At 71.1% G+C, this 230,686-nt stretch carries 181 protein-coding genes, 1 tRNA gene and 5 pseudogenes (1 of these 187 running past the window's edge); 115 read left to right on the top strand and 72 right to left on the bottom strand.

The window, feature by feature from the left end:
- Positions 1–683 carry the 3' portion of an HAD-IIA family hydrolase gene (locus tag O7546_RS09890; protein ID WP_194799845.1) on the top strand. It extends 385 nt beyond the left edge of the window, so only the last 683 of its 1,068 coding nucleotides appear in the window; the start codon falls outside the window, past its left edge; its stop codon occupies positions 681–683.
- A 13-nt stretch (positions 684–696) separates the two neighbouring features.
- On the opposite strand, the gene O7546_RS09895 is transcribed toward O7546_RS09890, so the two are convergent.
- Positions 697–1,032, bottom strand: a complete 336-nt coding sequence (locus O7546_RS09895; protein ID WP_194799846.1) for an SCP2 sterol-binding domain-containing protein — start codon at positions 1,030–1,032, stop codon at positions 697–699.
- A gap of 112 nt (positions 1,033–1,144) precedes the next feature.
- Between O7546_RS09895 and O7546_RS09900 the strand changes: the two genes are divergently transcribed.
- The 5 genes from O7546_RS09900 (at position 1,145) to O7546_RS09920 (ending at position 7,950) form a co-directional block, all read left to right on the top strand.
- A complete protein-coding gene (locus tag O7546_RS09900; protein WP_194799847.1) occupies positions 1,145–1,777 on the top strand; it encodes a hypothetical protein in 633 nt (210 codons plus the stop codon).
- Positions 1,774–2,001 (top strand): hypothetical protein, encoded by a 228-nt coding sequence (locus O7546_RS09905; RefSeq protein WP_194799848.1) that lies wholly within the window; start codon positions 1,774–1,776, stop codon positions 1,999–2,001. Before O7546_RS09900 ends, O7546_RS09905 begins: the two co-directional genes overlap by 4 nt.
- Before the next feature lie 21 nt (positions 2,002–2,022).
- Positions 2,023–2,871, top strand: coding sequence for a TlyA family RNA methyltransferase (locus tag O7546_RS09910; RefSeq protein WP_194799849.1), 849 nt, complete (start codon positions 2,023–2,025; stop codon positions 2,869–2,871).
- Positions 2,868–3,752 (top strand): NAD kinase, encoded by an 885-nt coding sequence (locus O7546_RS09915; RefSeq protein ID WP_013285580.1) that lies wholly within the window; start codon positions 2,868–2,870, stop codon positions 3,750–3,752. Before O7546_RS09910 ends, O7546_RS09915 begins: the two co-directional genes overlap by 4 nt.
- A 469-nt stretch (positions 3,753–4,221) precedes the next feature.
- Complete coding sequence (locus tag O7546_RS09920; protein WP_194799850.1) at positions 4,222–7,950, top strand: S8 family serine peptidase; 3,729 nt, start codon at positions 4,222–4,224, stop codon at positions 7,948–7,950.
- Positions 7,951–7,996: 46 nt separating this feature from the next.
- Here O7546_RS09920 and O7546_RS09925 read toward each other — a convergent pair whose 3' ends face one another.
- On the bottom strand, positions 7,997–8,971 hold the full coding sequence (locus O7546_RS09925; protein WP_194799851.1) for a helix-turn-helix domain-containing protein: 975 nt from the start codon (positions 8,969–8,971) through the stop codon (positions 7,997–7,999).
- Between the two features lie 79 nt (positions 8,972–9,050).
- On the opposite strand from O7546_RS09925, the gene recN reads away from it, so the two are divergent.
- From recN to O7546_RS09970, 9 genes are all read left to right on the top strand, one after another.
- Entirely contained in the window at positions 9,051–10,808 is a 1,758-nt protein-coding gene (gene recN, locus O7546_RS09930; RefSeq protein ID WP_194799852.1) for a DNA repair protein RecN, read from the top strand.
- A 118-nt stretch (positions 10,809–10,926) separates the two neighbouring features.
- A complete protein-coding gene (steA, locus tag O7546_RS09935; RefSeq protein WP_194799853.1) occupies positions 10,927–12,105 on the top strand; it encodes a putative cytokinetic ring protein SteA in 1,179 nt (392 codons plus the stop codon).
- Between the two features lie 27 nt (positions 12,106–12,132).
- Positions 12,133–13,074, top strand: coding sequence for a copper transporter (locus O7546_RS09940; RefSeq protein WP_194799854.1), 942 nt, complete (start codon positions 12,133–12,135; stop codon positions 13,072–13,074).
- A 60-nt stretch (positions 13,075–13,134) separates the two neighbouring features.
- Positions 13,135–13,998: a hypothetical protein gene (locus O7546_RS09945; RefSeq protein WP_194799855.1), complete on the top strand. Its 864-nt coding sequence runs from the start codon at positions 13,135–13,137 to the stop codon at positions 13,996–13,998.
- Position 13,999: 1 nt separating this feature from the next.
- On the top strand, positions 14,000–15,697 hold the full coding sequence (locus O7546_RS09950; protein ID WP_194799856.1) for a lipid II flippase MurJ: 1,698 nt from the start codon (positions 14,000–14,002) through the stop codon (positions 15,695–15,697).
- The gene (locus O7546_RS09955; RefSeq protein ID WP_194799857.1) at positions 15,694–16,827 is read left to right on the top strand and encodes a glycosyltransferase family 4 protein; all 1,134 of its coding nucleotides are present in this window, start codon (positions 15,694–15,696) and stop codon (positions 16,825–16,827) included. Before O7546_RS09950 ends, O7546_RS09955 begins: the two co-directional genes overlap by 4 nt.
- The gene (locus tag O7546_RS09960) at positions 16,827–19,235 is read left to right on the top strand and encodes a hypothetical protein (protein WP_194799858.1); all 2,409 of its coding nucleotides are present in this window, start codon (positions 16,827–16,829) and stop codon (positions 19,233–19,235) included. Before O7546_RS09955 ends, O7546_RS09960 begins: the two co-directional genes overlap by 1 nt.
- 264 nt (positions 19,236–19,499) lie before the next feature.
- The gene (locus O7546_RS09965) at positions 19,500–21,230 is read left to right on the top strand and encodes a CTP synthase (RefSeq protein WP_194799859.1); all 1,731 of its coding nucleotides are present in this window, start codon (positions 19,500–19,502) and stop codon (positions 21,228–21,230) included.
- Between the two features lie 13 nt (positions 21,231–21,243).
- On the top strand, positions 21,244–21,849 hold the full coding sequence (locus O7546_RS09970; RefSeq protein ID WP_281600758.1) for an NUDIX hydrolase: 606 nt from the start codon (positions 21,244–21,246) through the stop codon (positions 21,847–21,849).
- Between the two features lie 67 nt (positions 21,850–21,916).
- Here the strand turns inward: O7546_RS09970 and O7546_RS09975 are convergent, their stop codons facing one another.
- Entirely contained in the window at positions 21,917–22,231 is a 315-nt protein-coding gene (locus O7546_RS09975) for a TM2 domain-containing protein (protein ID WP_269698075.1), read from the bottom strand.
- A 225-nt stretch (positions 22,232–22,456) separates the two neighbouring features.
- On the opposite strand from O7546_RS09975, the gene ald reads away from it, so the two are divergent.
- The 9 genes from ald (at position 22,457) to O7546_RS10020 (ending at position 31,025) form a co-directional block, all read left to right on the top strand.
- Positions 22,457–23,572, top strand: a complete 1,116-nt coding sequence (gene ald, locus O7546_RS09980; RefSeq protein ID WP_194799862.1) for an alanine dehydrogenase — start codon at positions 22,457–22,459, stop codon at positions 23,570–23,572.
- Between the two features lie 11 nt (positions 23,573–23,583).
- Positions 23,584–24,555 carry a site-specific tyrosine recombinase XerD gene (locus O7546_RS09985; RefSeq protein ID WP_269696585.1) on the top strand — a complete coding sequence of 324 codons (972 nt, stop codon included), beginning with the start codon at positions 23,584–23,586 and terminating at the stop codon, positions 24,553–24,555.
- A gap of 204 nt (positions 24,556–24,759) precedes the next feature.
- On the top strand, positions 24,760–25,683 hold the full coding sequence (locus O7546_RS09990; RefSeq protein WP_013285595.1) for an AAA family ATPase: 924 nt from the start codon (positions 24,760–24,762) through the stop codon (positions 25,681–25,683).
- 41 nt (positions 25,684–25,724) lie between these two features.
- On the top strand, positions 25,725–26,831 hold the full coding sequence (locus tag O7546_RS09995; protein ID WP_281600759.1) for a ScpA family protein: 1,107 nt from the start codon (positions 25,725–25,727) through the stop codon (positions 26,829–26,831).
- Between the two features lie 4 nt (positions 26,832–26,835).
- Positions 26,836–27,789, top strand: coding sequence for an SMC-Scp complex subunit ScpB (scpB, locus tag O7546_RS10000; protein ID WP_281600760.1), 954 nt, complete (start codon positions 26,836–26,838; stop codon positions 27,787–27,789).
- Positions 27,776–28,546, top strand: a complete 771-nt coding sequence (locus O7546_RS10005; RefSeq protein WP_194799866.1) for a pseudouridine synthase — start codon at positions 27,776–27,778, stop codon at positions 28,544–28,546. The genes scpB and O7546_RS10005 overlap by 14 nt, the downstream gene beginning before the upstream one ends.
- Positions 28,547–28,719: 173 nt before the next feature.
- Positions 28,720–29,400: a (d)CMP kinase gene (gene cmk, locus O7546_RS10010; protein ID WP_194799867.1), complete on the top strand. Its 681-nt coding sequence runs from the start codon at positions 28,720–28,722 to the stop codon at positions 29,398–29,400.
- A 20-nt stretch (positions 29,401–29,420) separates the two neighbouring features.
- A complete protein-coding gene (der, locus tag O7546_RS10015) occupies positions 29,421–30,803 on the top strand; it encodes a ribosome biogenesis GTPase Der (RefSeq protein ID WP_194800118.1) in 1,383 nt (460 codons plus the stop codon).
- 148 nt (positions 30,804–30,951) lie between these two features.
- Positions 30,952–31,025, top strand: a tRNA-Pro gene (locus O7546_RS10020).
- A 114-nt stretch (positions 31,026–31,139) separates the two neighbouring features.
- On the opposite strand, the gene O7546_RS10025 is transcribed toward O7546_RS10020, so the two are convergent.
- Positions 31,140–32,321, bottom strand: a complete 1,182-nt coding sequence (locus O7546_RS10025) for a tyrosine-type recombinase/integrase (protein WP_281600761.1) — start codon at positions 32,319–32,321, stop codon at positions 31,140–31,142.
- A 445-nt stretch (positions 32,322–32,766) separates the two neighbouring features.
- Positions 32,767–33,018, bottom strand: coding sequence for a helix-turn-helix domain-containing protein (locus O7546_RS10030; protein WP_281600762.1), 252 nt, complete (start codon positions 33,016–33,018; stop codon positions 32,767–32,769).
- Positions 33,019–33,415: 397 nt separating this feature from the next.
- On the opposite strand from O7546_RS10030, the gene O7546_RS10035 reads away from it, so the two are divergent.
- Complete coding sequence (locus O7546_RS10035) at positions 33,416–34,357, top strand: hypothetical protein (RefSeq protein WP_281600763.1); 942 nt, start codon at positions 33,416–33,418, stop codon at positions 34,355–34,357.
- 145 nt (positions 34,358–34,502) lie between these two features.
- Here the strand turns inward: O7546_RS10035 and O7546_RS10040 are convergent, their stop codons facing one another.
- Positions 34,503–35,972: a sigma 54-interacting transcriptional regulator gene (locus O7546_RS10040; RefSeq protein ID WP_281600764.1), complete on the bottom strand. Its 1,470-nt coding sequence runs from the start codon at positions 35,970–35,972 to the stop codon at positions 34,503–34,505.
- Positions 35,973–36,061: 89 nt separating this feature from the next.
- Positions 36,062–39,337: a hypothetical protein gene (locus O7546_RS10045; RefSeq protein ID WP_281600765.1), complete on the bottom strand. Its 3,276-nt coding sequence runs from the start codon at positions 39,335–39,337 to the stop codon at positions 36,062–36,064.
- Between the two features lie 758 nt (positions 39,338–40,095).
- Here O7546_RS10045 and O7546_RS10050 point away from each other — a divergent pair.
- The 5 genes and pseudogenes from O7546_RS10050 to O7546_RS30740 form a co-directional block, all read left to right on the top strand.
- A complete protein-coding gene (locus O7546_RS10050; protein ID WP_281600766.1) occupies positions 40,096–40,512 on the top strand; it encodes a hypothetical protein in 417 nt (138 codons plus the stop codon).
- Between the two features lie 8 nt (positions 40,513–40,520).
- Positions 40,521–41,948 carry a relaxase gene (locus O7546_RS10055; RefSeq protein WP_281600767.1) on the top strand — a complete coding sequence of 476 codons (1,428 nt, stop codon included), beginning with the start codon at positions 40,521–40,523 and terminating at the stop codon, positions 41,946–41,948.
- A complete protein-coding gene (locus O7546_RS10060; protein ID WP_281600768.1) occupies positions 41,938–43,107 on the top strand; it encodes a hypothetical protein in 1,170 nt (389 codons plus the stop codon). Before O7546_RS10055 ends, O7546_RS10060 begins: the two co-directional genes overlap by 11 nt.
- Positions 43,104–43,613, top strand: coding sequence for a DUF4913 domain-containing protein (locus O7546_RS10065; protein ID WP_281600769.1), 510 nt, complete (start codon positions 43,104–43,106; stop codon positions 43,611–43,613). The genes O7546_RS10060 and O7546_RS10065 overlap by 4 nt, the downstream gene beginning before the upstream one ends.
- 83 nt (positions 43,614–43,696) lie before the next feature.
- Positions 43,697–43,951, top strand: a pseudogene (locus O7546_RS30740) (Tn3 family transposase); the annotation flags it as partial.
- Positions 43,952–44,157: 206 nt separating this feature from the next.
- Here the strand turns inward: O7546_RS30740 and O7546_RS10075 are convergent.
- Positions 44,158–45,426, bottom strand: coding sequence for a DNA sulfur modification protein DndB (locus O7546_RS10075; protein WP_281600770.1), 1,269 nt, complete (start codon positions 45,424–45,426; stop codon positions 44,158–44,160).
- A gap of 196 nt (positions 45,427–45,622) precedes the next feature.
- On the opposite strand from O7546_RS10075, the gene O7546_RS10080 reads away from it, so the two are divergent.
- Entirely contained in the window at positions 45,623–45,811 is a 189-nt protein-coding gene (locus tag O7546_RS10080) for a hypothetical protein (RefSeq protein WP_281600771.1), read from the top strand.
- On the opposite strand, the gene O7546_RS10085 is transcribed toward O7546_RS10080, so the two are convergent.
- From O7546_RS10085 to O7546_RS10115, 7 genes are read right to left on the bottom strand one after another with little or no spacing between them, the layout of a single operon-like run.
- Positions 45,808–46,911, bottom strand: a complete 1,104-nt coding sequence (locus tag O7546_RS10085) for a toprim domain-containing protein (RefSeq protein ID WP_281600772.1) — start codon at positions 46,909–46,911, stop codon at positions 45,808–45,810. The genes O7546_RS10080 and O7546_RS10085 overlap by 4 nt on opposite strands.
- A 27-nt stretch (positions 46,912–46,938) precedes the next feature.
- Positions 46,939–48,774 carry a type IV secretory system conjugative DNA transfer family protein gene (locus O7546_RS10090; RefSeq protein WP_281600773.1) on the bottom strand — a complete coding sequence of 612 codons (1,836 nt, stop codon included), beginning with the start codon at positions 48,772–48,774 and terminating at the stop codon, positions 46,939–46,941.
- A complete protein-coding gene (locus O7546_RS10095) occupies positions 48,771–50,198 on the bottom strand; it encodes a hypothetical protein (RefSeq protein ID WP_281600774.1) in 1,428 nt (475 codons plus the stop codon). The genes O7546_RS10090 and O7546_RS10095 overlap by 4 nt, the downstream gene beginning before the upstream one ends.
- Before the next feature lie 22 nt (positions 50,199–50,220).
- A complete protein-coding gene (locus O7546_RS10100; protein ID WP_281600775.1) occupies positions 50,221–51,711 on the bottom strand; it encodes an SCO6880 family protein in 1,491 nt (496 codons plus the stop codon).
- A complete protein-coding gene (locus O7546_RS10105; protein WP_281600776.1) occupies positions 51,708–53,129 on the bottom strand; it encodes a hypothetical protein in 1,422 nt (473 codons plus the stop codon). Before O7546_RS10105 ends, O7546_RS10100 begins: the two co-directional genes overlap by 4 nt.
- Before the next feature lie 4 nt (positions 53,130–53,133).
- Positions 53,134–53,880: a hypothetical protein gene (locus O7546_RS10110; protein WP_281600777.1), complete on the bottom strand. Its 747-nt coding sequence runs from the start codon at positions 53,878–53,880 to the stop codon at positions 53,134–53,136.
- A 3-nt stretch (positions 53,881–53,883) separates the two neighbouring features.
- Positions 53,884–54,180: a hypothetical protein gene (locus tag O7546_RS10115; RefSeq protein WP_281600778.1), complete on the bottom strand. Its 297-nt coding sequence runs from the start codon at positions 54,178–54,180 to the stop codon at positions 53,884–53,886.
- A gap of 162 nt (positions 54,181–54,342) precedes the next feature.
- Between O7546_RS10115 and O7546_RS10120 the strand changes: the two genes are divergently transcribed.
- Together O7546_RS10120 and O7546_RS10125 are read left to right on the top strand one after the other, a co-directional pair.
- Positions 54,343–54,927, top strand: coding sequence for a hypothetical protein (locus O7546_RS10120; RefSeq protein ID WP_281600779.1), 585 nt, complete (start codon positions 54,343–54,345; stop codon positions 54,925–54,927).
- Between the two features lie 53 nt (positions 54,928–54,980).
- Complete coding sequence (locus tag O7546_RS10125; RefSeq protein ID WP_281600780.1) at positions 54,981–55,982, top strand: C40 family peptidase; 1,002 nt, start codon at positions 54,981–54,983, stop codon at positions 55,980–55,982.
- Between the two features lie 152 nt (positions 55,983–56,134).
- Here O7546_RS10125 and O7546_RS10130 read toward each other — a convergent pair whose 3' ends face one another.
- The 5 genes from O7546_RS10130 to O7546_RS10150 form a co-directional block, all read right to left on the bottom strand.
- A complete protein-coding gene (locus O7546_RS10130) occupies positions 56,135–56,962 on the bottom strand; it encodes a hypothetical protein (RefSeq protein ID WP_281600781.1) in 828 nt (275 codons plus the stop codon).
- 219 nt (positions 56,963–57,181) lie between these two features.
- A complete protein-coding gene (locus tag O7546_RS10135) occupies positions 57,182–58,069 on the bottom strand; it encodes an oxygenase MpaB family protein (protein ID WP_281600782.1) in 888 nt (295 codons plus the stop codon).
- Entirely contained in the window at positions 58,066–59,304 is a 1,239-nt protein-coding gene (locus tag O7546_RS10140; RefSeq protein WP_281600783.1) for an MAB_1171c family putative transporter, read from the bottom strand. The genes O7546_RS10135 and O7546_RS10140 overlap by 4 nt, the downstream gene beginning before the upstream one ends.
- 5 nt (positions 59,305–59,309) lie before the next feature.
- Entirely contained in the window at positions 59,310–59,834 is a 525-nt protein-coding gene (locus O7546_RS10145) for an ImmA/IrrE family metallo-endopeptidase (RefSeq protein WP_036343520.1), read from the bottom strand.
- 50 nt (positions 59,835–59,884) lie between these two features.
- The gene (locus O7546_RS10150) at positions 59,885–60,406 is read right to left on the bottom strand and encodes a hypothetical protein (RefSeq protein ID WP_209961267.1); all 522 of its coding nucleotides are present in this window, start codon (positions 60,404–60,406) and stop codon (positions 59,885–59,887) included.
- A gap of 396 nt (positions 60,407–60,802) precedes the next feature.
- On the opposite strand from O7546_RS10150, the gene O7546_RS10155 reads away from it, so the two are divergent.
- The 22 genes from O7546_RS10155 to O7546_RS10260 all read left to right on the top strand — a co-directional run bounded on the left by O7546_RS10155 (position 60,803) and on the right by O7546_RS10260 (position 87,771).
- Positions 60,803–61,390, top strand: coding sequence for a hypothetical protein (locus O7546_RS10155; protein WP_281600784.1), 588 nt, complete (start codon positions 60,803–60,805; stop codon positions 61,388–61,390).
- Complete coding sequence (locus tag O7546_RS10160; RefSeq protein ID WP_281600785.1) at positions 61,384–62,259, top strand: hypothetical protein; 876 nt, start codon at positions 61,384–61,386, stop codon at positions 62,257–62,259. The genes O7546_RS10155 and O7546_RS10160 overlap by 7 nt, the downstream gene beginning before the upstream one ends.
- On the top strand, positions 62,256–62,936 hold the full coding sequence (locus tag O7546_RS10165) for an SAF domain-containing protein (RefSeq protein WP_281600786.1): 681 nt from the start codon (positions 62,256–62,258) through the stop codon (positions 62,934–62,936). Before O7546_RS10160 ends, O7546_RS10165 begins: the two co-directional genes overlap by 4 nt.
- A 1-nt stretch (position 62,937) precedes the next feature.
- Positions 62,938–63,744, top strand: a complete 807-nt coding sequence (locus tag O7546_RS10170; RefSeq protein ID WP_281600787.1) for a ParA family protein — start codon at positions 62,938–62,940, stop codon at positions 63,742–63,744.
- On the top strand, positions 63,737–65,245 hold the full coding sequence (locus O7546_RS10175) for an ATPase, T2SS/T4P/T4SS family (protein WP_281600788.1): 1,509 nt from the start codon (positions 63,737–63,739) through the stop codon (positions 65,243–65,245). The genes O7546_RS10170 and O7546_RS10175 overlap by 8 nt, the downstream gene beginning before the upstream one ends.
- Positions 65,242–66,147: a type II secretion system F family protein gene (locus tag O7546_RS10180; RefSeq protein WP_281600789.1), complete on the top strand. Its 906-nt coding sequence runs from the start codon at positions 65,242–65,244 to the stop codon at positions 66,145–66,147. Before O7546_RS10175 ends, O7546_RS10180 begins: the two co-directional genes overlap by 4 nt.
- Complete coding sequence (locus O7546_RS10185; RefSeq protein WP_281600790.1) at positions 66,144–67,001, top strand: type II secretion system F family protein; 858 nt, start codon at positions 66,144–66,146, stop codon at positions 66,999–67,001. The genes O7546_RS10180 and O7546_RS10185 overlap by 4 nt, the downstream gene beginning before the upstream one ends.
- A gap of 31 nt (positions 67,002–67,032) precedes the next feature.
- Positions 67,033–67,233: a hypothetical protein gene (locus tag O7546_RS10190; protein ID WP_281600791.1), complete on the top strand. Its 201-nt coding sequence runs from the start codon at positions 67,033–67,035 to the stop codon at positions 67,231–67,233.
- Between the two features lie 83 nt (positions 67,234–67,316).
- Positions 67,317–67,658 (top strand): TadE family protein, encoded by a 342-nt coding sequence (locus O7546_RS10195; RefSeq protein ID WP_281600792.1) that lies wholly within the window; start codon positions 67,317–67,319, stop codon positions 67,656–67,658.
- Positions 67,659–67,702: 44 nt separating this feature from the next.
- Positions 67,703–68,089 carry a TadE/TadG family type IV pilus assembly protein gene (locus O7546_RS10200; RefSeq protein WP_281600793.1) on the top strand — a complete coding sequence of 129 codons (387 nt, stop codon included), beginning with the start codon at positions 67,703–67,705 and terminating at the stop codon, positions 68,087–68,089.
- Entirely contained in the window at positions 68,086–68,508 is a 423-nt protein-coding gene (locus O7546_RS10205) for a TadE/TadG family type IV pilus assembly protein (RefSeq protein ID WP_281600794.1), read from the top strand. Before O7546_RS10200 ends, O7546_RS10205 begins: the two co-directional genes overlap by 4 nt.
- A gap of 257 nt (positions 68,509–68,765) precedes the next feature.
- On the top strand, positions 68,766–71,930 hold the full coding sequence (locus tag O7546_RS10210) for a LysM peptidoglycan-binding domain-containing protein (protein ID WP_281600795.1): 3,165 nt from the start codon (positions 68,766–68,768) through the stop codon (positions 71,928–71,930).
- Positions 71,931–72,008: 78 nt separating this feature from the next.
- A complete protein-coding gene (locus O7546_RS10215; protein WP_281600796.1) occupies positions 72,009–72,389 on the top strand; it encodes a hypothetical protein in 381 nt (126 codons plus the stop codon).
- Positions 72,386–73,750, top strand: a complete 1,365-nt coding sequence (locus tag O7546_RS10220) for a hypothetical protein (protein WP_281600797.1) — start codon at positions 72,386–72,388, stop codon at positions 73,748–73,750. The genes O7546_RS10215 and O7546_RS10220 overlap by 4 nt, the downstream gene beginning before the upstream one ends.
- A gap of 201 nt (positions 73,751–73,951) precedes the next feature.
- Positions 73,952–75,445: a hypothetical protein gene (locus O7546_RS10225; RefSeq protein WP_281600798.1), complete on the top strand. Its 1,494-nt coding sequence runs from the start codon at positions 73,952–73,954 to the stop codon at positions 75,443–75,445.
- 10 nt (positions 75,446–75,455) lie between these two features.
- Positions 75,456–76,697 carry a type VII secretion-associated serine protease mycosin gene (gene mycP / locus O7546_RS10230; RefSeq protein WP_281600799.1) on the top strand — a complete coding sequence of 414 codons (1,242 nt, stop codon included), beginning with the start codon at positions 75,456–75,458 and terminating at the stop codon, positions 76,695–76,697.
- Positions 76,698–76,921: 224 nt separating this feature from the next.
- Entirely contained in the window at positions 76,922–78,418 is a 1,497-nt protein-coding gene (locus O7546_RS10235) for a DUF2397 domain-containing protein (RefSeq protein ID WP_281600800.1), read from the top strand.
- A gap of 92 nt (positions 78,419–78,510) precedes the next feature.
- A complete protein-coding gene (locus tag O7546_RS10240) occupies positions 78,511–79,605 on the top strand; it encodes a TIGR02678 family protein (RefSeq protein WP_281600801.1) in 1,095 nt (364 codons plus the stop codon).
- Positions 79,605–83,924 (top strand): SbcC/MukB-like Walker B domain-containing protein, encoded by a 4,320-nt coding sequence (locus tag O7546_RS10245; RefSeq protein ID WP_281600802.1) that lies wholly within the window; start codon positions 79,605–79,607, stop codon positions 83,922–83,924. Before O7546_RS10240 ends, O7546_RS10245 begins: the two co-directional genes overlap by 1 nt.
- On the top strand, positions 83,921–85,069 hold the full coding sequence (locus tag O7546_RS10250; RefSeq protein WP_281600803.1) for a TIGR02679 domain-containing protein: 1,149 nt from the start codon (positions 83,921–83,923) through the stop codon (positions 85,067–85,069). Before O7546_RS10245 ends, O7546_RS10250 begins: the two co-directional genes overlap by 4 nt.
- A 527-nt stretch (positions 85,070–85,596) precedes the next feature.
- Positions 85,597–86,142, top strand: a complete 546-nt coding sequence (locus O7546_RS10255) for a hypothetical protein (RefSeq protein WP_281600804.1) — start codon at positions 85,597–85,599, stop codon at positions 86,140–86,142.
- A gap of 9 nt (positions 86,143–86,151) precedes the next feature.
- A complete protein-coding gene (locus O7546_RS10260) occupies positions 86,152–87,771 on the top strand; it encodes a hypothetical protein (protein WP_281600805.1) in 1,620 nt (539 codons plus the stop codon).
- An 825-nt stretch (positions 87,772–88,596) separates the two neighbouring features.
- On the opposite strand, the gene O7546_RS10265 is transcribed toward O7546_RS10260, so the two are convergent.
- The 8 genes from O7546_RS10265 to O7546_RS10300 form a co-directional block, all read right to left on the bottom strand.
- Positions 88,597–89,685, bottom strand: a complete 1,089-nt coding sequence (locus O7546_RS10265; RefSeq protein WP_281600806.1) for a hypothetical protein — start codon at positions 89,683–89,685, stop codon at positions 88,597–88,599.
- Complete coding sequence (fxlM, locus tag O7546_RS10270) at positions 89,682–91,748, bottom strand: methyltransferase, FxLD system (protein ID WP_281600807.1); 2,067 nt, start codon at positions 91,746–91,748, stop codon at positions 89,682–89,684. The genes O7546_RS10265 and fxlM overlap by 4 nt, the downstream gene beginning before the upstream one ends.
- 9 nt (positions 91,749–91,757) lie before the next feature.
- Positions 91,758–93,044: a lanthionine synthetase C family protein gene (locus tag O7546_RS10275; protein WP_281600808.1), complete on the bottom strand. Its 1,287-nt coding sequence runs from the start codon at positions 93,042–93,044 to the stop codon at positions 91,758–91,760.
- A complete protein-coding gene (locus tag O7546_RS10280; RefSeq protein WP_281600809.1) occupies positions 93,041–96,148 on the bottom strand; it encodes a lantibiotic dehydratase in 3,108 nt (1,035 codons plus the stop codon). Before O7546_RS10280 ends, O7546_RS10275 begins: the two co-directional genes overlap by 4 nt.
- A 98-nt stretch (positions 96,149–96,246) precedes the next feature.
- Positions 96,247–96,405, bottom strand: coding sequence for an FxLD family lanthipeptide (gene fxlA, locus O7546_RS10285; protein ID WP_210942429.1), 159 nt, complete (start codon positions 96,403–96,405; stop codon positions 96,247–96,249).
- 83 nt (positions 96,406–96,488) lie between these two features.
- Complete coding sequence (locus tag O7546_RS10290) at positions 96,489–97,187, bottom strand: GNAT family N-acetyltransferase (protein ID WP_281600810.1); 699 nt, start codon at positions 97,185–97,187, stop codon at positions 96,489–96,491.
- A 14-nt stretch (positions 97,188–97,201) separates the two neighbouring features.
- Entirely contained in the window at positions 97,202–98,695 is a 1,494-nt protein-coding gene (locus tag O7546_RS10295) for an APC family permease (protein ID WP_281600811.1), read from the bottom strand.
- 37 nt (positions 98,696–98,732) lie between these two features.
- Entirely contained in the window at positions 98,733–99,470 is a 738-nt protein-coding gene (locus O7546_RS10300; RefSeq protein ID WP_281600812.1) for a GPP34 family phosphoprotein, read from the bottom strand.
- Positions 99,471–99,547: 77 nt separating this feature from the next.
- Between O7546_RS10300 and O7546_RS10305 the strand changes: the two genes are divergently transcribed.
- Positions 99,548–99,844 (top strand): hypothetical protein, encoded by a 297-nt coding sequence (locus O7546_RS10305; protein ID WP_281600813.1) that lies wholly within the window; start codon positions 99,548–99,550, stop codon positions 99,842–99,844.
- A gap of 619 nt (positions 99,845–100,463) precedes the next feature.
- Positions 100,464–101,318 carry a helix-turn-helix transcriptional regulator gene (locus tag O7546_RS10310; RefSeq protein WP_281600814.1) on the top strand — a complete coding sequence of 285 codons (855 nt, stop codon included), beginning with the start codon at positions 100,464–100,466 and terminating at the stop codon, positions 101,316–101,318.
- Positions 101,319–101,372: 54 nt separating this feature from the next.
- Here O7546_RS10310 and istB read toward each other — a convergent pair whose 3' ends face one another.
- The gene (gene istB / locus O7546_RS10315; RefSeq protein ID WP_281600163.1) at positions 101,373–102,161 is read right to left on the bottom strand and encodes an IS21-like element helper ATPase IstB; all 789 of its coding nucleotides are present in this window, start codon (positions 102,159–102,161) and stop codon (positions 101,373–101,375) included.
- Positions 102,161–103,387: an IS21 family transposase gene (gene istA, locus O7546_RS10320; protein WP_281600164.1), complete on the bottom strand. Its 1,227-nt coding sequence runs from the start codon at positions 103,385–103,387 to the stop codon at positions 102,161–102,163. The genes istB and istA overlap by 1 nt, the downstream gene beginning before the upstream one ends.
- Here istA and O7546_RS10325 point away from each other — a divergent pair.
- Both O7546_RS10325 and O7546_RS10330 read left to right on the top strand, forming a co-directional pair.
- Complete coding sequence (locus tag O7546_RS10325; protein ID WP_281601197.1) at positions 103,287–103,859, top strand: hypothetical protein; 573 nt, start codon at positions 103,287–103,289, stop codon at positions 103,857–103,859. The two genes, istA and O7546_RS10325, sit on opposite strands and share 101 nt — an antisense overlap.
- Positions 103,856–104,560, top strand: a complete 705-nt coding sequence (locus tag O7546_RS10330; protein ID WP_281600815.1) for a creatininase family protein — start codon at positions 103,856–103,858, stop codon at positions 104,558–104,560. The genes O7546_RS10325 and O7546_RS10330 overlap by 4 nt, the downstream gene beginning before the upstream one ends.
- 2,107 nt (positions 104,561–106,667) lie before the next feature.
- Here O7546_RS10330 and cas6 read toward each other — a convergent pair.
- From cas6 to O7546_RS10370, 8 genes are all read right to left on the bottom strand, one after another.
- Positions 106,668–107,375, bottom strand: a complete 708-nt coding sequence (cas6, locus tag O7546_RS10335; protein WP_281600816.1) for a CRISPR-associated endoribonuclease Cas6 — start codon at positions 107,373–107,375, stop codon at positions 106,668–106,670.
- Positions 107,376–107,432: 57 nt separating this feature from the next.
- Positions 107,433–109,988 carry a TIGR03986 family CRISPR-associated RAMP protein gene (locus O7546_RS10340; protein WP_281600817.1) on the bottom strand — a complete coding sequence of 852 codons (2,556 nt, stop codon included), beginning with the start codon at positions 109,986–109,988 and terminating at the stop codon, positions 107,433–107,435.
- Positions 109,985–110,623 carry a CRISPR-associated protein Csx19 gene (gene csx19 / locus O7546_RS10345; RefSeq protein ID WP_281600818.1) on the bottom strand — a complete coding sequence of 213 codons (639 nt, stop codon included), beginning with the start codon at positions 110,621–110,623 and terminating at the stop codon, positions 109,985–109,987. The genes O7546_RS10340 and csx19 overlap by 4 nt, the downstream gene beginning before the upstream one ends.
- Positions 110,620–112,290 (bottom strand): RAMP superfamily CRISPR-associated protein, encoded by a 1,671-nt coding sequence (locus O7546_RS10350; RefSeq protein WP_281600819.1) that lies wholly within the window; start codon positions 112,288–112,290, stop codon positions 110,620–110,622. The genes csx19 and O7546_RS10350 overlap by 4 nt, the downstream gene beginning before the upstream one ends.
- Positions 112,290–114,716 (bottom strand): RAMP superfamily CRISPR-associated protein, encoded by a 2,427-nt coding sequence (locus tag O7546_RS10355; protein ID WP_281600820.1) that lies wholly within the window; start codon positions 114,714–114,716, stop codon positions 112,290–112,292. Before O7546_RS10355 ends, O7546_RS10350 begins: the two co-directional genes overlap by 1 nt.
- Positions 114,713–116,353, bottom strand: a complete 1,641-nt coding sequence (locus O7546_RS10360) for a hypothetical protein (RefSeq protein WP_281600821.1) — start codon at positions 116,351–116,353, stop codon at positions 114,713–114,715. Before O7546_RS10360 ends, O7546_RS10355 begins: the two co-directional genes overlap by 4 nt.
- Position 116,354: 1 nt before the next feature.
- Positions 116,355–118,523 carry a hypothetical protein gene (locus O7546_RS10365; RefSeq protein WP_281600822.1) on the bottom strand — a complete coding sequence of 723 codons (2,169 nt, stop codon included), beginning with the start codon at positions 118,521–118,523 and terminating at the stop codon, positions 116,355–116,357.
- A gap of 122 nt (positions 118,524–118,645) precedes the next feature.
- Positions 118,646–119,026: a hypothetical protein gene (locus O7546_RS10370; protein ID WP_281600823.1), complete on the bottom strand. Its 381-nt coding sequence runs from the start codon at positions 119,024–119,026 to the stop codon at positions 118,646–118,648.
- A 70-nt stretch (positions 119,027–119,096) separates the two neighbouring features.
- On the opposite strand from O7546_RS10370, the gene O7546_RS10375 reads away from it, so the two are divergent.
- The 7 genes from O7546_RS10375 to O7546_RS10405 all read left to right on the top strand — a co-directional run bounded on the left by O7546_RS10375 (position 119,097) and on the right by O7546_RS10405 (position 128,255).
- Complete coding sequence (locus O7546_RS10375) at positions 119,097–121,556, top strand: hypothetical protein (protein WP_281600824.1); 2,460 nt, start codon at positions 119,097–119,099, stop codon at positions 121,554–121,556.
- A 1,156-nt stretch (positions 121,557–122,712) separates the two neighbouring features.
- Positions 122,713–123,024, top strand: a complete 312-nt coding sequence (locus O7546_RS10380; RefSeq protein ID WP_281600825.1) for a hypothetical protein — start codon at positions 122,713–122,715, stop codon at positions 123,022–123,024.
- A 459-nt stretch (positions 123,025–123,483) separates the two neighbouring features.
- A complete protein-coding gene (locus O7546_RS10385) occupies positions 123,484–124,413 on the top strand; it encodes a hypothetical protein (RefSeq protein ID WP_281600826.1) in 930 nt (309 codons plus the stop codon).
- Positions 124,414–124,416: 3 nt separating this feature from the next.
- Positions 124,417–124,986 carry a hypothetical protein gene (locus O7546_RS10390; RefSeq protein WP_281600827.1) on the top strand — a complete coding sequence of 190 codons (570 nt, stop codon included), beginning with the start codon at positions 124,417–124,419 and terminating at the stop codon, positions 124,984–124,986.
- Positions 124,987–125,000: 14 nt separating this feature from the next.
- The gene (locus O7546_RS10395; protein ID WP_281600828.1) at positions 125,001–126,269 is read left to right on the top strand and encodes a ThiF family adenylyltransferase; all 1,269 of its coding nucleotides are present in this window, start codon (positions 125,001–125,003) and stop codon (positions 126,267–126,269) included.
- A gap of 169 nt (positions 126,270–126,438) precedes the next feature.
- The gene (locus O7546_RS10400) at positions 126,439–126,777 is read left to right on the top strand and encodes a Mov34/MPN/PAD-1 family protein (RefSeq protein WP_281600829.1); all 339 of its coding nucleotides are present in this window, start codon (positions 126,439–126,441) and stop codon (positions 126,775–126,777) included.
- Positions 126,774–128,255: an SAVED domain-containing protein gene (locus O7546_RS10405; protein ID WP_281600830.1), complete on the top strand. Its 1,482-nt coding sequence runs from the start codon at positions 126,774–126,776 to the stop codon at positions 128,253–128,255. The genes O7546_RS10400 and O7546_RS10405 overlap by 4 nt, the downstream gene beginning before the upstream one ends.
- Positions 128,256–128,299: 44 nt before the next feature.
- Here the strand turns inward: O7546_RS10405 and O7546_RS10410 are convergent, their stop codons facing one another.
- Positions 128,300–128,710, bottom strand: a complete 411-nt coding sequence (locus tag O7546_RS10410; RefSeq protein WP_281600831.1) for a hypothetical protein — start codon at positions 128,708–128,710, stop codon at positions 128,300–128,302.
- Between the two features lie 361 nt (positions 128,711–129,071).
- Here O7546_RS10410 and O7546_RS10415 point away from each other — a divergent pair, with 361 nt between their 5' ends.
- Together O7546_RS10415 and O7546_RS10420 are read left to right on the top strand one after the other, a co-directional pair.
- On the top strand, positions 129,072–131,876 hold the full coding sequence (locus O7546_RS10415; RefSeq protein ID WP_281600832.1) for an AAA family ATPase: 2,805 nt from the start codon (positions 129,072–129,074) through the stop codon (positions 131,874–131,876).
- 76 nt (positions 131,877–131,952) lie between these two features.
- Positions 131,953–133,068 carry a hypothetical protein gene (locus tag O7546_RS10420; RefSeq protein ID WP_281600833.1) on the top strand — a complete coding sequence of 372 codons (1,116 nt, stop codon included), beginning with the start codon at positions 131,953–131,955 and terminating at the stop codon, positions 133,066–133,068.
- Positions 133,069–134,145: 1,077 nt separating this feature from the next.
- On the opposite strand, the pseudogene O7546_RS10425 reads toward O7546_RS10420, so the two are convergent.
- The 3 genes and pseudogenes from O7546_RS10425 to O7546_RS10435 all read right to left on the bottom strand — a co-directional run bounded on the left by O7546_RS10425 (position 134,146) and on the right by O7546_RS10435 (position 138,040).
- Positions 134,146–134,922: pseudogene (locus O7546_RS10425) on the bottom strand (transposase family protein).
- 279 nt (positions 134,923–135,201) lie between these two features.
- Entirely contained in the window at positions 135,202–135,639 is a 438-nt protein-coding gene (locus O7546_RS10430) for a hypothetical protein (RefSeq protein WP_281600834.1), read from the bottom strand.
- 1 nt (position 135,640) lies between these two features.
- Positions 135,641–138,040 carry a hypothetical protein gene (locus tag O7546_RS10435; RefSeq protein WP_281600835.1) on the bottom strand — a complete coding sequence of 800 codons (2,400 nt, stop codon included), beginning with the start codon at positions 138,038–138,040 and terminating at the stop codon, positions 135,641–135,643.
- A gap of 1,258 nt (positions 138,041–139,298) precedes the next feature.
- Here O7546_RS10435 and O7546_RS10440 point away from each other — a divergent pair.
- Complete coding sequence (locus tag O7546_RS10440; protein ID WP_281600836.1) at positions 139,299–140,234, top strand: hypothetical protein; 936 nt, start codon at positions 139,299–139,301, stop codon at positions 140,232–140,234.
- A 443-nt stretch (positions 140,235–140,677) separates the two neighbouring features.
- Here the strand turns inward: O7546_RS10440 and O7546_RS10445 are convergent, their stop codons facing one another.
- The 3 genes and pseudogenes from O7546_RS10445 to O7546_RS10455 all read right to left on the bottom strand — a co-directional run bounded on the left by O7546_RS10445 (position 140,678) and on the right by O7546_RS10455 (position 141,949).
- Positions 140,678–141,031 (bottom strand): alcohol dehydrogenase catalytic domain-containing protein, encoded by a 354-nt coding sequence (locus O7546_RS10445; RefSeq protein ID WP_348651250.1) that lies wholly within the window; start codon positions 141,029–141,031, stop codon positions 140,678–140,680.
- A pseudogene (locus O7546_RS10450) lies at positions 141,028–141,261 on the bottom strand (aldehyde dehydrogenase family protein); the annotation flags it as partial. The gene O7546_RS10445 and the pseudogene O7546_RS10450, both read right to left, overlap by 4 nt.
- Before the next feature lie 22 nt (positions 141,262–141,283).
- Complete coding sequence (locus tag O7546_RS10455; protein ID WP_269696663.1) at positions 141,284–141,949, bottom strand: TetR/AcrR family transcriptional regulator; 666 nt, start codon at positions 141,947–141,949, stop codon at positions 141,284–141,286.
- 91 nt (positions 141,950–142,040) lie between these two features.
- Between O7546_RS10455 and O7546_RS10460 the strand changes: the two genes are divergently transcribed.
- From O7546_RS10460 to O7546_RS10485, 6 genes are all read left to right on the top strand, one after another.
- A complete protein-coding gene (locus O7546_RS10460) occupies positions 142,041–143,189 on the top strand; it encodes an acyl-CoA dehydrogenase family protein (protein WP_281600837.1) in 1,149 nt (382 codons plus the stop codon).
- A 14-nt stretch (positions 143,190–143,203) separates the two neighbouring features.
- On the top strand, positions 143,204–143,962 hold the full coding sequence (gene fabG, locus O7546_RS10465) for a 3-oxoacyl-ACP reductase FabG (protein ID WP_194799871.1): 759 nt from the start codon (positions 143,204–143,206) through the stop codon (positions 143,960–143,962).
- 32 nt (positions 143,963–143,994) lie between these two features.
- Positions 143,995–145,167: an acyl-CoA dehydrogenase family protein gene (locus O7546_RS10470; RefSeq protein WP_116507000.1), complete on the top strand. Its 1,173-nt coding sequence runs from the start codon at positions 143,995–143,997 to the stop codon at positions 145,165–145,167.
- The gene (locus O7546_RS10475; RefSeq protein ID WP_194799872.1) at positions 145,164–145,628 is read left to right on the top strand and encodes a MaoC family dehydratase; all 465 of its coding nucleotides are present in this window, start codon (positions 145,164–145,166) and stop codon (positions 145,626–145,628) included. Before O7546_RS10470 ends, O7546_RS10475 begins: the two co-directional genes overlap by 4 nt.
- The gene (locus tag O7546_RS10480; protein ID WP_194799873.1) at positions 145,625–147,169 is read left to right on the top strand and encodes a long-chain fatty acid--CoA ligase; all 1,545 of its coding nucleotides are present in this window, start codon (positions 145,625–145,627) and stop codon (positions 147,167–147,169) included. The genes O7546_RS10475 and O7546_RS10480 overlap by 4 nt, the downstream gene beginning before the upstream one ends.
- Before the next feature lie 252 nt (positions 147,170–147,421).
- Positions 147,422–147,556: a hypothetical protein gene (locus O7546_RS10485; RefSeq protein ID WP_255533003.1), complete on the top strand. Its 135-nt coding sequence runs from the start codon at positions 147,422–147,424 to the stop codon at positions 147,554–147,556.
- Between the two features lie 222 nt (positions 147,557–147,778).
- Here the strand turns inward: O7546_RS10485 and O7546_RS10490 are convergent, their stop codons facing one another.
- The 4 genes and pseudogenes from O7546_RS10490 to O7546_RS10505 all read right to left on the bottom strand — a co-directional run bounded on the left by O7546_RS10490 (position 147,779) and on the right by O7546_RS10505 (position 151,596).
- Complete coding sequence (locus O7546_RS10490; protein WP_281600838.1) at positions 147,779–148,561, bottom strand: hypothetical protein; 783 nt, start codon at positions 148,559–148,561, stop codon at positions 147,779–147,781.
- Positions 148,558–149,166, bottom strand: a complete 609-nt coding sequence (locus O7546_RS10495) for a sigma-70 family RNA polymerase sigma factor (RefSeq protein ID WP_194799875.1) — start codon at positions 149,164–149,166, stop codon at positions 148,558–148,560. The genes O7546_RS10490 and O7546_RS10495 overlap by 4 nt, the downstream gene beginning before the upstream one ends.
- Positions 149,163–150,278 (bottom strand): acyltransferase, encoded by a 1,116-nt coding sequence (locus O7546_RS10500; RefSeq protein WP_281600839.1) that lies wholly within the window; start codon positions 150,276–150,278, stop codon positions 149,163–149,165. The genes O7546_RS10495 and O7546_RS10500 overlap by 4 nt, the downstream gene beginning before the upstream one ends.
- A 338-nt stretch (positions 150,279–150,616) precedes the next feature.
- Positions 150,617–151,596 (bottom strand): annotated as a pseudogene (locus tag O7546_RS10505) (zinc-binding dehydrogenase).
- Between the two features lie 410 nt (positions 151,597–152,006).
- On the opposite strand from O7546_RS10505, the gene O7546_RS10510 reads away from it, so the two are divergent.
- The 6 genes and pseudogenes from O7546_RS10510 to O7546_RS10540 all read left to right on the top strand — a co-directional run bounded on the left by O7546_RS10510 (position 152,007) and on the right by O7546_RS10540 (position 159,681).
- Complete coding sequence (locus O7546_RS10510; RefSeq protein ID WP_228531751.1) at positions 152,007–152,312, top strand: hypothetical protein; 306 nt, start codon at positions 152,007–152,009, stop codon at positions 152,310–152,312.
- Between the two features lie 535 nt (positions 152,313–152,847).
- Positions 152,848–154,107, top strand: a complete 1,260-nt coding sequence (locus O7546_RS10515; RefSeq protein WP_228531752.1) for an ABC transporter substrate-binding protein — start codon at positions 152,848–152,850, stop codon at positions 154,105–154,107.
- 71 nt (positions 154,108–154,178) lie between these two features.
- Positions 154,179–155,132, top strand: a complete 954-nt coding sequence (locus tag O7546_RS10520; protein ID WP_194800120.1) for a sugar ABC transporter permease — start codon at positions 154,179–154,181, stop codon at positions 155,130–155,132.
- Complete coding sequence (locus O7546_RS10525) at positions 155,129–155,998, top strand: carbohydrate ABC transporter permease (protein WP_194799878.1); 870 nt, start codon at positions 155,129–155,131, stop codon at positions 155,996–155,998. Before O7546_RS10520 ends, O7546_RS10525 begins: the two co-directional genes overlap by 4 nt.
- A gap of 96 nt (positions 155,999–156,094) precedes the next feature.
- Positions 156,095–157,659 (top strand): annotated as a pseudogene (locus O7546_RS30745) (CocE/NonD family hydrolase).
- A gap of 57 nt (positions 157,660–157,716) precedes the next feature.
- A complete protein-coding gene (locus tag O7546_RS10540) occupies positions 157,717–159,681 on the top strand; it encodes a right-handed parallel beta-helix repeat-containing protein (protein ID WP_194799880.1) in 1,965 nt (654 codons plus the stop codon).
- 65 nt (positions 159,682–159,746) lie between these two features.
- Here the strand turns inward: O7546_RS10540 and O7546_RS10545 are convergent, their stop codons facing one another.
- From O7546_RS10545 to O7546_RS10570, 6 genes are all read right to left on the bottom strand, one after another.
- Positions 159,747–162,149, bottom strand: a complete 2,403-nt coding sequence (locus O7546_RS10545; RefSeq protein WP_194799881.1) for a phosphoketolase family protein — start codon at positions 162,147–162,149, stop codon at positions 159,747–159,749.
- A gap of 165 nt (positions 162,150–162,314) precedes the next feature.
- A complete protein-coding gene (adhE, locus tag O7546_RS10550; protein ID WP_281600840.1) occupies positions 162,315–164,879 on the bottom strand; it encodes a bifunctional acetaldehyde-CoA/alcohol dehydrogenase in 2,565 nt (854 codons plus the stop codon).
- A 57-nt stretch (positions 164,880–164,936) separates the two neighbouring features.
- The gene (locus O7546_RS10555) at positions 164,937–165,755 is read right to left on the bottom strand and encodes an ABC transporter ATP-binding protein (RefSeq protein ID WP_194799883.1); all 819 of its coding nucleotides are present in this window, start codon (positions 165,753–165,755) and stop codon (positions 164,937–164,939) included.
- Complete coding sequence (locus O7546_RS10560; protein ID WP_281600841.1) at positions 165,748–166,563, bottom strand: ABC transporter permease; 816 nt, start codon at positions 166,561–166,563, stop codon at positions 165,748–165,750. Before O7546_RS10560 ends, O7546_RS10555 begins: the two co-directional genes overlap by 8 nt.
- A complete protein-coding gene (locus O7546_RS10565; protein ID WP_281600842.1) occupies positions 166,560–167,330 on the bottom strand; it encodes an ABC transporter permease in 771 nt (256 codons plus the stop codon). Before O7546_RS10565 ends, O7546_RS10560 begins: the two co-directional genes overlap by 4 nt.
- 7 nt (positions 167,331–167,337) lie before the next feature.
- A complete protein-coding gene (locus tag O7546_RS10570) occupies positions 167,338–168,312 on the bottom strand; it encodes an ABC transporter substrate-binding protein (protein ID WP_194799885.1) in 975 nt (324 codons plus the stop codon).
- 250 nt (positions 168,313–168,562) lie between these two features.
- On the opposite strand from O7546_RS10570, the gene O7546_RS10575 reads away from it, so the two are divergent.
- The 7 genes from O7546_RS10575 (at position 168,563) to O7546_RS10605 (ending at position 173,398) form a co-directional block, all read left to right on the top strand.
- Positions 168,563–169,792, top strand: coding sequence for a flavin-dependent oxidoreductase (locus O7546_RS10575; protein ID WP_281601153.1), 1,230 nt, complete (start codon positions 168,563–168,565; stop codon positions 169,790–169,792).
- The gene (locus O7546_RS10580) at positions 169,789–170,256 is read left to right on the top strand and encodes a MarR family transcriptional regulator (RefSeq protein WP_194799887.1); all 468 of its coding nucleotides are present in this window, start codon (positions 169,789–169,791) and stop codon (positions 170,254–170,256) included. The genes O7546_RS10575 and O7546_RS10580 overlap by 4 nt, the downstream gene beginning before the upstream one ends.
- Positions 170,253–170,738: a DUF3237 domain-containing protein gene (locus tag O7546_RS10585; protein ID WP_281600843.1), complete on the top strand. Its 486-nt coding sequence runs from the start codon at positions 170,253–170,255 to the stop codon at positions 170,736–170,738. The genes O7546_RS10580 and O7546_RS10585 overlap by 4 nt, the downstream gene beginning before the upstream one ends.
- 140 nt (positions 170,739–170,878) lie before the next feature.
- Positions 170,879–171,292 (top strand): DUF6153 family protein, encoded by a 414-nt coding sequence (locus O7546_RS10590; RefSeq protein WP_194799889.1) that lies wholly within the window; start codon positions 170,879–170,881, stop codon positions 171,290–171,292.
- Between the two features lie 76 nt (positions 171,293–171,368).
- Positions 171,369–172,028: a DUF305 domain-containing protein gene (locus tag O7546_RS10595; protein WP_194799890.1), complete on the top strand. Its 660-nt coding sequence runs from the start codon at positions 171,369–171,371 to the stop codon at positions 172,026–172,028.
- 87 nt (positions 172,029–172,115) lie between these two features.
- Positions 172,116–172,478, top strand: a complete 363-nt coding sequence (locus O7546_RS10600; protein ID WP_194799891.1) for a BlaI/MecI/CopY family transcriptional regulator — start codon at positions 172,116–172,118, stop codon at positions 172,476–172,478.
- Entirely contained in the window at positions 172,475–173,398 is a 924-nt protein-coding gene (locus O7546_RS10605; RefSeq protein WP_269696670.1) for a M56 family metallopeptidase, read from the top strand. Before O7546_RS10600 ends, O7546_RS10605 begins: the two co-directional genes overlap by 4 nt.
- A gap of 34 nt (positions 173,399–173,432) precedes the next feature.
- Here the strand turns inward: O7546_RS10605 and O7546_RS10610 are convergent, their stop codons facing one another.
- From O7546_RS10610 to O7546_RS10625, 4 genes are all read right to left on the bottom strand, one after another.
- Positions 173,433–174,962: a CopD family protein gene (locus tag O7546_RS10610; protein ID WP_281600844.1), complete on the bottom strand. Its 1,530-nt coding sequence runs from the start codon at positions 174,960–174,962 to the stop codon at positions 173,433–173,435.
- A gap of 250 nt (positions 174,963–175,212) precedes the next feature.
- Complete coding sequence (locus O7546_RS10615) at positions 175,213–175,629, bottom strand: hypothetical protein (protein WP_194799893.1); 417 nt, start codon at positions 175,627–175,629, stop codon at positions 175,213–175,215.
- Positions 175,630–175,654: 25 nt separating this feature from the next.
- Positions 175,655–177,076 (bottom strand): fatty acid--CoA ligase family protein, encoded by a 1,422-nt coding sequence (locus O7546_RS10620; protein WP_194799894.1) that lies wholly within the window; start codon positions 177,074–177,076, stop codon positions 175,655–175,657.
- Positions 177,066–178,613, bottom strand: coding sequence for an NAD(P)-binding domain-containing protein (locus O7546_RS10625; RefSeq protein ID WP_281600845.1), 1,548 nt, complete (start codon positions 178,611–178,613; stop codon positions 177,066–177,068). Before O7546_RS10625 ends, O7546_RS10620 begins: the two co-directional genes overlap by 11 nt.
- A 63-nt stretch (positions 178,614–178,676) precedes the next feature.
- Here O7546_RS10625 and O7546_RS10630 point away from each other — a divergent pair, with 63 nt between their 5' ends.
- The 7 genes from O7546_RS10630 to O7546_RS10660 are packed head-to-tail and all read left to right on the top strand — an operon-like array spanning position 178,677 to position 187,417.
- Positions 178,677–180,164, top strand: a complete 1,488-nt coding sequence (locus tag O7546_RS10630) for an aromatic amino acid ammonia-lyase (protein WP_281600846.1) — start codon at positions 178,677–178,679, stop codon at positions 180,162–180,164.
- A 12-nt stretch (positions 180,165–180,176) separates the two neighbouring features.
- On the top strand, positions 180,177–181,742 hold the full coding sequence (locus tag O7546_RS10635) for an FAD-dependent oxidoreductase (RefSeq protein ID WP_194799897.1): 1,566 nt from the start codon (positions 180,177–180,179) through the stop codon (positions 181,740–181,742).
- Position 181,743: 1 nt separating this feature from the next.
- Positions 181,744–182,820: an alpha-hydroxy acid oxidase gene (locus tag O7546_RS10640; RefSeq protein WP_194799898.1), complete on the top strand. Its 1,077-nt coding sequence runs from the start codon at positions 181,744–181,746 to the stop codon at positions 182,818–182,820.
- Positions 182,817–184,148, top strand: coding sequence for a cytochrome P450 (locus O7546_RS10645; protein WP_194799899.1), 1,332 nt, complete (start codon positions 182,817–182,819; stop codon positions 184,146–184,148). Before O7546_RS10640 ends, O7546_RS10645 begins: the two co-directional genes overlap by 4 nt.
- The gene (locus O7546_RS10650) at positions 184,145–185,413 is read left to right on the top strand and encodes a cation:proton antiporter (RefSeq protein WP_194799900.1); all 1,269 of its coding nucleotides are present in this window, start codon (positions 184,145–184,147) and stop codon (positions 185,411–185,413) included. Before O7546_RS10645 ends, O7546_RS10650 begins: the two co-directional genes overlap by 4 nt.
- A 52-nt stretch (positions 185,414–185,465) precedes the next feature.
- Positions 185,466–186,137: a response regulator transcription factor gene (locus O7546_RS10655; protein WP_194799901.1), complete on the top strand. Its 672-nt coding sequence runs from the start codon at positions 185,466–185,468 to the stop codon at positions 186,135–186,137.
- On the top strand, positions 186,137–187,417 hold the full coding sequence (locus O7546_RS10660; protein ID WP_281600847.1) for a HAMP domain-containing sensor histidine kinase: 1,281 nt from the start codon (positions 186,137–186,139) through the stop codon (positions 187,415–187,417). Before O7546_RS10655 ends, O7546_RS10660 begins: the two co-directional genes overlap by 1 nt.
- Here O7546_RS10660 and O7546_RS10665 read toward each other — a convergent pair.
- Complete coding sequence (locus O7546_RS10665) at positions 187,377–188,486, bottom strand: carboxypeptidase-like regulatory domain-containing protein (RefSeq protein ID WP_194799903.1); 1,110 nt, start codon at positions 188,484–188,486, stop codon at positions 187,377–187,379. The genes O7546_RS10660 and O7546_RS10665 overlap by 41 nt on opposite strands.
- 212 nt (positions 188,487–188,698) lie before the next feature.
- On the opposite strand from O7546_RS10665, the gene O7546_RS10670 reads away from it, so the two are divergent.
- The 7 genes from O7546_RS10670 to O7546_RS10700 all read left to right on the top strand — a co-directional run bounded on the left by O7546_RS10670 (position 188,699) and on the right by O7546_RS10700 (position 197,836).
- Positions 188,699–189,496, top strand: coding sequence for a TIGR02452 family protein (locus O7546_RS10670; RefSeq protein ID WP_194799904.1), 798 nt, complete (start codon positions 188,699–188,701; stop codon positions 189,494–189,496).
- A 9-nt stretch (positions 189,497–189,505) separates the two neighbouring features.
- On the top strand, positions 189,506–189,961 hold the full coding sequence (locus tag O7546_RS10675; RefSeq protein ID WP_194799905.1) for an OsmC family protein: 456 nt from the start codon (positions 189,506–189,508) through the stop codon (positions 189,959–189,961).
- 165 nt (positions 189,962–190,126) lie between these two features.
- Entirely contained in the window at positions 190,127–191,590 is a 1,464-nt protein-coding gene (locus O7546_RS10680; RefSeq protein WP_194799906.1) for a family 43 glycosylhydrolase, read from the top strand.
- 54 nt (positions 191,591–191,644) lie between these two features.
- Positions 191,645–193,093 carry a family 43 glycosylhydrolase gene (locus tag O7546_RS10685; RefSeq protein WP_281600848.1) on the top strand — a complete coding sequence of 483 codons (1,449 nt, stop codon included), beginning with the start codon at positions 191,645–191,647 and terminating at the stop codon, positions 193,091–193,093.
- Positions 193,094–193,148: 55 nt separating this feature from the next.
- Positions 193,149–194,801: an RICIN domain-containing protein gene (locus O7546_RS10690; protein ID WP_194799908.1), complete on the top strand. Its 1,653-nt coding sequence runs from the start codon at positions 193,149–193,151 to the stop codon at positions 194,799–194,801.
- Positions 194,802–194,885: 84 nt separating this feature from the next.
- Positions 194,886–197,123, top strand: a complete 2,238-nt coding sequence (locus O7546_RS10695) for a hypothetical protein (protein WP_269696679.1) — start codon at positions 194,886–194,888, stop codon at positions 197,121–197,123.
- Between the two features lie 50 nt (positions 197,124–197,173).
- Positions 197,174–197,836, top strand: coding sequence for a DedA family protein (locus O7546_RS10700; protein WP_281600849.1), 663 nt, complete (start codon positions 197,174–197,176; stop codon positions 197,834–197,836).
- Between the two features lie 9 nt (positions 197,837–197,845).
- On the opposite strand, the gene O7546_RS10705 is transcribed toward O7546_RS10700, so the two are convergent.
- Positions 197,846–198,424 carry a TetR/AcrR family transcriptional regulator gene (locus O7546_RS10705; protein WP_194799910.1) on the bottom strand — a complete coding sequence of 193 codons (579 nt, stop codon included), beginning with the start codon at positions 198,422–198,424 and terminating at the stop codon, positions 197,846–197,848.
- A 51-nt stretch (positions 198,425–198,475) separates the two neighbouring features.
- Here O7546_RS10705 and O7546_RS10710 point away from each other — a divergent pair, with 51 nt between their 5' ends.
- The 3 genes from O7546_RS10710 (at position 198,476) to O7546_RS10720 (ending at position 202,513) form a co-directional block, all read left to right on the top strand.
- A complete protein-coding gene (locus tag O7546_RS10710; protein WP_281600850.1) occupies positions 198,476–199,531 on the top strand; it encodes a hypothetical protein in 1,056 nt (351 codons plus the stop codon).
- 107 nt (positions 199,532–199,638) lie between these two features.
- Complete coding sequence (locus O7546_RS10715) at positions 199,639–201,594, top strand: TetM/TetW/TetO/TetS family tetracycline resistance ribosomal protection protein (protein ID WP_281600851.1); 1,956 nt, start codon at positions 199,639–199,641, stop codon at positions 201,592–201,594.
- 115 nt (positions 201,595–201,709) lie between these two features.
- The gene (locus tag O7546_RS10720; RefSeq protein ID WP_194799912.1) at positions 201,710–202,513 is read left to right on the top strand and encodes an endonuclease/exonuclease/phosphatase family protein; all 804 of its coding nucleotides are present in this window, start codon (positions 201,710–201,712) and stop codon (positions 202,511–202,513) included.
- Here the strand turns inward: O7546_RS10720 and O7546_RS10725 are convergent, their stop codons facing one another.
- From O7546_RS10725 to O7546_RS10740, 4 genes are all read right to left on the bottom strand, one after another.
- Positions 202,514–205,267: a beta-L-arabinofuranosidase domain-containing protein gene (locus O7546_RS10725; protein WP_194799913.1), complete on the bottom strand. Its 2,754-nt coding sequence runs from the start codon at positions 205,265–205,267 to the stop codon at positions 202,514–202,516. It lies immediately after the preceding gene.
- A 55-nt stretch (positions 205,268–205,322) separates the two neighbouring features.
- Positions 205,323–206,705 (bottom strand): glycoside hydrolase family 43 protein, encoded by a 1,383-nt coding sequence (locus O7546_RS10730; protein ID WP_281600852.1) that lies wholly within the window; start codon positions 206,703–206,705, stop codon positions 205,323–205,325.
- Positions 206,706–206,814: 109 nt separating this feature from the next.
- On the bottom strand, positions 206,815–207,975 hold the full coding sequence (locus tag O7546_RS10735) for a low temperature requirement protein A (protein ID WP_194799915.1): 1,161 nt from the start codon (positions 207,973–207,975) through the stop codon (positions 206,815–206,817).
- 115 nt (positions 207,976–208,090) lie between these two features.
- The gene (locus O7546_RS10740; protein ID WP_194799916.1) at positions 208,091–208,303 is read right to left on the bottom strand and encodes a hypothetical protein; all 213 of its coding nucleotides are present in this window, start codon (positions 208,301–208,303) and stop codon (positions 208,091–208,093) included.
- 168 nt (positions 208,304–208,471) lie between these two features.
- Here O7546_RS10740 and O7546_RS10745 point away from each other — a divergent pair, with 168 nt between their 5' ends.
- Together O7546_RS10745 and O7546_RS10750 are read left to right on the top strand one after the other, a co-directional pair.
- On the top strand, positions 208,472–209,698 hold the full coding sequence (locus tag O7546_RS10745; RefSeq protein WP_269696681.1) for a sensor histidine kinase: 1,227 nt from the start codon (positions 208,472–208,474) through the stop codon (positions 209,696–209,698).
- Positions 209,686–210,339, top strand: coding sequence for a response regulator transcription factor (locus tag O7546_RS10750; protein ID WP_194799918.1), 654 nt, complete (start codon positions 209,686–209,688; stop codon positions 210,337–210,339). The genes O7546_RS10745 and O7546_RS10750 overlap by 13 nt, the downstream gene beginning before the upstream one ends.
- Positions 210,340–210,394: 55 nt before the next feature.
- Here the strand turns inward: O7546_RS10750 and O7546_RS10755 are convergent, their stop codons facing one another.
- On the bottom strand, positions 210,395–211,561 hold the full coding sequence (locus O7546_RS10755) for a serine hydrolase domain-containing protein (RefSeq protein ID WP_269696682.1): 1,167 nt from the start codon (positions 211,559–211,561) through the stop codon (positions 210,395–210,397).
- Positions 211,562–211,795: 234 nt separating this feature from the next.
- Between O7546_RS10755 and O7546_RS10760 the strand changes: the two genes are divergently transcribed.
- Complete coding sequence (locus O7546_RS10760; protein WP_194799920.1) at positions 211,796–212,266, top strand: hemerythrin domain-containing protein; 471 nt, start codon at positions 211,796–211,798, stop codon at positions 212,264–212,266.
- A gap of 51 nt (positions 212,267–212,317) precedes the next feature.
- Here the strand turns inward: O7546_RS10760 and O7546_RS10765 are convergent, their stop codons facing one another.
- Positions 212,318–213,175: a hypothetical protein gene (locus O7546_RS10765; RefSeq protein ID WP_194799921.1), complete on the bottom strand. Its 858-nt coding sequence runs from the start codon at positions 213,173–213,175 to the stop codon at positions 212,318–212,320.
- A gap of 342 nt (positions 213,176–213,517) precedes the next feature.
- On the opposite strand from O7546_RS10765, the gene O7546_RS10770 reads away from it, so the two are divergent.
- From O7546_RS10770 to O7546_RS10790, 5 genes are all read left to right on the top strand, one after another.
- Positions 213,518–215,119 (top strand): cellulose-binding domain-containing protein, encoded by a 1,602-nt coding sequence (locus tag O7546_RS10770; RefSeq protein ID WP_281600853.1) that lies wholly within the window; start codon positions 213,518–213,520, stop codon positions 215,117–215,119.
- A 204-nt stretch (positions 215,120–215,323) separates the two neighbouring features.
- A complete protein-coding gene (locus O7546_RS10775) occupies positions 215,324–216,133 on the top strand; it encodes an ABC transporter ATP-binding protein (protein ID WP_194800125.1) in 810 nt (269 codons plus the stop codon).
- Positions 216,134–216,162: 29 nt separating this feature from the next.
- The gene (locus O7546_RS10780; RefSeq protein ID WP_194799923.1) at positions 216,163–217,152 is read left to right on the top strand and encodes an iron-siderophore ABC transporter substrate-binding protein; all 990 of its coding nucleotides are present in this window, start codon (positions 216,163–216,165) and stop codon (positions 217,150–217,152) included.
- 5 nt (positions 217,153–217,157) lie between these two features.
- On the top strand, positions 217,158–219,260 hold the full coding sequence (locus tag O7546_RS10785) for an iron ABC transporter permease (protein WP_194800126.1): 2,103 nt from the start codon (positions 217,158–217,160) through the stop codon (positions 219,258–219,260).
- A 45-nt stretch (positions 219,261–219,305) separates the two neighbouring features.
- Positions 219,306–220,208 carry a siderophore-interacting protein gene (locus O7546_RS10790; RefSeq protein ID WP_281600854.1) on the top strand — a complete coding sequence of 301 codons (903 nt, stop codon included), beginning with the start codon at positions 219,306–219,308 and terminating at the stop codon, positions 220,206–220,208.
- Between the two features lie 54 nt (positions 220,209–220,262).
- On the opposite strand, the gene O7546_RS10795 is transcribed toward O7546_RS10790, so the two are convergent.
- The 4 genes from O7546_RS10795 to O7546_RS10810 are packed head-to-tail and all read right to left on the bottom strand — an operon-like array spanning position 220,263 to position 225,539.
- Positions 220,263–222,047, bottom strand: a complete 1,785-nt coding sequence (locus O7546_RS10795) for an IucA/IucC family siderophore biosynthesis protein (RefSeq protein ID WP_269696684.1) — start codon at positions 222,045–222,047, stop codon at positions 220,263–220,265.
- Positions 222,044–222,628 carry a GNAT family N-acetyltransferase gene (locus O7546_RS10800; protein ID WP_194800127.1) on the bottom strand — a complete coding sequence of 195 codons (585 nt, stop codon included), beginning with the start codon at positions 222,626–222,628 and terminating at the stop codon, positions 222,044–222,046. Before O7546_RS10800 ends, O7546_RS10795 begins: the two co-directional genes overlap by 4 nt.
- 53 nt (positions 222,629–222,681) lie before the next feature.
- Positions 222,682–223,956 carry a lysine N(6)-hydroxylase/L-ornithine N(5)-oxygenase family protein gene (locus O7546_RS10805; protein WP_194799926.1) on the bottom strand — a complete coding sequence of 425 codons (1,275 nt, stop codon included), beginning with the start codon at positions 223,954–223,956 and terminating at the stop codon, positions 222,682–222,684.
- A 26-nt stretch (positions 223,957–223,982) separates the two neighbouring features.
- Positions 223,983–225,539, bottom strand: coding sequence for an aspartate aminotransferase family protein (locus tag O7546_RS10810; protein WP_228531753.1), 1,557 nt, complete (start codon positions 225,537–225,539; stop codon positions 223,983–223,985).
- 226 nt (positions 225,540–225,765) lie between these two features.
- Here O7546_RS10810 and O7546_RS10815 point away from each other — a divergent pair, with 226 nt between their 5' ends.
- Together O7546_RS10815 and O7546_RS10820 are read left to right on the top strand one after the other, a co-directional pair.
- Positions 225,766–227,802 (top strand): penicillin acylase family protein, encoded by a 2,037-nt coding sequence (locus O7546_RS10815; protein ID WP_281600855.1) that lies wholly within the window; start codon positions 225,766–225,768, stop codon positions 227,800–227,802.
- Complete coding sequence (locus O7546_RS10820) at positions 227,799–228,356, top strand: GNAT family N-acetyltransferase (protein ID WP_194799928.1); 558 nt, start codon at positions 227,799–227,801, stop codon at positions 228,354–228,356. The genes O7546_RS10815 and O7546_RS10820 overlap by 4 nt, the downstream gene beginning before the upstream one ends.
- Before the next feature lie 13 nt (positions 228,357–228,369).
- Here the strand turns inward: O7546_RS10820 and O7546_RS10825 are convergent, their stop codons facing one another.
- Positions 228,370–230,595 carry a hypothetical protein gene (locus tag O7546_RS10825; protein WP_281600856.1) on the bottom strand — a complete coding sequence of 742 codons (2,226 nt, stop codon included), beginning with the start codon at positions 230,593–230,595 and terminating at the stop codon, positions 228,370–228,372.
- Between the last annotated feature and the right edge of the window lie 91 nt (positions 230,596–230,686).

A 230,686-nucleotide genomic window follows, 5' to 3' on the forward strand; every position in this document is an offset into this window, starting at 1 on the left:
CGGTGGGCCTGCGGCCGGTCGCCACCGCCGACGAGGAGCCCGCCGCGGTGGCGCAGGGCTACGGCCCGCAGGTCGGCTGGTCCGACCTGGCCGAGGCGTCCCTGGCGGTACGGGCGGGCGCGCCCTGGTACGCCACCAACACCGACCGCACGCTGCCCAGCCCGCGCGGCCCGCTGCCGGGTAACGGCTCGCTCGTCGCGGTGCTGCGGACCGCGCTCGGCCGTGACCCCGACGTGGTGGTGGGCAAGCCGGAGCCGGCGCTGTTCACCACCGCCGCGCGGCGGGCCGGAACCGGGCGCACGCTCGTCGTGGGCGACCGGCTGGACACCGACATCGAAGGCGCCCGCCGGGCCGGGCTGGACAGCCTGCTGGTGCTCACCGGGGTCAGCGACGCCGCCGAGCTGCTGGCCGCACCAGAGGAGCGCCGCCCCGCGTACGTCTCGTTCGACCTGGCGGGCCTGTTCGACCCGGCCGCCGTGGTGGCGGTGCCGGCCCGGGCCGCAGACGGCGGCTGGTCGGTGACGAAGGCCGGCGCGGACCTCCTGCTCGACGGCGCGGGACCGCCACTGGAGGCCCTCGCGGCGCTCTGCGCGGTGGCCTGGTCGACGGGGGCCGGGCCGCGCGTGCGGGCGCAGTCCCCGGCGGCGGAGGAGGCCCTCGCCGCGTTCGGTCTCGACGACTGAGGCGCCGGGCCGCTCAGAGCAGCTTGCGGAGCTTCATCAGGTCGAACGGGTTCGCCTTGATCGACACCCGGCGGGAGGCCACCGCTGCCATGACGTCGAGCCGGCCGTGCACCAGCGCGACGAGGTCGTCGCTGCCGGTGCTCAGCGCGATCTTCGCCTTCGGGTCGTCGCCGTCGGCCAGGTCGACCAGCCGGCCGCCCTCCAGCCGCCCGTGGAACGCGGTCCCGAGGTCGGTGATCCGGCAGGCCAGCGTGCGGTCGAGGTCGATGCGTCCCTGCGCCTCGGCGTTGCGGTCCAGCCGCGCGGCCAGGTCCTGCAACGCCTGCCGGCACTCGTCCACGCTGGCCACATCGTCTCCTCACCACGAACCACGCCGTTTCCCGGCACCGTACCGCAATGGGGCGTCCGGGGTGCCCGGTAGCGTGGCACCTGCACACCTCGCCCCGCGGAAGGACTCAGGCATGCAGGACGCGTGGCGCGCCTACCTCGAGCTGGCCATGGGCCTGACGGAGGCGCCCCGGAAGAAGGCACAGGACGCGGTCATGCGCGTCGTCGGCCAGGGCGGTGCGACCGCCGCCCAGATCCAGACGCTCGCCGAGGAACTGGTTGCCACCGGCCTGGCGAACCGGGAGTCGCTGACCAAGCTGGTCCGCTTCGAGGTGGACCGGGCACTGGGCGCGGTCGGCCTGGCCACCGCCGACGAGGTCGCCGAGCTGACCCGCCGGGTGCACGACCTGGAGCGGCAGCTGCGCGAGGCGCGCGGCCACCTCGGCCCGGCCGACACTCCGCCCGCCGCCGCACCGGCCGGGACAGCCGCCGCACCGCCCGGCGCGACCGCACCGAAGACCGAGCCGTCCGAGCCGGCGCCGTCCGGGGCCGGGCAGCCGAAGACCGCGTCGCCCGCCGCCGAGAGCCCGGCCAAGGCCCCGGCGACGACGCCCGCAAAGGCCCCCGCGACGACACCGACGAAGGCGGTGGCGAAGAAGACGGTGGCCAAGAAGGCGATCGCGAAGAAGCCGCCGGCCACGGTCTCCCGTACCCCGGAAGCCGCACCGGCGAAGAAGGCCACCGGGCGCCGGGCGGCCGGCTCGTGACCGCGCCCCGGCCCGGTCCGCCGCCGGGTCCGCGGCCCGGACCACCCCCGGGGGTACGCCCGGCGCCGGTCGAGGAGGTCGGCGAGGCGAGCCACCCGGCGGTCGACGCAGCGGTGCTCGGCATGGCCAACGCCGAGGCGCTCGCCCCGGCCGACCAGATCGCCCAGTACGAGGCGGCGTACGAGACGCTGCGCGAGACCCTCGCCACCATCGACCAGGCCTGAGCAGAGGCGGAGACACACCTGATGGCTCGTCGTACCCGGCTGGACGCCGAACTGGTCCGGCGCGGGCTGGCCCGCTCCCGGGAACAGGCCGCCGCGCTGGTGGAGGCCGGTCGCGTCCAGCTGCGCGGAGTGCGGGCGCGCAAGCCCGCGGCGATGGTCGACCCGGCCGATCCGCTGCTGGTCACCGGCGAGGATCCGGCCGACGAGTACGTCTCCCGGGGCGGCCACAAGCTGGCCGGCGCGCTCGCCGCGTTCGCCCCCGGCGGGCTGACCGTCACCGGCCGGCGCTGCCTGGACGCGGGCGCGTCGACTGGCGGTTTCACCGACGTGCTGCTGCGCGCCGGCGCCGCCGAGGTGGTCGCCGTGGACGTCGGCTACGGGCAGCTCGCCTGGTCGCTGCGTACCGACGAGCGGGTGCGGGTGTTCGAGCGCACCAACGTGCGTACCCTCACGCCGGAGGCGATCGGCGGCCCGGTCGACCTGACGGTGGCCGACCTGTCGTTCATCTCGCTGCGGCTGGTGCTGCCGGCGCTTGCGGCGTGCACCGGCCCCGGCGGTGACCTGGCGCTGATGGTCAAGCCGCAGTTCGAGGTCGGCAAGGAGCGCGTCGGCGCCGGCGGTGTGGTCCGCGATCCGGCGCTGCGCGCCGAGGCGGTGCTGGACGTGGCCGCGGCGGCCGCCGGGCTCGGCCTCGGCCTGGCCGACGTGGCGGCCAGCCCGCTGCCCGGGCCGAGCGGCAACGTCGAGTTCTTCGTATGGTTGCGCGGGGACGCGCCCGCCGCGGACCCGGAGCGGGTCCGCGCGGTGGTGGCCGCCGGTCCGCAGGGCGCCGCCGCGACGGCGGCCACGACCGAGGAGGTGTCCGGGTGAGCCGTACCGCGCTGCTGGTCACGCACACCGGCCGTCGACGCAGCACCGAGCACGCCCGGGCGGTGGCCGCCGACCTGATCGCCGCCGGGTTCGAGGTGCGGGTGGTGGCCGAGGAGGCCGACGACCTGGACCTGCCGGGTGTGGTGCCGGTGACCGGCCCGGAGGCCGCCGAGGGCGCCGAGATCGTGTTCGCGCTCGGCGGGGACGGCACGTTCCTGCGCGCCGCCGAGCTGGCCCGCCCGGCCAAGGTGCCGTTGCTCGGCATCAACCTGGGCAAGGTCGGCTTCCTCGCCGAGGCGGAGATCGACGACCTGGACACCGCCGTGCGGGACGTGGTCGACCGCAACTACACGGTGGACGAACGGCTCACCCTCGACGTCACCGCCGAGTTCGAGGGCGGCCCGACCATCGAGTCGTGGGCGCTCAACGAGATCAGCGTGGAGAAGGGCGAACGCGCCCAGATGCTGGAGCTGCTCGTCGACGTGGACGGCCGGCCGCTGTCCCGGTACGGCTGCGACGGCGTGATCTGCGCGACCCCGACCGGCTCGACGGCGTACGCGTTCTCCGGCGGCGGGCCGGTGGTCTGGCCCGAGGTGGAGGCGCTGCTGCTGGTGCCGATCAGCGCCCACGCGTTGTTCAGCCGCCCGCTGGTGACCGCGCCGACGTCGACGTTCGTCATCACCGTCGACCCGTTCACCACACTGGCCGTGCTGTGCTGCGACGGGCGGCGCGTCTACGACCTGCCGCCCGGTGCCCGGGTGACGGTGCGCCGGGGCACGCTGCCGGTGCGCATCGTGCGACTGCGGGCCCGACCGTTCACCGACCGGCTGGTGGCCAAGTTCGACCTTCCCGTCCAGGGCTGGCGGGGCAACCGTCGCTGACCAGCGGCTCAGCGGAAATCTCCGTTCGGCCCACCGGTCCCGGCCCCCGCGCGCGTTACGGTGGGCGTACGGGCCGCGAAGAGGTGAGTCCGGGCGCGGCGGTGAGGCCCGCCGCTTCCCGGATGCGGCCCGGCGTCGCGGGGCTCGGCCAGGGGGTGGTCGGGGCCGCGACGGTCGGGACGCCGGAGCGTCGTAGCCGGCCGCGGCGGGCGGACCGGCACGCCGTGTCCGGTCGGGTGTCGACCCCGGCCGGGCCGACAGGTCGCAGGGCCGCCGCCGGAGGAAGCGGCGGCACGCGAGCTGGGCGACGCGGTCTCCGGCGTCCCGGCCTCCACTCCGTCGTGCGCGTGTCCACCTGGCGACATGTCGCCGGTGTGGCGGCCCGTACCCGGTGACCCGGCGGCGGACGCCGTCGCAGACTCCGATCGCCGGGCCTCACGAGGTCGGCCTCGGAGTAGAGGAGCGTCACATGCACCGGTTCCCCCGCTGGCTCGCCGCCGGCGCGGCCGGGGCGTTGGTGGTCGGGCTCGCCGTACCGGCGTCCGCCGTACCGCCCGCCCGGCCCGCCGGCCCGCCCCCGGGCACATCCGCCCCGGGCGCGCCGCCCGCCCGCGTCACGCTGATCACCGGCGACCAGGTCGAGCTGGTCCAGGCCGCGCCGGGCCGGATCGCCGCCACCGTCCACCCCGGGCCGGGCCGCGACCGGATCGTCTTCCAGACCACGCAGGCCGACGGCGGGCTGCGGGTGCTCCCCGCCGACGTCGTGCCGTACGTGTCGGCGGGCGTGCTCGACCCGGACCTGTTCGACGTGCAGGAACTGGCCGAGCAGGGCTACGGCGACGCGGGCCGCACGGCGCTGCCGCTGATCGTGCGCTACCGGGAACCGGCCGCCGGGCGGGTGCGCCCCCTCGCCGTCGCCGCCGAGTCCCGTCCGCTGTCCAGCATCAACGGCGCCGCGCTGCGCGTCGACAAGGACGACCTGGGCGCGCTGTGGACGTCCCTGCGGGAGACGCCGCAGGCCCGCGCCACGGGCGCCGGACCGGTCCGGCTCGGCGCCGGCGTGGAACGCGTCTGGCTCGACGGGCGGGCCCGGGTGGCGCTGGAGCACAGCGTCCCGCAGATCGGCGCGCCCACCGCGTGGGCGGCCGGACGCGACGGCGCCGGGGTGCGGGTCGCGGTGCTCGACACCGGCGTCGACGCCGAGCATCCCGACCTGGCCGGCCGGATCGCCGAGGCGCGTGACTTCACCGGCGGCGGCAGCGCCCGGGACGGCCACGGCCACGGCACCCACGTGGCGGCCACCGTCGCCGGCAGCGGCGCGGGCTCCGCGGGGCTGCGCAAGGGCGTCGCGCCGGGCGCGCGGCTGCTGGTCGGCAAGGTGCTCGACGACTCCGGCTCCGGCTACGACTCCGGCATCATCGCCGGGATGGAGTGGGCCGCGCGCTCCGGCGCGAAGGTGGTCAGCATGAGCCTCGGCGGCGCGCCCACCGACGGCACCGACCCGATGAGCCAGGCCGTGAACGACCTGACCGCCGAAACCGGCGCGCTGTTCGTGATCGCCGCCGGCAACGACGGTGAGCCGCGCAGCGTCGGCTCGCCCGGCGCGGCCACCGCCGCGCTCACCGTCGGCGCGGTCGACCGCGACGACGTGCTCGCCGACTTCTCCAGCCGCGGCCCGCGCCTGGGCGACAACGGCCTGAAGCCGGAGATCACCGCGCCGGGCGTCGGCATCGTCGCGGCCCGCGCCGCCGGCACCTCGATGGGTACGCCTGTGGACGACGCCTACACCCGCGCCTCGGGCACCTCGATGGCCACGCCGCACGTCGCGGGCGCGGCGGCCGTCCTGGCGCAGGAGCATCCCGGATGGACCGCTGCGCAGCTCAAGGACGCGCTGGTCAGCACCACCCGGCCGAGCGCCGGCGCGACGGTGTTCGAGCAGGGCGCCGGGCGGGTCGACGTGGCCCGCGCGCTGCGCCAGCGGGTGTACGGCACTGCCACCGCCGACTTCGGCCGGCTGACCACGGGCGGGCCGGCCGCGACCCGGACGGTGCGCTACGTCAACGGCACCGCCGCCGCGCAGACGCTGCGGCTGGCGCTGGAGCTGCGCAACCTGGACAGCGGCGCGGCCGAGACCGACGGCCTGACGCTCGACGCCGCCACGGTGACCGTGCCGGCCGGCGGCGGCGTGGACGTGCCGCTGCGCGCCGACCCGGCCCGGCTGGACCGGGGTCCGCACGGCGGCTGGCTGGTGGCCACCGGCGCGGACGGTGTGACGGTGCGTACCGCGGTCGGGCTCACGCTCAGCGGCCCGCAGCACACCGTGACGCTGCGCGCGCTGGACCCGGCCGGGCGGCCCGGATCGTCGCCGGTGGTGACGCTGTTCGGTGAGCACCCGGAGTCGGACGCGATGGGCTGGCTCGGCGGCGGCGACGAGTGGCAGGTCCAGGTGGAGGAGGGCCCGTACCTGCTGCACGCGCTGATCGAGCACGGCGCGCCGCTGGACGAGCAGCTCACCCTGGTCACCGACCCGGAACTGACAGTGGACCGGGACCTCACTGTGGTGCTCGACCCGCGGCGCGGCACGCCGGTACGGATCGAGACGCCGAAACCGTCCGAGCAGCGGGCCGTGCTGAGCTTCTACCAGCACCGGGTATTCGGCAACGGCCGGCAGGTCGACCACGGCGTGATGACGTTCAGCACCGTGCAGCAGCTCAACGTCACCCCGACCCGGCAGGTACGCCACGGCGAGTTCGAGTTCTCCTCGCGCTGGCAGCTCGTCGCGCCGATGGTCGACATCGACGTCAGCGGCGTGTCCGGCGCGCCGGACGTCAACCTGATGGGCCAGTCGCCGGCCCCGGCCGGGCGGCAGCGGCTGCGTCTGGTCGCCTCCGGCACCGGCGCAGCAGGTGAGCTGGCCGGGGTGCGGGGTGCGGCGGCGCTGCTCACCGCGTCCGTCGACCGGTCCGAGGAGGAGCAGGTGGCCGCCGCGGCGGCGGCCGGTGCGAAGGCGGTGCTGATCGTGCGGCCGGCGGACCAGAGCGCGTGGACGGTGTGGCGCCCGACCGGGGAGCGGCTCCCGGCACCGGCGCTGGCGGTGGCGTACGACGACGGGCAGCGGCTGCTCGCGGCGGCGCGTACCGGCCGGGCCCGCATCGACCTGACGCTCACCGTGGACAGCCCTTACCTCTACGACGTGTTCCAGGTGTCGAAGGGCCGGGTGCCGGAGCGGATCCTCCACCGGGTCACCGCCGCCAACACGGCCGAGGTGACCGGGCGCTACGGCGACACCGGCGGCCTGGACTGGGCCACCGAGCAGCGGTTCGGGTGGCGGCCCTGGCAGGAGTTCTCCTGGAACGACGACCAGCGGATGGTGCGTACCGGGACGACCCGGCGGGAGTACGTCAGCTCCGGTGACTCGTGGTGGCAGCACCGGGTGCTGCACCGGCTGATGTTCTCCAGCATGGGGACGCTGACCGGCGGCCTGTCCGACCGGCCCCGGCGCTACGCGGCCACCGACCGGACCACCGAGTCGTGGCACGCGCCGCTGGTGCGCCCCGCCGTGCCGGCCGGTGCGGCCGCGCCGAGCCGGACCGCTGACACGCTCGACCTGCGAGTGGCCGAGTTCGTCGACGCCGACGGTCACGCCGGCGTGGACAACCGGTCGGAGGAGCAGGACACGGTGACCCGCCGGGTCAGCCGGGACGGCCGGCCGATCGCCGACCTGTCCGCCGGCTGGGCGCCGGTGCCGGCCACCGCCGGTCCGGCCCGCTACCGCCTCGACGTGACCACGGCGCGGTCGTCGGCGGAATGGCGGTGGGCGACCCGTACCGAGACGGCGTGGGAGTTCACCTCGGCCCGCCCGTCCGGTGACGCGGCCCGGCCGCTGCCGCTGCTCCAGGTCGACTACCGGGTGCCGGCCGACCTGCGCGGCGAGGTGCCCGGCAGGCGGAAGCACACGGTCGGGCTGACGCTGCGCCACCCGGCCGGGCTGCCCGCGCCGGCCGGCACGGCGGTACGCGCCGAGGTGTCGTTCGACGGCGGGCGCACCTGGCGCACGGCGCCGGTACGCGGCTCCGGCACCCGCTTCACCGCCGAGGTGCCGGCCGGGCGCGGCACGGTGTCGCTGCGCGTCTCGGCGCGGGACCGGTCCGGCAGCACCGTGACGCAGACCGTGATCGACGCGTACGGGCTGCGGTGAGACGCCGGGGCGGGGCGGTCCTGGGGCCGTCCCGCCCCGGCCCCGGTCAGATCCACCCGCGCCGTGCGGCCTGGAACGCCAGCCCGGGCCGGGTGTCCACACCGGCGGCGGCCATCAGGTCGGCCAGCCGCCGTTGCACGGTACGCCGGCTCACCCCGAGCTGTGACGCGATCGACTTGTCCGGCACCCCGGCGACGAACAGGGACAGCAGCCGCGCCTCGTCGCCGTCGGGCTGGTAGCCGGTGGCCGCCCGGTCGGCGGGCGTGCCGAGCGGCGTCGCCATCAGCCAGTGGCTCTCGAACAGCGCCAGCAGCGCGTCCAGCAGCTGGCTGCGGCCGATCACCGCGGCTGTCGGCTCCCCGCCGTCACGGTCGGGCACCAGCGGGCAGACCGCGGTACGACCGTCCACCACGGCCAGTCGCACCGGCAGCCGGTCCAGCACCCGGGCCTGCTCCCCGGCGTGTACGCCCCGCTCCACGTCGGCGAGCGCGCCCGGCTCCAGCAGCATCGCCCGTTCGTAGATGGCCCGGTACCGCACCCCACGGGCCAGCGCGTCGAACTCCTCGACGTTCTCCGGGCCGGGCATCGCCAGCGGGTTCGCCCGGCAGAACCAGAGCACCTCCTCGCGCGCGCCGTTCTGCAGCTCGCGCAGCCGTTCCCGTAGTGCCCGCGCGCCGGTGACCACCTCGACCAGGTGCGCGGCGTCGTGGCGGCGCATCCCGGCCCGGTAGTCCTCGGCGAGCCGGCTGACGGCGGCACGGGCCTCCTCCAGCGCCGACTGGCGGCGCAGCAGCGCCTCGCCGAGCGGCACGTCCGGCGCGAGCGGCCGCAGCGGCGCGTCCGGTTCCGGGCCGGTCGGCAGCACGAGACCCTTGTCCCGCAAGGCGTCCAGCCGGGCGACGACCTCCGCGCGGGGTCGTCCCAGCCGCTGCGCGAGCTCACCGGCCCGGGCCGTGTTCGCCCGTACCAGGCTGCGGTAGAGCTCCTCCTCGTCCGGGGTCAGGCCGATCTCCTCCAGCACGGGGCTGAACTGTACGGGTGCCCGCGGCCCGCCCTGCCGGCTGGTCAACTGTCACACGGCGGGGCTACTGTCGGGTGCTGTGCTGGAAGAGCTGCGCATCACCGGACTGGGCGTCATCGAGGACACCACGCTGCCGCTGGCCGCGGGGATGAACGTCATCACCGGCGAGACCGGCGCCGGCAAGACCATGGTGGTGACCGGCCTCGGCCTGCTCTTCGGCGGCCGTGCCGACGCCGGCCGGGTGCGCGCCCAGCCGGGCCGCGCGGCGGTGGAGGGCCGGCTTCGCCTGAGCGGACGGGTGGCCGAGGCGGTGCACGCCCGGATCCTCGACGCCGGCGGCGAGCCCGACGAGGACGGCTCGCTGCTGCTCAGCCGCACCGTGACCATCGAGGGCCGCTCCCGGGCCCACCTGGGCGGGCGCGCGATGCCGGTGTCCACGCTCGGCGAGGTCGGCGAGCAGGTGCTCGCAGTGCACGGCCAGTCCGACCAGCTGCGGCTGCTGCGCCCGGCCGAGCAGCGCGCCTCGCTCGACCGGTTCGCCGGGCCGGAGCACGAGAAGCTGCTCGACGCGCTGCGCGAGACGTACGCCCGGTGGCGCACCGTCGTCGACGACCTGGCCGACCGGCGGCGCAACGCCCGCGAGCGCAACCAGGAGGCCGACCTGCTGCGTCTGGGCCTGGACGAGATCACCCGGGTCGACCCGCAGCCGGGCGAGGACGACGAGCTGAAGGCCGAGGCGCAGCGGCTGGAGCACGCCGAGGGGTTGCGTACCGCCGCGCAGGTGGCGCAGCAGTGCGTGGCCGGCGGCGTCGAGGCGACCGACGAGACGCCGGACGCGACGGTGTTGCTCGGCACCGCGCGGCGCACGCTGGAGGCGCAGGCCGGCACCGACCCGGCGCTGGGTGAGCTGGCGGCCCGGCTGGAGGAGGCGGCCACGCTCGTCACCGACGTGGCCGCCGAGCTGTCGGCCTACCTGGCCGCGCTGGACGCCGACCCGGCCCGTCTGCAGACCGTGTACGAGCGGCGGGCCGCGCTGCGCGCGCTCACCCGCAAGTACGCCGACGACGTCGACGGGGTGGTGGCGTGGGCCGAGCGGGCCCGCACCCGGCTGTCCGATCTGGACACCTCCGACGAGCTGCTGGACGAGCTGGACCGCGAGGCGACCCGGCTCGCCGGTGAGGTGGCCGACCTGGCTGGCCGGGTGTCGGCGTCCCGGCGGGAGGCGGCGGTCCGCTTCGCCGAGGAGGTGACTGCCGAGCTGGCCGGGCTGGCGATGCCGCACGCCCGCATCGAGGTGGCGGTGCTGCCGCGCCCGGCGGGCCGGTCCGAGCCGAGCCTGCCGGTGAACGGCGTCGAGACCGGCGTCGGCGCGGACGGTGCCGACGAGGTGGAGTTGCGGCTGCTGGCGCACCCGGGCGCGCCGGCACTGCCGTTGCAGAAGGGCGCGTCCGGCGGTGAACTGTCCCGGGTGATGCTCGCCATCGAGGTGGTCTTCGCCGGTTCCGGCGGCCCGCCCACGCTGGTGTTCGACGAGGTCGACGCCGGTGTCGGCGGTCAGGCCGCGGTGGAGATCGGCCGCCGGCTGGCCCGGCTGGCCCGCAGTCACCAGGTGCTCGTGGTCACGCACCTGCCGCAGGTCGCCGCGTTCGCCGACCGGCACCTGGTGGTGGCCAAGGACACCGGGGGAGCGGTGACCACGAGCGGGGTTCGCGTGGTGGAGGACACCGAGCGCGCGCGGGAACTGGCCCGGATGCTCGCCGGTTTGCCGGACTCGGATCTGGGTATCGCCCATGCCGAGGAGCTCCTGGCCGTGGCGGCCAAGGAAAGGCGTCCGTGATACCCCGATTGTGAGCGCAAGCACACCGGCGCGGGTTCCGGTGTGCTTCCCTGGGTAGGCGGCCCTGCTCAGGCATGTCGCGACAGCAAAACCTGCCTCACATGCCAGGATGGTCACGATGCGTCTACCCACACTGCGCCGGAGCCGGAACCCGGAGCCGGGCTCCATCGTCGGCACCGCGCGCCTCGACCGGCGGACGAAACGGCTGGTCGGGCGGCTGCGACCCGGCGACATCGCGGTCATCGACCACGTCGACCTGGACCGGGTGGCGGCCGACTCGCTCGTCGCGGTGGGTGTGGCGGCGGTCCTGAACGCCAAGCCGTCGGTCTCCGGCCGCTATCCCAACCTCGGCCCGGAGGTGCTGATCTCGGCCGGCATCCCGCTGCTGGACGACCTCGGCGAGAGCGTCTTCGAGCAGGTCCGCGAGGGCGACCGGGTCCGCATCGAGGGCAACACCGTCTTCGTCGGCGACGAGCCGGTCGCGCACGGCTCGCTGCAGGACGCCGAAACGGTCGCCAAGGCGATGGCCGACGCCCGCGAGGGCCTGTCGGTGCAGTTGGAGGCGTTCGCCGCCAACACGATGGACTACCTGCGCCAGGAACGCGACCTGCTGCTCGACGGCGTCGGTGTACCGGAGATCCAGACCCGGATCCAGGGCCGGCACTGCCTGATCGTGGTCCGCGGCTACGACTACAAGGCCGACCTGGACGTGCTGCGCCCGTACATCCGGGAGTTCAAGCCGGTGCTGATCGGCGTGGACGGCGGCGCCGACGCGCTGGTCGAGGCCGGCTACACGCCGGACATGATCATCGGGGACATGGACTCGGTCACCGACGACGTGCTGCGCTGCGGCGCCGAGGTGATCGTGCACGCCTACCCGGACGGGCGCGCGCCGGGCCTGGCCCGGGTCAACGGGCTCGGCGTACCGGCGATCACCTTCCCGGCGGCGGCCACCAGCGAGGACCTGGCCATGCTGCTGGCCGACGAGAAGGGCGCCTCGCTGCTGGTGGCTGTCGGCACGCACGCCACCCTGGTGGAGTTCCTCGACAAGGGGCGCGGCGGCATGGCGTCGACGTTCCTGACCCGGCTGAAGGTCGGTGGCAAGCTGGTCGACGCCAAGGGCGTCAGCCGGCTCTACCGGCAGAGCATCTCCGGGTCGTCGCTGCTGCTGCTGGTCCTGTCGGCGGTGGCCGCGATGGCCTCCGCGGTGGCGGTCTCCACCGTCGGGAAGGCGTATCTGGGCGTGGTCTCCGAATGGTGGGACAATTTCGTGTTCCAGCTCGGCCAGCTCTTCTAGCTCCCCGACGATCAAGAGGCTGCAAGCGTGATCAACTTTCGCTACCACGTGGTGTCCCTGACCGCGGTGTTCCTGGCACTGGCGATCGGCCTGGTGGTCGGCACAGCCGCCCTCAACGGGCCGGTCGCCGACTCGCTCCGGGAGAACGTCAACGGCCTGCGCAAGGACAACTCGCTGATGCGCCAGTCGGTCAACAGCATGCAGAAGCAGCTGGAGACCGAGGAGGAATTCGCGGCCGAGATGGCCCAGCTCGTCCTGCCCGGCAAGCTGACCGGCCGCCGGGTGCTGGTGCTCACCCTGCCCAGCGGCCGCGACCAGGCCGAGGGCGTGGTGAAGATGCTCCAGACCGCCGGCGCCGACGTCACCGGCCGCATCGACGTGCAGGACAAGTTCGTCAACCCGGACAGCAACAACAACCTGCTGGAACTGGCGGTCACCGCGGCCCGGCCGAACAGCGCCCCCACCGGCAACCTGCCCGGCAACGGGCACGGCGTGGAGACCTCCAGCGCCCTGCTTGCAAACGTCCTGGTGGACCGCCCGGCGGGAAGCCCGGCGGTCAGCGAGGCCGACCGGCGTGCCGTGCTGGAGCAGTACGCCACCGCCGGCTACCTCACCCCGGCGGACAAGATCTCCGCCGCCGCCGAGGCGGTGGTGATGGTGACCGGCCAGCCGTACGTGGACAAGGACTCGGCGAAGAAGGACGAGTCGGTGGTGAAGATCGCCGAGCAGTTCGACCGGGCCGGCGCGCTCGTGGTCGCCGGCATGGGCTCCACCGGCGGCAACCTCGTCTCCGTCGTGCGCGGCGACCCGGTGCTGTCGCAGACCATCTCCACCGTCGACAACGCCAACACCGTGCAGGGCCAGCTTGGCACCAGCCTCGCCCTGGCGCAGCAGCTCACCGAGAAGAAGACCGGCCAGTACGGCGTGGGCGACAACGCCACCTCCCGGGTGCCTACACTGCCCCGGTGACCGCCGCGGGCCGCCCGGTCCGTGCCGCGTCGCGTTCGAAGTCCGGATCGAGGAGGTCCCGTGAGACTGGGTCGGCTGCTCGCCGTGGGCGCGGGCGCGCTGGCCGCCCGCTACGTGCTGCGCCAGACGCGCACGTCGCCCGGCGGGCCGGCGCTGGAGCGCACCAACTACCGGGGCCGCACCGTGACCCTGGCCGCCGGTCCGGCCCTGGCCGTCGGCGCGGCCACCGGGGCCGCGCTCGGCGCCGGTAGTGCCCCGGCCGGCGCCGCCGCACTCGTCGCCGGGCTCGGCGCGGGCGCTGTCGGCCTCTACGACGACGTGGTCGGCGCGCGCCCCGAACAGAAGGCCGCCAAGGGGTTCGCCGGGCATCTCGCCGCGCTGCGCGAGGGTCAGGTCACCGCCGGGATGGTCAAGGTCGCCGGGGTGGGCGTGGCCGGGCTGGGCGCCGCCGCGCTGCTCGCCGCCGACCGGCGGGTCGCCGCGCATCCGCGCCGCCGGCAGGCGGGGGCGTTCGGCCGGGGGCTCGACGTGCTGCTCGGCGCCGGCGTGGTGGCCGGCACCGCGAACCTGGTCAACCTGCTCGACCTGCGACCCGGCCGGGCGCTGAAGTCCGGCATGCTGCTCGGCGCGCCGCTGACCACCGGCCCGTACGGCGGCGTCGCGGCGGGCGCGATGGGAGCCTCGGCCGCGCTGGTCGGCGACGACCTCGGCGAGCGGGTGATGGTGGGCGACAGCGGCGCCAACGCGCTCGGCGCGCTGCTCGGCGTGAGCCTGGCCGCGCGTACCGGGCCGCTGGGCCGGGCCGGTGTGCTGGCCGTGCTCGCCGCGCTCACCGCCGCCAGCGAGAAGGTCAGCTTCACCCAGGTCATCGCGTCCACGCCGGGGCTGCGGCACCTCGACGAGCTGGGCCGGCTCCCGGACTGACGTGACGAAACCGGCTCCTCTCGCCGCCGCCGGCCGGGTCGCCGGGGCGGCGGCCCTCATCGCCGTCCTCACCGTCCTCAGCCGGCTCGCCGGCTTCGGCCGCACCGCCGTGTTCACCTGGATGCTGGGCCCCACCGACCTCGGCGGCGCCTATCTGGTGGCGAACTACGTCCCGAACTTCATCTTCGAGATCGTCGCCGGTGGGGCGCTCGCCAGCCTGGTCGTACCGCTGCTCGCAGGCGCCGTCGAGGCCGGTGACCGGCGCGCGGTGGCCGCTACGACCGGCGCGCTGCTGACCTGGACGCTGAGCCTGCTGGTGCCGCTGGCGGTGCTGCTGGCGGTGTTCGCCGACCCGCTGCCGGGGCTGATCGGAAACGGTCTCAGCGAGGCCCAGCAGGCGTCCGGCGCGCGGATGCTGCGGGTGTTCGCGCCGCAGTTGCCGCTGTACGGCGTGGGGATCGTGCTGACCGGTGTGCTCCAGGCGCACCGGCGCTTCGCCTGGCCGGTGATCGCGCCGCTGCTGTCCAGCGTCACGGTCATCGCCGTCTACCTGGGCTTCACCGTCGCCGAGGGGCGGCTGGCCACGATCGGTGAGGCCGGGCGCGGCGGTGAGCTGCTGCTGTCCGCCGGGACCACGCTCGGCGTGGTGGTGCTCTCGCTGTCGCTGCTGATCCCGGTGCGTCGCCTGCGGCTGCGGATCCGGCCGGGCTACCGCTTCCCGGCCGACGCCCGCGCCCGGGTCGGCGGTCTGGTGGTCGCCGGTGCGGTCACAGTTGCCGCCCAGCAGATCGCCCTGGTGGTCGCGCTCAACCAGGTCACCTACGGCCGCACCGCCGACGTCAGCGTCTACAACCTCGCCCAGACCGTCTACTTCCTGCCCTGGGCGGTGCTGGCGGTGCCGCTCGCGGTGGCCGCGTACCCGACGCTCGTCGCGGCCCGGGCCACCGGCGACGAGCGCGCCTACCGGGAGACGCTGGCCCCGGCGGCACGCGGCGTCGTGCTGCTCAGCCTGCTCGGCGCCGCCGCTCTCGTCGGCACCGCCGTCCCGGTCGGGCACTTCTTCTTCTCCGATCCCCTCGACGCGCGCACCGCGGCGGCCGGGATCGCCGGGTTCGCGCCCGGCCTGGTCGGCTACGGCCTGTTCGCGGTCCTCACCCGTGCGCTGTACGCCCGCGGCGAGACCCGCGCGGCCACCGTCGCCACCGCGCTCGGCTGGCTCAGCGTGCCCGCGCTCGCCGTGGTGTCCGCCCAGGTGGCGCCGCTGGCCGACCGGGTGCTCGCGGTGACGCTGGCGACGTCGGCCGGCATGCTGCTGCTCGGCGCGCTGCTGATCGCCGCGGTCCGGCGGGCGGCCGGCGGCGAGGCGCTCGCCGGGATCGGCCGGGCCGGCGCCGCCGGGCTGCTCGCCGCAGTGGTCGCCGGAGCGGGCGGGGCGGGCGTCGCGGCGGGACTCGCCGGGCTCGGTGACGGCACCCCGACGACACCGTGGGCCCTCGCGCAGGGCATGCTGTCCGGGGTCGTGGTCGGTGTCCTGTTCCTCGCCGTCGCCTGGCTGACCGACGCCCGCGACCTGCGGCCGCTGCTCGCGACCGTGACCCGTCGGCTGCGCCGGCGACCCCCGGCCGGCGGGGACGACGGCCCGCCGGCGCAGCAGCACCCCGGCGAGCGGGGTGACGGAAGGGAGACCGTTTCCTCATGACGGACGCCTCGCCGGCACCGCGCTGGCCCGGGTCGGTGGCCCTGGTGCTCGCCTCCAGCACCGGCGGGGTCGGGCAGCACGTGCGCTCGATCACCCGAGGGCTCACCGAGGCCGGCGCGTCCGTGCTGGTCTGCGGCCCGGCCGCCACCGAGGAACAGTTCGACTTCACCGGCGCCGGGGCCCGGTTCACGCCGGTGGAGATCCCGGCCAGCCCCACGCCGGGCGACGCGCGCGCGGTCACCGCGCTGCGCCGGGCGCTCGCTGACACACCTGTCGACGTGGTGCACGCGCACGGGCTGCGCGCCGGCCTGGTCGCCGCGCTCGCCCGTCCCGCCGCGCCGCTGGTGGTCACCTGGCACAACGCGGTCCTCGCCGGTGGCCTGCGCGGCGCGGTGTCCCGGCTGGTCGAGCGGGTCGTGGCCCGGTCCGTGCGGGTCGCCCTGGGCGCCTCCGCCGACCTGGTCGACCGTGCCGCCGCGCTCGGTGCCGCCGACGCTCGTCTCGCTCCGGTCGCCGCGCCGGCGCTGCCCGCGCCGCGCCGCCGCCGCACCGCGGTACGCGCCGAGTTCGGCGTCGCCGCCGACCGCCCGCTGATCCTGTCGGTGGGCCGGCTGCACCCGCAGAAGCGGTACGACGTGCTGATCGACGCCGCCGCCCGCTGGCGGACCCGTACCCCCGCACCGCTCGTGGTGATCGCCGGCAGCGGTCCGGCGTATCTGCCGCTGGCCGCCCGGATCTCGGCCGCCCGCGCGCCGGTGACGCTGCTCGGGCACCGTAACGACGTGGCGGACCTGCTGGGCGGCGCCGACCTGGCGGTGGTGACGAGCGACTGGGAGGCCCGCCAGTTGTTCGCGCAGGAGGCGCTGCGGGCCGGCGTACCGCTGGTCGCGACCGCCGTCGGCGGTCTGCCGGACCTGGTCGGCGACGCGGCCGTGCTGGTGCCGGCCGGCGACGTGGACGCCGTCGACGCGGCGGTGCGCGACCTGCTCGACGACCCGGCACGCCGGGCCGACCTGGGCCGGCGCGCCCTGGCCCGGGCGGCGACCTGGCCCACCGAGGCGGACACCGTGGCCGCGCTCGCCGGCCTCTACGCCGAGCTGACTCCGCAGCTGTCCACCGGGAACCGCTGATGCTGCGCAGACTGACCCCGGTGCTGCTGACCCTGGTCGTGGTGGTGCTTGGTATCACCGCGCTGTCCGCCCGCCCGGACGACGGCGCGACCCGGCCGAACGCCGACTACGTGGTGCTCGTCGGCGCGGCGGGCCTGCGGTGGGACGACGTCGACCCGGAGAACACGCCGACGCTGTGGCGGATGGCCGAGCAGGGTGCGATCGGATCGCTCTCGGTGCGCTCCGCGCACCGCCCCACCTGCCCGGTCGACGGCTGGCTCACGCTCGGCGCGGGGAACTTCGCCGCCTGGCCCGGCGCCCGCCCGAGCGGCGGCTGCCCGGCCACCGCCGTCACTGTCGAACGGCCCGACGGCATCGGCGCGAACCTGCCCGACCAGGCCAGCGCGGTCGTACACAACCAGGAGCAGCTCTCCTGGGGCGCCACACCCGGCGCGCTGGCCGAGTCGGTGCGCTGCTCGGTTGCGGTCGGGCCGGGCGCCGCGGTGGCCGCCGCCCGCCCGTTCGGCCGGGTCGACAGGTACGCGCCCACGCTCCCGGAGGACCCGGCGGAACTGCTCGGCTCCTGCGTGCTGAGCATCGTCGACGTCGGCACCGTCGACGACGACGACCCGGAGGTACGGGCCGCGCAGGCGCGGCAGGCCGACGCCCGGCTGGCCCGGGTGCTCGCCGCCCGGCCGCCGCGCTCGCTGGTGCTCGTCGCCGGCGTGTCCGACACCGACTCCCCGGCGCGGCTGCACGTCGCTGTCGCCGACGGCCCCGGCTGGGAGGGCGGCTGGCTGACCTCGCCCAGCACCGCCCGGTCCGGCTATCTGCAACTGATCGACCTGGCCCCGACCGTGCTCGCCGTGCTCGACAAGCCGATGCCGGAACGGGCGTTCCTCGGCCGGCCCGCGGTGACTGTCGACGACCGGCCGGACGACCTGCGGGCCGCGATCGAGGCGCCGGCCGACGCGGACCGGGAGGCCGCCGCCCAGCGCCGCGTCGCCGGCTGGTTCTTCACGCTGCTGGCCGCCGCGCAGCTCGCCCTCGCCGTGGCGGTGCTACCGGTGCTGCGCCGGGCCCGCCGGCTCGCCGGCCCGCACGGGCCGGAACCGGTGTCCCCGCGGATCGTCGCCGTGGTGGAACTGATGCTGATCGCCGCCGCGCTCGCCGTGCCCGCGGCGCTGCTCGCCGACGCCGTGCCCTGGTGGCGTGGCGACCACGCCGGCCTCTGGTACGCCTCGGTGACCGCGCTGCTCATCGTCGGCGGCACCGCGGCGGTCCGGTTCACTCCCGGGCACGAGCGCACTCTCGGCCCGCTCGGGGCGGTGGCCGGGCTGGCCACGCTCGTCGTCGGCGTGGACGTGCTCACCGGCTCCCGGTTGCAGCTCAACGGCGTGGTCGGCTACTCGGCGCTGGAGGGCGGCCGGTACGCCGGACTCGGCACCGTCGGGCTGGGCGTGTTCATCGCCGGGGCGCTGCTGTGCGGCGGCTGGCTCGCCCAGCGGTTCCGCAAGGGCTGGCGGCCGATCGTGATGGTGACTGTCGGCGGGCTCGCAGTGGTGATAGTGGGCAGCCCGTACCTGGGCGCCGACTCGATCGGCGCGATCGCGCTCACCGCCGGCGTCAGCGTCGCGGCCGCGATCTGCAGCGGCGGCTGGCTCACCGTGAGCCGGCTGGCCTGGGCCACCATGGCCGCGCTGGCGGTCACCGTCGGATTCGCCCTGGTCGACCTGGGCCGTCCGGCGGACGAGCGGGGCAGCCTGGGCCGGTTCCTGGCCGCTGTGGGCGACGGCACCGGCGGCCTCACCGTGCACCGGTCCAGCAGCTCCAACATCCAGACGCTGGTGAACAGCCCGCTCACCGTGCTGGCCCTGGCCGGGGCGGCGCTGGTCTGGCTCGCGCTGCTCCAGCCGTGGGGCGGGCTGATGCGGCTGTTCGGCATCTACCCGGCGATCCGGGCGGCGATGGCCGGTACCGGCGTGGCGGTCGGGCTGGGCGGACTCCTCGGCGGGTCGGCGCTGGACGTGGCCGGCGCGGCGGCGGCTCTCGTGGTGCCTATGGCGGCCCTGGCGGCGCTACGGGTGCTCGACCATTCCACCGACCGTACGGTGCCCGACAGCGGCCGTGGCGGCGGCGAGACGGGCGCGGTCCCACCGGGCGGCCCGGACAAGTCCTCCCGGGGCGGCGCCGCTGCCGACGGTCCGACGGACGGTGGTCCACCGGCCGGTGACGGTCCGGGTGGTGGCCGGTCGGCGGGTGACGGCCCAGTCGGTGACGGTGCGGGCGATCCGGGGGAGGCCGGGGAGCAGGCCGCACCGGGCCGGCAGGGCCCGGCCGACAGGGAAGCGCCGAACGGGCCGCCCACCGCCGGGGCGCGGGTCCCCGCCCAGCCGAACCCGGCGTCCGCGGAGATCCCCGCCGGCTGACCCGGCAGGTGCTCGCCCCGGCCTGCCCTCGCCAGGTCGGGGAGGTGGCGGGGTCGAGGCCCGGCGGAAGGCACCACACCGGCGAAGTGGTGTCGATCAAGGGCCCGGATCCGGGCCGGATCCGGCCTCACGTGCGCCGACAGCGGGTGCGACGCCGGCTCACGGTCCGGATGGTGTTACCGTGGAATCCCGTGGATCGCGTGATCACTCTGCTGATCGGCACGGCGGTTCGCACGACCGCTACGGACGACACGGGAGCAGGCCTTGGCCCCTACAGCACGGACGACCAGGCACATTTTCGTCACCGGGGGCGTCGCCTCCTCGCTGGGTAAGGGCCTCACCGCCTCCAGCCTCGGGAGTCTGCTGACCGCGCGCGGACTGCGCGTGGTGATGCAGAAGCTCGACCCGTACCTGAACGTCGACCCCGGGACGATGAACCCGTTCCAGCACGGCGAGGTCTTCGTCACCGAGGACGGTGCCGAGACCGACCTCGACGTCGGGCACTACGAGCGGTTCCTCGACCGGGACCTCTCCGGCAAGGCGAACGTCACCACCGGCCAGATCTACTCGGCGGTGATCGCCAAGGAGCGGCGGGGGGAATACCTCGGCGACACGGTGCAGGTCATCCCGCACATCACCAACGAGATCAAGGCCCGCATCCGCGGCATGGCCGACCCGGACGCCGACGGCCAGGTACCCGACGTGGTGATCACCGAGGTCGGCGGCACCGTCGGCGACATCGAGTCGCTGCCGTTCCTGGAGTCGATCCGGCAGATCCGCCACGACCTGGGCCGGGACAACTGCTTCTACCTGCACGTGTCGCTGGTGCCGTACCTGGCGCCGTCGGGCGAGCTGAAGACCAAGCCGACCCAGCACTCGGTGGCGCAGCTGCGCAGCATCGGCATCCAGCCCGACGCGCTGGTCCTGCGCTGCGACCGGGAGATCCCGGACAAGGTCAAGGAGAAGCTGTCGCTGTACTGCGACGTCGACCGGGAGGCGGTCACCGCCGCCCCGGACGCGCCGAGCATCTACGACATCCCGAAGGTGCTGCACCGGGAGGGCCTCGACGCCTACGTGGTGCGCCGGCTCGGCCTGTCGTTCCGCGACGTGGACTGGACCCGCTGGGACGACCTGCTGGAGCGGGTTCACCAGCCCCGGCACACGATCACCGTCGCGCTGGTCGGCAAGTACGTCGACCTGCCCGACGCGTACCTGTCGGTGAGCGAGGCGATCCGGGCGGCCGGGTTCGGCCACCGCGCCCGGGTGCAGCTCAAGTGGGTGCCCAGCGACGACTGCGTGACCCCGGCGGGCGCCGCCGCCGCGCTGTCCGGCGTCGACGGCATCGTGATCCCCGGCGGTTTCGGCGTCCGCGGCATCGAGGGCAAGGTCGGCACCGCCCGGTACGCGCGGGAGAACGGCATCCCGCTGCTGGGCCTCTGCCTCGGCCTGCAGTGCATGACCATCGAGGTGGCCCGCCACCTGGCCAACCTCGACGGGGCGAACTCGCTGGAGTTCGACGAGGAGGCCGTGCACCCGGTCATCGCCACCATGGCCGACCAGGAGGACATCGTCGCCGGGCGCGGCGACCTGGGCGGCACCATGCGGCTCGGGGCGTACCCGGCGAAGCTGGCGGAGGGCTCGATCGTCGCCGAGGCGTACGGCAGCACCGAGGTCAGCGAGCGGCACCGGCACCGGTACGAGGTGAACAACGCCTACCGGGACCAGCTCACCAAGGCCGGGCTGACCATCTCCGGCACCTCGCCGGACGGGCGGCTGGTCGAGTTCGTCGAGCTGGACCGCAACCTGCACCCGTTCTTCGTGGCCACCCAGGCGCACCCGGAGCTCAAGAGCCGTCCCACCCGGCCGCACCCGCTGTTCGCCGCGTTCGTCGGCGCCGCCGTGGCGTACTCGCAGGCCGACCAGCTGCCGGTGGACCTGGACGGCGCGGCGAAGAAGGCCGGCCGCGGCGGTGGCGCGAAGGCGTCCGCGAAGTGAGCGGGGCGGCGGCGTGAGCGGCGTCGAGCACCGGTACGAGGTGACCGGCCGCCGCCAGATCTGGTCCGGCCGGATCTTCTCGGTGGTCAGCGACGACGTCACCATGCCCGGCGGCGGCAGCGCGACCCGCGACTACGTGCGGCACGTCGGCGCGGTCGCCGTGGTGGCGCTCGACGACGCCGGTCAGGTGGTGCTGATCCGCCAGTACCGGCACCCGGTCGGCCGGCACCTGTGGGAGCTGCCCGCCGGGTTGATGGACGTCGGCGGCGAGGACCTGGCCGCCGCCGCGCTGCGGGAGCTGGCCGAGGAGGCGGACCTGACCGCGGGCCGCGTCGACGTGCTCGTCGACCTGCACAGCTCGCCCGGTTTCACCGACGAGGTGGTGCGGGTCTTCCTGGCCCGCGACCTGGCCGACGTGCCGGCCGACCAGCGGCACGACCGGCACGACGAGGAGGCCGACCTCCAGGTGGTCCGCGTGGACCTGGACGAGACGGTGCGGATGGTGCTGGCCGGCGAGATCACCAACGCGTCCTGCGTGGCCGGGCTGCTCGCCGCCGCCCGCGCCCGGGACACCGGCTTCAGCGAGCTGCGCCGCCCGGAGGCGCCGCTGCCGCGCTGATCCGGGACGGACGACGAAGGGGCCGCGCGGTGCGACGCACCGTGCGGCCCCTTCCGTGTGCCTGCGCTCAGTCGCGCAGCGGGCGGCCCTGTCCGTCGACGCCACCGTTGACCAGGATCAGGATGCCGTCGATGGTGCCCCAGAGCGCGCCGAAGCCACAGGTCACGACGCTCACCACGAGCTGGAGGACGCCGGTCTTGGTGTCGCCCATGTAGAACCGCCCGGCGCCGAAGAAGCCGAGCAGGATGCCGAGAATGCCCGCGACGACCTTGCTCTTGTCCGAGACGCCCTGCGGGTACTGCTGATAAGGAGTGGTCATGAGCGGACACAATAGTGATCGGTTCACATCCTGTCGGCCTCGCCACCCAGCCGGTGGGAAGATGTCATCGAACTTTGTCCTCTCGGCGGATGGCGTCTCCACCGGGCAGTCCGAGGCATGCCTGACACACCGTCAGGACCAGCGGGCACCGGATGTCACAGTGTCGCCGTCCGTGGGCTTCCCACGGGCCTAGACTGCCGCCGGCGGGACAGGAGGACCGCGCCGGCAACGGAGCCGGCGCGGCCGCGCAGTCGGGGGTGAGCCGCCCCGGAGGAAGGTGTCTGCATCGTGAAGGTCGGAATCCCCCGCGAGGTCAAGAACCACGAGTACCGGGTGGCGATCACGCCCGCCGGCGTCAACGAGTTCACCCGCCACGGCCACGAGGTCTTCGTGGAGGCAGGCGCCGGAGTCGGCTCCAGCATCACCGACGACGAGTTCGCCGCCGCCGGCGCGAAGATCCTGGCCACCGCCGACGAGGTGTGGGACACCGCCGATCTGGTGCTGAAGGTCAAGGAGCCGATCGCCGAGGAGTACCACCGGATGCGCGAGGGGCAGGTGCTGTTCACCTACCTGCACCTGGCCGCGTCCCGTGAGTGCACCGACGCGCTGGTCGACCGGAAGGTCACCGGCATCGCGTACGAGACGGTCGAGCTGCCCGACCGCTCGCTGCCGCTGCTGGCCCCGATGTCCGAGGTGGCCGGCCGCCTCGCCCCGCAGGTGGGCGCCTTCTACATGATGCGTACCGGCGGTGGGCGGGGCGTGCTGCCCGGCGGCGTCTCCGGCGTGTACGCCGCGAAGACCGTGGTCATCGGCGCGGGCGTGTCCGGCCTGAACGCCGCCGCCATCGCGCTCGGCCTGCAGTCCGAGGTGCTGCTGCTCGACAAGAACGTGGCCCGGCTGCGCTCCGCCGACGCCATCTACCGGGGCCACCTGCAGACCGTCGCCTCCAACGCGTACGAGATCGAGCGGGCCGTGCTCGACGCGGACCTGGTCATCGGCGCGGTGCTGGTGCCCGGCGCGAAGGCCCCGAAGCTCATCTCCAACGAGCTGGTCTCCCGGATGAAGCCGGGCAGCGTGCTCGTCGACATCGCCATCGACCAGGGCGGCTGCTTCGAGGACTCGCGCCCGACCACGCACGCCGACCCGACCTACAAGGTCCACGACTCGATCTTCTACTGCGTGGCGAACATGCCCGGCGCGGTGCCGAACACCAGTACCTACGCGCTGACGAACGTCACCCTGCCGTACGCCCTCGAACTGGCGAACCAGGGCTGGCAGCAGGCGCTGCGCAACGACCCGGCGCTGGCCCTGGGCCTGAACACCCACGCCGGCAGGGTCGTCTACGGCCCGGTCGCCGAGGCGCACGGCATGGACGTGCTGCCGCTGGACGAGGTGCTGAGCTGACCGACGCCGCCGTGCGCGCGGCCGGCGCGGAACCCGCGCCGGCCCTGCGCCGTGCGGTCCGGACCTATCTGGACCACCTCACCGTCGAACGCGGGCTGTCCGCGAACACGCTCGCCTCGTACCGCCGGGACCTGGACCGCTACCTCGCCACCCTGGCCGCCGCCGGGGTGGACGACCTGGCCGCCGCCGGACCCGCGCAGGTCGAGGCCCACCTGGCCCGGCTGCGTGCCGGCGACGACGACCACCCGCCGCTCGCCGTCTCCTCCGCCGCACGCGCGGCCAGCGCGGTACGCGGCCTGCACCGCTTCGCGCTGCGCGAGGGACTGGCCGGCGCCGACCCCAGCCGCGACGTCCGCCCGCCCGCGCCGCCGCGCCGGCTGCCCCGCGCGCTGCCCGTCGACGCGGTCCTGCGGCTGCTGGAGGCCGCCGACCTGCCCGGCGCCACCGGCGACGCCGCCGCCCGCGCGCTGCGCGACCGGGCGCTGCTGGAATTCCTGTACGGCACCGGCGCGCGCATCTCCGAGGCGGTCGGCGCGGCCGTCGACGACCTCGACCTGGACGCCGGCGCCGTGCTGCTGCGCGGCAAGGGCGGCCGGACCCGGCTGGTCCCGGTCGGCGGGTACGCGGCCGACGCGCTGCGCGCCTGGCTGGTCCGGGGCCGCCCGGCGCTGCTCGCCGCCGGGCGCGGCACCCACGCGGTGTTCGTCAACGCGCGTGGCGGCCCGCTCACCCGGCAGGGTGCCTGGGCGGTGCTGCGTACCGCCGCCGCCCGGGCCGGCCTGCCGGTCGACGGTCCCGACGCGGTCTCGCCGCACACGCTGCGCCACTCGTACGCCACCCACCTGCTCGACGGCGGCGCGGACGTACGCGTGGTGCAGGAACTCCTCGGTCACGCGTCGGTGACCACCACCCAGGTCTACACGCTGGTGACTGTGGAGCGGCTGCGCGAGGTGTACGCGACAGCGCATCCGCGCGCCCGCTGAGCGCAGCGGGCTCGCGCGAGCCGCGCCCGCTGCTGACGGGCGGCCGACACGCCGACCCGCTACCGAACGCGCTGCTGGCCGGTGGCGTACAGTCGGCATCGGCGCGGGCCTCCAGGTGCGACGGACCGGGGGTGCGCAGCGGCGCCGCGAGGGACGTCGGACGGCTCCGACGCCGGGTGGTCGTCGGGAGGGGGCAACGAGGACATGGCAGGAAACGGTGACCGTGCCGAGACCTGGACGTCGGAGCTCCGTGAGCAGCAGGCGACGCTCGGTGCCGATCTCGGCCCCGCCGACCCGGCCGCGTACACCATGCGCAAGCCGATCCCCGAACCCATGCCGACCGACCGGCACGGCCCGGCGCGGATCATCGCGATGGCCAACCAGAAGGGTGGCGTCGGCAAGACCACGACGACCATCAACCTGGGCGCGGCCCTGGCCGAGTACGGCCGCAAGGTGCTGCTCGTCGACTTCGACCCGCAGGGCGCCCTCTCCGTCGGGCTGGGCGTCAACCCGCACAACCTGGACCTGTCGGTCTACAACCTGCTGATGCAGGACGACGTCACCGCCGAGGACGTCCTCATCAAGACCGACGTGGCCGGCCTGCACCTGCTGCCCGCGAACATCGACCTCTCTGCCGCCGAGATCCAGCTCGTCAACGAGGTCGCCCGCGAGATGGCACTGGCGCGGGTGCTGCGGACCATCCGCAAGGAGTACGACTTCATCCTGATCGACTGCCAGCCCTCGCTGGGCCTGCTGGCGATCAACGCGCTCACCGTCGCGCACGGCGTGCTCATCCCGCTGGAGTGCGAGTTCTTCAGCCTGCGCGGTGTCGCGCTGCTGCTGGACACCATCGACAAGGTGCGCGAGCGGCTCAACTTCGACCTGGAACTCGAAGGCATCCTCGCCACCATGTACGACAGCCGCACCACCCACTGCCGCCAGGTGCTGCAGCGGGTGGTCGAGGCGTTCGGCGACAAGGTCTACCAGACCGTCATCACCAAGACGGTGAAGTTCCCCGAGTCCACGGTGGCCGGTGCCCCGATCACCACCCTCGACCCGGCCTCCTCCGGCGCGCGCAACTACCGGCAGCTCGCCCGGGAGGTCATCGCCGCCCAGGCGGACCGGTAGGGCGCACGCCGGCCGCCCGCCGCGTCGTCTACGGTTTCCCGGTGACCGCACCGCCCCTCGACCCGCCGCACGGCCCCGGCGACCCCGCCGTCGCCGCGGAGCTGGCCGCCGAGGTCGACGGTGTGGTGCCCGCCGACCCGGGCACCGGCGAACAGGCGAGTGGCTTCACCGTCCGGCTGGACAACTTCACCGGCCCGTTCGACCTGCTGCTCCAGCTGATCAGCAAGCACAAGCTGGACGTCACCGAGGTCGCGCTGCACAAGGTGACCGACGAGTTCATCGCGTACCTGCGCGCCCTGGGCGACCAGTGGGACCTGGACGAGACGAGCGAGTTCCTGCTCGTCGCCGCCACGCTGCTCGACCTGAAGGCGGCCCGGCTGCTGCCCTCGGCCGAGGTCGAGGACGAGGAGGACCTGGCGCTGCTGGAGGCGCGGGACCTGCTGTTCGCCCGGCTCCTGCAGTACAAGGCGTACAAGGAGGCCGCCGCGCACATCGCCGAGCTGGAGGCGGTCGGCGGCCGGCGCTACCCGCGGGCGGTCACCCTCGAACCGCGGTACGCCGAGGCGCTGCCCGACCTGGTGCTCGGCATCGGTCCGGAGCGGCTGCGTACGCTCGCGGTCAGGGCGATGAGCCCGAAGCCGGTGCCCGAGGTCTCGATCGCGCACGTGCACATGGTCCGGGTCAGCGTCCGGGAACACGCCGGCATCATCGCCGACCGGCTGCGCCGCGCCGGGGTCGCCACGTTCTCGCTGCTCTGCGCCGACTGCGAGATGACGCTCGAGGTGGTGGCCCGGTTCCTGGCGCTGCTGGAGCTGTACCGGCAGGGCCTCGTGGCGTTCGTGCAGGAGCAGGCGCTGGAGGAACTGACAGTCCGCTGGACCGGCCCGGCCGGCGGCGAGGCCGAGCTGACAGTCGACGAGTACGCCGGCAGCCCCGAACCCACGACTGCGTCCGTCCCCGCCGCGCCAGCCGACGCCGCTGCTCCGGCCGGCGACTCGGCCGCGGTGGCCGGCGACCCTGCCGCGGTGGCCGGCGATGCCGCCGAATCCGCCGGCGCCGCGGTGCCGAGCGGCGTCGCCGCAGATGCCGCATCCGACGCCGCCATGCCCGCCGAGGCGGCGGGCGAACCCGCACCGACGCAGGAGTGAACGGATGAGCGACGAGGAACGCCGCGACTCCCTGGCCGACCAGGCCGCCGCATGGGTGCCCCCGTGGGAGCGCCCCGCCCCGCCCAAGCCCGCCCCGGACGACTCCGACTCGCCCGCCGAGCACCCGGACCCCGACATCACGGACACCGCGTCGGAGTCCTCCGCAGATCTTGGAAGCGAAGGGCCCCCAGAGGGGCCATTTCCTTCCAAGATCGCCACGATCGGGACGGATCTTGGCACGGGGGCGCCCCTCGGAGGGCGGGACCGTACCAAGATCTCGGGGGAGAGCGGGGCCGGGGACGACGCCGCCATGACCGCGCGGGACGCGGGGCAGCAGGCGGGTGCTGACGGCGTACCCGCTAAGCGGGTACGCCGGCGAGCCGTGCCGGAACCGGTGCCCGCGCCGGTCCTGGACGACGCGGAGCTGCGCGGCGCCCTGGAGGCGATCCTGCTCGTGGTGGACCAGCCGGTCAGCGAGCTGGTGCTGGCCGAGGTCCTCGAACAGGCCCCCGAGCGGGTCGGCGCGATGCTCGACGAGATCGCTGCCGGGTACACCGCGGCCGAGCACGGGTTCGACCTGCGCCGGGCGGCGGGTGGCTGGCGTCTCTACACCCGGCCGGAATACGCGACGTACGTGGAGCGGTTCGTACTGGACGGGCAGTCCGTGCGGCTGACCCAGGCCGCGCTGGAGACCCTCGCCGTGGTCGCCTACCGGCAGCCGGTGACCCGTTCGCGCATCTCGGCCATCCGGGGTGTCAACTGCGACGGGGTGCTCCGTACCCTGGTGGGTCGCGGCCTGGTCGAGGAGTGCGGCACCGAAGCGGACAGCGGGGCCTACCTCTACCGGACCACCACCATGTTCCTGGAGAAGCTGGGGCTGAACTCGGTGGACGACCTGCCGCCGCTCGCCCCGTTCCTTCCCGACGACGTAGAAGAGCTTGCCGATGCGACGCGATGACCGTGCCCCGAAGCCCGACGCCCCCGTGTACGAGGGCGCCGAGCGCCTCCAGAAGGTGCTCGCCGCCGCGGGGGTGGGTTCCCGGCGCGCCTGCGAAGACCTGATCTTCCGGCGCCGGGTCACCGTGAACGGGCGGGTGGCGCAGCTCGGCGACAAGGCCGACCCGACCCGCGACGTGATCGTCGTCGACGGGGAGCGGCTCCAGGCCGACGTCCGCCTGGTCTACGTGGCGATGAACAAGCCGCGTGGAGTGGTCACCACGATGGCCGACGAGAAGGGCCGCACCGAGCTCGCCGACTTCATCGGCGCGCGACTGGAGCAGCGGGTCTACCACGTCGGGCGGCTGGACGCCGACAGCGAGGGCCTGCTCCTGCTCACAAACGACGGCACCCTGGCCCACAAGCTCATGCACCCGTCGTACGAGGTGCTCAAGACCTACCTCGCCGAGGTGGCCGGGCCGATCCCGCGCAACCTGGGCAAGCGGCTGACCGCCGGCATCGAGCTGGAGGACGGGCCGGTGAAGGTCGACGGGTTCAAGCTGGTCGACACGCTCGGTAAATCCGCCCAGGTGGAGCTGACCCTGCACGAGGGGCGCAAGCACATCGTCCGGCGCCTGATGGCCGAGGTGGGACACCCGGTGTCCCGTCTGATCCGTACCTCGATCGGGCCGATCAAGCTCGGCGACCTGCGCACCGGGCGGATGCGGCGGCTCACGAACGCGGAGGTCGCCGCCCTGTTCAAGGCGGTGGGTGACTGACCCGCCGATCCGGGTACCGCTCCCGGTAGGCTTCGACGCGGTCCGCGGCCCGGCACACATGCCGGCCCGGCGGGACGCCCGCGCGGCGCGGGCAGAATTGACGACAGAACCATCCGCTCAACGGCGCCGGACATATCGGGCGACCTGCGAGGTACGGGCTGAGGAGGACAACGGTGGAGGAAAACGTACCGGCCGGGCGATGCGTGGTCGCTGTGGACGGGCCGTCCGGTTCGGGGAAGTCCACCGTGTCGCGGCGACTGGCGACGGGCCTCGGCGCCCGCTACCTCGACACCGGCGCCATGTACCGGGCGCTGACCTGGGCGGTCCTGCGCTCCGGCGTGGAACTCACCGACGCCGAGTCGGTGGCCAAGGTCGCCGCTGAGGCCGACCTCCGCATCGGCACCGACCCCCAGGGGTACGCCGTGACAGTCGACGGCACCGACGTGTCCACCGCCATCCGCGGCGTCGAGGTGACCGGAGCCGTCTCCGCTGTGGCCGCCGTCGCCGCCGTACGCGAGCTGCTGGTGGACCGGCAGCGGCGGGTGATCGCCGACGCGGGCCGCATCGTTGTCGAAGGCCGGGACATCGGCTCGGTGGTCGCGCCGGACGCGGACCTGAAGGTGTACCTGACCGCCTCCGAGGCGGCGCGCGCGAAGCGGCGCAGCGCCGAGGACGCCGCCGACGTCGCAGCGACCGCCGCCGACCTGGCCCGCCGGGACCGGCTCGACTCGACCCGCAAGGTCAACCCGCTGCAGCAGGCCCCCGACGCGGTGGTGCTGGACACCACCGAGCTGGGCATCGACGAGGTCGTGGCCCGCTTGCGCGAGATGCTCACCGAGCGGGGTGTCGCGTGAGCGAGGATTTCGAAGGCTGGGTGGAGTTGCGCGAGCCGGAGGCCGACTCCGGTGAGCCGACCGGCCCGCAGCCCGTGGTGGCAGTGGTCGGCCGTCCCAACGTCGGCAAGTCCACGCTGGTGAACCGCATCATCGGCCGCCGGCAGGCGGTCGTGGAGGACATCCCCGGCGTGACCCGGGACCGGGTGCCCTACGACGCACAGTGGAACGGCCGGGCGTTCACGGTGGTGGACACCGGCGGCTGGGAACCCGACGCCAAGGACCGTGCCGCGGCCATCGCCGCCCAGGCCGAGATCGCGGTGGTCACCGCCGACGTGGTGCTGTTCGTGGTGGACGCCATGGTCGGCTCGACCGACGTGGACGAGGCCGCGGTGAAGATGCTGCGCCGCAGCGCGAAGCCGGTCATCCTGGTCGCGAACAAGGCCGACAACACCACCATCGAGATGGAGGCGACCGCGCTGTGGTCGCTCGGCCTCGGTGAGCCGTTCCCGGTCTCGGCGCTGCACGGTCGCGGCTCCGGCGACCTGCTCGACGCCATCCTGGACGCGCTGCCCGAGGCGCCGAAGATCGTGGAGAACCGGCCGCGCGGTCCGCGCCGGGTGGCACTGGTCGGCCGTCCCAACGTCGGCAAGTCCAGCCTGCTCAACCGCTTCTCCGGCGAGGAGCGGGCGGTGGTCGACTCGGTGGCCGGCACCACTGTCGATCCGGTCGACAGCCTGGTCGAGATCGGCGGCGAGACGTGGCAGCTGGTCGACACCGCCGGCCTGCGCAAACGGGTCGGCAAGGCCAGCGGCACCGAGTACTACGCCAGCCTGCGCACCGCCTCGGCGATCGAGGCGGCCGAGGTCGCCGTGGTGCTGATCGACTCCAGCGAGGTGATCAGCGAGCAGGACCAGCGGATCCTCACCATGGTCGTCGAGTCCGGCCGGGCGCTGGTAATCGCCTTCAACAAGTGGGACCTGGTCGACGGTGACCGCCGCTACTACCTGGACAAGGAGATCGACCGGGAGCTGCGGCGCATCCCCTGGGCGATCCGACTCAACCTGTCCGCGAAGACCGGCCGCGCGGTCGACAAGCTCGCGCCCGCGCTGCGGAAGGCACTGGCGAGCTGGGAGACGCGCATCCCCACCGCGCAGCTCAACCAGTGGCTCACCGCGCTGGTCCAGGCCACCCCGCACCCGGTACGCGGTGGACGCGCGCCACGCATCCTGTTCGCCACCCAGGCCGGGGCGGCGCCGCCGCGGTTCGTGCTGTTCACCACCGGCCCGCTCGACGCGGGGTATCAGCGCTTCGTCGAGCGCAAGCTCCGCGAGGAGTTCGGCTTCGAGGGCAGCCCGATCGAGATCTCGGTACGCCCGCGCAAGAAGCTCGGCCCGGGCGGCCGGGGCAAGGCCCACGGCTGAGGCCCTGCTTGCCGCGTTGTTGTCGCGCCCACCCTCCTAGGATGCTCTAGGGGGTGTGGCGCGCGGCGCGGGAGGGGCCTCTGCGCACGGTGCGAAGATCCTGCGCTAAGCTGTACCGGCCGCCGCGGGGGAGACCTGGCGGGGGCATCGGGACGTGGCGCAGCTTGGTAGCGCACTTGACTGGGGGTCAAGGGGTCGTCGGTTCGAATCCGGCCGTCCCGACAGTAAACAAGCAGGTCAGGGCCTTGATTCACTTCGGTGGGTCGAGGCCTTCTTGCTGTTCTGTCTCACAATTCATCACGTACGCGCGTACTGCTGAAATTCGTGTCACCGGAGTCAGCCGAACAGGCCTGATTCCAGGTGTTCAGCCGCGACCTTGAGGTGGCTGCTGTCCGGGTGGACGTAGACCCGCTTGGCCAGCGTGCCGCCGTCCGCGTGGCCGGCCCAGGCCGCCAGCACGACGTCGGGCACCCCGGCGCCGGCGAGGTAGGTCAGGCAGGCGTGACGGGCGTCGTAGGGCCGCACCTTCCGCACGCCGACCTTCTCCATCAGCTTGTAGACCCGGCGGCGCAGCCAGTCGGTGCGTTGCGGGCGGCCGAGCTCGTCGACCAGGACGTAGCCGCTGTCGACGTATGCCTCGCCCGCCTGCAGGCGTTCCTTCTTCTGCAGGGTCTGGAAGGCCTTCAGCGCCTTCGCGACCGTGGCGGGCATCGGTAGCCCGCGCTTGCCGGCCGCGGACTTGGCCTCCTTCTCTTCGACCTCGCCGTCGACGAGCGTCCGGGTGTTGTCGCCGGCGGCGATCGTGCCAGCCTCGAAGTCGACATCGGACCACCGCAACCCGCACACCTCAGCGGGCCGCAGACCCATGAGCGACAGCAGGCCGGGGGCATACAGGCGCTCGCCGGCGATGCCGGCCAGGAACGCCTTCACCTCGTCCTGGGTCCAGGGCTTGCGCTTCGCCTTTTCCTCGGCGGCGGCCTTCGCCGCTGCCCGGGGGATGGCCACGAACGCCGCCACGTTTCGCACCACCAGCTGACGGCGAACCGCGACGTTCAGCGCGGTCCGGAGCCGGCCGAGAGTCAGGCGGACCGACCGGACGCCCAACCCAGTTCCCGGCTTGCCGCCACGGCGCCGTCCCTCCGTGAGCATCCAGTCGATCAGCGCCTCGATGTCGGCCTCGGTGACGTCTTGGAGCGCCTTGGTGCCGAGGCGGGCGCGGACCGGCAGGAGCGCGTCGCGGTAATTCGCGGTGGTGGCCTTCTCGACATCGCGGGTGGCGGACATCAGCCACTCGTCGAGGAACTCGTCGACCGTGATCTTGCCGGGTTTGACGTACGTGCCACGGTCGGTCTCGTGCTTGATCCGGGCGTACTCCGCCCTGGCTTCCTTCCTGGTGTCGAACGTGTAAGTCCGTTGGTCACGACGTCCGTCGGGCTTACGCCCGACGTCGAGGACGAACCGGTAGCGGGTCTTGCCGTTGCGAAGGGTGACCTTCTTGATCGGGTCCGAGGCGCTCACGTGCGTCCTGTTCCTTCCATGAGGGATGGGCTGCCGCCCTGGTCTCGTGCGTGAAGCTACTGCGCACTTGACTCGATGGTACCGAAAAACGGTACCTATTCGCGGTCGCGATTTGTTCAGGAGTCGGTGGTTGGTGATAGGCGGTGTGGGATGTGGCAACCTCGACTCGTTGCCTAGCCGTTCCGACAGTCCGAGGAGTTGAGGCATGCCGCGACAGCGTCCTGTCGCCGAGAACCTGCCGCCGCTGCCGGCCCGTGAGAGACGGGATCAGCAGGTCAAGATCCGGCTCACACCTTCGGAGCTGGAGAGATTGACGGCGATGAGGCCTGACCTCACGCCGTCCGGGATCGTCGCGCTGCTCGTTGACGACGTGCTCGCCGGGCGGTACCGGCCGCCGTGGGTGGCCGCTGCGCCCGACGAGGCCGGCCGTCAGCGATAGACGTAGTCAGGTGTCCGTCCGGGCTGGAGGGTCCACGCGGCCAGGCTGCTGCCGTTCGATGCCTACGAGGCTAAGCAGGTCCGCCGTACGTACGCGGTAGGTGCTTCCGATCCGAAGCACCGGGCAAGGGAAGGCGCCGGTCTTCGCCAGTTCATAAGCCTTCGTGCGGCCAACGCCGAGAGCGCGAGCGGCGGTCGCGAGATCGACCATCGCGGGTAGCTGGAGTAGCTCGTCCCGGTTGAGAGTGCTGACGGTCATCACCCTGCTCCTTAGGTCGAGGGGGCGGACGCCAAGGCGTCCGGCTGGAGAGGCACGGTCTGACATGCCTCGACACGACCATCCGGTTCGAGCGTTGCTTGTGGCGTTGCCGTCTCCTGCAGCATGACCCGGAACGTTGGTAACGCCGCGGTTTTCGAAGCACCCGCCGCGGCATGCCGCCACCGAACGCCTTGATGGCACCGCAGCCGGCGGGGTCGACGACTGGTCACGCCGGTAGTTATTCCGTGGTCCGTGCGGCCCATCTAGCGGCAGAATCGCCGTGGGCGACGGAGCCTATCGGGGCGTGCCCGTGGCGGGGCGGACGAGGTTGTGGTCCATCCTGCTGAGGCGTGCGTCCTGGACGTCGGCAGGTCTGATACATGAGAGACAATGGCTCATGCCATCCCTCCTGCCGCCACAGGACCAAGACCTTCCGCTGTTTGTCTACGGCTCGCTGAAGCCCGGAGAGCTGGCCTTCGGTCTGATTAAGCCGTTTGTCGACTACGGCCGACTGGTTGAGGCTACCGCTGCCGGTGTGATCAGGCTGCGTGATGGACTGCCGTTGCTCGATTCCTTGGCTGCCGGACGCGTCCGAGGCTTTCTTCTCTTCTTCCGTGCGGGCAAGGCGGATGAGGCCTGGAGTCTAGTGACTGACTTTGAGCCAGGTACCCAGTACAGCTGGGAGACAACCGAGGCCGTGACTGACGACGGCCGTCGCGTCGCGGCCAACGTTCTCGCCGGCACGAAGCTGCAACGCGGAGTCTCCGGAGATCCTTTACTGGAATGGTCAGCCCGTCATGATCCAGTGCTTGGTGAGGGACTGGCCGAGGTTCGGCGGCTCGTGTGGGAGTCCGCGCCGAATGGCGTGCAGGCGCAACCGGACGGCCCTGACTTCTGGCGTCAGTTCTTCCGCCTTCAGGCATCCTACCTCTTACTGTGGAGCGTCGTGGAGCGATATACGGCGCTGCGCTACGGGCCAGCGCGAGATCCCTGGCCCCGGGTTTGCCTACTGGACGAGGACCTCGCGTTTCAAGCTGCGCTCGAGACCGTGACCGCCAAGCCCGATAGCGTCGTGGACAGCAGAAAACCCACCGAGAAGTTCGCGTTGAAGGCGGACTTCACTGGTGGTGCACGCTACTACTACCAAATCCGTTCGAACCTGTCTCATCGGGGGAAGAGTGCGTTTCGGGATGCACGCCTGGTGCTGAAGGCCGTTGTCGAACTGCATGACGCAATGCTGGTCTTGCTGGCCCAGCATGTTCTGACCCCCGCAAATTCTGATCTGGGTGAGGTTCGGTTGCGGCACCTGCTGCCTCCTGGCGTGACGGAGCGCCGGTGACCGGCAGGCCGCCGAGTGCCGCCAGCTCGGTTGCGCATAGGCGCGGTCAGCTACGATCAGAGGGCGGTCCGCCTGGCCCCTGACCTGAACGCGGGCGGCGCGCCCCCGGACCCGTCGTCCGTGATCGTCCGAGAGTGGCCCTGACTCAGCCGGCCGCAGGGAACAGGGGCTGCCACGAGTCGCTGGCATACCAGAGCAGCGGAAGGCTGTTGTTGGGCACGGTGTCGTGGAAGACAACCAGGGCGCCCAGGTTCCCATAGCCCAGGCGAAACCTTCTTCCGACTCGCAGCGGGCCGTCGCCCGCAGTGCAGAAGGCCGACAGCAGGTTTCGGTGATGCGGGTCGGTGATGATCTCACTTGTCTCGGTGAAGCAGCGGTCGCGGTCACCGAGCAGCTGGTACGCGCCAACCTCTACCCGGTCCCGGAACGCCGAAAGATCGGCGACGACATGCTGCAGCGCGGCCTCGAACGCCACAACGACGAGAATCCTCACCTTCGCATACGGGAACCGCCGGAGAAGCCGCTTTAGGGGTGCGTCGTCCCCTTTCGTGCAGGCGCGCAAGGATCTGCCTGAGCCGACGAAGTCATCGGTAACGACGAACCACTCCGGCGGGTTGCCATCGAAGTCCGGCCACTCATCTTCCGCATCTTGCAGATTGATCTCGGCGAGGCGGCGCCAGTTGCCCTGGTTCTTGAGGGCGTGCGCCATGCGCGGGCCGCTGGCACCAAGCTGCTGCCACCGGCAGAACGACACCCCACCGTAAGCGGGAATCCCGGAGGTGTCGATGAGGTGGCCAAGCGCTCGGTAAAACTGGTCGGTCCCGACGAAGTACCGTTTCGCGACCGACCGGAAGAGCCCCAGCGCGACGGGTCGGAGGACACCCGGGAACTGATCCAGCCAGAGTCGCAAATCCTCCTCGGAGAGCTCGCGTCCGCGGTAGAGCACGTTGGCCAGCAGCCACCGCGTCTCCTGCGGCAGCACCTCGAGGACCGCGGTCGTGCCAACCGGCCGCGTTACGTCGAACGCGCAGGCTGCCGCGAGCACGCGGCGCAGCAGATGCAGGTGGTCGCACGCGCCGGCCACCGAGCGCAGCACCGCGGGTAGATCGCTGTCGCCGGTGAGAGTGGATCGTCCCACCATTGACGCCAGCATGCTGGCCGCGATTGTTACGACGCAGGACGGCTCGGACGGAACCGGGACGTCAACGCGTCGCCCGAACGCCGTCCAGAGCCAGTGGTCCATCGGAATTGGGGAATCGGCGGCTATGCGCCGGGAACCGACGATGATGATGTCCTCCGCGACTCGCCAGCTAGTCCCGAGGGTGTCGGTGTACCGTCGTTCCGAAATGGCCGTCCGTAACCGCTGCGCGAAGTCAACCGGGAGATCCTGCAGGCCGGACAGAAACAGGACATGCGCCCTCTCCTGCCCGAGCAGCCCGGGCGCGGCGCCGTCGATGCTCGCCCGCCGTGCGTCGGCCAGTGTGCCGAAAAGCATCGAGGACAGGGAATCAACGGAATCGCCGGCCGGAACCTCCGTGAAGTCCACACCCATGCCGTCCGCGAGGCACCGGGCCAGGGTCCGTTTCCCCGACCCGGACGGTCCGGTGAGCAGCACGGCCGGGAACCGACTCGAAACAACTACTGCGTTCTGGAGCAGCTCCAGCAAGTCGCGTTGGGAGTCACTCAGGGTTTCCTGCCTCATCGCTACGGGGTCTTCGGCAACCGGCGGGCTGCCGTGGACGGTTCGACGAAGCGGGGCGGCACGGCGAGGGGTCCGTTCGACTCGAACCGGATGGCGCAGGTGACGATCTGACCCCGGTCCGGCGATGGCGAGAAATGGCGCGGCCGGAACGGCACGGTCTGGTGCAGGTCGAGCAGGTAGCCCTGCGCCCGCCACTCGGTGATCCGGTGGTCCACCCGCATCTGAGTCAGCCGGGGCTGTTCCGGGTCGGCCGATTCCCGCCAGATGTCGTACATGCGAATGGCGGGGACGTCCTCGCTGCGGAACCGCGCGCGGAGCTGCCGGAAACGCTCGGCCCCTTCTCGATAGTCGCCAGTCTGGTAGCAGAGCACTGCGTAGCGGAAGAGATCCAGCGGGCGGGCCGTATCAGAGAGCTCGGCGTCCAACCGCCGGTATAGCCCCTTCAGCAGGCCGAAGTTGCGGCGCTGAATCGGCTGGCGCTCGAGCAGGGAGATCCGCAATCTCACCGAGCGGGTTCCCAGCGCCACCCCGGCGCGCTCCGCCTCGTCGAGGATGGCGAGGGCGTCGTTGACACCCTTAGCTTCCTTGTTGCTCAGCAGGCAGAGCCTGGCCTTGCAGTAGTAACCGAGCTCGGGGTCGGCCGAGTTGATCAGCTTGCCAATATACGCCTCGCCGAGCTCTTCACTGAGCCGGGAGAGCGCCTCGGCACGGTACATCGCGACCTGCTGGACCCAGACTGGGTCGGGAGCCAAGTAGTTCTCGGCCACGTCATCGGCCTCGTCGAGCAGTTCTAGCGCCTGCGTCACGTCGGACGCCTTGACCATTTGCTCCTCGGCGCCGGCCGCCTTCGCATGGTCGAGCAGGCGGCGGCTGAAGGCGAGAAGCGCTTCCATGTTTACGCCCCCGGAGAGCTCGATCGCCCTCTGGAAGGCGGTGCAGGCGCTGGTCCAAGACTCCGCCCCGTCAGCCACGAGGTCCGCCTGCTGCAGAGCCAGGGAGTAGCGGTAGTACGCCGTGCCGAGGGTGGTGTAGAGGTGACTGGGGTGCTCGTCGCGCCCGGAGCGGCGCGGCAGGTCGGCGGCTCTTTCCAGCTTTTCCACGGCACTCGCAAAGCGCTTGAGCCGCTGGTCGATATCGAGGCGCGGCGTGCGTTGGTCGACCGACCGGTACAACGATCGCGCCCAGTGGTGCAGGATGGCCTTGCTCTGGTCGCGGACTGCGGGCGGAATAAGCTCGAAGGTCTGCAGCCGCCAGTTCCAGTCAGGGTCGCGCTCTTCGAACTTGGGCGCCAGCACGTCCTTCGCGAGCGACTCGGCAACCCAGATGTCCGCGCTGCTGCCGGGCGACAGCGCACTGAGGACGGGAACGAGCTGGTGCATCCGCGCGGCTGCCGAGCGCGCGTCGGCATGGTGCTCGAGATAGGCGTGTGCGAGCGCAGGATGGAGGAACCGGACGACGTCCTCGTCGAGGCCCTTGACCGGCCCACCCCAAGTCACGATGCCATCGAGCTGCCGGATGGCCGCGGAGAGATTCGATGGGTAGGTGCCGCCAACGGCGGGCCGAATGACGGTCCAGATCGGGCTCGGTAGGCGGAACGAGGACATCGCGGCCACGTAGGTCACGATGTCGTGCACCGAGGCGTCTTCGATCGCCTCGCTCCGCTGCGTGATCCATCGGCCCAAGAAGCTCTGCGCCTGCTCGGCCTCGGGCAGCGCCATGCCCTCGATAAGGAAGAACCGCAGCGCGACCCAGAATAGCGACGCCGTCCGGCCGCCGTCGCCCAGCCGCCATCGGGTCGCTTGGTCGTACCGCTGCCATTGGTACATGGACGGGACGGCGATCGGGAGCGCAAACCGCTCCACCATCTGTGAAAGGGTGAGGCGGCACCGCTCGACTTCCTCCGCGGCCAGCCCGGCGCTTAGCACCGGGAGCACAGCGGCCCGCCGCGTCCTGCGCTCGATGTCGGCCTCCGCCTCGGCGGCTACGGCGTGCAGCACGACGGCCGATCGGCCTTGTCGGGCGAGAGAGCCGGCGATGCCCCGCGCCGCTATGCCTCGCTGGTTATGCTCGACGTCGATGACGATGAGCAGCGGCGGAACCTGCTCGAGGCCGAGGGCGAGCGCCCTCTCCGAGAGAGTAGTGGCGAAGGCCGACAACTCCTCGTGGTCGATGGCGATCTGTTCGGGACGCAGGACGAGAGTGGGGAAGCCTTCCCGGGCCGCCGCGTACGCCGCAGCCCGCAGCAGCGTAGTCGCCCCGGCCCCGGGCTCGGCCGGAAGCCGCATGACGTACGTCGACGCAGGCCCCGGACTGGCCTGCACTTGCCGAAGTATCGCGAGGACGTCCTCCTCCAGCGGCTTGTCCTGTGTCCGGTAGTCGCGCTCGACCGGGAGGCCGACGCTATACGCCGACCAGTCCTCCAGGTTGCCGTTGAGGAAGGCGAGCAGGTTCTCCATCGTGAACGTCGTCGCCGGGGCGATGTGTTGCTCGGTGAGGAGCGAGAACCGGGCGAGGATCCGGTCGACCTCACGGATACTCAGGTTTACGGTGCGGTTTCCAGTGCGCACGGTGTGCCGCGGAACGTCGGAGGCGTGCGGGGCGCCGGCCTCGGCCATGGCCGCGAGGAGGTCGTTCTCCGTGCCGCGCCAAACGTGCACGATAATCGACGGATTCGCCGGCAGGCGGGGCTCCGGCGCCTCCGGTGGCCAGACGAGAAGAACTTCCAGGTCGATGATCGGGCAGTCCTCGAGGACTTCGGATAGCCGCTCTAGATCGTTGTCCTCCCGGCCTCCGAGGACGATTAGGATGCGTTCCCGGTACTGGCGCAGCCGCTCGGCGAGCGCCCACGCGGTCCGCTCCCGCGCACGCCCGCGTACGGCGCCGTAGCGGGAGGCGGCGGCCGCGTCCGGGTCGAGCACGCCGGGCAGGACGCAGACTGGCAGGAACTCGCGGGAGGATAGCTGCGCCGAGGCGTCTTCGTCGGCCGCGAGCAGAACGATCTGCCGGACGTCTCGTTCGGCCTTGTGCGCTGCGGCCTTGAGTGCCGGCAGAAGCGGGCTCGCGGCACCCTCTAGCCACACCGCCTCCCAGTAGTACGAGGCGGCGAGCAGATCGAGCGGTTCCGGCTGGAGGCGGTACCGCACGGCCGCCGTAGCCGAGGCGACGTCATAATCGTGCGGTTTCTCGCCCGGCCGGAGGTCGTGGGCCTGGCACGCCCACAGGAGAGCGCGCCGGTCGCGAACGCGCATCGCGACGGAGGTGGGCAGGGAGTCGGGCACTCTGCTCGTCACACGCCTTTGTCGGTCGGGCGGTCGATTAGAGGACACCCTAGCCCACTCGCCCGTCTGATTGGTGTGTCGCGAGATCGAGTTCCTGCACCTGGAACGCATCGCCGCTGGACGATCCCATACCGGCGCCCGATGGAGCGGCTCGCTGGTGCAGGTCGGCCAAGTCCTCCTTCCCGTCCCTCCTAACCGGGCTCGCCTGAGTATGCGTGCCATCGCGGCAATGAGATCGGAGAGCAAGATATGGCCATTGCTTATCGATCTGCGACCGGGCGCGGTCGCAGATCGGCAATGGAGGCGAGTCGCCGCCCGCGGTGCCGGCCCCATATGGGCGTTCGGGTTGAGTGCGGCCAGGTGGGTACGGACGAGCGGGAACAGTCTCAGGCCCACGCCCAGGCGTGGCGTGACGGACGGCGCTGGCAGCGCGGAGGCCGCAGGGTTATACCTGCTACCGCGCCGCTTCCGCTCCTCGCCGCTGCGCGGCTGCGGTGCGGGTCGGCTTGCTCTCGAATGACTAATGCAGCGCCCGCCGGGCGCCGCTACGACGCCAGCAGGTCGGGCAGGCACCCAACTTGGCCTTCCCAGACCTGGGTGGCAGACGGAGCCCGAGCTGGTCTCTACCGGAGGGTCATTGGTGGGTAGGCGGACGGACCACACTCAGGCATACGTGGCCGAGACCTCGTACGCCGACAAGGCGCTGGTAGCCGCGGACGCTCACTTGCCGGCAGCGCCGGGGGCACACAGTGGTTGCGATGGACAACGATCAGCCCGCCCCACCCCGGAAGGCCCGGCACCGTGCCCATCAGCGGCCGGGCCGGCCGCACGCGATGCTGCTCCGGCTGTCCGATGAGGAGAAGGCCGCGATCGACGCGGCGGCCGCAGCCGCGAGCCTGACCTCCACGGGATACGCGGCCAAGGCAGCCGTTGCCGCCGCGACCGCCAGCCAAGCTCCCAGCGACGCGAAGGGCGGGCTACGCGACCTGCAGCACGAGCTATTCGCCGCTCGTCGCGCCGTGGTGATGTTCGGCAACAACGTCAATCAGGCCGCTACGGCATTCAACGCCACCGGCCAGCTCCCGGACTGGACCATCGACGCCGTTCGACTCTGCGCCGCAGCGGTGGCTCGGCTTGACGAGGTGATCTCCTTGGTCCACCGGAGACTACGGTGATTACGCGTGTGCACCGACGCGGCTCGCGGGTCGGCGGACTGCTGCGCTACCTCTGGGGACCAGGCAAGGCGGAGGAGCACACCAACCCCCACTTGGTGGCCGCCTGGGACGGCGCAGGTCCGCTGACGGAACTGGAGCCGAACGTTACGGTCGGCGGCAGGCGTGACTTTCGGACGCTGACCGCGCTACTGGAGCAACCGGTCCGCGCGGGCTACCGGCCGCCGAACAAGTTCGTCTGGCACGCCAGCATGCGGCTGGCGCCCGAGGACCGGCGCCGGACTATCAGTGACTCGACGTGGGCGGGCATGGCGGTGCAGATGCTGACCGAGGTCGGGATCGCCACTACCGCGACTGATCCGGGCCTGCGGTGGATCGCTATGCGCCATGCCGATGACCACGTGCACATCGTCGCCACGCTGGTGCGTGAGGACGGGCGTACCAACTGGATGCGCAACGACTACCCGCGCTGCGTCGAGGCCACCTACAACGTCGCGCGTCGCTACAACCTGCACCGCCAGGTCCCGCCGGCGGACCGGACCGCCCACCGCCGTCCCCACCCGGTAGAGGTCAGCAAGGCCCGCCGCACCGGCCGCGCCCAGACGCCCCGCGACGAGCTGCGCCGGCGCGTACGCAGAGCCGTGGCCGCAGCCGGTTCGGAGGAGGAGTTCTTCACCCGGCTCCGGGACGCAGGGGTGCTGGTCCGACTGCGGCGTAGCAGCACCGACGCCCGGCAGATCACCGGGTACGCGGTGGCGCTACCCGGCGCCCGGACCGCGGGCGGACATCCGGTTTACTTCGGCGGAGGCCGGCTGGCGCCCGACATGACCCTGCCCAAGCTGCGGCTGCGCTGGGGCACCCCGACACCGCAGCAGACGGCACCAACGGTCGGCCGCAGCGAACGTGTCGAGGCGATGCGCCAGGCCGCGAAGGTGACCACCGCGGCCGCCGACGACATCCGCCGCGCTGCCCGTACCGAACCGGGCCGGGCGCAGGCCACCGCGGTCGCCGCGGCAGATGTGCTCACCAGCCTGGCGTACGCGATAGAGGGTGACCGGCGCGGGCCGCTGCACCGGGCCGCCGAGGTCTTCGACCGGGCGGCCCGGGACCTGTACGGGCGGGTCCGTCGGCCCACCGGCCGCGGCCAGGAGATGCGCGTTATGTCGCGGCTGGTAGCGCTGATGGGCCGCATCTCCGGCGACGACGACGCCGTGGCTGCGCTCGCGCTGGTGATGGACCTGGCCCGCCTCGCCGACACCCTCGAGCAGCTACGCAAGTCACAGCAGCGCCTACACCAGGCCGAGACCGCGCGAGCCGCAGCCGATGCGTTGCGGCTGGTAGCGGGTGGCCGGCAACTGGCGGTAGCGCTGCCGCACACTGCCACGCCCATTCCCGAACCGACAGTGGGAGGCGGCCGACGCGCTGGACGTGGCCGCTGAGCAGGCAAGGGAGGTGCACGTGCCGTACCCGCAGCAACACGAGGACCCGATGGCCGAGACCCGCCACCAGTTTCTGCAGGGGCTGGCCACGATGGCAACCGTCGGCGAGGCCGGCGCCCGCTGGGCCGCCGTCGGCATCCAGAACAAGGCCGCCGACCGCGAACGCCAAGCCCACCGCGACCAGGCCGCTGCGGCAGCCCGCCGCGAAGCCGACCGACTGGCCGCCAAGGTACGCGCGGACCGCGAACGAATGGCAGCATCACTCGACGGCGACTGGCTGCTCAACAAGGCCACCTTCGCCGAGGCCGCCGCGGTCTGGCGCACCGCGACCATTCACGCCGGCGCCGACCCGGTCGCCCGGCGGGCAGCAGACTTCGCCGAGCAACGACTACGCCAGTTCCGCCCGGACCTGATCGCCGCCTACGAACGACACCGGCACGCCGGCAGCGCAATCCCCGAGGCCATGCGCGCCGCCGCCCGGGAAGTGTGGGAGAACGACGCCCGCGCGGGCTACCGGCAGCACGGTGCTCGCGCCCACGGCGGGACGCCAGACCGGCAGGGGATCACCCCGGACGGGCCCGCCGCTCTGCCGCGGGGTGGCCGTGGGCAGGTCGACGACTTCGACGCCGCTGTCCGGCAAGAGGCAATGAAGCTGGCGGAACACGTACGGCCCGAAGCCCTCGACGAGCTACAGCGCCAGTGGCGTGCCAACGGCAAACTCCCCGCCGGCGAACCCGTGCAGCTCCTTCGTGACCTCACGGTAGAGATGCGTCGGGCCATCAGGACCGGCGACGCCGACGGACGGCCGGTCGAAGGCATCCGCCTCGCGCACAGTCACGTAGAGGAAGCTCTAGCCCGCGACCTGCATGGCAGAGCTGCCGCTGAGCAGGGTGAGGGAGTCCGAGACGGTGGGACGCTGGACGATCCCCGTACCTCGGTCGCCGAGCATGCGATCGGGCAGACGGCGGGCGTGGTGCACGACGAGAACGCTGACCACACCGCCGCCACCGCCTCAGTCCACAACGCTGACGTCCTCGCGACCCCCGCGTGGACGCTGGCCTTTCCCAAGCTTCGCGTTGCCCAAGTCGACGCGGCAGTCGCCGCCAAGCAGCCCGCGGCGGCGACCACCGCAGTCCAAATGCGCGGCAGAGCTCGATGACCGCCAGCTCGTCCCAGCAGACCCCCAACGAGGCGGCAACCCAACTCGATGAGCTTGCCGCTGAGGTGGCGAGGCTGACGAAGCAGGTTAACGACCTCCAGGAGGTCCAGACCGAACGCGTCCGAGCCGGTGATGGGGATGATCAGCCGCCGCTGTACTCGACGGTCGAGGAGTGGGTAACTATGTATCTGTTGCCGACCTTTCCCCGTCCGGTCGGTGAGGTCGGCATGGCCCGGTGGCATTGGTGCGAGCGATGGTGGCGCCACGACGAGGCGGTCACCCGGCTCACCGCCCTCTGGTATGGCTGGGAGCAGGCCCGGTTGCAGATGACCGGCATGCTGCCCTGGTTGAGAGAGCTCGACCACCAGCTGCCCATCCTGTGCGGCGACGACGGGCCGTTCCGCAACTGCGCTGCAAGCGACGACCTTGGGATAGCGCGACACCACCCATCGCCGGAGGTGCCGGCCGCGCCCGCACCCGAGAACTGGTGGAATTGGTGGGACTGACATCGCTTTGGTTGGCCAGACAGGAGCGGTGAACGGCGCAAGGCTTCGGCCCACTCATCTCTCGACGACCGCGAAGAATCCGGATCTATGCCACCCGGTACCTGGCCGACGAGACCGACCGGCGCCGGATCGTCCGGCAGCTGAACAAGGGCGAGAACCTGCACGCCCTGCGCCGCTCCCTCGCGTTCGCTGGCGAGGGCGCTCTTCCGCGCCGGCCCACGAGCAGCAGACTGAGTAGAAGTGGTGCCTGACCTTGGCCATTAACGCGATCGTCTGCTGGTCCACCGAGTACCACGGCCCTCGGCGTGGCAGTTCTGCGCCAGACCGGCCGCCAGGTCCTGGCGCACATCTGACCCACCATGAGAACGTCCACTTTTGCGGCACCCACTCCGTCGACAGCGACGGCGAACTCGCCCAGCTCGACACCGACGGCTACCGGCCACTGCGCGCTGGTCGACGGGGCCGCGGCAAGTCGCTGACCGCTCACAGCAGGACCGGTTGGGGCTCAGAGCAATGGTCTGAGCCCCGCCCCGTTGGACTAGGTCTACAGGAAGGCCGGGCGTTTCTTGTACCAGCCGGTGATCACGTTGACTAGGTGAACGATGTTCTGCTGGCGCATGATCGGGGCCATGGCCTTCAGCTCGAAGTCCTCCTTGGTCTCCGGGTTGGTGTACCAGAAGCTGTTCTCGGTGATCGGGGCAGCCATGTACGGGTCGAGCTGCTTGAAGAACGCGATGATGTCGCCGGCCTCGGCCGGGTTGTCGCCCTCACGCAGGTTGTGGAAAACGCCACCCAGGATCCGCAGCATCCCGGAGGAACCCAGCAGCGAGGATGCCCGCAGCTTCTGCGCCTCGGTCAGTTCGCCGGCCCGCAGCTCGATGTCGGGGTCTTCCTCCGTCACGGTAGCCAGGCCCGTGAACGCGGTGGAGATGACGTCGAGGAATTCCTTGACCTCTTCGATGACCTCCCCGTCGGAGATGGTCTTCTCGGCCTTGGCGCTGATCCGGCCGCCGGGCCCGGCGATGACGGCGCGGGTGAGGTCGGCGACATGCTTGGCACCCATGAGCTTGGGGTTCTTCGGGGTCATCCGGTCCTGCTCAGCGTCAACGCGCCCCTTGAGCATGGGGTGCTCGGCGATGTCGCCGAGTGTGCGGTTGGCGACCCGGTAATTGTCGAAGCGAGCGCGGACTGCGCTGCTGATGCCCTTGGCGTTGTCGGCGACGTCCACGAACATTTGCTGCGCCTTGATCGGGTCCGGCTCGACGTAGACGTCGAGGCCGACGTACTCGTCGGCGAGGCGCTGCAGCTGGGCGACCAGCTTCTCCCGCTCCGCCTGCAGCTTCGCACCGCGCTCGGAGCTCACCTTGCGCGCCATCGTGCGGTCGAGGTCGGCGATCGCCTCGGAGATGCGCTGCTTCTCGAGGTGAACGCCGAGGATGCGGTGCTGCCCGTCGATGGTGCGCATCGCCGAAATGCCGCCGATCGCCCAGGGAATGGTGAGGTAACCGACCTGCCCCGCCTCGTCGACGGGCTCGAAGCGGCAGCCGCCGCTGTCCCGGGCGAGCAGGGCGGGGGCAACCCAGTCCTGCTTCTCGTGTAGGTAGACCCCGAAGCGCTTGGCGTGCAGCGGGTCGACCTTGCGGTTGTCCTTGTCGACGTTCTCTGGATCTGGCAGCGGCAGGACCGTGGGTAGGTCCAGCAGCGGCACCCGGGTTGTGTAGACGGTGCGGCCGCCCTGGTTGGTTTTGATGGCCAGGTAGGTGCTCGAGTTGGTCGGCTTTGACAGGCGGAGGGGGTCGATCGAGATCGTCATGGGGGTAGCTCGCTGTCTGCATCGCGCTGAATCTTGTCATCAGCGGTAGGACGCTAAAGGTACAGACAAGATTTTCGATCTACAAGATAAGAACTTAATTTCTCGAACAGGATCTAGAGATCGAGCGGCACGCCATCACCGCGGCGGAGGCGACTCGGCCCTGCTCTGGGTCACGTTGTCAGAAGAGGTCGCCGAGGTGTCCGCGATCTCGCTGCCGACCGCCCGCCGCCCTGTGGCGCTCGTGGTTGCCGTCGACGTGTTCCTTGAACGGTCCCGCGACGACCCCGGCACCCGCGTCACCTACACCGAGACCCTGCGCCGGCTGCGCGAGGCCGTCGGCGACTGGCCGCCGGTCACGGCACTCACCTGGAGATCTACGAGTTAGGTGCGATTCAGAGCGCATACAAGGCGCGTGAGCGCGGCGATTGCGACGGTGTCGACCCCGACCGCGGTGAGCTCGACGATGCGTCGCCCAACGCGGACAGCCTCATCTGAGCTTGCCGCCTCATATAGCAGCGGCACTAGGGCGCGTACTGCGGCGCACCTACCGTCGATGTCCTCCAACAGGCGTGGATGCCGCTCGACTAGTCGGGCGAGACGGTGATCCACCACTACGTCGAGCATCGGCCTTGCCCGTCGCTGCAACGCGGCCCGCAACTGGGCCCTCCCGTTCGACCGTCGTAGCAGGTCGGCCGGGTCAGCATCGGCAGCGAACTCAGCCACCAGCAGCGGCCCAGGCGCCTGAGGCTCCCGCAGTAGCTGCCAGGCCCGGTCCACTGCAGCGCGGCCGGCCGAATCCGCATCGAACGCAGCCACGATGCCGTCTGCGGCGCCAGGCAGCTCACGCAACATCGCGGCTTGATGGCCTGTCAGCATCGTGCCGCACGGTGCGAGGGCCACTGCTCCCGGGCCGCGCGACCGCGAGTAGGACAGCCACACCGCGAGAACATCCGCTGGCCCTTCTACCAGGACCGGCGTCCATCGCGCATCAAGACGTTCCTGCTGCTCTGCCATCCCGAACAGCAGCCGCCCCTTGTCGTAGATTGCAGTCGTTGGACTGTTGATGTACTTCGGCACACCGTCACCGGTGCCAGGCCCCGCGCGTCCCAAGAACGCGACCGCGTGCCCAGCCGGATCGCGCACCGGAAACACGATCCGGTCACGGAACACGTCGATGAGCCGCCCCGCCCCCGTGCGGTTAGACAGACCCGCACCAACCAGTTCATCGTCACCAAATCCCAGCGCACGCAGGTGACGCGTCAGCGACCTCCAGCCAGGCGGGGCGTACCCGACCCGCCACGGCCACTCCCGCTCAACGAGAACACCGAGACCGCGACCGACGAGGTACGCGCGGGGACCGTCGGCGTGGGCGAGCTGGTCGCGGTAGTACGTGACCGCGGCTTCGACGGCCGTGACTAGCCGTCCGGCGTCGAGCCCGTCACCGCGTGTCGAGGAGGACGGGGGAGTGAGTCGAGGTGCGCCCATGGACTACCTCCGATGTCCAAGCTAGCTTCAGCGGTCCCAGCCCCGCCAGGAGCGTTGCGCCATCCGAACCCGACGAGCGGCATGCGTGCGCTCCGCATGCCGGGTCATCTCTGCTATGGAGGCGGCGACGGCGCTGGTCAGCCGCTCGGCGCTCGGCTCGTCGTACCAGGGCAGCAATTCGAGCATGGCCACCTTGACGCCGGTGGCGAACAGCAGCGCCGTGCCCTTCGGTAACGCCCGGATCTGCGCGGCGTCGAGGATCCGCTGCCGACGCACGGACGTCTGGTACGACGTGCGGCCTTGCCCGTCGCGGCTGCGGGAGGCGATGGTGACGTCGTGTTCGCCGATGAGCCGGGACAGGTCTTCGGCGAAGCGTGCGTCGTCGATGCCGGCGCCGACCAGCTTGACCGTGGCTGCGGACCAGAGGGCGTCCATGCCGTGATCGCCCCAGACGCGGGTGCCTTGGCGGTAGGACTGCAGGATGGTCAGCGGGATGATGCCGCGGCTGCCGAAGTGGCTGTACAGCTCCGGTAGATCTCTGATCTTGCAGATGTTCGCCGCTTCGTCGAGGCAGGCGACCAGCGGTGGGTCGAGCCGGCCTCCGTGAGCTTCGGCGACGGTAACCGCGGCGCGCAGCACCTGGTCGGTCAGGCCGGCGACGAGGGGTGCGGCGGCGCCAGCGCCGTCCTTGGACAGCAGGTACAGGGTGTCGGTGCTCTCGACGAGCGCCTCGACGTCCAGCGCCGGCAGTGGCCGGTCCGGTGGGGTGACCCAGGCCATGATGGTCGGGTTGGCCAGGCAGGCTGCGGCGGTGCGGGCCGTCTCGTAGAGCCCTTCGCGGGTCTCAGGAGCGCCCGCTTGACGGCCGGACATGGCTCGGGCGGAGGCGCCGAAGCCGTGGCTCTTGAGGATGGTGGCCGGCTCCCGGGAGGTGGAGTCCGACAACCACGCTTGCACCGAGGCCAGGGTGCGACCCTCGATCGCCGCAGCGAGGATCAGCGAGGTGAGCAGGTCCAGCGCACCCTGGACCCAGAAGTCGTCGCTGCCGTGGGAGTTGCGGACCTGCTGGACGAAGTGGTTAGCCAGCCGGTGAGCGTCCTCGACGTCCTCCACGGCGGCGAGGGGGTTCCACCACCAGCTCTGCGGCACGTGGGCGATGGACTGCGGATCGAACACCCACACCGTGCCGCGCTCGGCCCGGGCGGCCGCAGTAGTGGCCCACAGGTCGGGCTTGTTGCTGGTGGCGAGCGCCGCCCCGGGCGCGTTGAGGATCGACTGCACCGCCAGGGCAGTGGTCTTCCCGGCGCGGGGTGCCATCACCGCGAGGACGACATCTTCCCAGGAGCAGTAGAGCCGAGGGCCCGAGTCGCGCCGGCGCCGGTGCGCGCCGAGCACTACCCCGGCCGCCTCGGCCGAGATCTCCTTCACCGGCACATCAGTCAGGCCGGGTCGCAGGCGTCGGGCCTTGGCGGCAACCGCCGGCAACGTCATCGCCCGCACCTCGGGCGGCCCGGCCAGTGACGGCAGCGGATCCTCCGCGTGGGGCTTGCGCCCCTGCCACCACACCGCCGCGACGGTGATCACACTAACCAGCACCAGCAGCAGCACCGCGTAGACGGCACCGACCGCGGTGGGGGATACCCGGGGCCAGAGTGCGGTCCAGTCGGCATGCAGCAGGTGTTCCAGGTACGCGGACCCGAAGCCCGAACCATCAGCAGGCTGCCCGGTCACGGCGGCGGTGATCCGCCCCGCCAACCAGGACAGCCACATCAGCGCGATCACCGCCCACACCAGGCCGAGCAGCAGGAACGGAGTGAGCGGGCCGCCGGCGGTACCGCCCGGTTCGACCGGCCGGGTGCTCATGGCTGCATCTGCCGGATTGCCGCGTCGGTGTCGTAGAGCTCCCATTCCTCGCCGACGAGGGTCAGCGACACCGGCAGTCCGTTGCGCTCACCGGTCTTGATCAGGTACTTGCCCCGGCCTGGGTGCACGGAGCCGGCGAACCAGGCCTCCGGCGCGGCCCAGGACGCCACCAGCTCGCGTTCGGGGCCGGAGAGTTTGATGACGTCGTTGACGCGGTTCAGTTCGCGTGGCGGCAGTCCGGCGAGGATTTTGATGGCTGAGCGTTCGATGAAGCCCTGGGCCTTGGCGCGGTCTTCGGGTGTGGGGAGGGCGTCGAGGTCGGCGAGGGAGTGGGTGACCATCACGCTGGCCATGCCGCGCTGCCGGTTGAGTCGGGTGAGCGCGTCGGCGTGCTCGACCAGCCCGGATGCGCCGCGCAGCGCCCGCCACAGCTCGTCCATGACGCCGAGGTACTGCCGGCGCGGCGCCAGGCCCTGGTCGGCCAGCACGGACGCGGCGTCGACCATGCCGAAGCCGTACGCCCAGGTGCACAGCATCGCCGCGGCGACGAGTTGGTCGCCGGCGGCGGCGACCTGGGAGATGTCGACGCTGACGGCCGGAGCGTCCAGGTCCAGCGGCCTGGTGGTCGGGCCGTCGAAGACCCCGCGCAGGCTGCCCTCGCATAGCAGCGCCAAGGTGGGCACGAGCTGGTCGACGCGGCGGCGGTACTCGCCGTCGGTGCGTGCTCGGGCCGCGGCGTGCAGCTCGTCGGCGCCGGCTTCGACCAGGCTGAGCACGTCGGGCACTGTGGGGTCGCGGTCGAGACGCTCGGCGAGTACGTCGATCGCACGTCCGAGGATGATCTCTTCGGTGTTGTTGAGAGCCTGTCCGCGTACGAGGGCACACAGCGCCAGCAGCAGCGACATGCGCCGCCCGCGGATCTCCAGCCGCAGTTGGCGGGCGTCGGCGGTGCCCATGCGGGCGAGTGCGCTGCCCAGCGGGCCGGAGTCCAGCGGGTTGAGCCGGTCCAGGCCGCGCCCGACCCGGATGACCTGCCCGCCGAGGTGCTCGACGAGCCGGGTGTAGTCAGGCTTGGTGTCGCCGAGGATCAGCGCGCTGGTGCCGAACCCGGTCATGCCGGTGATGAGCCGTTTGACCACGGTGGACTTCCCGACGCCGGGCTGGCCGAGGACGAACACCCCCGGGTTGGTGATGAGGCCTTCGCGGAGCCATTCGAGGGGGTCGAGGCAGACGACCTCGCCCCACAACATGTGTCGTCCGATGGGCACGCCGATGGTGGGTGCTCCGGATCCGGCGACGAAGGGGAACAGGCCGCACAGCTGGACGGTGGTGCCCTGGTACTCCATGCCGGGAGCGATGTGGCTCGCCCGACCGGCGCCGGGCGCGCGTACACCCCAGGCAGGGGCGGTAACGGTGCTCGTCATCGAGTTTCTCCTGGTGGTGAGGTCAGTGGGGCCAGTGGCGGGCCAGCTGCGGTGGGCACACGCCGCAGGGCAGGGTGGTGGCGAAGCCGGCGGCCTGGCTGGCGCGCAGCCGCCGTAGCCGGATCTTGGCCACGTCGGCGCGGGACTCGACGTCGGCTACGGCCCGCCCCAGATCCTCGGCGGAGACCACGGTGGTGGTGACGAACAGCGACATCAGCCCCACCCCGGAGCCGGTCGCCTCCTCGCGTGCGGTCTGCAGGGCCCGTTCCCGGTCGGCGTGATCGCGGGCGGACTCGTCGCGCTTCTGCGCCCGGTGGTACGCCGCCCGGAACGCTGCGGCGTTGACCTCGCTTTCGACGATCCGCGCGGCCTCCCCGGCGGGGAAGGGCCGGTAGAGAAGCGACACCCGCTTCGGGTACGGGCCGGGGGCGAGTAGCCGGGCGAGGACGTCGGCGTGCACGTGCTGACGTGGTGCCTCGTGCCAGGCCCAGGACACGGACGTGCCGGAGTCGTGGACGTACCGGTCGAGGTGTTCATCGGCCATCACCGGTCCGGCGCTGTCCCAGCCCACCCACCGGCCCAGGTCGAGCCCGGGAGTCGCGGCAAGGCGCGCGACGTCGCCGCGGGCGGCCGGGTCGAACGCCGTACGCACGATGGCCGAGATGGTGTCGGCGCTGGCGCGGTCGAGCACGGTCAGACCGCAGCTGCCCAGGGAGTCCTGCAGACCCGGCAGGGTACGGCTGATCTCGTCCAGGGCCTCGTCGAGGTTCTTGGGCTTGCTGGGGGAGGCGCGGGGCTTGAACGTCAGCGACACCCGGGTCTCCACGTCGGCGGCGGCCGCCGGGGACACCTCCACCAGCCGTCGCAGCACCCGTCGGGCCGAGGCTGGCCCGTGCGGCACGATCCGACGGCTGACATGGTCAGCCAACCGGGAGCCCGGGTCCGGCGCGGTGTCCACCGTGACGGCGACATGGTCGACGATCGGCAGGTAGCCCAGGTTCGCCAGCCAACCGCCCCAGTTGGCCACCCACGCCACGCTGGCCTCCGGGTCGGCCAGCCAGGTGGAGGTGGCCGCGCAGCGCAGCGTGACCGTCATCGTGCCCAGCCGCCGGTTGTAGACCACCGCGTACCCGCCGCCGCTCTCGTCGGCCACGGTCAGCAGGCTGGTGGGCGCCAGCACGCCCGGCAGCTGCCAGGCGTGCTCGCCGGCCACCATCACCCCGGAGCGGTACGAGGTGTAGCCGCGGCTCGTACCGACCAGCCATCGCACGCGCTGGGCGATCCCGGCCGACAGCGGCACCCCGTCCCACCGCAGCACCAGCAGCGCTACCAGCAGCGCACACGGCCCGGCGGTAACGGCCACCGCCCGCAGCCCGAGCGAGCCAGAGACGATCAACGCGGTGATCGCCGCGAGGACCGTGAACGTCTGCATCGGCCCGAGGCCGAACAGACCCATGCCGCGAGCGCGCCGCCAGCCGCCGTACGTGCGTACCTGCGGTTGATCGCTGCTCACGACGGCGAGCTCCCGTCTCGCATCGCGGAGCCGGCGGTGTTCGCAACGCCCTTTGCCACCGCGGTCCCGGCCTGAGCGGCCAGCACGGCGCCGATGACCGCCGGCGCCGCCGGCCCGGTCGCCGCTCCCGCCGCACCGGCCCCGGCCATGCCTCCGGTAGCAGCGCTACCACCGGCGGACGCGGTAGCGCCGGCACCGGCCGATCCGGTCGCTGCGGGCGTTACCGGCCCGGTCGAGCCGCCGGCGACGGCGCCGTTCATGACCTTCGGCCCGCTACCGCTCGTACCGCCGGGCCCGCTCGTTGGTGCGGGCGCCGACGGGACCGTTGCCGCCCCGCTCGGGCCGCCGCCTCCGCCGCTACCAGGTCCCTGGGAGTCAAGGTAGCGGGCGTGATCGCCGGCGCTGTGGCCACCGACCGCCCCGCGCACCGACGACGCGGCGTGCAGGCCGGCCGCCGCGCCGGCGCCGGCCATGCCGAGGCCGCCGCCTGCGGAGGCGACGCCGCCGGTGAAGGTGGTGAAGAACTTCATCAGCGCCGGCAGGGCGATCACCGACAGGGCGAGCATGCCGAGGCCCATCAGCCAGTCGCGCCCGTTGCCGCGCATCATCACGAACGAGGTGGCGTATACCGACACGGCCGTCGGCTTGTACAGCGCGAGCGCCAGCGACCAGCCGAGGGTCTTGTGCAGCCACTGGCTCGTGCCTCGGGTGACCGATCCGGCTGCGGCCAGTTGCAGCAGCCCGGCCAGGATGACCACCGAGCCTTCGCGGAAGACCATCAGGATGGTCTGCACGACGGCGGCGAGTATGACCACGATGCCGACGAGGATCATCACGAACGGCGCGACCGCCGCGCCGGGGAGCAACACCCCACCGAGCGCCGTGGTCATCGCCTCGTTGGGCGGCTTGTTGGACTCTTTGAAGATCGCCTCGTTGAGCAGCCACATGGAGTAGTTGTCCCCGGCCTTGAGGACCAGGTGGGTGCCGGCGACGCCGATGCTGCCCCACAGCGCGGTGTTCCAGACGCCGCGTACGGCCTGCAGAAGCGGCTCGCCCTTGCGGCTGACGACGATGGTGATGCCCTGCCAGACCAGGCCGCCGACCAGGACCAGGATCGTCAGCGGCAGCATGAATCCGCGTAGCTGCTGCGCCGGGCCGCCAGCGGAGTTGCACTGGGCCATCCAGTCGGAGGCCCATCGCCCCGGGTCCGAGCCGTTGGTCGGGCACAGACTGTTCGACGGGATCAGTGTCCAGCTGGTCAGCAGGCCGGCGACCCACTCGATCCCTTCCCGGACCGCGTTGGCCAGCCCGTCGAGGATCGCGTTGACCATGGAGTCGCGGACCGAGGCCCCCGGGTTGACGCCACCGACGATGACGCCGGAGCAGGTCGTGGGCAGGAACGGATTGCAGAGCGGCATCAGGTCACCTACCTACGCTGAAGGGAAGGAACGTCGCTGTATCGGCGTCCGAGGCCGCCATCACGGTCTGCTCGAACGTCCCGCCAGCAGGCGCCAGCAGCGCCCAGTCGGAGCCGGTCCACCGCACGCGCACCTCAGCGACCACCAGCAGGGGTACGCCGTTGGCGCCCGGCGCCTCGGTCAGCAGCCGCACGGCCGCCTCGTCATCGCGGTAGCTGACGATGCGGTAGCCCCGCAGGATGGCGTTCAAGCGTCCGAGAGGTTGCCCGCCCAGTTGTGCGCGGAGCTCCTCGTACGCCTGCGCGACCTGGACCCGCATCGCGGCCGCATCGGGCCCGACCACCTGGTCGCGCAGCGTCGGTTCGAAGACGGTCGGGCCGACCTGTGGGTTGATGCGTACGACGATGTGCACGGCGGCGAGCAGCGCACCGGCCTGGTCGTGCGCGAACCCGCGCGCCTGACCTCCGCCGGTGATGCGAGGACCGGTGCGGCTTGACACGGGCAGCGAGATACCCGCGACGTCGACCCACTTGAGATCACTAAAACCCTGCGTTTCGCTACCGGAGGTCGCGCTGGTGACGGCGAAGGTCGACATCGCGGAACCCGAGGGTGAGTCGGCAGGCCGGTCCGGGGCGGTAGTGGCCATCACGGCTGCGGCCACGGCAGCGGTGAGTGCCACGGCGGTCAGACAGATTGTGGTGAGCCGGCGGCGCGTGGCGCGGCGGGCGCGGTCGATGACGTCGTAGGTCATGGCTCAGCCCGGGATAACCGTGCCGACTACGACCGCGGCGACCGCCCCGCACGTCAACCCCGCCAGCACCCACGGGATGCCGGCGGCGCCGTCGGCAGCGAATGCCGACCGGTTGCGTCGACCGACGGCCATCATGATCCCGCAGATGAGCAGGCCACCGACGCCCGCCATGATGAGGATCCACTTCATCCAGCCGATGAACATGTTGCCGGCGCTCTCCAGACCCGGGGGAGGGAGAGGAGCCGGAGTCGGAGCGGCCAACAGCTCGGCCGCGACGCCGGCGAGGTGGTGAGCAAGCACAGCAATCTCCTGACGGTCAGGACACCCGGGCGGGCGTCTGCCACGACCCTGGCTAGGAGCTGCTGACGGCAGAGTTGATGCCGGAGTGGCCTTCTCCGCTACCGCTGCTGCTTGCAGCCGACGGCAGCGGTAACGGCCCCGACGGCCCGACAGGGTCGTGCCATGAATGCGCCACAACGAGTCGCGGCGGCAGTGATGATGGCGCTGGCCGTTACCGGCTGCGCTGCCAAGACCGAGCCGACACCGCCCGAACCGAGCGCTGGCGGAGGCTCGTCCGTTCCCGTGCCGACCATCGTGGCGGTCCCGGTGCCGCCGCCCACGCAGCCCGGCTTCTGGTATGTAGACCCGGGCCAGGTGTGCCAACGGTTCGTAATGTCCCTCTACAGCGCCGACACCCGCCGCGACGCGCGGCCGGGCGACGCCTACCGGCGGGCCATGCGATTCGCCAGCGGCACCCTGGTCGGCCAGAGCGCCGCAGCCGACCACGACGGCCGTTGGGCGACCTGGACCGCTCACCGCGCCTACATCCAGGCCCTCGTGACGCCCTTCGCCGACGTGCCACCGGCGGCCGCGGGCGGGATCACCGCTCGGCGGGCCTGCCCGGTGAATGCGCCCCAGGTGGGAGAACGTGGCTGGCGCAGTCGGACCGAACACAGCGTCGTCTACTGCGACCTGCGCCGCGGCGGCGCTGTCGGTCCAGGCTGGCGAGTCACCAGCTACGAGATCCGCCTGGCCGGCCTGCGATGACCCGCCGTTGGCTGATCGTTGTGGGCGGACTCGTTGCTGTTGTGCTGGCATCGATGGCGCTGGTCGTAATGGTCCCAGTCTCGATCCTGAGCGCAGACCGCGCAATGGCCTGCACCATCAGCCCACCCAGCGCCTCGCCCGGTGCGACAGCCACGCCGCCGGTCTGGCCCGAGCAGGGCTCGTGGACCTCCGAGCAGGTCGGCAATGCCGCCGCCATCGTCGCCGTCGGCGCTGAGCTAAATGTGCCGCGCTACGGCTGGGAAATCGCCGTCGCCACCGCGATGCAGGAATCCACCCTGCGTAACCTCGGCCACCTCGGCGCGGAAAACGACCACGACTCACTCGGCCTGTTCCAGCAGCGTCCCAGCCAGGGCTGGGGGACACCCGAGCAGATCCTGAATCCGCGATACGCCAGCCGGAAGTTCTACGAGCGCCTGCTCGACATCGACGGCTGGCAGACCATGCCCCTCACCCAGGCTGCGCAAGCGGTGCAGCGTTCGGCGTTTCCCGATGCGTACGCGAGATGGCAGTCAGAGGCCGAGCATCTCGTTGCGGCGATCAGCGACGGCCTGGACATCGTCTGTACCAGTGACGGCGGTGACGGGATGCCGCCGATGGACGACGAGGGTCTTCCCGAGGGCTTCATACTGCCGGCAGACCCGCAACTCCGGGCCGTTGTCGCGTTCGCGCTGGCCCAGCGAGGCAAGCCATACGTCTGGGGTACCGAAGGACCCGAAAGCTACGACTGCTCGGGCCTGATGATGGCCGCCTGGGCCAAGGGGGGAGTACGGATCCCTCGGGTGACCGCCGACCAGGTGCACACTGGCGTCGCTGTCCCTTCGCTGGCTGTGATGCAGCCCGGTGATCTGATTTTCATCCCGGGCTCCGACGGCACGATGTCTCGGCCCGGCCATGTCGGGATGTACATCGGCGCTGACCGGAGCGGTCGGCAGTATCTCGTTCAGGCACCGAAGACCGGCGACGTCGTGAAGGTGATTGCCGTCAGCGGCTGGAGCCGACAGGTCGCTGCTATCCGCAGGCCGCTACAACAGTAGTGCCTTCTGCCGCCAGCGTGTGCCACTCAATTCGATCGACGACGTGGATTCGTTGTTCTACTTGAGATGGTGATTCGGTCGGCCTCCATGCCGAAGGGTGGAGACTGCTGCCCGGCGTCGTCTCGGATCGCGGATTTGCAGGCTGGTGGCGATCACTTATTGAGGTTGAATGGATCTAGCCCTTGCACCCATCTTTCAGTTACAGGGTTCCAGTCCCATTCCTTGCCATATTCGGCTGTGAACTGACCACTCTCGTCGGACAGCCATCGAAAAGGCTGCTGTTGGCTGCCCCATCTAATGGTTTCTGGCTTGCTGTTCACGATGGCCTCGACTACGAGGCGTCCTTCGTAAAGGAAGCCATCCATTGATTTGACCATAACCGCCGCGTTCGAAAAACCTGCATCTCCCTGTCCTAGCGTGAGGGAGCCCGGCGGCATCTCTGTGACCTCGTCGCTCTCGAACGGCTGAAAGGTCGTGCGCTGGGCGGCGGTGTCGACGTAGACATTAACTCCGGCATTCGAGCCGCCGCCGTAGAGGCACTTGATTGTCGTGCCCGGCGTCGCCGGTGTCCGCTTGAATATCTCTACTCTGACATCCTTAACCACCACCAAATCGTCGTGGCCAGCCGTCATTCCGATCTCGAAAATGGGGCTCGTCATGTAAATCCGAGAATCGCCCGCTAGCCAGTCTCGCCATTCGTCACAATGCCCTTGTGTGGCTTCGACTGGGTAGGCTGGCGGCACCGGAAGCTGATCCGGTGGGCCAGCAAAAAAGGCCGTGACAATCTTGTGGCTTTCCAGGGTGACGTTACCGAACGATCTGGCTTTCGGCGGGCAGACGATAGTGTTGCCAGTGCCTTGGCCGATGCAGTTATCGTTGCCAGTGATCTCCTGATTTTGCACCACTGTGCTATTGGATGGCGCAGTGGATTGTTTGTCCGTGTTGCATGCCGCTGCTATGCCGATGACGCTCACGATCACGCCAGCTAAGCCGACCAAGGCGCCAACTCCTTGCCACCATCCCCGGCTCAGGTTAAGCCGCGAGCTCTTCCTGGGGGATGCCCCGGCCTCAGCCATCTCGGCCGATTCGATGCCGTCCGGTGGGGAAACGCTCTGAGACAAGCCGCCACACTCCAAGTTACTTCGCCTGTGCAGAGGGTTTCAGGATTGTCTTGGTTCTACATCGACCGAAGGTGCCGCTCAAGAGGCCTGATCATCGGTGGGTGTAGTCCAACGAAACGTAGGGTGGACTGGGCCAAGTTGCCCGATCTCATACCCGTTGGGATAGCTCTTGGTCGCGATTCCATTGGTGAAGAGCCCTTCCGCTCGAGGCTTGCCAAACCAGCGCTGGAGCCAGGAGCGCCCCTTCAGTGCGACGGCTAGGCCAACCTTGACTGGCCAGGAGGGTGCAGCTACCTGGATTGCCTCCCGCAGGCGTACGTCGTACATCGCACTGACCAGCTCGTTGCCCAGCGGCGCGAGAAGCCGGGGGATCCGGCCGAGCAGCAGCGACCGGGTCGCCCGCTCGATCGCTGCAGCGTCGTCGTTGGGCGTTAGGTGGTCAGCGTCGTACGCATCGAACCAGACTTCGAGCTCCTCATAGGAGCCGGGGATGTCGGTGATCCCCATTCGCCGGCCCAACTCCCGGTAGAACAGGAAGGTCGCCCGCCGCTCGTGGCAGCAGGGCGGACGCCAGCCGTACCGTTCGAGCCACCGCGTTGGAATGACCACCAGGCAGCCGAGGACGTAGAGATAGTCCTCGTTGGGGATGTCGTACGGGCGGTGGATCTGGTTGACCCGGCGCAGCGCCTCCCGACCACGCGGCTGGTCGAAGCCGTTGAGCACCATCTCGTACATCAACAGGCCGGTGTCGTCGATGCGCTTCTGGGTGCGCTCGGTCAGCTCACCGGTGGCGGTGTGCACCGCGGCAATGGCCGGAATGGAGAACGACCGGTTGAACGCCAGGTTCAGCCCCAGCTTCATGTCCCACGGGAACTCCAACCGCAGCATCGTCTGGTAGATCTCCAGCCAGTCGCGCTCGGGGTCCAGCGTGCGGATGTGGGCCAGGTTGGCGTAGCGCTTTCTCATCGTGGGGCTTCTCCAACCCGGGAGGTCGGGGCACCCTGAGCGGCCGCAAGCCGGGCCGCGACGAGCGTCCGGGCCACCACGGGAGAACGGGTGTAGGCGGTGGTGACCTGGGCCAACCATCCGATCTCGCCGGCGTAGCCGCCTTCCGGGCGGTACAGCTCGTCTGCCGGCTGGGGGACCGCGGCCACGAGCCCGGCCCGGTGTCGACGTAGGGCGCAGGCGAGGTGCGCGGCCTCGACGTTGGCCCGCTGCTCGTCGGCGCTCAGGCCGGCCTGCTCGGCGAACTGCTCGGCCAGCTCCGTCACCTTGACGTCCATGTACGGGCGAAGGGCCAGGCGGCTGTCGCGGATCTCGGCCACCCGGCGGGTCAGGGCGTAGTCGATGTCGCGGACGGCGCCGAGCGGTCGGCGCAGGCTGGGGTCGAGTTCGAGTTCCGGCAGGGCGGCGACGAGGTCCAGCCAGAGCGGTTCGAGCTGCCGGTAGGCGCGGTAGTCGTCCCAGCGTCGGGTGATGGTGAAGATCGGGCCCCACGCCGGCATGGTCAAGCCGATCATCATGAGTAGCGCGCCGATGGTGACTAGGACGGAGGCGATCTCCCGCTCGCCGGCCGGCTGGTAACCGAGCCAGTAGGCGACGAGGTAGACGATCTTGTTGGTGCTGTAGAGCAGCGCGAACGCGGCGCCGACCGCGGTGAGGCGGAGACCGCGGCGCAACCACGGCCGCCCGCAGATGCGGGCGAATCGCCAGCACAGCCGGGCGATGTCAGTGCAGTAGGCGAAGAAGCCGACCAGCATGAAGATCAGCAGGTACGCGGTGACGGCGGGATCCCGCGCGTACTCGACGGTCAGGAGCACCGGCTTGTCGTAGGTGAGCGTGTAGGTGAACAGGGCGACCATGGCGAGGAAGGCGCTGCCGGTGACCCACACCCAGATCCGGCTGCGGGCTGCTGCCTTCGCCTGCGGTAGGGACAGGTGAAGGAGCATGTTCTCGGCGCTCGCGGCGATTGTCATGGCGCAGCCGTGAGACATGACCTTGGCCAGGTTCGACAATCCGGACGCCGAGTCGATGCCCGCCGCGATGGGCGGGATGGCGAGCGTGATCCCGGCGGCGAAGGCACCGAGCGCCACGCAGATCGCGCCTCGGACCTGGCTCGGCTGGCGTCGCTGGAGCCGCAGCATGTAGCCGAAGGCGAGCCAGCCGGCGGCCGCGCACAGCGTGTACAGGATGGTGTCCATCTCGGCTACCAGTCAGGGTGTTCCAGCGAGTGCCGCAACCGGCCGTACAGCTCGGTGTGCCGGCTGTCCAGCGGCGAGTCCTGCTCGACCATCCGGCCGGCGCGTGCCCGTCGCAGCAGCAGCGAGCCGATCATCTCGGCCTCGCGCTCCTCGGCGGCCGCGTAGTTGCTCCGGCCGAGGCTGCGCTGGACCAGTTGCGGGTCCAGATCGGGCAGGAGCAGCCGGGAGGCTTCCGGATCCAGGATCTCGGTCGTCTGGTGGCCGGCGAGCAGATGCCCCAATTCGTGACCGATGATTAGCAGTTGATGCAGGGGAGAGGTGTCCTGCTCGAAGAAGATGGCGTCGAACTCGCCGGTCGGTACGCACATGCCGCAGACCGTGAGGGCGGGGAGCCGGATCGGCACCAGATGGATGGGTCGGCCACGCCGCTCTCCGAGCAGGTCGCACAGCCGCTGGATGTCGAACGGCTTCGGTATCTCCACCTCCGCGGCTATCTGCTCGCAGCGCTTGCGTAGTCGGTGCAACTTCACGTCTGGTTTCCCCCGCTCGTCGGCGTACTGCCACCGAAGGATCAACACGGCTATCTGCGACCGTCTGGCGCGGTGTTGGTCTCGTCCGGGCCGGCCGCTTCGGCGACGGCGCGCAGTCGGGCGACCATCTGCTCGATGAGCTGCGTGTCCCGCGCTGACAATCCGTTGTCGGCGAGTACCTGGCGCAGCGCCACCTGCTTGACGTCCATCCGACGCAGCTCGCTGAGCAGCGTGATCTGTTCTTGTATCCGTCGTGCCGCCGCGTCGTCGACGAAGTAGCCGGAGCTCACGCCAAAGGCGGCGGCCAGGGCGCGGACGTGGGAGGTGCGGGGGTCGCTGGCCACGCCGCGGCGCAACTCTCCGATGTAGGCCGCGCTGATCGAGACACCGGTCTCGGCCGCAGTCGCGTTGATCTTGTCGGCGATCTCCTTGTTGGTGTACCGGCGGTCGGGCTCGTCGGACTCGCCGAGTTCCTCAGGGGTCGGCCGAATCCGGTCGAACAGGTACTCCAGCCGGGCGGCCAGGGTGTCGAGGGATGGCAGCTCCTGCTCCACATGCCGATCGTCGACCATGACTCATCACCCTCCAGCGACTAAACGACAGTGTCGCAGATGCAAGCGCCAACAAAACAGATGTTGACACATGCACGGAACGTGAGCGTATGCTCGCTCCTGTTTGGAGCAACGGGCGTTGAGCCACGATGCAATTCGCTCAACACCCGTTGTGTTGGCTGGTCAAGGCGACAGTTGGCCAGCCTATGGGGGAGTCTATCGATGTCCGGAGCGAACTTTTCCCGGCACCGACGCTCGGAGGGGGACGCTGGGCTGCTCGGACCGGTCAATGTTCCGGGCCGGGCATCCCAGAGTCAGTCGCCGCGCTCGCGGCAAGGAGCCGCTCCTCCGCACCTGCCGGCAGCGTGGCCGCGACAGGAGCCCGAGCCGCGTCCGTCACCAACGGGAGGCATCACGTTGACTGCAACGGTAAGCAGGATCCGGCGGGCTGACGTCCGCGTTACCGCCTGGCTCGCCGTCATCGTCGTTGCCGGCCTGGCTGGCTGCGGTAACGACGACCCGGCCGCGACGCCGAGTCCCACGACGGCAACGTCGTCTGCCGCGCCCTCTTCGACGGCCGACGCCGAGAACACCGCAGCCAGTGCTGCCGCGCTGGCGGCCTACCGGAACTACGTTCGGGCCTACGTCACCGCGTCGAACAAGGGTGACTACAACGCCAAGCTCGACAGGTTCGTGGCCGACCCGGCGTTGCCGACCGTGCGCCAGGACCTGCTGATCAAGTTCCAGCAGGGACTCGTCACGGAAGGCGAACCGTTCTCGACGCCTGCGGTGCGCAGTGTCGACACGAGCCGCCGCCCCTTCACCGCCGAGATCGAGGACTGCTTCGACACCGGCACGTGGGACGTGGTCTCCAAGAAGACCGGCAAATCGGTACGGACCGAAGGTCAGGCCACGAGGTACGTGGTGACCGCCAAGGCGGAGTTGTTCGACGACGGCCAGTGGCGCATCCGGGAGGTCAACGCCCAACGGGAACGGCCATGCTGACCCGGAGGATCGTGGCCCTGCTCCTGACGGTCGGCGCCGGCGCGCTGCTGGCGCCCGACGTCGCTCACGCCGACTACGAGCACTGCGACGCGCTGGGCAACTGCTACTGGGTGGTGGAGAAGCCGGGCACCGGAGGCGGCGGTAACGACGGCGGTGGTGACAGCGGCGGCGGCGCCGGGCAGGGCTGCCGCTACGAGGGACAGACCGTGCCGTGCGTGGTCGACAGCTTCGGGGTGTGGGACGGGTCCTGCTACGTCAGGCGGATTCCGCCACCACCCGACGGTCGGACCGATGGCTACTGGAGCATCCGCACCTGTGGTGTCTACGGCGGCATCGCCTCGCAGACGACGGCCTGGTCGCCGGAGCCGCCCGCCGGCATCCTGCCCAGCTACCAGGAGCTGACGCAGCGAGCCATCGCCCAGATGAACCTCGACGGTCCCGACATCGGGATCGCCCCGCGCACCGACGGCGCCGGCCTCGTCGGACTGCCGATCTGGCTCTGGAACCGGGTGAGCCCGAGCACCTGGGGACCCGTCACCCGGACGGCCGCAGTGCCGGGACGGTCGGTCACCGCCACCGCGCGGGCGCAGATGGTCGTGTGGGACATGGGTGACGGTCAGTCCGTCACCTGCACCAAGCCCGGCACCCCGTACCGGCCTTCGTTCGGCAACAGGCGGTCGCCGGACTGTGGATACGACGGCTACCGCCAGCCGAGCAGCACCTTCGCGGGCGGCCGCTACACCGTCACGGCCACAACGACGTGGCTTGTCACCTGGAGCAGTGGGGGCGGCAACGCCGGCTCCCAGTCCATCGACCTGTCCTCCACCATCACGATCGACATCGACGAACTGCAGGTGATCACGTCATGACCAGTGCGCCGCCCAAGGCCGGACGCACCGCCTCGCCGGTCGCTGCCCCGTATGCCGTCCCCCGCGTCGCGCCACAACGTCGGTGGCGGCCGGCGCTGGTCTGGCTGGCCGTGGCGCTGGTCGCCGCCGGCGGGCTGATCGCGGTCACCGTGCTGCGCAAGGTCGGCACCACCGCGGAGTACCTGGCGGTGAGCACGACGGTGGAGATCGGCTCGGCCATCCAGCGGTCCGACCTGAGCACCGTGCGGATCACCGGCGACCCGACGCTCAAGCCGATCGAGGCGAGCGCCGCCGACCAGGTCGTCGGCAAGTTCGCGGCGGTCGCACTGGTCCCCGGCACGTTGCTGACGCGGGCCCAGCTCACCGATCGAGCCGTACCCGGCGAGGGCAAGCAGCTCGTGGGTCTCAGTCTGCCGCCGGAGCGGCTACCTGCCGGCCGCGTCCGGCCCGGCGCCGCGGTGCTGCTCGTCGTGACCGCCGACAGCGGCCCGGTCCCGAGCCAGCAGCCAAGCACCACGGCGCCGATCAGCATCACCGCCACCGTCGTGGACGTGCGCACCGGCGCCAAGGAAGGCACGACGCTGCTCAACGTCGCGGTGGCGGAACGCGATGGACCGCTCGTCGCCTCCCGCGCGGCGGCCGGCCGGATCGTTGTCGCCCTGACTACGGGGAACTGACATGGCGATCATTGTGATGGTCTCGGCCAAGGGTTCGCCCGGCGTCACCACCACGGCGCTCGCCTGCACGCTGGCCTGGAGCGAACGCACCGTGCTGGCCGAGTGCGATCCGGCCGGCGGCAGCGTGCTGAGTGGCTACCTCTCCCGTCTCGAGATCCCACCCGTCGGCCTGCTGCCGCTCGCAGCTGCGGCCCTCCGCAACCAGCTCGCCGAGACGTTCGCCCACCAGCTCGTCGACCTCGACGCACGGGATCCGGGCCGGCGACTCCTCCTGCCCGGCATCAACGACGCGGTACAGGCCGGAACGCTGCGACCCACCTGGGAAATGCTGAGCGTGTACTTCGCCGAGCTGGAACGCGGCGAGCCGGGCTACGACGTCATCGCCGACTGCGGGCGGCTGGCCACGAACGCGCCGCCATGGCCGCTGCTGTTCCGCGCCGACCTCGTGCTGCTCGTCGTACGTGTGGCGACCCTGCGCACCATCGCGCCCGCCGCCGGCGCGGCGGAAATGCTGCGGCGGGAGCTGACCCAGCACGGCCAGGGCACCGGAGCGCTCGCCCTGGCGCTGATCGGTGACGGCCCCTACGGCCGCCGGGAGATCGAGCAGCGGCTGCAACTGCCGACGGTGGTCGAGCTACCCGACGACCGGCGTACCGCTGAGGTGCTGAGCGACGGCGGCGGCCGACTGCGCGGTAGCCAGCAGCTGCTGCGCGCCTCCGCCAGCGCCGAGCCGGCCGTACGCGAGGCGATCGCGCGGCGGCGCGTACACCTGGCCCCGACTGCATCGAGGGGGAGTGGCCGTGCCTGACGAGCGTCGACACGGCGGCCCGACCTGGCCGGCAGCGGCCGACCGTGTCACCGCGAACGGCCACCGCTGGCCGACCAACGGCACGGCCCCGGAAGCACCGCGGCCGCCGGCCGTCGACCAGCCACAAACCATCGACTACGCGGCGGTGCGACTGCTGCGCGCCCGGGTCAGCGCGGAACTGACCGCGGCGCTCTGGGAGACGCCAAACGTCTCCACCGAGCACCGCCAGGCCGAGGCGGAGCGCATCGCCGCCCGTCTCGTCCGGGAGCACGTGGACACGCTGCACCAGGCCGGCCAGCCGATCTCGCAGGCGCAGGAGCACGCGCTGCTCGACGCGGTCGCCGCCGACATGTTCGGCCTGGGCCGACTCCAACAGCTGCTCGACCGACCGGACATCGTGAACATCCACATCCTCGGCTGCGACAACGTCCGGATCGAGCACACCGACGGGCGGATCACGGTCGGCGAGCCGGTCGCGGAGACCGACAAGGAACTCGTCGACATGTTCCAGGTCCTGGCCATGCGCGCCGGCGCGACCGAGCGCTCGCTGTCCTCGACCAAGCCGTGGCTGGACATGCAGCTGCCCGATGGCAGTCGGCTCACCGTCCTCATGCAGGTGTCGGTCCGCCCCTATGCGGCCATCCGTCGCCACACGCTGATGGACGTCAGCTTGGAGTACCTCCGCGACCGGTACGGCGCCCTCGACGACCTGATCTGCCAGTTCCTCAAGGCGGCCATGGCAGCTGGCCTCAACATCATGGTCGCCGGGCTGGCCGACGCCGGAAAGACCACCCTGCTGCGCGGCCTGGCCCGGGAGATCCCCGACCGCGAGCAGTTCGTCACCCTGGAGGAGTCTCGCGAGCTCGGCCTGCACACCACCGGACGGCACCGCTGGGCGATGAGCCTCGAATCCCGGGAGGGCCACGGCTCCCGAGGCGCCGACGGCCGCCCCGCCGGCGAGGTCACGATCATGGACATGATCCCGCTGACGCTGCGGATGTCCGTACAACGGATCATCGTCGGCGAGGTCCGCTCCCGGGAGATCGTGCCGATGCTGCAGGCCATGGCCACCAGCAAGGGCAGCCTCTGCACCATCCACGCCCGGCACCCCCGCGCCGTGATGGACCGCGTCATCGAGCTGGCCCTGCAGCACGGGCCGGAGATGACCGCCGAGCTGGCGCGGCGGATGGCCGCCGGCGCCATCGACCTGATCGTGTACGTCAGCGTCGAGGACGAAACCAAGCTCGGCGGGCGCAAGCACCGGTACGTCTCGGAGGTGCTCGAGGTGGGCGGGATGAGCGGCGACCAGCTCGTCACCACCCAGATCTTCGGTCCGGGCCCGGACGGGCGGGGCGTGCCCCGACACCTGCCGGAACGGCTGCGGGAACCGCTGCTGCGGGTCGGCTACGACCCTCGCCATCTCAGCGGCTACATCCAGCAGGGCGAGCACAACCACGGTGCCTGGACCAGCCGGCTCGACACCCTGGCGAGGCGGCCATGAGCCCGCTGGACCTCGCCGCCGTGCTGGCGGGCATGCTCGCCGTCTCCGGCGCGGTCGTCGGCGTCCTCGGCGTCGTGGGCACCACCCGGGCACCGCGACCGCCGTCGGCACTGCACCAGCAGGCGGGCCGCTGGTGGACCGGGTCCGGGCGCACCCGCCGGGAACAACGCGCCCACCAGATCAAGGTGGTGACGGCCGTCGTTGCTGGCGCGCTGACCTGGCTGCTGACCGGCTGGCCCGCCGCCGGCGTAATCATCGGCGTCGCTGTTCCCGGCGTACCGTGGCTGTTCGCCGCGGGTCGTGCCGAGAAGCAGGCCGTCGCCCGCCTGGAGGCGGTCGAGGCCTGGACCCGCCGCTTGGCCGACATCGTGGCCCGCGGCATCGGCCTGCAGCAGGCCGTCGTCGCGACCGCTGCGACCGCGCCGCAGCTTATCGAGCAGGAGGTACGCGACCTGGCCGCGCGCCTGCAGGGCAGCGGCGACCCGATCGCCGCGCTGCAACAGATGGCCGACGACCTCAACGACTACACCGCCGACCAGGTCATCGCGCCGCTGATGCTCCACGTCACCGACCGGGGCGAGGGCCTGCACGAAGTGTTGAACGCGATCAGCCGGTCGATCGCCGCCGAGATCGAGATGCGCTCGACCGTCGACGCCAAGCGCGAGGGCCCACGCTTCGCCGTTCGCTTCCTGACCGGCATGACCATCCTCGTGCTGGCGTACGGGGTGATCAACCCGCACTACCTCCAGCCCTACGGCAGCGTGCTCGGCCAGCTTGTGCTGCTGTTCCTCGCCGGCCTGTACGTCGTGCTCATGACCTCGGTACGCAAGCTCAGCCTGCCGCCCCGGCGGGAGCGGCTGCTCCCGCCGGCCGAGGTCCAGACGCTCGGAGCGATGGCATGACCAACGGCTACGTCACCGCCATGGTCATCGCCGGCGCGATGGCCGGCCTCGGGGTGTTCCTACTGGTCGTGCAACTGATCCCCGCCCCGCCGGCACTCGGCCCGGCGCTCCGACGCCTCCAGCCACTCACCACCGCGAGCACCCCGCCAGCCGGCGTCAGCTGGCTCCGGCGCCGGTTCACCGTGCCGCACGCCGACCTGCGGCTACTGGGTCGCAGCACCGACCAGTACTTCCTCACGCTCGGGCTGTCGGCGCTGTTCTGTCTCATTCTGCCGGCACTCATCACCATCGCGGTCGCGGCGCTCCGCGTACCGATTCCGGTCGTCATCCCCGCCGGCGGGACCGTCGCCGCCGCGCTGGCCGGCGCGGCGCTTGCCCACCGGGAGGTCATCGCCAAGGCCGCCGTCGCCCGGGCCGAGTTCAGCCGCGCCATGTGCACCTACCTGGACCTCGCCGCCCACCAGGTCCTCGGCGGCCACGGTCCGGTCGAGTCGCTCGACCGCGCCGCCAGCGTCTGCCACGGCTGGGTCTTCGCCCGAATCCGGGAGGCCTTGCTCAGCGCCCAGCTGCAACTCCGGCCGCCGTGGGACGAGCTGAAGGCCCTCGGCCGGGACATCGAGGTGATCGAGCTCGGTGACCTGGCCGACATCATGCGTACCGCCGGCAGCGAAGGCGCCAGCGTCCACCAGACGCTGCGCGCCCGAGCCGACTCGATGCGGGACCGGATCCGCACCGAGGCACTCGCCCAAGCGGAGCTGCGCACCAACAAGCTCGACATCCCCGCCGCCGCGCTGATCCTCGTGCTCCTCGTCCTCATCGGCTACCCGTTCATGGCCCGCCTGTTCGTCCGCTGACCCCGGCACCACCCACACGGAGGGAACCGCCATGCACACCATCCACGACGTCCTCGCGCACCTGGCCACGAACTGGCAGCGCATGACCGATCCGGCCGAAGCCGAGCGGGGCGACAGCCCGGTCGGCACGGCCGTCATCACCGCGATCCTCGTCGCGGGCGCCGTTGTCGTCTCCGGGGCGATCGTTGCCGTCGCCAACGGCTGGGTCGCGCTCATCCCGACGCAGCCGTGACGCAGCCCCTGGCCACCGCCCGTCCGCGTCCCACCCGGCGCGGGCGGGCCGTCCGGTGGCGCCATGACCGGGGTAGCTCACCGGTGGAGTTCGCCGTCATCGCGCTGCCGATGCTCCTGCTGACCTTCGCCGTCGTGCAGACCGGGCTGGTCTACTTCGCCCAGTCGATCGCGCTGGGCGCAGCCACCCAGGGCGTGAACGCCGCACGGGGTTACCAGTCGACTGCCGCGGCCGGTGAGGCACGTGCCGCCGCCTTCCTCTCGACCGCCGGCGCGGGCCTGGACAACCAACAGGTCGTCGCCACCCGCACCGGGTCGGAGGTGCGGGTCACCGTCACCGGTAAGGCGATCACCGTGTTTCCCGGGCTCAACTGGACGATCAGCAAGACCGCGCACGGTCCTGTCGAGCGGCCGACCGCGCCATGAGCACCCGGCGGAACCGCGCGCAGCGCGGCTCGGTGAGCATCGAGATGGCCGTGGTCGCACCGGCCATCCTGGCGCTGTTCGCCGGCGCCGTCATCGGCGGTCGGGTCAACATCGCCCGCCAGGCGCTCGAAGCAGCCGCGTACGACGCCGCACGCACCGCGTCGCTGGCACGTACCGCCGGCGATGCGAACGAGCAGGCGTCGGCCGCCGCCGACTCGACGCTCGATGCCCAGGGGTTGAGCTGTACCAGCCTGGAGGTCACCATCTCGACCGCCGGTTTTGACGTGCCGGTCGGGCAGGCCGCCACAGTCACCGCCACGGTCAGCTGCACCGCGACGTTCTCGGATGTGGCGCTGCCCGGCATGCCCGGCACCGTGCCACTCGAGGCCTCCTTCACCAGCCCGCTCGACACGTACCGGAGCAGAACGTGACCGCCCTCCGCCGACGCCTGCGCGGCGACGACGGCCGGGTCACGGTCTGGTTCGCCGTCCTCGTGCCCGCCTTTCTCGCCCTGATCGGCCTCGTCGTCGACGGCGGCGCCAAGGTGCGGGCCTACCAGCGCGCCGACAACATCGCCGCCGAGGCGGCCCGCGCCGGTGGGCAGGCGATCAAGGCCGGCCAGGCCATCGACGGCGGCACGAAGGAGATCGAGGCATCGGTCGCCGCCGGCGCCGTGCAGACGTACCTCGACGACCTCGACGGGGTCACCGGCTCGGTCACCGTCGACGGCGCCCAACAGCTCACCGTGACCGTCACGGTCGCCTACAACCCGATTCTGCTCGACCTGTTCGCCGGGGGAGCAGGCACGACCGTGACCGGTCGCGCGACCGCCATGTTGATCGCGCAGTAGCAGCCCGCGAAGGAGTAACAGTGGCACCCACCGCACCCGCCACCGGCCGCGGCCGACAGTTGGTCGCCGGCGTTGGCGCCCTCGCCGTGGTTGCGGTGACCGCTGCCCTGCCCGCGCTGCTCGTCTGGGCCGCCGGCAACCCGCTGCCCCGCCTGGGCACGTGGCTCTCGACGCTCACGAACGATCCGCGCGCTGCCGCCGAGCAGATCTGGCAGGCGCTCAGCAGCCGGGACGACGGGGACCTGTTCCTGCAGACGTTGACGCTGGTCGGCTGGGCCGCGGTGCTCCTGGCGGCGTGGACCTGGGTTACGTTCCTCGTGGCCCTGGTCGTGGAGACCGTCGCGCAACTGCGTGGACGCCGGCGCGGCCAGGTGCCGCGCAACGCCGCTCGGATCCCTGGGGCGCGGTTCCAGCAACGCGCGGCTGCCGCGTTGATTGCGGCCATTCTCGGCGCGGTCGCCGCGCCGGCCCTGGCCTCCGCCGCAGCGCCGGCTGCCCTCACCGCCCCGGCGGTTGCCGCACCCCGCTCCGACAACGCGGCGGCAAACCCCGCCGCGCCGGCAGACGCCCCGACCACAATCGGGTACGTCGAGCATCCGGTCGAGCGCGGGGAGAGCCTTCTCGACATCGCCGAGGCCTACAACATGCCCTGGCAACGTCTCGCCGAGGCCAACCACGGCCTCGCGCAGCCGGATGGCCGGAGCCTCCAGACTGGCAACACCCGGGTGTACGCCGGCTGGACGCTTCGGATCCCCGTCGTCGCATCCCCGGTGGCCAGGACCATGCAGGCACCCGATCGGCTGGTCTACGAGGTGGCGCGCGGCGACTGGCTGGCCGGTGTCGCCGAGCGCTTCCTCGGTGACGCCGACCGCTACCCCGAGCTGGTGGCCATCAACGCCGATCTTGAGCGGCGTGACTACCGGTTCCCGGACCACATCGAGCGCGGGTGGCGCATCACCCTGCCGTCTGGTGCGCGCGACCATGGCGCCGGCGACCACGCCCGGGGCCGTATAATTGCCGGTAGCCGCACCCAGCCGGCTCCGAGCGCTCCCGGAACTGGCGGCGAGCCGGCACCTGGCGTTCCGGAGGCTGGCGATGAGCCCACCGCGCCTCGTCCGCCGGACCGCGACGGAAGCGAACCGGTACCGCCAGCTCCACCCGCGCCGGCTCGGCCGAGCGATACTCCGATGCCGACGGCTTCAGCAAGCTCGCCTTCGACGACCGCGTCTCCAAGCGACGACTCAGGGACCGCAGATCCGGCCCGCGAGCGCGGTCCGGCGGGCGAGGACAGCGACAGCGACGCCATCGTGTTGGGATCGCTCGCTGGGGCGGGCCTGCTCTCCGCGCTGCTGCTAACCGCGGTGCTCCGCCGTCGACGCCGCCAACGGCAGCACCGCCTTCCCGGCCGCCGGCTGCCGCACCCTCGCCGCGGCGCCACGGAACGCGTCCTGCGCGTGGCCGAGCAACCCGCCGACGTCGACCGGCTCGACCTCGCCCTGCGCGGCCTCGCCGCGGCGCTGGCGGAGCGGGAACAGCCGGTGCCGGACATCGTCGCCGCCTGGATCGTCGACCAGGCCGTCACGCTCGTGCTCACCGAGCCCTGCCCGCAGCCACCCGTACCGTGGACCGAGGACGGCGCGCAGTGGACCCTGCCCGGGGACGCAGTCGTGCCGGCCGTCACCGAGCAGCTCGCGCCACTGCCCACCCTCGTCGCGGTCGGATCGCAACCCGGCCGGCACCTACTGCTGGACCTCGAACGGCTCGGCGACCTGACCATCGCCGGCGGCCGCGAGCGGACCGGCGCCCTGCTGCGTTACCTGGCATGCGAACTGGCCTGCAACGCCTGGTCCGACGACGTCGACGTCATCGTCGCCGGCTTTCCCGCGACGGAGACCGAACTGCTCGTCGCGCTCAACCCGGGCCGGGTGCGCGCGTCGTCGTCGGTCAGAGAGGCCGTCGCGCGGCTGCGGCGCCGGGCCGCAGCAGTGTCGGCCGGCCTGAACGCGTCCGCAGCGCCCGACACCCTCGCCGGGCGCCTCACCGACGTCGGCGAGGCATGGGCGCCTCAGGTGCTGTTCGTCGCCGAGCCGGACGAAGACGACCTCAGCGTGCTCCACAACCTCGGCGAGGAGCTGCGGGACGCCGGGAGGTGCGCCGTCGCCGTCGTCAGCTCGGCCACCGCCCATGCCGATTCCGGCCCGAACACCGTCGTCCTGGACGAGGACGGCCTGCTCCACCTCGCGCTGCCGTACCTCCAGGTGGAGAGCGCTGCGGCCGGACTACCCGTACGCGAGCTCGAACCGCTCGTCGAGATTATGGCGCAGGCACGGGCCACGACTGATGAGCCGACTCCGCCGGCCGCCGAGCCAGAGGAGTGGGCGGAGGGAACGGATGCCGCCGGCGCATTGCTCGACCTGCTAACCGGCGGCGAGGTGTCCACCCCGACGAACGGCACTCAGGCATCGCCGCCAGCGGACCCCATCGTCGCCATCCCTCGTGTCGAGCAGACTCTTGCCAACGCTGCCGCTCCGGCTCGCGAGGTCACGGCGGCGATCCGGCAACGCCGCCGCCAGACCGACCCGCATCTCGACGCCGATCTGCGGTCCTGGCGGGAGCACGACCCGACCCTTCCGCGCATCAGCGTGCTCGGGCCGGTAGACGTCCACGCACCCGGTCCGGTCCCCGACCAGCGTCGACGCTTCCACGCCGAACTCATCGTCTACCTCGCCCAGCGTGGCAACCGCGGAGCCTCGGCCGAGCAGCTCACCGACGCGCTGTGGCCCGACCAGCAGGTCAAGGACGCCAGCCGACGGGTGGCCATCACCCGGGCTCGCCGCTGGCTCGGCGAATCGCCGGACGGCACCGCGTGGCTGCCCGAGATGGGCTCCGACCGGCTCTACCGACTGCGGACCGGCTACCTGCTGGACTGGCACCTGTTCCGCCGACTGCGCAGCCGAGGTGAGAGCCGCGGAGCCGCCGGGGCAAAGGATCTGCGCGCCGCGTTGGAGCTCGTCCGTGGCGCACCGCTCGACGGCGCCGAGCGCGCATACGCCACCGGCACCCGCAACCCATTCACCTGGCTGCCCGAGTCCGACATCTACCCTGGCCACCTCACCTCCGCGATCGTGGACACCGCCCACGAACTCGCCGAGCTGTACCTCGACGCCGGCGACCCCACCGGCGCGCGCTGGGCCGTGCAGCAGGCCTGGCTGGCCGACCCGGAGCGCGGCGACGACGGGCCGTGGCACGACATCATGCGAGCCGCCCACTCCGAGGGACACACCGCTGAGCTGCGGAACCTGCTCGGAGAGCTGATGCGGGTACGCGAGGCCGAGGTGCCCGAGGACCTGACTCCTGCCACGTACGCCCTGCTGCGCGAGCTTCTGCCAGATCTGCTTACGGCCAGCACCAGCAGCGGATGACACGAGGCTTGGAAACGACCCCATCTGACCGACCGATTGGAGTGGACGACCTTGCTGACATCGAATCAAGCCCACGGCATGGACTACATCGAGGCGACCAAGGTGGTGTGCGCCGACAGTGCGGACGCCTGGGACGACACCACCGCAGCCGGTGCCGTCCAGCTTGCGATCGAGGCATGGAAGGGCCTCTCCGGGACCGACCTCGCCTGGGATCGCTTCGGCCTGGAGATGCTCGACATCCGTGCACGGCTCTACGCCGACCACGATGACGTGGTGGTCGACGCCGCGGCACCGACGCGCGACGACGTCGAAACCCGCCACGCCGTCGCGACGCTGGTGGAGCACCTTGCCCGCTATCACGAACGCCTCGCTGCCAGGGACGACGATGATCTCGCCCGACGGCTCGACCACGATGCCGCCGCCCAGCAGCTGCGACGCGCGGCGGCGGCCCTGGCATGACGATCGGCCACTGGCACAGCAGGGCCGACCGGGCACTGCGTGCGGCGACCACGGCAACGCGTCAGCAACCGCCGGGTTCCGCAGCAGACATCAACGCGGTGGTCAACGCCCGGTCCGCTGTCTACGCGCAGCTGATCCGGGCAACCGAGCTGCTGGCCGGTGGCCGTCCGGCCGTGGAGAGACTGGATCGGGCCGGTGCCACAGCACTGATGGCCAGGCGCGGACAGCGACTGACCCAGTTCTACGCGGGCCTCCGCGCTGCCGCACTTGTCGACCGGCGGTTTCCACCGTCCGGCAGCTGGGTGAGCGCTGAACCGGCGCGGTCTCTACGTCGTGCCGCGGACGCCGTCGGCGTGATCGGTGACATCCTCGCCTGCCACGTTCCCCCAGGGCAGCGGCCTCCGACCCCGGAGGGGTTCGCGATCCGGCGAGGAGGCGGAGTCCCGGCGGGCCTCGCTGACATCGCCAGGCTTACGTCGAGCCTCGTCGTGCTCGACATGGCGTTGCCCGGGTGGCTCGACCACGGACAAGGTCATCTGACCGAGATCTACCGCCCGGTGGCGGAGGCCGCCCGGTGGACGGCGAACAGTGATCTCGGCCGGACAGCGCGAGATCTGATCGTTGCAGGTAAAGGGCAGTCGTCCCTGCATGGACTCGACATCGCCCGTTCACCGCTGGATCCGGCACCCGACGTCCGTACCGTCGACGACGCGGTCGCGGCCGTGGCGGCAGCGCGCAGCTGGCTGTGGCAGTACCCGGAGCAACTCACCGGAGTCCATCTGCAGCTCGGCACTCAACTCGGCCTGGCCGCGCACGTCGCCGTCAGCGATGAGGCCCCGGCGAAGGTGGGCGGGTGGCGGCGCGCGGCCATCGCCGCTGCCGAGTTGCGGGCCACGCCACCGGTCGGTCTGGCCCGCGATGCTGCCGGGGAATTGACGGAGGCGCTGCGGTGGATGCGGTCGCACCTGGCGGACGGATCCGACGGGAAAGCCCGGGACCTCGGGCGCCTGAACTCCGAGCTGCCGTTCCTGGCTGCGACCCTGCACAGAGGGCTGTCCGCAGCGGTGCGCCGTGGCGATCTGTTCGTCAAGGCTGAGGGCGCCCTGACGCGTCCGGCCGGCTCACTGGTCTTCCATGCCGTGGAGCGGTGGCGACCCGCCAGGAGCCACGATGACGTGGTCCAGGATCTCGGCCGAGGGCTGTTGGAGCGTCGTGACCTGGACAACGTCAGCGAACTCGGGAAAGCTGCGGCGCGTGCTTTTCCTCGCCCGCCCCGCCCTCGGTCACCGATGGCGCAGGCGCCGCCCAACCTGCCGACGGCCGAAGTGGCGCCAGGTCGCGCCTGTGGACGATCACGCTGATCCCGGCCGGTAGATGACGACGCCTGCCGCTGCTCTCTGGATTGGATCGACTACTGTAGGCTCTCGTCATCTCGGGGGAGGGCGCTCAGTGGTGCAACTTCATCTCGTGCCGCAGCCGTGCTTCGCGGGCGATCTGCTCTGGTCCGTCGCTGCGGCGGGGCCGGAGCGTACGCCTTCCCGTAGGGGCTGAGGGGGACGGCGATGGCAGGTACGTGGGAGCAGTGCGTTCGTGAGGTGACGCTGTCGGCGGACCCGGACCTGGTCGGTGAGGTGGGCATCGGCTGGAACAACCTCTCCACCACCCTCGGATATCTGCGGGACGCGCTGGTCGGTCGTTCCTTCGTCGGCCCGATCGCGCCGGGCGTCGCTCGTCCGCACACCGACGGCCTGCCGGGAATGCTCGCCGGCTGGACCGGCAGCGGCGGCGACGCGTACCGCGAGCATCTGAGCGACATCGGCCGCAGCATCGAGGAGCTGACCACCACCGCGAGCAACGTCGGCGGCGCGCTGTCGCGGATCGGGGATGACATCCGCAAGGCGGTCGCGAGTATTCCGATTCCGCTGGTGGACGACTTCGGCGTCAACGAGTGGAGCCTGCCCAACGGCGGCGAACTCGACGACGCCAACGACGGCGAGAACGCGTCGGCCTTCCTGGCCGCGCTGCGTGCCGACTACCGGAGTGACCCGTCGTCGTACGCCGACGGCGCGTTCCGCGAGAAGGCCGACGACCTGGAGGCAACCATGAAGGTCGACGGCCAGGCCAGTGACCAGAAGCGGGGTGGCCTGTGGGACACCAGTTCCCACCTCAACAACTGGTATCGGGACAACCAGCAGGTGGCCATCAGCGCCATGGCCCCGCTGGCTCAGGCGTTGGAGACCGAGCGGCCGCGGCTCGGTGTACCAGAGGCCGACGACAGCGGCAGCTCTGATGGCTACCGTCCTCGAATCCCTCCGTCCGGACATACCCCGACCGGCCTGGACGGCGTCTACGGCGGTGGCGACTCCGCCATCGGAGGCGTATCCGGTTCCGGCGGCAGCGCTGCCATCGGCAGCAGCACGGGCTTGGGCGGTAGCGGCTCTTCCAGTGGTAACTCAACCTCCGTGGCAGTCCCGTCGACCGCCGGCAGGCTCGGTAACGACCTCATTGGCAGGGCAGACTCGTACCTCCCGCCATTGCCGCGCGACGACGGCCCGGCAGCGGATCTCGGCCTCGGCACCAGCTTGGCAGGTGCCCCCGGTCCGACCACGGTGGGCGGAGGCCTCGGCGGTGCGGCGAGCGTGGGGCTGGGCAGCCAGAGTCCGCTCGGCGGCGGTGCGGGCTTCGGGCTCAGCGCGCCGAGCGCCGCGGGAGGCGTTGGCCTCGGTGCCGGGGGTGGGATCGGCGCGGGTGGCACTCTCGTCGGCGGGGGGGTCAACCCGGTCGGCGTTCCGGGGATGGTCGGCGGTGGTAACGGCCGGGTGCCGCCGATGACCAGCGCCGCCAACGCGCTGCGCAACGCCACCGGCGCCGGTCGCGCCGGCACCGCCGCGGCCAGTTCGCGTGGCAGCGCCGGCGGGATGATCGGCGGCTCCGGTGCGGCCGGACGCGGTGGTGGCAGCGAGTACGACGAGCCCGGTCCGGAGTCGTCATGGTTGACTGAGGACGACGATCCGTGGGGCCGTGATGACACCGGTTCCCCCGGCATTCTGCGATGAGGACGAACGGATGAACGTGAACGTCGGCGTGCTCCGGCCCGTCGCGGCCGGCCTGCTGAGCGTGCTGCTGATCGGAGCGGTCGCCCAGCCCGCTGCCGCCGCGCCGCAGCGGGCCGAGCAGTGGTACCTGGACGAGCTCCGCATCGATCAGGTGCGCAAGTTGTCGACCGGCCGTGGCGTGATCGTCGGGGTGGTGGACAGCGGCGTCGACGCGACCCACCCGGACATCCGGGGCCGGGTGCTTCCCGGCGGGCGCAGCTACGGCTCGATCGGCGACGGCCGCGCCGACGAGGAGGGCCATGGCACCCACATGGCCGGAATCATCGCGGCGACGAACGCCGCCACCGACGGTGTGGACGGGATCGCCCCGGACGCCAGAATCCTCCCCATCAAGATTAAAAAGGGGAAAGGTCTGGCCAGTAGGCAGGCGATCGCCCAGGGCATCCGGATGGCGGTCGACGGTGGTGCCAAGGTGGTCAACGTGTCCGTCGGAGGGGTCGCTGCGGCCTCGGCAGGGGAGAAGGAGGCCATCACGTACGCCCTCACGAAGGACGTCGTCGTGGTCGTCTCCGCCGGCAACACCGCCAAGGGGGAGCGGGCCGTCACCTCGCCGGCCAACGTTCCCGGCGTCATCGCGGTGACCGGCACGACCCGTGGCGGCGCCTTCTGGTCCGGCTCCGTGCAGGGCCCGGAGGCTGCGGTGTCAGCCCCAGGCGATGGCATCTTCAACATCGGCCCGAACCACGGCTACGGCTGGGGCGACGGCACGTCGGACTCCGCCGCCATCGTCTCCGGCATCGCGGCGCTGATCCGGTCGAAGTATCCGGACCTGGACGCGTCGAATGTCATCAACAGGATCATTCGGACCGCCCACGACGCTGGCCCGAAGGGCCGCGATCCGAAGTACGGCTTTGGTCTCATCGACCCGGTGGCCGCGTTGACGGCGGAGGTGCCGACGGTCTCCGAAAATCCCCTGCTCGGTCCGGTGGTCGCGCCCAGCGGTGCTGCCCAGGCAGCCGAGGACGAGAACTTCGACGTGACCAAGTACGGCGATCAGGGCGGTCCGAGTGACCAACAGGTCGCGGTGATCGCCGTCGGGGTCGGCCTGGTGGTGGTGATCCTGCTGGCGTTGGCGATCTTCTTAATTTGGAACCGTCGGCGCCGCAAGGCCGAGGCCGCTGTTGGAGCGGGTGTTCGAGACGGCCTGGTTGAAGAGGTCCCTTCTGGTGGACCGCCTCACCAATCACTTTGATCTGCTGGCCTGAGTGGAGCCCGTATCGGCGTGGTCACCGAAGCGGATATTGCCTGGTCAAGTTGTCGGACGGTCTGCATATGCTGCGGGGCCCGGGCTGACAGTGTTGTGGTCTGAAGCGCTCGGGCAGATGGGCAATGGTCCAGCGCTGAAAGGGGTTCGCGGTGCGGCCAACGGTTCCGGACGGAGACGTCGCAGGCGCGGATGCGTGGCAGCTGGGCGGAATGCCCGGTGGCCTGCTGCAAGCGAGCTATCTGACGCCGGGCAGGTACGCCGCCCAGTACCGGGCGATCGTCGACGTGTTGCTCGCGCAGCAGCAGCACACCCTGACCGGCGTCGCCGCCACGGATCTCCCCGACCTCATCCGGGCGCATCTGGCCGCCTCGGGTGCGGACGCCGCCCTAGCCGACGAAGCAGGGTTCGACCTGCCGGCGCGGATGACAAGCCTGGAGCGGTGGGGTGTCGTCGACCGGTTCCAGGACCGGGCACTCCGGGACGCGGACTTCATCCGGAACTTGGACCGGTTCCAGCTGACTGAGATCGCCGCGCAGCTACACCAGGCGGTCACGAGTCTCGGGCAGGACGCTGCGGCGGCGGCCGCGGCCACGCTGGCGCCTGGCGTGTTGACCGCGAATCTGACACAACTGCGTGATCTCGCCGAATCGGATCCGGGCGAGGCGGCGAGCGCGTGGTCGATCATCTTGAACACCCACCAGTCGATGGCGAGGGCTGCGGCCGGGTGGCAGGCCAGGCTGGCGTCCGCACTGGCCGGCACTCCGACCGTCGACAAAATCACGGTGGTGCAAGAGACCCTGCGCCGGTACGTCGACATGTGGGGCGCCGGCGTCGACGTGCATTCGGAGACGATCACCCGCCGGGTGAACGAACTAGGTTCGGTCCCGGACGGTGCGTGGCGAGCGGTCGCCGCCCGCATGCTGGGGCCGAACGCCGACGATCCGGCGATCCTGGACCTGGTCGGGACGTACCGGCAGACCTTGGAGACGCTGCGTTCCTGGTTCGATGGGCCGGACTGTCAGGCGCGGCGGTTGCGGCGGCAGATGCGCGACACGATCGGTCCGTTGTTGCGCGGGCAGCGGACTCTGGCCGCAGTCGGTGGGCACATGTCCCGGCGCGCGGAGCTGCTCGCTCTGGCGGCCCGAGTCGAAGCCGCTGGCGACGACGACGCAGGCTGGCAGGTGTGGTGCAACGCCACTGGCCTGTACGCAGCCCGGCATCTGCCTGGGGTGGCGCCGGCCCCGGCCGGTAACCCATCCGCATCGTCGTGGTGGGAGTCCGAAACGGTGCCGGTCGAAGCCCGGCTCCGCAAGCAGGGGCCACGCGGTACGACCGGGGCGCCGGCGCGGCTGGCCGATAACACCGGCAACCGGAGGATGGCGCGGGCGAATGCGGTGGCGCAGCAGTCCTTGGCGGCGCAGACCGAAGCGACGGTAGTGGGCCGCTCGGGCATGCGGTTATCCGAGTGGCCCCCGATCTCGGAGGCGGAGACGACGCTGCTGCTGCAGTTCCTGACCGCGATGCTGCGGGGCACAACGGCGGGGCCCGGGACGCGGACCGCGACGACCGGGGACGGCCGCTGGTCGTTGCGGACCGAGCCGGTTCCCGGCGGCGTGGACGCGGTGATCCACACACCGGCGGGCCGGCTCGTGCACCCGGATCTGTTCTTGTACATCTCCGCCGCTACGACCGGGAGCATCGGATGAGCGCCAGGACGTCGGAACAGCAGATCGCTGCGCAGCACGCGTTCGTCGGTCTGCTCGCCGAGCCGATGATCACCCCGGCCACAAACCGAGAGTTGTTCCGGCTGGTGGTTCGCTATCAGCAGCCGCTGTCGGAGGCCGCGCGCCGTCTCGGGTACCGGATACAGCGGGTCGGTCAGGCGGCCCGGCTGATCCGGGTACCGGTCGGTGGATCGGCGACTATTCCGCCGCGGCCATCTGACGCCCCGTCTCGAAGGCTGCTGGCGCTGATGTGCCTGATCGCGGCATGCTGCGAGGAGGTGTCCGGGACGGTCACCCTGCAGCGCCTGTCCGACATGGTCCGTGACGTGTGCGCTGCCCCCGGCGTTCAGGTGTCGCCCTACGACCCGGACATCAAGTCTGAGCGTCGGCAGCTGCGGGACGCGGCGGCGCTGTTGGCCCGCTGGGGTGTGCTGAATAGGCGGACCAGCGACGAGAGGATGCTGGACGAATGGACTGAGGACGGGTCCGGTCCCGGCGCAGGCTTCGAAGTCGACAGGGACGCGCTGCTGCTGATGACCAGCCCGGACGTGCTCGCCGCCGCGTTGCAGCCGGAGCCAGCGGACGCGGACGCGACCCGCACGATCCGGCTGCTGCGGGCCCTGGTCGAAACCCCGGCCGTGCTCTACGCCGACCTCAATCCGACCGATGCGGACACGCTGCGCCGGCACCGATCCCGATACGCCGGCTATCTGGCGCAGATGACCGGCGGTGCGATCGAGGCCCGGCAGGAAGGGCTCCTGTTGGTTCTCGGCAACGGCGACGGCCGTCCGCCGACGGTCGCCGACTGGCCGCGGGCGAAAGCCGCGGACTGGGTCGCTCTGCTTGCCGCAGACCAAGCCGGCCGCGACGGTGTCCGCCACGACGACGGCACGGTCCGCCTGACCCGGGTCCTGGTCGACGAGTTGATCGACGATCTGATCCGGTCGCGGGGCACGTACATGAACGACCGGCAGAAAGGCGACCCGCAGGTCGTCCTCGGCGACGTCCAGCGGGTCCTGACCGAGCTCGGCCTGCTGCGGGTCACCGGTGACGGCGGCTGGGTGTTGCTACCGACCGCCGCCCGCTACCGGGACCCGGACGTGCTCTATCCCGAAACCACCGGCCGCACCTCGTCCGCCGCTGACCTCACCGCAGTGGAGATCGCCTGATGACCGCCCTCGCCGGCCCGACCGTACCGTCACCGGGCCCGCACCTGTCCGACGAACAGCTCGCCGGATGGCGTGACGCCGTCGCGCACGGCCGGCTGCCGGACCCGGTCCGCGGCCGGTGGCAGATCCTGCGGGCCGGGGTCATCGGTTTGTGGGAGTTCGACGTCGCCGAGTACGTGTTCGCTGATGGCCGCGCCCAGTTCGTCGGCGCGAACCAGTCCGGCAAGTCGACGCTGATGACGTTGACGACACTGATCATGCTCGCCGGCAACCTCGAACGGCAGAACATCGACACCTTCGGTGACTCCGGCAAGGACTTTCGGTACTACGTCGAGCCCTCCGGCAACGACCAGGATCGCCGCGACGACTCGGCCACCGCGCATCGCGGCTGGGCGTGGGTCGAGTACGGCCGGATCCGTGATGACGGTGCCTCGGAGTTCTTCACCACGCTGCTGTACGCGCAGGCCAAACGGGGCGTGTCGCAGCTGACCCGCACCTGGATGATCTGCCATGGCATCGCACGGGTCCGCGCTGGCCTCGACCTGGTCAGCGGGCAGGCGGTCACCGAACCGAAACACCTCGACGGCATCGACGGAGTCCAGGTTTTTCCCACCGGAACGCACTATCGGCGCAAACTGACCACCGCACTGTTTGGGTTCACCGATGAAGACCGGTACGCGACCGTGCTCGAACTGCTCAAGACGCTGCGGACCCCGCATCTGGGGCAGAAACTGAATCCGGACTGGTTCACCAACCAGATCCGCTCGGCGTTGCCGCCGCTGGCTCGTGACGAGATCGAAGGACTCGCCTCTGGCTGGCAGCAGGTCGAGCAGGTCGGTGCCGATCGCACCGACGCCGAGGAGGCCCGGTCCGCGATCGTGGACTACGTGGCCAAGGCGTGGCGGCCGTGGGCGGACGCGGTGTTGCGACAGCATGCCGATGCTCTCACCGAAGCCGATGCAGCGCTGAAGGCGGCGTCGACTGAGATGGACGCCGCCGCCGCGAGGTTGGATCAGGCGCGGCAGGAATTTGACGCCGAGAAAAAGAAGACTCAGCAGCTCACTGGCGCCGTCGAGCGTAACCGGGGAGCGCATCGGCAGCTGCTGGAGTCCGCGGCCTACAAGAGCGCGACCGGTCGGGCTGAAGCCGCGACGTTCGCCCGCCGCACCGCCAACCAAGCCGCCTCCCGTGCCGAGGAAGCAGCGAAGGCGTTGGTCAAGCTGCGCATCCTGCATGAGCAGGCCTTGGCCGACCAGATCGAGGCGCAGGCGGACCTGGAGACCGCCCGCACCGCCTACCAGGCAGCAGTGGCCGCCACCGTCGCAGCCGCAGGGACGGCGATGCTCGGGGACCAGGCGGGCCAGTGGGCCGCCGACGCGGATACTGCCCGGTTGGAGGCGGCCGTTGCCGCTCGTAGGACCGCGTTAGCCACCCTGCGGAACCTGCTGCGGGAGGCGAATCGGCTGGCTGCGACATACCGGGCAGCGGCCGACCTGGCGAGTGACTCAGAAGCGGACCTCAACAGGCGTAACGCCGATGCCGAGTCGGCCGCCGGCACGCTCAACGATGCGATACAGCAGCTGTCCGACGATGTAGAACGGTGGGCCGCCGCCCTTACCGGTCCCGCACCTGAGCTGGCCCTTCGACAGCGGTGGCTCGAGCGCGTTACGACGGAGTCGATCGGCGCAAGCCCGCGTCAGGTGCTGCAGCAGCTGCTCGTGCGGGACTGGCTCACCCCGGCCGTCGACCCGCGGACCACCCGGGTGGCGCAGCTCCGTGCCGAAGCCGACCAGCAGCAATCCGCGGCGATCGCCGCTGGCCGGGAAGCCAGCGAGCTGGCGATGCAGGGTGACCCGATCCCGCCACCTCCGGCCGGCTGGACCCGCCGCCTGCGGCCGCGGTTCCCGTCCGCGCACGGGGCGCCGCTGTGGCGGCTGGTCGACCCTGCAGACGGGATCGAGCGGGACGTGCTGGACCAGGTAGAGGCCGCCTTGACCGCTGCAGGTCTGCTCGACGCGTGGGTCACCGTCGACGGGGCGTATACCGCAGGCCGCGATGGCACGGACATGGTCGCTACGAGCCTGCCAGCGGCGACTGGTCCGGCGCTGTCGACGGTGCTCGTACCGGCCGGCGACAGCGGCCCGCTGACTGCGACCGTCACGGCGATCCTCGCGGGGATCGGGTTCACCCCGGCCGGTCAGCCGCACGCCAATGCCGTCGCCGTCGCCGTCGACGGCCGCTGGCAGACCCCGACCTCCGCCGGTCAAGCGGGTCCGGCCCAACATGGTGCCGAGCTGATCGGCGCCGCCGCCCGCGCGGCCGCCCGGCAACGCCGGATCACCGAGTTGCACGAGCTGGCCGAGCAGCACCGCACGAGTGCCGATGACGCGACCGAGGCTGCAGACGCGCTGGTCGATGAGATCGCCGCACTGCGGGCTGCGGCGGAGCAGGCACCGTCGGACGGTGACGTGGTCGCCGCCGCTTTGGCGTTGACGGCTGCCAACCGCGAACGCGACACCGCTCAGCGCAAGCACGTGTCCCTGGCCCGCAAGGCCGAAGCCGCCCGCCAAGTCTGGGAGACCGCGACCGCCGACGCGACTACCCACGCGCTCGAACACCGCTTGCCGAACTCCGACCAGCACCTCGAGGCCGTCAACGACGCGTTGAATCATGCGGCAGACGCGATCGGTAAACTCCGGCTCGCCGTCCAGGGCAGTCTCACCTCCGAGCGGGCCGGCGCCGAAGCGGAATCGAAGGTCATCGAGTCCGAAGCGCACCTCGACGCTGGCGTCGAAGTGGAGCAGGCCGCAGCGGCCGAGGCGGCGTTGCGCGATGAGCAGGCGACCGAGGCGGAGAAGGCAATCGCGCTCGGGGATCAGGAGTTGTTCGACCGCGCCGCCGAACTCGATCGCGACGCTTCCGCGCTCGAGTCGGCTATCGCGGACTCGCACCGTGATGGCCTCGCCCTGGCTGGGACCGCCGCGACCGCACAGAGCGACTGGGAACTTCGCTGCCGGGAGCGCAGCACCGCCGATCAAAATCGTTCCGCGGCGGCCAACAGCTGGTGGATTCCGGTCGACTCGGGGCTCGCCGCGGCGCGCAACCTGCCCGAGCTGTCTGGGCGCACCATCGACGACGCCTTGCAGCAGGCCAGCACCGCCATCGCCGACCTTCGGCCACCGAGCTGGCCGGCGACGGCCAACGGACGTGAGGACCGGGTCCGGCAGGTGACCGCCCGGCTGTTCGCCGCCCCCTACACCGAGCTGCAGGCCAGTCTCGAAGCCAAAGGCGGCCGCGCCGTGCACGCCGCCGAGGCTGACGACGCCCGGCCGCTACCCGAGATCACGATGGTGGTGGAAGCCTCCGGAAAGCAACTCACACCGGCCGCCGCGATCGCGCATCTCGACGACCAGATCGCGAAGCTGTCCGCGACTCACGACGAGAAGCTGCACCAGATGTATACGCAGATCCTGTCGTCGACGTTCATCAACCACCTGCGAGACCGACTCAAGCGAGTCCTGAGCCTGCTGAATACCGTCAATGACGTCCTTCAACGGCACCCGACCGGAGCGAACCGGACCACGCTGCGGCTGCGCAGGCATCCCCGCAACGAACAGCAGTCCGGCTACAAGATCTTGCGTGCACTGGAGTCCGGCACTTTCGAATCCGACGCTGCCCAGGAGCAACTGCAGGCCTTCCTCATCGACCGGCTCCAGCAGGTCCAGGAAGCCGGCCTGCCCGGCGTCGACGACTGGACCGACCGGCTCGCCACCCTGCTCGACTACCGTGACTGGTTCGACGTCGTGTGCGAGTTCCGGGTCGGGACTGCTACCGACCCGAAATGGAAGCCTCTGACGAAACAGGTCCACGCGGTCGACTCCGGCGGCGGCAAGGTCGTCACCCTGATGCAACCCTTGCTGGCCACCCTCGTTGCTCTGTACTCGGACAACCCGGCCGGACCCCGCCCGCTGTGGCTCGACGAGGCGTTCGAAGGCGTCGACCCCAACAACCGGGCGATCATGCTGCGGATGCTGTGCGACTTCGACCTCGACTTCCTGCTCGCCGGCCCTGGCGCCCTCGTCGCCGCAGCCCAGGTTCCCGCCGCCGCCATCTGGACCATCACCCGGGCACCGGCGCCGCTGCCCGGCGTCGATCTGTCCCTGATGCTGTGGGCCGGTAACGCGATGCAGATCGTGCCGGTCGCCGATACCGCCGCGCCGCTGCTGGCCATTCCGCGACCGACCGGACAGGACGGCCCCGACCTACTTTCCACGCTAACGGCTGATGCTGGGGCTCTCGGCAGCAAGGACATGCGGTGAGCGTTGCTGCGGACCGATGGGCCAACCTGCCCGGCCCGACGAAAGTCCTCGCGGCCGCTCGCGACCTGCTGGAGAACGGCAAGACCGGCCTTAACGTCACCGTTCGCGTCACCCTCGATGCGGCTGAACGGGACCAGGTCGGACGGATCCTCGGTATGGCCTGGGAAGCCTCCGCTGCGCCGGTCACCCTCGGCCGGCTGCGCAAAGCCCTGCGCGGCTTGGACGACAGCCTGGAAGACCTCCTCGTCCGGCTCGGTGGCCCACTCGACGACCGGGTTGCCAAGCGCGAATCGGATCGGCAAGCAGCCAAGGACCACATTGACAGCGCCTATGCCGTCCTGACCGGTGCGGGCATCCCTGAGCATGCGGTTGCGCTCGCCCGCATCCGGCGTTGGCTCGAGCACACCAGCCCCGATCTGGCCGACAGTCGCGCCCAGGCTCTCGCCCTGCTGTGGCAGCACCTGCCCGCTGCCAGCCGCCCACTCCCGGAACTCGCGAACTCGCTGTTCGGCAATCCGCACCATCTCGACCGTGACGCCGACCTCGGTCGCCTCGCCGCCCGCCTGCTTGCCGCTGCAGATGCGACGGACCCCGGAGCGGCGGCGGTCGCGGCCGGTGCCGCGTTGAGCGCCGATACGTGGCGGCAAGTGTGGGCGAGGGTGGGGGTCAGCTGCGACGAAGTGTCGGCGACTGTCCTAGTCCTCAATCTGCCTCTGATCGGCTCCGGCGCCGCAGCGGCAATCACCGCCGCGGCTGCCGAGACCGGTGAGCCGGTCTGGCTGACAGCCCGATCGCTGCGCCGCGGGTGGAAACCCGAATCCGGTCTAAACACCGTCCGGGTCTGCGAGAACCCCGTCGTGGTCGAAACTGCGGCGGTACGGCTCGGCCCCCATGCCCTGCCGCTGATCTGCGTGTACGGGCGTCCGTCGAGCGCGGCATGGCTGTTGCTGGAGGGACTGGCCGCCGCCGGAGTCCGTCTGCTGATCACCTGTGACCGCGACACCGCCGGGCAGCAGTTCCTCACCGAACTCCTGCGCCTGCCCGGTGCGGTTGAATGGCTTGCCGAGGCTGACGGCGTCTACGAGGAATCGAGGCTGACGGACCTGCTGACAGACCTGACCCCTACATCGCTATCCGGTAGTTGAGCCGGAGCCAGCCCAGGGGTGGTGGGCCACGCTGCTGTCGCGGTATGACGTGGAGTGCAGAGCTAAGCCTTGTGGGGGCGCTGGTGGGAGCGACCCCTAGCGATCACGGAGGGCGGCGGGTCGGTGACACCCGTTGATAGGGTCGTCGCCATGATGACGCTGCGGCGGGAGGGCGCGCTCCTTGAGGGCCTGCACTGCCGATCGCGGCGGTGAGCACGATCACCCCGGGAGTACCAGTCCAATGATCCCCGCCTCGCGTAAGCCCTCCGATCTCGATGCGACCGGTCCTGGTCACGACGTGGATGTCTACTCGCCAGACAGGTCCGTTCGTATCGCGGCGTCAAGGCGGGGTGACATCGCGGTGGAGGTCGACGGGTTGCATCGGCACACGGATGAGTCGTTGGCCCGGCAGGTGCGTGCGGCGGCCAGGGTGGCGTTGGCGTCACTGCAACGGCCGGGGCCGGTGACGAGAAGCCTGCGGTGGACGAGCAGCGGTCTGGTTGGCGAGCGGCCAGATGAACAGGAGGGTGCTGGCCGTCGTGGCCGGCGTTGTCGTTGTCGTTGTCGGGTTGCTCGGCGCGTGGCGGTGGGGGCCGTTCAGCGACGACGAGGTCGTGCCCTCGTGCGGTGAGCTGACGAGGGCACTGCCGGGCGTGGTCGAGGGGGAGTGGACCCTGACGCGTACGGAGCCGAGACGCGAGACCAGCAAGTCGGTGGTCACCTGCGAATTCGACTTTGCGGCAACCGATCGGTCCTATCAAGGCAAGATCGTCGTGAGCCTCACCTACAGCGACGACGAAGCCGACCTGCGCAGGACCGCGACGGAGGGCCCCTGCCACGGCGAGACGGTCCCGTATCCGAGTGCCGCTGACTACCAGGTCGCGCGCTCGTGCTGGGAGAGGATCAATGACAAGGTGTTCGCGGGCGTGTTCGCGGTGGCCGATCATCGGTACGCGCACGTCTACGCCGACTTCGCCGGCGCCGGCGCTGCGCCCGAGCAGGTCGTCGCGTACGCGAACACCAGCGCGCAGCGCATCACCGACCGGGCGATCACCTTGAAGTCCGCCGACTAGGAGTACGCCGTGGGCAAGCTGGAGCGCTACTTCGACGACGTGGGCCGGATCAGGGCCGAGGGTGTGTCGACCAATGGCTGGGTGACGGTCGTCCGCGGGCACGACGGAGACCTGAAAGTCGACATCCGGCCCGGCATGCTGCGCCGCTGCACCCCGGACCAGGTGGCGTCCGAGATCCGCGCGGCCCTGCTCGCCGCAGTCGCCGATCACCGCCGGCAGTACCGACAGCTGCGCGTGGACTACTTCGGTTCGCCCGTCGGCGTGGAACCGTTCACGCCGGTCGAGACACCACATGGGGGAGAGGCATCGATCATGACCACGGACACGTCGGCTCTACGGGTCGAGTCGCGCGCCCTGGTGGCCTTCGGGAAAGAGCGCTACGAGGACGCCGTCACCTACAGCGCGGTGCGCCGCTACCTCGGCGACGTCGGCGGCATCCCGGCTGCGGCCTGGGGCACTTTGGAGGGGATTTCCGACAAGCTCAACCGGGACTGGGCAACGGCGTTGGGCAGCCGGATGTCGGAGGCCGCCATCGCCCGGAACGAGATGGAGCGTATCGCCGACGGGTTGATGCAGATCGCCGCGGACTACGAGGGCACCGACCTGGACGTTGCCACCGACTTCGACGTGTTCAACCGGGACTTGGGCCCGTACCTTCCGCTCGGTGACGGCTACGGCGGCAGCGTGCGGGTGCGCCCGGGTGGTGCCGGGATCCTCTCCCAGCCCCACGACCGTCGGCTTCCCGACGACCAGCCGGTGGTGGTGATCCCGGAGGGCAACGATCGGTTGGGTGCCACCCGTAACGAGCGGTTGCCGCGGACGCGGGAGGTGGAGGAGCCGATCACGATCGGCAGCAGTGACGGCAACAACCTGGGCTTCACCGGCGGACGGACCACGCACTACGAGAACGGTGAGGGCGACCAGCTCGACACGTTCATCCACGAGCACCGGGACACGCTGCTGCAGCTGGAGGCGATCCTGATCGAGCTCGGCACCGGCCAGCGACTCCCGCTGAGCGACCTCATGGTCCACGCGTGGCGTTCGGCGCCGAAGGTGATCTGGAACCGGGCCGACCTGCTGCACTCGGCCGCCGGCACGTACGCCGAGTTGCGCGCGGAGATGGACGGCGAGCTGAAGAACCTCAAGCTCTACTGGGACGGCAGCGCCGCGCAGGCGTTCGGCCAGTACGCCGACCGCGCTTCGGCCTACCTGGTACAGCTCGAGACCCAGGCGCGGTGGCTGGCCGAGGAGGGCAAGAAGGCCGCCAGCATGCTGGAAGGCCTGCGCAATGCGTACGCCGGACTCGGCTACCAGCACATCGGCAAGCTCATCGACGCCCTCAAGAGCTACATCGAGGCCGTCAACGGGCTGTTCTCGTCCTGTTCGAACCCGGAGGCGGCGCTCGTCAAGGCGGTGACGACCTTCGTGAACTTCCTGCTGGACGCGGAACGCCGGCACGTCGAGGCCATGTCGGACCTGATCAAGATCGACGAGCAGGAACGCAAGGAGCGTCCCGACCTAGGCACCCGCGGCCACAACACGACGCCGTTCCCGCAGGCCGAGGTCGGCGGCAACGCGTGGCTCGACGGAGGCAAGTGGAGCCCTCGCCCGGATCGGCCGTCGGCGTGATCGTCGTGTTGCAGCACAGGTCGCAGACGCTTGGCTCTGCCTGTGTCGACAAGCCAGAAGCCCGCCACGGCTTTGTCGCAGCTACTCTAACGGTGGCATGGTTGTGCGAGGACTGACGACCGGGGGCACCCGTGCCTAGGGAGCGTCGGCTGATAGCGGGCGTCAGCTCCAACGCTTTGGTCAGCACAAATGCACAACCGCCGGAATGCTGCAAAATCCGCCTCAACCGAGGCTCGGAAAGCGGCTCTGACCTGCGACTTAAGGTTCGGGTCACTCATCACCCCTGGAGGGATCGCAACCGGGTGCTGGGCCACACCACCCGCCCGAGGTCGTTGGTCGCTCATCACCCCTGGAGGGATCGCAACGCCTGACGCTGGTGCTTGTGCTTGCGCAGGTTGCCCAGTCGCTCATCACCCCTGGAGGGATCGCAACTCGTAGCGGGCGGCGATCAGGTGCAGGATGGCCCGCTCGTCGCTCATCACCCTAGAGGGGTCGCAACTCGAAGGCTCGCCCGGAGTACGCGGGCAGTACGACGTCGCGCATCACCCCTGAAGGGATCGCAACCCGAACGGGTTCTCGGTGCGGCTGATGACGCTCGCTCGCTCATCACCCTGGAGGGATCGCAACCTCATCCGCGCGAAAGCCTCGGGGCTCTCGCCGGCGGTCGCTCATCACCTGAAGGTTCGGGTCGCTCATCACCCCTGGAGGGATCGCAACAGCGGGATCGGCCGGGTGGCCGTGCCGTCGACGTCGAGTCGCTCATCACCCTTGGAGGGATCGCAAGGAGTTCGGTCCGGGGAGATCGCAGGGCTCGATTCAAGTCGCTCACCATGCCTCAGCGATCGGAGCGCGACAAGCGTCGAGGATGCCGTCGATGCGTTCCCGCGACCAGACCGGAAGTGAGATCAAGATCAACCCGCTAGCCGATACGGTGTTCCTGAGTTGGGTGGTGTGCCGGCCGTCAACGGCCGCCATGAGACCTTCGTGGAGGAGAACTTCGCGGGCAGCGTAGGCGTCACCGGAGCCGACCGCTCTGGCCACCACTTCCGAAACAAGCTTGGGCAAGATTCGCTGATCTGCTCCGGTCGACGCATCAATGAGCGTCAAGCCCAGCCGAGTTTCGAAGACAGCTAGGCCCTGCGCCGGCCGTAGGCCGAGGTAGCCCTCCAACGCGAGGTCTAGGTGCGTACGCGAGGGCCTGTCGCACAGGTAGGCCAAGCATGCGGTGATCACCTCCTCCCAGGGCTCACCCCGAGCGGTTCCGGCCACCAGCGCCCGGGCCGACTCCAGATCACCCGCCCTGACATGAGCAATGACCGCCACCTGACGTCCGTCGAGCATTCGCTGGCCGATGCCACGATGCCGCTCAAGATGCGCGTACGCCTCTCTCCACCGGCCCGCGCCAGCCAGCGCACGGACGCCCTCCGCCACGAGCACGCTCCACAGCCACTGCCTTACTTCGCGGTGGTCGTCCTCGCTGCGAGTCAGCCGGCTCGCTGGCAGGGCCTGGCCGTCGATCACCCCGTCCGTCCGTGACGACACCGCCTCGAAGAGGCTCGTGAGGAGGTGAAGAGCGGCTTCGCCGTCGCGGTCGCGAATGTGCAGCCGGGCGAGATTTACCATGGGCTCCAGCGCATGGCGCGCCGCCCGCGCGTCCAGAGGAACGGCCTGCAGGTACGCGGCGGCGTGCTCGTGGCACCACCGGCGGGCCAGGTCCGGCTGGCCGCAGTCTGACGCGAGCAGAGCAGCCTGGTTGTAGACGGCAGATGCCGCAGCTCGGTCGTGCTCTCGCGCGGCGCGTTCGGCAAGGGCGCACAGGTCGTCGACACGGGCGGCCAACGGCCCAGCGATGGGTCGTGGCCGCGCGACCAGCGGGAAACGCCGCAGCAGCGTGCTGTCCGGCTCCATGGTCACTGCCAGATGACGGCGATGGGGTGGTGCGGCCGCGGAAGGACGAAGCGTCCGACCGAGGGGTCCGCCTCGACAGGAGCGTCGGGGATCTCGAAGCGGACGGTCCGGGAGCGGTAGGTGGCGTCCCAGGTGCGGATCTCCTCGCTGATCTGATGCGCGAGACCTGCGCCGTCCGGGCCATGACCGATGACGCCGACCTCGTACAGTCTGGTGCCGTCGGGTCTGGTCGGGGCCGGCCTGATGGTGAGGTAGGCGAGGTCGGCACCGTGGGTGGTGGCCATCGCGCCCCAGGGGAACATCGGGGCGACGGCGCCGCGTTCGATGGCTACGGGTTGGACGTTCATGCGCATGATGGCGTTGTCGAGGCGGCAGCCCAGCCAGAGATCCATCCACTCGTAGGGCACCATCGGCGGGAAGAACACGTCGGTCCAGACCTTGCGCCGCTCGGTGTCCAGCACGTCGGCCAGCGCCGCGGCGTCGACGTCCTGCTCCTTGTGCACCTGGAGGACCACGTCCTGCTCGGGGGTGATCGGCACCTGCCGGCGGGCGTCGTCGCCGATACCGCGCAGCGGCATGAAGACAGCCAGCTCGCTGCCCCGGTCGCACCATCCGCCGTCGTGCCGCTCGAAGATGATCGAGCGGGAGGCGGCGCCGCGCAGGCGCAGCGGTACGACGAGTCGCCCGTGCGGGGCGAGCTGCTCCAGCCAGGCGGGCGGGGGTTCGTAGGCGCCGACGGTGGCGATGATCCGGTCGTAGGGTGCGCCGTCGGGATGGCCGAGTGCGCCGTCGCCGAGCACGACGTCCACGTTCGTGATGCCCGCGGCGGCGAGGTGTTTGCGTGCCCCGTTGACGAGGTCCTCATCGACGTCGAGGGTGACGACGCGTCCGTCGTTGCCGGCGAGGGCGGCGAGCAGGGCCGCGTTGTAGCCGGTGCCGGCGCCCGCCTCCATGACCCGGTGGCCGGGCCGTACGTCGAGCTGTTCGAGCATCATGGCCACGATCCGCGGCTGTGAGGCGGCGCTGATGGAGGCGCCGCGGCCATCGGTCTTGGTGTAGACGGGTGCGTCGGCGTAGGCCTGCTCCAGCGGTACGCCGGGTAGGAACAAGTGCCGCGGGGTGGCGCGGATGGCGGCCTCGACGCCGGGTGTGCGGATGATGTTCTCGGCGCGCAGTCCGTCGGTGAGCGCGGCGCGCAGGTCGGCGGGGTCGCTGGTCACCCGGTCGACGCTAATGCTCGTGGGCGTGGGTTCTGAGATCGACACGATGCTCCTCGTGGTGTGGTGAAAGACGTTGCGGACCGCGAGCGCGGCGAGGGTGGACTGGTCGTGGACGGACAGGCCGAGGCGGTTGGCGTGGAAGATGACGTGGTGGGCGAGGACGGCGCGGAGTCCTCGTCGGAGGCGTCCGTGTCGGGCGAGGTCGGCGAGCGCTTGGCCGGCGGTCTCGAACGCGTCGAGCCATGGGCCGTCTCCCACGAGCGGTCCGCCAGCTTCCGGGTGGGTGAGGCTACAAGGGTCGACGGTCATGAGCCGGTTGATCGCCCGGGTCAGTTCAGCGGCCCGCTCTGGCGTTGCCATTCCAGGGGAGGGCCGCAGGTCGGCGACCTTCGCCCAGGTGTCGCCTTGCTCGTACCAATCCAGGCCGGCGCTGCGCATCAGGACGCTGCAGAGCAGGACGGCGAGCTCGCGCCTTCCCAGCGTGGTGGTGGGAGGAGGACGCAGTAGCAGGTGCCGGCTGTCCTGATGGAACAGCTCGTGGGCGACCCGCATGCCGGCCGAGCCGCCGAAGGCGAGGGTCTCGGGCTCGTAGACGCCTCGGGTCCAGTTGGTGATGCGGTGCTGGACTGCGAGCGTCTCCAGCAGGTCCTCGATGCAGTGGGAGGTCGGGTCGTTGGCGAGGTAGCGCCACCGCCAGGTGGGGTACTTCCGGACGTACCACCACCCGTGCAGCACGCCGGCGTCCTGTGCGGCGGCCAGCGCCGGCGCCAGGACGGAGGCGGCGATGTCCTCGGCTGCGGCGCGGTTGGGGAACTCGACGGTGTACTGCTGCCAGGCGGGCGTTGGCATTCGGCGTCCTCACGTCTGGGGATAGGTGACTGGGGCGGTGAGCAGGCAGGCGTCCCAGGAACTGGTCAGCGGGGCTGCGTTGCTGCAGCTGAGGGCCGCCAGGGCGACGCCAGCAGCGCCTTCGAGCACGCCGGGGCCTGCGGCGACCAAGGCGGCTGCGGTACGTCGCGGTCCGGCGTCATGCGGGTCGAGCGAGCCGAGAAGCCGGGGGACTGAGGCTCTGAGCTGCTTGGCGGTGTCGGGCAGAGCATCGGCGGCCATCCGGTGCGCGATGTGGGCCAGGCCGGCGTGGCCGTGGCAGAGCGACGGGTCGGTGGTCGCCGCGAGCTGGCACGGGTCAGCGAGTGCGCGTACGAGTGCGTCTTCGGCGGCGGCGCGGCGGACGGGATCGTTCAGGGCCAGGGCGGCGAGCTGCTGGGCGCGCGCCAGCCCGGGGGTGCCGTAGCACCAGGACAGCCGCTGCACGCGGTGGACCTCGGCGCGGTCCGCCCGGAGTTGCGGTCTGGTGATCCAGTACGGCCAGAGCGCACCGGCCGTGGAGTCGTGGCGCCATCGGTCGAGCCAGATGCACATCGTTGCGATGGCAGCGGTCTGACCGTCGACGACAATGCCGTGCAGGGCCGCGAGCGCCAGTAGCGCCAAGGGCCCGGCGATGCCGTGGGCCATGCCGTTGTTACCGTGTCCGCCGGGGAAGCGGGAGTCGGCGCGGCCGGAGGGCCCGCTGCCGGTCCACCAGCCTGGTAACACCTCGCTGCCGACGGGTAGGGGCTGCGTCAGCCGGGCCAGATACCCGAGCACCGCAGGCAGTTCTTCGCTACCAGGTGCTCGGCGGAGCAGGAAGGCGCCGATCCCGGTGAGACCTCGGATGGCGTCGAACTCGGCGAGCGCCGGTAGTTCCCCGACGTCGATGCGGGCGTGCGCGACTGCCACGCGGCGCCGGGCGTCCGCGGCTATCGCCCGGTCGAGGTCGTCGAGCGCGCGGGCGTAGGCGCCGGGCCGGTGGGTGGCGGCGCAGGCGAGGACGTGGGCGAGCGCGGGTGCGCCGTGGAAGGGGTGGCTGTCGGGGCCCGCCGTCACCGGTCGGCTGGTAGCGGCGGTGAGCCAGTGGTGGGCGCGTTGCCAGGGTCTTAGCCCTGCCGCTGCCAGCTCGACGTGCAGCAGGGCGATGCCGGGTACGCCGAGGGCGAGTGACTGCTGCCACCAGGGTTGCCGGATCGGCAGCCGTGGGTCGTCGGGATGGGCGAGCAGATCGGCGACTGCGACAGCGAGGTCGTGGCTCTCGTACGGAAGGGTCATGGCCGGCTCCGGGCGAAGTAGGCCAGGGCGGCGGCGCGGGCGAGGTGGCGGCACCGGTCCTCGTCGTCGAAGTCGATGCCGACCGCGCGGATGTAGTGGGCGTGCATGAGGGAGCCGAGGACGTCGTCGCTGTTGATGCCGTCGGTGTGCGGTCCGGGTAGGTGGGTCCGGTAGACGGCGAGGGCGATGTCGCGGTTCTTCCAGGCGTCGACGATGGCGGTGCCGCCGGGGACAGCGCGCAGTGCGGCCCAGTCGTCGCCGGGGTGGGCGAGTCGTACGGCTTCGCGGAACAGCGGCCGCTCGACCGGCTGCGGCGCGGTCGGGGGTACGTGGTCGATGAGCCAGCGCAAGCCGGCGTCGATGTTGCCGGTGTAGGCGACGGCGATAGCGGCGATCTGCGCGGCGACGAGTGCCTGTCGGCTCGGGCGGACGGGCTGGCGTAGCTGCGTGAGGACAGCGTGGGAGTCGGCGATGAAGACCGCCTCCGCGGCCTGCATGGCCGCACCTGATCCCCACCGCCCGGTCTCGGGGTAGGAGGTGGCGTACTGGATCTCCCGGAGCAGGTCACGTCGGCGTAGATCGTCGGCCCATGCGCTGACACGTCCGGCGGCCGGTCCGAATGCCGATGGGTCGGGCAGGGCGATGCGGAGGCGGAGATGCTGGTCGGGGTCGCGGAACCGGAGAAACCACCAGTCCGGCGGCACCTCCCACTCATTGAGCAGTCGGGGTAGGTGCTCGCTGAGGAGGAGGTCTTGTCGGCGGATGTCTCCGTAGAGCTTCGCGAGCAGCAGCGGGGAGGCGCCGGGGCTCAGGCCTTGGTCGCGTCCGATGACGCGGGCCGGGGTCGGTGTGGGCAGCGGCGGCCAAGGCGGTGGCTCGGTGGCGTGCAGGGTGAGGATGACCTCGTGCGGGCGGCCGCCGCACCAGCCGAGGTCCTGCGGGGTGGGCGCTTCGACGAGGACCGCTCGTGGTGCGGTGAGTAGGTGGGTGCGCAGCAGGACGCGGTGTGCGGACTCGTCGAGGTCCAGCGGCAGTCGGCGGTCCGCTTCGACGAGCTGCACCAGGCGGGGTAGGCGCCGGCGGGCGCGCCACTGGTCGAGGGCGTCGTCCCAGGCGTACCAGGGTTGCCGCCGGTCGGGCAGCTCGGCCGCGTCCAGCCGCCACGTTGCGGGGGCGAGGATCGCGCGTCCGTAGCGGATGCGGGGTAGGAGCGGCAGCTTCGCCCGGGAGGCGGCGCCCCAGTCAAACGCGGTGACCTGGGCGCACTGGGCGCGGCTGAGTTCGATGAGGAACCGGGCCAGCGGTGGGGTGTGGGTACGCAGGTTCAGCGCGTGCATGCCGACGGCTTCGATGCGGTGGCCGTGCTCGGGTGCGGCGAGGTACATGCGTCGGCCGTCGCAGCCCACCGCCAGGTCGTCGACCGTGAGCACCGACCGGTTCGGGCGCCGGTGCTCGGCCAGGCTGATCACGGTCGGCAGCACCTGTCTGGTGCGGGTGACGTGGGCGGTTGCGGGGTCCAGCGGCGGGAACGATATCTGGGCGGGCACCGTGTCGTGGTCTGCGGTGGGCAGGTCGGTCAGGCCGGCGGCCAGCTTGGCCGCATCGACCGGTCGCAGCACGCTGAGGAACCGGCCGGTGAGTCCGCCGACGCCCCGGGACACGGAGGTGACCTCGACGGTGAACCTGCCGCGTGCCAGGGCAGCGTCGTCGTCGGCGTGCACCCGGACGCTCGCCTCCAGGTGCGGCGGCAACCGCAGCCGTGGTGGCCCCAACTCCAGTTGCGCGATCAGCTCCTCGTCGAGCAGCACCTCGTCCACGCCGTCCACGGCGGCACGCTGGGCGAGGGCGAGAAGCAGCTCGTCACGCCGGGACAGGGGTGAGCGTGGCTCGTCCGCTGCGGTGCCCGGGTAGCCGTCGGGGAAACCGATGCCGCTGTCCGGGTCTACGACGTCGCGTACCGGCACTAGCGAGCCGATCCCGTACCGCTCGTAGAAACGCTGGTGGTAGGTCCGCCACGTTGCGGTGCCGAAGGGAAACGCGCTGAGCCGGGTCAGCGTCAGCACGGCGCGTTCCACCTCCCGCGCGACCTGTTCGGGCAGCGTGACCGACGCTTCCAGCCGGAGATCCACCGCGAGCGGCTCGTGGGCGGAGACGCCGAGGCCGCGCATCCGGGAGGTCATCTGGGCGCGGGCTTCGCGGCCGCCCGCGTCGTGGGTGGCGCGGTGGCGTCGTAGCGCGATGTGGATGTCGCGCAGGGCGCAGATCAGGTCGGCCACCGGTGCAATGCCGCCGGCCTCGGCATCGTCGAGCTGGAGCAGCAGGTACGCCAGGGCGTCGGGTTCCGTGCTGGGCGCGTGCAGGCTGGTGATCAGTGCGCCGCGGGTGATCAGCTCGGCGAGCATGCCCTGGACGGTCGCCGGTGTGGCGTGCGGGAACGCGGTACGCAGCTGCGCGGACAGTGCTTCCACGCGGATCGGGGCGTGGGCGGCGGTGATCGCGGCGCGGACCGGCGCGGTGTATCGCAGCGACACCTCCACTGCCGTCGTGCCCTGGGGCCGGGCGTGTGGCTGGTAGGGCAGGACGAGCCGGTCGTCGCGTACCGTCATGGTGTTGTTCGCGACCACCGGGAGCCGGGCGACCAGGTCCGGGCATTGCTCCAGGTGGGTGATCACGTCGGCGAGCCAGGCGGCGCCGGCCCGGGCGACGGCCTGGTGTGCGGTGCCCCATCGGGTCGGCGATCGTGATCCGAACACGGCGGGTGCCACCCCGGCGAGGAGACCGAACGGTGTCGGCCGGCCGCGTAGGCGCTGTGTGTAGCGGGCGACGGCCTGGATCACCCGGCGGGTTTCCCGGACGGTGAGGATGTCGCCGGCGCACAGCCTGCCCACCTGCTCGGCGAGCACCGGGCTGGCGTGGCTGATCGCGTCCACGATCGTCTCGTTCGTCCACACCTGCCGCAGCCAGGCCACCCAGCCGGGGACGAGGGCGTCGCGCGGTTCGGTCAGGTCCGGCCACGGCGGCAGGTCGATGTCGGGGTGGGCGGCCGCGCGGACGAGCGCGGCGCCGGTCGACCGGTATGCCGGAGAGCCTGTGGGAGAGCGCACGCTGCACCTCGGGTGGATGTCGGTTGGGGTGCCGGCCGGCGCGGACAATGGGGGCGTGTTGCCGCGCCGGCCGACCTTCCTGGGGGAGGGTTCGTCGGTCAGGCGACGTTGGTGGTGCAGGCGGTGCAGGTGCTGCCGCAGCCGTCGTCGGTCAGGTTGACCAGGCCGGCGACGTCCGCCACCTCCAGCAGGCTGACGTCCAGGTCGAAGTCCCCGCCGTCGGCGGCCGTGCTCTGCTCCGCGGTGCTGGTGGACATGTCTTCCTCCGATCTTGAGACTTCCCCGGGCCGCGGTGACCCGAGGTGGTGCCAGGTGGCCGCGTCCCGGTGACGCGTCACCCCTACCGCCCGATGCGGACGGAGCTTGAAGCGGCAGTCGGCTGGGTTCGCCGACGTGGTCGTTGCTCGGTGTCGGGAAACGTGGCCGTGCCGGCGGCGTCGGCCGGCCCGCGCCACATCCGCCAGATCGTGGGTCCGCTGATGGGCAGGATCAGTGGCGGTCCAGCCCGGTAGCCGAGCCGCAGGTACAGCCTGCGGTTGCGCATGTTGCTGGCCTCCAGGTAGGCGGGCAGGCCCAGCGCGTCGAGCCGGCGGTGGTAGCTGTCGAGCAGGGTGGTTCCGACGCCGCGGCGCTGTTCGTCGGGGCTGACCGCCACGTACGCGAGGTAGTGGTGCGGTTCGCGGGGGTGGAACACGTCGAACATGGCCTCGAGGAGGGTGAACTTCGGCGCGTACGGTCCGGTGGCGGCTTCCACCGCCGCCTGGTGCTCCGGCGGCGCCGCGGGTGGGGGTTCGGGCCGGGCGTACCAGATCGCGACGGCGGACCGGTCGGTGGTGGTGTCGACGTGGCCGTGGGCGAGACCGTGACGCAGGACGAGGGTGAAGTACCGGCGGTAGACGGCGCGACGGTCGTCATGGTCGGGGACCAGCCAGTCGGCGACCGGCCCGTCGAAGAACGCGTCGACGAGTACGGAAACCAGGGGGTCGATGTCGGCGGGAGTGGCGCGACGGATGCTCACGCCGGTACTGGGGACGGTCATGGTGAGCTCCTTGTTCAGACCGGCAGGCGGAAGCTGTCGGTGCGGCGCAGGGGCGCGGTGGCGCTGTCGGCGCCGAGTCCGATGGCGTCATAGACCTGCGGCCGCACTGCGCGCAGGACCAACGCCCAGGCGATGCCGGCGAGGGCGGCAATGGCGTAGGTGGCCGGGAAGAGCCAGCGCAGCGGTGAGTGCGCGCTGACGCCGAGGAGGATGTCGAACTCCCGTAGCGTCGCGGCGAGAAACCCGGTCAGCGCGAGCGTGGCGAGCAGCGGCGCGACGAACGCCGGCCACCAGCCCTCGCCGTGGGCGATGCGGGCGAAGAAGCCGATCACGGCGGCGGAGGTGACGGTCATCAGGATCAGGACGCCGAGGCCACCGGTCACCGTGACCCAGAAGAACAGGTGCACGATCGGGTCCGCGCCGGCAGTGGCGTAGGCGATGAGGACGACCACCGCGAGAATGCTCTGCAGGATCGACCCGGCCTTCGGGGCGCCGGTGCGGCGGCTGGTCCGGCCCAGTACGCCGGGCAGGACCCGCTCCCGGCCGAGAGCGAACAGGTACCGGGCGACGGTGTGGTGGAAGCTCAGTAGCGCGGCGAACAAACTGGTGATGAACAGGACGCGCCCGACGGTCACGATGCTGGACCCGAGGTGCGGTGAGACGAGGTTGAAGATGAGGTCGGTGCCGTCGGTGCGGGCCGCGTCGACGATCCTGTCCGAGCCGGTTGCTACGGACATCGCCCAGGCGGACAGGCCGTAGAGCAGGCCGGTGGCGGCCACCGCGATGTAGGTGGCCCGGGCGACCGTCCGGCGCGGATCACGGGTCTCCTCGGAGAACACCACAGTGCCCTCGAAGCCAACGAAACCCGTGATGGCCGTGACCAGCGCGGCCCCGATACCCGCGGCGAGGATGTGCGACGGAGCGAGGGTGTCGAAGGTGACCGACCCGCCGGCAGGGTGCCCGACCATCACCGCGTCGAAGACCACCGCGACCGCGCACTCGGCGACGAGCATGACCGCCAGGACCTTGCCGTTGAGGTCGATACGCAGCACGCCGAGCACCGCCACCACGGCCCACCCGATCAGCGCCGGCACCCACCAGGTGACATGCAGGCCGTACTGGTCGCGCAGGAACGTCGCGAGGACCGCACCGAACCCGCCGTACAGGCCGATCTGCATGGCGTTGTACGCCACCAGCGCGACCATCGCCGCGCCTACACCGGCCGGACGGCCGAGCCCTCGGGTGACGTAGGTGTAGAACGCGCCGGCGTTGACGATCCGCCGGGACATGGCAACGAACCCGACCGAGAACAGCGCCAGCACGGCGGCGACGACAAGGTACGCCACCGGAATACCCGCCACGCCGGTGACCGCGTAGCCGGTGGTCGCACCGCCGGCGACCACCGTCAGCGGCGCGGCGGCGGCGATGACGAAGAACACCACCGAGGGGATCCCGAGCCGGCAGCGCGCCAGAACCTCGGAAACAGTGTCAGGAGTCGAATGCGACATCAGGTCTCTTTCGCGAAGAGTGGATGGGGTGTTGCCGTCAGGAGGTGCGGTGGCTCAGGACCGCGCCGCCGACGACGCTGCCGAGATCGGCGAGCAGATCCCGCAACGGCGGCCACGACTGCTCGACCAGCCGCCGCAGATGCGAGCGCACCGCCAGCGAGGCGCCGTCGAGCAGCGTCGTGTCCAGCTGGGTGTGCAGCGCCAGGCCGGCCAGGGCGAGGTCCACGCCGTTCAGGCTCCGGCCGTTGCGCAGATGCTGGGACAGCCGCGCCCACGACCAGGCCGCGGTGTTGATGTCGGTCGGCACGTACAGGGTGCGTTGCCGCCAGAACGGGCCCGCCTGCTGCGGTCGCACCAGACCCGACTGCCACATCCGTTGGGCGACCTGCTCGTAGGCGGACGAGCCGAGGAAGGCCAGCCACACCCGGGTCGCGGTGTGCTGCTGCTCGGCGGCGATCCGGTCCAGGACCAGGTGCTGGAGCCAATCCTGCGGCGGCCGGATGTCCTTGACGCGCACGTGCCCGCGCTCGAACGTGATCCGCCCGCCGTAGTAGAGTTCGACGAGCAGCCCAGCGGCCAGGCCGTACGCCAGCGCCGAGTCGAACAGCCGAGGGCGACCGGTCCGGTCGTCGTGGCACATGAAGAAGAACTCGTCCGCGATCCGGCCGGTCCGCTCGGAGGCGGCGCCGGCGGGCACCGGACGGGGGACCGGGACAGGCTCGGAACGGACGTACGAGGCGGCGTGCTCGTCAGCGGCGCCGAGGGCTGGATTCACCGCGGCTGTCCTTCCTGAGTCGTGTCGTCTGCAGGGTCAAGAAGCTGGAGCCGTACGAGGAGACGACGGCCCCCGCGATGACGGGGAAGTTCTTCCAGAGCCCACTCGTTCTGACGACACGCGCCGTCGCGGCACTGGAAGCAGGCTCCGCCGTCTGCGTGATCAAGCACGGTTCGACGGGCCGCATCGAACCGGTCAACGGCGCGGTCGCTCTCCTCGGCGCCGGTCACTGCGCGGGGTTCGGGCAGGGCAGCGGAGCGGCGGAGGTGTGCAGGGCGGACCGAGGCACGCTCGGCCCGGTGCGGTTCGGCTTGTCACGGAGGCTGCTGAGCATCGCCGTGCCGTCGATTCCGAACGGCGTGAACGGCCAGTGATCCTGCTGAGGGACGAACCATTTGAAGCGTGCCATCCCGTCACCTCCTCGTGAGGGGTGAGCGGCCGGGCCTCCTGGCTCCGACCGCGCATCCCGGCCGATGGATGCAGGGACCCGCACACCGGAGAGGTAGACGGCCCTGCACTTGCTGATGCCTGATCAGCCAACGAGAGTCGGACCGGTGTCGGAAAGGGTTGGGGTTGGATCTATGACACTGCGCTGACAGGCCCGGCTAATCGATCAAGTGGGCCAGTTCCTGGAGGTGAATGGCATCGTCGATGAGACCGCTACAACGCTGGCCGTCGCGCTGATCACCAGGTCGAGCGGCAGTTGAATGTTGGGAGATTGTCGGAATCCGCCGACATCCCTTACCGACATCCGTAGTGACGAGATCCCCTGAAATCCGTCACGAGCCTTACCAGCAGTCGGAGCTCTTTACGGGTCACTCCGATGCGGCTGAGCATCATCCGCCACGACGTCGGCAGGACCGTAATGAGGTCCTCCGCTTCCAGCCGGAGCGCATACGCTACTGGCAGGCTGCTGAGCTCCGGTTCGATTGAGGGGCAACGCCGTTTGCCGCTGACCTATGCCATGGCCGATGAGAAGGGTGCCAGGTGTCGATGAGTGACGTAGACGGTCGGCGGACGCTCGGCGTTCGGCTGGCGCAGCTGCGACGAGCCGCCGGCTACAACCAACACTCCCTCGCACCCCTGACCGGGTACGCCCGCAGCACGATCGCGAACGTCGAGACCGGACGCCAGAGGGCGCCGCGTGAATTCTGGCAGCGCTGCGACGAGCTACTCGGGAGAGATGGTTCCCTGCTCAGCCTCTACGACCAGGCGATGCGCCAAGAGCAGGCTCCGCCGCCCATGCCTGACGAAGCGGAGCTCGGAGCGGCCGACGCGCAGGCCCCGCCCGCCGCTGGGCTGATGACGACGGCGAGCCCGGTTGACCCCGCCATAGTGCCGCATTGGATGAGCATGCTCCGCATCCTCGCCGCATCCCATGACGCGTTCGGCCCTCGTCGCCTCCATGACGTCGTACGGGGCGAGCTGAACATCATCCGGAGACATCGCGCGGGCGCCGCCGGGCAAACTCTGCGGGAGCTGCTGCGAGTCGAGTCGCGATGGGCAGAGTTCGCCAGTTGGACCGCCGACAACCTCGGGGACAGTCAGGACGCGGCGTACTGGCTGCGGCAAGCACTATCGATGGCCCGAGAAGCCGGTGACGGCAGGATGGCGACCTACGTCCTCATGCGGCAGGCGCAGCGTGCCGTTGAACGAGGGGACGCCGCCCAAGCTACTGCCTTCGCCGAGTTCGCCAATGCCCGGAAGGAACCCACAGCTCGTGATCGGGCACTGTGCGCCATCCGAACCGCCCAAGCAGCCGCGCTCGCCGGGGAACGAGCACGCTGCCACGCTGCGCTGCAGAAGGCTCATTCTCTGGTAGAAGCCGCCGATGTCAACGCCGGCTGAACTTTGACCCCTCTGTTCCGGCCGAATTTTGACCCCCTCGTTGGTTGTTGATGTTCAGTCGTTGGTCTTGGTGGCTGCGGGGACGCGGCCGAGGTCGCGGTCTTTGAGTCGGTAGCTGTCGCCCTTCATCGAGATCACCTCGGCGTGGTGAACGAGGCGGTCGATCATGGCTGCGGCGACGACATCGTCGCCGAACACTTCGCCCCAGCGGCCGAAGGGCTTGTTGCTGGTGACGATCAGGGTGGCTCGTTCGTAGCGGTTGGAGACGAGCTGGAAGAACAGGTTCGCGGCTTCGGCTTCGAAGGGGATGTAGCCGACCTCGTCGACGATCAGCAGCGGGATCCGGCCGAGTTTGACCAGTTCGTCTTGCAGGCGGCCGGCGTGGTGGGCATCAGCCAGGCGGGACACCCACTGGGCGGCGGTGGCGAACGCGACCCGGTGTCCTGCCTGGCAGGCCCGGATCCCGAGGCCGATGGACAGGTGGGTTTTGCCGGTGCCGGGCGGGCCCAGGAAGACGACGTTCTCTCGGCCGGTGATGAAGTCGAGGGTTCCCAGATGGGCGATGGTCTCCCGCTTCAACGACCGTTGGTGGTCGAAGTCGAACTCCTCCAGGCTCTTGCGGGCCGGAAACCTGGCTGCCCGGATGCGTCCTTCTCCGCCGTGGGCTTCGCGGGCGGCGACCTCGCGTTGCAGGCAGGCGGCGAGGAACTCCTCATGCGTCCACGACTCTGCCCGGGCCCGCTCCGCCAGGCGCTCCACCGACGCGGCCAGGGACGGCGCCTTCAGGGCACGGGTGAGGAACGCGATCTCGGATGCGACGTTGCGGCTGGTCTTGGCGGCCATCACGCAGCCACCTCGTCCAGGCCGAACATCCGGTCGTAGTCGCTCAACGGCCGGCGTTCGACTTGGGCGTCGACGGCGGCCGTCGGGGTGCGTTGGGCGGCGATGCGCAGATCGGCGGCGGCTTGGCGGTGGGCGGGGTCGGTGATGCTCTGATGCTTGGCCCAGCAACGGTCGTGCCGGGCCACCGGTCGGCCGTCGCAGAGCACCGTCACGTGGTCGCAGTCGGCGGTGACCTCGACCCGCCGGCCGACCACTGACGGGTGCACCGAGTAGTCGTTGCCGTCCAAGCGGACGTAGTGATCGCGGGGCAGCCGGGTGGCCTGCCGCCACCCGACCACCGGCGCGACCGGCGGCAGCGGCAGCATCACCTGCCGGTCGGCGTCCCACCGCTCCGCCGGGCGGCAGCCCAGCATCCGGTGCTGGCGGTTGTTCGCCCGCACCAACCACTCGGACAGCTGAGCGTTGAAGTCGCCGGGTGAACCGAACCGGCGTCCGGGCAGGAACGAGGTCTCCAGATAGCCGTTGGCCCGTTCGACCAGGCCCTTCGATTCCGGGTCCGCCGGCCGGCACTGGATCACCTTGATGCCGAGGGTGCCGCGGAAGGCGTTCATCGCCTCGGTCAGCTGCGGCCTGCCGGCCCGCCACTGCCCGACGGCGGACTCGTTGTCCCACACCAACGCCTTGGGCACCCGCCCCCAGCCGGAGATCAGCGTCCAGTGTCCGACCAGCAGGTCCGGCGACTGCCGCGACGGGATCATCACCGCAGACAGCCACCGCGAATACCCCGACACCATCACCAGCACCGGCGGCCGACCGACCTGCCCGAAGCCCAACGGCACGTCCGCCGGCGGGAACCACAGATCACACTGCGCCAGCTCACCCGGCAGATACTCCGTCCGCTGAGCCGGATCCGGCCGGCGGAACAACGGCCGCAGCTGCTGCACCCGATCAGAGAACACCGTCTTGCCGCGAGTCCACCCGACCCGCTCCATGATCACCGTCGTCGGCATGTCCGGGAACTCCGCCAACAACGCCCTGATCTGCGGCTCCACCGCGTCCACGATCGAACCCTTCGCCGCCCGCTGATAGCGAGGCGGCTCATGACTGGCCAAAGCCTTACGCACCGTGTTCCGCGAGACCCCCAGCCGACGGCAGATGGCCTTGATCGCCATCCGCTCCGCCCGGTACAACCGACGGATCTCCGCCCAGTCCTCCACGCTCAGCACCTCCCGATGCTTCCGGAAGGGGTCAAAATTCAGCCGGAACCACGGGGTCAGTTTTCAGGCGGAGCCGACAGCCGAAGCCGTCGATGACTCAGACACCATCGGTCGGCACTGCACCCGTACCTACGTGCTGGCGTACGAAGGACAGTGCCATCTCATCCTGGGTCAGGCGAAGCAGTCCATCGGTGTCCTCGAGACTGTCCTCGGCGCCTGGCCGTCTGCCTATCGGCAGGACGAAGGCCTCGCCCGTACCTGGCTCGCGACCGGCTACGCGCACCTCGGTCGCATCGAGGAAGCTGCCGAGCAGGGCGAGAAGGCGCTCACCATCGCCTTCGACGCAGGATCCTTGCGTCTGATCAAAGCGCTGGGGCGCGTGAACCACGAGCTCGGATCGCGGCGCGTGACGGATGAGGCGCAGCGTTTCCGCGATCGACTTGCCATTGCGGATCAAGTGGTCGGCAGAATGGGCCAGTGAACCTATGGACCACAGCAACGACCACGGAGGCGGCCCGCCGCGCGGCATCAGTAGCCGTTCTACCGGTCGGCAGCTTTGAGCAGCACGGTTCCTATCTCCCGCTGGCCACCGACACCATCGTCGCCAGCGCGATCGCCGCAGCTGTTGCCGACCGCTATGACCTGCTGCTACTCCCGCCAATCACGATCTCCTGCTCGCACGAGCACGCCGCCTGGCCGGGAACAGTCAGCATCTCCGCACGCACACTTGACGCGATCATCACAGACGTCAGGGAGTCGCTTCAGCACTCAGGCGTGGAGCGCCTTGTGATCGTAAATGGTCACGGCGGCAACTACGTGCTCTCGAACGTTGTGCAGCAGGCCAACGTTGCCCGGCCCCAGCTCGCGCTCTTCCCGAACCGGCAGGCATGGGAGGTCGCATGCCAGGATGCCGGCATCGTTAGCTCCATGCACGACGACATGCATGCCGGAGAGATCGAGACCTCCGTGTTGCTCGAGGTGGCACCGGAAAGTGTGCGTGAAGGATATGACCGGGAAGACCACGTGGCCGAGCACCCGCACCTGCTCACCCTCGGCATGCGCGCGTACACCGAGTCGGGGGTGATCGGACGACCCTCTCTCGCGTCGAGTGACAAGGGGCGCCTACTCCTCGCTAGCCTGACGGCCAGCTTTCGGGAGACGTTGGAGTTCTTGAACAAATAGTCAGTCAGGGCCCCTGGCGTCGCTATCAGTGACGTTGGCTAATTGGTTCCCGATAGTCGGTTCGCTTCCCCGCGAGATGCGATCCCTCTAGGGGGTAACGAGCACTTCCGCGACATCCCCTGGCACGCCCTCGGCATGATCCTATTGCGATCCCTCCACGGGTGATGAGCGAGCGGTGCACCGCGAACGCATGGGAGATGCTCGTTCCGTTGCGATCCCTGCAGGAGGATGAGCGACCATTTGGGAGTTCGCATGTCCAAGCTTTCCGAGCAGCTGTTGCGATCCCTCCAGGGGTGATGAGCGACGGTCCCACGAGATCCAGATCGCGATGGCGTTCGGCGCGCTGCCATCCCCCAGGGTAATGAGCGACCGGCCAACTACAAGCGCATCCAGGGCCTGAAAATGAGGATGCGTCCCCTCCATGATGCGCGACTGAACGCTGCTGATCTGTCCTAACAGCAGCGCAGGCGCGGCCGTGTCTTAAGCCCTCAGAGTGACAAGCCCCTGCCCCTGCTACTGCCTTTGCAGGATGACACCGGCGCTGCTGGCAGACAACGCCTTCACGGAGTTCGTTTTAGATCAAGGGCAAGTACAAGATTCAGGACTGGTTGTTTCGATCCCTTAAGGGGTGATGACTGTCAGCAGAGCGCCTGGCTTCCAACCAGGCGATTGGAGTCGTTGCGATCCCTTAATCAAGGAACGATTAGCGACTTGCGGAGCGGCACCGACCCAGCTCACCAACTGACGTTGCGACCCAGAGAACGGTGAGCGACCTGGCCCGAAAGCGCCACGCCCCGCAGCTAGATCACGTTGCGATTCCTCCAGTGTTGATGAGCGACCCAGCTCCGCCAGGTGGACCTCGCCGCCGCCGCGCTGTTGCGACCCCTTCAGGGGGATGAGCGACGGGTCTGCTCTCGCTGCGAGCCAGTGGCGGGAGCGGTAGTTGCGATCCCTCCAGGGATGATCAGCGACGTGACTCCAACCAGTCGATCTACGGCTTTTCGGGCGCGGTGTTGCGATCCCTCCGGGTAACTTAGTAGATGTAAGAACTACGTTGCGATCCCTCCAGGGGTGATGAGCGACTGGTGGCCACCGTGCTGACCTCCGCCCTGCCGGACGCGTTGCGATCCCTCCAGGGGTGATGAGCGACGAGCGGGCGTGGTCGGCGGCGGACCGGCGCAACTTCTCGTTGCGATCCCTCCAGGTGTGACGAGCGACGCGCCACCCGCGCATGATCCTCGTCGAGTGCACTACGTTGCGACCCCTCTAGGGGTGATGAGCGACAGTTCTCCGAGCGGACCGCGCCGATCTGCCTGCGCGGGTTGCGATCCCCTCCACGGATGATGAGCTACTACGCCGTGACGTCGCACCATCTCCACGCCACGGCCGCGTTGCGATCCCTCCAGGGATGATGAGCGACCCGCAGGCGTTGCAGGTCAGCGGCTACCGGCACGCGATGCTATCCCTCCGAGCTTGATGAGCGACCAGGAGTAGCCAACCGAGACACTTGGCGTTAGCACGTTCCGATCGTGCCAGGGTGATGAGCGACGCCGACCCTGTCGCGCAGCACCGACGGCTCGCGGGTTGAGTTTCCTACTGGAAAGCGCCGTCAGCGACAGCGCACGGCCGACTTCAAGTCGCAACCCCCTACGGGGCGAAGTGATCTGGCGCAGCACCTCGAAGACGACATTGACCTTGTGCTGTTGCGATCCTTCCAGGCGAGCTAAGCAGGAACTTCGAGAATCTGATCCCAGTCGAGGTCTGCGAGTAGCGATCTCTGCAGAGTTCATGAGCGGCGTGACGGGGAGTGCCCTAAAATTGGACGGCTCTAGCAATCTTTCAGGTGCGATGAGCCAACGCCACTATACAAAATGGTCTTGACCATCGTGGTCTGGTTGCGATCCCTTCAGGTCTAATCAGCGGTGTATGACGTGCTTCAACTATCATCCGCAGCGTAGCTGCGACATGTGATAGTTGACGTCCTAGATTTGCAAGCTCGCCTGGGAGACTGTGTTGCGGTTCATGTGCTAGGCGGAGGCGCCGCAGACCCCAGCGTTGCAGTGGGTGCGTATTCAGCACGCACAGGTCGCGCCGCCGGCGACGGTGCTCACCGCACCCAGCCGAAGCCCTGGATGTTGGCAACTCCCAGGCCCCACTCGCGGAGTGCCCCGATCAGGCGGGGGTCCGCGTGGATCCGAAGTGTCACCGTCGCTCCAATCCGGGTGCCGCGCGCGGCTTCGAAGCGTCGTCGCGGCCCGGCTGCCAGAACCTCGAGTTCGGCATCGCCCGGCAGGCCGAGCACGTCGGCCTTGTGACGGATGTTGGCGGCCAGCGCCGGGACGTATCCGTCGTCGTCGGGCAGCAGGTACCGGTTCTTGTCGGCCTTGACCAGCACAGGTGAGCGGGTCTCCAGCACCGCCGGCGATTCCGGGCTGGTCAGCGGCTCCAACTGGGCGCCCTTGACGGCGAGGGTGACCGGTCCCCACCGCAGCTCGCGGCGGCTGGTGACGCTGGCCAGCAGTGAGGCCGCCAGCGCGGGCATCGGGGACCCGAACCAGATCCGGCCGTTCGGCGACATCATGTACGCGCTGCGCTTCCTCCGCGCACCGAGGAAGACCGGAGGTGAAATCCCCACCGGCCGCAGGGTGCTCTGCCCCCAGCCATCGTCGTGCAGGTGGGTGGCCAGGATGGGGGCCTGGTCGGCGATCAGGCTGTAGACCACGGCATGGGCCACGCCGTGCACGTACTTCCAAGGGAGTTGCGCGTCGGGTCCGGCGACGTCTGCGTAGAACCGCATGAACTGGTCTCCATTCAACTGTCCAGGGTGATGTCCAAAGCAGGCAGGGCAGTTGCTGGGCTGCCTGCCGGGAGCTCATGAGGGGCGCTGGCCGCGCTTGTTCCTCCCGGCGGATCCGGGCCGCGCGGCAGCATGGTTCTGCCCTGAGTTGGTCTTGTGCGCGGCGCCCGGCGTCGGGCCGGGACGCCGCTGCTGAGGCGCCGGCTTCGACGACTTGCGGCCGGAACCGCCTCGATCGGTCCGATCCGAGCTGGTCTCGGCGAGGTACGGCAACTGCTGCTCGGCGTCGCGTACGTGCGGCAGTGCCCATCCCTCGACGGCCTTGCCGCCCTTGATCCGGTCGTTCTCGACGAACCACCTGTAACTCTCGGCCTGCGGCTCCGGAGAGGTGCGCGGATAGTGCACCGGGCTGGCGACGGCTGCGGCGGCGGCCAGGTACGACGTGGTCGCCTCCCGCAGCACCTCGTTGCCGCGGCTCACGGCGTCGAAGCGATCGGCCAGCGCGGTGAGCTGACCGGCGTCGACGGGCTCCGGCCGAGTCAGTCGCAGCCAGCCGGCGCGGACACCGGCCCCATCCCAGAGCCGGGTAGGGTCCCAGTCGAGCTGGACGGTGACGACGCCGAAGCCGTACGGCTTGCCGGCGCCGAGTCGAAGCGGGGTGTCCTGGCCCCTGGTCAGCAGCCACAGCAGGGCGCCGAGTTCAGCGGTGGGCACCCCATCGAGGAACAGTTCGACCTGGAAGGTCGCGCCGGGGCGGACCCAGCCACGGTGGCGGACGAGCTGCGACGAGTGCTCCTCGTGGTCCTTCAAGGCCAGATAGCCCCGCGCGGGGTCGTTGCTGCTCCGGGTGGGTTGCCAGTACTCCGGCTTCTCGTCTCGCCAGCGGTACATCTTTCGGCCCCGCAGCCCGCCGCCGTCCGCGTACCCCTCGGTTTTGCTGGCCGCCCGGGGCATGGGCTTTCCCGTCTGGTCGGGGGAGGCGTAGAAGCGGAACTGGGTGGGCTTGGGGCTGCTCAGCGGGGCGAGGGTCACGCCCTCGGCCGGGAAAGCGGCCGGTCGCCAGTCGTCCGTCAAGCAGGTGATCGAGCGGACCCGAAGCCGTCCGCGGTAACCGGAGGCGCCGTCGTTGGTGTCGGTCTCGTCATCGCTCCGACCCGGTGACACCCACCCGAACAGCCGGTCGGCGGGGGAGAGCTGCTCCCGGTCTCGTGCCGGGTGCAGGCTCTCGTGCAGCAAGTCACCGGGAGAGGCATCGAACGGCAGGCGGCCGATCATGACGGGGTGCACTTCGGTGACTTGCTTGCGCGCCTCGTCGTACTTGACGTAGACGAGCGTGCCGGGCGGGAGCCCGCGCAGTTCCGGGCTGCTGGGCACGTGCTGGGAGCGTTCGATCCCGTTCGCGGTGGCCGGGTCACGACGGTAGGTGGCCTTCGGGTCGTGGTAACCCTGCGCCTGGTCGTATGCCCGCAGCACCGACTGCCAGTAGCTCACATGCTCGTCGGTGACGGGGACATCCAGGCCCGAGGTTTCCACGAACAGCCGCTCGTTATGCTTGCTCGCGATGGAGTGCCCGGTGGCGGAGAGCCATCCCCGCACGATCCGGTGCCGACCATCGCCGTGGGCGCCGCGCGGCGAGGCATGCAGGTGCGCCTGGAGTTCCTGCTCGGTCCGCGCGAGGTCGGTCGCGCGCCAGGTGCGAGACCCTCCGTTGCCTGGCACCGCCACCCGTGCGTACACCTGCGCCCCGTGGTGTCGGGACAACGGCCCGGCGGCCAGGTCGCCGAGGCGGTGCACGGGATCCTTGCCGTAGGCCGGCACCAGAGCGGCGTACTGCGCCTGGTTGCCGCTGCGGCTGCGCTGCGCCCACTCGGCGTCACCGCGGCACAGCCGGAAGAACCTGGTGCCGTCCTCGTCCTGGTGGACGCGGGCCGGCGTGAGCTCGAGGGCCGTGTTAGCGGGCACGCGGTAGGCGAGGCGCTCGTGATGTTCGAAGAAGACGCCGTACCGGCTGGCGGTGATCGTCTCGTAGGCGCTGCGGAGCGCGCCCTTGAACGACGCGCCGTGGATCAACGGCCGTCCGTCCGGATCCGTTCGTACGTCGAAGGTCCGGATCCCGTCCTTCGGCTGGCTCGCGGCGGGCACCGGCAGCAACAGCGGGGTGACCGTGGTCAAGGTCAGGGCCAGGGTTCCGCTCCACTGCCCGTCCCGATGGTAGGCGTGACTGGGCGGCGAGCCGTCGTCGAGGTCGGTGCCGGCGAGCCGGCTGCCGCTCCCGGTGCTTCGCGGCAGGGTGGGCACGAACGTGTACGGGTTGACGAAACCGCCCGCCGTCGCGATGGTCGCGCTCCGCGCGCGGTCTGGGGTGACGCTGGCCAGTGAGGCCACGCCGGCCAGTCGGGCGGATCGCCTCCCGTTGTCGGCCAGGTCGATGGTCACCTCCACATCGACGCTCTGACCTTCTGCCATGGTCGCCACGTGTTCGGCCAGGGCATCGTCCCACTGCGACCGGTTGACCTGCTTCGGCTTGGCGTCCTTCGCCCTGTCGCTCGTGCGGATCGGTCCCTCGAGGATGTCGCCGCGCTTGGTGAGCGTCGTTGCGATGACCTTCTTCAGCTTGTCGGCCGGTGTCATGCCGACGTCCTCTCCGAACTGGGCGTGATGACGGCGGTCGTGACGCGTACCTCCGCCGTGGTGATGGCCCGCAGTCCGACCGTGCGGGTGTCGACGACGTCGACGTTTCCGTGCTCGTCGTGCACGAGGTACTCGACGGTGTCGATGACGAACGCCTCCCCGTCGGTCGCCGTCACCGGCAGGTGGGCGGCGGCGTACCGCTCGCTGCCCAGCGTGGTCCAGCCCGGTACGTCGTAAGTCCGGGCGGCGCCGGCGAGCAGCCGGCTGTGGGTGTCGCCCCGTCGGGGCGGCGGCTCGGCGGTGACCGGCTCACCGTCCGGCAGGTCGGCCAGCGTCTCGCCGACGGCTATCGCCGGGCCGCGCCCGTCCGGGGTCCGCAGCCACCGCAGCTCGCGCTCGCCGTCGAACAGCAGCATCTCGTACGCCTCGGCGAGGACGTCGCCGGCGGCGGCGCCGGTTTCGACGGCGCCGGCGGGCCCGACGCGCAGCCAGGTCGCGGACCGCGCGGAAAGGGCGTAGCCGATCACCTGCCGTCCCGGGGGTGTGCCGGGGGCGAACCAGGCGACCGCGTCGGCGGCGCTGAGCGAAGCGGCGCGTACGGCGTGCAGCACCGCACGATTCGGGTCGGTGGTCACGCTGCTACCTCCTGGAACGTGTGCTCCCACCGGGCCATGGCGTCGATGACCTCTTGGGGCGGATCGGCGAGGATGCTGTCGAGCGTCTGTCCGGCCAGCGCCCGCCACGGGCCGCTCAGCCCGTCGCCGTCGAACGCCACGCCGGTCACCTCGATCTGGCCCCGGCCGCGGGTGCCGCCGTAGCCGAGACTGAGCCATCCGTCCCGCAGGTCTCGCAGGAGGAGCAGCAGCAGTGGCAGCGCCAGCGTGGGCGAGCCGTCGTCGCCGTCACGGCCCAGCCAGGCGGTGTCGACGTCGATGCGTACGGGTTCCCACGCGACGGTGCTCGCCGGGTCGAGGACGCTGAACAGCCGGTGGTCGCCGGCTCCACCGGTCCAGCGGTCGATGGCGACGTGGTCGCTGACTCCGAGCGCGACAGCCGAGGAGATCCCGTCCAGCTTGTTCCGCAGAGCCGAGCGGGCCCGATCCCGCTCGGTGTTGCGCAGCTGACGCTCTTCCCGATCCTTTCCCGGGGTGACGGGCACCGGATCGGGGCTGACGGAGAGGATCTCGTTCCAGCTCTCGGCGCTGATCTTTCCGACGCTGTGGCAGTCGGCCACGGTCAGGGCGCCACGCCGGCCGGGGCTGCTCTTCCCGGTCTCGGCTGTGGAGAGCTGATCGGGGGCGTCGGGTCGGCTGGCGCGTCTGCCGGTCGGCGCCGATCCGAAGAGCACGTCGACACCGGGCGGTGGTTGGCGCAGTGCCGTCTGGAACCTCTCCGGCGCGTCCCGGCCCTGCAATGTGCGGACGATCCGTTCGGCGTGTGCCCGGACCGCGCCGCGGACCGACGAGCCCGGCAGCAACAGCCGCACCGTTCCGTCGGCGGCGGTCTCGGTGAGCGGCAGCGTGTCGACCACGGTGCCGCTGATCGAGTCCCGGACCAGCAGCGGACCGGCCGGCCGCCAGGCGACGGTGATCCGCAGCCGGCCGTCCGGCGGTGAGACATCCGCCTGCGGCTCAGGCGTTGTGGTGGGGGCGGACCCGGTCAGCCAGGAGATCAGGCCGGCCGGCTGGGACAGGTCGGCGCGGCGGAACGTGACGTCGCGCAGCTCGACCCGGCCGAACCCCCGACCACGGCCGGCGCCGATCGGCACCCGGGCGTGGGTCAGGCCGGCGATCATGGCGTTGACGGCGTCGCCCACCAGCGCCGGCCATCCGCCGGGGTGGTCCGGGCCGGCAGCGGTCATCGGGGTGTCGGCGATCAGCCGCAGCGCGAATCTGGTCCCGGCGGGCAGCACCTGGCGGGTGTAGAGGAAGTTGGCGGCCGCGCTGGCCGAGCGCCGGTCGATGCCGACGCCGTCCCGGACTGCCAGGGCGACGTCGTCGCCGATGAGGTGTGCGTCGTCGACGCGGATCCAGGACGGTGTTCCGCCCCGGCCGGTGGTGGCGATGTGCCCGAAGAGGGCGTTCATGAGCTCGACGGGACGGTCACGGAAGGGGTCGACGCCGGCGAGGTAGGCCCGCAGCGCGCCGGCGATCGAGGTACCGGGCAGGCACGGTCGGCCGGTGCCGTCGAGGGCGACGGTCAGGTTGGCCTCGGGCGTGGTGTCCCAGCCACCGACATGGACCGGGCCGAGGCAGGTGAGGGTGCCGAGCACTTCGGTGCGGATCCCGATGGACTGACCCATCAGCGTGCCTCCTTGGCCGTGGTCCGGGCAGGGCTGGGCGCCGTTCGGTTCTTGGCTCGGGCGCCGACGCCCGGCCCGGTGGCGTTGCCAAGTTGCCGAAGAAGACGACGCAGCGCGTCGGTGACCGCGATCGTCAACGCCTCGGTGTGCAGCACCTGCCGTATCGCGTCCTCCCGGCCGGGAGCGAGGGCCAGTGCTGGTTGCTCCTCAGCCAGCTGGAGGCGCTCCCAGAGCAGGGCCGGACTGTCGAGCAGCAGCCGCGCCAGCTCATCCAGGACTGACTCGGGTTCGGCCTTCTCGTTCCGGGTCGGTTTCTCCCACATCTTTCGGCGGGCGGGGACCGCCCTGGTCGCCTCGATCCAGTGCCGGACCATGTCCCGCCCACTCGGCAGGGTCAGCCGCTCCAGTTGGGCGCGCAGCGAGCCGAGCTGGGCCCGGTTCCCGGCGAGCCGACTGATGCCCGGGACCAGGTCGTCGGGCGCCAGTTCGGCGCTGGCCCGCCGGATGGCCCGCCGCCAGGCGTTGACCTCCAGCGGATGGGGTTCGCGGGGCAGCTCCGTCGGCCTCACCTGCGGGTCGGCGGATCCGTGGGAGAAGTCGACCGCCGGATCGTCGGCGGTCAGCTCCGGCGGGTTGAACCGGATGCGGCCGTACCCCTCGGCGGTGCGTTCGCCGATGCCGTCGCGCTCCAGTTCCGCCAGTCGGTCGGGGCCGACCGGGCCGGTCACGACGAGGGTGACGACGCTGCCGGCGCGCAGTGCGACCTGGCTGGGACGAGGTCGGCCCCAGGCGACTGCGAAACCTTCCCGCCTGGTCACCGCCGCGGCCGTGTCGGCGTCGTGTACCTCGACCGACGCGGGAGCCAGCGCGGCCGACAGCGTCTCCGCCAGGGCCTGCGGGGACGGGTCGGGGACGAGCCGCTTGTCGCGGAGCAGCACGTCGGAGACGCACCACACCCGCAGCCGGTCCCCGAGAACCGGTGGCGGGGGATCCCGCAGCGGGTCGACGATCGCGACGACCTCGACCAGCCCGAAGTCGTCCTTGCGGGACCGGCCGAACCGCAGCCGTTCACCCTTGCCCAGCCGAAGTCGAGCCCGGGCCGGCAGCCGGATGTCGGTGCAGAGCAGCGTGCCCGGCGCGATGCCGAGGTAGGTGTAGACGCCGCCGCTGTCGATGGTCGGTCGGCGGGCCTCGTCATCGACCACCGCGTGGGTCGACGCTGTCATGGCCGAGTCGACGTGCCGCCAGCCGTCCCCGTCGCGCACGATCCACCCGGACATCGCCCTGGCGCGCTCGTCGTGCGTCGCCGCGCTGCTCAGCGTGTTGTGCACCGTCCGCCCACGGCCCTTGTCCCCTCGCTGCCACACCCGCGGCACCGGCTGCGCCGGCCGTACCGTCCTCGGGTCCTCCGGATCGGCGACGGCCGGCACGGCATCGCCGACGGCGACGTCGCTCACCCCGATCCGGCCAGGCCCGTCGTGTGCCACGCGGGACAGCACGGTGCCCAGCAGAGCCGTGCCGGGGATGGCGTCACGGCTGGAGACGACGTTGCCCAGCACACCGTCCGCGACCACCACCGGGGTGAGTACCCGCAGCGCCACCCGCACGGTCCGTCGCCCATCGGCGTTCACCCGGTCGTACGGATAGAACGTGACCGGATCCGCTGCGGCCGGTGGGGCCGGCGGCGTGGCCGGAACCCCGGCGGACAGCAGCTGGTTCAGCCGTGGATCGGTCACCGTCGGGTGCCCGTCCGCGTGGTTTAGGCGAGCGCCGGACAGCAGGACCGCGACTCGCCCGCTGCCTCGGTTCCGCTTGCCGCCGACGGCCTCGACCAACCGGGCGCCCGCGCGCAGCAGCAGCTCCGCCGGCACCGGCAGCGGAACGGGCGTCGCCGAGCCGTCCGGCCCGGCGCCCGCCATGGCGACGGTGATGCGGGAGTGCAGCTGCAACGACCGGATCGCCCGCTCCTCGACCCGCAGCAATCGGTCGGCGGCTGTACCGGTGGCGTCGTCGATGGCCACCCCCGGTCGAAGCAGGACGGCCGCTTGCGCCAGGGCCGGTCGGCCCCGTACCCCGGCGCGCAGCCATTCCGGGGCCCGGGCCGGAGTCAGGCGCAGCGCCGCCGGGATCGGCGGCCGCCCGGACCGCGCGGTGAGATCGTCGCGTTGCGCGGGTTGGGACCCGAACAGCCAGGTCACCCAGGCCTGCCAGGCGTGCGGCCGGTCGGCGGCCTGGTCGAAGGTGGCGGCGACCGTCTCGCACGCATCGCGCCACACCCCCACCAAGGTCTTCGCCGGTACGAACGGCAGCTTGTCGGCGTCCCGCCGGACCTCGGCGTCGATGGTGCCCAGTTGGCCCTGGCCGGTGCCGACGTGCCAGTCGCTCAGGAACTCGAGCGTCACGTCGAACGTCGTGAGCAGGGTCATGCGACACCACCGTTCGTGCTGGATCCGGCTACCAGTTCCGGAGCTTGCAGGCGCAGGCCGCGCAGATGCAGCGCGTCGAAGAGCCGCAGGAACGGCTCCGGGTGGGGCTCGGTCTCAGGGATCGGGTCGGACTGCACGTCGAGCAGGCCGTGGGCCCGGTCCGGTTCGGTGGCCCGGCCCACGAGCAGCGCGAGCTGGTGCCGGTACTCGGCCAGTCCGCGGTCGGCGGCCTCCCGCAGCGTGTGGGCCTGGGCCGCCGTCAGCCAGCCGTCCGGGCCGAGCCAGCCGCTCACCTCGTCGAGCAGCTCCACGCTGCGGTGCCGAAGCTCATCCGGCAGGGCTGCGGCGCGGCCGAAAAGGTACGGCCCGGCGTGCCGGGCGACCCGCGTACCGTCGCCGTTCTGCACGTACTCGCGCAGCTCCGCCAAGTCGCGCAGGGACGAGGAGTGCGCCACGTGGAAGTCGAACCCGGCCAGGGCCCGCTCCCCGTCCTTGAACCGCTTGGCGGAGACGGTGAGGGCTTCGGCCAGGTTGTACGCGGTGCCGAACGGGTGGTGCGACTTCACCACCGCGATGCCGGCGGATGCGGTGAGCCCGGCGTGCCCGGTGGCAGCCCGCGCAACGGCCGACAACGTCGGACGTTCGGCGGTGTGGCGGGCGAACGCGTCGGCGAAGGCCCGCAGAAACGGCACGGCCAGCGCCGCGTCGCACGCCAGCGTCACGTCGTCGCCGCCGACCACGATCGGCAGCAGCCGCTCACGCAGGTCGTCCTCCCGCCAGCGGGCGAGAAGGTCGGCGATCGCGTCGCGTACGGCGTCCCAGGTGGCGTCGTCGAGCTCCCGCGCCACGTCGCGCTGATACCGCCGATGGGTCTCCAGCGACACCGGCCGGTTGCGGTCCCCGTACTCGGCCTGGGCCACATTTTGCACGAAGCCACGGAACAGTCCGCCGACGCCGTTGCCGTCGGCGTGGATCACGGCCACCCACCCGCTGTGCCGCAGCACGTCGAGATGTGCCGGCACCACCTCGGCCAGCTGGCCGGTGAGCTTGCCGACCAGGCGGTTCCTTGCTCGTCGGCGCGCACTGGACCGGGCCAGCATCCCGGCCGACGTCGGTACGGCGGGCTCCGCGTCGCTGTAGACCTCCTCGCGCTCGGCCGGCTGGCCACTGTCCCGACACAGCCGGTGCCAGGGAAACACCCGGTCCCGCACGAGCGGATCCGGCCGAGCGGCCCGGACCCGCGCCTGAAGCCGGTACGTCTCGACGCGCGCCTGCTCGTGGGCGGTGTCGTCCGTCGGGTCGAAGGGTGGCCCGACCACACCGGTGACCCGTAGCCCCGGCGTCTCCGCCAACGCCCGTTCGGAAACGGTACGGATCACCGCGCGGCCGGTGTCGGGAGAGTCGACCAACAGCAGCGCCTTGCCCGAGGCGGTCATCACGATCGGGTCGTAGGGCAGGCCGAGCCGGTCGACCGCCTCTCGTACCCACTCGGTGCCGACCTCGTGCACGAGCTGGGACGCGCCGACGACGTGTCGCATCCGGTTGCTGCCGAAGATGTACCGCTGGTTTCCGCCGGTCTCGATCAACACCCAGTGGCGCTCGGCGCTCGACGCGCCGGTGCTTCGATCTGTGCTCATCTCAGCTTTCACCGCCTCTGAGGAGGAGAGTGGGGGAGGAGGCGTCTGAGTCGTCCGTCTGGTGGGTGGGCTGCCGGTCGGCGACGCCGGCCAGATCGGCGCGCCAACCTCGCAGGGCGGCGTGAAGCGATCCATCGAGCTGGTGCAGATGAACGGCGCCGTCCAGCGTCGACTCCACGCCGGCGGACGTCCGGTCGGAGCTGCCGGTCGCGGCGTCGAGCAGCGCAACGGCGCCCTTGGCATCCGACGGGTCCACGCCCAGCCCATGGGAGATGGCCAGGGCCAGGGCCCGAGCCACCACCCGTGCCGTGTTCAGTGCCGCAGGCTGCGGATCTGCTCCCTCCAGCAGGGCGCGGGTGCTCGGATCGGCCAGGACCGCCCGGACATGCCGGACCGCGTCCCGCAGCACCCGCGCCCGCACACCGCGTTCCCGCTCCGGCGTGGCCAGCGCCAAGTCGGTGGCGAGTTCGGCGGCCCGCTCGTGTGCATCCCGTGCCGCCGCGGACTTCGCCGCGAACCCGGCCGGCTCCCGCCGGACCACCTCGGCGCGTACGGCCGCCACTCTTTCCTGCACAGCCAGCGCCCGGCGTAGGTCCGCCCGCCGGCCGCCCTCGGCCAACCAGGGCACGTAGTGGTGCAGGTGGAACACCTGGGCGTCGCTGACGGAGTCGACGCGGGAGGCCAGGTCATCCCCGGTGCCCAACCCCCGCGCCGCGAGGATCGCCGTCCACCAGGTGCCGACCGTCGACGCGTCCACGCCGGTGCCGCGCAGGGCGACGACACCGATCTCCAACAGGTACGCCGCCGCTCCGGGATCCAAGCGCCCGGACCGCCAGGCATCGATGGTCTGCTGCTGCGTCGCGACGAGTCGCCGTACTGCCGGATCCTCTTCTGCGACGCCGCCCGGTGCCGGTCCGGCCGGTCCCTTGGTCCGGGCCGGATCCCACACATCGAGGTACGCGGCGTACGCCCGTAGTTGCAGCGGTACGGGATCCTCGGCGTCGAGAACCTGAGCGCACCGCTGGACGGCGACGGCCACCAGCTCACGGGTTCCGGTGCGTAGCTCCGGCCAGGTGAGCAGCCACTCGTCCCGGTACCGGACGTAGTTGGCTGCCACATGCGCGACCAGCAGCTGCGCCCGCCGCTGCAACAGCGGCGCCGTGGCCAGCGCCTCACCGGCGGGCAGCACGGGCAACGCCGGCGGGCCGTTCCGGTCGGCGGCAGACGTGCCGCCGAGCGTGGCCGCCACGAAGGGCGCCACGGCGGCACCCACCCGCACCATCGCCTGAACCTGGCGGGAACCTTTCGCGTCCTCGGTCAGCCACACCACTCCTCGACCAGGTCGTCCGATGCCGAGCAGTCGGTGACACCACGCCGAGGCGATGTCGTCGAGCGCGTCCACGGTGACGAGGCCGGGGCCGGTGGTCGGATCATCGGCGAGGCGGAGGGCCGGAAGGGTCGCGTCGACGAGGTCGAACGAGGTGGGCTGCCATCGAGCCGCGGCCTGTCCCGGAGCGTCGTCGGTCTCGGCGTTCGGCGGATGGATCTCGGCCGGGGCATCATCCCCGCGCACCCCGGCCCGGTCGACCTGCGCACCCCAACGAGCAGCCAAGGATCGCTGGACCTGGCGTGCCTGGACGGCCGCGACCACGAGCGCCGGTTGCGCTCGGTAGGCCTCCAGGATCAATCCGGCCCAGACCGCCAGCCGTACCTCGGGGTCGCACCCGGTGGCAGCGAGGTGCCGGGACGCGGCTGCCACTGCGGACGCCGCGTCCCGCAGCAGCCGGTTGGCGGCGGCCAGGACCGCCGCGGCCTTGGTGTCCGGGCCGTACCGGTTCAACGTCGCGTTGGTGAGGGCGCCGGGCATCCCGCTCTGCTGGCTGGACCAGACCGAGCGGCCCGACCAGGCCCACCCGGGATGGTCGCCCTCATCGGAGCGGGCCGTCGAGGCCGCCTCCAGCCTGGACCGTTCGGCCCGATTTGGGCTCGGAGCGCCACGACCGATCTCCGCGAGGGAGAGCGCGGTGTAGTCACACACCCAGGAGCGGTGGAACGGGGGAAGGTTGGCAGCCAAGCCGAACAGGGGGGCCACCTTGCGGGCCAACCGCGCCTCCACCAGATCGGCGCGACGCGCCTCGGCCGCCGGGATTGCGGCAGGTAAGACATGCACGATCGTGAGGCTACTAGAAGTATGTAAGTAGTTAAACAACAAAAGTATCCGAACGTCGCGTGTCGTGGAACGGGGCAGATGGTGAGGTGGTCAGGAGAAGAGGACGCCCAGCAAATACGACCTCAGTCGCCGGCGGCAACCACCGGACGGGCAAGTGACCGACATCCGACAACGACACCGTCGGCGTCTCGGACGGTGTCGTGCGGGTAGAACAGGTCGTCGCGATCAGGCAAGGCCTCCGCCACCGGCCGGGCAACGATCAGCAGTACGCCAGGCCGCGCATCCGGCAGGCCGTCGACGTTGGAAGAGGCCGCGGTCCGCTTCAGTGGCACCAGCAACGGGCCGATCCGCACCGCCCCGTGGGCGCGATCCGGGAGCAGCACCAGGCGGGCCGGCGGACCGGCGGGCGCCACCTCCACCGTTGCGCTGTCGCCGATCAGGCGCACCACGTGCGGTGTCAGGTTGAGCACCTCGGGCACCGCTTCGTCGTACGCCGGCTCCATCGGATCAGCTTAAGGATTCGGCCGTGACAGCAGGTGACGATCAGGAGGCGTAGGGTCCACAATGGCGGCCATGCGTCTGCTGGTCCACATCGCCGGAGAAGCCGATCTCCTCCTCGGCTCCGGCGCCGGCTCTGAGGAAACGCGCGCCGCGCTCGTCTCGACGCGGTGCGGAGAACTCAGGGCCGCCCTCACCGGTCCGGCCGGCGCCACCGCGGCCCTCGATCTCCTTTCGGCCGGCACCCCGCAGAAGGGCGTGGCCCAGACGCAGAGACAGAGCCTGCTACTCGGCACGCTGGCCGTCCTCGACAACACACCCGACCTGACGGTCGTGGTGCTCGGCACCAACCAGAGGCAACCTCACTGCCTGGACACCCTGCCCATCGCGGAGGCCATCGCCGCGATCATCAACAAGCGCGCCACCGAAGACGACACCTACCCGTTTCGTACCGCATCGGCGCTGGCCGTTCCGGACCTGCACGAGGAATCCGTGGTTACGGCGCTCACCGCCCACCTCGGCGGGGCACCGTCGTACGAGCAGGCCCTGATGACCTGGGGATCCGGCTCTACGACGATGACCATGGGCGCACTCACCGCTCTCTCCCAGGCGGGAGTTCCGTGGCAGCTCGTCTTCACCAACAATCCAGCCGGAGGGTCGGTCGTCGACCCACTGGACCAACTCGACGTCGACCCGGTCGTCGGCGTCTTCGTCCGCTGGCGCATGTTCGACTCCCTGGCCGACCTCGCCCGCCAGCAGCCGCCGACGGTCCGGCTCACCGACGCCCAACACGACCTGATCGATCGAGCCGCGCAACGCCGCCGCGCTGGCCTCGAAGCGCGGGACTGCGCGTCCCTGCGTGCCGTACTCGCCGACGCCGTCGTGCGCCGAGACGGCACCGCCAGTCTTGCCGTGCGCCGCTACGTCACCAGTCGCTATGCGGAACTGCTCGCCGTCGACAAGGCCGACCATCCCTGGGCCGAGGACCTGCTCCGCAAATACGAGAAGCCCAACGGCGGCCCTCCGCTCGGCGCGAAGCTGCGCAAGATCACACACAACCACCACGACGACCCGATGGTTTGCGCCTCGATCGACCTCCAGTCCTACCGGTGGCTGTTCAGCCCGGTGGTCGCCTCGCTGCAGAACATCGGCAAGGGAAGCCACAACCTCCGCCCGCCCGCCGGCTGCGACTCCAAGATCCTCGGGGAATACCTGTCCCGCTACAAGACCGACGAGACCGGCTGGGCGGACGTCGGTCTACCCGAGCCGCCGGTCACTCCGGCCGACACCGTACTGGCGGTATGGCCGGCGGGCATTCAGAGAAGGCCTGTGAGTATCGGAGGTGAGCTTCGCTCCATCGTCGCAGGTGAAACAGTCGGTCTACAGCTCAGCCAACACGATCTCCCAGAGGCGGTCAGCAAGCACGTCGGCCTGGACAAGATGCGGATCCGGGCGCTCATCTTCGGCGTAGACGATGGACAAGGCAGCCGTGACCTCGCGGAGGCCGACGCCCACCGAATCCGCACCTCCACTCACGAAGCGACGGGGGAGCCCCGGGGTGAGGCTTGGATCGAATCGACCGACCTGGCGGGTGCCGACTCGACGACCATTGAACGTGCCATCGAGGCCAGGCTGACCCGCGAGACCGCGGCGCTCCTGCTGATCCCCACGGGCAGCAAGTCGGTGGTGCTGACATTGTTGGGTGCCATGCGTCGGCTCGGAGCCAGGCGGGGCATCCCTCTGTTCGTCCGCCAAAACGCGAAGTCCGGAAGCCCAGGCGCCTACGAGGTGCACCAGTGGCCGGCTTTGACCGGCGGTGACCTGCCGCTCCTGATCGCCGCCCGTCGAGCGCTACAGAGCTTGGAGTTGGACGTCGCCTGGCGACTACTGGCCGCCTCGGCGATCGACAGGATGGTCATCGAGAAGGCGCGGCAGCTGGCCGATGCGTTTGCCTGCCGCGGGTCACTGCAGGAAGACGAGGTGCCCGTAGCGTCGGGTCACGGCGCGGACTGGAAGATGGGCATGATCGCTCAGCGTCTGGAGCTGGTTGAGGCCGCCCTCTCGTACGCCGGAGCCGACCAGATTCGCCTGCTGGTCCTCGCAGCCGACGCGATGGAGGCTTCTGTTGCCGCCACTCAGACGAGCGGGCCGGCCGGGCTGAAATACAGGCAGTTCCGCGAGGCTCTCCAGGAAGTAGCTGCGCATCGCGACAGGCCCGAAGCGTTGCCTCAGCGGGTACTTCTTCTGCTCAACCATGCTCGGGATCGCGCACCGATCACCCATGGAAGCGAGACCGACCCGGACGCGGTGGTGGCCGAGGCGGCAGACCAGCTCGCCGTGAAGTGGGAGCTCGGCCAAGCCGAGGCTGACGCCCTGCCTCGGGAGGTGTCTTCCCTACTGGTCTGCGCTTTCCTCGCGGCCGAAAATTGTGGGTACGGATGGCGTGGAACGTCTGACAGCCTCCTGCTGCGACACCGCGAAACCATCTCATTACTCGATGTTGCTATCGGTCAACGGCGCTCGCGCACCAACTGATGACGGGGGTGACTCCGGTCCTTCCGCAGTGAACCTTCCCTCCAGGGGTGATGAGCGACCTGCGGGCATGGAGCCGGTCGAGACCGGCAGGCACGATTTGCGACCCCTTCCGAGGTGATGAGCGACACCGCCTCCTGCCCTACGACGAGATCTCTACCGAGTTGAGATCCCTTCAGGAGCGACGAGCGACCCGTCCGGATTTACTACTCGCAGGCCGCGCACTACTCGTTGCGATCCCTTCAGGGGTAATGAGCGACGGGCGATCGAGAGCACCGACGCGTTCGACACCGACCGGTTGCGATCCCTCCAGAGGTGATGAGCGACTTCGACGAACCGGTTGGTTCGCCCCCTGCCCGGGCGTGTTGCGATCCCTTTGAGGGTGATGAGCGACCTTCCTCAACCAACCAACCGGAGTAACCAGCTCGTTGCGATCCCTTTAGGGGTGATGAACGACCCGAACCTTACGTCGCAGTTCAGGAAACGTTCGAAGCTGCGATCGGCGACTTTTGCAGCAGTCCTGCGGTCGTGTGTTCGTGCTGGTCACAGATTCGGGCTGACCTAGTGCGGTATCGCGTGGTGCCTCAGCGGCATGGGTGCCTGATCACCCGTCCGGGTGAAACCCTGTCGAGACAGCGTAGCTGCACCGGGTGTAGCTGAGTATCACGACGGTCCAGGACTCCGCTGCCGCAGGTGCAGGGCTGGGCGGACCAAGCACCTGGGGGTCGGACTCCATTCTTTACCAACCTCGTGGCCAGCAACCAGGATCGTCAGGGGTTGATAGGGGGAGCGTGGTTCATCTCGACACGCGCGAGCGGGTCGGCAGAAGAGCGCGCCTGCGGCGTCGAACTGCCGCAGCGAAGCCCGTCAAGGGCGGCCGGGTGCAGCGTTCTCACGGGTCTCGTTGACTCCTTGCAATGGTTATTTTCGATGGATATGATGGCGTTAGGCGGTTGCCATCCACGACGGTCGAGGAGCCTCACGCCACGGACCCGACGACTTACCACATCCGCACCGGCCCGACGCGCCATGACCGGCGCTGCGGCCGTGGTCTTCGCCGGCGCCAGCCTTGTTCGCCATCGACGCGGCGTCCGCCTTGGCCACACCCCCCCGGGTATCCCCCCCGGTTAAGGCGTCTGCCCAGTCGCAGCTCAACGCTTTGACCGTCAAGAGCAAGGGATCGACGAGCGGGTACTCCCGCGACCTGGTCCCGCACTGGATCACCATCAGCGGCGCCTGCAACACCCAGGAGACGGTCCTCAAACGCGACGGCACCTCCGTGGTCACCGACACCAGCTGCGCGGGGACCTCGAGCTGCTGGTACAGCCCGTACGACGGCGCGACGTGGACTGCCGCCTCCGAGGTCGACATCGTCCATGTCGTGCCCCTGGTCGAGGCATGGCACTCGGGCGCCAGCGGGTGGACCACCAGCCGGCGGCAGAACTTCGCCGACGACCTGGCCCGCTCGTAGCTGATCGCGGTAACGGGCAACGGCCCAGTCCAAGGGCGACCAGGATCCGTCGACGTGCCAGCCGCCGCTGTCGTCGAACCGGTGCGCCTACAGCAAGATGTGCATGACTGTGAAGTCAAGCTGGGGATTGAGCCTGCAGCCGTCGGAAACGTCTGTTCTACAGACCATGCTGAGCACCTCCTTGGCCCCCGTACGGCCTTACGGCGGAGAGCGACAGCCAGTACGGCCAGGACCAGCGTGTGGCCCCATATCCGCCGGTGAAGCGTGATCTCGGACTGGATGTCGTACTCCGACGGTACGGTCGGCATCTTCGATGCGCAGTCGGGAATGAATGGCCCGCCAGCGAGGTTGGTGACCGTGGGTTACCTATGAACCCGGCGGTCGTCCACCGATGCGATGGTTTGATCGTATAGGGGAGAGATGGGTGTAGACGAGGCGTTCGACGAGTTCCAGAAGACCGTGGACGCCGAGCGGATGCAGGTGGTGTTGGCCCGCGCTCGGCGCGACACCTTCAAGGAGGCGCTCGGAGCCGAGAGTGACGTGGAGGAGGTCTTCGGTTCGGGTTCGCTGCGGCGCAGCACACAACTCAAGCCAATCCACGACGTGGACTTGGTGGTCGTGTACGCGGAGGACGACCACCCGGACTGGGGCCGGCCGGGCGATTCGGCTGAGGAGGCCCTCGACTACACGCGGGGGCGGGTCAACGCGTTGCTGGGGGCGACCAACGGCACCGTCGACAAGTTGGTCCGGCTGGCGCGCTGGCGCAACCACGCGGTGAAGTGCTTCATCGATGACCCGGACGACCCGGACGCGTTCACGGTCGACACGATGCCGGCACTCCGGCAGGCCAACGGCACGCTGCTGATCCCGGAGGCGCTGTCGCACACGTGGGTGACCGCGGACCCGGAAGACCTGATCCGGCGCGTGGCCGACCACCAAGCCGACTGGGCGTACTTCCGGCCGCTCGTGCGCGTCCTCAAGGACTGGCGGCGCTCCGTGGAGGTCGAGGGTAAGATCAAGTCGCTGCTGATCGAGGTCCTGGCGCTTGAATGCATGCCCCGCTCGGGGAGCCGGGCCGAGGCGTTGCGGGCGTTCTTCACCGCCGCGGCGGTGCGGGTGAACATGCCGATCGAGGACCCGGCGGGCCACTGCGGTCTGATCCAGCCGGACCTGGACAAGATCGGCCTGCGGACCGCGCTAGAGGAGGCGTCGGAGATTGCCACGCGGGCGTGCGACCATGCGGCGGCGGGCAACACGGACGACGCGCTGCGGGCCTGGCAGGAGATTTTCGGCGAGGATTTCCCGGCCCCGGCGGCGAAGGTCAGGCCGGCCGCGGCCGGGCCGGCGCTGATCCTGCCCCGGCCGATCAAGGACGCCCCGCAGGGCTGATCGATGACATCTGACGACGGCGGCGCGGTGACGTGGTGGCAGTGCGAGCCGCGCCGACTCGCTCGCGACCAGGCCGAGATCGGCGAACGGTTCCCCGGGTTGCGGTGGTTTGATCCGGGTGCAGGCGGATGGATCGGGCGGCTGCCCCGGTGGCCGTTCGAGCGGCCGGAGCCCGCCGAACTACCGATGCTGGTGGGCGAGAAGGGTCTTGAGGTCGCGCTCCTGTACGGGCACGCCTACCCAATGGTCGCGCCGTTGATCTACCCGCAGGACCCGGAACCGGGGATCATCGAGCGATCGGACCACAAGTGGCACGTCAACGGCGATGGCAGCCTGTGCTTGTTACAGGACGACGCGACCTGGAACGGCCGCGGCTCGGTGGTTGACCTGCTGCTGAAGGCTGCTGGCTGGCGGGTGGAGTTTGCGCTGATGAAGGCTGGCGCGATCGAGGCGATGACCCTGCACGGCATCGTCGATGACGCGCAGTCCGACCATCTGGTCGCGGTCGCGGCCGAGGCCATCGAGGATTCTGATGGCCAACAGGCAGAGCGTGAACCGGACGACGTTCTGTGAATCGGCTCCTGGTCATGGTCCCGAGCGAGGGCGTTGACCGGCTGCGTGCCGCGGGCAGCCACGGAAGTGCGACCTTCAGGGTCTCCGATGCCGAGAACGTGGGCTATCTGTGTGCGATCTCGGTGAAGGAGGGGCTGACGCTCCCGGTGGAGATGTCACCGCGTACGCATTTCCTCAACTTCGGAGATCCGCGCCGGAGCGGCTACTGGTTTCGGGTGGCCACCGACCTGCACGTCGCGTGGGAATACGGGCGGCGCCGTAGCGGCGTGCTGCCGGTGCCCGCGTTCGCCGAACTGGTGCCGTCCGGCTTCAAGCAGCCGGGTGGCGGGAGCGGCTACATCGCGCTCACCTATGCGCCCAACGCGAAGATCGACCATCCGGGGGCCGGGATCACCGAGTTCGCGGCTTGGCTCGTGACCGCCGACGGCGTAACACCCTTGGACGTGACGTGCGAACCGCAGGTCGTCGGCAACGCTCAACTCACCCCTCAGTGGCCGGTCGACTCGCTGGCCACAGCAACGGTAACGGTCGTCGGGACCGGCAGCATCGGCGGCGCTACGGTGCACGCCCTCGCCGATTACGGCGTAGGCCGGCTGGTACTCGTCGACCCGGACCGCCTGCTGTGGCATAACCTCGTGCGTCACGTCAGCGGCCCGGCGCAGGTCGGCAAGATGAAGGTCTTCGCCCTCCGCGACGACCTTGAAAAACTGCGGCCCGAAACTCACATCGAGCCGCACGCTCTCGACGTCATCCGCGACGCCGACAAGGTTCGACCGCTGCTGGCCCGCAGCGACCTCGTCGTGTGCACCGCCGACGGTGTCGCCCCGCGCCGGGTCGTCAGCCACCTGGCCCGCCGCGCCGGGCTGGAGGCCGTACTCGCCTGCGTGCTGGAAGACGGCGGGATCGGTGAGATCCTGCGGCTACGGCCGTGGCCGGACCGGGGCTGCCTGGTCTGCCAACGGCAGGCTCTCACCGACGCCGGAGCGATCGATCCCGAGCCCGCCCTGGACGCCGGCTACGGCACCGGCACCCGCCACCGGCCTATGACCGCGGTCGGGTCGGACCTCCACCTGGTCGGCCAACTCGCCGCCAAGGCCGCCGTCGCCACGCTCCTGGAATGTGCAGGCCACCCGGACCAGCGGCTGCCCGGCGATCACGGATTGCTCGCGCTCCGCCCGAAACCAGGCTGGCCGCCGCCGTTCGACCTGGCCCGCGCCGGAGAACTGCGCTGGCTGGACGCTCGCCCGCCCGTATCCGGTTGCCCGACCTGCGAGGAACCGTGACGGTCGAGTCGCCCGTCCAGCGCGTTCACCTCACCGCCGCCGCCCACGCCGTCATCAGGCAGGAATGCACTCGCTCCCAGGACGGTAACGAGACCGGCGGCATCCTGCTCGGCCATGTCCACCACGGCGTGGCGGAAATCCGGGTCGCCGGCGGCCCGGGCCGACGGCCGTGCGGCAGCCTGCCTTCTTCCTCCGCGACCTCGGGCACGCCCAGCAACTCGCGCACGACGCCTTTACTCGCGATGGGAGCATCTGGGTCGGCGAATGGCACACCCACCTCGCCGCCGCCCCGGTCCCGAGCGGACGCGACCTCGCCACATACGCGCGGCTGCTCGCGGACCCGGACCTCGGCTTCGAGACCATCGTCGCGATCATCGCCGTCGCGAACCCCAAGTGGGAGCAGCCAGCGGCATACGCATGGGCTTGCTTCGGCAACCACGCGGTCGCCGTCCCCCTGGTCCTGGTCACCGACGACCAACGCCCGACCTCAACGGAGGACCACCGATGACCTCGCCCGAACCCGAACCTGCCGCTGGCTCGCTGTCCCGTGTCGGAGCATTGCGATCCGGGTTCTACTACCAGGACCTCATCGCCTGGTCAGCCGCCCTGCGCGTCCTCCAGCCCAACGCCGGGTACAACCAACTGGAAATCGAAGTCAATGGGGCCGGCAACGTGGACGACGTCATCCTACGCGCCAGCGCCGACCGTCACCGCTACGCGCAGGTGAAGTGGGCGGCCAAGACCGCCGACCTCATCAACGATGGCTACCTGACCGGCGTGCCAAAGAAAGGCAAGTCGCTGCTGCAAAAGTTCCACGGAAGTTGGACACTGCTGCGTGACCGAGACGACGTCCCGCCGAGCCTGGAACTGACCACCAACCGCGCTCTCGACCCGACCGATCCGCTGCTGAGCCTCGTCGACGGACGCTCCGACTGCCTCAATCCGGCAGCACGCCTCGCAAGTCCCACCTCTCCCGAGGGGCGCCGCATCGATGAATGGGCGAGCCACCTGCAATGCGATCGCGATGACGTGCTCGCGATGCTCGATGGACTCGTGTTCAAGGTCGGCCTGACCATCAGCAGTGAGAAGGATCGCGCACAGGCACTCATGCTCGCCAACGGACTTCAAGCCGACAACGAAGCCCTTGACCGCGGTGTTGCCCTCATCGACAAATGGGTACGCGAAGGCAGGCGAATCCTCACTCGCGAGGACATCTGCAAGGAGGTGGAGCGAGTGAACCTGCGCGCCGACGACCCTCGCGCCGTACTTCTCGTCCAGGCGATCAAGCGCGAACCGCACCCCGACGATGCCACCGTTGTCCTCGACTGGGTCGACCTGTACGACGGCGACACGCCACCGCTGCGACGCCAACCACGCGACCCAGCCGACTGGGCGACCATGAGCAACGATATAGACGAAGCCGTCGACACCCTCACCGCCCAGGGCAACAACGACATCCTCCTACGCGGCTTCATGCGCCAGGCCACCTTCTTTACCATCGGCGCACGCCTCGCCCAGGTCACCGGCACCACCATCACCTACCTGCAGAACAGCGCAGCCTGGACGTCGAACGCGAAACACGTACCGATCTCCGCCCCCGACGGTGTCACGACCACAGTCGGCAACGGCAACGAACTGGCCGTGGCCATCGGGATGAGCGTCGACCCGACGAGCGCGGTCTCCCGATATGTCTCTGACGCGAACCTCGCGATCGACAGGATTCTCACGCTGCTGCCCGCCGACGGCGCACACGATCAGTCCGTCGCCGGCGCCGGCGAGGCCGTCGCCTACGCCCAGGCACTACGCAACGCTATCCGCCAAGACCTCGAATGCAAGCCCGCCGCTCGTGTCCACATCTTCCTCGCCGGGCCCGGCGGCCTTGCGCTTCTGCTCGGACATCGGTGGAACCGGGTTGCCCAGACAACGGTCTATGAAGACCTTGGCGCTGGGCGCGGCTACGTCCCGGCGTTCAAGGTCGATGCCTAACTGGCGGTCGGCGGACTCCGCTGGTGCATCGACAGTCAGGGGCATCAACTCGTAGTCCGCTGCGAAGCAGCCATCCACTTTCCCGGTGGGCCGGGCGTCTTCGCCGGTGGGGGAACGAGGTCCCGGCCGACGAGCACGGCGAACGGTACGGCGGGCACGGCGATCACGACGGCCAGCACCAGGAAGAGGGCCCCGGTCCGGACCAGCCGCAGCCGGTACGCGACGAGCGCGACCACGGCCGGCCCGACGGCCGTCATCAACGCGGCGACCAGCAGGGCCAGGCTCGCCCGACGTTTGAGGTCCGCGACCTCGCCGGGTTGGTCGCCGTAGCTGACGCTCCACTGCTCCAGGCCGGTGCCCACCCACCACACCGTCGCCGCGTTCAGGCCCGTAGACCCAGACCAGGACCAGGAATCCCACCATCGGGCCACCACGCCGACCGCCTCAGACGTCATATGCCCAGCGTGGACGGCTCAACCCGGCTGAGCCGGAGTCGGCGTACTCAGACTCGCCCGGCCGGGACGGAGCCGTGCAGCTGTGTCGTACACCAGGTTAGTTGGGTGGTCGAGACGGTGCCGCTAGCTAGCCAACCCCTCCGGCGAAGCGGTGAAGCCTGAGCAGGGATTGGGCCCACTGTCGCCACGCTTATCCCGGGCAGCCAGGGAGCTAGTTTCTGGTGATCTTCAGCGATTGCTGGGTTCGCATGGCCCTTCCGTACTCGGTCGGTTTCCTCTGTCAGCTCGCGGAACGATCGTGGGATGCTGTCGTGTGCCGTGGCTGCGGCATGGAGCCGACGACAGGGGCGAGTGAGTTTTGGTGATCCATCCCGATGACCTGCCCCGGTGGCGGCGCAAGCTCGATCAGATCGAGGCGGCTGTCGATCTCGACGAGGAGGCGAAGCAGCGCTGGGCCGAAGCGGACGAACTGCGACCCACCCGGGATGCCGAGGCCCGTGCTCTGGTCTCGGAGCTCGTCGCCACTCGGGATTTCGCGGCGTTCCGGGCAGGCTCGGACAAGTGGTCACGCCAGGAGGGCCCGTACAACGCCTTCTCGGGTTTCGGCCAGATGTGGCTCAACCAAGTCGCCAACAACCTGCCCGATGACCCCGAAGCGCTGAGCGTGCTGGTCCGCGCCTTCACCACGCCGGCCGCCTTGGAGGAGGCACGCTACCGGTTCGCCGAGGTCGAGCGGGTGACCCGGGACCTGGCGAGCAAGGGGCAACCCGCCGTCGGGCGGATCCCGTACGTCTTGTCGGTGTTCTGGTCGACGGACGACGTGCGGCCGGGCTGGCCGGTGATGTGGAAGAGCGCGCCGGAGCGGATGCGGGCGCTAGGTTGGCTGCGGACGTGGGAGAACGCCGACTGCTACCTAGCGGTGGTGGAAGTGGCACGCGCCTTCTATCCGGACGATGTCCACCGGTTCGAGCGGATGATGTGGTTCCTGTCCGAGCGCCAGGGGTTCGTGGGAGTCAACCCCGCTGTGCGGGAGATGTGCGACGAGGCTGCCGGCATCATGACTACCTACGAGGTGGGCGCGCGCTATCCAGACGAGGAACGTGCGAGCCGGGCAGCCGCTCTCGCCGCCCAACTCAAGGGTGAGCTGCACATCGCCGCCAAGGGGCTTCTGGCGGACTTACGAGCCGCCACGGGGCTCGAGCTGGAGATCTCGCAACCGCAGGACCGGATCGCTTCGGACAAGGGTGCTGCGTATCGTGCGGACGCCTACGCCACCTGGTCGCTGCCCGGGGCGGTGTCTGCGGCCGGCCTACGGTTGTGGGCCACGCGTTCAGGGCTTGCGCTCGGCCTGTATGACTGGCGGAACTCGGGCGCCGGCGCGGCGCTTGCCGCGGGTCCGCTCCCCGCCGGTCACCGCTTCTTCGAGATCCGTCCCCATCTCACCGGAGACCGGCTCGTTCCGGTCGACGCCGATCCGGGTGGGAGCACATTCGTGGGGAAGTGGTGGCCCTGGTCCGACGTCCCCCAGGGCGTCTCTTTGAGGGACGCCATTCTGGAGGAGGTGGGTCGGCTCAAGCCTCTGGTGAGGCTGGTCGCCGGTGAGGGAGAGGCCGCTCCGACGACGACCCCCGAGGGGGAGGACCTAGCGGCCGCGCTCGCCAGGTTCAAGGCTGAGCGCCCATATCCGAACGACAAGGACGAGTGGCACGTCGAACAACGACAGCAGTTCGCTGAGGCCCTCTCATCCGAGAACCTGGCCATCTTCGACCTGGACCAATTCCGGTTACTCGTGAATGGCAAGCGCTACGGCAGCCCGGGTCCCCAGTCGGTGCTTAACGCCAGCCTCGCGGGCATGGACTCGGTCGCCCTCGACGCCTTCGCCAACAAGATTCGTGAAATCCTCTTCGGTGACGGAGAGGTCGCCGCCCGCATCGACCGCGGCCTGGATTGGCAGGATCTCGGCACGAAAGGGCTGGGCGAGAGCGTACTGCTGAAGCTATTCGCCGTCAGCGACCACCGGCGCTTCCTGCCGATCTTCCCGCTGACAGGTCCGATGGGCAAGATCGCCATGCTGCGCCGGTTCGGGCTCGCGGAACCTGACGGCGCGTTGAGCCGCGGTCAGCAGCACGTCGAGGCGAACGATCGGCTGCGGGCAACCCTCGAGCAGTTGCTGCCCGGCGATCCCTGGGGACAGGGCCAGTTCGCCTACTGGATGCTCAACCACGACGCGGTGGAGCCGGTCGAGGAGGAGGATCGCATCGCCCGGGTCGCGCAGGATCTACTGCTGCCCGAGCCGTTCCTGCGCGAGCTCGCTGAACTGCTCGATGAGAAGGGGCAACTCATCTTCTACGGCCCTCCGGGCACCGGCAAGACCTATCTGGCGGACCAGCTCGCCGAAGCCTTGCAGCCGGACCCGGATCGGCGAATGCTCGTCCAGTTTCACCCGTCCACCTCCTACGAGGACTTCTTCGAGGGCTACCGGCCACGCACCGATGAACGCGGGCAGCTGACCTACGAGCTTCGGTCCGGGCCGCTTGCGTTGATGGCGGAGAAGGCGGAGAGCAATCCCGGAGTCCCACACTTCTTGATCATCGATGAGATCAATAGGGCTAACCTGCCGCGCGTCTTCGGTGAACTGCTGTTCCTTCTGGAATACCGGAACAAGGCCGTACGCACCGCCTATCGGCCCGACGAACCATTCGAGCTGCCGCGCAACCTCTTCTTCATCGGCACCATGAACACTGCCGACAGGTCGATCGCGATGGTGGACGCTGCCCTGCGCCGGCGGTTCCACTTCATCCCGTTCATGCCGCACGAGGGGCCGATGCGGTCGCTGCTCGTTGACTGGTTGAAGAAGAACGGGGAGCCGGTGTGGGTCGCCGGACTGGTGGATCAGGTGAACGAGCAGCTCCGGGTCCTGCTGAAGGGACCGCACCTGCAGGTCGGCCACAGCCACTTCATGAGGCAGGGCCTCAGCGACGAGCGACTTGCACGCGTCTGGGAGTACGACATCTACCCCTTCATCGAGGACCAGTTGTACGGTCGGCCCGACCAACTGGAGCAGTTCGCCTGGGCGAAGGTGTACGCCGCGTACGGGCCATCCTCCGCCTCGGGGAGCGCGGCTGTGGATGCCGCCTCGGATGATTCCGATGAGTCTTCCTTCTGACACCCGGGTCGCCGACGTAGTCAAGCTTCGCGAGTACGAGACCTCGCCGCGGCCCGTAGCTCTCAACGTCGCGGAGGTGTCCGTGCTCCGCGGCCTCCCCGGCGGTCGCCTCGGACTCACGCCGTCGGACGAGCCCGGTTGCTACCTCCTCCAGGCCACCTCCTGGGTGGGCGCCGTAGTCCTACCTCGGCTGACCATCCAGATCCTGCCGAAGGTGCAGGACCTGCGGACGGTTCTGACCATGTTCACCTCCGGCGCAGGACTGGTGGAGTGGGGGACCGACGGGGCGGCGTACGACCAGAGCGACCTCGTCGAAGGCGTGGCGGGACTGCTGCTACGGACGACCAACGGGGCGACCCGCCGAGGGCTCGTCCACGGCTACCGTGCCGCCAACGAGCGACTCCCGGTGATCCGCGGACGCATGGACGTCCAGCAGTTGGCCGCGCGGCCGTGGGACTCCTGGCCAGTGCCGTGCCGCTTTGACGACTTCACGGCAGACATCCCCGAGAACCGGATCCTACTGGCGGCCGTTCGGCACGTCCTGCGGTGGCCGGTGGGCCCCGTCCTCCGGCGTATGGCCGGTGAGCTGCTTCAACGCCTCGAAGGAGTGGGTGACTCACCGGTCGCGATGACCGAGTACGACCTGATCCGGCGCACACCGCTCAATCAGCACTACCAACCGGCCCTTACCCTCGCGCGGCTGGTCCTCGAGGGCTTCGGCCTCACCCAGGGCGCGGGTGGACTGACAGCGCAGACCTTCCTGGTCGACATGAACAAGCTATTCGAGAAGTGGATCGGGGACGAGCTACGCGCAAGGCTCTACCCCACAATCGAGGTTGTCGAGCAGATGGCTGTCCCCCTGAGCGTCTCGCCGGCCGTCACCATGAACCCCGACCTGGTCTTCCTGCGCGGCACGAAGACCGTTTTCGTCGCGGACGTTAAGTACAAGCTGACCGGGGGCGGTCTGGGGCGTACCAGCGACTATTACCAGCTGCTGGCCTACACCACGGCCCTGCGACTACGACGCGGAATGCTCATTTACTGCCGTGCCGACCTCGCTCCGGACCGAGTCATCACAGTGGTCGGGGGCAACCAGCGCCTGCACACCCACCCGATGGATCTGAGCGGGTCGCCTGAAGTGGTGGCCGAGGCGCTCGATGCCCTCGCGGAGTCGATCAGGAAGCTGACCTGACGGCGTACACGGAAGTTCAGGTGGCCGCGGTCGGTGTGTTGCGCGGCGAAGCCGCGCCGCTGTTTCGGCACCGATCGGCCCTGGGGGGCCCGAGACCGGCTGACCCCCAAGCTGGCGGCGATCGCGAGGAGAGCTAGCGGCCCGGCGATGCCGCAGTCATTCCGGCTCGTCGTACCCGTTGCGGAACAGGGTGTCGGGGCGCGTCCCGTTGGAGCCGCTGCTGGTCCAGCGCAAGGCTACATTCGCCGAAGTGGCCTCCGGGTGGCGATTCCTCTAGGGGTGATGAGCGACCTGGCCAGGAGATAGCCAAAGAGGTTCACATCTACATGTTGCGATCCCTCGCGGGTTGACCGCACGGACCCGATAGCGCTCGTCGACCACCTGGGCGGTGGACGGTGATGAGTGACGGCCGTCGCCAACATGGTCGGGGAGTACACCTTCTAGTTGCGATCCCTTCAGGGATGATCAGCGCCCGGGCGGCACATCCCCGATGGGCTGCGGCTGGCGGCGTTGAGATCCCTTCAGGCTGATGAGCGACCGTCCCGCCCGGCGCGTCCTACGTCAAGAACTTCATGTTGCGATCCCTCAAGGGGTGATGAGCGACCGAAGGGCATGTACGGGCCCTACAACGACTCGGCGACGTTGTGATCCCTCCAGGGGTGATGAGCGACGCTGACCGCGCGGGTGATGGTGCCGGCCGGGCCACGGTTGCGATCCCTCTAGGGGTGATGAGAGACGCGCGCGTCAAGTTCAACGGCAGCTTCCGGCTGAGGGTGTTGCGATCCCTTCAGGGGTGATGAGCGACCCGCAGCACCACCCCGCGCAGGTGCAGGTCTACTCGTTGCGATCCCTCCAGGGTGATGAGCGACCCGGAACCTTAAGTCGCAGGTCAGAGCCGCTTTCCGAGCCTTGGTTGAGGCGGATTTTGCAGCAGCCCGGTGGTTGTGCATTTGTGCTGGTCAGAGCTTTGGGCTGACCTAGTCCGATATCGGCTGACAGTACCTCAGCGGAACGGGTTCGCTGATCACCCGTCCCGGTGCAACCCTGTCGAGAGAGCGTAGCTACAAAGAGCCATTTTCATCGTGGGTAGCGTGCTTCCTCGGCGGCTTGAAGGACGAGGATGGCCTGGACGATCGGGGTGGCGCGGCGTGGGCAGCAGCGTAGTTCGGTCAGGATCTTCCACGTCTTGAGCGTGGAGACGGGCGCGTTCACCGAGGGCTCGGATCTTGGCGTGGTGCCGGTTGACGGCTTCTACCGGCGGGACAGTCGGGTGCGGCGGCGTTTGAACGGGGTCCAGCCGGTGCCGCGGGCGCCTTGGTAGCCCTTATCGGCGAAGGTCAGTACGTCTGCGCTGGTCAGCGCGTCGATGATGCGGTGGGTTCGAGCTGCGGTCAGGTCGTGGACCGAACCGGGCAGCGCCGGGGAAGCCCAGACGAGCCGGCCAGCGGCATCGGCCATGACCTGCACGTTCACGCCGTGGTGCTTGTGTTTCCCGGGGTAGTATGGCCGCTGGTCGGCGACCCGGTCGGTCGGAATCAGGGTGCCGTCCAGGACCGCGTACGCCAGCTGGCGGATCCGTTCCATGGCGGTGGCCAGGTCGTGGGCGGCCGTCCCGAGCAGGGCAATCGCTTCCTGCACATAGCGCCAGGCGGTGGCGACGCCGATCTCGAAGCCGGCAGCGAGTCGGGTGTAGGGCGTCGCCGTTGCGCAGGTGGGCGAGAGCCAGTAGCGCCTGTCGACCGGGGTCGAGGCGCCGTCACCGGGAGCGGCGCTGCTTGCGGTGGCCGCGGATGCGTTCGGCGAGGTGGTTCAGGATACGGCTGACAACGGAATCGTGGCGGGGTAGGACAGCATGGCGAGGCTCCCGGTCGGGGCCTCGACTCTTGGTCGACAGCTGTCCTGCTGGAGCCTCGCACCCATCGATCACCGGGCCTGCCACACCCGCCCCGAGCTGCAAGATCGCCTTGGAAAAGGCTCAATCAACGGGGCCCGGCACATGCGGCCTGAACCACTCAACCCCGAAGCAACCGAACCCGGGGCAGTCCCGGAGTCATCGGAGGGGTCCTCGCGCTGCCGACCGCCCCAGCAATCACGGCGATGTAGCCGCGGCCGGTTGGCAGCCGTTACTGCGACTTATCGTCCAGTAGCTGCACCCTGCAACCTTCGGTCCCGCAGGGCCGCGGGAGCCGGGTAAAGGTCTTCCTCGAGTGCGTCGACGGCCGAAGTCCACGCATCGATATCCTTCAGAGGGGGCGTCGGATCTGGGTTGCGGCCATGCAGGATCTCGCAGATCGCGACGTATGCCTCCAGCGCGCCGGCGATCGCCCGCATGCGGCGGACCTGGGCTTCAGGCGATAGCCCCGGCTCGCCGATGCTGAGGTACAGCCGTCGTTCGATCATGGAGATGTCCGGCTTCGCAGCAATCACCGTGCTGGGCAGCCCGGCCGCTGCGCGCTCGATGCGAACGCGAAGCACCAGCGCTGCGAGCGCCGCCTTTTCGGTCGGGCCGCCAGGCCACCCTCGGTAGGCGGCCTGGAGGTCCGCTAGCTCGACGTCCGGATAAGTGGCCATCTCAGCTCCCGACCTGTTGGACAGCTTTAATGATCTTCCGGGTTTGGCGTACCCACAGCTGGGGGTCCCCCTCGGGGGCGCGGCCATGCGCCGCGCCGTTGAGTGCGTGCACGGTCGGCGTAAATCCGTTGACGTCGATGGCGCGCAGACCCGCACGGCGGGCATAGTTGTTCAGGAGTGCCAATTGGTCGAGAGTCTTCCGTGCGCTTCGGAGGTCGGCGACAACTGTGGCCTCGGGTGAGCCGACCCGCCGGCCCAGGATCTCGATCTGTGCGACGACCTCGGTGTCGACGGCCTGCCGGCACATTGCCAAAGTCATCGCGGTGACGGCGTCGGGGGTCCCGATAGGCGCTCCCTTCTCGGCTCCGAGGATTCGCTGGACCTCGTCCAGCCGCTGAATCCCCGGACTGGCCACGTGCCTCACCCGGACCTGCGGCCGGCCGTCACCGTACCGGTCCATCCGAATGTGGGTTGGCATCGCGCCCAAGCCGCGGAGCTCACGCCAGAGGCGGTCGTCGTGGGTGAACACGACCACCTGAAAGCGGTCAGCGAGGGTCATCAGATGCCGAGCCAGGTACCGCACTCGCCAGGTGTCGAACGCATGGATCGGGTCGTCGAGGATGAGGAATCCGAACGGGCTCTCTGGCTGGGTTGCCCGGGGCAGATACGTGGCCAACGAGAGAGCGTTGCGCTGACCGGTGCTTAGGATCGCGGAGCTGTTCTTGCCGGTGGGCAGGGCCACGTCGCCGTCGGCGAGGTCTAGCGCCACACTCCGCCGGAGCTTCGTCCCGCCGGTCAGGGCGATGCCGGTTAGCTTGAGGTCCGCGTCTGGGTTCAGTACGGACCACAACTCCATCACCTCCTTGCCGATGGGCGCGAAAATGTCCTCGCGCGCGGTCCGGATCCACCGGTCGACCTTGCGGTCCAGCCGCTCCGCCACGGCGAGCCTGACCAGTGCCGGGCGTTCCCGGCTGCGGACGTCCATCCACGATTCGATGTGCGCGCGGATCGTCGCCTGCGCGGCGATGGCGTCGTCACGCCGGGCAAGAAGGCCGTCGCGGATGCTCCCGTACCAGCCAGCCAGATCGGTGCTCTCGTCCAGCGCCTCAGTCAGCGATGCGATGGATGGGGCTACGGTGGCGAAATCGGTAGCCAAGCGGACGAGCCGGTCCCACTGCCGTATCCGCAGCTCGGTGGCCGGATCCGTCAGCTGAGTCAATGCCCGGCGCAGGGAGTCGGTCAGCGCGGCCGGGAAGCATCTTTCAAGGCCCTGCAGGGCGGTAGTCGTGGCGGCGGTCGCACTGCGCAGTTCCCGGGTGGCCGTCCTCAGCCGCTCGGCATCCTCGGAAGCGCGGCGTGCCCATTCTTGCCCGGCCGTCCGGCAGACCGGGCATACGTCCCGGTCACGGAGGTCGTCGAGCCGCGTGTCGCCAAGGGCGAGCGCCTTCTGGAGCACCGCGAGGAGCGCGTTCGCCCCGGCCGCATCCGATCGAACGGCATCGTCCAGCCGTGTAAGGGCGATGACGGCCCGGTTCCGAAGCCCGTCATCGATCGTCCAGGTGTCGGGCAGACCCAGCGGAGGCGGCGCCGACTCCGGGAGAGTTTCAGCCAGCCCCATGATCCGAGCCTGCGCCTGCTCGTCTGGGAACGCCCCGTACTCGCGCACCATCCTGGCCAGTTCCTCCTGGCCGGCCTTCGCGATGCCGTTTAGCGCGCTGGCGTGTGCGGCCTCCACCGCACGCCGTGCCGCCGTGCCCTTCTCCCGGTCAGTCTTCAGGAGGGCCTGCAGTTCTTCAAGCGCGGTCAATTCCAGTGCGTCTTTCAAGAACGCGTGCAGATTGCTCGGATCCTGAATGACCTGAGACATCTCCGGGTACAGCAATACCGGCATGTAGCGTTCGAATGCTTCAGTCCACTCGCTGGGCGGGGTGCTGAGCGAGCCATTCGTGTTGCGCCACTGGACAACTTCGTCTGCTCCGCAGACGATCTCGATGTCTCGACGTCCGTTGCTCACTGTGACAACAATGTCGCGATGCGGATAGTGGACGTTGTTCGCCAGCACCTGGTAGGACCGCCTGGTTCCGCCGCTGAGGGTGTGCCGGGCGCCGTCGGCAATGCTCGTCTTGCCGGTGCCGTTGCGAGCGGTGACGATCGTGAGGCCGGTAGTTGGCTTCAGGGGCAGGTCGACGGCTTCCTCGGCGACCCCGACGTGACCGCGCACATGCAAGTTCCGTACGTACCAGGGCCCGTCGGCGGTGGTGACGCTTGTCGCCAGATTCGGGTTCTTGGCCCGGATTAGCTCCAGAAGCAGATCCCGCATATCCGGCTCAAGACCCGCTGCGGCGGCGGCGATGTCTGCCCAGGTGAGCAGGACGCGCTGCGAAGGGTGTTCGGCGACCACGAAGAGCCCTTTCGGCTTGCCGGCCTTGGACAGTCGCCGCGTTTGTCACGTGCCGGACAACGAGTGGAGAGGGCCGAAAATCGGCCCAGCAGCGAGCCGCACAACTTATCGCGCTCGCCGACGTCAGGCCAGCGACACGCGCTAACAAATGGCCTGGCAAAAACGTACTGGTGTTCTAATTTGCAGGTCGAACGCTTTGATGTGAGGCAGAAGCATCTTCCGGCCGTTGCGGTAGGAGCCACCACCGGTCCAGCATTCGGCTGGCACCGGGCAGGGCAGCGCGACCATGCGCGATCTGGGGGGCGGGCATCCGCTGCGTCGGCGAGTCCAGGCGCCGCGCCGGGGTTGCGGATTATTGCGCCTCCGGCGGGGGCGCCCCGGCTCCAGGATGGCCGGAGGCCGTCTGCGGCCGCTGGCTCTGCGGGTGGTAGCGGCGGGCCATCCTGTCAGCCATCGACCCGGGGGAGCCGCGCAGGCCCCAGCCCGCCCCGCCAGCGTCCAGACGAGCCGTCAAGGTTCCCTTGACCTGGCGGGTCGGGCTGCAGCCCGCTCCTCAGCGTGCGTGTCAACGGCAGACAGGATGGTGGACTCTAATTAGTGTTCGCGGCTGCATGCGGCGGTCGCTGGGTCAGCGGCAGCGGTGCAGTCTGTGCGAGACTGCCGCGTGCACGTTAGTAGTGGCGCTGCAGATGACCCGATCGGTGTCAGCGATGCCTTCGATGTACCTGTCTTCCTCCGGTACAGCTCCCCGCTGAATCCACAGGGAAGGCCCTGGCCGAATGCCGTCCGGGCTGCCCGTGCTACCTGGCCCGCTACCGGGTTACCGCTCGCCGGTGATTACCTAATTCGGACCAGTTGGCGCGAGGTTCTGCACGCGGCGATGACCGTCGGTAGGGATGTGACACCCTGGCTCGCCAACGTACCGAGACTAGCGGAGTTGGAAATCATCTCGCGCTGTTCGCCGCTTCGCGCGTACCTGCGCCGCCAAGAGGGCATTGGTCCCGACGGTAGGGAGGGCTACCGAGTTGTTGCCAATGAGGTTTACCAGCGTGGTACGGAAATAACGGCAAAGGGAGCCTTTAGCTACCGAATCGGAATGACGATGGCCGAGTGGCTGTGTTGGGGCCAGCTCGGCATGGGTCATAGTCTTCACGCTGAGGACTCATATCCGCCCAACACCGATCCTGGCTTGTGGGATGACACAGTTCGTAAGCCGGACCTGTTAGGTGTGCATCCGCTCCGACCCACCAATTGGTTGGTGGAGGCCAAGGCGCAGCGCCGATTGTCGAAAGGCAAGTTGCGGGAGGGTGCCGAGCAGCTCGCTCTGGACGGAATCGTCAACGGCCCGCACCGTCGGGTACTGTGCGGCACGAGCCTGGAAGAATGCCTCTTCATGACGGTGGATATCGACACCCGAGACGAGCGGAACATCGCTCCTCAGAGCGTCGGCGTAAACCCCGGCCCCGTGCTCCCACCCGACCCGGCGACGGATGACGATGCCCTCTACCGGCTGGCCCGCTCCAGCATGCTCATTTACCTCGCTCTGCTGAGCAACGGAGAGCATGCCAGTGTCGTACCGCTCGGCGGTGCGGTTGACCCGCGGCGTGCCCAGGCACGGCGTCGCCCATCGCCCGTGACGCTGATCGAGTCGGACCAGTCCTCAGCATCGCTTCGATCCCGCCTTGTTGACCTTCCCCAACGCTCTGCGGAGTTGGCGGCGCAAGTCGGCGTCGACATGCTCACCGCCGAACTGCCGGGCGCCGGCATCTCGGTGGGTATGTCCCGCCGTCTGTACGCGGCCTGCCAGTCGCTTATCGATACTGAAACGGCTCTAGCGGAGCGTGCCGATTCTGAGGCGGAGCAGGAGTATGAGGACTCGATGGCGCGGCGCCTCGCCGATGATGCGTTGAGCGCGGGGATTACTACGGCGAGGCCTTCCACTTCGCCGCCACGGTGGGAGCGGACGGAGCCGGAGGTCCAGAACTGGTGGCGGTTGAGTAGCTACCGGCGACTAACGCAGCAGCACCGCCGAGATCTGCTGGCCGCCGCGCGTATCGGGTTCGAAGAGGGGAGCGACACCGACTGGCGTAGCCTCGTTGACCGCGAACCGCCGGTTAGACTCGGGCGACCGCAGCAGCTCGAGTCCGCGACCGCCGACACCTACCTGGCCATCGATCCTGGCATAGTCATCTAGCCTTCATCTCCCGCTCGGCGATGCCGCAAATCTGTGCCTCTTGGTGGCATGCCGGGTGTAGCAGTAGGGGAAGCGGTCTTTTCGGCATGGCGATGACGTTCGCCACCAACCCGTCACCCGTGTATTCGGCAGCGGCGGCCATCGCGCCGCACGTCCTATCTGTCGCAGAGCCAGTCCTGGGGAGGTGCTGGTTTATGATCTCCAGCGCCTCCCCAGGACTGGCGGCTGTGATGTCTCACAACCGTCTCACGGACGGCCTGATAAGGCCCGGCAGGACTCGATCTGCTTCGGACCTCGCCTGGCCGTTGACCTGCATGTCTGGCACGGGCCGGAATCGTCCGGCAGCCGCCGGCAGACCTGCTAGTTCACTGGGGGTCAAGGGGTCGTCGGTTCGAATCCGGCCGTCCCGACAAAGAAAAAGCCCTGACCAGTGAGAATGCTGGTCAGGGCTTTGAACTTCTTCTATGGAGATTTGAACCGCCCCCCGAAAACCCCCGTTTACGCGGTGCGGCCCAGCGCCGCCGGCAGGGCGGCGCCCAGTTCAGCACCACGCGCGTGCCGGGCCGGACCCGGTCGACGCCGGGGCCGACCTCGATCACCTCGCCCGCCGCCTCGGGCCCGAGCACCAGCAGGTACGGCGGCGCGACCGTGCCGTTGACCATAGACAGGTCCGAGTGGCAGACCCCGGCGGCCCGCACCCGTACCCGCACCCGTACCTCACCCGGCCCGGGGTCCGGCAGCTCCACCTCCTCCACCGTCAGCGGCTGGTCCACGCCGTGGGCGAGCAGCGCCCTCATCGCGGGATCGCCTTGGGCTGGAGGAATTCGTCGAGCCCGTAGCGACCCAGTTCCCGGCCGGGGTCGGACTGCTTGTAGTCACCGAACGGGGCGAGCGGGTTGAACGGCGCGCCGTTGATGCTCACGGCTCCGGTGCGGATCCGCCGGGCGACCCGCACCGCCCGCTGCTCGTCGGCGGACCGGACAGCGCCGGCCAGGCCGTACCGGGAGCCGTTCGCGACGGCCACCGCTGCGCTGCAAGTTTTTTTTGCCCTAGTGCCCCGGATCGGCTGGCGGGAGGGGTGGTAGCGGCCCGACGTGCTCCTCGTAGGTGCGGGCGAGCCCCTGGATGAGCGCGTCGAGGCCGAGCGCGAAGGCGCCCTCGTCCACCCGTTGCTGATGTTCGGCGAGCCGGTGCGCCTGGGTCAGGTGCGGGTACCGCTCCCCGTACAACCCGGGGTCCTCGACGAAGCCACGGGCGAACGATCCGAGCGCGGAGCCCGCCACGAAGTAGCGCATCAGCGCGCCGATGTGCGTCGCGCGCGCGGGCGGCCAGCCGGCAGCGACGAGCCCGCCGTAGACCGCGTCGGCCATCGCCAGCGCCGCCGGCCGCCGGCCCGGCCCGCGGGCCAGGTACGGCACGATGTTCGGGTGCGCGGCCAGCGCCGCCCGATACGAGTGCCCCCACCGGCGCAGCGCCTCGCGCCAGTCGAGGTGCCCGAAGAAGGAGACGTCCACCTGGGCGGTGACGCTGTCGGCCACCGCGTCGAGAATGTCGTCCTTGGTGGCGAAGTGGTTGTAGAGCGAGGGCCCGCGTACGCCGAGTTCGGCAGCGAGCCGGCGGGTGGAGAACGCCTCCAGCCCGTCCGCGTCGATCAGCGCGGCGGCGGCATCGACGATCCGCTGCCGGCTGAGCAGCGCCTGCCTCGGCCGGGGCATCCGCGCCTCCCTCGCTCACTCGTCGGTCCGCGGCAACTCTGCCACAGCCGGGTCTGGACGTATTTAAACTTGCAGCGCTAGTTTATGCCGCATGGACCTTCAGCTCTCCGCGGAGCAGGCGGCGGTTCGTCAGCTCGCCGCCGAGTTCGTCGACCGTGAGGTTGTCCCGCACGCCGCGGCCTGGGATCGGCGCGAGTCGGTCGACCCGGAGATCGTGGACAAGCTCGGTCGGCTGGGCTTCCTCGGGCTGACCATCCCCGAGGAAGACGGCGGGTCCGGCGGCGACCACCTCTCCTACTGCCTGGTGCTGGAGGAGCTCGGCCGGGGCGACTCCGCCGTCCGGGGCATCGTCTCGGTGTCGCTCGGCCTGGTCGCCAAGGCCATCGCCGCGTACGGGTCCGCCGCGCAGCGGGCCGAGTGGCTGCCCCGGCTCTGCGCCGGCACCGCGCTCGGCTGCTTCGCCCTGACCGAACCGGACAGCGGCTCGGACGCGGCCGCGCTGACCACCCGGGCGACCCGCGACGGCGGCGACTGGCTGATCACCGGCGCGAAGACGTTCATCACCAACGGCACCGTGGCCGACGTGGTCCTGCTCTTCGCCCGCACCGGCGGGCCCGGACACCGGGGCATCAGCGCGTTCCTGGTGCCCACCAACGTCGCCGGGCTCACCCGGAGGGAGATCCACGGCAAGCTCGGGCTGCGCGGGCAGGCAACCGGTGAGCTGCGCTTCGACGCCGTCCGGGTGCCCGACTCCGCGCGCCTCGGCCCGGCCGACGGCGGGTTCCGGCTGGCCCTGGCCACCCTGGCCAAGGGCCGGATGTCGGTGGCCGCCGGCTGCGTCGGCATCGCCCAGGGCTGCCTCGACGCGGCGGTCGGCTACGCCGGGCAGCGCACCCAGTTCGGCAAGCCGATCGCCGGGCACCAGCTGGTGCAGCAGTTGCTCGCCGCCATCGCCGTGGACACCGCCGCCGCCCGGCTGCTGGTGTGGTGGGTGGCCGACCTCGTGGACCGGGGCGAGGCGTTCGCCACCGAGGCCTCGATGGCCAAGCTCTTCGCCAGCGAGGCAGCAGTCCGGGCGGCCAACAACGCCGTCCAGGTCTTCGGCGGGTACGGCTACATCGACGAGTACCCGGTCGGCAAGTACCTGCGCGACGCCCGGGTCGCCACCCTCTACGAGGGCACCAGCCAGATCCAGCAGCTGCTCATCGGACGCGCGCTCACCGGCGTCAACGCCTTCTAGCAAAGGGGAGAACCGTGACCAGATTCGCCGACCGGGTGGCCGTCGTCACCGGCGCCGGGCAGGGCATCGGCGCGGCGACCGCGCACCGGCTGGCCGCCGAGGGCGCCGCCGTCGCCGTGGTCGACCTCGACGAGGAGCGCAGCCGGGCGGTCGCCGACGAGATCACCGCGGCCGGCGGCCGGGCCGTCGGCATCGGCTGCGACGTGACCGACCCCGCGGCGGTGGCCGCGATGACCGACCGGGTGGTGCAGGCGTACGGCGGGTTGCACGTGCTGGTGAACAACGCCGGCATCACCCGCGACGACCTGCTGTTCAAGATGCCCCTGCCACACTGGGAGGCGGTGCTGACCACCAACCTGACCAGCATGTTCCTCTGCTGCCAGGCCGCCCAACAGCACATGGTCGCGGCCCGCTACGGCCGGATCGTCAACCTCAGCAGCCGCTCCGCCCTCGGCAACCGGGGCCAGGTCAACTACGCGGCGGCCAAGGCGGGGGTGCAGGGCCTGACGGCCACCCTCGCCATCGAACTCGGCCCGTACGACGTCACGGTCAACGCCGTCGCCCCGGGCTACGTGGCCACCGCGATGACCGCCGCCACCGCGCAGCGGGTCGGCAGCAGCCCGGAGGAGCATCAGCGGACGGTCGCCGAGCACACCCCGCTGCGCCGGGTCGCCCAGCCGACCGAGATCGCTTCGGTGATCGCCTTCCTGGCCAGCGACGACGCGTCGTACGTCAGCGGGCAGACCCTGTACGTCAACGGCGGCGCGCGCTGAGGCGCGCCGGCGGACCAGCACCCGGAGGGGACATGGACTTCGCGCTTTCCGACACCGAGCGGGCGATCCGCGACACCGCCCGCGACTTCATCACCAGGGAGGTCATGCCGCTGGAGCAGGAGCTGCTGAGGCGGGAACGGGCGCACCGGCCCGGACTGGAGCACAGCGAGCTGCGCGAGTTGCAGCTCAAGGCGCGCAAGTTCGGGTTCTGGGGGCTGGCCACCCCGGAGGAGTACGGCGGCATGGACCTGCCGGCCGTCACCCAGTCCCTGATCTGGACCGAACTCGGCCGCTCGTTCGTGCCGTTCCGGTTCGGCGGCGAGGCGGACAACATCCTGTTCCACGCCAATGACGAGCAGAAGCGCGAGTACCTGGTCCCGACCATCGAGGGGGAGCGGCGCAGCTGCTTCGCGATCACCGAGCCCGGCGCCGGCTCCGACGCGGCCAACATCAAGCTCAGCGCCCGCCGTGACGGCGACGACTGGATCCTCAACGGCGAGAAGACCTTCATCACCGGCGGCCACGACGCCGACTTCGCCATCGTGATCGCGGTGACCGACCGGGAGAAGGGCGCCCGCCACGGCGGCGCGACCGCGTTCCTGGTGGACCGGTCGATGGGCTGGCGCTCGGAGTTCATCCAGACGATGGGCGAGGGTGGCCCCGCCTCGCTGGTCTTCGACGACGTCCGGGTGCCCGGGCGCAACATCCTCGGCGAGCCCGGGCAGGGCTTCAGCCTCGGCATGGAGTGGATCGGCAAGGGCCGCTACATCATCCCGTCGCACGCCGTCGGCATCGCCGAGCGGGCGTTGTCGATGGCCATCGACTACGCCAACACCCGGGAGACCTTCGGCGCGAAGATCGGCACCAACCAGGCCATCCAGTGGATGATCGCCGACTCGGAGACCGAGCTGGAGGCGGCCCGCTGGCTCATCCTGCGCGCCGCCTGGACCGTCGAGCAGGGCATGGACCCGCGACACGCCTCCTCGATGGCGAAGCTTTACGGCGCGGGCATGGTCAATCGGGTGGTCGACCGCGTCCTGCAGATCCACGGCGGCATGGGCTACACCCGCGAGCTGCCGATCGAGCGCTGGTACCGGCAGGTCCGGCTCTACCGGATCTTCGAGGGCACCGACGAGATGCAGCGACTGATCATCTCCCGCGACCTGCTGCGCGGCTACACGAAGCTGGGAGGGCACCTGGCATGAGGGTCTTCGCGTCCATCGAGGAGTTGGCCGAGGCGACCGGCGAGACCCTGGGCCCCGGCCCCTGGTTCCGGATCGACCAGCAACGGGTCGACCGGTTCGCCGACGCCACCGACGACCGCCAGTGGATCCACATCGACCCGCGACGGGCCGCGGCCGGCCCGTTCGGCGGCACCATCGCGCACGGCTACCTCACGTTGTCCCTGCTGCCGGCGCTGGCCGGTGGCCTTTACCGGGTCGAGGGGGTGGCCATGGGGGTCAACTACGGCCTCAACCGGGTGCGCTTCCCGGCCCCGCTCCGGGTCGGCAGCGCGGTCCGCGCCACCGCGACCCTGGCCGAGGTGTCACCCGTGGACGGCGGCGTGCAGGTGGTCACCGCGGTCACCGTGGAGAGCGACGCCGGCGGCAAGCCGGTCTGCGTCGCCGAGACGGTCAGCCGTCTGGTGCGGGGCGTGGCCCGATGACCGCGCTGTCGCTGGCCATGGTGCTGGCCGAGTCCGCCCGCCGGCACGCCGACACCGTCGCCGTGGTCGACGGCGACACCCGGGTGACGTACGCCGAGCTGTGGCTGGAGGCGCGCAGCTACGCCGCCGGGCTGCGCGAGCGGGGGGTCGGCCCCGGCGACAAGGTGGCCCTGCTGGCCCCGAACGTGGTGGACTTCCCCCGGGTCTACTACGGGGCCCTCGCCGCCGGCGCGGTGCTCGTCCCGGTGCACCTGCTGCTGACCGTGGACGAAGCGGCGCACGTGCTGACCGACAGCGGCACGAAGCTGCTGGTGTGCCACAGCTCCCAGCTCGCCCTGGGCGCCGCCGCCGCGGCGGCGGCCGGCGTGCCGCTGGTGACCGTCGGGCCGGCGGCCGCCGGCGCGGTCGCGCCCCGCCTGGAGGAGCTGAGCCACCCGCTGCCACCGCTGCCGTCGTACGTCACCCGGTCGGCGGAGGACCCGGCGGTGGTGCTCTACACCAGCGGCACCACCGGGGTGCCCAAGGGCGCCGTGCTCACCCACCTCAACCTGGTCATGAACGCCACCGTGAACGTCTTCGACGCCAACGACGCGCGCAGGACGGACGTAGTGCTCGGCTGCCTGCCGCTGTTCCACAGCTTCGGCCAGACGGTGGCGATGAACGGCACCTTCCGGATCGGCGCGACGCTGGTGCTGCTGAGCCGGTTCACCGGGCCGGCCGCCATCGACCTGATGTTGCGTGAGGGGGTGGACGTCTTTCACGGCGTGCCCACCATGTACGTGGCGCTGCTCGACGCCGCCCGGGACCGGGACGACCTGCCTCGGCTGCGGCTCTGCGTCTCCGGCGGGGCGTCGCTGCCGGTGGCCGTGCTGGAACGGTTCCACGCCGCCTTCCAGACGACGGTCTTCGAGGGGTACGGGCTCTCCGAGACCTCACCCACCGCCACCACCAACCAGCCGCACTTCGGCACCCGCGCCGGGACCATCGGGCACCCGGTCTGGGGCGTGGAGGTGGAGATCGCCCGCGCGGAGGTGGACGAGCGGATCGAGCTGCTGCCGACCGGAGAGCTCGGCGAGATCGTCATCCGGGGGCACAACGTCTTCGCCGGTTACCTGGGGCGGCCCGAGGCGACCGCGGAGGCGGTGGTGGACGGCTGGTTCCGTAGCGGTGACCTGGGACGCAAGGACGCCGACGGGTTCATCACCATCATCGACCGGAAGAAGGACATGATCATCCGGGGTGGCTTCAACGTCTACCCACGCGAGGTGGAGGAGGTCCTTGCCCGGCACCCGGCGGTCGGCCAGGTGGCGGTGATCGGGGTGCCCGACCCGCGTCACGGCGAGGAGGTCTGCGCGGTGGTGGTGGCGGACCCGGCCGGACCGGGCCTGCCCGACGAGCAGGAGATGATCGACTGGTCGCGGGAGCATCTGGGCCGGCACAAGTACCCGCGGCAGATCCGGTATGTCGACGACCTGCCGCTCGGGCCGAGCCACAAGGTGCTCAAGCGGGAACTGCGTCGCCGGATGGCCCCGCCCGACTGACCACCGCCCGCCGTCCACTGCCACCCGCCCGGGCCGCGGCCCTCGTCGCGCTCACCGCGCGTCGAGGGCCGCTTCCTCCGGCTGTCGCGCCGGCGAGCGTCGCCCGTCGTCGTGCTCGGCGGGCGGCCCCGGCGGTGGCGTCGAATACTGAGCCGATGGCCAACCCCGACCTCGATCCGAGGTGTGCCCGCCGATCGGCCCGCGTGTGGACGTGCCGGACGACCCCGGCGCACTCCTCCCGGACACCCCCGGGTGACGATCGTGCTGACCGAGGACGGGCTGCCGCAAGTCCGGTCGGTACACGATCTGGTGCTCGGCTGCCGCCTCCAGGCGGCTGCTGTCGGGGTGGACGTAGACCCGCTTGGCGAGCTGCCGCCGTCGGCGTGACCGCCCCAGGCCACCAGCACGACTCGGGGTAACCCGGCGCCGGCGAGGTAGGTCAGGGAGGCTCGGAGACAACGTCAAGCGCCCGCAGGGCCGTTGACCGGCGACGGGGCGACGGCATGCCGACAGGCGTGGGTGACGAGCGGCGGGCGGTAGGCGGCTCCGGCGATGCGGAAGTATGGCGTGCTGCCGACTGTCGGAGGGCGGGCTTGCCGAGCCGCCCTCTCAGTCCAGCTTCGGTTGTTCGTACAGTTCGCGGGCGGACAGGTTCACCGCGCTGCCGTCGGCGAGGCGGACGGTCAGTGTGGTGATGTTGCTGCTCGACTCGTCGGAGCCCTCGGGGTACCAGGCGCCGAAGTAACCGTCGCGAAGGGTTGCCCGCGCCGTCCGTGACGAATCGCCATCCTTGGTCCGCAAGTTGATCTCCACACTCGTCACCTGTGAGCCGACGTGTCCCGCCATGATCCGGACGTAGCCTTCGTCGGTACGTAGTTGACCCCACGAGTACATCTCGACACCCCCGGCGCCGAGCCGCTCGGTGCTGGTCAGCACGGTAAGGATGCTGGTATTCCGCACGTCTCCGTTGCGATCGCGGAAGCACGTCTGGCTTCCGGCCGGCGACACGGCATTCACGTATGCGTACTCGCCGCGTCTTTCACCGATGACCACCCTTGCGACGCTCGCATCCTGGGCAGGCAGGCATTTGCTGACGAGGTCGCGTGCCTCGGCATCCGAGATCGGACTCGGCTCGGGCGTCCACGACGCAAACGCGGGACCGGCGTTGAGAAATGTCAGGGTGAAGGCGACAGCGGCGGCGAGCGCTCCGGCAGCACCGGCGATCGCCAGGCGAGGCCGGCGGTGCGGTGTGCGCGCTGGTGCTGGGCGTGGTCGCCGATCAGTGGCGACGATCCGCTCGAGCAGTTCTCGCGCGGGTTCCTGCCCGACGCGTGCGGGCACCGGGACCGCGGCAGAGCGGATCGTCTGGTTGAGGACATCGTCGTCGGTCATGCGGAGCCTCCGCGTCGTGAGGGGCCGGCCGGTGCAGGGACGTTTGTGGGTTCGCTGTTCGGCCGCTGACCGAGATGCTGACGCAGGCGGCGGCGGGCGCGCAGCAGGCGCAGACTGAACGCGGGCCGGGAAATGCCCAGTACGTGTGCTGCCTGCGGCCCGGTGAGGTCTTCGATCGCGGTCAGCGTCAGCACTTCCTGATCGGCGGGTGACAGGCGCTGCCAAGCCTTCACCAGGTCGATGCGGGTGGCCGCGAGGTCCGCCTCGGCGCTGCTCGGAGCATCGGGTTCCCGCAGGACGCGAAGCGCGAGGCTCTGCTGCCGCTGGTCGCTGCGCTGCCGGTTGTGCAGGACATTGCGGGCCACGGTGAACAGCCAGGCGCGCGCCTCGCCGAGTGATTTCGGTACTTCGTCCAAGCGGCGCCACGCTACCAAGAACGTCTCCGCGACCACGTCTTCGGCAACGGTGAGGTGTGCACGGCGTTCGACGAAGAGCAGCAAATCGTCGTACGTGGCCCCGAACAGCTCGCGGAAGGCGGAATCGGCATCCGCGGTCGTTGGATCCACACTCTTCCTCGTGTTCGGCGCGCTGCGGCTGATGGTCATTGTCGTGGCCGGTCCAAGACGAAGCCGCGGATCAGGGGTGCGAGTGGGCGCTCGACGAAGCGATGGACAAGCCAGGCTGCCGCCAGCAGCCCGAGCACGGCGCCGCCGATCAGTACCGACGCGGGGAGGTGGGTTTCCTCGTACACCTTGCGGATCACGCTGTACCCGATGCGCGGGTGCAAGAGGTAGAAGGGGTAGCTGAGTGCACCCGCGGTGGCCAGCCAGACCATCTTCACCCGGTCGGTGTAACCGAGCGCGATGACGAGCATCAAAAGGTACACCCCGGTGAGCAGCACCGGTGCCGGCCAGACGGGCACCTCGAAGCCGGGCTTCAACTCCAGGGTCCGCTCGTGCACACGCTGCAGGCTGACCAGCCACGCGGCGACCAGCAGCACCCAAAGCCATCGATCGGATCGGTTGCGGCGAAGCAGAAACAGGGTAATTCCGGCGACGAAGTACGGCGCGAAATCGGACATCACGACCTCGTCCAGGGCGGCACCCCGGAAAGCGGGCATGACCACGGCGACGGCCAGCCACACGGCAGCGAACATCTTTGCTCCCCGGTCGGTCAGCTTGGCCGCAAGAATGCACGCCGCGATCAGATAGAACCGGAGCTCGATCCAGAGGGTCCAGTACACGGTGTCGACAAGCGGCGTGTCGAGAGGCTCCGCCAGCATGGTCAGGTTGACCAGCACGTCCCATCCGTCCGGCGGAGGTGGGAAGGGCAGCCCGCCGCTGATCGGTAGCACTGTCGTCACGGCTGTCGTGGTCAGCACGCATACCCAGAACGCCGGATAGAGTCGCGCGGCGCGAGAGGCAGCGAACTCGCGAACGGTGCGTCCCCAGCCGCTCATGAGGATCACGAACCCGCTGATCAGAAAGAACGTCTCGACTCCGAGGAAGCCGTAGATCAGCACCGGTGCCGCGTCCGGCAGGAAGTATGCCGGCGGGCGTACCCCGTCCAACCTCCATGAGTCGCCGAAGTGGTATCCGGCCACGGCAAGAGCACAAACCAGCCGCAACCCGTCCAGCACGTACAACCGCGGCGCCTGCCCGGGAGGGCTGTTGACGGGCGGCGGCGTCGGCGCGCGGTCGAGCAACGCGGTCGTCATGCTCTGCTCCTGTCCTGGATACACGACTGCATCCAGGACAGACATGTGCAGCACCGCGTCAAGTGCTACAGGTGATCACCGTCACCATCCTCTGACGAAGCCGGGCCAGTATCGCGAACCAGGACGCAGCAGTCATCGACGTCGGCCGACAGCCGCCTTGATCTCACCAGCCCTCGGTATCCCGCCCGCGGCCGCAGCGGGCCTATCGTCCGATTCCGGTGGCACACCTGCGCAGCTACCGCCCGCGTATGCCCCCCTCTCAGCCGCCTCGACCGCGGATCCGGACCCGCAGCGGTGTGGGACGCCGAGTTCCATGCGCCGTCGGCGACGACGACAAGTCAGCTGGCCGTTCGACCGCCGACCAGCAACAGTGACTTGCCCACGGTTGTGCGTGCGGCAAGTGCACGGTGGGCATCAGCGGCCTGTTCCAGTGGGTAGGCGGCGCCGATCGCCGGCCGCAGCCGCCCTTCCGCAGCCCGTTCCAGCGCACGTCCCAGCAGCTCGCGCACGGTTTCCTGGTTCGGGGGACCGTCCAGTAGCGGAGCGAGCACCCGTATACCGCGGCGCGCGGCCGACTCCGGGTCCGGTGCGGCGAACCCGTCGGCGGTACCGTAGGTGACGAACCGGCCGCCGTCGGCCACCGCGCCCAAGGCGGCCGTGCCGAGCGGGCCACCCGCCCCGTCGTAGACCAACGCCGCACCGCCACCGGTCGCCTGCCGCACCCGGCGGATCCAGTCCGACCGCGTGTAATCGACGGTAGTCTCCGGGCCCAACTCGCGGGCCAGTGCCAGTTTGACGTCGCTGGATGCGGCGGCGACCACCCGGGCGCCGGCATCGACGGCCAACTGCACCAGTAGCGAGCCGGCTCCACCGGCAGCCGCTGAGACCAGCACCCATTCTCCCTTCTCCGGCCTGCCCAGCCGGTCCAGGCTGAGCGCGGTCACGCCGTCGTGCACCAGCGCGGCCGCCACCTCGATGGCCAGTCCGTCGGGCACCGGCATGGTCTCCTCGACGTCCGCGACGATCCGTTCGGCGTAACCGGTGCTGGTCCGTACAACCACACGGCGACCGATCCATGCCCGGTCTACCCCTTCGCCGGTCTCCACCACCGTGCCCGCTCCTCCGCCACCCGGCACGTACGGCAACGTCCGCGGGAAGAGGTCCTGGCCCCAGCCGCTGCGCAGCAGGGTGTCGAGGAGAATGACGTCTGCCGCAGCCATACCGACGACGACCTGGCCGGTTCGGGTACCGGGTCGGGCAGTTCCGTGGGACACAGCACCTCCGGACCACCGAACACGGCCACCTGTATTGCGCGCATCTGTAGCACCCCTTGCATGGGACAGCGTCCCGGCCAGTGTTCAAGCTGAAGCTTGGTTGAGGTCAAGGCACGTGCTGAGGCGGGGCTGACCCAGGTCACCACTACCAATTGATTCCGTGCGTTCTCTTGCTTCGATTCGGTCGCTCAACCTGCTTCCGAGGTACCGGATGGTCTGATCGGGGCACATGCGCGAGACATGAGCCGTGGCAACGGCGACAGAGTTACCTGACGGCGGAGAGCCCGACTCAAGACCGAGCACCCTCTCAGGCCGCTTCGCCACCCTCAAGACCGAACTGGTCTGCACCCGGGCACGGCCATCCCGTCGCGAACGGGAGATGAGGTCTTCCCGTACATCGAAGGCTTTCTTGGGCCGCGCCGCGTCGATGTATCCAAGGGTGGGTCGATCTCCATTGAGCTCTTTCGGCAAATTCCTGCATTCCCTGCGGGGGTTCCGTCCTACTGGTTGCAGCGCGACTCAGCCAGGGCGCACAGGGAGGGGCTCGATCCTGAAGATCGTCGTCATCGGTGGCAGCGGGCTCATCGGCTCCAAGCTCGTGAAGATCCTCGGCGGCCAGGGCCACGAGGCGGTGCCAGCGTCGCCGAAGACCGGCGTGAACACACTGAACGGCGAGGGAGTGGCGGACGTGCTCTCCCGTGCCGACGCCGTCGTCGACGTGTCGAACTCGCCGTCGCTCGAGAGCGGCGCCGCCCTGTAGTTCTTCGAGACGTCCACCCGGAACCTTCTCGCCGCTGCTGCGGACGCCGGGGTGGGTCACTACGTGGTCTTCTCGGTTGTGGGCTCCGAACGGCTTCCGGACAGCGGTTACATGCGGGCGAAGATCGCCCAGGAGAAGCTCGCCTCGCGCCGGTGCTCATCCAGCCGATGGCGCCGCCGCGACCGGCGTCGGGCCGCTGTCCGGGCGTGGACGAGAGGGTCGCCGACGGCCTCCTTCCGAGAGGGCCGCGCCACCCGCTCCGAAACTTTCGGCGCTCGTCCGGTCGGAAATCCACCCTGCCGTCAAGCGCTCTCCCTGGCAGCGCGCCTGTTGACGGATGGCGGGGCAGTTAGTAGCCTCAGCGCACAAAATCATGGCATATAAATATCTCGATAAGTTTCGGAGGCGGCGAGCGCACTGACGACGGGACGACGACTGACCCGTCGGTGCGGCCACTCGTCGGCTTCTGCCTGCGTGCCCTGCGCCGGCGAGAACCCCCACCACCGCCGCTCACGATCACACCGCTGGAGGGCCGTTGAAACGCGTCCGGACCACCACCACAGCCGTCATGGCCGCCGTCGTGCTCCTCCTCGCCGGCTGTGGCGGATCAGACGGCGAGTCCGACTCGAAGACCTTCGAGTTCTGGTCGTTCGCCAACATCAACCAGAAGGCCGACGTCGACGTCTACACCAAGGCGCACCCGGATGTGCGCGTCAAGCTCACCGAGGTGGGCACCACGACCGAGACCGCGCAGGCGCTCACCGCCGCGCTGGCCGGTGGGAAGGTGCCTGACCTGGTGCTGATCCAGGCCGACGACCTGCCGAAGTTCATGCAGTCTCCGGACAACTTCGTCGATCTCACCACGCTGGGCGCGAACGACATCAAGGGCAACTATCTCGACTGGGTGATGGCGCAGTCGACGACGAAGGACGGCAAGATCATCGGTGTGCCGACCGACGTCGGCGGCTTGGCGGTGGCCTACCGTACGGATCTGTTCAAGGCGGCCGGCCTGCCCACCGACCGGGAGTCGGTCTCCAAGCTCTGGCCGACGTGGGACGAGTTCATAAACGTCGGCAAGACGTACGTCCAGAAGACCGGCAAGCCGTTCGTGGACAACACGCCGACCAGCGTCTTCTTTCAGGCGGTCAACCAGGGCAGTCAGCGCTACTACAGCGCCGACCGCCAGCTGGACTACGACAACGAGCAGGTCAAGGCGGCGTTCGACGTGACGCTGAAGGCCTTCGGTGCGGGCATCTCCGCCAAGCAGGGGTCGTTCTCGTCCGGCTGGACCGCGGCGATGAAGAAGGGCGACTACGCGGTGGTGTGCTCACCGTCGTGGATGCTCAGCCAGATGAAGACGAACGCCCCCGAGACGAACGGGAAGTGGGACATCGCCACCATCCCCGGTGGCTCGGGGAACTGGGGCGGCAGCTTCCTCGCCATCCCCAAGCGCGCCAAGAACGCGAAGGCGGCGTGGAACTACATCTCCGAGATGCAGTCGCCGAAGGGGCAGCTGGACCACTTCCTGATGCAGGGGTCGCTGCCCACCACCCCGTCGGTCTACACGGACCCGCAGCTGGTCGGGAAGACCGACCCGTTCTTCAGCAACGCACCGATCGGCAAGATCTACACCCAGTCGGTGCTGGGAATCAAGCCCTTCTACTTCGGTCCGCAGGACGGCCCCATCGGCACCGAGTTCCTCAACACGCTCACCAGTGTCGAGCAGGGCAAGGTGGACCCGGCGAAGGCCTGGGACACCGCGCTGACGAACGTCAAGAACGCCGTACGCGAATGACCGAGGGCTGATGCGCGGCGGCCGGGTACCGCCCGGCCGCCGCCCATCGGGAGGGTGACGCTTTGACCACCATGCTCGGCCCGGCCCCGGCACCACCGGACGTCCGGAGGCCCGCTCGCAACAGGCGGATCCAGCAGGGCGTACGGGAGTTCCTGGCGCCGTACGCGTACATCTCGCCGTTCTTCGTGCTCTTTTTGATCTTCGGCCTCTTCCCGCTGCTGTTCACCTTCTACATCTCGCTGTTCGACTGGGATCCGATCGGTGAGCACCGTTTCGTGGGGCTGGACAACTTCTCCGAACTGCTGGACGACCCCCGTTTCTGGGGGGCGCTGCGGAACACGTTCAGCATCTGGGTGCTGTCGACGGTGCCGCAGTTGCTCCTGGCGCTCGGCCTGGCGCACCTGCTCAACCACGCGCGGCTGCGGCTGGCCGCCCTGTTCCGGATGTCGGTGCTCGTTCCCTACGTCACCTCGGTGGCGGCCACGACGATCGTCTTCGCCCAGATGTTCGACAGGGACTACGGCATGATCAATTGGTTCCTGGGACTGCTGGGCTTCGAGCACATCGACTTCACGGCGTCGCTGTGGGGCAGTCACATCATGATCGCCACGATGATCGCCTGGCGCTGGACCGGATACAACACACTGCTGTACCTCGCCGCGCTGCAGGCGGTGCCGCGGGAACTGTACGAGGCCGCCGCCGCCGACGGCGCGAACGGCTGGAAGCAGTTCCTGCACATCAGCATCCCGTCGTTGCGGCCGATCATCGCGTTCACCGTCGTGACGTCGACCATCGGCGGGCTGCAGGTCTTCACCGAGCCGCTGCTGGCCAACCCGGTCGGCGGCCTCACGTGCGGGGCGGCACGGCAGTGCCAGACCGTCACCCTCTACCTCTACGAGCAGTCCTTCGGGCAGTTCCACTTCGGCTACGGCGCGGCGGTCGGCGTCGCGCTCTTCGTCATCGTGGTGGTGTTCTCCGGACTCAACTACCTGCTGACCACCCGCATCCGTTCGGAGCGCCCATGAAGCCCGTACCCCCGACCGCCGCGCCCCGGCGGGCCCGGCGGCGCCAGGCCAACCGCGTCCCGATCCCGGTGTACGCGCTGCTGACCCTCATGGCGCTCGCCAGCGTCTTCCCGCTCTACTGGATGTTCGTGGTGGCGACGACGGACTCCGCCACCGCGACGACTCTGCCTCCGACCCTCACACCCGGCGGCAACTTCCTGCACCTGGCCGAGCTGGTCTTCACCATCGTGCCGTTCGTGCAGTCCCTGCTGAACAGCCTCATCGTCGCCGGCACGATCGCCGTGGGTCAGGCGGTGCTCTGCGCGCTGGCCGGCTTCGCCTTCGCCAAGCTGTCCTTCCCGGGCCGTAACACGCTGTTCCTCATCGTCGTGCTGACCATGACGGTGCCGGCGCAGCTGGCAGTGGTGCCGCAGTACCTGATCATCTCCCAGTTGGACTGGGTGGACAGCCTCCAGGCGGTGATCGTTCCCGGGCTGGTCAGCGCGTTCGGCATCTTCTGGATGCGCCAGCACATCGGCAGCACCATCGACGACGAGCTGATGCAGGCGGCGCGGGTGGACGGCGCGACCACCTGGCAGATCTTCTGGCGGATCGCCTTCCCGTTGGTCCGCCCGGCGGCGTACGTGCTGGGGCTGTTCACGTTCGTCTACGCGTGGAACGACTTCCTGTGGCCGTTCATCGTGTTGAAGTCGCCGGAGAACTACACCGTCCAGATCGCCATCAAGGCACTGCAGCAGAACCGGGACATCGATCTGGGCCTGGCCATGTCCGGTTCCTTCCTGGCCACCATTCCGCTGCTGGTGCTGTTCGTCTTCGTCGGGCGCCGTCTGGTGCAGGGGATCATGGAAGGCGCGTTCAAGGGGTGAGGGATGACGAGCCTCCGCCGCCGACTGACCGGCCGGCTCCGGAGTGCCCGCCGCAGCCCGTACCCCGTCACGGTGCGGCGCGGGCTGCGGGTGCCGATGGACGACGGCGTCGAGCTGGTCGCCGACCTCTACCTGCCCGCCGGCCCGGTGGAACCGCCGCTGCCCACGATCGTCGTCCGCTCGCCGTACGGCCGGCACGGCTCGCTCACAGACGCGCCGGCGCTGGCCGGCGAGGGGTTCACGGTGCTGGTGCAGAGCTGCCGCGGTACCGGTGGCTCGGGTGGCAGCTTCCGCCCCCAGCTCGACGAGCAGCGTGACGGCATGGCCACCCACCGGTGGGTACGCCGCCAGCACTGGTTCACCGGCACCGTCGCGACGTACGGCGAGAGCTACCTCGGCTACACCCAGTGGGCGGTGGCGGGACGGATGTGCCGGGACGACCCCGCCAACGCCCCTGACGCCCTGTGCCTGAACGTGACGATGGCCGACTTCGGCGCGGTCACCTGGACCAATGGCGCCTTCTCGCTGGGCGGCTCGCTCGGCTGGTCGCGTCTGATGGCCCTGCGGGGCATGCGCGGCGCCCTGGTCCGGGCGCGGCTCGCGCGGCGGCCGGACCGGAAGCTGGCCGAAGCGTTCGACGTCCTGCCGCTGTCGCGCGGCGACTCCACCGTGGCGGGCCACCCGATCGGCTGGTACCAGGACTGGTTGACGCACGAGCAGCTCACCGACGACTACTGGACCCGGCAGTCGCACACCGCGTCGGTGCCGACGTGACAGCGCCCGTCTACATGGCCACCGGCTGGTACGACCTGTTCCTCCCCTGGCAGCTGCGCACCTACGCCCAACTGGTCGCGGCCGGTCGCCCGCCCCGGCTGACCATCGGCCCGTGGGGCCACCGCAGCGATCAGAGCCCGTTCCTCGCCGAGTCGATCGCGTTCCTCAAGGAACACTTCGCCGGCGTACCGGCGGCCCGGCCCGCGCCCGTGCGCGCCTTCCTGACCGGCGCGGACCAGTGGCACGACCTGCCCGCGTGGCCGCCGCCGGGCACCGCCGTGCGGCGGTGGTACCTGCACCGGTCCGGACTGCTCGACCCGGCCGTCCCCGACGGCGGCGGCACCCGCTACACCTACGATCCCGACCGGCCCACACCCGCGGTCGGTGGCCCCGGCCTGGGCCCGTCCTGCGGGCCGGTCGACAACAGCGCCCACGAACGCCGTAGCGACGTGGTCGTCTTCGGCAGTCCACCGCTGGATCACGCCGTCGTCCTCGCCGGGGAGCCGATCGCTCGGGTCCGGTTCCGCTCGACGGCGGCCGGCGCGGACGTGTTCGTCCGGATCTGCGACGTGCACCCCGACGGCCGCTCGATTAGCGTGTGCGACGGCATCCGCCGCATCGGCGGCGTCGGCACCGCGGCCACCGACCCGCGACCTCGTGAGGACGGTTTCGTCGAGTTGGACGTGCCGCTGTGGCCGGCGTTCCACCGCTTCGCCGCCGGCCACCGCATCGCCGTGCAGGTCAGCTCCGGAGCGCATCCGCGCTACGCCCGCAACCCCGGCACCGGCGAACCCGCCGCCACCGCGACCACCACCGTACGGGCGCAGCAGGAGATCTCCCACGGCGGCGCCCACCCGTCCGCGATCGACCTGCCGGTATGGACGTGAACGGGCGCGGACGCGCCGCCGAAGACATCTCCATCAGTCGACGAGGAGGCTCCCCGGATGGCATCCGTGTTCCATGTGGCGATCACCGGTTCGGATCGCGCCGACGGCTGCGCCGAGCGGCCCTTCCGGACGATCAACCGGGCGGCGGGCGTAGCGCAGCCCGGTGACACGGTGGTGGTGCACGCGGGGGAGTACCGCGAGTGGGTGAAGCCACGCCACGGCGGTCTCAGCGACTCCCGCCGCATCACCTACGAGGCGGCGCCCGGCGAGCACGTGGTGATCAAGGGATCGGAACGCGTCACCGGCTGGGAGCCGCTCGGCGGGACCGTGTGGCGGGCGGTCGTCGACAACGCCGTGTTCGGCTCGTTCAACCCGTTCGCCGAGGAGGTGACCGGCGACTGGATCGTCTACCGCCCGGGTGCGCCACGGCGGCACCTCGGCGACGTCTACCTGAACGGCCTGAGCTTCTTCGAGGTGGGGAGCCGGGCGGAGGTCGACGATCCGCCCCGGCGCATCGAGGTCGTCGACGACTGGACCAGGCTGCCCCGTCCGGTAGGCGATCCCGACCGGACCCGGCTCGTCTGGTACGCCGAGGTCGGTGAGCGGACGACGATCTGGGCCAACTTCCAGGGTGCCGACCCGAACGCGGAACTCGTCGAGATCAACGTACGCCGCAGCGTCTTCTACCCGGACCAGCCGCACCTGGACCACATCACCGTCCGTGGCTTCGAGCTGGCGCACGCGGCCAGCCCGTGGGCGCCGCCGACCGCCGACCAGCCGGGACTGATCGGGCCGGGCTGGGCGAAGGGATGGGTCATCGAGGACAACGTGATCCACGACGCCAAGTGCGCGGCGATCTCGATCGGGAAGGAGGGGTCGACCGGGCGGAACTTCTCGGCTCTGCGCGGTGACAAGCCGGGCTACCAGTACCAGGTGGAGTCGGTCTTCGCGGCCCGCCGGATCGGGTGGGACCGGGAGCACATCGGCTCGCACGTGATCCGCCGCAACACGATCTACGACTGCGGCCAGAACGCGATAGTGGGTCACCTGGGATGCGCGTTCTCCACCATCGAGGACAACCACATCCACCGCATCGGCGTGAAGCGCGAGTTCTACGGGTACGAGATCGCCGGCATCAAGCTGCACGCCGCCATCGACGTGGTGATCCGGCACAACCGGATCCACGACTGCTCGCTCGGCACCTGGCTGGACTGGCAGGCACAGGGCACCCGGCTCTCCCGCAACGTCTACCACGACAACTCCCGGGACCTCTTCGTCGAGGTCAGCCACGGCCCCTACCTGGTCGAGCACAACATCTTCGGCTCGCCCGCCGCGCTGGAGCTGTTCAGCCAGGGCGGCGCCTTCGTCTGCAACCTGATCTGCGGCACCGTGCGGCTGGAGCCGGTGCTGGACCGCGCGACGCCGTACCACCTGCCGCACAGCACCCAGGTGGCCGGCTACGCGGTGATCTACGGCGGCGACGACAGGTACGTGGGGAACCTCTTCCTGGGCGGCGACCCGGGCGCGGCCTACGGTGCGGGCGCGGAGGGCGAAGGGCCGCCGCTGGCCGGCACCGCCGGATACGACGGGCATCCGGCGTCGTTCGCCGAGTACCTGGCCCGCCTCGCCGACCAGCCGCCGAGCGACCAGCAGAAGTACGTCGAGGTGAGACAACCGGTGTACGCCCGCGCGAACGCCTACGCCGCCGGGGCCCGGCCGTTCGAGGGTGAGCACGAGCCACTGGTGCTGGGCGCCGCGTCGGCGGCAGTCGTGGACGAGGGCGACGCGGTCTGGCTCGTCACCGACCTCCCGCAGGCGTTCGACGAGGCCCGCATCGGTGTGGTCACCGGCCGGGACCTGGAACGGGTCCGGTGCGCCGACGCGGAGTTCGAGGAGCCGGACGGCAGCCCCGCCGTGATGGACGTCGACCTCACGGGCGAGCCCCGGCAACCCGGGCGGGACGGCGCCGTCGGCCCGATCGCGGGCCTCGCGTCCGGTCCACGCCGTACACGCGTGTTCTGACGGCGGACCCGCGCGTGCGCGGACGGGGACGGTGGCGCCGACCGGCGCCACCGTCCCCGTCGAACTCAGCCGCGTGCGGCCCAGTCGCCCAGGGCCCAGTCGCGGACCTCGGGCATGTCCTCCAGGTGCTCCACCACGTACGCCTCGTGGCGGTCGAGCTGACTGCGGCACCACGCCTTGAGGTCCGCCGCACCGCGCGGCAGCCGCTTGGCGTTGTTGATGGCGTCCATCACGAGGTGGTACCGCGACGCCTTGTTGCGCACCGTCATGTCGAACGGGGTGGTGGTCGTGCCCTGCTCGATGAAGCCGCGCACGCGGAACCGGTCCGCGTCCGGGCGGCCGTGGACGAGCTGGTGGATCGCGCCGGGGTAGCCGTGGAAGGAGAAGACCACGTCGACGTCGTCGGTGAACAGCTCGGTGAACAGGGTCTCGCTCATGCCGTGCGGGTGGTCCTTGGGCCGGACCAGGGTCATCAGGTCGACCACGTTGACGACGCGCACCTTCAGACCGGGCAGCCGGTCGCGCAGGATCTGCGCCGCCGCGACCGTCTCCATGGTGACGACGTCGCCGGCGCAGGCGAGGACGATGTCGGGGTCGCTGGTGCCGTCGTCGGTGCCGGCCCACTCCCAGATCCCCGCCCCGCGCGCGCAGTGTTCGATCGCCTCGTCCATCGAGAGGTACTGCAACTGCGGCTGCTTGTCGATGACGATCAGGTTGATGTACGACCGCGACCGGAAGCAGTGGTCGGCCACCGACAGCAGGGTGTTGGCGTCCGGCGGCAGGTAGACCCGGGCGACGTCGCCGCGCTGGGTGAGCACCACCTGGATCAGGCCCGGGCCCTGGTGGGAGAAGCCGTTGTGGTCGTTGCGCCACGCCGTCGAGGTGAGCAGCACGTTGAGGCTCGGCACCTTCGCGCGCCACGGCAGGTGCTTGGCCTCCTGTAGCCACTTGCCGTGCTGCACCGTCTGGGAGGCGCTGACCATGGCGAATGCCTCGTAGGTGGCGAACATGCCGTGCCGGCCGGTCAGGTTGTAGCCCTCCAGCCAACCGTGGCAGTTGTGCTCGCTGAGCACCTCCATGACCCGGCCGTCGCGGCTGATCGCCACGTCCTCCGGCGTCACCCGCTCCATGAAGGCGCGGTCGGAGACGTCGAAGACGCCGCCGAGGCGGTTGCTGTTCGTCTCGTCCGGACAGAACAACCGGAACCGGTCGGCGTTGCGGGCGTAGATGTCGCGCATCATCTCGCCCAGCTTGCGCGTCGACTCGGCCCGCTGCTGCGCCGGCTGGGACACCTCGATCGCGTAGGAACGGAAGTCCGGCAGGTCCAGGTCCCGGGTGAGCAGCCCGCCGTTCGCGTGCGGGCTGGCGCTCATCCGCAGGTCGCCGTCGGGGGCCTGGTCCCGGACCAGCGCCACGGGCGCGCCGGTGGAGTCGAACAGTTCCTCCGGACGGTACGACCTGAGCCAGCGCTCCAGCAGCGCGAGGTGCTCCGGATTGTCCTTCACGCCGGACAGCGGCACCTGGTGGGAGCGCCACGTCCCGGTGACGGTGACCCCGTCGACGGTGTCCGGCCCGGTCCAGCCCTTCGGCGACCGCAGGACGATCAGCGGCCAGGTCGGACGCGTACCGTCCCAGGAGCCGTCCCGGGCGGCGGTCTGGATGTCGCGGATCCTCGTCCAGGCGGTGGCCAGGGCGGCGGCGAAGCGGTGGTGCATGCCGGGCAGGTCGGAGCCCTCGACCTCGATGACGTCGTAACCGTGGCCCCGCAGCAGGTGGCGTACCTCCTCGGGGTCCTTGCGCCCCAGCACGGTGGGCCCGGAGATCTTGGCGTCGTTGAGGTGCAGGATCGGCAGGACCGCGCCGTCGCGCTCGGGGTTGAGGAAGGACACGCCCTTCCAGGAACCCTCCAGGGGCCCGGTCTCGGCCTCGCCGTCGCCCACCACCGCGATGGCCAGCAGGTCCGGGTTGTCCATGACCGCGCCGAACGCGTGGACCAGGACGTAGCCCAGCTCACCGCCCTCGTGAATGGAACCCGGGGTGGTCACCGACACGTGCGACGGGATACCGCCGGGGCTGGAGAACTGCCGGAACAGGCGCAGCATCCCGGTCTCGTCCTGGCTGACGTCCGGGTAGATCTCGCTGTAGGTGCCCTCCAGGTAGCCGGCGGCCACCAGTGCCGGCCCGCCGTGACCCGGACCGGCCAGGTAGATCGCCTGCTGGCCGGTGCGCCGGATCAGCCGGGAGACGTGCGCGTAGATCAGCGACAGGCCGGGGCTGGTTCCCCAGTGGCCGAGCAGGCGCGGCTTGATGTGCTCGGCCGCCAGGGGCTCGCGCAGCAGTGGGTTGCCCTGCAGGTAGATCTGACCGATGGTCAGGTAGTTGTTCGCCCGCCACCACGCGTCCAGACGGGCGAGTTCGGTGTCGTCGAGTTCGGCGAGCGTACGGAGTTCGGATTCGACCGCGGTCACCGTGCTTCCCTTCCACTGATCTCGTCTTGTCCGGACCTAGCCTAGGCCCGGCGGCGCCCGGCCACGGGGGGCCGCGGGCCGGAAGCCGAGGGACCTTCGGCCCTCGCCGGCGGCCGTCGCGCACCGCCGGGCCCCTCCTGGGCGAGGCGGCGGTCACCGCCGGGATCAGCCGGCGGTCGCCGGTCCGTAGTAGGCGGCGCGCATCAGTTCCTGCATGTCGTCGAGCATCGGCATCCGGGGGTTCGCCGGCGCGCACTGGTCCTCGTACGCGTTCAGCGCCTGCTGCGGCAGCGCCGCGAGGAAGGCCTGCTCGTCCACGCCGACCGCCGCGAACGACGGCTCGATGCCGACCTCGTCGCGCAGGCGCTCGATCGCCGTGGCCAGAGCTTCGACCGCTTCGGCGTCGGTCGCCGCGGGGAGCCCGAGGGTACGGGCGATGTCGGCGAAGCGTTGCGGCGCCCGGTAGGTCTCGTACCGGGGCCAGCCGGTGAGCTTGCTCGGCACGGTGCCGTTGTACCTGATGACGTGCGGGAGCAGGATCGCGTTGGTGCGCCCGTGTGCGACGTGAAAGGTGGCACCCAGGGTGTGCGACATGGCGTGCACGATGCCGAGGAAGGCGCTGCCGAACGCCATGCCGGCGATCGTCCCGGCGTTGTGCATCTTCTCGCGGGCCACCGGATCGGCGGCGCCCTGGTGGACGGCCCGGGCGAGGTTGCCGAAGATGAGCCGGACGGCATGCAGGGCCAGCCCGTCGGTGAAGTCGTTGGCGTAGACGGACACGTACGACTCGATCGCGTGGGTCAGCGCGTCGAAGCCGCTGTCCGCGGTGACCACCGCCGGCAGGTCGGCGGCCAGGACCGGGTCGACGATCGCCACGCTCGGCGTGAGGGCGTAGTCGGCGAGCGGGTACTTCTTGCCCGACGCGGTGTCGGTGATGACCGCGAACGGGGTGACCTCGGCTCCGGTGCCGGAGGTGGTCGGGATGCAGACGAGCTGGGCCAGCGCGCCGAGGGTGGGGAACTTGAAGGCACGTTTGCGGATGTCGAAGAACTTCTCCCGCAGATCGGCGAAGACCACCTCGGGGTGCTCGTAGCGCAGCCACATCACCTTGGCGGCGTCCATCGCCGAACCCCCGCCGAGCGCGATGATGGTGTCCGGGCGGAACGAGCGCATCGACTCGGCGCCCCGGTCGACGGTACGCACGCTGGGCTCCGGCTCGACGTCGTCGATGATCTGCAGGGCCACCTGCTCGCGGCGGCGGTGCAGCACGGACAACACGCGGTCCACGTACCCCAGTCTGGTCATGGTGTGGTCGGTAACCACGGTGACCCGGTGCACGTCGGGCATGTCGGCGAGGTAGCGGATCGCGTTCGGCTCGAAGTAGATCTTCGGCGGAACTTTGAACCACTGCAGGTTGTTCGTCCGCCGGGCCACCCGCTTGATGTTGATGAGGTCGACAGCCGTGACGTTGTGCGACACCGAGTTGTGGCCGTAGCTTCCGCAGCCCAGCGTCAGCGACGGCAGGAAGGCGTTGTACATGTCGCCGATGCCGCCCTGCGAGGCCGGCGCGTTCCAGATGATCCGGACGGCCTTGACCCGGCGGCCGTACGCCTCGGCCAGGTCGGCGTCCCGCGTGTGGATGACGGCGCTGTGACCCAGGCCGTCGAACTCGACCATCTGCTCGGCGTACCCGAAGGCCTGGTCGTGACCGGTGGCGGGCAGCAGGGCGAGCACCGGGCAGAGCTTCTCCCGGGTCAGCGGCTCGGCCGGGCCGACCCGGTCGACCGGGACCAGGATGATCGAGGTGTCCGGGGCGACCGGGAATCCGGCGTGTTCGGCGATCCAGGTCACCGGCTGCCCGACCACGTCCGGGTTGAGCTTCCCGGAGCCGAAGAGCAGCTTCTCCAGCAGCGACTTCTCCTCCGGTGTCGCGATGTGGGCGTGCAGTCGCCGGAACTCGGCGAGGGCGGCCGGCCGGATCGGGTCGTCGATGATGACGGCCTGCTCGGAGGCGCAGATCATGCCGTTGTCGAACGCCTTCGACAGCACCACGTCGTTCACCGCGCGGGCCACGTCGGCCGACGCCTCGATGTACGCGGGGACGTTGCCGGCGCCGACACCGAGCGCCGGTTTGCCGGTGGAGTAGGCGGCCCGGACCATCGCGTTGCCGCCGGTCGCCAGGACCACCGAGACGGCGGGATGCCGCATCAGCTCGTTCGTCGCGGCCACCGACGGCTCGTCGATCCACTGGATGCAGTGCTCCGGCGCCCCGGCGGCGACGGCGGCGTCGCGGACCGTGCGGGCCGCCTCCGCGCTGCAGCGCTGCGCCGCCGGGTGGAAGGCGAAGATCACCGGATTGCGGGTCTTGAGGGCCAGCAGCGCCTTGAAGATGGTGGTCGAGGTCGGGTTCGTCACGGGCGTCACGGCGGCCACCACGCCCACCGGCTCGGCGATCTGGGTGATGCCGGTGATGTCGTCCTGCGCGATCACCCCGACGGTACGGATGTCGGCCATGTGGTTGGTGACGTGCTCGCAGGCGAAGATGTTCTTCACCGCCTTGTCCTCGAACACGCCGCGGCCGGTCTCCTCGACCGCCAGCATCGCGAGTTCGGCGTGCCGGCCGAGCGCGGCCACCGACGCCTTCTTCACGATCTCGTCGATCTGTTCCTGGCCGTAGGAGTCGTAGCGGGCCAACGCCGTGAGACCGTTCTCCACCAGGGTTCCGATCATGCTTCCGCCCTCCACCGGTCCGTCACCTCGAACCTAGATCCGCGGTGATCGATGCGACTACGGCCGGTGGACCCGCGAGGACGGGACCACCGGCCCGCGCTTGGCCCGCTGGATCTGCTCGTAGACGTGGGTCCGCAGCTCGGTGAACCGGGGCAGGGCCCGGGTGGTGAGCTGGTCGCGTTCCCGGGGGAGGTCGATGACGAGGTCCTCCTGCACCCGGGTCGGCGAGTTCGACAGGACGAGCACGCGCTGGCCCAGGTACACCGACTCGTCGATGTCGTGCGTCACGAACACGGTGGAGATGCCACGGGTCAGGTGCAGTTCGCGGACGAGGTCCTCCAGATCGGCGCGGGTCTGCGCGTCCACGGCGGCGAACGGCTCGTCCATGATGAGCACGTCCGGCTGGTACGCGATGGCGCGTGCGATCGCCACCCGCTGCTGCATCCCGCCGGAGAGCTGCCACGGATGGCTGCGCGCCGACTGCGGCAGCCCGACCGCGTCGAGGGCGTCGGCGACCGTCCGGGCGCGTTCGGCGCGGGAGAGCTTCTTGTGGCGGAGCGGAAGCTCCACGTTGCCGCGGACCGTCAGCCACGGGTAGAGGCTGCGGCCGTACTCCTGGAAGACCACCGCCATCGCCGGGCTCGGGCCGGTCACCGGCGCCCCCTCCATCTCGACGAGGCCGCTGGTGGGGCGGAGCAGCCCGGCGAGGCATTTCAGGAGCGTGGTCTTCCCGCAGCCCGAGGGACCGACGACGCACAGCAGCTCGCCGGGGTTCATGGTGAAGCTGATGTCCCCGATCGCCTCGACCTCACCCCGGCCGGAGGCGTAGACCTTCCGCAGGTGCTCGACCCTCAGCAGGGGACGCCCGTCAGCCACGGGTCACCTCCTTCATTCCGTGGTACCAGCGCAGGACGCGGCGTTCGACGACACCGAAGACCACGGCGAGGACGACGCCGATGAGGCCGAGCAGCAGGATCCCGCTCCACATCTCGGCGATGAGGTAGTTCCGCTGGAAGTAGGCGATCCGGTAGCCGAGCCCTGCCGACGACGCGAACATCTCCGAGATCACCATGAGGATCAGGGCCACCGAGAGCGCCTGCCGTACGCCGGTCATGATGCGCGGGCTCGCCGCCGGGAGGGTCAGCCGCCACAGCCGGTCCCACCGGGAGATCCGGAACGAGTACGCGGTCTCCGTCATCACGCTGTCGGTCGCCCGGACGCCTTCGATCGTGTTCAGCAGGATCGGCCAGATCGCGCCGGAGGTGATGACGACGACCTTCATGGTGTCGGTGATGCCGAGCAGCAGCATCGCGACCGGGATCAGCACGGGTGGCGGAATCGCCCGGAAGAACTCCAGCAGCGGTTCGAGCATCTCGCGCAGCGGGCGGATCCGGCCGATGACGACGCCGGCGGCGACGCCGAGCAGGATCGACGCGAACAGTCCGATCAGGAGCCGGTACAGGCTGGGCAGGACGTCGTCGACGAACGCCGGGCCGATCCAGGTCTGCCGGAACGCGTCGAGGAGCGTGCCGGGGCCGACGAGGAAACGGTTCGTCGACCGGGTGGACCAGGCGGCCCAGAGCGCCACGGTCAGGACGGGAAGCCCGACTGCGAACAGGACGTTCTCGGCGACCCGGATGCCCAGATCGCGAGGGCGGGCCCGGCCCGCGCCGGGGCCGGTCACCGGGTCGCCTCGTCCGCGAGCACCGACTGGTGCCAGGCCAGCGAGCGCCGTTCGACGAAGCGGAACACGACGTTCACCAGCAGCCCGAGCATCCCGGTGACCACGACGAGGCCGTACAGGCCGACCGCGTCCCCGGCGGAGCGGGAGAGTTCGATCATGCGCCCGAGGCCGGGGTTGCCGATCACCATCTCCGCGGTGACGGCCAGGATGAGCGCGACCGCCGCGCCGAGACGCACGCCGGTCATCAGGTACGGCAGCGCGGTCGGCAGGACGAGGTATCGCAGACGCTCGGCGCGGGTGAGGCCGAAACTGCGCGCGGTGTCCCGGGCGACGGTGTCGACGTCGGCGACGCCGTAGATCACCTGCACGAACACCTGCCAGAACGCCGCGTAGACGATGATGACGAGCGCGGCGCGCATCTGCAGGCCGAACATCAGCACGGCGAGGGGGATCAGCGCGACCGACGGCACCGGCCGCAGGAACTCGACTGTCGTGTGCGTCGCGCGGCGCAGGAACGGCACCATCCCGATCACTGTCCCCAGCGCGACCGCGGCGAGCGTCGCCACCGCCAGGCCGATCGCCCACGAGGTCATGGTGAGCCGGACCCGCCGCCAGAACGCCAGGTCGCGGACCTCCTGGGCCAACCGCCCGAACACGTCGGTGGCGTACGGCAGGTAGTGCGGGTCGACCAGTCCCAGGGTCGGGATCAGTTGCCAGACGACGAGGAACCCCAGCAGGCCCGCGGCGCCCAGCAGGATCTTGCGCATCGGCCGGCTACTGCTGCTGGATGAGGCGGTCGAAGTCGGGTCGCCGGTCGAGGACGCGGTACTTCTGGGCGAGCGTCGCCAGTTGCTCCAGGCCGGCCCGGTCGAGCTCCCACCCGAACGCCGGGAGCCGCACGGAGTCCGCCACCGCCTCCGGTAGTTCGAGATTGTCCTTGATGGCCTGACGCAGGTCCTTCTCGTTGGCCGGATCCTTGGCCCAGGTGAGCGTCTTCTTCATCGCCGCCGAGAAGTCCGCGACCAGGGCGGCGTCGGAGTCCTTCAGCTTGCTCGACGTGATCGTCGTCAGGGTGGTGAGCCCGGGGACGGTGGCCTGGTACGGGGCGACCACGAGGACGTCACCGCGCTTGCGCATCTGGGTGATGAACGGCTCGGTCACCCAGGCGGCGTCGATGTTGCCGGCCGCGAGCTGGGCCGGCGCGTCCGGGAAGGCCACCTCGACGAACTTGACCTTCGCGGGATCGCCGCCGTCCTTCTCGACCGCCGCCATGATCGTGACGTCGCCGGCGGCGCCCAGGCTGTTCACCGACACCTTGCGCCCGGCGAGCTGGGCGGGCCGGGTGATGCCCGACTTCGCCGACGCCACCACGGCGTTGATGTCGTCACCGTCGGCGTAGGACGACGCGTAGTTTCCGATGATCACCACACCGAGGTTCTGCAGGTCGGCGCGGAACGGGCCGAACGGCTGACCGATGGCGAAGTCGATGTCGCCGTTTAGTAGCGCCGGGATGGCCTGTGCGCCGCCCTGCGCGGGCACGACCTCCACGTCGAGCCCCTGCTCCCGGAAGATGCCCGCCTTGATGCCGCCCCACAGCGCGGCGGTCTCGCTGATCGGCAACGCGGCCACGCGGACCTTGCGCAGGTCGCCGCTCGCTCCGGGAGACGGATCGGTGGCGTCGGAGTCCGTGCAACCGGTCAGGGCGATCGCGACGCCGGCGAGAACAGCGAGGGCGGTGACCTTCTTCATGGACGAGCCCTTCCGTGCGAAGCGCTGGTGCATCCGGAGGATTGGGGGCCGGTGAGGTGAGGTGAACCATCCGACCGCGTCGATCAGCGTCATGCAGAGGTGATTGATTGTCAAGAATTCCGATAAGGCGAATCGCATTGCGGGACGAGTGGTCGGAACTCGATGTGAATACGTCTTGACGAGTGACGATTTTGTGACCAAACTGTGCGGTTGGTGGTCCGGTGGCGGAGGGAGCGACGACTTGGCGATCGTGATCGTGGGCGCGGGGATCGGTGGCCTCACCACCGCTCTCAGCCTGCACCGGGCCGGCTTCCGTGAGATCACCGTCTACGAGCGGGCCGACGTGCTGCGCCCACTCGGCGTCGGGATAAATCTGCTCCCGCACGCCGTCCGCGAGCTGACCGAATTGGGCCTCGGCGACCGCGTGGAAAGGCTGGGGGCCGCCCCCGGCACGCTTGCCTACTACAACCGGCACGGTCAGCAGATCTGGAGCGAACCGCGCGGACTGGACGCCGGATACCGCTGGCCGCAGCTATCGGTGCACCGCGGCCGGTTCCAGATGGAACTGCTCGACGTGGTGCGGGAACGGCTGGGGCCCGACGCGGTACGCACCGGGCACCGGCTCGTCGGCGTCCGCGACGGCGTCGCGCACTTCGAGACGGGGGCGGGGGAGGTGAGCGTCGCGGGCGACCTGATCGTCGGAGCGGACGGCATCCACTCCGCGTTGCGCGGGCAACACCATCCCGGCGAGGGGCCGCCGATCTGGAACGGGCTGACGCTGTGGCGGGGCACGGCCCGGGCACCCGGATTCCTGGACGGGCGAACCATGATCATGGCGGGGGACGCGGAACAGAAGTTCGTCGCGTACCCGATCGGCGCCGGTTTGATCAACGTCGTCGCCGAGCGGCGCGGGCCCGGTTTCGCCGGGCCCAACGCGGACTGGAACCGGACCGTCGACCCCGCGCCGGTCGTCGCCCTCTTCGCGAACTGGCGTTTCCCGTGGCTCGACGTGCCGGAACTGCTCGCCGCCGCCGACGAGATCCTCGAATACCCCATGGTGGACCGCGACCCGATCGGCACCTGGACCCACGGGAACACGACGCTGCTCGGCGACGCGGCGCACCCGATGTACCCGAACGGTTCCAACGGCGCGTCGCAGGTGATCCTCGATGCGCGTACCCTCGCCTTCCACCTCGCCACCGCGCCGACGGTCCGGGCGGCGCTCGACGCCTACGAGGCGGACCGGCGGCCGGCGACCACCGCGCTCGTGCTGAGCAACAGGCGGCAGGGCCCGGAACAGGTGATGGTGCTCGCCCATGAGCGCGCGCCGGACGGGTTCGACCACGTCCACGACGTCATCCCGCCGGAGGAGCTCACCGAGATCGCCACCGGCTACAAGAAGGCGGCCGGCTTCCTGCCCGCCGACCTCAACGAACGGGCCTCCCTCACGCCGACTGTCTTCTCCGGTGTCCTGCCGTGACCGGCCCGGAGCCGGCCGAGCTGGACGCGGCGCGACTGGCGTCGGTGATCTCGCCGCTGCGCCGCACGCTGCTCGCCGCCGCCCGCGCCGCCGAGCACCTGCCGGAGATCCCGGACGCGCAGATCGAGATCGTGCGGGCCCTGCCCCGGGGCACCGTGTCCGGCCCCGGCGAGCTGGCCGAACGACTCCGCCTGAGCCGCTCGACGGTCAGCAACCTGCTGACCACGATGGAGGGCAACGGTCTCGTCGAGCGCCGCCCCCGCCCCGGCAACCACCGCCACGTCGACGTCCTCGCCACCCCGAAGGCCCTCGACCTGTTCGACCGCTTCGACCTCGCGAGCGGAGACCTGGTCGCCCGCGCCGCGGCCACCCTTCCGGCGGCGGACCGCGCGGCCCTCGCCGCCGCGGTGCCCGCGCTGGAACGCCTCCGCGACGCCCTCGCGCAGACCAAGGACACCCCATGAGTACGCGCCGACACGTCGGCCGCGACCCGGCGGTTCCCGGCCTGGAGGCCGCGTTCGAGGTGGAGGTCCGGCTCGGCGCGCTGGAGGACCACGGGGTGACCCGCGCGGGCCACCGCCGCGTGGTGCCTGTCGTCGGCGGCCGGGTCACCGGCCTCGTCGAGGCCGACATCCTTCCCGGCGGCGCCGACTGGCAGCTGGTCCGCCCCGACGGCGCGATCGAGATCGACACGCGCTATTCGGCGCGCACCGCCGACGGCGGTCACGTCTACCTCCGCACGTTCGGCGTCCGCAGCGGCCGCCCGGAGGTCCTTGAGGCGTTGCTGCGCGGCGACGCGGTCGACCCCGCCGAGTACTACTTCCGGCTGGGCGTACGACTGGAGACGTCGGTGCCCGCGCTGGCCGTGCTGGAGCAGTGCGTCTTCGTCGCGTCGGCGATCCGTGAGGCCGACCGGGTGCGCTACACCGCCTACCGCGTCACGTAGTCGTTCCCGCGCGGCGCGTTGTGCGCGTTCGCCCTCCCCGTGCCCGGCCGCCGTGATACCCCATCTACTATGCGCCTGTAGTAGACGCTGGTTGTCGAGGTGGACGCCACGCGCCGGGCCGGACGTGCGGAGGGCATGGGATGGGACGCGCTCACCCGCTGCTGCGGCTGGCGCTGTTCGTCGCCGTGACGTTCGGGGTGTTCGGCATGCACACCTTCGGCCACCCGGCCGGACCCGACGCCGCCCACGCGAGCGCCGTACACGGGAGCACCGGCCACGCCGCCGACGCCGCCCGCGAGATCGCCGCCGCGCCCGGCGCCGCACACGGAGACGACAGCTCGCCCGGACGCCACGACGGGACGCACGTGTTCACCGTGTGCCTGGCGGTGCTGGGCGGCGCGCTCGTCCTCGGCGCCCTGTCCCTGCTGTGGCGGCCCCGCCGCGGCACCGGCACGCCGGCCGGCCCTCGGTCCCGCGGGCCCCGCCCGGACCGGGGTCCACCCCGCCGGCGCATCGGGCTGCTCCTGCGAGCCGTCACGGTCCTGCGCACGTGAGGAGAACACGGTCCGGCGTCTCGCCCGGACCCGACGACTCCGTTCCGGCACACCTCACGACAAGGACCACGTACCGATGAAACCGACCATCCTGCGCCGCGCCGCCCTCGCGGGCGTCGCCCTGACCGCCCTGCTCGCGACCGCCGCCTGCGGCGGCGCTGACGACACCGGCGGCATGACGCACGGCACCGGCAGCAGTTCCGCGGCGGGCGCTTCGGCCTCCGCGGACGCCACAGTAAACGACGCGGACGTGATGTTCGCCCAGATGATGATCCCGCACCACCAGCAGGCGGTGACGATGGCCGACCTGGCCCCGACGCGCGCGAGCGACAGCGAACTGAAGGACCTGGCCGCGAAGATCAAGGCGGCGCAGGATCCGGAGATCGCCACCATGAAGGGGTGGCTCACGGCCTGGGGCAAGCCCACGGACCTGCCCAGCGACCACAGCATGCCCGGCATGAGCGCCACGCCCGGGCACGGCATGCCGGGGATGGACGCGGGGATGCCCGGCATGATGTCCGAGCAGCAGATGAGGGACCTCGCCGCGGCGAAGGGCCCCGCGTTCGACAAGATGTTCGCCGAGATGATGATCGCCCACCACAAGGGCGCCATCGACATGGCCAGGACCGAGCAGGCCGACGGGAGCAACCCCGAGGCCAAGGCGCTGGCCGCCAGGATCGCCTCGGACCAGGCCGCCGAGGTGCAGACCCTGCAGAAGATCCTCGACCGCCTGTAGGCGACCGGGCGCGGCCGGTCCCGGCTTCGGGACCGGCCGCACCGCCACGACACCTGACGTACCCTGACCGGCACGAAGGGAGAGCACGTGGCGGAACTGGGCAGACTCGAATCGGCGGTGATGGACGTCCTGTGGCGTGCCCCCGAGCCCGTGCTCGTGCGTGACGTCCTCGACGCGGTGACCACCGACCGGGTCCTGGCGTACACGACGGTGCTCACCGTGCTGGACAACCTGCACCGCAAGGGCTGGGCCGTACGCGAGAAGGACGGCAAGGCCTACCGCTACCGGGCCGCCGGCACCCGCGAGGAGATCATCGCGCGGACACTGCGCCGGGTCGTCGAGACGAGCACCCACCCCGACCTGGTGCTGCTTCACTTCGCCCGGTCCGCCTCCGACCACGAGCTGCACATCCTGCGGCAGGTCCTCGACGAGCGGGAGTCCGGGGCGTGAGCCTCGCGCTCGCCCTCGTCGCCGGCGCGGCGCTGGTCGCCTGGTGTGGCCCCGCCGCGTTGCGGCTGTGCTTCCGGCACGTCGCCGACCCCGTCGCGATGCTGCTCGGCTGGCTCGGCCTGATCGTCGCGGTGCTCGGCACCTTCGTCCTCGCCACCGTGATGCTCCTCGCGCCGGGCAGCACCCGGCAGTGGGCGCTGCACGACCTCGCCCGCATCTGCTGGCACTGGGCACAACCCAGCCGGCCGCCCGCCGTCGACGAGATCGTCGGGGCGACCGGAGCGCTGCTCCTGCTGGCCGTGCTCGCCCGGTTCACGGTGACGAGTACCCGCCTGGCGATGCGCGCCCACCGTGCTCGCCGCGTCCACGCCGACCTGCTCACGCTCGCCGGCGGCCCGCCGGAGCCCGGCGAGGCGCCGGTGCTGTGGATCCCGCACCCGACCCCGATGGCCTACAGCCTCGGCGGGTCCGGCGGGCTCACGGTCCTGGCCAGCGCCGCCGGTGACCTGCCGGCGGACCAGCTCGCCGCGGTGCTCAGCCACGAGCGGGCACACCTGCGGGAGCGCCACCATCTCCTGGTGGCCGCCGTGGAAGGGCTCGCCGCCGCCGTACCGTGGCTGCCCCTGACCCGCCAGGCGCCCGCAGCAGTGCGCCTGCTCGTCGAACTGCGCGCCGACGCCGCCGCCGTCCGCGAATGCGGCCCGACTGCCGTACGCGACGCGTTGCTGACGTTCGCCGGCGCGCCGCGCCCGCCGTCGGCGCTGTCGATGGCCGGCGCCGACGTGGCGATCCGGCTGCAGCGCCTCCAGGGACGCCGCCCGCACCGCCGCAACCTGCTCGCCCGCGCCCTGCTCGCCTCGACCGCCCTGGTCGCCCCGCTGGGCGCCGGCGTGGTCACCGGCATCCTGTTCTGCCTGTAGACCCCGGGGCCGCCCCGGTCGCGCGGGCCCGGGTCTACATGCCGGTGTTGACCAGGACCGCGGTGGCCAGCAGGACGGCGACCATCAGCACCGCCTCCGCCAGCACCGTGCGGCGCAGGCGACGCATGCCCTCCGGGGTCGGGTGGTCCAGCCGGGGCACCACCCGCCTGCTGTTGTAGAGCCCGACGACGGCGACGACCGCCACCAGCGCGACCTTGACCAGGAGCACCTGGCCCCATCCGGTGCTCACCAGGTGACCGGGCCGGTCCAGGATCGTCAGCGTCAGCGCGGCACCGGCGACGCCGGTGAGCGTCACCGCCGCGGTGGCCGGGACGGAGAAGCGCACCGCCATCTCGGCGGCGCCCGTCGGCACACCGAGGCGCGCACGGCCCAGCAGCAGCGCCGCCAGGAGCAGAACGCCGCCGACCCACACCGCCGCGGCGACGGTGTGCGCCACGTCCGCCGCCACGACGACCGCCCGTGGCCCGGCGGTGACGGTGTGCCCGTCGAACAGGAACGAACCGAGCAGCAGCGCCACCGTGACGCCGAGGAGCACCGGCCGGACCGCTCGCGCGCGGACCCGCTGCGCCTCGTCGCCGCTCACGTCGCCGGTGGGCGGCACGACAAGAGGGCGAGGGGCGGTCGGGATCGCGGCGACCGTCACCACGGCGTGCCGCCCGACCGCGTGCCTGCCCCGGATCAGCGCCGCCTCCAGGGAACCGGCCACGAGCAGCCCGGCCGCGCCGGCGAACCGCAGACCCAGTCCGGCGGCGACCGGCGTACGGCCGAGCGCGGTCAGCGCCTGCGTGCTGACCGCCGAGGCGAGACCGCCCCCGCCGAACACGGCCGCCAGCGCCGCCAGTTCGAGCAGCACGCCGGCCACCACCGTCAGCCCGGCGATGCGTACCCAGACCTGGACCAGCCGGATGTCGCTGCGTGTACCCACCAGTGTGGTCAGCGCGAAGACGAGACCACCCACGCCCAGCAGGATCGCCCCGTAGGACAGCCAGCGCCCCGCCGTGCCGACGAACCGCACCGGACCCTGGCCGGCGTCGGCGGTGTGGCCCACCGCGTGCCCGCCGGAGTGGGCCGGCGGCGACGCCGACGGAACGGCCGGTCCGCCGTGACCGGTGTGCCCGTGCGAACCGGCCGTGGGCCGGGGGGCGACGGTCGCGCCCGCTGGCGCGTCGGCCGGGACCACTGTGAACGTCACATCGCCGGTCAGCGGATGGGCGTCCGGGGCGGCCACGCTCCAGCGCAGCGTGAACTTCCCGTCGGGCAAGGCGGCGGAGGGGTGGACCAGCCACGTACGGCCCCCGTCGGGGGTGTGCGTGGTCACCGGAACGGCAGCACCCTCGCGGGAGAGCTTGAAGCCGGTCGCGGTGGGCGTGCCGGGGGCGCTGAACGTCAGCCGGATCTCCGTGACCGTGCCGTCCACGCGGGCGCCGTCCGCCGGTACGACCTTGAGCAGCTTGAAGTGCGCGGCGGCGGGCGAGGCGAACCCGAGCACCACGAACACGGCGGGACAGCACGCCAGCCACACGAGCAGCAGCCACCGCGCCACGCGACGCGTCGGCGACCGATGACGCCGCGGGAGAGGCACCACTGATCCCCTTCGTCAGGGAGACATGGACCCGGCGCCCATCGCTCCGACCTGATGCGGTCGCCATCCTAGGGGAACTACTAGGAGCTGATAGTAGAGCGTCGGCCTGATCAACGTCGTGGCCGAGCGGCGCGGTTCCGGTTTCGCCGGGCCGAATGCGGACCGGAACCCGTCACGTCCTCGTTCCCGGAGGCGGACGGAACCGCGGGCTTCAGAACTGCACGCCCGAATAGATCCGCGGCACGATCAGCGCGTACGCGAGGACGAGCGCGGCGACGGTGACCACTGGAGTGCCGACGAGCACCACGGCCGATGCCACGCGGACCCGGGTTCGCAGCCCTCTGTGCATGCCGGGGGTCTGCGTCAGCACCATCAGCGCGGTGACCCACGTGGCGAGGCCGACCGTGGCGACGATGCCGAGCCACGACAGCAGCACCATGACGTTGGTCCCGAACCGGTCACCCGCGTCGCTGCCGTACTGCAGCAGATACGGCCGGTTCCGCAGCCCGATCCAGAGGTTGACGCCCGCGAACGCGGTGAGGGCGACGGACCACAGGGCGGCGAATCCGACGGCGGTGCCCCGCAGCCGGGTGCGGGTACGCTGCGCTGCCTCGTCGAGTACGGCCATGCACGGATGCTAGGCCATCGGTGGTTCACCTGATCAGCGCGCGCTTGTCCGGCTTTCCGCTCGGTGCCGTCGGCACCCGCTCGATCGGCTGGATCGCCTGCGGGACCGACGCCTCGCCCAGCGCCTCCGCCACCACCGCGCGCAGCCGCCCGGCATCAGGCACGCAACCGGCGGCGGGCACCACGTAGGCGTGCACCGCCTCCCCGGTGACGTCGTCGGGACGGCCGACGACGTACGCCTCGGCGACTGTGGGATCGGCGGCGAGGACCCGCTCGATCGGGCCCGCGTACACCAGGTTGGCCTGCACGATGACGACGTCCCGGATCCGGCCGAGCAGGTGCAGGTAGCCGTCGCCGTCGAGCCGGGCCAGGTCGCGGGTGCGGACCCAGCCGTCGGCGAACACCTCGGCGCTCTCGGCCGGATCGTTCCAGTACGCGGTGGCCTGCGCCGGTGTGCGGACGAACAGTTCCCCCTCGGTGGCGGGACGGCCCTCGGCGTCCCGGATGGACAGCGCCGTCACCGGGGGAGGCCGGCCGACCGAGGCGAGCGCGGCCGGGTACGCCAGCATCTCGGCCGGCGTCACCATCGTGATCATGCCGGTCTCGGTCTGGCCGTAGCCGTGGAAGACGACGGGCCCGAGCACGTCGAGCGCCTCGGCGAGCCGGCCCGGTGCGAGCGGGGAACCGGAGACCAGCAGGGCCCGCAGGCTGCTCAGGTCGACCGGGTCGGTGCGCTGGTCCCGCACGAGCTGGTACAGCTTGCCCACGGTGATCACGCTCGCGGTCGCCCGGTGCCGGGCGATCATGCCGGGGAAGCCAGGGGGCCGGGCCGCGACCAGGGTGCCGCCCGCGGCCAGGGTGAGGATGCCGTACTCCAGCATCACCTGGCTGCTCAGCGAACCGAAGACGAGATACCGCTGGAGCCGGGTGGCGAGGTCCGCGACCGCCGGCGGCCAGCGATCGGGGTACGGCGTCCAGGCCGCGCTCATCGCCGCGTACGTCTGGGCGCAGCCCTTCGGGCTGCCGGTGCTGCCGCTGGTCCAGATGATCCGGGCGACGTCGTCCGGGTGCCCGGCGGCGATCAGCGGTCGTCCGTCGTCGGGGGTGCGCGCCAGTTCGGCGACCCGGGCGTCGTCGACCAGCAGCGTGGTGCCGCCGAGCTGCCAGGCGCGGTGCGCCGGGCCCAGGTCGGGGCGGATCCCGGAGACCCGGGCGCCCACCGCGAAGGCCGCGATGATCGCCGCGAACGCTTCAGCTGTGACACCGAGCCGCAGCGCCACCCCGACACCGGGCCCGGCCCCGGCGGCGCGGAGCCCGGCGGCGATGCGACGGACCAGCCGGTACATCTGGGCGGTCGTGACCGTCCGGTCGCCCTCCTCGAAGACCGGCCGGTCGTCACCGGCGGCGAGCAGGTCCAGCACGGGCTGGGGCCAGACCTCAGCCGGCATCGGAGAGGACGCCCTTGACGAAGAGCACGAGCGGCTGGTGGTGCACGTCCGGCAGGTTCCAGTGGTTCTCCAGGTTCTCCGCGAGGTGGTGCGCCGCGACGACCTTCCCGCCACGATGGACCCGGACGACCGGGTGCAGGTAGCTCGCGTCGTGCGCGTGCGCCGCGTCGTTCTCGGCGATCCGCGGCACCGTGATGTCGAACGGGTCGACCTGGTCGTGGTCCGGCCCGTACTCCAGGGTGACCACGAACGCGAACGGTTCCGGGCCCAGCCCGCCGTCGTGCACGTACGCGACGGGCACCTCCTCGTGGTAGCGCGCGGTGTCGCCGGAGACGACGACGACGTCACCGAGGACGGCGAACTGCTGCCACAGCGCCGAGGTGCGGTTGATCCGCGCGATGATCGCGTCCGCGATCGCCTCCGGGGTGAGCTCCAGCGGCGTGGTCGGCCACGGCGTGTCGTGGTGGCGGGCGCCGAGGATCCGGTGCAGGGCGCGTACGCCGTACCGGAAGCCGTGGATGAACCCGTTCGTCGAGCGCTTGAAGTCGCGCTGCTGGGTGAGCGTGCCGGCGAAGTAGAGTCCCGGTACGTTCACCGACTCGTACGCCGAGGTCTGCTCGGGAAAGCGGTCGTTGATGACGAGCCGCGGCCGGGCGGACGGGTCGAAGATGCCCGCGTCGAACCGGAAACCGGTGCAGAGGATGACTCGGTCGTAGTCGATCCGCCGGATCGCCTCGACGGTGCGGGCGTAGCGGAAGTCGATCCGGTAGCCGCCGTCGTCGTCGCGCCGGACGATTCGCTCGACGGTGCCGTCGAGGACCGCGTTCTGCGACTTGAGCTGGTACGTGTCGAGGAAGTTGTTGTTCACCGCGCGCAGGTGCCCGACGTAGTGCGTCTGCCACGCCAGCTTGATCGAGTGCGGGCCGGCGACGTGGATGACGGCTGCCGTCTCGACGAGCGCGTCGGCGGTCTCGAATGCGGAGTTGCCCTTGCCGATGATGAGGACGCGCTGGTCGGTGAAGTCGTCCGGGTCGACGCTGACCGTGTCGTACCGTTCGGCGAGTTCGGCGCCCTCGATCGGCGGCACGTACAGCTGGGACACGCCGGTGGCGACTACCACCCGGCGGGCGGTGAGCGTGTCGTCGCCGGCGTCGACGGTGAACAGGTCGCCGTCGCGCGCGACCCGGGTGACCCGGGTGCCGTACCTGATCCGCAGGCCGCGGGCGACGTCGGCGAGGTAGCGCACCATGTCCGCGGCGTCCGGGAAGTAGCGCCGGCTGTAGTTCTTGAACAGCAGCGCCGGATCGTCGGTGAGCAGTGAGTTCCAGTCCGCGCGCAGGTTGAACTCCGGGTCGTCGGAGCCGGTCCAGACCTTGTTGATCGAGATGAGCTGCCGGTGCCGGGGGTAGGTGGCGAAGAACGTGCCCGGCGCCGGGCCGGCCTCCAGGACCAGGTAGTCGTGGCCGTCGCGCTCGAGCAGGTGAGCGAGCTGCAACCCGGCCGGTCCGGCTCCGATGATCAGATAGTCGAGCGTCATGCGCCGCAACGTAGCGACTCGATCTCAGAGCGTTCTGAGAATTCGTCTCTAGGGTGCGATCCCATGACGACAGAGGTGGACCTCGATGTCCCACTGCGGATCGCCGACCTCCGCGCCGCCCGCGACCCGATCAAGGTCGTGGCCGGGCCGCAGGTCCGGGGCCGGGTCACCGCCGCCCGCACGTTCCTGTCCGCGGTGCTCGGCGAGGACCGCGCGGTGTACGGCGCCACCACCGGCTTCGGCGCCCTGGTGGGGTACGCGGGCCGCCCCGACCTGCGCGACCAGGCCGACAACACGCTCGCCCACCTCGGCGCCGGCCAGGGCCCGGACATCGATCCGGACGTGGTCCGCGCGACAGTGCTGCTGCGGGCCGCGTCGCTGGCCCGGGGCGCGTCGGGGGTCTCCCCGCACGTGATCGACGCCCTCGCGGCGATGCTCGCGACCACGTTCGTCCCCGCGATGCCCCGGCTGGGCTCGGTCGGCGCCAGCGGTGACCTGATCCCGCTGGGCGCCGCGGCGCAGGCGTTGCGCGGCCGGGGGCACGCCTACCTGGACGGGGTGCGGATGCCGGCGGGCGAGGCGTTGACGCTGGCCGGCCTGGAGCCGTTGCCGCTGGACGGCCGGGACGCTCTCGCCCTGGTCAACGGCACATCCCTGACCACGGCGGCGACGGCGCTGGCGCTGGACGCGGCCCGCGCCGCACACCGGGCGGTCCAGGTGCTCACCTGCCTGCTCGCCGATCTGCTCGGCAGCGACACGCAGTTCCTCGACGCCCGGCTGCTGGGCGCGTACGGCCATCCGGGCGCGATCGACGTGGGCGAGCGGATGCGACGGGTCAGCGCCGGCCTCGTCGCGTCCGGCGCGCGTCCGTTGCAGGAGCCGTACAGCATCCGCTGCACGCCGCAACTGCTCGGTGCGGCCGAGGACGCCCTGCGCTACGTCGACGCCGTGGTCGCGGCCGACCTCGCCAGTGTCACCGACAACCCGCTGTTCTTCCCCGGCGACGACCTGGTGGTGCACGGCGGCAACTTCTTCGGGCAGCCGGCCGCGTTCGCCGCCGACATGCTGTCGATGGTCGTCGCGCAGGTCGGCAACCTCGCCGAACGACAACTCGACCTGCTCGTCGACCCGAACCGCAACGGCGGCCTGCCGCCGATGCTGGCCGCCGGCCCGGGACAGCAGCACGGGCTCCAGGGGGTGCAGCTGGCGGCCACCGCGCTGATCACCGAGATCCGCCGGGACACCATGCCCGCGAGCATGCAGAGCGTGCCGACGAACCTGCACAACCAGGACGTCGTCCCGCTCGGCACCCAGGCCGCGTTGCGGGCACTGGACCAGGCCCGGCTGCTGCACCTCGTCGTCGGGTCGCTCGCGCTGGGGCTGCGCCAGGCCGCCTACGTGGGCGCGCGTACGCCGACCGCGTCCGGCTGCGCCGAGGCGCTCGCGGCGCTGGCCGCTGTCGTACCGCCGGTCGATCCGGACCGGCCGCTGGACGGTGACGTGCGGCGCGCGGCCGACGTGATCGCGGATCTCTCCGTTTCTCTTCCCTGAGGGTGGGCGCACATGACGCTTGACTATCTGATCGTCGGGGCCGGGCCGGCGGGCCTGCAACTCGCGGCTCTGCTGGAGGCCGACGGCAGGCGCGACTATCTGGTCCTGGAACAGGCGGACGTCCCGGGGGCGTTCTTCGCCACCTATCCCCGCCACCGGCAACTGATCTCCATCAACAAGCCGCACACCGGCTCGGACGACCCGGAGCTGAACCTGCGGCTGGACTGGAACTCGCTGCTCAGCGACGACCCGGCGCTGCGTTTCACCGGCTACACCGAGCGGTACTTCCCGGACGCCGACGTGATGCTCCGCTACCTGGCGGACTTCGCCGCGAAGACGGGGGCACGGGTCCGGTACGGCACCCGGGTGACGTCGATCGGCAAGGCCGACGGGGTGTTCGAGGTCCGGGCGGGGGAGGAGGTCTTCCGGGCGCGGCGGCTGATCGTCGCCACCGGCGTCTCCCGGCCGTACCTGCCGCAGATCCCCGGGCTCGAACTCGCCGAGCAGTACGCGGACATGTCCGTCGACCCGCGCGACTACCTCGACCAGAAGGTGCTGATCATCGGCAAGGGGAACTCCGCGTTCGAGACCGCCGACAACCTGATGGAGACCACCACACTGATCCACGTCGCCGGGCCGAGTTCGGTGCGGATGGCCTGGCGTACGCACTACGTGGGTCACCTGCGCGCGGTGAACAACAACTTCCTCGACACGTACCAGCTGAAGTCGGCGAACGCGATCCTCGACGGCGAGGTCAGACGTATCGAGCGCGACGACGCCGGCTACACGGTGACGTTCTCCTTCTCCCGCGCCGACGAGGTGGTCAAGGAACTGCGGTACGACCGGGTGCTCGTCTGCACCGGGTTCGCCTTCGACGCGTCCGTCTTCGAGGACACCTGCCGGCCGGCGCTCGCGATCAGGGACCGCTTCCCGGCGCAGACCCCGGCGTGGGAGTCGGTGAACGTCCCCGGCCTCTACTTCGCCGGCACGATCAGCCAGGAACGGGACTTCAAGCGCTCCACGAGCGGCTTCATCCACGGTTTCCGGTACGCCGTCCGGGCGCTGCACCGGATCCTGGAGCGACGGTACGGGGACACGCCGTGGCCGGCGGAGAAGCTGGACGCGACCGGCGAGGTGATCGCCGACGCCGTCGTCGCGCGCGTCAACCGCACGTCGGCCCTGTGGCAGCAGTTCGGCTTCCTCGGCGACGTGGTCACTGTGGCCGGGTCCGACGCGCGCTACCACGACGAGGTGCCGGTCGAGTACTTCACCCGCACCGGCCTGCGTACCCCTGACCACGACTACACGGACGCCTTCGTCGTCACCCTCGAGTACGGCCCCGACCACGACCGGGTGGACCCGTTCGACATCACCGTCAGCCGGATCGCCCAGGACGTCCCCGGTCAGGCCCACGACGCGGCCTACCTGCATCCGGTCGTCCGCCACCACCGGGCGGGCCGGGTCGTCGCCACCCACCACCTCGCGGAGAACCTGGAGAACCGGTGGGACCGGCCGGAGACGCACGTCGCGCCGCTTGTCGCGTTCGTCGACAGCTGCCTGAGCCGTGCCGAGGCTTGAGATGCGCCCGCTCGCGGGCGCCGCGCTGGACGGCGCGGCGCTGAACCTGACCGAGCTGGCCACCGACGCGCGGGGCCGTCTGGACCCGGTGCACTGGGACTTCTTCTCCGGTGGAGCGGGCGAGGAGCGCACGGTCCGCGCCAACGAGGCGGCCTTCACCAGGCGGTACGTGGTGCCCCGCGTCCTGCGCGGCGCCGGACGGCGCGACCTGCGGATCTCGCTGCTCGGCACCCGGATCTCGATGCCGTTGCTGATCGCGCCGACCGCGTTCCACCGGCTGGCCCACCCCGAGGGCGAGGTGGCCACCGCCCGCGCCGCCGCCGAGGCGGGCACGATCATGGTGGTCAGCATGGCGGCCACCCGGCGGGTCGAGGAGGTCGCCGCCGAAGGCGGCCCGCTCTGGTTCCAGCTCTACCCGCAGGCGGACCTCGACTTCACCGCGCTCGTGGTACGGCGGGCCGAGGCGGCCGGCTGCTCGGCCCTCGTCGTCACCGTCGACTCGCCGGTGTTCGGCCGGCGGGAACGCGACCTGCGGCACGGCTTCGCCGACCTGCCGCCGGGGATGGCCTGCGAGAACATGCGCGACGCGAGCGGCCGGGTACGCGACATCGGGATGGACGCCGGGCTGGACTGGGACCGGATCGCCTGGCTGCGCGAGGTGACCACGCTGCCGATCCTGCTGAAGGGGGTGCTGCATCCGGCTGACGCGGCGCTTGCCGTCTCGTACGGGCTCGACGGTCTGCTGGTCTCCAACCACGGCGGCCGGCAGCTCGACGGCGCGCTCGCCACCCTGGACGCGTTGCCCGCCGTGGTGGAGGCCGCCGGCGGGCGGCTGCCCGTGCTGCTCGACGGCGGCATCCGCCGGGGAACCGACGTCCTGGTGGCGCTGGCGCTCGGCGCGAGCGCGGTGCTGGTCGGCCGCCCGGTGCTGTGGGGGCTCGCGGTGGGCGGCGCCGCCGGGGTACGCCACGTGCTCGACCTGCTGCACGCCGACCTCGACCGGGCGCTGGCGCTGGTCGGCGCCGCCGGTCCGGCCGACCTGAGCGCCGATCTGGTCGCCACGGTGGCGTGCGGATGAGCGCCCTGATCGTCCTGGCGGGGGTCGGCGTGGCGTGGACCCTGCCGTACTGGCTGCCCCGCACGGTGGTCCGGCTGCGGGAGTGGGTGTTCGTCACCGTCAACGGCGTCGAGGGCGTACCGGTGCCCGGCCCCACTGTCGGCATGGAGCACTTCGAGCGGGTGTACGCCGATCCGGCGGCGGACGGGCGCAGCCGGGGAGCCGGGTTGTCCGACCTGTTCTGGTACTGGCTGGCGCCCGGACCGCACATGCACCAGGAGCACCTGGAGCCGGGCGAGCGGTACCGGACCGTGGCCGCCACCACCCGGCGGGTGCTCGCGGTACGCCGCGGGCGCTGCGACGACCTGGCGACCGCCGCCACCGGGCGCGCGCTCGACCGGCTGCCCGCCGGCCGGACCAGCCACGTCCGGCTGCGCGACCTCATGATGCCGGTCTGGGCCGAGGTCTACTACGAACTCGTCTTCGGTGAGGCGTGCCCGGCGGACGCGCGGGCGCTGATCGTCGCAAACGCCGAGGACGTGGTGAACGGGCTGAAGTGCACCGGCCTGCGGCACATGCGGCGGCGTGATCGGCTGACCCGGTATCTGCACGACCGGATCGAGGCGGGGACCTGCCCGGTGACGCTGCCGCCGCCGTTCACCAGCCGGGAGACGGCCTGGTATCTCCAGGGTGCCTTCTTCAACACCGCCGTCGTGCAGATGTCCGAGGCGATGGCGCACGTGCTGCTCGCCCTCGCCACTCATCCCTCCCTGCAGCGCGGACTCGACGACGACGAGGCGCTGGACCGGGTGATCGACGAGACGCTGCGGGTGCATCCGCTCTTCGGCGTGGCGCACCGGATCACGTCCGCGCCGATCACGCTGCCCACCGGCGTGTCCCTGCCCGCCGGAACCGTACTGCTCTTCAACTATCTGGCGTTCCACCGCGGCGGAGCCGCCGGCGACGACCGGTTCGACCCGGACCGGTGGCTGACGCTCAAGCGCGGCGACGCGCACTTCATCCCGTACGGGGTCACCGCGAACCGCGCCTGCCCGGCCCGCGGCGTCGCGCCGGTGATGATGCGCGCCGCGACCCGTGAGGTGCTGCGCCGGTACGTCCTGACGTCCTCCGCGTCACACACCCGCTCGCTGCCCAGCCGGGGTCCGGCGTACCTGACGCCGGCCGGGTCCCCCGTCCCAGGGCGGCTGCGGCTGGCCGCGATGCGGTCGCGGGACCGGTGGGCCGACGTGGGCCGCAGCGTCCGGCAGTTGGTTTTCGGCACCTGGATGGTGCTCGACGCCCGCCGGCAGCGGTTGTGCACCGACTACTTCGAGAGGGCTGTCCGATGACACCAACGGAGCTGGCGCCACGGTTCTTCATCGCGGTCACCGTGATCCTGATCTTCTGCAAGGGGGTCGCGTGGCTGCTCGGCAAGGCGGGTCAGCCCGCCGTGGTGAGCGAGATGCTCGCCGGCGTGCTGCTCGGCCCGTCGTTGCTCGGGCTCCTCCTGCCGGACGTGCAGGACGCCCTGTTCCCGGCCCCGCTGCTGCCGGTCCTCTACGTCGTGGGTCAGGTCGGCCTGGTGCTGTTCATGTTCCAGGCCGGGTACGCGTTCAGTGCCCACCGGGTCACCGGGCTCGCCGGCACCGCCGGGGTGATCTCCCTGGCCGGGGTCACCGCACCGCTCCTGCTGGGGGTGCTGCTGGTCCTGGTCACGGCGGGCGCCGTGCCGATCCAGGCCGACGGGACGGCACTCGGGGTCTCGGCCGCGTTCGTCGGCGTCGCCCTGGCCATCACCGCGTTCCCGATGCTGGCCCGGATCATCACCGAACACGGGCACGCCGGCACCCGGCACGGCACCCTCTCCCTGGCCAGCGGCGCGATCGACGACGTGGTGGCCTGGATCATGCTGGCTGCCGTCCTGGCCTTCGCGTCCGGCCGGGCCGGTCCCGCGCTCGTCACCGCGGGCGGAGCGGTCCTGTTCGGACTGGTGCTCTGGTTCGGCGGGCGGGCGGCGGCCTCCACGCTGATGACCCACCGGGCCCTCAGCGACCGCGCCCGGCTGCTCGGCACCGTCGCCCTGCTCTTCCTGGTCGCCTGGTACACCGACGAGATCGGCCTGTACGCGGTCTTCGGCGCGTTCGCGGTCGGCGTGGTGATGCCCCGGACCGACAACACCGACCGGGTGGTGGACACGCTCACCCCGGTCGCCGCGACGCTCTTCCTGCCGCTGTTCTTCACCTACTCGGGGCTGCGGACCGAGTTCGGCCTGCTCGGCTCCCTGCCGGTGCTGTTGTTCGCGCTCGCCTGCGTGACGGCGGCGATCGCCGGCAAGTTCGGCGCCTGCTGGGCGGCGGCCCGGCTCCGTGGCGAGCCGCCGGGTGTAGCGCTGCGGGTCGGCGCGCTGATGAACGCCCGGGGCCTGATGCAGCTCATCGCGCTGAACGTCGGGCTGGAGGCGGGCATCGTCAACCCGGCCCTGTTCACCGTGCTGGTACTGGTCGCGCTGGTCACCACGCTGATGACGACGCCGGTGCTGAGCTGGATCGAGCGCCGCGAGGCCCGGCAGCCGGAAACCGTCCACACGCCGGCGCTCGCGGTTTCAGATAGTTGAAGAGGCAAATACCGGTGCTTCCATCGGCCGCTATCTATGAGATCGTTAACATATGCGGGGCGGAAGATCGAACCGGCTGCTGCTGGTCGAGGACGACGCGGACCTGACCGAGATGCTCACCGAGGCGCTGGGTCAGGAAGGCTACCTGGTCGACCGGGCCTTCGACGGCCAGCGCGGCCTGCATCTCGGGCTGACCCGGTCGTACGACGTGATGGTCATCGACCGGATGCTGCCGGCGCTCGACGGCCTCGACCTGGTCACCCGGCTGCGCGCCCGGGCGGTCCCGTCCCGGACCCTGATGCTCACCGCGCTCGGCGCGGTGGACGACCGCATCGCCGGGCTGGACGCGGGCGCCGACGACTACCTGGTCAAACCCTTCGACCTCGACGAGCTGAGCGCGCGGGTCCGGGCGCTGTGCCGGCGCACGCCCGAGCCGACCGATGTGCTGCGCATCGGCGCCGGGCGGCTCGACCTGGCACCACGCGAAGCGGTGCTGGCCGACGGCACCCGGGTGGCGCTGTCCACCCGCGAGTTCGAGCTGCTGCGGGTGCTGGCGGTCCGGCCGAACGCCGTCCATCCCCGCGCGGTGCTGCGCCGCAAGGTCTTCGAGGAGGCCGCGGCGGCGTCGATAGTGGACACCTACGTCTACTACCTCCGGCGAAAGCTCGGCCGTGCCGTGGTCCGCACCGTGCACGGCCTCGGCTACCGCCTCGGGACGCTCTGATGGAGGCGTCCGAGCGGGTGATCGTCCGGCGGACCCGGCTGCGGATCGGCCTGTTCGTCGGGCTGACCATCGGGGCCCTGCTGCTGCTGGCCGGCGGTATCTCCTACGCGGTCCTGGTCCGCGGCCAGGAGGCGCAGATCCAGCGCGAGCTGACGTGGGGCACCGAACACGGCACGATCGCCGGGCCGCCCGCCTGCAGCTGGATCTTCCAGTACGACGGCGCCACCGTGCGCACCGGCGCGAACCCGCCACCACCCGGCTTCCCGTTGCGCGACGCGCTGGACACCGTGGCGGCCACCCGGGCCACCGAGATCATCACCGTCGCGCGCAACGGCACGACCTACCACGTGCGCACCGAGGCCCGCGGCGACACCGTCGTCCAGGCGGTGTTCGACGCCCGGTTCCAGCTGTCCGACCGCCGGCACCTCCTGCTCGCGTTCAGCCTCGCGGCGGTGGCCGGGCTGCTCGCCGCCATGCTGACCGGTGTGCTCGTCGGCCGCCGGGCCGTCGCGCCACTCGCGGAGGCGCTGACCCGGCAGCGGCGCTTCGTCGCCGACGCCAGCCACGAACTGCGAACCCCGATCGCCCAGGTGCACACCCGCGCCCAACTGCTCGCGCGGCGGGCGCGCCACGACGGCACCGCCCGGAACCTGGACGACCTGGAACGCCTCGTCCGCACCACCCGCCGGCTCGGCGAGATCGTCGACGACCTGCTGCTCTCGGCCCGGCTCGCCGCCGCTCCCGCCGACCGGGAACCGGATCCGCCGGTCGACCTCACCTCGCTGGTCGGGACGACGGTCGCCGCCGAGGGCGACCGCGCCGCCGAGCACCGGGTCACCCTCACCCTGGACACCCCCGGCGACCCGCTGCCGGTGCCGGGCGTCGAGTCGGCCCTGCGCCGGGTCGTCGGCGAACTGCTCGCGAACGCGCTGGCCCACACGCCGGCGGGCGGCCGGATCGACGTGACGCTGCGGGCCGCCGGCGACGCCGCCGAGTTCGTCATCGCCGACACCGGCAGGGGGTTCGACCAAGCCGACGCCCGGCGGATCTTCGACCGGTTCCACAGGGGTGCGGGCGCCGGGGACCGGCGTTTCGGCCTGGGTCTGGCGTTGCTCCAGGAGGTCGTCACGAGCCACCACGGCACGATCGAGGCCGAGGGCCGTCCGGGGCGGGGAGCCCGATTCACGGTGCGCCTGCCCCGGACGCGATCGCCGGGCACTACGAGTAGGGCCTCGCGGATCAGGAACCTCCGGGTGTGGCAGCTCGGTGCCGGTGCGTGAGCGCCGGATCGTGGAGCGCGTTCTCCGGCCCACCGCCGGAAGGCCCGAGGTGCAGGATCGCGGTCGGCGCGTCGGCCAGGTTCCCGCCGGCCGGCAGCCGGGTCGCCGGGGGAGTCGCCGCCTCGGCCACCGTGCCCGGTGCGCTCCTGCGCCGCACCAGCACCAGTGCGAGCGCGCCCAGGCCCGCGGCGACCAGCAGGCCGCCCAGGAGGAACATCGACGTACTGCCGCTCTCCTCACCGGTGGCCTTGAGCGTGGGCGGCGCAGCCGCGGGAAGGTCGTCGCCGGCCGCCGCGGCGGGAGGGCTCGCCTCCTCGGCGGGCGACGGCGACGCAGTGGCCGGCGTGGCCACCGCGGCAAGGGTCAGGCGTACGGTGGCGACGTCACCGGCCCTGCCCCGTACGGTCGCGCGGGCGGTGCGGTAGCCGTCCACGGAGGCGCGGACCGTGATGGATCCCTCCGCGATCGTCCGGCCGGCCCTGGCGGTGATCGAGAACTGGCCGCTGCGGTTGCTGGTCGTCCGGTACTCGTGACCGGCGCTGTCCCGGATGGTCAGGTCCGCGCCGCCGATCGCCTTTCCGTCGGCGTCGAGGACCCGGCCGGAGACCCCGCTCACCCCGGCCGCCGGTGCGGCCCCGCCGGTAAGCGAGGCACCCGGTCCGTGGACGTAGACCATCTTGTAGGCGTAGCTGTTCTGCCCGGCGAGCCGCACGCCGATCGAGATGTTGAGGCCGGTGGTCTCGCCCGGGCGCGCATCCGGGGCGACGACTGTCGCGTCGAAGGTCCGGCTCTGGCCGGGGCCGAGATTCGGCTCCACCCGGCAGCCGGTGGTGCACCGCAGGCCGCCGCCCACCACCACGATGGCCGTCTCGGCCCGCCGGCCGTCGTTGGTGACGCGGAACTGCACGCGTACCGTCTCGCGGGGTTTCACGTTCTCCGCCGAGACGCTCAGGATGCTCACCGTCTCCGGTGCGGCCGTCGCCGGTGCCGCCGCCACCGCGAGCGTCCCTCCGGCCAGCATGGCCAGTACGGCCGCCCGGGCCCGTCGGACACGTGCGCGCGTCGTCACTTCCCACCACCTTCGCGGAGAGCAGGCAACATCGGTCGATGGAGCCGCGGGCCACTATGCCCTGTGCGGGACGGGTGGCGCGACCCGCCCCGATGACCGCGGCGGCCCGCCACGGGATCGACGGGTCCGTTCCGGCGACTGCTAATCGGTTGCCCGGCGTGCCGAGGGCTGCCTAGATTGCCGATCATGAACGACATCGACGGGTGTGCCGGATGAGCAGCCGTCTCCGCGAGATCGCCCGGCAGACGGTAGCGATCGCCGAAGCGGGACGCTACCGCAACGATGCCGGCGAGGACGTCGCGATCGAAACCGTGGTACGCGCCGCGGTCGACGGCACCCGTGAGCACCTGCCGGACGACGTCCTCCACCTCGACGGCGCGAAGCCCGGCGCCGGTGACGTGGAGGTGACGCACGAGTCGACGTTGCAGGCGGCCCGCCGGCTCGGGCCCGGCGCGGCGTGTCTGGTGTTCGCGTCGGCGAAGAACCCGGGTGGCGGGTTCCTGGGCGGGGCGAAGGCGCAGGAGGAGAGCATCGCCCGTTCGTCCGCGCTGTACCCGTGTCTGCTCGCAGCGCCCGGCTTCTACGCCTTCCACCGCGGCCAGCGGGATCTGCGCTACAGCGACCGGGTCGTCTACTCCCCGGGCGTGCCGGTGTTCCGCGACGACAAGGGAAACCTGCTCGACCGGCCGTACACCACGTCCTTCCTGACCGCGGCGGCGCCGAACCTGGGCGCGATCGTACGCAACCAGCCGGAGCACGCCGCGGACGTGCCGGCGGTGCTGGCCCGGCGGGCCCGCCGCGTGCTGGAGGTCGCTGCCGCGCACGGGCATCGCACGGTGGTGCTGGGCGCCTGGGGTTGCGGGGTGTTCCGGAACGACCCGGCGACGGTGGCCGGCGCGTTCGCCGACGCACTCCTGGCGGTCGGCCGGTTCGACCTCGTGGTGTTCGCCGTGCGTGACGGGCTGCCGGGCACACCGGTGTACCGCACGTTCGCGGAACGCTTTCGGTAGGTTCGTCGCATGAGCGACGACACCTTCCGGTCGGTGGAGATCGAGCGCACAAGCGTGGGCAGATACGTGGCGCGCAACGCCCGTGGCGGCGAGCTGTCGATGGGTACGGGGGAGGACGCGACCTTCACGCCCGTGGAGCTGCTGCTGGCGGCCCTCGGCGGCTGCACCGCTGTGGACGTCGACCACGTGACGAGCCGTCGCGCCGAGCCGACCCGGTTCGCCGTCACGGTGAGCGGCGACAAGATCCGCGACCCGGAGGCCGGGAACCGGATGGAGAATCTCACCGTCACGTTCGCGGTGACGTTCCCGGACGGCGCGGACGGCGACCGGGCCCGCGAGGTGCTGCCCCGCTCGCTGCGGCAGTCGCACGACCGGCTCTGCACCGTGTCCCGGACGGTGGAGCTGGGCACACCCGTCTCCATCGTCGACGCGACCGCCGACCCGGCCTCGACCGAACCGCGGTAGCGGCCGGAGGCGCCCGTCGGAGGGCGATCGATGCCCGTCACCTTGACACTCGTCTATGTTAACGAGAACATTGCCGTAACCCGGCGGTAATGCCGTTGCCATGAGCGTCACGGGCGAGGCGAGCCGCCGCAGCCGGCCGGAGGCGGCCGAGCGCAGGAGGTTTCGGTGACAGGGACCGCTCGGACGACGCGTACGGCCACGGTCGTGGTCGCGGCCGTCCTCGCCGCGGGAGTGGTGGCCGGGATACCCCCGGCGTCGGCGGCGACAGTGGACACGTCCGCGTCGTACGTCGTAGTGAACCGGCACAGCGGCAAGGCGATGGACCTGTACGACTGGTCGACGGCGGAGAACGCCCCGGTGAACCAGTGGACGCGCAACGACCTCGCCGTGCAGCAGTGGCAGTTCGTGGACGCCGGCGGCGGGTTCTACAAGGTGCGGTCCCGGCACAGCGGGAAGGTGCTGGAGTTGCCGAGCGGCGGCGACGGCACCCAGCTCGTGCAGAGCACCGACCGGTCGTCGGCCACCCAGCAGTTCCGGTTGCAGGATTCCGCGGGCGGGTTCGTGCGGTTCGTGAACCGGCAGTGGGGCAAGGTCGTCGACGTGTGGCAGTGGTCCACCGCCGACGGTGGGCGGCTGGCCGGCTACACCGATCTGGACGGCGTCAACCAGCAGTGGCAGCTGATCCGGCTGGGCGGCGGCACGCCCACCACACCGGCGCCCACGACCCCGGCACCGACCAGCCCGGCGCCCGCCTACCCGCAGCCCGGCCGGGTGACCGGGGACATCGGCGTCCACGATACGACGGTGGTCAAGCGACCCGACGGCACCTACCTCGTCGCGCACACCGGTGACGGCATCGCGCTGAAGACCTCCGCCGACCGGATCGCCTTCCGCAACGCGGGCGCCGTCTTCCCCGGTGGCGCGCCGTGGACCACCACGTACACCGGGGGAGCGCGCAACCTGTGGGCGCCCGACCTGTCGTACCGCAACGGGCGTTACCACCTGTACTACTCGGCGTCGACGTTCGGTTCCAACCGCTCGGCGATCTTCCTCGCGACCAGCACTACCGGCAATGCCGGGAGCTGGACCCACGAAGGGCTGGTCGTCGAGTCGCGGACCACCGACGACTTCAACGCCATCGACCCGAACCTCATCGTCGACGACCAGGGCCGCTGGTGGCTCACCTTCGGCTCGTTCTGGTCCGGCATCAAGATGATCCCGATCGACCCGGCCACCGGACGCCGGCTCGGCACCGCCGTGTACGCGCTCGCGAACTACGGCCCCGGCATCGAGGCGCCCGTCCTGGTCAAGCGCGGCTCCTGGTACTACCTGTACGTCTCGTTCGACCGTTGCTGCCAGGGCGCCGCCAGCACGTACCGGATCATGGTCGGTCGTTCGGCGAGCCCCACCGGGCCGTTCGTGGACCGCACCGGCCGGGACATGCTCGCCGGGGGCGGCACGCAGATCCTCGCCTCGCACGGCAGCGTGCACGGCCCCGGCCACCAGGCGGTCCTCGCCGACACCGACGGCGACGTCCTCTTCTACCACTACTACGCCGACGACGGCGCGTCGCTGCTCGGTGTCAACCGCATCGGCTACGACGCCGCCGCCTGGCCCTATGTGTACTGACCCGGCCGGCGCCCCGGCACGGACCGACGAACCCGCCGACCTGGGAGGGCGCGTATGTCGCCTCGGCACCTTCTCCGCCCGGTCCTGGCCGCGGCGCTCGCGCTGCTCACCACCTCGGCCGGCCTCGCCGTGCCCGGCCCCGCGCAGGCGGCGCCCGCGGTGAGCTACACCAACCCGCTGGTGAGCCAGCGGGCCGACCCGCACATCGTCCGGCACACCGACGGCTACTACTACATGACCGCGACGGTGCCGCAGTACGACCGGATCGTGCTCCGGCGGGCCACCACCCTGCAAGGGCTCGCCACCGCCACCGAGACGACGATCTGGCGCCGGCACACCAGCGGCGAGATGGGCGCCCACATCTGGGCTCCGGAGATCCACTTCATCAACGGCAGGTGGTACGTCTACTTCGCCGCCGGGCGGACCGACGACGTGTGGCGGATCCGGATGTACGTGCTGGAGAACGCGAGCGCGAACCCGCTGACCGGCTCGTGGACCGAACGCGGCCGGATCACCACGCCGTGGGACACGTTCAGCCTGGACGCCTCGACGTTCGTGGTGAACGGGGTGCGGTACCTGACCTGGGCCCAGCAGGAACCGGGCATCGCCACCAACTCCAACGTCTACCTCGCCCGGACGGGCGCCGAACCGTGGCAGATCACCGGCCCGGTGGCCCGGCTGGTCGTGCCCACGTACGACTGGGAGACCCGCGGTTACCGCGTCGCCGAAGGGCCGACGGTGATCCAGCGCAACGGCCGGGTCTTCCTCACGTACTCGGCCAGCGCCACCGACGCGAACTACTGCCTCGGCATGCTCACCGCGTCGGCCGGCGCGAACCTGCTCGACCCCGCCTCCTGGAGCAAGAGCCCGACACCGGTGTTCGCGAGCAACGCCGCCACCGGCCAGTACGGCCCCGGCCACAACTCCTTCACCGTCTCCGAGGACGGGCAGAGCGACATCCTGGTCTACCACGACCGCAACTACCGGGACATCAGCGGTGACCCGCTCAACGACCCGAACCGGCGGACCCGGATCCAGAAGCTGTACTGGAACGCCGACGGCACCCCGAACCTCGGCATCCCGGTACCCGACGGGGCCACCCCGGTCCGGTTGCGCTCGCACGACCTCCCGGCCGCCTACGTCCGGCACTACGACTACCGGGCCCGCGTCGAACCGAACGTCACGAACCTCGCCGACTCGCAGTTCCGCATCGTGCCCGGCCTCGCCGGCGCCGGATCGGTGTCGCTGGAGTCGACGAACTTCCCCGGCTACTACCTGCGGCACCGGGCCTTCGCGCTCTACGTGGAACGCGACGACGGCTCGGCCCTGTTCGACAACGACGCGAGCTTCCAGCGCCGCTCCGGCCTGGCCGCGGCCGACGGGCTCTCCCTCGAATCGCAGAACTACCCAGGCCGGTACGTCCGCCACCGGGACGGCCTGCTCCAGCTCGAAACGGTGGCCGCCGACGCGGACCGGGCCGCGGCCACCTTCCACCTGGAGTAGGCGCCCGACAACCGCTGCGCCGCACCCGGCGTACCCCCTTCCCGGAGGTCGAACGATGTTCAACCCCGCAGTGACGTCGTCGCCCGCACGCCGCCGGGCCGGTCTGGCGCTGGCCCTGGTGGCGGCGCTGGCCGCCGCGGTCGGCGTCGCCGTCGTGGCCGCGCCGTCGGCGCAGGCGGCCACCATCGACACCAGCGCCTGGTACGTGCTGGTCAACCGCAACAGCGGCAAGGCCCTCGACGTGCGGGACACCTCGACCGCCGACGGCGCGGCGATCCAGCAGTGGTCCCGCAACGACGGCGAGTGGCAGCAGTTCCAGTTCGTCTCCTCCGGCAGCGGCTACTACCGCCTGCGGGCCCGCCACAGCGGCAAGGTGGTGGACCTGTGGGAGTGGAACGTCGCGGACGGCGCGGAGTACCGGCAGTGGCCCGACCTCAACGGCACCAACCAGCAGTTCCAGGTCCTCGACTCGGACGGCGGCTACATCCGGCTGATCAACAGGCACTCCGGGAAGGCCCTGGAGGTCTGGGAACGGTCGACCGCCGACGGCGCCCGGATCAGCCAGTACGCCGATCTCAACGGCACCAACCAGCAGTGGCAGATGGTCCGGGTGGGCACCGGCGGCACGCCGACCACGCCGCCGCCGTCCACCGGGTGCGGCAGCGGCTCCTACCAGGCCGAGGCGGTGCTGAACGGTGGCACCTGGACGGCCCGCAACGGATCGTCGACCGTGTACTCGGGCGGGGACATGCTCGCCGCGATGCAGGCCGCGGTGAACTCGCTGCCGGCCGGCCGGACCGCCAAGCAGCGGGTGGTGGTGCGCGGCTCCGGCTCGATGAGCGCGGGCTCGCGGCTGTCGCTGCCGTCGTACACGACGCTCGCGGTCTGCGGCACGATAAACGTGACCGGCTCGGGGTCGGGTGACTACGCGCCCGTCTACTCGCGCGGGACCACCGACGTCGAGGTGCAGCACCTCACCCTCACCGGCGCTCCGCTGTACGGGATCTTCATGCGCAACGTGAACAACCTGACGCTCGGCCAGATCGACATGCGGCTGTCCGGCGGCCTGGGGGTGCGGATCGACAACCACGGCGGCGACCGGGCGGTCAAGGTGCGCAACGTGCGCATCGACAGCGTGTACGTGTCGGGGACGGGCGCGCACGGCGTGGAGACGTACGGCGTGGACGGCCTGACCATCGGCACCGTCACCGCGCGCAACACCGGCTACTCCGGCCTGCTGCTCAACGACACGATCAACGCCACGGTGGGCACGGTCGACGCGCAGGGCGCCGGCACCGGGACCGGGTACGCGGCGTTCCGGATGGCCAACCGCAACGGCCGCATCGGCAGCTCGTACCCGACCAACATCCGGGTCGGCACGGTGATCGCGTCCGGTGGCGGCCGGGGGATCTTCTGCGTGTCGGAGTCCGGCGGCGCGGTCATCGACCGGGTGACGATCTCGAACACCGGCAACAACTCGATCCTCCTGGAGAACTGCTACAACGTCACCATCGCCGGGGTGTCCGGCACGGTGACCGGCGGCGGCGAGGTGCGCATCGCCTCGCGGACCGAGTTCCCGATCTCCTCCGGCATCCGCTTCCAGAACCTGACTGTCACCAACACCAACATCACCCAGAACCCGTGCGGCGGCGCGAACAACACGATCAGCAACGTCACGCGCGTCAACTCGACGCTGACCTGGTGCTGACGATCCGGCTGCCCGCAGGGCGTGAGGTCCGCGGTGTTCCGCGTTCGGCAGCGCGGGACGGGCCGTCTTTGTGACGCTTCGATCGTGGAGACACCGGGCGGCGACAGAGGCGTCGAGCTGCGCGTCCACGGGGTGTCCGGCGCGTCGGCGGAGACGATCGTCGACCATCCCATCGTGGTACGCGTGGCCGGCGACGGGCACGCCGGGTTCTACCGGGTCCGGGAAGGGCTCGGCTCGGCGGGCGGCGCGACAGCCGGGGTGGTGGTGGAGGCGTACCGCTGGGGGACGCTGACCGCCGGGGTGGCGGTGCGTACGGCGTCGATGCTGGTGCTGCTGCCGTTCATGCTGAGCAACCTGGCGGTGTGGATGCGTTCCACCCCGGTGGACCGCTACGGCCTGCTCGGCGGACTGTGCCGCCTGCTGGCCGGATCGCTGACCGTGGCGTTCACGCTGGCGCTGGTCGGGGTCACCATGAACCTGACCGGCTGGCAGTGCGTCCCGTACGCCGAGTGCCGGGAGGGTAGGCCGTACCTGTCGTGGCTGGTGGCGTTGCCGATCGGCCCGCGCCTGGCCGTGCTGGCACTGGTCCCGCTGCTGGCGCTGCGGGTGTTCTGGGCCGTCGGGAAGCGGTCGGCCGCCGCTTTCGAGGGCTTCGGATCGGCGCCGCCGCGCGGGCGGCTCCTGGAGTCGACCGGGAGTCTCGCCGCCCCCGGGGTCTGGCACGACGAGCAGATGACCTCGTGGCTGCGCCAGATCCACGTGGGTCTCGGCGCCGGCACCGTCGGCGTCAGCCTCGTCGTCGCGGTGTCGCACGGCCGGTGGAGCGCCGTCGCCCTCGGGCTGCTCGGCCTCCCCGCCGGGCTCGTGGTCCTCTGCGCCGTGCTGCTGACAGTGACCGTCCCCGCCGGGTGGGCCGGGCCGTTGCGCCGCGTGGTCTGGAGCCTGGTCTTGGTGGCCACGGTCTCGAGCCTGGGGTACGCCGTGTCCCGGCGGGAGGTTCCCGTGCCGGCCGGGCAGATGCCCGGCTACGAGGGTGCCGTCGCCGGTCTGGTCGCGGCGCAGGGGCTGATGCTGGTCCTGATCGCCGCGGTGACGCTCGCGCGCCGGCGTGCCCGGCCGGCCGGTTCCCGCGCCCTGCTCCGCGGGCTCGGCACACCGCTGGTCGCGGCCATGTCGGTCACCGTCGCCTCCGCCTACACGGCCACGCTCGTGTTCCGGACGGCGGACCAGCTCGACCGGGGCCGCATCCCCGACCCGATCCGGAACAACCCGCCCGCCCTGGGACCGCTGGAACCACCCGTCGGGTACTGGTGGGCGGCGCTGGCCGGGCTCGCCGCTCTGCTGGTCGTCAGCGCGGCGATCGCCGTCACCCTGCCGGTGGCCCGGCGCCGGCGGCGGGCGTACGCGCGACGCGTGGTCGAGCACGACTATCCCGACGCGCCCGCCGAGGCGACGCCACGACTCGACGCGGTCCGCTCGACGATCGCCCGGTCCTTCGTGACCGACGAGCTCGGGCCGACATTCGTGGCGTTCTTCGTGATCTCGTCGGTCGGGCTCGCCACCGTCGCGCTCGACCTGATCGGGATCGGCCCCACCCAGCTCGTCGCCCGCCTCGGCCGCCGGCACGACACGCTCGCCGTGCTGACCGCGTACGTGACGGACGTCGGCATCTGGGCCATCAGTCTGCTCGTCATCGGGCTGCTGATCCTGGGCTACCGGGCGTACCGGTCGCCGGAGACCCGCCGGCTCGTCGGCGTGCTGTGGGACCTGGGCACGTTCTGGCCGCGTACGGTGCACCCGTTCGCGCCGCCGTGCTACGCCGCCCGCGCCGTACCGGAGCTGGCCCGGCGGGTCACCGCGCTCGCCGCGCAGGGCCCGGTGGTGATCTCCGGACACAGCCACGGCTCCGTCCTGGCCGCCGCCACCGTCCTGCAACTGCCGCCGGAGGCCCTGCCCCACGTCGCGTTGCTGACCCACGGCAGTCCGCTGCACCGCATCTACGCCCGCCTCTACCCGGCGTATCTCGGTGAGCAGGCGCTGCGCGACGTCGGCGACCGGATCGGCTGGCGCTGGCGCAACCTGTGGCGCGACACCGATCCGATCGGCGGCCCGATCTTCGCCGACCCGGGTCTGCGGGCCCACCTGCCCCCGGCCGCCGGGGCGGTCGACGTCCGGCTGCGGGACCCCCGCAGCGTCGTCGTGGAGGCGCCGGACACCGTGCCGCCGCCCGTCGAACGCCACTGGCACTATCACACCGAGCCGGAGTACCGGGAGGCCGTACGGGAACTCGTCGACGACATCCGGGCCGGCGCCCCCGGCTGAGGCCGCCCCGCGTACCGGCGCCGGCCACCGCGAGGACCGGTGGCACCGGGATGGTCTCGTTCGCCACCGGTCAACCCGTCGAGGGCGACAATCGGCTGGTGGTGGACACGGTGGTGGAGACGCTCGTCGGGCTGCCGCCGGTCCTCGTCCTGACGCTGGTGTTCGTCCTGCCGGCGCTGGAGTCCTCGACGCTGCTCGGGCTCGTCGTACCGGGTGAGACAGCGATCCTGATCGGCGGGCTGGTGGCCCACGGCGGCGCGCTGCCGTTGTGGGCGGTGGTGGCCGCCGGGGCGGCCGGGGCCTGCCTCGGTGACCAGGCCGGGTACGCCCTCGGCCGCCGGTACGGCCCGGGTGTGCTCGCCCGCGCTCCGCGGGTGCTGCGCCGGCGCCTCGACATCGCGCGGGCCCGCCGCCTGGTCGCCCGGCGGGGGGCGTGGGCGGTGCTCATCGGACGCTGGGTGGCGGTGCTGCGCGCCGTGGTCCCCCTGATCGCCGGCACCGGTGGGATGCGGTGGCCGGTGTTCCTCCGGGCGAACCTGGCCGGCGGGCTGGTGTGGGCGACGGCCGTGGCGCTGCTGGGCTACCTGGGCGCCGCCGCGTACCGCTATCTGGAGCGGGAACTGGGCATCGGGGAGTGGGCCCTGCTGGCCGTGATCGGCGTCGTCGTGGTGCTGCGGGTCTGGCGGATCCGGCGCCGCGCGGCGCGCCGATGAACGGTGGCGTCAGCCGTGACCGCGTACCAGGGGCAGAAACACCTCGTCCACGATCTCGACCAGCACCTCGTCGGGGACGGAGGGGACGCCGCGCATCGCGTACTCGGCGCGCAGCAACATCATCGGTACCGTCGCCACCCGGTGACGGACTGCTGCCGCCGGCGCTTCGCCCCTGGCCGCGGCCCGTTCCAGCATCCCGATCCACGCGCGGTCCATGGTGTCGGCGCCGGACCGTTCGCGCATGAGGGTGAGCAACTCCGGGTCGTCGGCCGCGGCGGCGAGCAGGCCGCGCAGGACGGCCCCGTGCGGCGACGACCACGTCTCGTTTGCCAGCCGGAGCATCTCGAGCGCGTCGCCTCGCAGCGTGCCCGTGTCCGGGTTCGGCATGGCGGCGTCGGACAGGTGGCGGTACGCCGCGACGCCCAGCGCCGCCCGGTGCGGCCATCGGCGGTAGATGGCGTTCTTGTTGGTCCCGGCGCGGGCGGCCACCCGGTCCATCGTCATCCCCGCGTATCCGGACTCGCGTAGTTCCTCCGCCGCGGCCCGCAGGATCGCCTGTTCCAGTTCTTCGCCCCGTCGCCTCCTCATGCCTTGCAGGGTACGCGCCGTACCTTATAGGGTACGGCTCGTACCCTAAGAGTGGAGTTCTCGATGCGCGTCTTCGGCATGAACTACGACACCGGCTTCGTCAGCGCCGGATCCACCACCCACGAACCGTTCGACCCCGACGTCGTGCGCAGCGACCTGCGCGTCATCCGCGACGAGCTGCGCTGCGACGCGGTCCGCGTGACCGGCGGCGTGCAGGACCGGCTGGAGCTGACCGCGCGGCTGGCGGCCGAGGCGGGGCTCGAGGTGTGGTACTGCCCGTTCACCAACGGCCTGGACCGCGACGGCCTCATGGCGTTCCTGCTCGACGGCGCCGAGCGGGCCGAGCGGCTTCGGCGTGACGGCACCCCGGTCGTCTACCTCACCGGTTCCGAGATCTCCCTGTTCACCGACGGTTTCCTGCCCGGCCGTGACCTGACCGAGCGGATGGCGGTGTTCACCGACCCGATGCGGATGCGGGAGGCGGTCCCGGCCGCGCGGGCCGCGGTGCGCGACTTCCTCGCCGAAGCGGTACCCGCGGTGCGGGAGCGCTTCGGCGGCCCCGTCGGGTACGCCTCGATCCCGCTCGAGGACGTCGACTGGACGGCCTTCGACATCGTCGCCAGCGACGCCGGCTACCGCGACTCGACCAACTCCGCGGCGTTCCCGCAGTCCCTGGCGGCGGCCGTGGGGCAGGGCAAGCCGTACGCGGCGACCGAGTTCGGCTGCTGCACGTTCCGCGGCGCGGCCGATGTCGCGGGCGCGACGGAGCCGGTGGCATACGACGAGCACGGCCGTGCGGCGAAGCTCACCGCGGAACTGGAGCGCGACGAGGAAGGCCAGGCACGCTACCTCGTCGACCTGCTGCGCGACTACGAGGCCGGCGGCGCGGAGGCGGCGTTCGTGTACACGTTCGCGAACCGGCACCTGCCGACCACCGGCGACCCCGAACACGACTACGACCTGGCGTCACGCGGGATCGTGCGCGTGCTGCCGGACGGCTCGTGGACGCCCAAGGCCGCCTTCCACGCCCTGGCCGAATACGGCCGCGCCCGTGCGCTGAGCCGGCCCGAATTCGGTGGTGGCGGTCGCGGCGGACGGGCAAAGTAGGACTGCACACCGGCGGCGAGCGCCGCCACGGCGACGACCACCAGGAGAGATGATGCGAGCAGCTTCCACGCTTCGGACCCTTGCCCGTCCTACCGTGGAGCTCCGCCTTGGCCCTGTTGAACCTCGGAATCGTCGCGCATGTTGACGCCGGAAAGACCAGCCTGACCGAACGCCTGCTCTACGAGGCAGGCGCCGTGGCCGAGCCGGGCAGCGTCGACGCCGGCACGACCCGGACCGACTCGATGGAACTGGAACGCCGCCGCGGCATCACCATCCGGGCGGCCGTCACGTCGATCACCATCGGCGACCTCGGCATCAACCTGCTGGACACCCCCGGCCACCCCGACTTCATCGCGGAGGTCGAGCGCTCCCTGGCCGTCCTCGACGCCGCCGTGCTCGTGGTGTCGAGCGTGGAGGGCGTCCAGCCGCAGACCGTCGCCATCTGGCGGGCGCTGCGCCGCATCGGCGTACCGACTGTGTTCTTCTTCAACAAGGTCGACCGCGGCGGCGCCGACGTCGACCGGGTGACGGCGCAGGTACGGCAGCGGCTCGGCGCGCGGCCGGTCCTGCTCGGCACCGTCACCGGCCAGGGCACACGCGAGGCCCGGGTGCACGCCGTGGGCCTCGACGCCGAGCCGGTGGTGGCCGAGGTGGCGGAGGTCGACGACGCGGTGGCGGCGCGCTGGCTGGCCGACCGGCCGGTCCGCGTACGCGACGTCCGCCGGGCGCTGCGCCGCGCGGTGCGCCGCGCCGAGCTGGTCCCGGCGGTGTGCGGCTCGGCCATCACCGGCGCCGGGGTACGCCGGCTGTGCGACGTCCTGGCCGACCTGCTGCCGTACGGCGAGGCGCGGGACGGACCGCCGGCGGGCACCGTCTTCGCCGTCGACCGCGACGGGCACGGCCGGCGCGTCTGGCTGCGGCTGTGGTCCGGGCGCCTGCGGGTACGGGACCGGGTGCGGCTCGGCGACGGCCGTCCGGAGCCGGTGACGGAGATCGCCGTCATCGAGCCCGCCGGCGTGCTGGTGCGCCGGTCGGTCTCCGCCGGGCAGATCGCGGCGGTACGCGGGGTGTCCGCCCGGATCGGCCAGCACATCGGCGACCCGCCTCGGCGGCACGACTACCGGTTCCCGCCACCGACCCGGCAGGCGGTCGTCGAGCCGGTAGACCCGGCGCAGCGCCTGGCGATGTTCGCCGGCCTGGCCGAACTGGCCGACGAGGATCCGCTGGTGGACCTGCGCCTCGACGAACAGCAGGCGGAGGCGGTGATCCGCCTGCACGGCGAGGTCCAGAAGGAGGTCCTCGCCGCCCTGATGGAGGACCGGTACGGCGTCCGGGTGCGGTTCTCCGGCACGCTCACCGCCTGCATCGAACGGGTCGCCGGCACCGGTACTGCCGAGGAGCGGGTACGGGAACGCGGCAACCCGTACCTGGCCGGGCTGGGGTTGCGCGTCGAGGCCGCACCGGCCGGGCACGGCATCGGGTTCCGGCCCGGGATCGAGCCGGGCCGGCTGCCCCCGGCGTTCGTCGCCGCCACCGAGGAGGGCGTACGGGCCGCGCTGCGGCAGGGCCGGCACGGCTGGCCGGTCACCGACTGCACCGTCACCATGACGGCGTCCCGGTACTGGCCCCGGCAGAGCCGCCCGCACCAGAAGTTCGACAAGTCGATCTCGACGGTGGCGGCGGACTTCCGCAACCTCGCCCCGGTCGTGGTCGCCGCCGCGCTGCGGCAGGCCGGTACGCGGGTGTGCCAGCCGATCGAACGGTTCGACGTCAACCTGCCGCGGCACGCGGTGGAGACGGTGCTGGCGCTGCTCGGCCGGCTCGGCGCGGTCGTCCACGACACCGCCGTCGCGGGCGGCTACCTGGAGGTGAGCGGCACCGTGCCGTCCGCCCGGGTGCCGCGGGTCGTCGCCGCCCTGCCCGACCTCACCGGCGGCGAGGCGGTGCTGACCGCCACCTTCGACCACTACGCGCCGGTCGCCGGCGAGGTGCCGCCGGCACTGCCCCGGCGCGGGCCCGACCCCTACGACCGGGAGGCGTGGTTCGGGGCGGTACCGAGGTAGGCGGCGACCGCGGCGCTCCGGGGATAGGATCACCGGCGCCCGCCGCCGCCCGTACCCCGTTGGAGCCCCGCTGTCCCCGCAGCCGGCCACCCACCTCGCCCGGCGAGTCCGCCGGGTGCTGGCAGTGGTGTGCCTGCTCGTCGTTGCCGGGCTGCCCGCCGGATCCTCGAACGCCGGCGCCGCCGGCCCGGGAACGCTGCGGGTGCTGCAGATGAACCTGTGCAACAGCGGCCGGGCCGGCTGCTACACCGGCCGGGCCGTCCCGCGGGCCGCCGACGTGATCGCCGCCGAGGCACCCGACGTGGTCACGCTCAACGAGATCTGCCGCGACGACGTGGCGACGCTGGAGCGGACGCTGCGGGCCGCCCGCGCCGGCGGCACCGTGGTGTCCGCGTTCCAGGCCGCCGGTGACCGCCCCTCCGGTGGTCCTACCCGGTGCGACAACGGCGAGCCGTACGGGATCGGGCTGCTGACCCGCCTCGACGGCCGGGACGCGCGGTCGTCCGTGCACCGCGGGACCTATCCGGCGCAGGACCTCGCCGACCCGGAGGAGCGGGTCTGGCTCTGCGTCCGGGGCGACGGGCTGCACGCCTGCACCACGCACCTGGCGAACACCAGCGGCCAGGTGGCGCTGGCCCAGTGCGGGCAGTTGCTCGGCGCGGTGGTGCCGGGGACCCGGGGCGACACCGGGAGCGCGCCGACAGTCCTCGGCGGTGACCTCAACCTGCGCGCCGGCGGCACCCCGGACGTGCGCTCGTGCGTGCCGGTCGGTTACCGGCGGATCGACGACGGTGCCCGGCAGCAGATCATGGCGTCCGGCGGCGTGACGATCTGCTGCCGCCGCGCGGTGGACATGCGCGGGACGACTGACCACCCGGCGCTGGTGGCGACCATGATCGGCGCCCGCCGTCACCTGTGATCAGAGGAACCGCCAGCGCTGGTGCGCCGCCCCGGTGTCGTCTGCGAGGACCGCCTGCGCCCCCTGGGCGCCGGAGCCGCCGCTGAGCCCGAGCACCCGGCCCCCGTTCGCGCACTGGATCCGGAACCAGCCGCCTCCGCCGTGCCGCAGCCGCCACCTGTGGTCGGCGGTGCCGTTGTCGGCCCACTGGACGATCCGGGCGTCCGCCGCGGTCGAACCACCCTCGACGCCGAGCACCTTGCCGCTGTTGCCGTTGCGCAGCCGCAGGTAGCCGCCGGTGTCCACGAGCGCGGTCCAGAGGTGGTCGGCGGTGCCGGTGTCGCCCCACTGGATGACCGGCCCGCCGTCGGCGGTGGACATGTTCTGTACGCCGAGCACCAGCCCGCTGCCGAGGTTCTGGATCCGCCGCGCGCCGTTGGGCAGGAACCGCCACTGGTTGTCGAGGCTGCCGTTGTCCGGGTCCTGCACGGCGAACGCGCCCTGGGCGGTCGAGCCGCCGGAGATGCCGAGCAGCTTGCCGGTGTGCACGTTGCGCAACTTGTGGCTGCCGTCGCCGACGTCGACCACTGTCCACAGGTGGTCGGCGGTGCCGTTGTCCGCCCACTGGAGGATCCGAACGCCGTCGGCGGTGGACATGTTCTCCACCCCCAGCACCTTGCCGCTGTTGACGTTGCGCAGCCGCAGCGCCGACCCGTCTACCACAAGCTGCCAGTCGTGGTCGGCGGTGCCGGTGTCACCCCACTGCAGCGCGAGCCCGCCGTCGGCGGTCGACATGTTCTGGATGCCGAGCACCAGCCCGCTCGCCGCGTTGGCGAGCCGGAAGCTCGCCTCCCCGCCGCCACCGCCCGCGCCGACCCGCCAGTAGACCGTGTAGTTGTGCCCGTGGGCGTCGTAGAAGGGGCCGAGGTTGACGGTGGCGCCGTCGGCCCGGGCGGTGAACGCGAGAGAGCCCGTGCCGGTACGGGTGATGGAGGCGGGATCCAGCGTGGGCAGGCCGCTCAACGTGGTGTTGCCGTAGTTGCCGGAGAGCACCACCGGCCCGTACGTGACGGCCTGCACCGCGGCGTCGTCGTTGGCAGGCACCGTGGCGACCCGCATCGGCAGCCGGACCGTGACCGTGTCGCCGGAGGTCCAGGCACGGGTCAGGACGGCGTAGCTGCCGGGCGCGGTGGCGATACCCGCCGCGACGCCGTTGACGCTGACGCTCGCCCCGCTGGTCCATGCCGGGATCCGGATCCGCATCGTCCACGAGCCGCTGACCGAGCCGGTGACGGTGAGCGTCGTGGTGTCGCCGACCGGGTACGACGTGGCCTGGGTGACGGTGATGCCGCGCTGGCTCCAGGTGAGAACGGACGGGACGAACAGGTTGACGGTCAGCGTGGTGCCGTTGTGGAAGTAGATCGCGTCCGCCAGCGTCGTGTTGGTCTCCAGCCCGGTGCCCTGGCAGCACCAGAACGAGTTGTAGTCGGTGCTCCACGTGCCGCCGCCCCACGCCGGGCCGACACCGCGCCGCCCGCCCGGGTTGAGCGGGGTGAAGTACGTGACGTGACCGTGCGCGTCGGCCGGGTTCTGCTGGCCGATCATGTGGTTGAGCAGCGCACGCTCGTAGAAGTCGGCGTACGCGACCCGGTCCGGGTCGAGCTGCCACAACTCCCGGGTCAGCTTGAGCATGTTGTACGTGTTGCACGCCTCGCACGTGTCGTTGCGCAGGTAGCCGGCGATCGCGTTGGGCGCGCGGAAGTGCTCGGCCTGGCTGTTGCCGCCGATGGCGTACGTGTGGGCGCCGACGGTGATGGCCCACGCGTTCGCGGCGATGTCCCGGTAGCGGGTGACGCCTGTCGCCTTGTACTCCCGGGCCGCGCCGATCCACTTGGGCACCTGCGTGTTGGCGTGCAGCCCGTTGAGCTGGTCGGAGTTCGCGGCGAGCGGGTTGAACACGGCGGCGTGGTCGAACCGCTGCGCGACAGTCAGCCACCGCGCGTCGCCGGTCTGCTGGTAGAGGTCGGTCAGCACCGCGTTCATGCCGCCGAACTCGGTGCCCAGCATGGCCTGCATCTGGGCCGAGGTGAGCCGGCCGGTGCGCTGGTCGACCCAGCCGGCCAGCGCCAGCAGCACGTCCCGGGCCTGGGTGCTGCCGATCAGCCGCCACACGTCCAGCAGCCCGGCGAGCGTCTTGTGGATGCAGTAGTAGGGGACGTTGCCGTTGCTGAGGGTCCGGGCCTCCAGCGCGGTGAAGTCGGACTCCGGGAAGCCGGACAGGTAGCCGGTGCTGAACCCGGCCGCGCCGTTGTTGGCCTGGCAGCGGGCCAGCTCGGCCACCGTGGTGAGCGCCTTGTCCCGGCAGGTGGTGTCGCCGAGCACCGCCCACGCCTGCGCCCAGGCGGTCAGGAAGTGCCCCTGCATGTGGGTGCGGAACGGGAAGTTCGGCGCGTCCCAGCCGCCGTTGGCGGCGGCGCCGCCGGTGGACAGGCGGTGGTTGGCCCGGAAGTTGTAGAGCAGCCGGTTCACGTCGACGAAGCGCAGGTAGGCGACCGTACGATTCTGGTTGTCCTGCCATCGGCCGGCGGTCAGCCGGACCTGACCCGGGTCGAAGGCGTACGCGGACACGCCGATGTCGGGGCGGGCCGGTGGCAGCGCGGCGTGCGCCGTACCGCCTGCGGTGACGGACCCGGCGGCGGCGCCGGCGGTGGCCGCGACGGCGGTGGCGCCGGTGGCGCGGAGCAGGAATCGGCGGTTCACCAGGGGAGCGGGCATGGACGGCCTCCGTGGCGGGACGGTGGTGGTGGGGGACGGCGGTGGTGGGGGACGGTTACGCGGTGACCCGGAACGTGGCGTCCTGCCTGTCGATCGCGGGCGAGCCGGTGCCGAGCGGGTCGATGCGCAGCCGGTAGTCGTAGTGCCGTAGGTAGCGGGTGGGGAAGTTGTGCGAGCGGAACGACGACCAGGTGCTGTCCGCCAGGCCTGCGGTGCGGTGGAAGGTGGCGTCGGCGCGGAACGTGGCGGTGCCGTCGTTCGGGTCGAGCCGGACCGCGTAGTCGTAGTGCCGCAGGTAGTTGCCCGGGTAGTTGACCGACTCGAACGAGACGCCGGCGGCGTCGGCCAGGCCGGGGACCATCCGCCACATCTGGTCCTGGTAGGGGTCGAACGGGTACGCGTCGACGCGGGCGATCCGGTCGGCGTGCCGGACGTAGCGGTCGGGCAGGTTCGACGACTTGAGCCGGACCCAGTTCGGTGTGCCCCAGCGGTTGACCAGGCCGGCGTACTCGGCGTCGCTGATGCCGATCATCGAGCCGTGCTTGGAGTTCAGCGGCGGGGTGTAGTCGCGCTGGTTCAGCGGCGTCCACGAGTTGCCCGAGATGGTCGTCGTGGACCAGGCGTAGTAGTCGTTGTTGACCGGGCTGAACGAGTCGCCCCACAGCCGCCAGCTGCCCTCGTTGGTGCGCAGCAGCAGCGGTGCCTCGATCGCGGTGCCCTGCCGCAGCCCGCTGGTGTACGTGGTGAAGCTGTTCGGCGCGGCGGTGGTGGAGCGGGCGCCGTACAGGTAGCCGTCGTTGAGGTTCTTGTAGTACAGGTACGTGGTGCCGCCGTCGACCACGACGTCGCCGTCGAGCACGCCGAAGGCGGGGCTGAAGTAGACCTGCGGGGCGCTGACGGTGCGGAAGTCGCTGGTGTAGTTGACGAACAGCACGTCCCGGCCGTTGTTGGCGGAGTAGACGATGGCGTACTGGCCGCGGGCGGCGTCCCAGAACGCGGTCGGCGCCCACGTGTGGGTGTCGAGCGTGTGCATCCGGATGCGCCGGTAACCGGTGAACGCGGTCAGGTCGGTCGAATCCCACACGTGCAGGTACTGGCTGGTCAGCCCCCAGTTGGTGCCCTTGAGGTCGGTGGCCAGTACCACGAACGTGCCGTCGGTCCTGCGCAGCACGAACGGGTCGCGCAGGCCGAGCTGCCCGGCGGTGGGGGTGACCACCGGGTTGTTCTGGTTCAGCGGGGTCCAGTTCAGGCCGTCCCGGCTGACGGCCAGGTGCAGGCCGTAGTCGGCGCCGAGGCCGTTCGGCGTCTCGGTGAAGTAGGCCATCGCGTAGGCGGTGTTCGCCGCCGCGAGCGCGCCGCGGGGCAGGCTGAGCGCGCCGGTGGCGGCGGCAGCGGCGGACAGGGCGCCGACTGTGAACGCGCGTCGGGTCAGGGGCACGGGAGGGCCCTCCTCTGCGGGGGAGATGACGGCCGCGTTAACGCTAACAATCTCCCCTAGCCTGGCGTTCACATAGTCGTCTGTCAATCGAATGGTGGCGTTAACGCGTTCAGCTGCGAACCTCCCGGCGCACCGCCGTGGTCTCCGCGTACACGATCAGGATCAGCAGCGCGGCCAGCAACGCGGAGCCGGCCAGCAGCGGCAGCCCGTACGCCAGGACGCCCAGCGCCACGATCACCGCCAGCCCGGCCGGCCGGTACCAGGTCACCCGGCGGTGCACGGCCGCGGCCAACCCGATCCAGCCGATCAGGAACAGTGCCGGGCCGCTGAGCGCCACCACGAGCGCGGCCGGATCGCGGGACAGTGGATCCCCGATCATCACCTGCGCGCCGACCGCCGTGGCCACCACCCCGGCCACCATCACCAGGTGCAGGTAACCGGCCAGCAGGCCGAGCCGGCTCCCGGACGGCCCGCGCGCCTCGATCGCCTCGCCGAGCCGCATCCCGCCCGGCACCAGGTAGAGCCGCCCCACGGTGACCGCGTTGACGAACGCCAGCGCGAACGCCACGGTCCGGTAGCCGTCGAAACCGGCGTTGCTGAACACGATCCCGGCGGACAGGATCAGCTCGCCCAGCGCGATGATGTAGATCTGCTGGTAGCGCTCGGCCAGGTGCTCGCCGACCACCTGGAGATCGCGCCAGCTCGACCGGCCCAGCCCCGGTGTCGGCCAGCGCAGCCGCGCCAGGACGAGATCCAGGACGATCGCCGTGGTCCAGAGCGCCACCTGCGCCGTCCCGGCGAGCGCGCCGGTCACCCACAGCACCCCTGACACACCGAACCAGATCGCCACCCGCAGGCTGCGCACCCGCAGCGGATGTCCGCGCAGCGCCGGCAGCAGGATCAACGGCCGGCCCAGGTGGATCGCTACGTACGCGCCGGCGAACACGAGCGCGTGCCCGGTGTACGCGGTGGGCGCCGCCGCCGCCATCAGCAGGCCGCCGAACATGACCCAGATCAGCAGCGTGACGATCGGCGGGGAACGCGGGTCGAACCAGTCCGTCGACCAGGCGGTCACGAACCACACCCACCAGATCGGCACCAGCAGCAGTGCGGCCCGGTACGCCCCGCCGAGGCTCAGATCCTCCTCCAGCACCAGGGACACCCGGTTCAACGCGAGGATGAAGGCCAGGTCGAAGAAGAGTTCCAGGAACGACGCCCGGCGGGAGGCCTCGCGGGGCCGCAGCAGGTGCCCACGCGGCTCACTCGCCATCCGGTCCCTTCCGTACGCGCCGTCGACGACACCAGTCGTACCAGCCGCGGACGGGGTCGCGCGGGCGAACGCCGCAGGGCGGGCCGACGGTCGTCCCGGCCCGCCCCGACGCGGGTCAGCGGTTGCGGTAGTGGTTCATGGCAAGGGCCACGCCGGACGCCAGCGCCAGCACGCCGAAGGCCGAACCGGCCCACGGGTTTTCCAGGACGTTCGACAGCGTCACGTTCGCCACCACGCCGACGACGAGCACCAGCCAGAGCAGCGGGCGCATCCGGGTGACGGGCGTCGTCGCGGCGGTGGTCTCGGCGGTACGGTCCAGGTCGTTCACGGCTGCCTCCTCGGGTGATGTCCTTGCACCTGAACGTTAGGCGCGCGGCCGGCCGGCAACGATCCCGCCAGCACGACAACCGTGGTACAGCAGGCTGTACTTTCCGCCCCCGGCCCTGACGCACGGCGACGGCGGTGACCTATCGTGACGGCCGGGGGTGGGCCGGGGATGGAGTACGTACGCGGGCGGTTCCGTGCCGCGGTGACCGCGCTGGAGCACCTCGTCAGCGGGCTGGGCACCGCTGTGCTGGCGCTCGGCCTGCTGCTCGGGACGGTCGTGGTGGCGGCGGCGTGCGTCGGCGGGGTCGGGCTGCTGCTCGTACCCGGGCTGCTCCAGGCCATGCGGTCGGTGGCCGACCGGGAACGCGCCCGGCTGTCCCGGTGGGGGCCGCCGATCCCGGCGCCCGGCCCGGTGCCGGCCGGGGTGCGCCAGGCACTGCGCGACCCGGTCGTCCGGCGGGAACTGCGCTGGGTGGCCGTCCACGGAACGCTCGGCTTCGGCGCCGGGCTGATCGCGCTCGCACTGCCGATCTACGCCGTGCAGGACATGACGTTCCCGCTCTGGTACCGGCTGGTGCCGCCGGAGGCCGGCGCGCCCGGCCTCGGCTGGTGGCACATCGACGGGCTCGGCGACGCGCTGGCGGTCGCCGTGCTCGGGGTCGGCTGGCTGTTCCTCGCGGTCACGACCGGCCCGGCACTCGCGCGGATCCAGGCCCGGCCGGGCCGCCGGCTGCTGCCCCCGCCGCCCGGGTTCGACCTGTCGTTGCGGGTCGCCGAACTCACCGCCACCCGGGCCGCCGCGCTCGACGCGCACGCGGTGGAGCTGCGCCGGATCGAACGCTCGCTGCACGACGGCACGCAGAACCGGCTGGTCGCGGTGAACGTGCTGCTCGGCGCCGCGCGGCGGGCGGTACGCCGCGACCCGGACCGCGCCGACGAGATCCTGGAACGCGCGCAGAACGCGGCCGAGCAGGCGCTCGGCGAGCTGCGTACGGTGGTGCGCGGCATCCTGCCGCCGGTGCTCGACGACCGGGGCCTGGCCGGGGCGCTCGACGGACTCGCCGCGGAGTGCGCGGTGCCGTGCCGCCTGTCGGTGGACGTCGACGTGCGCTGCGCGGCGTCGGTCGAGGCCACCGCGTACTTCGTGGTGGCCGAGGCGCTGACGAACGTGGTCCGGCACAGCGGCGCGAGCGCGGTGGACGTCTCCGTGCGCCGGGAGGGGGACCGGCTGCTCGTGACGGTCACCGACGACGGGCGCGGGGACGCCGACGAGACGCGCGGCTCCGGGCTGACCGGCATCCGCCGCCGGGTCGAGGCGTACGACGGGCGGATGACGTTGACGAGTCCACCGGGAGGACCGACGAGGATGCACGTGGAGCTGCCATGCGGATCGTGATCGCCGAGGACGACGCGCTGCTGCGCGAAGGGCTGGCGCTGCTGCTGCGCGCCGAGGACCTGGACGTGGTGGCCACCGCCGGCACACCGGGGGAGTTCCTGGCCGCTGTGGACGAGCACCGGCCGGACGTGGCGATCGTCGACGTGCGGATGCCGCCCACCCACACCGACGAGGGCATCGTCGCCGCGGTCGAGGCCCGCCGCCGCCGACCGGGCCTCGCGGTGCTGGTCCTGTCCGCGTACGTCGAGCAGGCGTTCGCCACCGAGCTGTTCTCGGTCGGCGCCTCCGGGCTCGGCTACCTGCTCAAGGAGCGGGTGGGCCGGGTCGAGGAGTTCCTCGCCGCGCTGCACCGCGTCGCGGACGGCGGCAGCGTGATCGACCCCGAGGTGGTCGGCCAGCTGCTCGCCCGCAACCGGCGGCCGGACACCGCGCTGGCCGAGCTGTCGCCGCGTGAGCACGAGGTGCTGGCGCTGATGGCCGAAGGGCTGGGCAACGGCGCGATCGCGGAACGGCTGTTCGTCACCGACGGCGCGGTGCACAAGCACATCCGCAGCATCTTCGCGAAGCTGAGCCTGCCGCCGGACGACCGCGCCGACCGCCGGGTCACCGCCGTGCTGCGCTACCTCGACGGCCGGCGGTAGACGTACGCACGCGCGCCGCCTCGCGTGAGGCGGCGCGCGTGCGGTGAACCGGGGATCAGCGGCCGGTGCCGCACAGGGCCGCGTCGACGGTGCTGGTGACCGCCTCCAGCATCTCCATGCTCGTCGGCAGCCCGGTCACCGCGACCACCGCGCTGCGCCCGTCGGTGGTGGACAGGTTGCGGGTCTGGAAGCCCTGGATGTCGCCGCCGTGTCCCCAGGCGTGACCGCCGCAGGGCAGTTCGTGCCGGGCGATGCCCAGGCCGTACTCCCAGACGCCGGTGGGCTCGAAATCGGGCGCCGGCACCGTGCGCATCAGCGCCGCCTGCTGGGCCGGCTCGAGCAGCTTGCCCGCCAGCAGCGCCTCGAAGAACGTGCGCAGGTCCGACGGGGTCGAGACGAGCTGGCCCGCGGCCCAGCCCAGCGACGGGTCCATCCGGGTCACGTCGACCCACGGCGCGCCCGGTTCCACCGCCACGTATCCGCGCGGCAGCCGGCCGGGCAGGTCCTGCTCGCCGGTCTGCGGCCAGTACGTGTCGCGCAGCCGCAGCGGCTCGATGATCCGCCGGGTGATCTCCTCACCCACCGGACGTTTGGTGACCCGCTCGATGATCAGCCCGGCCAGCACGAAGTTGGTGTTGCTGTACTCCCACTTCTGACCCGGCGGGAAGCGCCGGTCCTGGGTGAGCGCCTCGTCCAGCAGCCGGCGCGGATCGAAGTAGTCGCTGCGCCGGTCCACCAGGTCCTGCGCCTCGCTGAACACGACCTCGTCGTAGTCGGGCAGGCCGCTGGTCTGCTGCAGCAGCTGGCGTACGGTGATCCGCCGCCCGTCGTTGCCGTTGGCGCGCACCATCCCGGGCAGGTAGCGCTCGACGGTGGCGTCCAGGTCGACGCGGCCCTCGCCGACGAGCTGAAGGACGACCACGGCGGTGAACGTCTTGGTGTTGCTGCCGATCCGCACCCGGGCGTCGCGGGGAATCCCGGCGCCGGTGCGCAGGTCACCCACGCCCGCGGTGTAGTCGCGTACCCGGCCGTCGCGGCGTACGGAGGCCAGCGCCCCGGGGAAGCCGTGCTCGGAGACCAGGCCGTCCAGTCGCTGCTGGACGGTGTCGCCGGCGGGACGCCGGGCGTCGGTGGTCGTGGCGGACGCGGCGGGCACACCCAGCGCGGTGACGGTGAGCAGGGCCGCGGCGCCGACGGCGACCGGGAAGGTACGGCGGGTCATGGGAACTCCTCGACGGAGGTGAACGGGTACGGGATCAAGCCTCGCCAGAATCGGTTCCGCGCTCCATCCCGCCTGCTACCGAGCCGGGGTAGCGCTGGCACTACTTGATGGCGCCGATGCCGCCGGTTAGGCTCCGCCCAGCGTCGCGTGCCGGTGGCAGACCGTGTCAGGCATGGAGGCGCCGGATCGAAGGGAGCACGACGATGACACTCGTCGTCCCTTCGCCCTCGCCACGTGGCTGAGGGCGAACAGACCAGGCTGGTGGCCTGGAGCCGGGAGATGCGCGCCGTCCACGAGCGGCTGCGCGAGGCGCTGGCGGTGACCCGGCGGGCGCTCGCCGACGGTGCGCCGGCCCGCCCGGCGACACGTGAGCTGCTGTTGTTCTGCCACGGGTTCTGCGCGGCGCTGACCGCGCATCACGAGGGCGAGGACCACAGCCTCTTCCCGGCGATCGCGGCGCGGCATCCGGACCTGCGCGGCACGCTGGACCGGCTGCGGCAGGACCACTCGATGATCGGGTACCTGCTGGCCGGGCTGAGCGCGGCGGTGGCCCGCGACGCCCCGCCCGACGAGCTGGCCCGGCACCTGGAGGGCGTGGCGGCGATCATGGAGTCGCACTTCCGGTACGAGGAGCGGCAGCTGCTCACGGTGCTGGAGACGCTCTCGCTGGACGCCGACCCGGGCGACGTGTTCGGGCCGTTGTGACCACTGTCGCGGCCCGGCGGATGCGCACCGCCGGGCCGCGACCGGTCCCTGTCAGTTCAGGCCGCAGGTGGCGAACCCGTCCAGGTTCGGGCGCTGCGCGCCGACCCGGTTGAACGCGATCTCGATGCGGTCGAGCGCCGCGACGCGCTTGCTGCGCAGCGGGCCGAGGATGGCGTTGTCGATGAACGCCGGTCCGCCCTCTGGGCGTACCGCGAGGCGGGCCAGGCGGGCGTCGGCCTCGGCGATCTGCTTGTCCAGCGTGGCCAGTTCGGCCTGCACCTGGCCGGCGGCCGCCGCCGGGACGGCGGGCAGCGCCACCCGGGGGCAGTTCACGGTCCGCGCCGCGCCGCCGGCGTTGCCGTTCTGGCCGCCCGCGTTGCCGTTCTGACCGTTGCCGTTCTGCCCGCCGGCGTTGCCGTTGCCGTTCTGGCCGGCACCGTTCTGGCCGGTGCCGCCGTTGACGGCGCTCGGCACGCCCGGGGCGTTGAGCGAGCAGGCCGCCAGCGCGTCCAGGTCCGGCCGCTGCGCGCCGATCCGGTTGAAGGCGATCTCGATGCGGTCGAGCACTGCGACGCGCTTGCTGCGCAGCGGGCCGAGGATGGCGTTGTCGATGAACGCCGGTCCGCCCTCGGGGCGTACCGCCTGCCGGGCCAGCCGCTCGTTCTGCCGGGCGATCTCCTGGTCCAGGTTTGCCAGTTCCCGTTCCACCTGGGCCGACGCCGCCGCGGGGACGGCGGGCAGCTTGTCGCGTACGGTCGGGCAGTTCACGGTCTGCGCGGCGGCAGTGGTGGCCGGGCGGTTGTTCTCGCCCGCCGACGCCAGTTGCAGTCCACCGGCCAACAACAGCGCCGCGAGGGCACCCACCCCGCCGAGCTTCAGGACCGCGGTCTTGCGCGTACCCCTGGCCATGCACCTCTCCTCTGGTTGACCGGGAGGGCCGGCGCGGCGGGTGCCGCCCCGTCTCCACGGTGCGAAGTGACGACTGGAGGAATCGTGCTCGTGCCCGCTCCGGCATCGCGGTTCCGGCCGATGTTCCGGTCGGCAGTGGATACGGACGGCGCGGCGGGATCGTTCAGTGCGGGCCGAGGTTTGACCACATCGATGTCCGTCGTTAGGCTGCGCTGAAAGCGCTTACTGCGCGGGAGCGTGAGCGTTCGTGGCACGGCCGTCCGGGTATCAAGGCCCGCCCCCGACACCGACCGGGCATCGGTGCCGGCGTGGGCACGGCACCACCACCCGCAGGAGACCAGCATGATCAACCGACACCGCCGTACGGTGTTGTGGACGTCCGCCGCGGCGACGGCCGCGCTCGCCGCGTCCGGCCTGGCCGTTGGCGCGACCGCCGCCCAGGCGGCCGCCGGCTGCCGCGTCGACTACGCCGTCACCGCGCAGTGGGGCGGCGGCTTCACCGCCAACGTCAACCTGACGAACCTCGGCGACCCGCTCAACGGCTGGGCCGTCACCTGGACCTTCGCCGCCGGTCAGACCGTCGCCCAGGCCTGGGGCGCCGAGATCACCGCCAGCGGCGCCTCGGTGCGGGCCGCAAACGTCAGCTACAACGGCAGCCTGGGCACCAACGCGAGCACGTCGTTCGGCTTCAACGGCACCTGGAACAACAGCAGCAACCCGGTCCCGACCTCGTTCGCCGTCAACGGTGTCACCTGCACCGGCGGCGTCACGCCCACCACCGGCACGCCACCGACCAGCGCCCCGCCGAGCAGCCCGCCCCCGAGCACCCCGCCACCGACCACGCCGCCACCGGCCGGTGGCGCGATCTACGCCGCGCCGAACGGCACCGCCGGGGCGGCCGGCACCCAGGCCAGCCCCACCACGATCGCCGCGGCGATCACCCGCGTCGGCGCCGGGGGCACGATCTACCTGCGCGGCGGCACGTACAACCTGTCGCAGACGGTCACCGTCGCCGCCGGCAACAACGGCACGTCGAGCGCCCGCAAGAACCTGTACGCCTATCCGGGCGAGACGCCGATCCTGAACTTCTCCGCGATGAGCGAGGATCCGGCCAACCGGGGACTGGCGCTGAACGCCTCATACTGGCACGTGCGCGGGCTCGTGGTGGAGCGGGCCGGTGACAACGGCATCTTCGTCGGCGGCAGCAACAACATCATCGAGCGGACGGTGACCCGCTTCAACCGCGACACCGGGCTGCAACTGTCCCGGATCGCCTCCAGCACGCCCCGCGACCAGTGGCCGGCGAACAACCTCATGGTCAGCGTGGAGTCGCACGACAACGCCGACTCCGACGGCGAGGACGCCGACGGCTTCGCGGCCAAGCTCACCGTCGGCGGCGGCAACGTCTTCCGGTACGCGGTGTCGCACCACAACATCGACGACGGGTGGGACCTCTACACCAAGTCCGACACCGGCGCGATCGGCACGGTGACCATCGAGGACTCGCTCGCGTACAGCAACGGCACGCTGAGCAACGGCACGCAGAACGGCAACGGCGACCGCAACGGCTTCAAGCTCGGCGGTGAGGACATCGCCGTCAACCACACCGTCCGGCGCACCATCGCCTACCGCAACGGCAAGCACGGGTTCACGTACAACCGGAACCCGGGCACGATGACGATCTCGAACAACCTGAGCATCGACAACACCGAACGCAACTTCTCGTTCGACGCCGGTACCTCGGTGTTCCGGAGCAACACGTCCTGCCGCTTCGCCGGCGGTGGCTCCAACGACAAGACGGTCGGCAACGTGGACGGCTCGAACCAGTTCTGGTCCGGCTCCAACGGTTCCCGCTGCGCCACGTACTCCGGTGCCCTGGCCTGGTCCTTCGCCGGCGACGGCCGCCTGACGGTGACCCTCGGCGGCCGCCCGGTCTCGCTCTGACCCCGGCACCCCACCGGGTTGATCATGAGGTTGGCGGCCGGATCGGAGATCGACATCGCCGTCAACCTCATGATCGACCGGGGAGGGGTGCGCTGGGGAGGGTGGGGTGGGGGGGTGGGACGGGGGAGGGAGATCGGACCGAAGGACCGGCTTGACAGGATGATCGAGTCTTAGGTTAGCCTAACCTGCGTGACGAGCGGAACGATGCGGGCCGACGGCCTGCGCGGCAGTGAGCTGCGGCTGGGCTACCACGGCAAGACGGTGGTGCACGACGCCGCCATCACGCTGCGGCCCGCGGCGGTGACCGCGCTGGTCGGCCCCAACGGCAGCGGCAAGTCGACGCTGCTGCGCGGACTTGCCCGCCTGCACCCACTGGAGCACGGCGAGATCGTGCTCGCCGACGGCACACCGGCCCGGACGCTGTCCGCCCGGGACTTCGCCCGCCGGGTCACGCTGCTCGCGCAGAGCAGGCCCACCCCCAGCGGGGTGACGGTGCGGGACGTGGTCGGGTACGGCCGGCACCCGTACCGGCAGCGGTGGCGCGCGAACGACCTCGACGGACCGGCCGCGATCGACCGCGCCATGCGGGTGACAGGCGTCGACGGCATGGCCGGACGGCCGGTCGACGAACTCTCCGGCGGCGAACTGCAACGGGTCTGGCTGGCCACCTGCCTGGCCCAGGACACCGCGATCCTGCTGCTGGACGAGCCGACCACGTTCCTGGACCTGCGCTACCAGGTGGAGATCCTCGACCTGATGCGCGACCTCGCCGACACCGCCGGCGTCGCCGTCGGTGTGGTGCTGCACGACCTCAACCAGGCGGCCGCCGTCGCCGACCAGGTCGTGCTCCTGCACGAGGGCCGGGTACGCGGTACCGGCACCCCGCACGAGGTGTTCACCGAGGCGGCGCTCACCGAGGCGTACGGCATCCGCGTCGAGGTGAGCGTCGACCCGGTCACCAATCTGCTCTCCACACGTCCCGTCGGCCGGCACACGACCCGCGTCTCCGCCTGACCGACTCCTGCACACAGAAGAGAAACCCGATGCTGCGTACCCGAATGACCCTGCTCGTCGCCGCCGCGGCGAGCGCGCTGCTGATCGCCGGCTGCGGCACCACCGAGGAGCCCGCCGCCGCACCGTCCCCCTCCGACGCCGCGTCCACCGGCCCGGTCACCGTCACCGACAGCCGGGGCAAGACCATCACGCTCAAGAGCCCCGCCAGCAAGGTCGTCGGCCTGGAGTGGGGCGAGGTGGAGATGCTCGTCGGCCTCGGCGTGATGCCGGTCGGCGTGGCCGACCCCAAGGGGTACGCCACCTGGGTGACCGCCGCCCCGCTCGACGCGAGCGTCAAGGACGTCGGCACCCGGGGCGAGCCGAGCGTCGACTCCATCGTCGCCCTCCAGCCGGACCTCGTGGTGATGGAGGCCGAGCGCGGCTCCGCCGTCGTCACCCAGCTCGAGAAGTACGTCCCCGTGCTGGTCACCAAGGGCAGCGACGCCTCCGACAACATCGGCCGGATGCGCGCGGACCTGAAGATGATCGCCACCGCGACCGGGCGCACCGCGCAGGCGGACAAGCTGCTCGCCGACTTCGACGCCGCGCTCGCCGACGGCAAGAAGAAGATCGCCGACGCCGGTGCGGCCGGCAAGCAGTTCGCGATCGCCGACGGCTGGAAGGAGGGCAGCACCGTCTCGATCCGGATGTTCGGCGAGGGCGCGCTCGTCTCCCAGCTCGGCATCCAGCTCGGCCTCAAGAACGCCTGGACCGGCAAGACCGACGAGATGTGGGGCCTGGGCCAGACCGACGTCGAGGGCATGACCGTCCTCAAGGGGCAGGACGTGCACTTCTTCTACAACGCCTCGGACGGCACCGACGTGTTCGCCGACGGCCTCGCCGGCAACGCGATCTGGCGTTCCCTGCCGTTCGTTCAGCAGAACAAGCTGCACAAGATGCCCAACGGCATCTGGACCTTCGGCGGCACGCTGTCCGCCAAGCAGTACATCGACGAGCTGGTCAAGGTCTACACGGCTTGAGCGCGATGACCGCCCCCGCCCCGCCGGGGCCGGCCACCCGGCCGGCCCCGGTCGGGCCGCCGCCCGCCCGGCGCAGCCGGGTCGCCGGCGCGTTCGCCCTCGCCGCCGCGCTGCTCGTCGCGATCACCGCGGTGCACCTCACCCAGGGCACCTCCTCGGTGGGGGCGCTGGACCTGCTCCGGCTGCTCACCGGCGGCGACGACGAGACCGCCCGGGTGCTCGTCGCCTCCCGCCTGCCCCGGCTGCTCACCGGCCTGGCCGTGGGCGTCGCGCTCGGCTTCGCCGGCGCGGCGCTGCAGTCGACCACCCGCAATCCGCTCGCCTCGCCGGACACGCTCGCCGTCAACGCGGGCGCGCACCTGGCGATCGTCTCCACCGCCGCGTTCGGGATCGCGCTGCCCGCGCTGCCCGCGGGCGGGCTGGCGTTCTGCGGCGGCCTCGCCGCCGCCTCCCTGGTCATGCTGCTCTCGGCCGGCGGTCAGGCCGCCACCACCCGGCTCATCCTCGCCGGCTCGGCCACCGCGATGGCGCTCTCCTCGCTGACCATGCTGCTCATGCTGCTGTTCGAGCAGGCCACCATCGGCCTGTTCGCCTGGGGCAACGGCTCGCTCGTGCAGGGCGACCTGGTGGCGTTCACCCAGCTCGCCCCCGTGATCGCTGTCGCCGCGCTGGTGCTCGTGGCCCTCGGGCACCGGCTGGACCTGCTCGCCCTCGGCGACGACACCGCCACCGTGCTCGGGCTCAACGTGCGCCGTACCCGGCTGACTGTCGTGCTGCTGGCGGTGCTGCTCTCCGCCGCGGCGGTCACCCTGGCCGGCCCGATCGGCTTCGTCGGCCTCGGCGCGCCGGTGATCGTCCGGCTGCTCGGCCGGTGGGTGCCCGAGGTGCATCGGCACCGCGTCCTGATGCCGCTGTCCGGCATCGTCGGCGTGGTCATCGTCCTCGGCTCCGACGTGCTGCTGCGCGCCGTGCTCGGCGGGCAGGCCGGGGTCGACGTGCCGACCGGCGTGGTGACCACGCTCTTCGGCGCGGTGCTGCTGGTCTGGCTGGCCCGCCGCCACCGCGACGCCGGACCGACCCGGCAGGCGCCGGGCGGCCACGCCGCCGTCCGCTCCCGCGGCTTCGTCGCCGTCGTCGTCGCGGTCTGCGCGGTCGTCGTCACCGCCGCGCTGGTGCTCGGCATGCTCGCCGGCGACACCTGGGTGCTGGTCGGCGACATCGTCAACTGGGTGCAGGGCCGCACCGGACCGGCGTACACCTTCGTGCTGGACGCCCGCTGGCCGCGCGTCGCCGCAGCGCTGCTGGCCGGCGCGGCGCTGGCCCTGGCCGGCACCACGGTGCAGGCGGTGTGCCGCAACCCGCTGGCCGAACCGGGCATCCTCGGCATCACCGGTGGCGCCGGCATCGGGGCGGTGTCGCTGCTGACGTTCGCGCCGATGGCCGGCGTGCTTGCCCTGTCCGGCGCCGCCGGACTCGGCGCGGTCGTCGCGTTCGCACTGGTCTACGGCCTGGCCCGGCGGCGGGGGCTCAACTCCGACCGGCTGGTGCTGATCGGGTTCGCGGTCTGGCAGGGCGGCACGGCGATCATCACGTTCATCGTGGTGTCCTCCGACCCGTGGAACACCGGCAAGGCGCTGACCTGGCTGTCCGGCTCCACCTACGGGCGTACCGCGCCGCAGGTGCTGCCGGTGGCGATCGCGCTGCTGATCGCGCTGCCGGTGGTCGCCGCGGTGCGCCGCGAGCTGGACCTGCTCGCGCTCGACGACGACACGCCCCGGGTGCTCGGCGTCCGGCTGGAACGCGCCCGGCTGGTCGCGCTCGGCCTGGCGGCACTGCTCACCGCCACCGCCGTGTCGGCGGTCGGCGTGATCGGCTTCGTCGGCCTGGTCGCGCCGCACGCGGCCCGGGCGCTCGTCGGCGGGCGGCACACCCGCGTCCTGCCGGTCGCGGTGCTGCTCGGCGCCACCCTGGTCAGCCTCGCCGACACGCTCGGCCGCAGCGTCATCGCCCCCGCCCAGGTCCCCGCCGGTCTGGTCACCGCCATGATCGGCACCCCGTACTTCGTCTGGCTGTTGTGGCGCTCTCGCGCCGCGGCGGCCGCCCGTTGACCCGTTCGCCGACGAACCACCCCCCGCACGTGAGAGGAATGACGCATGACCAGCACCTTGGCCGTCGCGCCCTGGCGAGTCTTCACCGTCGAGGTCCGCGCGCTGCGGCGGCTCGGCCCGTCGTTCCTGCGGGTGACGCTCACCGGCCCGGACCTGGACCGGTTCGCCGACAACGGGTACGACCAGCGGATCAAGCTGGCCCTGCCGCCGGTCGACGGGGCGCCGGGGGAACTGCCCGACGGGCCGGACTGGTTCCCGCGGTGGCGTGAGCTGCCGGACGGGCTGCGTAGTCCGATCCGCACCTACACGGTGCGGGCGGTGCGGCCGGAGGCATACGAGGTGGACGTGGACATGGCGCTGCACGGCGACGGCGGCCCGGCCACCCGGTGGGCCCGGCGGGCCCGCCTCGGCGACCGGATCGCCGTGGTCGGCCCGGATGCCGGCTGGGACGGGCCGCACGGCGGCGTCGAGTTCCAGCCGCCGGCCGGCGCGACGCTGCTGCTCGCCGGCGACGAGACCGCCGCGCCGGCGATCTGCGCGATCCTGGAGCGGCTGCCCGCCGAGGTGCGCGGGCACGCGCTGGTGGAGGTGCCGGAGACCGGTGACGAGTTGCCCTGCGCGGCCCCGGCCGGCGTCACGGTGACCTGGCTGCCCCGCGACGGCGCCCCGCACGGCAGCCGGCTCACCCCGGCCGTGACGAGCCTGGCCGGCCGGCTGGTGCCGGTGCCGGTCGCGGCGGGCGCCGCGCCGCTGGCCGAGGTGGACGTGGACCGGGACATCCTCTGGGAGGTGCCGGAGCGGCCCGACGGGGCGGCGCTCTACGCCTGGCTGGCCGGGGAGGCGGCGGTGATCCGCGGCCTGCGGCGGCACCTGGTCACCGAGCGGGGCATGGACCGGCGCGCGGTGGCGTTCATGGGCTACTGGCGGGCCGGTCGCGCGGAGAACTGATCGTCTCCACCGCTGTGCGAAGCGGGCCGGCGCATGGTGCGCCGGCCCGCTTCGTCATGCGCGCGGCGCGTACGGGGCGAGCGGGTTGACCAGCGTGCCGGCGAACTGCAACGCGGCCGACGGGTCGGACAGGTCCACCATCTGCTGGTTGTTGCGCAGCTGGAGCCGGTTGAGGCAGGACAGCGTGAACTCCGGCGCGAACAGGTCGTGCCGGCGCATCCGGTCGGCCAGGTGCGGCACCGTGGCGGCGTAGTCGGTGGCGCACGCGGCGACGGTGCGCCAGAACTCGTCCTGGTCGAGCACGCCGCGGGTGTGCAGGGTGGCGCTGAGGTGCCGCAGGAAGCAGTCGAAGACGTCGGTGAAGATGGACAGGATCTTCTCGCCCTCGGGCACGGCGGCCCGGATCCGTCCCACCCGCTCGGGCAGGTCCGCGTCCGGGTCCATCACCACGATCTCCTCGGCGATGTCCTTGAACACGGCCCGCTCGACCACGCCGTCGCGCAGCACCAGGATGACGTTCTCGCCGTGCGGCATGAACGCCAGGTCGTAGGCGTACAGGCTGTGCAGCAGCGGCACCAGGTAGGCGTCCAGGTAGCGGCGCAGCCAGTCGGCCGGCGCCAGCCCCGACTCGTCGATCAGCGCCGCGGCCAGCGACCGCCCGTCGGAGTCCAGGTGCAGCAGCGAGGCCATGGTGGCCAGCCGCCGCCCGGGTTCCAGCCCGGGTACCGGGCTCTCCCGCCACAGCGCCGCCAGCATCTTCCGGTACGGGGAGTACCTGTCGGTCGCCGCCTCGTACTGCCGGTGGCGGTAGCCGATCGCGGCCCGCTCCCGGATGATCGACAGTCGGGTGCGCCTGAGCACCGGGTCGCCCTCGATCAGCCCGGCCAGCCAGTCGTTGATGGCCGGCGTCGCCTCCATGTACGCGGCGGACAGGCCACGCATGAAGCCCATGTTCAGCACCGACAGCGCGGTCTTGACGTAGTGCTTCGCCGGGTCGCTGACGTTGAAGAAGGTCCGGATGGACTGCTGCGCGAGGTATTCGTCCGGCCCCTCGCCGAGGCAGACCAGCCGGCGCCGGGCCACCTCACCGGCGAACGTGACGGCGAGCTTGTTCCACCACTGCCACGGGTGCACCGGGACGAACAGATAGTCGGCCGGGTCCAGGCCCAGCCCGGTGAGCGTGGCGGTGAACCCGGCCAGCGTCTGCTCGCCCAGCTCGGCCCGCATCAGCGTGTCGTAGTCCAGGTCGCCGGCGCAGGTGAACGTGGTGTGGTCGCGGTGCGCGGCGAGCCAGAGCAGCCGTACCGGCGCGGCGGCCTCCGGGGCGTACGCGTGGTACTCGTGCACGCCGAAGCCGATGCGGCCGTTGTTCGCCACGAAGCAGGGGTGTCCCTCGGTCATGCCGGTCTCGATCGCCTGGAACCCGGCGGCGGCCAGCTCGGCGGCGCTCACTGCGGGCTTGGCCAGCTTGTACGCGGTCCCGGCGAGCGTGGAGGTGATCTCCTCCAGGTAGACCGGCAGGATCGCGTCGGTGAGGCCGAGTGCGCCGCGCAGCTCCACGCAGAGGTCCACGGCGTCGGGCGGCAGGTCAGCGCCGTCGCGGCGGCGCACGATGCTGTCCGCGTCGACCTCCCAGTGGTCCAGCGCCAGCCGCTGCGCCGCGAACCGGTACTCGACGGCGCCGTCGTCGCTGCGGACCAGCCACCGTCCCGGGCCGTCGGGCTCGGGGGTGATCAGGCGCTCGTGGGCGAACTCGGCGAGCGCCTTGCGCACCAGCAGCCGGTTTGCCGTCGCCCACGCCTCGGGGGTCAGGTGGTCCACGGATGCGCTGGCGTTCACGCCGGTGCCCCTTTCTCGCCTGTGGGCGCGCCGGTGGCGGCCCGGAACTGGTCCCGGGTGCAGAAGCTGAGCAGCGCCTCCTTCTCGGGCTTGCGGATCGGGCCGACGACGGTGAAGCCGACTGCCGCGTTGAGTGCGTGCACGGCGGTGTTGCGCACGTCCGGTTCCACCACCACCCGGCGGGTCGCCGGGTCGGCGAACAGCCAGGCCATCACGGTGGTGATGACGGCACGGGTGAAGCCGTGCACCGGCGTGTCGGCGGGTGCGCAGAGGAAGTGCATGCCCACGTCGCCGGGCTCCGGGTCGTACAGGCCGGCCAGCTCGACGTGCGCCGGGTCGTACCGTTCGGCCAGGAACGCCGGGCTGCCGCGCCACGACCCCAGGTACGCGTCGTGGTGCGGGTGGTCGGCGATGCGCCGGTACTCCTCGGCGACCGCGTCAACGTCGGCGTCCTGCATCAGCCAGAACGCGGACTTGGGATGGGTCACCCAGCGGTGCAGCAGCGCGGCGTCGGCGTCCGGGTCCAGCGGGCGCAGCGTGAACTCGCCCAGCGCGTCGTCGATGCGGGTGAAGCTGGTCATGCCGGGCTGTTTGGGCATGCGCTCGCGGCCCTCGCTTCGCTCGGTGCGCTCGCTCATGCCGGTACTCCGAACTCCTGGAACGCGATGGTCTTCTCCACCGGGTAGTGCTCCCGGCCGGTCATCTCCCGGATCAGCCACGAGTTGCGGTACGGGCCCATGCCGAGGTCGGGCGAGGTGATGCTGTGCGTGTGGGTGCCGCCGTTCTGGAGGAACACGCCGCGGCCGGTGTGGTCGACGCTGTAGTTGCGGGCCACGTCGAAGCGGCCGTGCGCGTCGAAGCGCAGCCGGTCGCGTACCGGCGCGAGGAACTCCGGCACCCGGTAGTGGTAGCCGGTGGCCAGCACCAGCCCCTGCGTGTCCAGCGTGAACGCGCGGTTCTGCTCGGTGTGGCGCAGCCCGAGCCGGTAGCGACCGTCGGTGTACGCCGCCTCGACCAGTTCGGTGTTGGTGAGCAGGCGGGTGGGCACCGGCCCGGGCAGGCTCTTGGCGTACAGCAGGTCGTAGATGTCGTTGATCAGGTCGGCGTTGATGCCCTTGAACAGCGGCTTCTGCGCGGCCTCCAGCGCGTAGCGGGTCGGCTCGGGCAGTGCGTGGAAGTAGTCCACGTAGTCCGGTGAGGTCATCTCCAGCGTGAGCTTTGTGTACTCCAGCGGGAAGAACCGGGGCGAGCGGGTCACCCAGGTGAGCTGGTAGCCGTACGTGTCGATGTCACCGAGCAGGTCGTGGTAGATCTCGGCGGCGCTCTGGCCGCTGCCGACGATCGTGATGCTGTCCTTGGCCCGCAGCGCCTCCCGGTGTTCCAGGTAGCGCGAGTTGTGGATCATGTCACCGCCGAGCCCGGTGCAGGCCGGCGGCAGGTACGGCGGTGTGCCGGTGCCGAGCACGAGGTGCCGGGCCCGGTGCGTGACCGGCCCGTCCGGCGTGTCGGCGTGCACCACGTACCTGTCGTCGGCCTCGTCGTACTCGACGGCGGTGACGGCGTGCCGGAAGCGCAGGTTCGGCAGCTTGGCGGCGGCCCAACGGCAGTAGTCGTTGTACTCGGCGCGCAGCGGGAAGAAGCTCTCCCGGATGTAGAACGGGTAGAGCCGGCCGGTCTCCTTCAGGTAGCTCAGGAACGAGTACGGCGAGGTCGGGTCCGCGAGCGTGACCAGGTCGGCGATGAACGGCGTCTGGAGCCGGGTCGATTCGAGCAGCATGCCGGGATGCCAGTCGAAGCTGTCCCGCGCCTCCAGGAACAGTCCGTCGAGGTCGTCGATCGGGGCGGTGAGGCAGGCCAGTCCGAGGTTGTAGGGGCCCAGCCCGACGGCGATGAAGTCGTGGGTCGACATGGGGTTCTCGTTCTCCTCGACGGGGGTCAGCCGACCGGGCAGGACAGCTCGGTGGCGGTGGCGGTCCGGGCGTACCAGGCGGCGTGGTCGGCGACGAGGTCCAGCACGTGGGCGATGTCGTCCACTGTGGTCTCCGGGTTGAGCACTGTGAGCTTCAGGTGGTGGGCACCGTCGACCCGGGTGCCGGCGACCAGTGCCGCGCCGGAGGCGGCGAGCGCCTCGCGGGCGTACAGGTTGGCCTCGTCGACCAGGTCGGCGGCGAGGCCGGCGGGCCGGTACCGGAAGACCACTGTGCTCAGCTGCGACGGCGCGGCCACCTCGAAGCGCGGGTCGGCGTCGAGCCGCCGCCACGCCTGCGCCGCGAGATCGACGACCTGGTCGAAGAGCGCGCCGATCGCGTCCGGCCCCATGATCCGTAGGGTCAGCCAGAGCTTGCAGGCGTCGAACCGGCGGGTGGTCTGGATGCTCTTGTCGACCTGGTTCGGGATGCCCTGCTCGACCGCGCGGGCCGGGTTGAGGTAGTCGGCGTGCCAGGTGGCGTGGCGCAGCGTCCGGCCGTCGCGGACCAGCAGCGCGCTGGAGCTGACCGGCTGGAAGAACGACTTGTGGTAGTCCACAGTCACCGACGCGGCCCGTTCGATGCCGTCGAGCAGGTGCCGGCGGGTGGGGGAGACCAGCAGCCCGCAGCCGTACGCGGCGTCGACGTGCAGCCAGACGCCCGCGGCGGCGCAGATGTCGGCGATCTCCGGCAGCGGGTCGACGGTGCCGAAGTCGGTGGTGCCGGCGGTGGCGACGACGGCCATCACCACCTGACCGTCGCGGTGACAGCTGTCGATCGCGCGGGCCAGTTCGTCGGTGCTCATCCGGCGGTTCGCGTCGGTGGGCACGGTGAGCACCGCGTCGGCGGCCAGGCCGAGCAGCTTGGCGGCCTTCTGCACGCTGAAGTGCCCTGCTGCGGAGGTGATGACGCGAAGCCGGGACAGCACCTGTGGCCGGTCCGGCCGGCCGCCGGTGCCGCCCACCACCGTGCGGTACGCCTCCTCGCGCGCCAGCAGCAGCGCCTGGAGGTTCGACTGGGTGCCGCCGCTGGTGAAGACCCCGTCGGCGCCGGCGCCGAGCCCGATGCGCCCGGCCGTCCACTCGATCAGGCGGCGCTCCATCAGCGTCGCGCCGGCGCTCTGGTCCCAGGTGTCCAGTGAGGAGTTGACCGCGCTGAGGACCGCCTCGCCGAGCAGCGCCGGGATGACCACCGGGCAGTTCAGGTGGGCCAGGTAGCGCGGGTGGTGGAACCAGACGGCGTCGCGCAGCCACACGTCGTGCAGCTCGTCCAGGGCGGCGTCGGTGTCGCCGAGCGGCCGGTCCAGGTCGATGGCGCCGACGAGCGGGGCCAGTTCCTCGGGCGTGACGCCGGTGAACGGACGGTCCGCCTCGGCCACCCGGCGGGCCACCCGGTCCACGCCGCGCGCCAGCACGTCCCGGTAGCGCCCGAGCGAGCCGGCGTTGAACAGGTGGCCGCGTGCCGTGGCGGCGGCGCGGCCGGTGTCGGCGGGCGCGGCGCCGGTCGGGCTCCCGATCGAACTCATGCGACATCCCAGCGGTCGTACGGACAGGACGCGGCCAGAGCCGCGGCGATCAGGTTAGGTTAGGCTGGCCTAACTATCAAGCGCGACTCGGGATGCTTTGTCCCGGATGTGCCGCCGGTTGGCGCCCCGTCCGCGTCGCGGTAAGGTCGCCCTCGGTTAGGGGAGGTTATCCTAAGTTGACTGTCGAACGGAACCGTCGCCCGGCGCGCCGAGGTGGCGCGAGACGATGACACACGTCGATCGCGACCAGTGGGGCGTGCCCCAGCTGTGGGCCGGCGACGTCGACGCGCTCGCGCGTCTGCAGGGGCGTGTCGCCGCGCTGGACCGGGCCTGGCAGCTCAGCGTCGAACGATGGCGCGCCGAGGGTCGCCTGGCCGCCCACGTCGGCCCGGCCGAACTGGCGTGGGACCGGTTCGCCCGCCGCGTACGGCTGGACGACACCGCCCGGCGCTGCTACGAACGGCTCGACCCTGATACCCGGCGGTGGGTCGGGGCGTACGTCGACGGGGTCAACTCCGGGCTCGCCGAGGGCGCCGCCGCGGCACCCGAGTTCGCCGCCACCGGCGCCGCGCCCGAGCCCTGGCGCCCCTGGTCGCCGCTCGGCGTGTTCCTCGTCCAGCACGTGCTGTTCTCCACCTTCCCGAACAAGCTCTGGCACGCGCACGTGGCCCGGACGCTCGGCCCCGAGGCCACCGGACTGTTCGCGGTCGAGGGACCCGCCTCGTCCGGCAGCAACGCCTGGGCGCTGACCGCCGACCCGGCCACCGGGCGCGGCCCGCTGATCGCCGGTGACCCGCACCGGCTGCTCGAACTGCCCGGCGTCTACCAGCAGGTCCGGCTGGCCTGCCCGGAGTTCGACGTGGTCGGTCTCGCCTTCCCCGGCGTGCCGGGCCTGCCGCACTTCGGCCACACCGGCCACGTGGCCTGGGCCGTCACCAACGCGATGGCCGACTACCAGGACCTCTACCGCGAGCGGCTGCGCCGCGACGGCGACCGCGTGCTGGCGCGCGACGCCGACGGCTGGACCCCGGTCGCGCGTAACGTCGAGGAGATCGAGGTCCGCGGCGGCGACCCGGAGACGGTCGAGGTGATCGAGACGCCGCGCGGGCCGGTGATCGACCACGACCGGGTCACCGGCGAGGCCATCGCGCTGCGCGCCCCGAGCCGGGTGGAGGCCCGGCTCGGCTTCGAGGCGCTGCTGCCGCTGCTGCGCGCCCGGCGCGCCGCCGACGTCGCCGACGCGCTGCGCCACTGGGTCGAGCCGGTCAACAGCGTGCTCACCGCCGACACCAAGGGCGGCGTCCGCCGTCTGGTCGCCGGCCTGGTCCCGGTACGCGACGAACGCTGCCGCCGCGAACCCGTGCCGGCCTGGGAACCGGCCTACCGGTGGCGGGGCGACTACCTGCCGCTCGTGGACGAACCGGTCGACGGCGCGGCGGTGTGCGCCAACGACCGGCGCGACGACGTCGCAGCGCACGGTGTCGACTTCGCTCCGCCGCACCGGGCGCGCCGGATCCGCGCGCTGCTCGCCGAGGGCGCCGAGGCGTCCACAGTGCACACCGACGACCGGCTCCCGGCCGGCCCGCTGTACCGGCTGCTCGACCGGCTCGACCCGGGCCGGCTCGACGAACCCGCCCGCGCGCTGCTGCTGCGGCTGCGCGGATGGGACCGGGCGATGGCGGCCGGCTCGGCCGAGGCCGGCGCGTACGCGGCCTGGCGGGCGGCGTTGGCCCGGCGGTTGCGCGTACACCCGAGGTTGCGTGCCCTCGACGAGCCGTGCGGGTTCGACGAGCTGTTCGCCCCCTGGACCGACCCGGCCGCCCGGATCGGCCTGGCGCTGGACCACCTGGCCGCCGCGCTCGACCTCGCGGAACCGGCGGCCGAGGCGCTGGCCGAGGTGGCCGCCGGCCCGCCGCCCGGCGAGTGGGGCGGCCGGCACCTGCTGCACCCGGTGCACCTGGGCGTCGCCCCGGCGGTCACCGACGCGGTCACCGCGATGCGGCGGCGGGTGGCGCTGGCCGGTGACACCGACTGCGTGCTGGCCACCTCCAGCGTGCCGGGCGTGTCGGACGCCTGCTGGCGCGGCCCGGTGGCCCGCTACGTGTGGGACCTGACCGACCGGGCGGCCAGCCGCTGGATCGTCCCGTTCGGCGCGTCCGGGCGCCCCGGCGACGCGCACTTCGCCGACCAACTGACCCACTGGGCCGCCGGGACGCTGATCCCGGTGCCCGCCGGCCCCCTGACGGGAGACGAGACGACGTGATCCACCTGGAGCGCATCCCCGGCCTCGGCGAGCTGGCGCTGGAGCCGGTACGCCCCGACCGGGACGCCGGCCTGCTGCACGGCTGGGTGATCCGGCCCCGCAACCGGTTCTGGGGCATGGGCTCGCACACCGTCGACGAGGTACGCGAGATCTACGCGTTCGTCGACGGCCTGGAGACCCACCACGCGTACCTGATCCGGCTCGACGGCGAGCCGATCGGGCTGTTCCAGACCTACCAGCCGGAGGCGGACCCGGTCGGCGAGCGCTACCCGGTGCAGCCCGGCGACGTGGGGACGCATCTGCTGCTCGACGCGCCCCGGCCGTACCCGGGTTCGCTGACCGGCGCGGTCTTCCCGGCCCTGATCCGGTTCCTGCTGCGCGACCCGGCCGCGCGCCGGGTGGTGGTCGAGCCGGACGTGCGCAACGACGCCATGCTGCGCCGCCTGCGCATCGAGGGCTTCACGTTCGGCCCCGACATCGACATGCCGGACAAGCGGGCGAGGCTGGCGTTCCTCACCCGGGAACGGTTCGAGGCGGACCACCCGGCGGCGTGACACCCGGCCCGCGTCACGGCCCGGCGGCGCGCAGCCGCCCGGCCAGGTCCCGCACCGTCTCGGCGTACGCCGGGTCGTCCTCGGACGGGAGATGACCCTTGATCGGTGGCGGGACGCTGTCCCAGGGCGGGGCCACCAGGCTCTCCGGATCCCGGAGACGACGGTCCACAGTCGCCTCCGGGCCGGTGACGCGGGCCGGCTCGTCCGGGCGGTGCGGGGAGAAGATCCAGCCGCCCAGCGCGTCGGTGTCGCGCCACAGGTTGCGCCACCGCCAGCCGACCCGGCCGCCGATCCCGCGCAGCATCTCGCCGCCGACGTAGGCGGGGAACAGCCGGGCGTAGAGCCGGCGCAGCGGCGAGCTGTAGGTGAGCAGGGCGACCCGCGAGCTGACCTCCGCCGGCAGTTGCAGAACGGTGGCGGCGACGAGCACCGAGCCGTGGCTGTAGCCGGAGAGCAGCACCCCGTTGCCGCTGTGCACCAGGTGCGTGATGCGCCGGGCCAGCTCCGGCACGGCTCGCTCGGCGTAACAGGGCGGTGCGAACGGATGCGCCGCCCGGGGCCAGAACGTGGCCAGGTCGAAGAGCACGCCGACGTGGTGCCGGAACCCGGGACTGCGGTAGGCGAAGATCCCGGCGAGGATGAGGGCCAGCACCGCCGCCGAGATCGCCACCCCGCCCACCTCGATACCGAACATGACCAGCTCCGCCGGCACGTGCGTGCGGTGCTCCAGCGTCTCGCCCGGATCGGGACGGACCAGCGCCATCGCGGTGGTCGCCGCGCCCAGTCCGGCCATGACGGCGAACAGCACCGCCAGCGGCACCAGCAGGTCGGTGAACCGGGCCCGCACGATCATCGTCCGGACCTGCCGCAGCCGGGGCGCCGCCTCGGCCGGCGGCGACGGGAAGTCCCGCTCGACGATCGCCTCGGCGGCCCGCGTCCGGCCGCGCCTGGACACCAGCGCCACCACGGCCGCGACCACCAGGGTCACCAGCAGCGCCCGGAAGAAGCCGTAGATCGCCCAGGTGTATGCGTGCGCCGGACCCGGTATGTCGTCCGCCGGGGACACGCCCCGGTCCAGCAGGTCGGCGGTGCGCTGGACCAGCTCGGCGGAGTACGCCACCGCGAGCCCGCCCGCCGCCGCGGCGACCACGAGCGCCCCGAGGCCGTTCGGCGGCTGGTGGCCGCGGACCCGTAGGCGGTGCCAGATCAGCACCGCGGCCAGGCCGCCGAGCAGTACCGCGTGCGTGACCAGCAGCCAGGTCAGGATCGAGCCGTAGCCGGGCAGCCCGCCACCGGTACGCCAGCGGGCCGGGGCGAACAGCAGGTACCCGGCCACCACGACGGTGAGCCCGATCGCGGTGCCGCGCAGCACCCGGGCGACCCGGTCGCGTCGCGGGTCGGTGGGCGCCCGGTCGACGAGCGGCGGCACGCAGACCAGGACCAGGCAGGCGAGCAGCACCGCGCCGGTGACCGCCAGCAGCACCGCCACCGTGGGCGGGACGCCCTGCGCGGCCCGGGCGGCGAGGAGACAGCCGTCGAGGGTGGCGAAGGCCGCCGCGATGTGGATCGAGCGCAGCCGGCCCATCAGCGGCTCGGTGTCCCACTGGCCGATCGTGCTCAGCGGGGGCCCGGCGGACGCCCGCTCCGGCGCCCGGAACGCGGTGAACGAGCGGCCCGGCCGCCGGGCGCCCCACCAGACCAGGCTCACCGCGGCGGACGGGACCAGCGCCAGCACCACGAGCCGCAGCCCGACCGGCCGGCCGCCCATCCAGGACAGCCACTCCCGGTCGGCGACGCAGGCCGGGACGGACAGGCACTGCCAGGCCACCAGGTCCAGCGCGACCCCGGCCCCGGCGAGCACGTACAGCGCGGTCAGGCTCAACCCCAGTACCCGGCACAGCGCCCGCACCACCGCGCCGCCGACGGCGTCCCCCGGCCGCATCCACACGGCCACGTTGAGCAGCATGAAGGGCATCAGGAACAGCAGCGAGAGGGTACGCAGCGCGGTGCCGGACGGCAGGTCGTTCCACTGGTACGCCTCCAGCGTCACCCCGCTCGCGCCGCGCCCGTCGGCCAGGTCCGGACGGGGACGGTAGAAGCCGGCGCTGCGGTCGCCCGCGACCTGCCGGACCAGCGGCCTGCCCAGCACCTCGGCGGCCCCGCCCGCGGAGACCCCGTGCACCCGCAGCTCCACCACCTCGCCCGGTGGGGCCTGCGCCCGCCCTGGTCCAGCCGTCATCGACCCTCCGCGACGTCCCGGCCGCCCACGCCGCCTGCACGGCCCGCCCTCGGGTGGCGCAGCGTCCTACCCGGCCGGGCCGGAGGCAAAC

The sequence above is a fragment of the Micromonospora sp. WMMA1976 genome, assembly GCF_027497335.1.
GTDB classification, from domain to species: Bacteria; Actinomycetota; Actinomycetes; order Mycobacteriales; family Micromonosporaceae; genus Micromonospora; species Micromonospora aurantiaca.

Coding starts and splice junctions, on each gene's coding strand:
- O7546_RS10165 (WP_281600786.1), top strand. CDS start 62,256: ATGACCAGTGCGCCGCCCAAGGCCGGACGCACCGCCTCGCCGGTCGCT.
- O7546_RS09990 (WP_013285595.1), top strand. CDS start 24,760: ATGGCAGGAAACGGTGACCGTGCCGAGACCTGGACGTCGGAGCTCCGT.
- O7546_RS10200 (WP_281600793.1), top strand. CDS start 67,703: ATGGCCGTGGTCGCACCGGCCATCCTGGCGCTGTTCGCCGGCGCCGTC.
- O7546_RS10395 (WP_281600828.1), top strand. CDS start 125,001: ATGGTCCCGAGCGAGGGCGTTGACCGGCTGCGTGCCGCGGGCAGCCAC.
- O7546_RS10290 (WP_281600810.1), bottom strand. CDS start 97,187: ATGACCGTCCCCAGTACCGGCGTGAGCATCCGTCGCGCCACTCCCGCC.
- O7546_RS10765 (WP_194799921.1), bottom strand. CDS start 213,175: ATGGCCAGGGGTACGCGCAAGACCGCGGTCCTGAAGCTCGGCGGGGTG.
- O7546_RS10525 (WP_194799878.1), top strand. CDS start 155,129: ATGAAGCCCGTACCCCCGACCGCCGCGCCCCGGCGGGCCCGGCGGCGC.
- O7546_RS10475 (WP_194799872.1), top strand. CDS start 145,164: ATGAGGGTCTTCGCGTCCATCGAGGAGTTGGCCGAGGCGACCGGCGAG.
- O7546_RS10225 (WP_281600798.1), top strand. CDS start 73,952: ATGGCAGGTACGTGGGAGCAGTGCGTTCGTGAGGTGACGCTGTCGGCG.
- O7546_RS10340 (WP_281600817.1), bottom strand. CDS start 109,988: ATGACACCGGCCGACAAGCTGAAGAAGGTCATCGCAACGACGCTCACC.
- O7546_RS10305 (WP_281600813.1), top strand. CDS start 99,548: ATGACGGGGAAGTTCTTCCAGAGCCCACTCGTTCTGACGACACGCGCC.
- O7546_RS10745 (WP_269696681.1), top strand. CDS start 208,472: ATGGAGTACGTACGCGGGCGGTTCCGTGCCGCGGTGACCGCGCTGGAG.
- O7546_RS10355 (WP_281600820.1), bottom strand. CDS start 114,716: ATGACCCTGCTCACGACGTTCGACGTGACGCTCGAGTTCCTGAGCGAC.
- O7546_RS09910 (WP_194799849.1), top strand. CDS start 2,023: ATGGCTCGTCGTACCCGGCTGGACGCCGAACTGGTCCGGCGCGGGCTG.
- O7546_RS10520 (WP_194800120.1), top strand. CDS start 154,179: ATGCTCGGCCCGGCCCCGGCACCACCGGACGTCCGGAGGCCCGCTCGC.
- O7546_RS10405 (WP_281600830.1), top strand. CDS start 126,774: ATGACCTCGCCCGAACCCGAACCTGCCGCTGGCTCGCTGTCCCGTGTC.
- O7546_RS10245 (WP_281600802.1), top strand. CDS start 79,605: ATGACCGCCCTCGCCGGCCCGACCGTACCGTCACCGGGCCCGCACCTG.
- O7546_RS10495 (WP_194799875.1), bottom strand. CDS start 149,166: ATGACCATCAGCCGCAGCGCGCCGAACACGAGGAAGAGTGTGGATCCA.
- O7546_RS10480 (WP_194799873.1), top strand. CDS start 145,625: ATGACCGCGCTGTCGCTGGCCATGGTGCTGGCCGAGTCCGCCCGCCGG.
- O7546_RS10455 (WP_269696663.1), bottom strand. CDS start 141,949: ATGCCCCGGCCGAGGCAGGCGCTGCTCAGCCGGCAGCGGATCGTCGAT.
- scpB (WP_281600760.1), top strand. CDS start 26,836: ATGAGCGACGAGGAACGCCGCGACTCCCTGGCCGACCAGGCCGCCGCA.
- O7546_RS10460 (WP_281600837.1), top strand. CDS start 142,041: ATGGACCTTCAGCTCTCCGCGGAGCAGGCGGCGGTTCGTCAGCTCGCC.
- O7546_RS10170 (WP_281600787.1), top strand. CDS start 62,938: ATGGCGATCATTGTGATGGTCTCGGCCAAGGGTTCGCCCGGCGTCACC.
- O7546_RS10350 (WP_281600819.1), bottom strand. CDS start 112,290: ATGGGTCAGTCCATCGGGATCCGCACCGAAGTGCTCGGCACCCTCACC.
- O7546_RS10050 (WP_281600766.1), top strand. CDS start 40,096: ATGGACAACGATCAGCCCGCCCCACCCCGGAAGGCCCGGCACCGTGCC.
- O7546_RS10540 (WP_194799880.1), top strand. CDS start 157,717: ATGGCATCCGTGTTCCATGTGGCGATCACCGGTTCGGATCGCGCCGAC.
- O7546_RS10275 (WP_281600808.1), bottom strand. CDS start 93,044: ATGACCCTTCCGTACGAGAGCCACGACCTCGCTGTCGCAGTCGCCGAT.
- O7546_RS10675 (WP_194799905.1), top strand. CDS start 189,506: ATGAGCGACGACACCTTCCGGTCGGTGGAGATCGAGCGCACAAGCGTG.
- O7546_RS10615 (WP_194799893.1), bottom strand. CDS start 175,629: ATGGCCGTACTCGACGAGGCAGCGCAGCGTACCCGCACCCGGCTGCGG.
- O7546_RS10660 (WP_281600847.1), top strand. CDS start 186,137: ATGGAGGCGTCCGAGCGGGTGATCGTCCGGCGGACCCGGCTGCGGATC.
- istB (WP_281600163.1), bottom strand. CDS start 102,161: ATGGCCGCCAAGACCAGCCGCAACGTCGCATCCGAGATCGCGTTCCTC.
- O7546_RS10670 (WP_194799904.1), top strand. CDS start 188,699: ATGAGCAGCCGTCTCCGCGAGATCGCCCGGCAGACGGTAGCGATCGCC.
- O7546_RS10805 (WP_194799926.1), bottom strand. CDS start 223,956: ATGTCGACCCACGACTTCATCGCCGTCGGGCTGGGCCCCTACAACCTC.
- O7546_RS10035 (WP_281600763.1), top strand. CDS start 33,416: ATGCCATCCCTCCTGCCGCCACAGGACCAAGACCTTCCGCTGTTTGTC.
- fxlA (WP_210942429.1), bottom strand. CDS start 96,405: ATGTCCACCAGCACCGCGGAGCAGAGCACGGCCGCCGACGGCGGGGAC.
- O7546_RS10635 (WP_194799897.1), top strand. CDS start 180,177: ATGACGCTTGACTATCTGATCGTCGGGGCCGGGCCGGCGGGCCTGCAA.
- O7546_RS10220 (WP_281600797.1), top strand. CDS start 72,386: ATGACGATCGGCCACTGGCACAGCAGGGCCGACCGGGCACTGCGTGCG.
- O7546_RS10030 (WP_281600762.1), bottom strand. CDS start 33,018: ATGACCGTCAGCACTCTCAACCGGGACGAGCTACTCCAGCTACCCGCG.
- O7546_RS10690 (WP_194799908.1), top strand. CDS start 193,149: ATGTTCAACCCCGCAGTGACGTCGTCGCCCGCACGCCGCCGGGCCGGT.
- O7546_RS10190 (WP_281600791.1), top strand. CDS start 67,033: ATGCACACCATCCACGACGTCCTCGCGCACCTGGCCACGAACTGGCAG.
- O7546_RS10750 (WP_194799918.1), top strand. CDS start 209,686: ATGCGGATCGTGATCGCCGAGGACGACGCGCTGCTGCGCGAAGGGCTG.
- O7546_RS09900 (WP_194799847.1), top strand. CDS start 1,145: ATGCAGGACGCGTGGCGCGCCTACCTCGAGCTGGCCATGGGCCTGACG.
- O7546_RS10785 (WP_194800126.1), top strand. CDS start 217,158: ATGACCGCCCCCGCCCCGCCGGGGCCGGCCACCCGGCCGGCCCCGGTC.
- steA (WP_194799853.1), top strand. CDS start 10,927: ATGCGTCTACCCACACTGCGCCGGAGCCGGAACCCGGAGCCGGGCTCC.
- O7546_RS10500 (WP_281600839.1), bottom strand. CDS start 150,278: ATGACGACCGCGTTGCTCGACCGCGCGCCGACGCCGCCGCCCGTCAAC.
- O7546_RS10770 (WP_281600853.1), top strand. CDS start 213,518: ATGATCAACCGACACCGCCGTACGGTGTTGTGGACGTCCGCCGCGGCG.
- O7546_RS10585 (WP_281600843.1), top strand. CDS start 170,253: ATGAGTACGCGCCGACACGTCGGCCGCGACCCGGCGGTTCCCGGCCTG.
- O7546_RS10180 (WP_281600789.1), top strand. CDS start 65,242: ATGAGCCCGCTGGACCTCGCCGCCGTGCTGGCGGGCATGCTCGCCGTC.
- O7546_RS10430 (WP_281600834.1), bottom strand. CDS start 135,639: ATGGCCACTTATCCGGACGTCGAGCTAGCGGACCTCCAGGCCGCCTAC.
- O7546_RS10685 (WP_281600848.1), top strand. CDS start 191,645: ATGTCGCCTCGGCACCTTCTCCGCCCGGTCCTGGCCGCGGCGCTCGCG.
- O7546_RS10310 (WP_281600814.1), top strand. CDS start 100,464: ATGAGTGACGTAGACGGTCGGCGGACGCTCGGCGTTCGGCTGGCGCAG.
- O7546_RS10630 (WP_281600846.1), top strand. CDS start 178,677: ATGACGACAGAGGTGGACCTCGATGTCCCACTGCGGATCGCCGACCTC.
- O7546_RS10235 (WP_281600800.1), top strand. CDS start 76,922: ATGCCCGGTGGCCTGCTGCAAGCGAGCTATCTGACGCCGGGCAGGTAC.
- adhE (WP_281600840.1), bottom strand. CDS start 164,879: ATGATCGGAACCCTGGTGGAGAACGGTCTCACGGCGTTGGCCCGCTAC.
- O7546_RS10705 (WP_194799910.1), bottom strand. CDS start 198,424: ATGAGGAGGCGACGGGGCGAAGAACTGGAACAGGCGATCCTGCGGGCC.
- O7546_RS10150 (WP_209961267.1), bottom strand. CDS start 60,406: ATGGTCGACGATCGGCATGTGGAGCAGGAGCTGCCATCCCTCGACACC.
- O7546_RS10790 (WP_281600854.1), top strand. CDS start 219,306: ATGACCAGCACCTTGGCCGTCGCGCCCTGGCGAGTCTTCACCGTCGAG.
- O7546_RS10390 (WP_281600827.1), top strand. CDS start 124,417: ATGACATCTGACGACGGCGGCGCGGTGACGTGGTGGCAGTGCGAGCCG.
- O7546_RS10125 (WP_281600780.1), top strand. CDS start 54,981: ATGGCGCTGGTCGTAATGGTCCCAGTCTCGATCCTGAGCGCAGACCGC.
- O7546_RS10620 (WP_194799894.1), bottom strand. CDS start 177,076: ATGCCGGCTGAGGTCTGGCCCCAGCCCGTGCTGGACCTGCTCGCCGCC.
- O7546_RS10085 (WP_281600772.1), bottom strand. CDS start 46,911: ATGGGCGCACCTCGACTCACTCCCCCGTCCTCCTCGACACGCGGTGAC.
- O7546_RS10215 (WP_281600796.1), top strand. CDS start 72,009: ATGGACTACATCGAGGCGACCAAGGTGGTGTGCGCCGACAGTGCGGAC.
- O7546_RS10595 (WP_194799890.1), top strand. CDS start 171,369: ATGAAACCGACCATCCTGCGCCGCGCCGCCCTCGCGGGCGTCGCCCTG.
- O7546_RS10375 (WP_281600824.1), top strand. CDS start 119,097: ATGCGTCTGCTGGTCCACATCGCCGGAGAAGCCGATCTCCTCCTCGGC.
- O7546_RS10370 (WP_281600823.1), bottom strand. CDS start 119,026: ATGGAGCCGGCGTACGACGAAGCGGTGCCCGAGGTGCTCAACCTGACA.
- fxlM (WP_281600807.1), bottom strand. CDS start 91,748: ATGCCAACGCCCGCCTGGCAGCAGTACACCGTCGAGTTCCCCAACCGC.
- O7546_RS10490 (WP_281600838.1), bottom strand. CDS start 148,561: ATGACCGACGACGATGTCCTCAACCAGACGATCCGCTCTGCCGCGGTC.
- O7546_RS10295 (WP_281600811.1), bottom strand. CDS start 98,695: ATGTCGCATTCGACTCCTGACACTGTTTCCGAGGTTCTGGCGCGCTGC.
- O7546_RS10645 (WP_194799899.1), top strand. CDS start 182,817: ATGAGCGCCCTGATCGTCCTGGCGGGGGTCGGCGTGGCGTGGACCCTG.
- O7546_RS10570 (WP_194799885.1), bottom strand. CDS start 168,312: ATGAAGAAGGTCACCGCCCTCGCTGTTCTCGCCGGCGTCGCGATCGCC.
- O7546_RS10005 (WP_194799866.1), top strand. CDS start 27,776: ATGCGACGCGATGACCGTGCCCCGAAGCCCGACGCCCCCGTGTACGAG.
- O7546_RS10360 (WP_281600821.1), bottom strand. CDS start 116,353: ATGAGCACAGATCGAAGCACCGGCGCGTCGAGCGCCGAGCGCCACTGG.
- O7546_RS10090 (WP_281600773.1), bottom strand. CDS start 48,774: ATGAGCACCCGGCCGGTCGAACCGGGCGGTACCGCCGGCGGCCCGCTC.
- O7546_RS10185 (WP_281600790.1), top strand. CDS start 66,144: ATGACCAACGGCTACGTCACCGCCATGGTCATCGCCGGCGCGATGGCC.
- O7546_RS10775 (WP_194800125.1), top strand. CDS start 215,324: ATGCGGGCCGACGGCCTGCGCGGCAGTGAGCTGCGGCTGGGCTACCAC.
- O7546_RS10140 (WP_281600783.1), bottom strand. CDS start 59,304: ATGGACACCATCCTGTACACGCTGTGCGCGGCCGCCGGCTGGCTCGCC.
- O7546_RS10625 (WP_281600845.1), bottom strand. CDS start 178,613: ATGACGCTCGACTATCTGATCATCGGAGCCGGACCGGCCGGGTTGCAG.
- O7546_RS10780 (WP_194799923.1), top strand. CDS start 216,163: ATGCTGCGTACCCGAATGACCCTGCTCGTCGCCGCCGCGGCGAGCGCG.
- O7546_RS10810 (WP_228531753.1), bottom strand. CDS start 225,539: ATGAGTTCGATCGGGAGCCCGACCGGCGCCGCGCCCGCCGACACCGGC.
- O7546_RS10565 (WP_281600842.1), bottom strand. CDS start 167,330: ATGCGCAAGATCCTGCTGGGCGCCGCGGGCCTGCTGGGGTTCCTCGTC.
- O7546_RS10590 (WP_194799889.1), top strand. CDS start 170,879: ATGGGACGCGCTCACCCGCTGCTGCGGCTGGCGCTGTTCGTCGCCGTG.
- O7546_RS10160 (WP_281600785.1), top strand. CDS start 61,384: ATGCTGACCCGGAGGATCGTGGCCCTGCTCCTGACGGTCGGCGCCGGC.
- O7546_RS10075 (WP_281600770.1), bottom strand. CDS start 45,426: ATGACGATCTCGATCGACCCCCTCCGCCTGTCAAAGCCGACCAACTCG.
- O7546_RS10120 (WP_281600779.1), top strand. CDS start 54,343: ATGAATGCGCCACAACGAGTCGCGGCGGCAGTGATGATGGCGCTGGCC.
- O7546_RS09955 (WP_194799857.1), top strand. CDS start 15,694: ATGACGGACGCCTCGCCGGCACCGCGCTGGCCCGGGTCGGTGGCCCTG.
- O7546_RS10135 (WP_281600782.1), bottom strand. CDS start 58,069: ATGAGAAAGCGCTACGCCAACCTGGCCCACATCCGCACGCTGGACCCC.
- O7546_RS10410 (WP_281600831.1), bottom strand. CDS start 128,710: ATGACGTCTGAGGCGGTCGGCGTGGTGGCCCGATGGTGGGATTCCTGG.
- O7546_RS09960 (WP_194799858.1), top strand. CDS start 16,827: ATGCTGCGCAGACTGACCCCGGTGCTGCTGACCCTGGTCGTGGTGGTG.
- O7546_RS10095 (WP_281600774.1), bottom strand. CDS start 50,198: ATGACGAGCACCGTTACCGCCCCTGCCTGGGGTGTACGCGCGCCCGGC.
- O7546_RS10825 (WP_281600856.1), bottom strand. CDS start 230,595: ATGACGGCTGGACCAGGGCGGGCGCAGGCCCCACCGGGCGAGGTGGTG.
- O7546_RS10110 (WP_281600777.1), bottom strand. CDS start 53,880: ATGACCTACGACGTCATCGACCGCGCCCGCCGCGCCACGCGCCGCCGG.
- O7546_RS10655 (WP_194799901.1), top strand. CDS start 185,466: ATGCGGGGCGGAAGATCGAACCGGCTGCTGCTGGTCGAGGACGACGCG.
- O7546_RS10755 (WP_269696682.1), bottom strand. CDS start 211,561: ATGACCCGCCGTACCTTCCCGGTCGCCGTCGGCGCCGCGGCCCTGCTC.
- O7546_RS10815 (WP_281600855.1), top strand. CDS start 225,766: ATGACACACGTCGATCGCGACCAGTGGGGCGTGCCCCAGCTGTGGGCC.
- O7546_RS10735 (WP_194799915.1), bottom strand. CDS start 207,975: ATGGCGAGTGAGCCGCGTGGGCACCTGCTGCGGCCCCGCGAGGCCTCC.
- mycP (WP_281600799.1), top strand. CDS start 75,456: ATGAACGTGAACGTCGGCGTGCTCCGGCCCGTCGCGGCCGGCCTGCTG.
- O7546_RS10470 (WP_116507000.1), top strand. CDS start 143,995: ATGGACTTCGCGCTTTCCGACACCGAGCGGGCGATCCGCGACACCGCC.
- O7546_RS10650 (WP_194799900.1), top strand. CDS start 184,145: ATGACACCAACGGAGCTGGCGCCACGGTTCTTCATCGCGGTCACCGTG.
- O7546_RS10700 (WP_281600849.1), top strand. CDS start 197,174: ATGGTCTCGTTCGCCACCGGTCAACCCGTCGAGGGCGACAATCGGCTG.
- O7546_RS10105 (WP_281600776.1), bottom strand. CDS start 53,129: ATGCCGCTCTGCAATCCGTTCCTGCCCACGACCTGCTCCGGCGTCATC.
- O7546_RS10640 (WP_194799898.1), top strand. CDS start 181,744: ATGCGCCCGCTCGCGGGCGCCGCGCTGGACGGCGCGGCGCTGAACCTG.
- O7546_RS10445 (WP_348651250.1), bottom strand. CDS start 141,031: ATGAGGGCGCTGCTCGCCCACGGCGTGGACCAGCCGCTGACGGTGGAG.
- O7546_RS09920 (WP_194799850.1), top strand. CDS start 4,222: ATGCACCGGTTCCCCCGCTGGCTCGCCGCCGGCGCGGCCGGGGCGTTG.
- O7546_RS10800 (WP_194800127.1), bottom strand. CDS start 222,628: ATGACCAGCTTCACCCGCATCGACGACGCGCTGGGCGAGTTCACGCTG.
- O7546_RS10725 (WP_194799913.1), bottom strand. CDS start 205,267: ATGCCCGCTCCCCTGGTGAACCGCCGATTCCTGCTCCGCGCCACCGGC.
- O7546_RS10065 (WP_281600769.1), top strand. CDS start 43,104: ATGACCGCCAGCTCGTCCCAGCAGACCCCCAACGAGGCGGCAACCCAA.